Raw genomic sequence first — 228,827 nt, 5'->3', positions numbered from 1 at the left:
GTCCAGGCGCTCAGGCGGCACGGTCACGAGGTGAGTGTCCTGGCGCGCAGCGACGCTTCGGCGCGGGTGCTCACCGGCCTGGGCGCGACCCCGGTCTCCGGCGAGCTGACCGACACAGAGGTCCTGCGCGAGGCCGCCGCGGCGGCCGACGGGGTGATCCACCTCGGCCGGCACTACGGCGACGACACGGCGAGGTCGGCCTCACGGCGGCGGAGGCGTTGCAGGAGGGCCCCGGCGACCGCGGGCCGTACGTGCACACGGGCGGGGTCTGGGTGTACGGCGACACGGCGGGGGTCGTCGACGAGGACGCGCCGCAGAACCCACCGGCGATCACGGCGTGGCGCCGGACGAACGAGGAACACGTGCTGTCCCACGGCGAGCACCTGGTGCTCGTCATGCCGGGCCTGGTCTACGGCCTCGGCGGCGGGCTCATCGAAACGTTCTTCCGCGCACCGGTGCCCCTCATCGGCGACCGCGCCAACCACTGGGCACTTGTCCGCGCTTCCGACATCGCCGAGCTGTACGCACTCGCCCTGCGGGCGCCGGCGAAGTCCGTGTACGCCGGAGTGAGCGGCCAGAACGTGCCGCTCGCGACATCGTCTCGGTGCTCGCGGCCGGGGGTCCGATCACTCGTCTCACCCTCGCCGGGGCCGTGGCGCGGATGGGCCCGATCGCGGAGGCGTTCGCGCTGGACCAGCAGCTGACGCCGGCCCGGGCGCGGCGCGAGCTGGGCCGGACGCCCGGCACCTGGACGCACTGAGGGAGCTGCGCGGGTAAGGGCTCGGGCCGGCGCGAACGGCGTGATCACCCGATGCGGCGGCGGTCCCCTCAGGACGAACGTGGGGTTCCTCGGAGGACTAGGTGAGGAATGACATGCGAGGCGACTGGATCTACGACTGGGTACGGGTGGAGTTGGACTACCGTGCGGGACCGCCACCGGTCCACCGGAGGCGCGAGGTACGCCCGGCGCCGCGCCATTGGGCGGCACTGTGGGCGGGGTTGTTCGCGGGACACCGGGCCGAGGTGCGGCACGAAAGTTCCGCGGCAGGCTGCTGAAAGCCAGCTCGCCGGGATCCGGCCAAAGCGCAACAACCCCAGGGCCGGTCGGCGCTGCTCCCCCACGTCTTGAATGAGTCGTTCAGGTCTTCGGACGACCTGAATGACTCATTCAAGACCATCCGGCACCGCAACCCCGGCGACCGACCGCGCTCAGAGGTCGAGCAGTCCGCTCCGAGCGCGCTCGAGGTGCTCCCGCATCTCGGCCTCCGCGCTCGCCGGATCGCCCGAAGCGATCGCCGTCAGCAGCCGCCGGTGTTCCGCCGCCAGCTCGGCCGGGTCCGGGTACGACCCGCGCAGCCGGGCCAGGCACAGCTGCATCTCCTCCTGCAGCGGCGGGTAGATCCGGCTCAGCCGGACACTGCCCGCCGCGTCGACGAGGGCCAGGTGGAACGCCGTGTGCGCCTCCACCCGCTCGCTCCAGCCCGCCCCCGGCGGCAGCGCTTCCAGCGCCGACAACGCTGCCCACACGCCGTCCAGGGAACGTCCGGCGACCAGCCGCACCGCCGTCAGCTCCAACGGCAGCCGCACCGTGAACAGGTCCCGGACATCGGCGGACGTCAAGACCGGCACCCGCAACGACCGGCCGTCGGACCGCTCCACCAGGTGCCGCGCGACCAGTTCCTGCAGCGCCGACCGCACCGTCGGGCGCGCCACCCCGAACGTCGTCGCCAAGCCCTGCTCCGTCAGCGGCGACCCCGGCGCGAGCGAGCCGCTGAGGATTTGGCGGCGCACCTCCGCCACCAGCGCGTCGCGGGTGTTCGTCGTCTGCAGCACCATCAGGACGCGTGCACCCGCTCCACCGTCTCGACCAGGCCGTCCAGACCGGGCAGCACCGCGTCGGCGATCGAGGGGTCGCTCGGATCGGCGTGCCGGTTGATCCAGACCCGCCGGATGTCGAGCGCCTGCGCCGGCACCATGTCGTGGAAGTGGCTCTGCGCGATGTGGACCCAGTTCTCGCGCGAAGCACCGAAGGACGAAGCGAACCGCGTGAAGTGCGCGTGCCCGGGCTTGTACGAACCGACGTCCTCGGCGGTGACGGTCGCATCGATCGGCACGACGAGCCGCCGCTGGGTCTCGCCGATCAGGTCGCGGTCGCAGTTCGTCAGCAACGCGATCCGCCAGCCCGCTTCGCGCAACGCGGTGAGCGCCGGCCGGACATCGGGGAACACCGGCCAGTACGGCAGCCCGGTCCCGAGCACGGACGCGTCGTCGGGCACCAGTTCGACGCCCGCTTCGGCCGCGGTCCGCCGCAGCGACTCCGCGAGCACCTCCCGGTACCGCCGCACCGGCTGCTCGGCCTGCACCTGCGGTTCGATCCGGTTGTAGACCTCCAGCAGCTCCGCACCCCGGCCCGGGAACAGCAGCTCGATCCCGGTGGCGATGCCGTGGCGCCAGTCCACCAGGGTGCCGAAACAGTCGAACGTCGCCCAGCGAGTCATACCGTCAGTCTGATATACGGTTATACCGAAAGCAAGATCTCCGGGAACGCGAAGACGAGCGGCGACCGCCGCGCCGCGACCCGCGCCAGGCACACCTCGTTCGGCGGCAGGTCGCTGCGAGCTGCGGGGCGACGGGGCCGTCACGCCGTGGCCCGTGCGACCGGGAAGCGTTGTCGGGTCCTCCGCCGGACTCTCAGCCGGCGAACCGGCCCACCGCCACGAACACCGCCGGCACCAGCAGCACGACGTTCATCGGCAGCGCCCTGGTCTCCTTGCGCCGTGCGTGCACGATGATCGCACCGATCTGGACCACTGCCAGTCCGGTGGCGGCCGGCGGGGTGAGCACCGGCGCGATGTCGAGGGCCTGCGGCAGGATCAGCCCGATCGCGGCCAGGATCCCGATCCCGCCGATGCCCTTCACGCCGCCGCGGAGAAGTCCGCTGTCCACCCCGTGTTGGGGTTCTCCAGCAGTTTCTCCCGCGGCGTGGCGAGCTTCATCCCCGGTCGAAGACGGACAACGCTGCCTGGAAGCCCGCAGCGATCCACCGGGCGATCTTCACCGTCACTCCTGGTCCGGAAGAGGTGGCCGAACACCACCTCGGTTTCCGGAGGTTACTTCTCAACTCGGCTGGACCGTGACCGACTCTCCCGGCCGCAGGGTGATCGTGCGGCGCCAGCCGCCGGCGCGCACCTCGGTCCGGGTCCCGCCGACGCTCCGGACCACCGCCCGCGTCACCTTCCCGTCGCGCCAGGACAGGTCGACCTCGAACCCGCCGCGCGCGCCGATGCCGGTCACCCGGCCGGACCGGGCCCACGCCGAGGGCAGTGCGGGCAGCAGTTCCAGGACTCCCGGCCGCGAGTAGAGGAGCATCTCCACCATCGCCGCCGGCGCGCCGAGGTTCGCGTCGATCTGGAAGATCGTGTAGCCGCCCTGGCTGTACATGTCGAAGAAGTTCGGCGCGGTGCCGTTCCCATTGGCCACCGACGGCCGCAGGACCGTGAGCAGCAGCTGGTACGCCTTGTCGGCGTCCTTCAGCCGGGCCCAGCACGCCGAGCGCCACGCACACGCCCAGCCGAAGCTGTCCGTCCCGCGGGCGATCAGCAGCTCACGCACGCCGGCCAGCAGTTCGGGCGGCGAGGTGTCCGCGGCGATCCGGTCGCCGGGGAAGAAGCCGATCAGCGGGGACAGATGCCGGTGCGTGGTCTCGCCGAGGTTGTCCGGCGACATCCACTCCTCGAGCCAGCCGGTCGTGGGGCTCACCTTCGGCAGGTACAGCTTCTTCTGCAGCCCGGCGATCCGGTCGCCGTACGCGCGATCCCGGCCCAGGACGGCGACGGCTTCGCGGTAGTGCTCGAACAGATCCCAGACGATCTCCTGCGAATAGGTGTTCCCGCGCGTGTCCTGCGGACCGTGCTCGGGCGACCAGTCGTGGTCGTCGACGAGCACCTCGCGGCCGTCGACCGTCATCGGGACCAGCCGCGCCTCCCAGAACTCGGCCGCTCCCTCGAGCAGCGGGTAGATCCGCGCGAGGTACGCCTTGTCCTGGGTGAACGCGTAGTGGTCCCACAGCGAGTTGCACAGCCACGCGTTGCCGGCGGGGTGCCACCACCAGCCGGAGCCGCCGTAGATGTTGGTCGAGAACGCGACCGCCCAGCCGCCGATCTTGCCGCTGGTGTTCCGGAACCGGTTGCGCGGGTCGTTGAACAGCCGTTTCGTGCTGTCCGTCCACACGGGAAGCTGCGCGAGGCAGTAGTCGGCCAGGGCAGTGAAGCTCCCGGGCAGGGCCGCGCGGTCGGCCAGCCAGTAGTTCATCTGGACGTTGATGTCGGTGTGGTAGTCGCTCATCCAGTCCGGCGTGTTGTTGTTCTGCCACAACCCCTGCAGGCCCATCGGCAGGCCGTCGCGCGAGCCGGTGATCGTCAGGTACCGCCCGAACTGCAGGTAGCTCGCCTCCAGCTCGGGGTCGGGCGTGGCCGGGTCGTCGTGGCGGGCCAGCAGCCGCGACCACGAGTCCAGGGCCCGCTTCGCCGGCGGCGACTGTCCCAGGTCGACGGTCATCCGGTCGTAGAGCCGCCGGTAGTCGGCAACGTGCGTGCCCAGCAGCGCCCCTCCCCCGGCACGCAGGGCCTTCGACGCCTTCTGCTGCGCCAGCGCCAGGGGGTCGAGCGAAGCGTCGAGGTACTTCCGGGCCGCGTCGGGTACGTAGTTCGTCCCGCCGCTGAGGACGATGACGACTTCGCGGCTCCCGCTGAAGGTCACACCCCCGGCGACGGTGCACGCGTACTTCAAGCCGTTGTCGAAGGTGCCGGTGAACGCCGCCGCGTCCGGCATCGTTTCGCCGCGCGTCGGTTCCAGCGAGACCGACCCGGTGACGGGCCCGCCGCTGAGCCGGATCACCACGACGTCGTCGGGGTGGCTCGCGAAGTACTCGCGCCGGTACCGCACCCCCTGGTGCCGGTAGGTGATCACGACCACGCCGTTGCTGAGGTCGAGCGTGCGGCGGTAGTCCGTCACGCCGGTGTGCGCGGGCACCGAGATCCGCACCTTCGCCAGCAGGCCGAGGGTGCCGAACTTCTCGCGCTCGTACGGGAACTGGCCGTCGTCCTCGAGGACCTGGTTGGCGCCGCCGGTCCACAGTGAGGCGTCGGCCAGGTACAGGAAGTCGGCGGCGGGGTCACCGCCGACGAGAGCACCGATCCGACCATTGCCGATCGGCAGGCCCTGCTCGATGATCTTGTCCTCGGCCGCGGGAGCCGGGTACCACAGTGTCGTCGCCCGGCCGTCGGGAACGAGCTCCGCGTCCACTGGACGAACGACGTCTGCGTTTGCCGTGAAAGGAGGAACGCCACCGAGGGCGACTCCGGCGCCGACCGCGCCACCGAGCTTGAGGAAGGTACGACGAGAGGGAGGGTTCGACATGTCGGATCCGTTCGGCGTTGACGGCGGGGACCGGCGTGCAGCCCGTCAAACATATGACCTATCCGGATCCGAGGTCAAGATTCTTCGGAATTATTCCGAATACATCCGCGTGGTCAGCGCTTTCGGTAGCGCAGCAGACCCGCGTCGGCCTGCCCGGCCAGGTACTGCCCGAAGGTGATCGTGCCGTCGAGGTGCCCGGGCGCCAGGTGACCGCCGCTCGCGTAGGCCCGGAACGTCGCACCCGGCACGCTCACCGGCACGATCCGCCGCCGCCGTCCGCTCGCCTCGGCGACCGCCTGCGCCAGCTCGGCCGCGGCGAGGATCTCGGGACCGCCGAAGTCGGGCACCCGCCCGGCCGGATCGCCCAGCGCCAGGTCCGCGAGCCGCCCGGCGACGTCCCGGACGTCCACCGGCTGGAACGAAAGCCGCGGAACGGGCAGCACCGGCAGCCGGGACGCGCCGGCGAACAGCGTCCGGACCAGGGCGTGGAACTGCGTGGCCCGCTGGATCGTGTACGGCAGCCCGGAGGAGGCGAGGAACTCCTCCGTTTCGAGCTTCGCCCGGTAGTAGCCGAGCGGGACGCGGTCGACGCCGACGATCGAGACGTAGACCAGGTGCGGGACACCCGCCCAGCGCGCCGCTTCGACCAGCGTGCGCGCGAAGTCCGTCTCCCCGCCGAAGAAGTCGGTGGCGCAGTGGACGACGACGTCCACCCCGGCCACCGCGCTGTCGACGCCGCGCCCGGTCCGCAGGTCACCCGGGACGACGTCCGGGCCCGCCCGGCGGCTGAGCACACGGACCTCCTCCCCCGCCGCGCGCAGCCGTTCGACGACCACGCTGCCGAGCTGTCCGGTGCCACCGGTGACCAGGATTCGCACGAGCCCGCCTCCCGCTCTGAAGCCGTCAAGGCCACCTTACGGGCGACAGACACCCGCACGGTGGCCTTGACGGCTTTCTTCGATCAGCCGCGGTTGATCGTGAACGTGGACGTCGTGTTGCGGATGTCCTGGTCGTTGTCGCTCAGCGTCAGCCCCGTGAAGGTCGCCGATCCGACGGCCGGGCCCTGACCCGGTTCCGGCAGCTCGTTGGCCCAGATGCCGATCCCCGACTTGGCGTCGAAGGCGTCACCGCTGCGGTGCGCGCCGGTGATCGACACGTTCGTCAGCACGGTGTCCTCGACCGGGTGCTCGGGACCGCCGTTGTACTTGGTCTGGAACATGATCCCGCTGTAGGTCGGGCTCTGGATGTCCACATCGGACACGCGGATGCCGCGGAACTCCTTGGACGCGGAGAACAGCCAGATCGCCGGGAACGTCTGCTGGCCCCAGAAGTGACCACCGTCCCGGACGAGCGAGGCGTTCTGGACCGTCGTCGGCTGCGGCCCGAACCCGAGGAACGGGTAGCCGAAGTCGAGCGAGCTGATCGTGATCGCCGAGTACGTCAGCGTGTCCGCGATGTAGAGGTTCCGGAAGGTGTTGTTGTACCCGCCGTAGACCGCCAGCCCGGCCGCGCGCCACGGAGTGAGCGAGGTCAGGTTCTCGAACACGTTGTCATACTGGTTGCCCGGGTTGAGGTCCGTGGCGGCGAACAGCGCGAAGCTGTCGTCCCCGGTGGACCGGGCCTCGATGTTGGTGACGTGGTTTCCGGTGCTCCCGTTCGTGAGGTTGACTCCGTCGGCGAAGGTGTCGCGGATCCGGGAGTTCTTGATCGTGGTGTTGTCCACGTTGGTGCCCCACACCATCACCACCTGGTGCTCCACCCAGATGTTGTCGATCGTCAGGTTCGCGACGTTCGTCAGGTTGAACACCTTGCCGGGGCCGTCGATGCGGGAGGTGTAGTTCCCGAACACCGCGAACCCGCTGAAGGTCGAGCCGTTGGCGCTCGACTGTACGTCGATGCCGATGTCGGTGTTCTCCTGACCCGCGGGCGCGGAGAACTTCGTGAACCACGGCCCGGCGCCGGTGACCGTCACGGCCTTGCCGTAGACGTTCAGCTTGCTCGACAGCGGGTAGTTCCCGGCCGGCAGGTAGACCCCGGTCAGGGTGGTGTCCTGCCGGACCTTGTCGAGCGCGCTCTGCACGTCCTGCTGCGTGAACCCGGTGGGCACCGCGAAGTGCGCCGGGTCCGGGTTGGCGGTCGCGGTGGCCTGCTCGAAGTTCACGAAGTCGATCGCGTAGTTCGTGCTGTTGGCCGCATCCTTCTGCAGCTTGATCTTGTGCCCGGCGGGCACGGTCGTGCCGAGCATCGCGCCGGCCTCGTCGTAGATGTGGCGCGGCCCGGCGCCCGGCGAGTTGCCCGGGCCGGTTTCGGCGCCGTAGAGCCACGCGTAGTGCGAGGTCAGGTCGATGGCCTTGAGGAACGTGCCGTCGACGTAGACGTTCAGGGTCGAGTTCTGCCCGCCGCCACCCGCGGAGTCCGGGATGGAGAACCGCGTGACCAGGGTGTTGGTCGACGCGCGGGTCGTGAACTCCACCGACGAGCCGGTCGAGTTCAGCGTCACGGCCTTGCGGCCCGACGCCTCGCCCGCGAGGTCGCCGATCGTGCGGTTCGGGCCGACCACGGACGCGCCGCCCGCGACGACGCCATCCTCGGCCTCGTACATGTCGTAGGGCATGTTCGCGCCTCGGCCGGCGAACAGCGCCTGACTGCTGGTGTTGTTGGCCTGCTTGACCGGCAGCTCGTTGGCGTCGTTCGCGACGACCGTCTTGACCGTGTAGCGGCCGTTGGCGGCGGCCCAGGTGCCGACGGTCACCGGCGCCGCGGTGGCCCCGGCGGCGATGGCGCCCGTGTACGTCCCGCTCAGCGTCTTGACGACGGTGCCGTTCTGGTCGGCGATCGTCACCGTGACGCCGTGGGCGCCACCCGCACTCGCCACCGTGCCCTGGTTGCGCAGGGTCGTCGTGAAGGTGACCGCGTTGCCCGCCGACGGGTTGTTCGGCGACCACGCGGTGGCCGCGACGAGGTCGGAGCTCGGCACCGGGCTGACGACCAGCGCCGCCGAACCGGTGTAGGAGTTGTTGGCCTCGTTCTGCTCGAGGACGGCGTTGGCCTCGTCGACCTTCGCGGTCAGCTGGTAGCTGCCCGCGTCCCGGGTGCCGATGTTCGCCGACACCGTCGCCGACGCGCCGGCGGCGAGCGCGCCGACGTTCGCGGTGCCGACCTTGGTCGTGCCGAGGTAGAGGTTCACGTTCGTGGCGCCCGAGGCCGCCGTCCCGGCGTTGCGGACGGTCGCCGACGCGGTGATCGCGTCGGTCTCGACGGGGTTCTGCGGCGACCAGGACACGCCCGAGATCGTCAGGTCGGGGTTCGGCGCGGGGACGCCGAAGACCTGGAACTCCGCGGCCTGCCCGCCGCCGGCGCCGGAGTTGACCGTGACGCGCAGGCGGACGTCGGCGGCGCGGCCGCTCAGCGGGATCGTCACGGTGTTCCCGGACGACGGGTCGAAGCTGTAGGCCTGCGCGGCCGACAGCGTGGTGAACGCGCTCGAAGCCTGGTCACGGCCTTCGACCGCGATCGTCTGGGTCCGCGGACCCCACGAGGCGTCGGGGTTGAGCTTCACGACGACCTGGTTCAGGTCGGCGTTGGCGCCGAGCGCGACGGTCAGCAGGTTCGGGTAGGTCCCGCCGCCGCCCTCCCAGTACGTGCTGGTCGAGTTGTCGTTGGCGTTGGCCGCGACGAAGGTGAACTCCGTCGACGACGCCGTGATCGGCTTGCCCGGCGCCAGGTTCGTGCCGGCCTGGGTGCCGGTGCGGGTCACGGTGTTGCTGTTCCCCGACTGGTTTCCCGCGGCGTCCTTCGCGCGGACGTAGTAGGCGACGGTCGTGCCGTCCGGCTGGCTGTCGGTGTAGGTGAGGACGGTTCCGGCGACGCTGCCGCGGAGCTGGCCGTTGGCGTAGACGTCGTAGCCGGCGATCCCGGTGTTGTCGGTCGAGGCCGACCAGGTCAGCCGGATCTGGCCGCTCGCCGGCTGCGTGTAGGCGAGGTTGCCGGGCGCGGACGGCGGCTGCGTGTCCCCGCCGGCCGGGCCGTGCACCTCGAACTCCGCCAGCTGCGCGGCCGGCCAGCCGGTGTTCGCGGTGACGTTCAGCCGGACGTAGCGGGGGCTGCCGGTGACGTCCACGGTCACGGTGTTGCCGGTGGCGGGGTCGAACCGGTAGCCCGCCGACGGCTTCAGGTCGCTGAAGCCGGTGCCGTTCGTGCTGCCCTGCACGCTGAAGGTCTCGGTGCGGGCCTCCCAGCCGGCCGGCAGCTTGAGCACGAGCTGGGCGACGTTCGTGGCCGCGCCGAGGTCGGCCTGGACCCACTGCGGGAACTGGTTGTTGGTGCTCTCCCAGTAGGTGGCCTGGTTCCCGTCGCCGACGTTCGACACGGGGTAGCCGGCGACCTGGCTGCTCGCGGTGTAGGTCGCGGCGGCGGCTTGGGCGGCGGGCTGGACGGCCGGCGCGGCCGCGGGAACGGCCGGGGCGCCGCTCGCGGCCACGGCGGGTGCGGCGAGGAGGAGGGACAGGGCGGCGTAGGTCGCCGCGCGCGACAGAAGTCGCTTCGTTCTCATGGGTTTCCTCTGATCCGGGGAGGGAGGGGAGACGACTCGAGCTCGCACGTCCCGTGGGCGGCAGGACGGCGGAAACCGGGGAACGGGGACACGCAGACCCGGTCCGGGGGCGCGCGCGGGCAGCACGGGACAGCCGTCATGGGCACCTCTTCGTCGAGGAGCTGGGCGGGATCTTCCTGCCAACTGCCGCAATTTCTCGCGCCGCTGTCAGGTTCTTGCACTGATTCGTTCAAGAGTTACAGTGACGGCCGTCTCAAGTCAACGCCCAAAAGCCGTGAAGGCCTCCTTCACGGCCTTGAGAGCCGGTAAGGAGGCCTTCACGGCCTTGGGAGTCCGAAGAGCGTCAGCGCACGGCGCCGAGCCGGATCGCATGCGTGCCCGGGGCGTTGACCGGCTCGCCGCAGTGGGCGCAGACGGCCGCCGGTTCGAGCACTTCGCCGCAGGCGTGGCGCCACAGCGTGGGCGGCTCGCCCTGGTGGACGTACTTGTCGCCCCAGGCCATCAGGCCGAGCAGGATCGGCTGCAGCGCGCGGCCGGCCTCGGTCGGGTAGTACTCGTGGCGCGGCGGGTGGGCCTCGTACTGGACCTTCTCGAGCACACCCGCGTCGACGAGCTTGCGCAGCCGCGCGGCCAGGATGTCGCGGCTGGCGCCGGTGTTCTCGGCGATCTGGTTGAAGCGCCGCTCCCCCAGCATGATCTCGCGCAGCGCGAGCAGGCTCCAGCGTTCGCCGACGACCTCCAGGGCCTCGGCGACCGAACACTCCCGACCACGCCGGACCATGCCACCTCCCATGGGGTTGAAAATCCAACCTAGCACGTCTACCGGGTGTGACCTGACGAACAAGCGAGTTGTGGAATCCAACTTACCGGGCGTATACCGAAGACATCCCCGATCTGCGAGGAGGCAGACGCCATGACGGACGCGGTGATCGTCGACGCGGTACGGACCCCGATCGGCAAGGGCAAGCCGAACGGAACGCTCGCCGGGGTGCACCCGGTCGACCTGCACGCCCACGCGCTCCGCTCGCTCGTCGAGCGCACCGGCGTCGACCCGGTCCGGATCGACGACGTGATCAGCGGCGCCGTCGGCCAGATCGGCGAGCAGAGCATGAACACCGCCCGCTGGGCCGCGCTGGCGGCGGGCCTGCCGGAGTCGGTGCCGGCCGTGACCGTCGACCGGCAGTGCGGCAGCAGCCAGCAGGCCGTCCACTTCGCCGCGCAGGGGGTCATCGCCGGCGCGTACGACGTCGTGCTCGCCTCCGGTGTCGAGTCGATGAGCCGGGTGCCGATGGGCAGCCAGGTGGCCGGGCGCGACCCGTTCGGCACGCAGGTCGCCGCGCGCTACCCGGATAGCCTGGTGCCGCAGGGCATCAGCGCGGAGCTGATCGCCGCGAAGTGGGGCTTCGGCCGCGCGCAGCTGGACGAGTTCTCCGCCGAAAGCCACCAGCGGGCCGCGAAGGCGTGGGCCGACGGGAAGTTCGCCGGCGAAGTCGCGCCGCTCAAGGCCCCAGGCGCCGACGGCGTTCTCGTCGACGTCACGACCGACGAGACGGTCCGGCCGGGCACCACGCCGGAGATCCTCGCCGGGTTGAAGCCCGCGTTCCGGGCGGACGTCTGGGAGCAGCGGTTCCCGGACCTCGGCTGGCACGTCACCGCGGGCAACTCCTCGCCGATCAACGACGGCGCCGCCGCGCTGATGATCACCAGTTCGGAGACGGCGAAGGCGCTCGGCCTGCGCCCGCGCGCCCGGATCCACAGCTTCGCCGTCGTGGGCGACGACCCGCTGTACATGCTGACCGGCGTCATCCCGGCCACGCGCAAGGTCCTGGCCCGCGCGGGACTTTCGGTGGGTGACATCGACGCCTTCGAGGTCAACGAGGCGTTCGCGAGCGTCGTGCTCGCCTGGCAGGCCGAGATCGGCGGCGACCTCGCGAAGGTCAACGTCAACGGCGGCGCGATCGCGCTCGGCCACCCGCTCGGCGGCAGCGGCGCGCGCCTGGCGACCACGCTGCTGTCGGTGCTGGAGCAGACCGGCGGCCGCTACGGCCTGCAGACCATGTGTGAAGCGGGCGGCCTCGCCAACGCGACGATCATCGAGCGCCTGGACTGACGCGCCAGATACGCCCGCAGCGCCGCCACGGCTCTCCCGGGATCCGTGGCGGCGACGGGGAAGGCTTCATCGAAGCCCAGCGCCAGGAGTTCCGCGCGCGTGCCGGCCAGCCGGCCACCGAGCACTACGGGCAGCCCGGCCAGCGCGGGATCGGCACGGACGCGACGGAGTACATCCACACCCGTAGCGCCGTGCGCGGTGGACAGCACCAGGCAATCCGGCCGCTCACGGCGGCAAGCACCGACCGCTTCGGCCGCCACACACACGGCGTGGCCTTCGCGTTCCAGCACCACTTGGAGCGCGACCAGGCTCCACGCGGCTTCGTCCACCCCGGACAGCACGATCTTCACGCCGGTCAGATCCGCGAACCCGGCCGGAAATACGTCAGTCGGGTTCGGGCGGTTCCTCGACGCCGTCGCGGTCGGCCCACTCCAGCAGCGGGTCCAGCGAGAACACGGCCTTGTCGATGCCGGCGTGGAGGTCGCCCAGTTCGGCGAAGCGGGCCGGGACGGTGGCGATGGTGAAGTCGCCGGGCTCGACGTCGTCGATCTCCTCCCAGCGGATCGGCGTCGACACCGTGCCTTCCGGGTTGCCGCGCACGGAGTACGCGCTCGCGATCGTGTGGTCGCGCGCGTTCTGGTTGTAGTCGACGAACAGGGTGCGCGGGTCGCGGTCCTTGCGCCACCAGGTCGTGGTGACGTCGTCCGGGGCACGCCGCTCGACTTCGCGGGCGAAGGCCAGGGCAGCGCGCCGGACCTCCTTGAAGCCCCAGTTCGGTTCGATCCGGACGTAGACGTGCAGGCCGCGGCCGCCGGAGGTCTTGGGCCAGCCGACCGCGCCGAGCTCGTCGAGGACCTCGTGCGCGACGTGGGCGACCCGGCGGACGCGGTCGAAGCCGCAGTCGGGCATCGGGTCGAGGTCGATGCGCCACTCGTCCGGCTTCTCGGTGTCGGCGCGGCGCGAGTTCCACGGGTGGAACTCCACAGTGGACATCTGGACCGCCCAGGCGACGTGCGCCAGCTCGGTGACGCACAGCTCGTCGGCGTGCCGGTGGTAGCGCGGAAAGGTCACCCGGACGGTCTCGAGCCACGGCGGCGCACCGTTCGGGACGCGCTTCTGGTGGACCTTCTCCCCCGCCACGCCGGACGGGAAGCGGTGCAGCATGCACGGCCGCTCGCGCAGCGCGTTGACGATCCCGTCGCCCACCGAGAGGTAGTAGTTGACCAGGTCGAGCTTCGTCTCGCCGCGGGCCGGGAAGTACACCCGGTCCGGGTTCGAGATCCGCACGGTGTGCGGGCCGACCTCCAGCTCCACCGCCGCCGACTTCTGCGCCATGGACCGACCCTAGCCCGAAACCGGCGTTACGGTGGCCTAGTGAGCCTGCCGCCGGACGGTCACGTCCACACCGAATGGTCCTGGGACACCGTCACCGGGTCGATGGCCGGGTCGTGCGAGCGGGCGCTGGAGCTGGGGCTGCCGTCGGTCGCGTTCACCGAGCACGCGGACCTGACGCCGTGGCTGATCCCGGAGCCCGTCCGGCCGCTGCTGCCGGACCACTTCCGGGTGCGGCTGCGGCCCGACGGCGTCCTCGAGCCGCCGGACCTGGACGTCGCCGGGTACCTGACGTGCGTCGAGGAGTGCCGCGCCCGGTTTCCGACGTTGCGGATCCTTTCGGGCGTGGAGCTGAGCGAGCCGCACTGGCACCGCCCCCGCGCCGACGCGCTGCTCGCGGCCCACGACTTCGACCGCGTGCTCGGCTCGGTGCACTCCCTGCCCGGCGACGGGCACCAGCACGAGGTCACCGTGCTCACGGGCCGGCCCCCGGGCGACGTCCTGCGGGCGTACCTCGAAGAGGTGCTCGGGCTGGTCGAGTCGACGGCCGATTTCGCGGTCCTCGCGCACATCGACTACGCGCTGCGCTCGTGGCCGGGCGAGGGACCGCCGTTCGTCGCGGCGGACTTCGAGGAGGAGTTCCGGACGGTCCTGCGCGCACTGGCGGCGAGCGGGCGGGCCCTGGAAGTCAACACGAAGGTGCCACTGCCGGGCGAGGTGGTGCGCTGGTGGTTCGAGGCGGGCGGCGACGCGGTGACGTTCGGCAGCGACGCACACGAGCCGAGCCTGGTCGGCCACGGCTTCGCGAAGGCGGCGGCCCTGGTGGAATCGTCCGGCTTCCGCCCGGGCCACACCCCCCACGACCTCTGGCGCCGCTGACGCACACAGTCACCCGAAAGTGCCCGCTCCCGGTTACCGCCCGGACGCCACTTTCTCCAGGAAAGATGCGTCTGAGGGCCGCCCGGACGCATCTTTCCTGGAGAAAGTGGCGCTTTGCGGCGCAAACCCTCACTCGGAAGTGGGGGTCAGGTCAGGGCGTGGCGGCCGTGCGGGCGGGACTCCGCGCTCTGGTCCAGCAGCCGGGCCGCGACGCGGCCGATTGCCGCGTCCAGTTCGGCGCGGTCGCCCGTGCCCCAGTCCTCGAGCCGGGAAGCCAGCCAGTCGTGCCAGGCGCGGACCACCTTGGCGAACTCCTCGCGGCCCGCGCCCGTCAGCTCCCAGTGATCACGGGCGTAACGCAGGTGCCCGGTCAGCTCCAGCCGGTTGAACGCCGGTTCGAGCACCGGCGCCGGCACGGCGAAGTACTCCCCGATCGCCCGGAGCGTCGCCGGCTCGCTGCGGCGTTCGCGCAGGTGGACCTGCAGCAGGCACCAGATGCCGCCCTCGTCGAGCTCGGTCCCCGCCCGCGAGACGATCGCCGGGGCGACCTTGCGGCGCTCGCGGAAGAACAGCGTCGCGACCGCCCGTTCCAGCTCACGGTCGTCCGTGCGGGCCTCCGGCATCGCGAAGCCGTCGCCGAGGTCCGGGGCCGCCGCCCGCGCCGTGTCGCGCAGCGGAACCTCCTTCAGGAAGAACGCCAGCGCGAACGCCACCAGCCCGACCGGCGCCGCGGCGAGGAACACGACGTGCAGGGAATCGCTGTAGGCCTTGATCACCGGTGCGGACACGGCGTCCGGCAGCGCGTGCAGGGCCGTGGGTACTTGAAGAGCCCGAGGGTCGACGCCGGGAGGCAGCGAAGCGACCGCCTCGGCCAGGTTCGGGGTCAGCTGGTTGGCGTACACCGTCCCGAAGATCGCCGCGCCGAACGAGCTGCCGATCGACCGCAGGAACGTCACCCCGGACGTCGCGACGCCGAGATCGGCGTAGTCCACGGTGTTCTGCACGGCGATGGTCAGCACCTGCATGCCGAGCCCGATCCCGAGACCGAGCACCGCCATGTACGCCGACGCCTCCCAGAACCCGGTGTCGGTGTCCAGCCTCGAAAGCAGGTACAGCCCGAGCGTCATGCCCGCGGCACCGACCAGCGGGAAGATCTTGTAGCGTCCGGTGCGGCTCACCGCGTTGCCCGCGGTGATGGACGCGACGAGCAGCGCCAGCACCATCGGCAGCAGCCGGACCCCGGACGTCGTCGCCGAGGTGCCCTGGACGTACTGCATGTACGTCGGCAGGTAGGACAGTGCACCGAGCATCGCGAAGCCGACGACGAAGCTCATGATCCCGCCGACGGTGAAGACCGGGTTCCGGAACAGCCGCATCGGCAGCATCGGTTCCTTCACCCGCAGCTCCACGAAGACGAACGCGGCCAGCAGCACCACCGACCCGATCGCCATCCCGACGATCGTCGGCGAACCCCACGCGTACTGCGTGCCGCCCCAGCTCGTGACGAGCGTCAGGCCCGTCGCGGCGAGACCGATGAGCAGGATCCCGGCGTAGTCGATCACCGGCTTGATCGCCGCGCGCGCGTTCGGCATCGCCGAGGACGCGACCACCAGCACGACGACGACCAGCGGGATGTTGACGTAGAAGGCCCACCGCCACGACAGGTGGTCGACGAAGAACCCGCCCAGCATCGGGCCGGCGACGGTCACGACGCCGAACACCGAGCCGAGGACACCCTGGTACTTGCCGCGCTCGCGCAGCGGGACGACGTCGGCGATGAGCGCGGTCGAGGTGACCATCAGCCCGCCGCCGCCGAGGCCCTGCACCGCGCGCCAGACGATCAGCCAGACCATGCTGTCGGCGAAGCCGGCGCAGAACGAGCCGATCCCGAACACGATCACCGACAGCTGGAACATCAGCTTGCGGCCGAACAGGTCGCCGAGCTTGCCGACGACGACGGTCATGATCGTCTCGGCCAGCAGGTAGGACGTGACCACCCAGGACAGGTGCCCGGCGCCGCCGAGGTCGCCGACGATGGTGGGCAGCGCGGTGCCGACGATGGTCTGGTCCAGCGCGGCCAGCAGCATCCCGAGCAGCACCGCGCCGAACACGGCGTTGACCCGCGCCTTGCTCAACGGTGCGGGCCCCGGCTCCTGGGCGATCTCCGCGGTGGCCGTCATCCGCGCCCTCCTCGCTCGGCCTCCGAGGCTAGTGCGCGCAGTCCACTGTGGATAGCCACCCGTTCCGGTGGTCCGGGCCGGTCAAAGGGTCCAGCGATCCCGCGGCGGCGACTCGAGGACGAGCTCGCCGTCGACGGCCGCGGCGATCTCCTCGGGCGTCCAGACGTCGCGGTGCAGGACCGGCCGGATGATCGCGGGCTGGCGCACGGCGTGCAGGTGCCCGTCCGCCAGCCGCAGCACCTGCCCGGTGACCCCGGCCGAAAGATCGCTGAGGAGGTAGGTGACCAACGGCGCCACCCGCTCCGGCGGGTGCGCCTCGCGGTTCCCGTTCGGGTCGGCGGCCATCAGCCGGGTCCACGCGATCGGGCTGACGGCGTTGACGCGCACCCCGTGCCGGGCCAGGTCCGCGGCCCACGAGTACGTCATCGACGCCACCGCGCCCTTGGACGCCGAGTAGGCGGCGGCCCCGCGCTGCCCGATCATCGATCCGGAGGTCACGTTGACGAGGACGCCGTTGCCCTGGGCAACCATCACCTTGGCGGCCGCGGTGCCGCAGTGGAGCGGGCCGAGGACGTTCGTCTCGACCAGGGCCCGGGTCCGTTCGGCGTCGTCGTCCTCCCACGGCCGCGCGTGGTACCCGATCGCGGCGTTGTTCACGAGGCCGTCGAGCTTGCCGAACCGGTTGCGGCACAGCGCGATCAGCGCACGAGCGTAGTCCGCGTCGGCCACCGAACCGATGCTCGGCACCGCGGTACCGCCGGCCGCTTCGATCGCGGCGACGGTCTCGCGCGCCGGTTCCGCGTCGACGTCGTTGACCACCACGGCGGCGCCCGACTCCGCCGCGTGCCGGGCGAACGCCCGCCCGAGTCCGCGTCCGGCCCCGGTGATGACGACGGCCCGGCCGCCCAGGAGTGCCATGCTCCCCAGTGTGGCCCGGGTATGGTCCGGACCGCAGCGCTCAGGCCTCCCGGGCCAGCGTCACCTCGAACGGCCGGAACCCCTGCGCGCGGTAGAACGCCTGCGCGCCCTCGTTGTCCGCGTAGGCCTGCACGGTCAACTCGTTCGCCCCGCGGTCCCGCGCCCACGCCACGAACGCCGACACGAGGGCCTGTCCCACACCTTCGCGACGTCGTTCGGCCGCGACCCGCATGCTTTCCAGCACCGCCCGCACCGCACCGGGACGCAGGGTGCTGACGGGCCGCAACCGTCCGATCAGGTGGCCCGCCACCTCGCCGTCCGAACGGGCCAGCAGGCAGAGGGCGTCCTCGTCGGCGACGAGGCCCTGGTAGTACGCCGCACCCTCACGGGCCGGCCAGCCGAGATCCATGCGGGGGTCGTGACTTCCCGCGTCTTCGGCGAACAATGCTTCGGCGGACTTCACGAGTTCCGGAACTTCTTCGGTGACACCGACGGAAACAGTCATACCCAGCACGGTAACCGCGTGATTAATCGAAGTAAATTACTGCTTTCACGGCGGCAAATGGGCCAGGTTTTCGAGCGCGAGCTGTTCCAAATGGCCCGCGGCCGCGGTACTTCCGCCCGCCGCGTGGAACGACGTCGCCACCGTCTCGGCCGCCCGCCGGTACGAGGGGTCGGTCAGCACGTCCTCGACGGCCGCGGCGATGCGGTCCGCCCCCGCGCGGCCGAAGCGCAGCCGGATACCCGCGCCCGCGGCCACCACCTGCGCCGCCACGATCGGCTGGTCGTCGCGGATCGGGGCCACCACCAGCGGCAGGCCGTGCCACAGCGCTTCGCACACCGTGTTGTGGCCCGCGTGGCACAGCACCGCGTCCACTCGCGGCAGCAGCGAAAGCTGCGGGACCCGCGGGCGCACCAGGACGTTCGGCGGCACCGCCCCGAGCACCTCGCCGGGGTCGACGACGACGGCCCGCGCGGCCATCCCGGCGAACGCCTCCGCCGCGGTCGCGAGGAAGCTCGCGCCCGCTTCGGTGTTGGCCGTGCCCAGCGACACGAGCACGGTCGGCCGGAGCGGGTCGAGCCACTCCCACGGGAAGTCCGTTGTGGACGGACGCGAACCCAGCGCCGGCCCGACGAGCCGCACCCGCGGCGGGAGCGTCGCCGCGCCCAGCAGTTCGCGGGTGGTGAACGCCAGGACGCCGTGCGGGGAGAACCGCGGGTCCGCCGCGCCGCGGCCATCGGCGATCCGCGCGCGCAGGCCGGCGACCAGCGAACCGACCCACTCGGCGACCTTCGGCATGCCCGCGAGGGGGTCGACCAGCTCGGCCGACGTCGTCGCCGACGTGACCCACGGCAGGCCGCGGGCCTCGGCCAGCAGCCCGCCCGCGAGGGCCTGCTGGTCGGCGACCACCACGTGCGGCGCGAACGCGTCGATCGCCGTGCTCACGCCGGGAGCCATCGCGTCGGCCAGCGGGACGAGGAAGTCCTCCCAGAGGAACCGCAGCGCGGCCGGGCCCTTGAGCCCGGCCGGGCGCGCCGGGGCCCCGGCCGGCAGGCCGCACGAGAAGACCAGTGCGTCCGGCCCGGCCAGCTGCCACAGCAGCTCCTCGTGCCCGGCCCAGGCGACCTCGTGCCCGCGCGCGGCGAGTTCGGCCGCGACGCCGGCGGCCGGGTTGATGTGCCCGACCAGCGGCGGGACGACGAACAGGAACCGGGCCACTACCGCGCCCGCACCGGGACCCGCGAGGTGTCGCGGACCCACTCGAAGATCAGCTCGATCGTCTCGGCCGTCCGCTCGACCAGCACCGAGTGCCCCTGGTCGGGCAGCACGACGCAGCGGCAGACGTCCAGGTGCGTCTCGAAGTGCGGCACCTGCGCGGCGAGACCCGAGTCGCCCCCGAAGATCGCGAAGACCGGGCAGCGCACGGCCGAGAGGTCGGCGGCGATCGTCGCGCTGCGCGGGATGTCCTCGGCGATCGTGGTGGTCTGGAGGATCTTGTTCGCCGCCTTCGACAGCCGCGCGGTGTGCGCGCCGTGGTTGTCCGCGATCCAGCCGATCACCTCGTCGATCGCCAGCCGGGTCTTCGCGTCGGCCAGCCCGTCGGCCATGTGCCGCGTCCACTCCTCCGTCGGCGGTTCGCCTTCGATCACGACGACACTGGCGACCCGGTCCGGCCGGGCGGCGGCCAGCCCGAACGCCACCGACGCGCCGAACGAGTTGCCGACGACGTGCACCGGCCGCGTGATCCCCGACGCGTCGAGGACCGCGACGAGGTCGCCGACGAACTCCTCCAGGTGGTACCCGGACTCCGGGCGCGTCGTGCGGCCGTGCCCGCGCAGGTCGTACATCAGCACGTCGAGCCCGCGCTCGGCGAACGCCGGGCCGAGCGTGAAGTAGTAGCTGGCGAGGCTGTCGGTGAGCAGCCCGTGCACGCACACGACGATCGGCGCGTCCCCGTCGAGCGGGACCTCCGGGGTCAGGCGCTGGACGTGCACGTCCAGCTCGCCCGCACGGATCCGGCTCACGCCGTGGCCCGCAGCGACGCGACGATGTAGCGGACGAGCTCGCCGACGGTCAGCGCGATGATCTCCTCGAGGTCGCGCTCGGCGATGAACGTCGCGAAGTTGACGCGCTCGCCGTAGTGCTCGCGCAGCTGCCCGGACAGGGCCACCAGGTCGACGCTCTCCAGTTCGAGGTCGTCGTGGAACGTCGTCTCCATGGTGATCTCGGCGTCGTCGAGCCCGTACTCCTCCATCAGCTCCTGCAGCATCCCGGCGAGCTGAGCGAGCACGGTGGCTTCGTTCGTGGCCGTGGTCTCGATGCTCATTCCGCGGTCTCCTTCGTCTCTTCGGTCCAGGCGACGACGTAGCGGCGCGGCGGCGCGCCGGGAACACTCTCGATGTCGGCGCAGTGCACGGCGTGGTCGGTCCCGGCGGCGCGGACGGTGAGCGCGTCCGGCGCCGCGGCGACGACTTCGAAGTCCCGGGGTTCGCCGCGCAGGCCGGTGCCGAGCAGCTTCGCCACGGCTTCCTTGGCCGTCCAGAACCGGGCGAACCAGCGTTCCGGATCGCCGGCCAGCCCGGCGAACAGGGCCTGCTCACCGGCGCCCAGCGCGGCGTCCACCGTGGACTCGGCGCGCGGGACGACCTCTTCGACGTCGATGCCGCACCGGCCGTGCCGGGCGATCGCCACGCCGACCTCGCCGCGGTGGGCCAGCGAAACCGTCAGCGGCGGCAGTTCGCGGCCGTACGCCCCCGTCGCGTGGGGACGACCCGCGTCGTCGTTGCCGATGCGCAGCTCGGCCGGGAACATCTCGGGTTCGCCGCCGGCCCAGAGGAACTGGCGGACGGCGTCCTTCGCCGCGATCCGGCCGAGCAGCCACTGGCGCCGCCCGCGCGGCGGCCGCCGGTCGTAGGCGTCGCGTTCGGCACCCGCGAGGTAGTTGCGCATGATCAGCTCGCGGGTGGCCAGGTCCGGCCACTGCTCGTGCACCAGCGCCCAGCCGCCCGGCTGCTCGTGCGACAGCGTCGAACGCTCCGGCGTGCGGTCGGCTTGGCGGATGTGCGGAGTGCTGTCGAAGCGGCGATCGCGCCAGCCGGTGAGCTCGGCCCAGACCTGTCCGTCGTGGACCAGCTGCATGTCGGCGTCGAGGAACTCCTCGGTCAGCGCCGTGATCTTGACCAGGCACTCCAGGCGCTCCCCCGGTGCCGGGTGCGGGCCGTGGAACCGGATCTCGCGCATGCCGACCGGGAAGACGGTGGTGCGTCCGGTCAGCCGGGACATGATCCAGTAGCCGAGCACCTGGCCGACGTTGTCGAGCAGCGCGCCGGGTGCGGCGGGGGTCGTGAGCACGGCCCGGACGTGCCGTTCGCCGACCGCGGTCAGCTCGGCGACGCCCTGGAAGAGAGGTCCGTGGAACATCCAGCGTTCGTCGTAGAGCTGGGCCGCGGTGGTCTCCGGCACCTGCTCCGCCGACGCCGGGAACCGCCACGGCGCGGGTGCGTCCGCCGGATACGCCGGGGCGAGCTCGACGGTGGCCTGGGAGTAGCCGTCGAGGGCCGCGAGCACCCGGTCCGGGCCCTGCGGCCGCACGCGCACGCCGACGGTGACCGCCGGCACCGCCGTGATCCACTGGGACAGCCGGACGTCGTGCACGGCGACCGCGCGGCGGCCAGGCGCGGCCTGTTCGGCGAAGCCCATCAGGTGGTCGATCACCGTGGTGGCCGGCACGACCGGCCAGCGGTCACCGGGATCGGCCCGCGGCGGCTGCTTGAAGAAGCAGTGGTCGAGCAGGTACGGCATCTCCTCGACCGACACGGTCAAGGTCGTGTCCAGCTCCTTCGGCGGCGGCACTTTCCCGTGAAAGCTCCGACCTGGGGCCGCACTTTCACGGGAAAGTGCGGCCTCGGCGCGGCCGGAGAGCACAGTGGACGCGAGGTCGGCGGTGTCGGCCAGCAGGGCGGCGAACTCCGCGGCCAGCGGCCCCTTCCCGGCCAGCTCGTCCACAGTGGACTTCCGGACGGCCGGCAGGGCGATCTTCGCGCGGACCTCGTCGTCCAGGGAGATCAGGTGGCCCCCGAGGTCGAGCTTGACGGCCCGGTGCGGGGCCGGGCGGTCGCCGGGCAACCGCGTGAAATCGATCTCGGCGCCGTCGGCCCAGAGCGCGGTCGCGACCCGGCGCAGCTGGGCCAGGCCGGGCCGGTGCGCGGAGTGCGCCGCCACCACCAGGTGGTCCTCGCCGTGCAGGGTGTCGCCGACCAGCGAGCCGAGCTGGCCCGCGCCGACCTGCACGAACGCCCGGACGCCGGCCGCGTGCATCGCCCGCACCAGCGGCCGGAAGCGGACCGGCTCCAGCAGGTGCCGCACGAACAGCTCGCGGACGTCCGCCTCGGCGGCGGGGTACTCCGACACCGTGGTGGCCGACCAGATCGGCAGCGTCGGCGGGTGCAGCGTGAAGCCGGCGGCCGCCTTCCGGATCGGGTCGAGGTACGGCCGCAGCATCGGCGTGTGGAACCCGGACCGGAACGGCAGCACCTGGGCCACGATCCCGGCGTCCCGGAAGCGCGTCACGAGCGTGCCGACCGCCGCCGCCGGGCCGCAGACCATGGCCTGGTTGGGCGAGTTGTCGTGGGAGAGCACGACGTCGTCGCGGCCGGCCAGCTCTTCGAGGACGCGCGGCGCGGGCGCGCCGATCGCGGCGAAGGCGAGGCCGGGGACGACGAGCGCGTCCGGGTCGAACCCGGCGAGAAACGCGTCGACCTCGGCTTCGGCGTGGATGCCGGCGACGGCCATCGCCGTCCACTCCCCCAGGCTGTGGCCGGCGACGGCGTCCGGGGTGACGCCCAGCCGGCCGAGCGCGGAGTTCAGCAGGCGGCCGAGTTCGAACACCGCGGTGCCTTGGCGGCCGACGTCACCGATTTCGACGTCGTCGTGCTCCCAAGGCAGGCCGAAGTGGCGGGCGACGTCACCGCAGTTGAGCGCGAGTTCCGACTCCAGGCCGGGGAACACGAAGGCCAGCTTGCCGCCGCCCGGCCCGAGCAGCGGGCGGTCGGTGAACCAGACGTCGTTGCGGCCCCGCCAGGCCCGGCCGCGGGCGACCGCCTTGCGGGCCAGGGCCAGCCGCTTCTCCGTCGGGTCGACGATGCCGAGCCGGACGGGTCCGGTGCCGGTCCCGCGTGCTCCGGGGCGGTCGAGCAGGTCCCGCAGCTCGCCGACCGACCGCGCGGCCAGCCGCAGCACCCGCTCGGGCTCGCGGACGACCACCGGCACGGCGCGGCCCGGGGCCTGTTCCAGCACGACGTGGGCGTTGATCCCGCCGAAGCCGAACGCGTTGACCCCGGCCCGGCGCACTTCGGCGTCCCACGGCCGGGCCGTGTCCACCGTGGCGAAGCGGGTCTTCTCGAGCAGCGGGTGCGGATCGTCGCAGTGGAGGGTGGGCAGCAGGACCCCGTGGTGCACGGCCAGCGCCGCCTTGACCAGGCCGGCGATCCCGGCGGCGGGCATCGTGTGCCCGATCATCGACTTGACCGAGCCGAGCACCGCGGCGCCCGCGCTGCCGAAGACCTCCGCCAGGGTCGTGAGTTCGGCCGCGTCGCCGGCCGGGGTCGCGGTGCCGTGCGCTTCGAGGAGCCCGATCGAATCCGGGGCGGCCGGGTCCAGGCCCGCGGCCGCCCACGCCTGGCGCACCGCGCGGACCTGACCGCCGGAATCCGGGCTGGCCAGGCTCGCGGTCCGCCCGTCGGAGGCGACGCCGGTGCCGGTGATCACGGCGTAGACGCGGTCGCCGTCCCGTTCGGCGTCGGCCAGGCGCTTGAGCACGACGACACCGGTGCCTTCGCCGATGAGCACACCGTCGGCGTCGCGGTGGAACGGCCGGATGCGCTCGGACGGCGACAGCGCGCCGAGCTGGGTGAACACGCTCCAGAACGTGATGTCGTGGCAGTGGTGGACGCCGCCGGCGAGGACGACGTCGCAGCGGCCGGTGGCGAGCTCCCGCACGGCGTGGTCGACGGCGATCAGCGAGGACGCGCACGCGGCGTCCACTGTGTACGCCGGGCCGCGCAGGTCGAGGCGGTTGGCCAGCCGCGAGGCGGCCAGGTTCGGCACGAGCCCGATCGCGGACTCCGGGGCCTCCGGCCCGAGCTGGTCGGTGAAGGCCTGCCGGACGGCGTCGAGCCGCTCTTCGCCGAGGTCCGGCAGCAGCTCGCCCAGGGTGCGGACGAGCTGGCTCGCGGTCCGGACGCGCTGGTCGAGCCGGACCAGCCCGGGCGTCAGATAACCGCCGCGGCCGAGGACCACGCCGACTTTGGCCCGGTCCGCGGGCAGGCGGCCGGGACCGCCCGCGTCCGCGACGGCCTGCGCCGCGACCCGCAGCGCGATCAGCTGGTCCGGTTCGGTGGCGGGCACGGAGTTCGGCATGATCCCGAACCCGGTGACGTCCACTTCGGCCAGGTCGTCGACGAACCCGCCGCGCCGGCAGTAGACGCGATCGGCGCGCCGCTCGTCCGGCGCGTAGTGGAGGCTGTCCCACTTCGCCGGCGGCACCTCGGTGATCGCGTCGACGCCGCCGGCGAGGTTGCGCCAGTACGTCGCGAGGTCCGGGGCGCCGGGCAGCAGCACCGACATCCCGACGATCGCCACGCGCATCCCGGTCACCACCCCGAGGCGGTGTGGACGACCGCGGAGACGTCCGGGCGGCCCCAGGCCAGCTCACGCAGCAGGCCGAGAGTGCCCTCTTCCGGATCGATCAGCCCGATGCCGCGACGGGCGTAGTCGCGCATCAGCGCGGGGCTCACCATGCCGTCGTGGTCGCCGGTCGGCGCCCACGGTCCCCAGTGGACGGTCACCGCGCGCCCCGCGGGCCACCGCCGGCCGAGGGTTTCGAGGGCGTCGTTGGCGGCGGCGTAGTCCGACTGGCCGCGGTTGCCGAGGGTGGCGGCGATGCTGCCGAAGAGCACCACGAACTTCGGCTCGTCGGGCAGGTCGGCGGTCGCGTCGAGGAGCGTCCTGGCGCCGTCCACCTTGGTGCCGTAGACGCGGGCGAACGACTCCGGCGTCTTGTCGGCGACGAGCTTGTCCTCGATCACGCCGGCCGCGTAGACGATGCCGTCGAGCCGGCCGTATTCCGCGTGGATCTCCTTGATCGCGCGGTGCACGGCTTCGGCGTCGAGCATGTCGACGGACTGGTAGCGCACCGGGCTGCCGAGGGCTTCGAGCTGCCGGAGGGTGTGCCGGACTTCGCGTTCGCTCTCGATGCGCCGGACGGTCTTCTCGATCTCGGCAGGGCTCTTCAGGCCGGCGGCGATGAGTGCCGTGCGCAGTTCTCCGGCGTCCTTCGCGTGCGGGTGGTCGTCCTCACCGGCGGGGACGGGCGTCCGGCCGAGGAGTTCGAGGCGGCAGCGGGTCGCGCCGGCGAGGGTGGCGGCGAACCGGGCGGTGATGCCCTTGGCGCCGCCGACGAGCAGGACGACGGAGTCGCGGTCCAGTCCGATCGCGGCGGCTTCGGCGGCGCCGTCACCGGCCGGGCCGGCGCCGCTGCTGCCGAGGAGGCCGAGGTCGTGTGCCTGTGGTCGGAGTCCGCGCCTCGCTTGGCCGTCTCGGGTCACGACCGGTTCGCGGTCCACTGCGGACAGCTCGGCGACGAACTCGGCTGGTTGCGCCCCTTCGACGACCCGGGCGAGGGTGTCCGGGTATTCGCGCGAGACGCTGCGGTAGAGGCCGCGGAGGCCTTCGGCGGGTCCGGCGGTGAGCAGCCACCGGGGGTTTTCGGCGAGGGCGGCCTGATACATCGGGAACGCGGCGGGCAGGACGGAGTCGCATTCGGGGAGGTGAAGGTAGCCGTCGAAGCCGGGCCGGACGTCGTCGCCGACTTCGGCTTCGGCGCCGTGGGCGGCCAGTTCCGCGCGGAGGGCTTCGGCTCGCGGCCCGACACCGAGCACGAGGAACCGGCGTCCGGCGATGTCGGGCGTGGTGGCGGGCGGAAGGTCGAACTCGGTCATGAGATACCGCTTCGGCGCGACGATCACCGGCCGCGGCTCAGATAGATCCACCGTGGGCCTGCCCACCACCGGCGGCAGTCCGCCGCCGTTCGCGGCGACCGGGCCGACCGCTGACTCCGTGCCGGAGCCGTTCGCGGAGAGACCGGCCGTCGGCTCTGCCCCCGGAAGGTTCGCCATCAGGCTTGCGCCGACCGCGGGGGAACCGGCGTCGAGCAACTCGGCGATCCCGGCCGCCGTGCGGGCTTTGGCGAGTTCCTCGATTTCGCCGGTGCCCAGGCGAACCGTCAGCTCGCCGGCGATCTCGGCGCGCTTGATCGAGTCGATGCTCAGGTCGGCTTCGAGATCGAGGTCCGGCTCGATCATCTCCACCGGATAACCGGTCCGGGTCCCGATGACCTCGACCACGGTCTCCAGCACCGAGCGCCCCAAGGTGGCCTTCGGTGCGTCCAACGCACCCAAGGCGGCCTTCGGTGCGTCAGACGCACCCAAGGCCACATTGGGGCGCTGCTCACCGATCAACCCGGCGATCGCCGCGGCCGTGCGAGCCTTCGCGAACTCCTCCACGTCACCGCCGGCCAACCCGAGCCGCGAAGCCAGCTCGCCCGCGATCTCCGCCCGCTTGATCGAGTCCACACTCAGGTCGGCTTCCAGATCCAGGTCCGGCTCGATCATCTCCACCGGATAACCCGTCCGCTCCCCGATGACCTCGACCACGGTCTCCAGCACCGAGCGCCCCAATGTGGCCTTCGGTGCGTCTAGCGCACCCAAGGCGGCCTTCGGTGCGTCAGACGCAACCAAGGCCACATTGGGGCGCTCCGGGACCACCAAAGCCGGAGGTGCCTCGCTGCCGAGGAAGCTCAGCAACACGTCACGCTGGGCCGCGATCATCTCGCGGCTCGTCCGCAGGAAGTCGGTGACCATCGCCTCCGCCGTGGAATCCGGCGCGGCAACGGGCAAGCCGAGGGAAACCCGCGAAGCCGGCCGGAGGGCACCTGCCGGGATCGTGCCGTCCGCGGTGCGGAGGAGGTGACCGTCCACCGTCCACCCGGGACGCTTCGGCCGCGGGACCGTCGCCGCGTCGACCGCGTCGCGGCCGCGGAACAGCCAGCCCGTCTCGACCGGGACCCCGGCCGCCGCCAGCTGCGCCAGCGCGCCGAGGAAGCCCGGCAGGCCACGACGGCCCGGCTGCTCGAACCCGACCGTCCGGTGCGGACGGTCACCCAGGATCGCGTCGACCTGCCTGGCCAGGACCACACCCGGCCCGGCCTCGACGAACACCCGCGCCCCGGCCGCGTACATCGCCTCGACCTGCTCGACGAACCGGACCGGCGACCCCACCTGCGCGGCCAGCTCGCCGCGGATCTCCTCCGGCGAGGCCGGGTACGGCGCCGCGGTCCGGTTCCGGTAGACCGGCACCGCGGGCCGCACGACGCCGATCGCGTCGAGGGCCCGTCCGAACGTCTCCCCCGCCGCGGCGACCAACGGGCTGTGGAACGCGCACGCGACCGGAATCCGCTTCGCGCCGAGCCCCGCCGCGCGCAGCTGCGCGACCGCGGCCTCGACGTCGGCGGTCGGGCCGGAGATCACCGTCTGTTCCGGCGAGTTGTGGTTGGCCAGGACCACAGTGGAGCCGGCGAGTACCGAATCCACCACAGCCGCCGAAGCCGCGACCGCGGCCATCGCACCCGGGTCGCCGGCCGGGATGGCATCGAGGATCGCCGCCGCGCGGGCATGGCTCGCGTGCAGCAGCGCCTCGGGGGTGAAGGTGCCCGCCGCGGCCAGCGCCGTCAGCTCGCCGTAGCTGTGCCCGCCGAGCATCGCCGGCCGCACGCCCGCGCGGGTCAGCAGGCGGAACGCGGCCAGCCCCGCGAGCCCGAGCGCGGGCTGGGCGACGCGGGTGTCGGTGACGCGGCCGGCCAGGTCCTGCCGCGCCCGCTCGCCGAACACCGCCGGGCCGAACACGACGTCGGCGGTCGTCGGGTCCAGGCGGAGGTACCGCTGCAGCTCCGGGAAGGCGACGAACAGCTCGGCGAACATGCCCGGCCGCTGGCTGCCCTGGCCCGGGAACAGCACCGCGACCTCGCCGGGCTCACCGTCCCCGGCCCGGTACAGGCCGGGCGCGTCCTGGCCTGCGAGCGCCTGCCGCAGCAGTCCACTCAGTTCGTCCACAGTGGACGCGACGATCGCGAGCGTGATCGGCCGGCCCTGCGCGCGCAGCGACGCCGAAAGCGCGAGATCCCGCAGCCGCCACGGCTGCCGCCCCGCCGGGACGTCCGAGGCCAGCGAAAGCAGGTCGCGGACAGCCACGTCCGTCGTGAAGAGGAACAGCTCGGCCGGCCACTCGTCGGCGGAGAGAGCGGGCGGGACGCTGTCGTGCGCACCGAGCACGACGTGGAAGTTGGTCCCGCCGAAGCCGAACGCGCTGACGCCGGCGATCCGCTCGGCCGCCGGCGCGGCCCACGGCTGCGCCGCCGTCTGGAACACGAACGGGCTGGTCGACGCGTCCCACGCTTCGTTCGGCGCCGAAAGGTGCAGCGTCGGCGGTTTGACGCCGGTGTGCAGGGCCAGCGCGGTCTTGATCAGCCCGGCCAGGCCCGCGGCGCACTTGGTGTGCCCGATCTGGGACTTCACCGAGCCGATCGTGCACCCGCCCGGCGCGGCGCCGGCCTCGGTGAACACCTTGGTCAGGGTGCCCAGCTCGGTCCGGTCGCCGACGACGGTCCCGGTGCCGTGCGCCTCGACGAGCCCCACCCGGGCGGGCGAGACACCGGCGTTGCGGTAGGCACGGGCCAGCGCGGTGTGCTGCCCCTCGGGCCGGGGCGCGGTCAACCCCAGCGCCCGGCCGTCGGAAGCCGCTCCGACGCCCTTGATCACGGCGTAGACGCGGTCGCCGTCCCGTTCGGCGTCGGCCAGCCGCTTCAGCGCGACGCAGGCGACACCTTCGCCCAGCGCGATGCCGTCGGCCGCGCTGTCGAACGTAGCCGAGCGGCCGGTCGGCGAGAGCGCGTGCGCCGAGGCGAACAGGAGGTAGTCGTTGATGCCGTTGTGCAGGTCCGCGCCCCCGCACAACACCAGATCACTCGTGCCGGCCGTCAGCTCCTTGCAGGCGACGTCGACCGCGGTCAGCGACGACGCGCACGCGGCGTCCACGGTGTAGTTGGCGCCGCCGAGGTCGAGCCGGTTGGCGATCCGCCCGGCGATGACGTTCGCCAGGACGCCCGGGAAGGAGTCCTCGGTGATCCGCGGCAGCCGGTCGTCCAGTTCGGACGGCAGTTCGCCCGCATAGGACGGCAGCACGGTCCGCAGGCTCATCGCGTTCGACAGGTCGCTGCCCGCCTCGGCGCCGAACACGACCGACGTCCGGGTCCGGTCGAACGCGCGGTCTTCGTAACCGGCGTCCACGAGCGCGCGGTGCGCCGCTTCCAGCGCCAGCAGCTGCACCGGTTCGATGCTGGCCAGCGACGACGGCGGGATGCCGTACTTCAGCGGGTCGAAGCCGATTTCGGGCAGGAACCCGCCCCAGCGCGACGGCGTCTTCTCGCCTTGGCCGTCGGGGTCGTAGTACAGAGAGGTGTCCCAGCGCTGCGGCGGCACCTCGGTGACGGCGTCGGCGCCGGCCAGGACGTTCGCCCAGAAGGTGGCCAGGTCGGGCGCCTGCGGGAACATGCAGGCCATCCCGACGATGGCGATCTCCAGGGGCTCGGGCGCCGGGGGTTCCGGCGTCGCGATCCCGAAGGCGGCGGCCCGGTCGCGCAGGACGGCGTTCGCGCCTTCCCCGACCGCGTGGTGCAGGTCGGCGATCGTGGTGACGGCCGAGCGCAGCACGGCGACCTGGCCCGCCATGAACATGCCTTCGGCGAGCTGCCGGTCCTCGCCGACGTCGCGCAGTTCGGCGCCGACGCGCTCGATTCCCTTGCTGGCCAGGCGAAGCCGCCCGACGTTGAGCTGTTCCAGCCGCTCCCAGGCGTCGCGGCTCGGCACGCCCTGCTCGGCGAGCCCGGCCTTGATCGCCGCGTACTCCTCGGTGAACGGGCTGCGGACGCACCGCGTCGCGTGACCGGGCGCCGTCTCGAGGAGGTCGGTGTGCTCGGCACCGAGCAGGCTCCGCTGGAACAGCGGGAGCACGGCGCCGGCGTCGACGGCCTCGCGCGTGAAGAGGTAGGCGGTGCCCATCAGCACGCCGATCGCGGCACCGCGCGCGGCGAGCGGCGCGGCGAGCGCGGCCACCATCGCGGCCGACCGCTCGTCGTGGATCCCGCCCGCGAACAGCAGCTGCAGGCCCGCGACCGCGTCCGGAGTGGACGCGAGGAAGTCGGTGACGACGCCGAGCTGCGCTTCCCACAACGGGAAACTGGTGCGGGGCCCGACATGGCCGCCGCACTCCGAGCCTTCGAAGACGAACTTGCGGGCGCCGGCTTCGAGGAACTGCTTGAGCAGTCCCGGCGACGGCACGTGGAGGAAGGTGGCGATGCCCGCGTCCTCGAGCGCCGCAGCCTGCGCGGGCCGGCCGCCGGCGATGATCGCGTGCGTCGGCCGCAGCTCGCGGATCACCTCGAGCTGCGCCGCCTTGACGTCTTCGGCGGCGAACCCGAGGACACCGACGCCCCAGGGCGCGTCGCCGACGGCTTCGCGGGTCCGTTCCAGCACGTTGCGGGTCTGCTCGCGGCCGGACAGGGCCAGCGCGATGAACGGCAGCGCGCCGGCCGCGGCGACTTCGGCGGCGAACGCGGGCTGGTCGCTGACCCGGGTCATCGGTCCCTGCGCGATCGGCAGCGCCGTGCCGAGCGCGCGGCTGCCCGCGCTGCCGGGCCCCAGCACCGGGATTTCGGCGCGCAGAGCGTCACCGATCGCGTCGGCCAGGCCGCGCACGGCCGCCGTCACCGTGCCCCACCGGTCGCGGAAGCGGGTGGCGAGGAAGACGTCTTGGCCGGCCTCGACCGGCTCGAACCCGTGCCTGGCCAGGCGGCGGACGCCGTCGGCGACCGTCGTTTCGGAACCGTCCAGCCCGGTGAGCGCGCGGGTGGGCGCCGAGGGCAGTTCGGCCTCCGGCAGCAGGGCGAGCTGGGTGTCGACGACCACGCCGGCCGCGCCGCCCGCGACGGCGGCGGCCGCGGTGTGCGGGCCGATCCCGCCCGCGGCCCACACCGGGACGTCGAGGGTCTGGTCGGCGAGCAGGGCCTGGAGCAGCACGAACGTGCTCAGCTCCCCCGTGCGGCCGCCGCATTCATGCCCGCGGGCGATCAGGCCGTGGGCACCGGCGGCGACGGCCCGCGCCGCCGACGCCCGGCTGGTGACCTCCGCCAGCACCCGGCGGCCGGGGAAGTCTGCCGCAGTGCACGGAGAATCCTCGGTCAGCAGGACGGTCGTCGCGGCTTCGGGCAGGTCGGCGACCGGCCCGGTCAGCCGGACGCCGTAAGCCGGGACGTTCCACTCGCCCAGCAGCGCGAGCTCGTCGGAGGCGGCTCCCCCGGTGAGGTCGAGGACGCCGAGCCCGCCCCCGCGCACGGCGGCTGCGACTCCGCGCGCCGACGGCCACCGCACAGGGGACACGGCGACGATCAGGTCAGCCGATCCACGGTCGGCTTTCGAGACACGCATGGGTACTCCCGCGACGCACGAAAGGGTGATGGACGACAACGGGGAGTACTTAAGCGGGTTCGCACCGCTGCCGTCAACAACCCACCGCGATTTAGTCGTTCCGGTTCATAAAATTCGGGATGGACCAGCCGTGAGACGCAAGAATTTAACGTCGCCGTCACGTTCCGCCCGCCGGGAAGACGCACCGGATAGGCCCGGCGCGGCGATCCCGCCGGCCGCACCGGCCCGGACCTGCGGCCCGCCTGGCACACACCACCAGATGGGGCAAGCGTTCTCACCCGGCGGACGCAGTGTGACTGACCACACCGGACCACGCCGTTCGGCGGTCCCGCCCCTTTTCGCGCGCGCAGCAAAGCGCCGTGGCGGCAAAACCGGCCACGACTTCCGGACCGTCCCCCAACGCGGAACGCGCGGAATTCGGTATTGTGCGGCGGCGGTTATCCCGGCAGTTTTACCCACAGCCGAAAGTAGTGTCCGGCACCCGCCCGATTCACCCGCCGGAACCGACGGATCCACTGTGGATTCCCGGGAGTTCCGGGTTTCTCGTGCTCACACGACCCACCGCGCACCGAACCCGGAACGCCCACACCGGGCGAGACCGCCCGCGACGAGGACGACTGCGGGTATTCGGCCGGACACCATCGGTACCTCCACTCTTGCACGACACGGCACGTCGACAAGAATTTTCCACTCTCCGGTGACAGATTTTCCTTAGAAGAAGCTGAAAGCGTTTCGCGTACCAGTCGGTAACCTTGGACATATCGTCTATAGTTGACTTATCTGTCCAATCCTGGAGGTGGTCGTGGAGTACTGGTACGCCGACGAGCGGTCGGGCACGCGCTACCCGGGTGACCCGCTGCGATGGCGCGGCGACGACGGCGCGCCCCTGACCGTCGCCCCACTGGCCGGGCTCGCTCCCGGCGACGTCGACACCGGCGTCCGGTCACTCTGGCGGTATCGCGCCGCCCTGCCCGGTGACCTGCGCCCGGTCTCGCTCGGCGAAGGCTGCACGCCGCTGGTCCCCCGGCCGTGGGGCGACGGCGACGTCCGGTTCAAGCTCGAGTGGTTCAGCCCGACCGGCAGCTTCAAGGACCGCGGGTCCAGCGTGATGATCTCCGCGCTGGCTGGCGCCGGGGTCAAGGAACTGCTGGAGGACAGCTCCGGCAACGGCGGCTCGTCGGTCGCGGCCTACAGCGCGGCCGCTGGGATCGCGGCCACCATCCTCGCTCCCGAAGGGACATCGGCGGCGAAGGTCCTGCAGGCCCGCGCGTACGGCGCGCAGGTCGAGCTCGTGCCCGGCACGCGTGACGACACCGCCGCCGAGGCCGTCCGCCGCTCCTCCGGCACGACCTACGCCAGCCACAACTGGCACCCCTTCTTCCTGCAGGGCACCAAGACGCTGGCCTACGAACTCTGGGAGGACCTCGGCTTCCGCGCGCCGGACGCCGTGGTCACGGTGGCCGGCGCCGGGAGCATCGTGCTGGGCTGCGACCTCGGGTTCGGCGAGCTCCTGGCCGCCGGGTCGATCACCCGCCGGCCGCGCCTGCTGGTCGCCCAGCCGCGCAACTGCTCGCCCATCGACGCAGCCGTCCACGACCGGCGGCCCCCCGAGTTCGCGCCCACCGTCGCCGAGGGAACCGCCATCCGGCATCCGGTCCGGCTTCGCGAGGTCGTCGCCGCCATTCGCCGATCCGGTGGCGACACGGCCGCTCTCTCCGAAGACGCCATCGCCGCGGCCGCCCGCCGGCTGGCCTCGCTCGGCCTCTACGCGGAGCCGACCAGCGCGACCGCCGCCGCGGCGATCGACATCTTTCGGGAGCGCGGGGCGATCCGGCCCGGCGAGACCACCGTCGTCGTCCTCACCGGCTCCGGGCTGAAGGCGCCCGACAAGCTGCGGGAACTGCTCGGATGACCGAAGACGAGCTCCTGCTGCGCGAGGCCGAGAAGATCGCGCAGGCCGTCGCCCGGATGTTCCCCGGGCTGTGCGAGGTCGTGCTGCACGACCTGCGCGACCCGGCCCACGCCGTCCGCGCGATCGAAGGCGGGCTGTCCGGGCGCGCCGTCGGCGACCCGGCGACCGAGCTGGGCCTGGCCCGGATCGCCGATCCCGGGTTCCCGGACGTGCTGCAGAACTACCCGAACCGCTTCCCCGACGGCCGGCCCGCGAAGAGCACCTCGATCGGCCTCCGCAATTCGAGCGGTGAGTACGTGGCGGCGCTGTGCCTCAACCTCGACGTCTCTCTGCTCGGCTCCGCCGCCCGCGCGCTCACCCGGCTCGCCCGCGCCGACGAACCGGCGCCGCTGACCGAGTCGCTGCGCGCCCGCACGGCCGACGAGCTGCGCGCGCTGGTCGAGGACTACGCGACCGAGCGCGGCCACACTCCGCGCAGCCTGCCGGCCACCGGGAAGAAGGACCTGGTGCGGACGTTGAAGGAGCGCGGGTTCCTGGAGGTGAAGAACGCGGTCCCGGCGCTGACCGACCTGCTCGGGATTTCGCGGGCCAGCGTCTACAACTACCTGCGCTGAGACGAACGGCCTCCCCGGGAGTTCGGGGAGGCCGTTCCACCCGGCCGCTACTCGACCGGGGCGCTTTCTCGCCGCTTCGAGAGCACGCGCCAGCCCACCGCGAGGACGACGACCAGCACCGGGATCGAGTAGAACGCGACCTTCTCGGCACCGTCCGAGAAGCCCATCAGCACGACCACCAGGGCCAGGAACGCCAGCGTCGCCCAGCCCGAGTAGGGCGCCCACGGCATCCGGTACGACGGGCGCTCCAGCTCGCCGCGCAGGGCGGCCTGGCGCAGGCGCATCTGGCAGAAGACGAGCGTCGCCCAGGTCGTGATCACGCCGAGGGAGGCGATCGCGATGGCGATGTCGAACGCGTCCTTGGGCACCAGGTAGTTGAGCACCACGCCGAGCAGGTAGGCGATCGAGGTGAACAGGATGCCGCCGTAGGGCACGTGCCGGCTGCTCATCCGGCTGACGAACGACGGCGCCTCCCCCTTCTCGGCCAGTGAGCGCAGGATCCGGCCCGTGGAGTAGAGGCCGGAGTTGACGCTGGACAGCGCCGCGGTCAGCACGACCGCGTTCATCACGTCACCGATGCCCGGAATGCCGAGCCGGCTGAACACCGTCACGAACGGGCTCTCGTCGCCGTTGTAGAAGGGCCACGGCAGCAGCATCGCCAGCATCAGCACCGAGCCCACGTAGAACACGCCGATCCGCCACACGACGCCGTTGATCGCCTTCGGCAGCACCTTGCGGGCGTCCTTCGTCTCGCCGGCCGCGATGCCGACGACCTCGATGGCCGAGTAGGCGAAGATGACCGCCTGCAGCGTCATCAGCGCGATGCCGATGCCCGCCGGGAAGAATCCACTGTGGCCGGTCAGGTTGTGCACGCCGGCGGGCGTGCCGCCGATGTCGGCGCTGGTGAACACCAGGCCGAGCGCGGTGACCAGGAAGACGACGATGGCCAGCACCTTGACGACCGAGAACCAGAACTCCAGCTCACCGAACAGCTTGACGCTCAAGAGGTTCACCGCGAGCAGCACGCCGAGGGCGACCAGCGCGGTGATCCACTGCGGGACGTCCGGCAGCCACTTGTGGACGTAGATCGCGACCGCGGTGATCTCCGCGATCCCGGTCATCGCCCAGTTCACCCAGTACATCCAGCCCGAAGCGAAGCCGGCCCACGGGCCGATGAACTTCCGCGCGTAGGTGACGAAGCTGCCGGAGCTCGGCTCGTGCAGGACGAGCTCGCCGAGCGCGCGCATCACGAAGTAGGCGGCCACCCCGCAGAGCGCGTAGGAGAGGACCAGCGACGGGCCGACCTGGTGGAGCTTGCCGCCGGCGCCGAGGAACAGCCCGACGCCGATCGCGCCGCCGATGGCGATCATCTGCACTTGGCGGTTGCCCAGTGCTTTCGAGTAGCTTTCACCTTTTTCGGTGAGCAGCGAGGAATCCATGGTTGCCAGACGTTAAAGCGTGTGCGGCAGGTCACCAAGCGGGCTAAGGAAGACTTAAGGTGTGCCGGAGATCACCGCGGACTTTCCCCCCGTTTCGATTTGACAGGACCGATTCGACAGGGGTGCCGCGCGCCCGGCCGGACGCGGCTTCTACGCTACGGCCGTGGACCTCGCGGCGCTGCTGGACCGGATCGCCGATGACGTCGCGCCCGAGGTCGGCCGCGGCGCCGTCGCGGACTACATTCCCGCGCTGGCCCGGATCGAGCCGCGCCGGTTCGGCATGGCAGTGGCCGAAGTGGACGGTGCGCTGCACGGCGTCGGCGACTTCGAGCGGCCGTTCTCGGTGCAGAGCATGTCCAAGGTGTTCACGCTGGCGCTGGTGCTCTCCCGCGGCGACGGCGTGTGGGCGCGCGTCGGGCGCGAGCCGTCGGGCGACCCGTTCAACTCACTGGTGCAGCTGGAACACGAGGACGGCATCCCGCGCAACCCGTTCATCAACGCGGGCGCGCTCGTGGTGACCGACGAACTCGCCCGCCACGGCGACGCGGTCGACGCGCTGCTGACGTTCCTCCGCGAAGAGAGCGGCCGGCCGGACATCGGCGTCGACCCCGAGGTGGCCGCGTCGGAGGCGGGTCATGCCGACCGCAACCGCGCTCTCGCGTACTTCATGGCGTCCTACGGCAACATGCGCCACCCGGTGCCGGCGGTGCTCGACCAGTACGTCCGCCAGTGCTCGATCGCGATGAGCTGCGCGGACGTCGCGCGGTCGGCGCTCTTCCTGGCCCGCCACGGCATCCGCAACGACGGCACCCGGCTGCTCGAGCCGACCGCGGCGAAGCGGATCAACGCGGTGATGCTGACGTGCGGCACGTACGACGCGGCGGGCGAGTTCGCCTACCGCGTCGGCCTGCCGGGCAAGAGCGGCGTCGGCGGCGGCATCGTCGCGGTGGTCCCGGGCCGGTGCGCGGTGTGCGTGTGGAGCCCGGGTTTGGACGCGCGCGGGAACTCCGTGGCGGGCGTGTCGGCGCTGGACCGCTTCACGACGCTCACCGGCTGGTCGATCTTCTGAGGCGCCTGCCCCGGGTAGCGCCGGGGCCGAGGGCGGGCATACTCGACCTCCGACAGGAGGTGGGCGGTGTCCTCGAGCACGGAACCCCGGCGGGTGACGATCCACGACGTCGCCCGCTCGGCCGGGGTCTCGCGGCAGACCGTGTCGCGCGCCCTGAACGACAAGGCCGAGATCGACGGCTCGACCAAGCAGCGCGTCCTCGACGCCGCGCGGGAACTCGGGTACCGGCCGAGCCGGTTCGCCCGCGGCCTGGTCCGGCCGGACACCACCACCATCGGCCTGGTCGTGCCGGACCTGCTCAACCCCTTCTTCACCGAGGTCGCCTCCGGGGCCCTGGCGGCCGCCCGGTCGCGCGGCTGGCACGTCGTCGTCTACGACACCGCCGGCGACGCCGAGCAGGAGCTCGCCACCCTCCGGGTCATCGGCTCGCAGGTCGACGCCGTGGTCGGCTACTTCAGCCGGTCCGAAGAGGACCTCGACCGCTTCACCCCCGGCATCCCCGCGGTGCTGATCGGCCGCGATCCCCGCACCCCGCGGTTCAGCGGCATCTCGGTCGACGGCGAGGACGGCGTCCGGGAGGCCGTCGCCCACCTCGTCGGGCGCGGCCACCGGCGGATCGGGATGCTCGACGACGACGGGCGCGAACCCAGCGTCCGGCAGACCTGGTTCGTCCGGGCCGCCGCCGAGCACGGCATCGCGGTCGCGCCCGGGTGGATCGCGCGGGCCGCCCAGACCGTCGACGGCGGCGGCGCGGCGCTCGCGACCCTGCTCGCCGCCCACCCCGACGTCACCGCCGTGTTCGCCTTCAACGACGTCATCGCCATCGGCGCCCTGCGCGAAGCCCGCCGGTTCGGCCTGCGCGTCCCGGGCGACCTCGCGGTGATCGGCTTCGACGGACTGGCCCTCGGCACCCTCGTCGACCCGGAGCTCTCCAGCGTCGCCATCGACACCCGGGCGCTCGGCGCGCTGGCCGTCGAGCAGACGATGCGGCTCGTGACCGGGGCCACGCCCCTCGAGCCCGGTGAGCTGATCGTCCGCGCCCGCCTCCACCTGCGGGAATCCGCCTGATCCCTTGACACGCCGACGCGGCGGTCCGCACACTGCAGCCGGGCCCGTGAACGTTCACGGGAACGCTCACGGGAGGTGCCATGGCGTACGTCGAAGACCCGGGACCGGGCTACGGCTCAGTGGCTCCGCGCTCGGCCCTCACCTCCGACGCCCCGTCGCTGTCGCTGAACGGCACTTGGCGGTTCCGGCTCTCACCGAGCCTTGCCGCCGCTCCTCCGGACGTCGCCGATCCCGCGTTCGACGACTCGGCGTGGGGCGAGCTGCCGGTGCCGTCGCTGTGGCAGCTGCACGGCCACGGCCGGCCCGCCTACACGAACGTGCACTACCCGTTTCCGGTCGATCCGCCGCACGTGCCGTCGGAGAACCCGACCGGCGACCACCGGCTGCGGTTCGACCTGCCCGCCGGCTGGCCGGCCGGGTCCGCGCTGCTGCGCTTCGACGGGATCGACTCGTGCGGCAGGATCTGGCTCAACGGCACCGAACTCGGCGTCACGAAGGGCAGCCGGCTGCCGTCGGAGTTCGAGGTCGGGACGCTGCTGCGGCCGCGGGACAACGTCCTGGTCGTGCGCGTGCACCAGTGGTCGGCGGGCAGCTACCTCGAAGACCAGGACATGTGGTGGCTGTCCGGGATCTTCCGGTCCGTGACGCTGCTCGCCCGGCCCTCCGGCGGCATCGGCGACTACTGGATCCGCGCGGATTACGACCACACGACCGGGCTGGGCATGATCCGGGTCGAGACCGGCGCGGACGTCGTGCTGGACATCCCTTCGCTGGGTGTCGCGGGCCATCCGGCCGGTGAGCCGCTGGAGCTGCCCGTCGAGCCCTGGAGCGCCGAGACACCCCGCCTCTACGACGGGACGCTGTCCACAGTGGCCGAACGCGTTCCGGTGCGGATCGGCTTCCGGACCGTGACGATCGAGGGCGGTCAGCTCAAGGTCAACGGGCGGCGCCTGCTGCTGCGCGGGGTCAACCGGCACGAACACGACCCGCGTACCGGGCGCGTCGTGTCGCGCGAGACCGCGCGGGCCGACGTCCTGCTCATGAAGCGCCACCACGTCAACGCCGTCCGGACCAGCCACTACCCGCCGGACCCGGCGTTCCTCGAGCTGTGCGACGAGTACGGCCTGTGGGTGATCGACGAGTGCGACCTGGAGACCCACGGGTTCGGGCCGCTCGGCTGGGACCGCAACCCGAGCTCCGAGCCGATGTGGACGGACGCCTACCTGGACCGCATGCGGCGCACCGTCGAACGGGACAAGAACCGGCCCAGCGTGATCCTCTGGTCGCTGGGCAACGAAAGCCACACCGGGGACAACCTGGCGCGGATGGCGGAGTGGGTGCGCCACCGCGACCCGACCCGGCCGGTGCACTACGAGGGTGACCACGACTGCTCCTATGTGGACGTCCACAGCCGCATGTACGCGACACCGTCCGAAGTGGAGCAGATCGGGCGTCGCGAAGACGACAACGAGCGTCGCCGCGACCTGCCGTTCATCCTCTGCGAGTACGCGCACGCCATGGGCAACGGTCCGGGCGGGCTGCTGGAGTACCGGGAGCTGTTCGAGCGATACCCGAACTGCCAGGGCGGGTTCGTGTGGGAGTGGATCGACCACGGCCTGGCCGCGCCCGGCCACTTCGCGTACGGCGGCGACTTCGGCGAACCGCTCCACGACGGCAACTTCGTCATCGACGGCCTGCTCTTCCCGGACCGGACGCCGTCGCCGGGGCTGACGGAGTTCGCGAAGATCATCGAGCCGATCCGGATCGACGCCGATCCTTCCGGCCTGCGGGTTTCGAACCACTACGACTTCGCCGACACCGAGCATCTCGAGTTCACCTGGGTGCTCGAGGACGAAGGAACCGCCGTCGCCCGGGGTGTCCTCGATGTACCAACCATCCACTCAGGACAAGGCACTTCCCTGTCGTTGCCGCCATTGCCGCCCACCGACGGCGAATCGTGGCTGACCGTCTCGGCATCGCTGACCTCCTCGACCGCGTGGGCGCCCGCCGGGCACGTCGTCGGCTGGGGCCAGGTGGCAGTGTCTCCGGCGCCCACCCGGCCTTCGCCCCCGACGCGCGGGCCGGTGTTCCGCACGGCCGGGCAGCTCATCCTCGGCGCCGGCGAGTTCGACGCCGTGACAGGCACGCTGACGTCACTCGGCGGGCACGCGGTGCAGGGCCCCCGGCTCGACGTCTGGCGCGCGACCACCGACAACGACCGCGGCTCGTCACCCGGGCCGTCCGAGGCTTCGCAGTGGCTCGACGCGGGGCTGCACCGGATGCAGCACCGCGTGATCGCCGTCGACGCCGACGGGGACGAGCTCGTCGTGCACGCCCGCGTCGCCCCGCCGGGGCAGCCGTTCGGCCTGTTCGCGGACTACACGTGGACGGCCTTCGACGGCGGCCTGCGGCTGCGCGTGGACGTGACCCCGGACGGCGAGTTCCCCGGCACGCTCCCCCGGCTCGGCCTGGCGATGGCGGTCCCGGGCACGTTCGGTTCGGCGGAGTGGTTCGGTGACGGTCCCGGCGAGGCGTACCCGGACAGCCGGCAGGCGGTGCGGATCGGGCGGTTCTCGAGCAGCGTCGACGGCCTGCAGACGCCGTACGTCTTCCCGCAGGAGAACGGCAACCGGACGGCCGTGCGCTGGGCCCGCCTGACCGACCCGGACGGCACGGGCATCCGCGTCGACGGGGAACCGACCTTCGACTTCACGGCCCGCCGCTGGACGGCGGCGGCTCTGGAGGCGGCGCGGCACACGGACGAACTGGAGTCCGGTTCGCTGGTGCACCTCACGCTGGACGTGGCCCAGCACGGTCTTGGGACCGCGGCCTGCGGGCCCGGGGTGCTGCCGCGGTACCGGCTGGTGCCGCGGAAGACGTCGTTCACCCTGTCGCTGCGGCCCGTGGCGGGTGGTGTCGCAAATTGAGACCCCGGGACGCTCCCGGATGCGGTGTCGTTGAGGTCCAGACGGCCGCAGGACAGGAGCGTCCCGGATGACCCCTTCCACGACGACCCCTTCGAGTGCCCGGCAGCTGGCCACGCCCGGCGCGCTGGGCCTGGCCGACCTCGTCGCGATCTTCGACGACCTCCAGTTCACCCTCAAGTGCTGCGAACGGCTGGTCGCGGAGCTGGCCCACCCGCGGGTCGACGCCGTGCTCGTCGAGGCGCTGTGGGTGTCGGCGCTCAACTCGTACGCCCGGTGTTTCCGCACCGGCGACCGCGGCATGGGCCTGACGGTCGCCGACGTCAAGGCCACCGAAGTGCCGGGTGAGGTCGCCGAGTGGCACGCGCTGCTCGGCCGGATCCGCGACTTCTCGATCGACGGGCCGGTCAACCCCCGCGAAACCTACTCGGTGGGCGTCTCACAATCCCCGGCCGGAGAGGCGTCGGGAGTGGTCATCACGTCCGCCGTCCGGCCGCTCGTGGACGATGTCACGGTCCGGCAGACCGGGCGGCTGGCCTTCGAGCTGAGCCGCCTGGTGGACGAGCGGATCAAGAACCACCAGGCGAAAGTCTTCGAGGCGGCCTCGAAGCTGACTTCCGCCCAGCTGGAGGCACTGCCCGCCATCGAAGTCGAGTCTCAATAAGTCTCATTAGTGAGTCTCATTATTCGACGCCGGGCAGGTGGCGGTAGATCGTGGCGCGCGAGACGCCGAGCGCGGTCGCGATCTCGGCCGGGGCGTCGCCCGCGTCGTAGAGGCGCCGGGCCTCCTCGATCGTCTCCGGGCTCATCACCGTCGGCCGGCCGCGGCGGGCGCGGGGCCTGCCCTCGGGTTCCGGCGCGGCGAACAGCCGGTCGACGCCGTCGAGGACCGCGGCGCGCAGTTCGGCCACCGGGGCGTCGGCGAACAGCACCACCGGGTCGCTGAGCATCGCGATCGCCTGCGCCGCGCGGACCCGGCCGGCCAGGTCCGCGTCCGGGCCCGCCACCAGGTGGTTCGCCGAGAGCATGCCGTCGCGGAAGCGGTCGAACACCGCCTTCGATGCGGTCAGGCCGAGGTCGCGCAGGTTCATCCGCAGCAGGTAGCGATGCCCGAGCCACACGTCGAGGAGCCCTTCGATCGCCGCCGCGCGGGGGTCGGCGGCCGCCGCGGCCTTCGTCATGGCCGCTTCGAGGTCGTCCAGGAGCGGTTCGGCCAGTGCCGTGACGATGTCGGCCTTGCCCGGGAAGTGGTACAGCACCGCGGTCTTGGTGATCCCCACGCGTTCGGCCAGCTCCCGGACCGACGTCACGTGGAAGCCGCGCTCGGAGAACTCCTCGAGCGCGGCGCGCAGGATCCGGGCGCGGGTGTCGTCGGTCATCGTCGGAGCCTACCCGCCTTGCCTGACCGCCGGACAGGAGCGTACGGTCGGTCCTGACCGATGGTCAGGACCATGATGGGGGCAGAAACCATGACCGAGCAGACCGTACTGATCTCCGGCGCGGGCGTCGCCGGGCCGACGCTGGCGTACTGGCTGGCCCGCGCGGGCTTCCGGCCGACCGTCGTCGAGCGCGCCGCCGGGCTGCGGTCGAGTGGCAGCCCGGTCGACGTCCGCGGGCCGGCCGCGCGGGTCGCCGACCGGATGGGCATCACCGCCCGGCTGCGTGCGGCGAGCACGGCCGTGACGTCGCTGAAGTTCGTCGACGACGCGGGACGGCGGACCGGCCGGGTCGCGATGAGCGGCGACGGCGGCATCGAACTGCCGCGCACCGACCTCGCGGCGATCCTGCACGACGCCGCCCGCGCGGACACCGAGTTCGTCTTCCACGACTCGATCACCGAGCTCCACCAGGACGAGGGCGGCGTCGACGTCACGTTCGACCGAGGCGCACCGCGCCGGTTCGACCTGGTCATCGGCGCGGACGGGCTGCACTCGGCCGTGCGGCGGCTGGCGTTCGGGCCGGAGCACGCGTTCGTCGAGCACATGGGCGTCTACATCGCGACGCTGCCGCTGGCCGAGCCGCCGGCCGACCGCACGGAGCTGGTGATGTACAACTCGCCCGGCCGGGCGGTCGCGGTGCACCCGGCGCGCGGCACCGGGATCGCGGCGTTCATGTTCCGCGGCGACGCCGTGCCGGGGTTCGACCACCGGGACGCGGCGCTGCACAAGCGCATGCTCGCCGAGGCGTACGAGGGCGCGGGCTGGCGCGTGCCGGAGCTGCTGGAGCGCGTCCGCGAGGCGGACGACCTGTACCTGGACTCGGTGAGCCGGGTGCGGATGGCCGGCTGGGCGTCGGGGCGGATCGCGCTGGCCGGTGACGCGGCGTCGTGCGTGTCCCTGTTCGGGGACGGATCGACGCTGGCGATGGCGGGCGCGTACACCCTCGCCGAGGAGCTGGGCCGGACACCCGGTGACGCGGCGTCGGCGTTCCGGCGGTACGAGAGCGCACACCGGAAGCTCGTGGAACCCAAGCAGCGCAACGTCTCCACCGCGGCGGCTCTGCTGATCCCGGCCACGCGCGGAGGCCTCGCGGCCCGCAACTTCGGCACGCGGCTGCTGCCGCTGGTCACGGCCGCGCGACGGCTGGTGCCGACCCGGACAGCCTGAGCCCCGCCCTTCAGCTCGGCGCGGCCTGAACGTCACGCTCGCAACATCGGCGGGTACAGCACTTCGGCTTTCCCACGCCGGTACAGCCGGGCCGGGCGCCCGCCGTCGCGGGTGGTCGTGCCGCCGGTCGGCTCCAGCAGCCCCTCCGCGCCGGTCACCTTGCGGTGGAAGTTCCGCGGGTCGAGCCGCGTGTCCCAGACCAGCTCGTACACCCGCCGCAGCTCGGCGACGGTGAACTCCGGGGCGCAGAACGCCGTCGCCAGCGGGGAGTACTCGAGTTTCGCCCGAGCCCGCTCGAGGCCGTCGGCGAGGATCCGGTCATGGTCGAACGCCAGGTGCTCGCGGGCCAGTGACCGCACCGGGGCCCAGCGGGCTTCCGCCGCGTCGGTGCCCGCACTCGGCGTCGGCAGGTCCGGTGCCAGCGCCAGGTACGCGACCGTCACCACGCGCATCCGCGGGTCCCGGTCCGGGGCGCCGTAGCCGGCGAGCTGTTCGATGTGGACGGTCCCCGGCGCCAGGCCGGTCTCCTCCGCCAGCTCGCGGCGCGCGGCGTCCGAGAGGTCCTCGTCCGCCCGGACGAACCCGCCGGGCAGCGCCCACTCCCCCCGGTACGGCTCGACGCCCCGGCGCACGACCAGGGCACACAGCTCGTCCCCGGTCAGGGTGAGCACGACGAGGTCGACGGTGACGGCGAACGGCGGGTGACCCATGCCACCACCCTACCCGCTAATCGTCAGCTTGACGATTAGGGCGTCCTCCGCATATCGTCACCCCGACGATAAGAGGAGGGCTCATGGCCGACATCGACCGCCGCTTCGGGTTCCGGCACCTGCGGGGCGCACCCACCGTGCACATCCGCCACTACCGCCGCGGCAAGCTCGCGCACGACGGCGTCGGGCTGTCGTTCTGGTACCGGCCGCTGACCGCGGTCGTCTCGGAGGTCCCGGTCGACGACCGCGAGCTGCCGCTGCTGTTCCACGCCCGCACGGCCGACTTCCAGGACGTCACCGTGCAGCTCGCGCTGACCTTCCGGATCGAGGACCCGGCGCTGGCCGCGCAGCGGATCGACTTCTCCATCGACCCGGACACCGGACGCTGGAGAAGCGATCCCCTCGGCCAGATCAGCGGGCTGCTCACCGAGAACGTCCAGCAGTACGCCGTCGAGGTGCTGACCCGCACGCCCCTCGAGGAAGCGCTGGTCGACGGCGTGCGCGCGGTCCGCGACCGGATCCGTGCCGGGCTCGCCGAGGAGGACACCCGGCTCGCGCAGACCGGCTCGGCCGTCGTCGACGTCCGCGTCGTCGCCATCCGGGCCGAGCCGGAGGTCGAGAAGGCGCTGCAGACGACCGCGCGGGAGAAGGTGCAGCAGGAGGCCGACCGCGCGACGTTCGAACGGCGTGCGCTCGCCGTCGAACGCGAACGGGCGATCGGCGAGAACGAGCTGCAGAGCCAAATCGAGCTGGCCCGCCGCGAGGAGCAGCTCGTCACCCAGCGCGGCGCGAACGCCCGGCGCCAGGCCGAAGAAGCCGCGGCGGCGAACCGGATCGAGACGGAGGCGCTGGCGTCGCGCAAGGAACGTCTGACGCTCGTGGAAGCCGAAGGCAAGCGGGCGCTGGGCGAGGCGAAGGCGGCGGGTGAAGCCGCCCGGCTGGCGGCCTACCGCGACCTGCCCGAGGGCGTCCTCACCGGGCTGGCGCTGAAGGAGCTGGCCGGCAACCTGCCGCAGATCGACAGCCTGACGGTGACGCCGGACCTGCTCGCGCCGCTGCTGACGAAGCTGGGCGTGCGGTCGTGAGCCTCGCCCCGCGCGTCGTGCTGGTGCACCGGCGCACCGAACTGGACGAGCTGCTCGCCCGGCACGGCACGCGCGGCCAGGCGGAGTTCTTCCTCCGCACGCGCGGCCGTGACCTGGCCGAAGTGACCGAGGCGGACGCCGCCGTGCGCGCGGCGCTCGCCACGGCTTCGGCGGCGATCCCGCTGGACTGGCGCCGCGGCGAGGTCGAACGGGCGGACCTCGACCGGTTCCTGTTCACCCCCGAAGACATCATCGTCGTGGTCGGCCAGGACGGGCTGATCGCCAACGTCGCCAAGTACCTCGCCGGCCAGCCGGTGATCGGCGTGACGCCCGGCGCGCCCGGCGTGCTGGTGCGCCACCCGCCGGCCGCCGTCGCGGACCTGGTGCGGTCCACCGGCGACGTCGAGCACCGCACGATGGCCGAGCTCACCGCGGACGACGGCCAGCGGCTGCTCGCGCTCAACGAGATCTACCTGGGCCACGCCGGGCACCAGACGGCCCGCTACCGGCTGGGGGTCGGTGGCGGGCCGGCGGAACGCCAGGCGTCGTCGGGGATCCTGGTCGGGACGGGCACCGGCGCGACCGGCTGGTGCGGGTCGGTGTGGCGGGAACGCGGGAGCGGGATCCGGCTGCCGGCACCGGGCGAGGCCCGGCTGGTCTGGTTCGTGCGCGAGGCGTGGCCGTCGCCGACGACCGGGACCACGTGCACCGAAGGGGAGCTGACGTCGGCGCCGCTGACGGTCGAGGTCGAGTCCGACCGCCTGGTCGCGTTCGGCGACGGCCTCGAAGCCGACAAGGTCGCCCTCACCCGCGGCCAGACCGCGACGTTCGTCCCCGCCGCGAAGACGGTCCATTTGGTCCGGTGATCGCGGCCTCGCGCACTTGGACGGACGACACGCCGAGGGGGCATGTCGTCCGTCCACTTCGTCCGGTGCTCGACTGGGACACAATGCGGCAACGTCGTCACATTCGCGGGCCCGGGCGGTCAAGATGACCTTCTCGCCGAAGATCGAAGTGCGAAGGTGACCGGGATGACATGGCTCGTGTGGGTGCTCGGCGCGGTGGTGCTCGCCGCCGCCGGGGTCGGGGTGGCCGCGTGGCCGTGGTGGCGGGACCGGGACCTGCGCCGGCGGACCGCCTGGTCGGCCGCGCGGGCGGCGATCGACAGCGCCGCCGTCAGCCGGGACGCCGCGTCCGCTCCGCGGCCCGAGGCCGAGCAGCTGCTGGCCCGTGCCGAGACGATCGCGGCCGCGCACGGCGGCACGCGAGCGGCGCGGACCGCCGAAGACCACGCGCGGCGGGCCGACGCGCTCTGGCGGGCGGCGGCCCGTGGCTGACCGGATTCGCTGGGTCCTGCTCGCGGCCGCCGGCGCCGTGCTCGTGACGTTCCTCCTCGTGCAGCAGCAAAGCACCAGCGTCAGCTACGGCCGGGCCCCCGCGAGCGGCGACCCGATCCCGGAGGGTTCGGCCGGCGAGCTGAGCGGCGCGACCGTCCCCTCGGCCGAGCAGCTGACGGCGATGGTCAAGGCTTCCCCGGTCGTACGGCTGCCGGGTGCGATCGCGACCTGGGACGAAAAGGCCGTCCAGGCGGCGGCCGGGAGCGCCGGGGCCCGCATCCTCGTGGCCCCGCCGGGACTGCCGAAGGAGGCCCGGTCCCGCGTGAAGGACGTCGAGGACGCGACCGTCCAGGTGATCGGCACCGAGGTGACCGGCGGCGTCCTGCAGGCGTCGGCCGACCGCGCGTCCGAGTGGATCCGCCAGTTCGCCACCGGCGACGTCACGGAGTCGCTGACCACCCTGGTCGCCCACCTGAACCACCAGCCGGACGCCCCGGATCAGCCCGCCCTCGCGCGGCGCGACCCGGCCGCCGGCGAACTGGCCGAGGTCACCGCGGCGCTGCGCGGCACCGGCCGGTACGTCGCCCCGGGAGCGACGCTGACGGACGTGCCCGCCACGACCGCCGCGTTCCCCGGCGCCCAGCCGTTGTACGTGGCCCTGCCGCAACAACCGGCCGGTCAGTCTTTGGTCCACTTCGGACCGGCGCTGGCGAAGGAATTCCCCGGCCGCCCGATCGTCGCGATGTACGGCCAGTGGGTGGAGTACGACGGGCCGTCGGCCGACGCGTTCGCCGATGTCGCGACGGCGAGCTTCTACGGCCAGTTCGCGGACCGGCTCAGCACGTACGCCTACCCCCAGCGCAACGTCCTGGGAGCGTGGCTCGACCGGGTCACGGCCATCCGCTACGCCGGGCTGTTCGACCGCCCGCTGCCCTACACCCCGTTCGACCCGCTCCGGGTCACGCTGCCCGCGCTGCCGTGGCTGTTCGCCGCCTGCGCGGTCGGGTTCCTCGTCCTCTCGGCCCGCCGGGTGGTGCGCCCGGACCGGCCCGCCGGAACGGGCGTGCCGGCGCGCCTGGCCGGGCTGACCGCGCTCGCCGTCGAGATCTCGGGGCTGACCGGCGGCGCGTCGTCCGCCGCCCTGACCCGCGGGATCACGCAGCTGACGGCGGCTCCGGACGCCTTCACCGAAAAACTGCCGGACCAGCACGTCCACCGTCTGCTCGACGCGGCCGAGGCGGACCTGGACAGCACGGCCGGGTTGCTGGGCCGCCCCGAGTACCGGCCGGCCGAGTACCTGCGAGGGAGGCTCGCGTGAAACGGATCTTCCGCTCCGCGTTCGGGATCGCGGTGCTCGGCTGCCTGGTGCTGGCGGGCTGGGCGGTGTGGTCGGCGGGTGTGTTCGACGGCCCGGTCGCCCGGCAGCTGCGGTCGGCGTCGGTGTACGCCGCGCCCGGGATCACCCTCGACCGGCCGGCCGCGGAACGCGTGATCGGCAACCGCCGGCTGGTGGTGGGCTTCCTCGAGCCGGGCGCGGACCTCGGCGACGCGTGCGACAGCCTGGGCAGCGCCGCCGACGGCACCCTCGCCGTGATGCTCAGCCGGGACGGCGACGACTTCGAGAAGTACGGCTGTTCGCGGTTGCCCGGGAGCGACGACGAGAACTTCGGGAAGGCGTTCGTCGCGGAGTCGATGATCGGCAACGGCATCGACGCCTTCGCCGACCGCCCGGTGGAAGCGCTGAAGGTGATGGTCGTCAACTACGACCTGCTGGTGCGCTCCGGCGCGATTCCCGACGGCGGCCGCACGGTCAGCCCCTCGCTGCCGCGGTACCTGGTCGCCGCGGCCGCGATCGGAGCGGTGCTCCTGGGCTCTGCGGCGCTCTACCTCACCGCGCGCCGGGCCGCCCGGGCGTCACTGGCACGGCGCGAACGCCGGGACGCGGAAGCGGACGAGCGGACCGAGCTCGCGGCGGCCGCGGCCGTGCTGGCCCAGGAGATCATCGACCTGGACCGGCGCTACGCCCGGCAGACGGGCACGAGCAAGTTCGCCCGGAACTACCGGAGTCTCGTGTCGGACTACGCGAACCTGCTGCCGGACCTCGGCCGGGAGACCCCGGAGCTGCGGGCCCGGGTCGAGAAGCTGCTGACCCGGGCCCGCATCCTGGCCGCTCAGGTGCCGTAGCGGGACTTCACGATCGACGGCGTGTCGAGGTTGTGGCCCGCGTCCATGCTCTGCGCGAGCCGCAGGTACTGGCCCTCGGCCCACATCAGCGGACCCGCACTGCCCGTCGGGCGGCCCAGGCCGAAGCAGCCCGCGTCGGCGCGGTCCCAGACCTGCTCCGGCACGAAGTAGCCGTCGTTCGCCGAGTCCGCCATGGACTTCAGGTACACCGCCGCCGAGCGGCCGTTGGCCAACTCGTACTGTCCGCGCTCCCCCGACAGCACCGGCCACAGCCGCCCGAACCGCTGACTGCCGCCGGCGGGCCAGCCGGTGCAGGCCGAGGTGCTCTCGCCGTAGTTGTCGTGCGGGTAGCGGTGGAAGTAGACGTCGCCGTTGGGCAGCGTCACCTGCATCGCCGAGTTGCCGTCGGACGCCGCCGCGGTCGGCGCGACCGAGTTCGCGATCGTGGCGTCCCCGGCCGGGCGGATGCCGAGCCGCACCAGGTCGAGGAAGCCGAAGTCGGTCACGTCGTGTTCGTAGAAGCAGCCTTCGTCGAAGCAGATCGTCGCGCCGTCGTTGGGGTTCCCGGCGCGGTCGAGCCGTTCGTAGTAGGTGTGCCCGCCCCAGTAGCCGGACGTCGTCACGGTCCAGCCGGCCAGGGAGTTGCGCCACGAGTCCGCCGTGGACTCCCACGACGTCGCGCTCGCGGTGTCGCCGTTGGCCCGGGCGAGGGCGCCCGCGGCGATCAGCCCGGCGATCTCGGCGGCCACCGACGACGGCGACTTGCCGTACTGCTCCTCCCACCGCTCGGTGGTGTCCGGGCCGGTCGCGACGATGTGGTTCGCGGTCGTCTTGACCTTGGCGTAGGTCGAGGCGTCGGTGAGGCCGGTCAGCCAGGCCAGCAGGATCGCGTCGGCGTCCTGGTCGAGCTGTTCGCAGCAGCCGAGCTGCTGGGCACTGGCACCGGCGACGCCGGAAACCGGGCTGTAGCGCGGGAAGGACCCCGCCGGGTAGGTCGTGCCGTCGCCCGCGGTGGGACTGCCGATCCACTGGGAGTTCCAGAGGAATTGGGCCATCCGCTTGGCCTGCGCGCTGTCGCCGGCGGCCAGCAGGCCGGTCGCCTGCTGGTACAGGTCACGGCCCCACACGCGGTGGTAGCCGTCGTTGAGCTGGTCTCCGCTGGTGAAGGTGCCCCACGGGGTCGCGAGGCCCGCGACGCTCGCCCCGGGGTGCTGCTTGTCTTCCGCGGTCTTGAGCGCCATCGCCGCGACGTAGTAGGCGCGACGCCGTTGCGTGTCCCCGGAAACGCTGGCGGGCGCGGGTTTCAGGCCGCCCGCATAGGCGTTCCAGCCGCCGCGGTACGACGTCGCCACGGCGGAGAACCCGCTGCTCAGCGACCCGCTCGCGGCCGAAGTGGCGGCCGCCGCGGTACTGCCGTAGCCGAGGGCGACGGTGAACGTCGTGTCCGTGCCGACCGGGATCTGTCCACACTGGACGACGTTGCCGGTGCCGGCGATGTTGTCGAACTGGTTGTTCAGGGTCTTGTCGGCGCGCAGGTCGACCAGGCAGTCGCTGGCCGCGCCGCTGTAGCCGTTGTCGTGCGCGGTGAACCCGGTCGAGACGCGCAGTGCGGAGACGACCGTCGTGGCCACGCCGCCGAACAGCGTCTCGGTGCCGCCGGCCAGCAGGCCGCTGCCGTCCCACCAGGCGTTGTCGTTGGCGCCGCCGCCGGCCATCGACGGGTTGGCCAGGAGGTAGAGGCGGTAGCTGCCGCCGTCCAGGGACTGGAAGCGGGTGTTGCGGACGAGCGTCGAGCGGGCCGGGTCGGTCACGTAGTCGGTCGTGATGCGGTACTTTCCGCTCTTGGCCGTGTTCGTGACGGTGTACTGCAGGGCCTTTTCGTCGGGCATGGACACGACGTGGTTCGTGGCGTCGCGCTCCAGGTCCACGAAGCTGCTGCCGTCGGTGACCACGAATTGCATGTCCTGCATGTCGGGGACGTCGGCGCGGGGGTAGAAGACCTCGGATGTGACGCCGTCTGCGACGGTGAACCAGACCGGGCTGCTTGTTGTGGTCGAGGTTCCGAGGGCGGACTTGTTGCCCGTCGCCCAGGATGCTCCGCCTCCGCAGCAGTCCGTTGCGGTGCCGGTTGCCAGTGCTGTGCCTGGGAGTGCGCCGGCTAGTAGGACTCCTGCTCCGGCGCAGGCCAGGACGGTTTTCCACCTGATCATCGGGACCCTCCGACGGCTTTGTCGTCAATATGTTGTGGGCGGCAACATATTGGGCCGTGGGGCGGTGACAGACAATGTCCGATGGGACTGGATCGATCCAGCCCTGCGTCGAACGGGCAGTGATACTTTCTCGCTCTCCGCCACCCCGAAGCCTGATGGTGACTACGGCCGACAGCACCGCGTCAAGGCGGGAAAGATGCCGTGACCCGGTGCCGCCGGCCGTGTTCTGGCTTCGGATCGGGGTTGCGGGAGGGTCTGGGTTCCAGCCCCTTCGGGGCCGGTTGCTTACGCGTTGGCGATGCGGTCCAGCCACTCTGCCAGCAGCACACGCTCGGCCCTGCTCAGCACCGCCGCACCGTCGAGACCTGCTCTCAAGGCGATTGCTCGCTCCGGCAGGTCGGAGCCGGCCGGCTCTTCGGTTCCGGTGAGGATGCGGCTCAGCACCGTCTCCCGGGCCGTCGTCGACAGCTCGGGGTCGCGCTCCGCCTCCGGTGTTGCGATCAGGTTGAGCACCACGCCCATGCCCGTCGCGTGGACCAGCCGCGCCGCGCGTTCGACGCTCACCCGTAGCCGGCCGGCCTCAGCCACTCGCTCGATGATGCTTCGCAGCATCGCTTCGGCCTCGCGAGCAGCCGGGGATGTGCGGCCGGGGCGCGCGTCGCCGTACATCAGCACGTAGAACTCCGGGCGCGATAGGCCGAACTCGACGTGCAGGTCCCAGCCTCGGCGGAGATCCTCGACCGCGTCGCCCGTGGACCCCAGCTCGCGCTTGCTCGTCAGGTACTCGTCGAACCCGTACGCGGCGACCGCGTCGAGCAGGCCGTCCTTGTCACCGAAGAGGCGGTACAGCGCTGGTGGCTGGACGCCCGCCGCCGCGCTCACCGCGCGCGTCGACAGCCCGTCGCGCCCCTCTGCCACCAGCAGCGCCGCTGCCGCTTCGAGGATGCGCTCGCGGGTGTCCGTCGCCGTCTTCGTCGCCATGGTTCCAATGATAACAAATCTCCAGTAGCACTCGTTTGGTATCGATGATACGGTCGTTTTAGTATCGACGGAAACAGGGAGAATCTTCATGCACACCCGCACCCTCGGCCGGACCGGTCCGGCCGTCAGCGCCCTCGGCCTCGGCCTGATGGGTATGTCCGACCTCTACGGCCCGGCCGACGAGACCGAGTCGGTCGCGACGATCCACGCCGCCCTCGACGCCGGCGTGACCCTGCTCGACACCGGCGACTTCTACGGCATGGGCCACAACGAACTGCTGCTGCGTGACGCGCTCCGGGGCCGCAACCGCGAGAAGGCGGTGATCAGCGTCAAGTTCGGTGCGCTGCGCGGCCCGGACGGCAGCTGGCTGGGCAACGACGGCCGCCCGGACGTCGTCAAGACGTTCCTCGCCTACAGCCTGCGCCGCCTCGGCACCGATCACCTCGACGTCTACCGCCCGGCCCGGCTGGACCCGACCGTGCCGATCGAAGAGCAGGTCGGCGCGCTGGCCGATCTGGTCCAGGCTGGGTACATCCGGCACATCGGCCTGTCCGAGGTCGGCGCGGAGACCCTGCGCCGCGCCGCCGCCGTGCACCCGATCTCCGACCTGCAGATCGAGTATTCGCTGCTGTCGCGCGGAATCGAAGCTGACATCCTGCCCACCGCGCGCGAACTGGGCGTCGGCGTCACCGCGTACGGCGTCCTTTCCCGCGGCCTGCTCAGCGGGCACTGGACGCCGTCGCGCGAGCTGAGTGCGGCCGATTTCCGCGGCTACAGCCCGCGGTTCCAGGGCGAGAACCTCGACTGCAACCTGGCGCTGACCGACGCCCTCGGCAAGCTCGCCGCGGCCAAGGGCGTCACGACCGCGCAGCTCGCCATCGCGTGGGTCGCCGCGCAGGGCGAGGACATCGTCCCGCTGGTCGGCGCCCGCACGCGGGCCCGGCTGGCCGAGTCCCTGGGCACCGCCGACGTCGAGCTGACGGCCGGCGACCTGGCCGCGATCGAGGCCGCCGTCCCGGCCGGCGCCGCGGCGGGCGACCGCTACGCCGCCGCCATGCTGGACCACTTGGACAGCGAGAAGTAGGTCCGTGAATGTCGCATCGAGGGACTCTACGTCCCTCAATGCAATTCACGGCTTTACGTGGTCGACCGCGACGCGGTGGGCGAGGCGGCGCAGCAGGGGCGCCGCCTCCGCCATGCACCGCGCCGGGTCCGGTTCGAGATCGGTCAACGCGTACGCGGCCGAAATGCCCGCGCCGACCAGCTCCACAGTGGACAGCTGACAGCGACCGGACACGGCGACGCAGGGGATGCCCTTCGCCGCCGCGGCGCGGGCCACACCCGCCGGGGCTTTGCCGGACAGCGTCTGCCGGTCCAGGGATCCCTCGCCGGTGACGACCAGCGAGGCTCCGGACAGGGCCGCGTCGAACCCGAGCAGGTCGAGCAGCAGCTCGATGCCCGGCCGCATCCGGGCGCCCAGCACGGCCATCGCGGCGAAGCCCACTCCCCCGGCGGCCCCGGCACCGGGCCGTTCGGAGAACTCCGGCCCGGCATGGGACGCCCAGTGCCGTAGTGCGGCGTCCAGCGTCTCGACGTCGGCGGGGGACGCCCCCTTCTGTGGCCCGTAGACGGACGCGGCCCCGCGCGGGCCGTAGAGCGGGTTGTCGACGTCGCTCGCGAGTTCGATGTCCACTGCGGACAGGTCCAAACGGGACAGATCCAGCGAAGCGAGCCGGGACAAGGCCGCCCCGCCGGGCGGGAGGTCCCGGCCGGCGCTGTCCAGCAGCCGGGCACCGAGTGCGGCCAGCATGCCCGCGCCGCCGTCCGTGCACGCACTGCCACCGACACCCAGCACGATCCGGCGGCACCCGGCCCGCACCGCGGCGGAGAGGACGTCGCCGGTGCCGGCGCTGGTCGCGGTGAGCGGCGCCGGCGCTCCGGGCAGCCGGTGCAGCCCGGACGCCTCCGCCAGCTCGACGACGGCGGTGTCCCCGCGGACCGCGTAGGACGCCGTCACCGGCACACCGGTCGGGCCGCGCGCCGGTACTCGCACCCGGCGGAATCCGGCGGCGACGGCGGCGTCCACCGTGCCGTCGCCGCCATCGGCCACCGGCAGGGCCCGCACCGCGAGGGCGGGGTGGACGTCGGCGAGGCCGGCAGCCACCGCCGACGCCACCTCCGCCGCGGTCAGCGACCCCTTGAACTTGTCCGGCGCGACGAGGATCTTCACGCGCTTGCCTTGTAGGCCCGCCAGTCGCCGACCTCGGTGATGTCGCGCAGCGCCACGTGCGAGGTGTAGGGCCGCCGCAGCAGCATGGCGAACGCCGAACTGCCGTCCGCCAGTTCCACCACCCCGAGTTCCAGCTCGTGCGGCTCGGACGGCAGCACCCTGTCCCGCAGGTCGTCCAGCGAGACGTCGTAGACCTCGCCGGTCACCGCCGCGCCGCCGTGCGACACGGGGTACAGCGCCGGGCACTGGTCGCCGACGGCGTAGAACCGGTACTTCGGCGCGGTCTCCGCCGTCGAGACGAACGGCGAGCCGTCGAGGAGGTGGTGCAGGGGTTCGCCGCGCATGGCGCCGCCGTTGAAGAACATCAGGGCCACGGGGATTCTCCTTGGCGGAAGAGGGCTTCGACGCCGTCGACGGCGAAGTACACCGCGAACACCAGCGCCAGCAGGGAAAGCAGCCAGCCGGCCTCGCGCCACTTGCCACGGCCGATCTTGATCAGCACGAACGCGATCAGGCCGGCACCGACGCCGTTGGTGATCGAGTAGGTGAACGGGATCAGCGCGGCGGTCAGGAAGACCGGGATCGTGTAGTCCGGGTCGTTCCAGGGGATGTTCCGGCACTGCGCGACCATCATGCCGCCGATGACCACCAGCGCGGGCGCCGCGGCCTGGGCCGGGACGACCCCGGCGAGGGGTGTGAACAGCAGTGTCCCGGCGAACAGCAGACCCGTGACGACGCTCGCGAGACCCGTCCGGGCACCTTCACCGACCCCGGCCGCGGACTCGAGGAACACCGTGTTCGGCGACGAGCCGGTGACTCCGCCGGCGATCGCGCCCGCGCCGTCGACCAGCAGGATCCGGCCCATCCGCGGCACCTTGCCGTTCTTCGACAGCCCGGCCTCGTCGGAGACGCTGGTGATCGTGCCCATCGCGTCGAAGAACCCGGACAGCACCAACGTGAACAGGAACACCGTGGCCGCGAGCGCGCCGGCCGAGGCGAACCCGCCGAAGAGGTCGATGTGGCCGAAGAGCCCGAAGTCCGGTGCCGCGACGACGTGGTCGGGCAGGGCCGGGGCGGTGAGGCCCCAGCCGCCGACACCGAACCCTTCGTGCAGCACCACGGCGAACACCGTCGCCACGCCGATGCTGATCAGCACCGCGCCCGGGCCCTTGCGGGCCATCAGCACGATCATCAGCAGCAGACCGAAGCAGAACACGACGATCGGCCAGCCGTGCAGGTGCCCGCTCGCCCCGAGGCGCACCGGGACCGTGGTCTGCGCCGCGTCCGGCATCCGGGTCACGAACCCGGCGCTGACCAGCCCGACCAGCGCGATGTAGAGCCCGATCCCGACGGTGATCGCCATCTTGAGCGGCCGCGGGATGGCGTTCATGATCCGCTCGCGGACGCCGCTGACGGCCATCAGCACGATGCAGACGCCTTCCAGCACGACGAGCCCGAAGGCCTGCGCCCAGGTCATCGACGGCGCCATCTGGAACGCGACGATCCCGTTGATGCCGAGGCCGGCGGCCAGCGCGAGGGGCGCGTTGCCGACGACGCCCATGAGGATGGTCATCACCGCGGCGGCGAGCGCGGTCGCCGTGGTCACCTGCGCGGCCGACAGCCGGGCGCCGGTGATGTCGGCGGAGGCGCCGAGGATGAGCGGGTTGAGCAGCACGATGTAGGCCATCGCGACGAACGTCGTGACGCCGCCGCGGACTTCGCGGCCGACGGTGCTCTGCCGGGCGCGCAGCTCGAACAGCTTGTCCAGCAGGGATCGGCGTTCCGGGGGTACTTCGTCGAGTTCGGGTTCGTGGATCTCTACCTGGGTCATGCGTCCTGCCCTTGCCGGTGGGTGTGCTCGGCCAGGCCGAGGCACAGCGCCGTGCCTGGGCGAGCGGGACGTTCGATTCGGTTGTGCTCCGGTCAGCTGGCCTTGTGGGTCAGAAGTCGGCGGGTCAGTAGTCGGTGCGGTCGGCCTTGTCGAGCCAGGCCGCGAAGGGGGCGAAGCCGTCCTTTGCGGACAGTCGCGTGACTGGGACCGTCCACGTTTCGCGCGGGCGGTCGAACAGTTCGTAGAAGGCGCGGTCGTCGAAGCCGGCCTTGGCCGCGTCATCGCGGTCGGCGGCGAAGAGGACCTTGCCGACGCGCGCCCACAGCGCCGAGGACAGGCACATCGGGCACGGCTCGCAGCTGGAGACGAGCACGCAGCCGTCCAGCCTGAACGTCCCGAGCGCCTGGCAGGCCGCCCGGATCGCGACGACTTCGGCGTGCGCGGTCGGGTCGAGGTTCGCGGTGACGCGGTTGACGCCGGTCGAGACGATCTCGCCGTCCTTGACGATCAGCGCGCCGAACGGGCCGCCGCCGTTCGCGACGTTGGTCTCCGCGATGCGGACGGCTTCGTCGAGCCATTCGGTCTCGGCGGAAATCGACGTGTCTTTGCGGGGGTCCGGGTGGCGGAGCCCCCGGCCCGGGGCGGAGCCCCGGCGGGTCACGGCGGTCATCTCAAACTCCTGTGATGTGTTCGGGGCGGATGGGGACGCGCGGCAGCTCGAGGCCGGTGGCCGCGCGGATGGCGTTGGCGATCGCCGGGGTCGCGGAGATCGTGGGTGGTTCGCCGACGCCGCGGACGCCGTAGGGCGCGTGCGGGTCGGGCCGCTCGAGGACGTCGACGCGCATCGGCGGCATGTCGAGGATGGTCGGGATGAGGTAGTCGGTGAACGACGGGTTTCGCACCTTGCCGTCCTTGACCAGGATCTCCTCCATGACGGCGAGGCCGAGGCCCTGCGCCGAGCCGCCCTGGATCTGGGCGACGACCGCGTCGGGGTTCATCGCCTTGCCGACGTCCTGGGCGCAGTCGAGCTGGACGACCTTGACCAGGCCGAGGTCCAGGTCGACGTCGACCACCGCACGGTGGGCGGAGAAGCCGTACTGGACGTGGGCGTTGCCCTGGCCGGTCTCCGGGTCCAAGGGGTAGGTCGGCCGGTGGTGGAACTCGCGGGTCTCCTCGATCGCGGTCTCCCCCAGCAGCTCGGCCAGGTCCGCGACGACTTCGCCGTCGGCCGCGACGACCTTCCCGCCCGTCAGGGACATGCCTTCGGAGGACATCCCGAGCCGGGCGTAGACGGCCTCGGCGACCGCGCGGCAGGCGTTGCGGACCGCGCCGCCGGTGACGTAGGTCTGGCGCGACGCCGAGCTGGAGCCGGCGTCGCCGACGCTCGTGTCGGCCGGGTGCACGCTCACCCGCGTCAGGCCCAGCTCGGTGCGGGCGATCTGCTGCTGCAGCGTGACGAGCCCTTGGCCGACCTCGGCCGCGGCGGTGTGCACCATCGCCACCGCCTCGCCACCGAGCACCTCCAGCCGGACGCGGGCGGTCGAGTAGTCGTCGAGGCCTTCGGCGTAGGAGATGTTCTTGATCGTGACGCCGTAGCCGATCCCGCGGACGACGCCTTCCCCGTGCGTGGTGTTGGACGCGCCGCCGGGCAGCTCGCGGATGTCGCGTTCGCCGGTCGGCTCGGGCGGGAGCGGCAGGTCCCGGACGCGCTGGACCAGCTCCGCGACCGGCGCCGGGAAGTCGACCACCTGGCCGGTGACCACAGTGGACCCTTCGCTCAGCGCGTTGCGGATCCGCAGCTCGGCCGGGTCCATGTCCAGTGCGGCAGCGAGCTTGTCCATCTGGGACTCGTACGCGTAGGTCGGCTGGACCGCGCCGAGCCCGCGCATCGCGCCGCAGGTCGGGTTGTTCGTGTAGACACCCCAGCCCTCGATGTGCGCGTTCGGCACGTCGTAGGGGCCGACGCTGAGCGTGGTGCCGTTGCCGACCACGACCGGGGTCTTGGACGCGTACGCGCCGCCGTCGAAGTACATCTTCGCCCGGACGTAGACGATCTTGCCGTCGCGGGTGGCGCCGTGCTCGTAGTACATCTTCGCCGGGTGCCGGTGGACGTGCCCGAAGAACGACTCGAGGCGGTTGTAGCTCATCTTGACCGGACGCCCGGTGCGCAGCGCGAGCATGCACGAGTGGATCTGCATGGACAGGTCCTCGCGGCCGCCGAACGCGCCGCCGACACCGGACAGCGTCAGCCGCACCTTCTCCAGGGGCAGGCCGAGGGCCTTCGCCGTCTGCCGCTGGTCGACGTGCAGCCACTGGGTGGCCAGGTAGAGGTCGACGCCGCCGTCCTCGGCCGGCACCGCGAGCCCGGACTCCGGGCCGAGGAACGCCTGGTCCTGCATGCCGATCTCGTAGACACCGGAGACCACGACGTCCGCGGTCGCGGTCGGGTCGCCCTTGACGATCCGCTGGTGGCGGACCAGGTTCCCGCCCGGGTGCAGCTTCGGCAGGGAGTCGTCGTGCGCGGCGCGCTCGGGGTCGGTGATCGGCTCGAGGACGTCGTACTCGACGACGATCTCCTTCAGCGCCTGCCGCGCGATCTCCGGGTGGTCGGCCGCCAGGATGGCGATCGGCTCGCCCTGGTAGCGGACCAGGCCGTCGGCCAGCGCCGGAGTGTCCTGGTACTTGAGGCCGTAGACGTTCTCACCGGGTACGTCCTCGTGGGTGAGGACCGCGTGCACGCCGGGCTGGGCGAGCGCGCGGGAGACGTCGAGGCGGACGATCCGGGCGTGCGGGTGCGGGCTGCGCAGGGTGGCGCCCCACAGCATGTCCTCGTGCCACAGGTCGGAGGAGTAGGCGAACTCGCCGCGCACCTTGAGCGTGCCGTCCGGGCGCAGCGGGCTCTCGCCGATGCCGCCGGCGATCGTGTCCTGCATTTCCTGCGGGGAACGGGCCGGAGCGCTCATCGGACGACCTTCTTCGCGGCGGCGTCGCGGACGGCGTCGAGGATCTTCTCGTAGCCGGTGCACCGGCAGAGGTTCCCGGCGAGGGCCTCGCGGATCTCGACGTCGCTGGGGTCGGGGACGCGCTCGATCAGATCGTGCGCGGCGACCAGCAGACCGGGCGTGCAGAACCCGCACTGGACGGCGCCGCGCTCGACGAACGCCTCCTGCACCGGGTCCAGGGCGTCTCCGGAAGCGAGCCCTTCGACCGTGACGACGTCCCGGCCCTCGGCCTGCCCGGCCGCGACCAGGCACGCGCACGCCGGGACGCCGTCCAGGTAGACCGTGCACGAGCCGCATTCGCCCTGTTCACAGGCGTTCTTCGAGCCCGGCAGGCCGAGCCGCTCACGCAGTACGTAGAGCAGGCTTTCGCCCTCCCAGACGTTGTCCGCCCGGCGGTGCTCGCCGTTGACGGTGACGTTCACGCGCACTTCGCGCTCCCTTCGCAGTATTCGCTCCAGGCCCAGGTCAGCGTCCTTCGCGCCATTACACTCAGTGCGTGACGGCGGTACGCGGCACTCCCCCGGACGTCGTCGATCGGCGCGGCGGCCGACGCGACCAGGTCGCCGAAGCGGCGCTTCACCGAGTCGTCGAGGGCTTTCGGAGCGTCCCAGTCCAGCTCGCCGGCCAGGAACTCTTCGGCGGCGAAGGCCCGGCGGGGCGTGGGCGCGGCCGAGCCGACGCCCGTCCCGACGCGCTTTTCCGACGTGTGCAGCGCGAGCCCGAAGGCGGCGACGGCGATGACCATGGCGTTGCGGGTGCCGATCTTGCTGAACTGCTGCGGTCCGGTGGCCGGAGCCAGCAGCACGGCCGTGATCAGCTCGTCCGGCTCGAGGACGTTCTTCTTCACCCCGACGTAGAAGTCCTTCGCCGCGACGACCCGGGTGCCGCGGACCGAGGCGATCTCGACCTCGGCATCGGCGGCCAGCAGGGCCGGGTGCGAGTCGCCCGCGGGCGAAGCCGCGCCCAGGTTGCCGCCCACCGAGCCGCGGTTGCGGATCTGCGGGGAGCCGACGGTCCGCGCGGCCATCGCCAGGCCGGGCAGCCGCGTACCGAGCTCGGCGATGATCCGGGTGTAGGGCACGGCCGCGCCGAGCCGGATCCGGCCGCCGTCGGTGCCGTGCTCGTGCAGCTCGGCGACGCGGCCGAGGTCGAGCAGGGCGCCGGGACGGCGGTGGTCGAAGTTGAGCTCGACCATCACGTCCGTGCCGCCGGCGATCGGGACCGCACCGGGGCTCGCCGCCTTCGCGGCGAGCGCGTCGGCCAGCGTGGCGGGTCGGAGGAATTCCACTGTGGACGTCCTTTCGGGGCTGCTTCGGCAAGAAGTACACACGCTGGGGTGTGGCCGGGACCACGGCAAAACCCCTGAAAGACGGGTGAATTTACGGCCCCGGTTTGTACTTTCCGACAACCCCTTGATCGCGGACGCGGAAAGGCCGCCGTACGAGGTCAGGGTCTCGTACGGCGGCCTTTGGTCACGCGGGTGTTACGCGGGCTCGAACTCCCGGACGGCGTCGAGGGCGGCGCCCATGGCGGCGTTGCCCTCACGTTCGATCATGATCTCCACCAGGACGGGCCGGCTGGTGCGCTCGGCCTCCTTGCGGGCCCATTCCAGTGAGGTCCGGATCTCGGCCGGCTCGTGCACGCGGGTGCCCGAGCAGCCGTACGCCTCCATGATCTTGACGTTGTCCGTGCCGTTCGAGTCGTAGTGGATGTCGACCTCGAAGTTCATGTCGTACCCGGTCTCCGCCTGCCGGATGAGGCCGAGGTACTCGTTGTTGAGCATGATCAGCACGAACCCGACGTCGTACTGCGCGGCCACCGCCAGCTCCTCGACCAGGAACTGGAACGAATAGTCGCCGACCACCCCGACGACTTCGGCCTCCGGACGCGCCTTCTTCACCCCGATCGCGGCGGGGATCTCCCACCCGAGCGGGCCGGCCTGGCCGCACACCTGGTAGTGACGCGGCTTGTGCGCCTTCTGGAACTGGCCCGACCAGATCTGGTAGAGCCCGATCGCGGTGACGAAGTAGGTGTCCTCGCCGAAGGTTTCGTTGATCTCCTTGAAGACTCGCGGCGCCTTGATCGGCAGGGCGTCGAAGTCGTCGCGGCGGGGAAGCGCTTCCTTCAGCGCCGCGATCCGGCCCACCCACTCGCGCCTTGGGGAAACTTCCCGCTTGTCCAGCGCCGTCAGCAGCGCGTCCAGGAACTCCCGCGTGTCCGAGACGATCCCGAGGTCCGGGCCGAAGACCTTGCCCAGCTGGGTCGGCTCGATGTCGACGTGGATGAACTTCCGGTCACCCCGGTAGACCGACAGCTCGCCGGTGTGCCGGTCGCCGAACCGCGCGCCGAGCGCCAGCACCAGGTCCGCCTCCAGGAAGGCCGCGTTCGCCCAGCGCTGCGACGTCTGGACGCCGGCCATCCCGGCGAACAGCTCGTGGTCCTCGGGGAAGCTGCCCTTGCCCATCAGCGTCACCTGGACCGGGACGTCCAGGCGCTCGGTCGCGGCCCGCAGCTGCTCGCTCGCCTCGCCGAGGACGACCCCGCCGCCGGCCAGGATCAGCGGGCGCTCCGCGGCCAGCAGCATGTCGAGAGCCCGCTCGACCCGCGCGGCCGCGGGCTTCACGGCCGTCACCGGCAGCGGCGAGTCGATCGAGGAGTCCCACTCGATGTCCTGCTTCTGGACGTCGATCGGGAGGTCGATGAGCACCGGGCCCGGCCGCCCCGAGCGGGCGATCCGGAACGCCTCGCGGAAGATCCACGGCAGCTGCGCGGCCTCCTTGACCTGCACCGCCCACTTCGTCACCGGCTTGGCGATCTCGACGATGTCGACGGCCTGGAACGCTTCCTGGTGCAGCTTGGTCGTCGCGGCCTGGCCGGTGATGCAGATCATCGGGATCGAGTCCGCGTGCGCGGTGTAGAGCCCGGTGATCATGTTCGTCCCGGCCGGGCCGGACGTGCCGATCGCGACGCCGACGTTCCCGTTCGTCCTGGCCCAGCCGTCGGCCATGTGCGTCGCGCCCTCTTCGTGGCGGACGATCAGATGTTCGATCGCCCGGCCTTGTAGGGCGTTATACAGCGGAAGGATCGCGGCGCCGGGGCAGCCGAAGACGGTGTCGACGCCTTCGCTCTCCAGGACGTCGACGACCGCTTGCATGGCGGGGATTCTGGGCATGTCACACCTCCGCCGGGACGCGGCCCGACAACTGTTCGACGACCTTCAGCAAGGCCGAGTGGTCCAGGGAGCCGTGGCCCATGGCGCGGCCGGCGGCGACGAGCTGGGCGACCAGCCCGGTGAGCGGGAGCGCGACGTCGGCCTGCCGGGCGGCGGCCAGCGCGATCCCCATGTCCTTGTGGTGCAGGTCGATCCGGAACCCGGGGGCGAACTGGCGGCCCACCATGGACTTGCGCTTGAGCTCGAGGATCCGGCTTCCGGCCAGTCCCCCGGCGAGCACATCGAGGCCGATGGCAGCGTCCACACCGGACGCTTCGAGCAGCACGATCGCCTCGGCGACGAGGCCATAGATGCCGCCCACGACGAGCTGGTTCGCGGCCTTCACGACCTGGCCGGCGCCGTGCGGGCCGACGTGCACGATGGTCTTCCCGACGGCTTCGAGCACCGGCTTCGCGGCTTCGAAGTCTTCTTCGAAGCCGCCGACCATGATGGACAGTGACGCCTGTTCGGCGCCGGCCTGACCGCCGGACACCGGAGCGTCGAGGACACGGATCTTCCTGTCCCGCGCGGCTTCTGCGACCGCGATCGACGTCTCGGGCCGGATGGTGCTCATGTCGATCAGCAGCGTGCCGGGATCGGCGGCGGCGAGAACCCCGCCCGAGGCCAGCACGACCTCCTCGACCTGCGGGTGGTTCGGCAGCATCGTGATCACGACGTCCGCCCCGGCCACCGCGTCGGCGACGCTCGTCGCGGCCCGTCCGCCGGCGGCAGCCAGCTTCTCCCCCGCGGCCGTGGTGACGTCGTAGCCGCTCACGTCGTGCCCGGCCGCGACCAGGTGCGCGGCCATCGGCGCGCCCATCACGCCCAGTCCGATGAATCCCAGTTTCATGCTCGTCCCCTTCGGGTTTTCGGCAGCCAGTCCAGCGAAGCGAGGGTGTCGGGCTCCGGGACGTACTCGATCCCGACGAACCCGTCGTAACCCGCGTTCTGCAGCTTCGCGAGGTGCCCCGTGATGTCCAGCGAACCGGTGCCGGGCTGGTGGCGCCCGGGTGCGTCGGCGATCTGCACGTGCCCGATCCGGGAGATGTGCCGCGTCGCCAAGGCGTCCAGGTCGTCGCCGTTGACTGCCAGGTGGTACAGGTCGGCCAGCAGCCGCACGTTGTCGCGCCCGAGGTCGTCGAGCACGGCCACGGCGTCCGCGGCGGTCTTGAGCGGATAGTGGTCCGCGCCGGAGAGCGGTTCGAGGACCAGCTGCGCGCCGATCTTCGCGGCGGCCTCCGCGGCCGTCGCGAGGTGCACCAGCGCCAGGTCGTCCTGCTTGGCGGGGTCTTCGCCGTCGAGCCGGTTGCCGTAGAGCGCGTTGAAGCTGCGGCACCCGGTGCGTTCGGCGATGCCGAGCGCGACGACGAGGCTGTCGGCGAACTCGGTCTCGCGGCCGATCCACGACACGAGGCCCCGCTCCCCCGCCGCCATGTCGCCGGCGTAGAAGTTCAGCCCGCGCAGCCGGACCCCGTCGAGGCTCCGCACGAAGGCGTCCACCTCGTCGCGTGCCGGGACGGCGGTGTCGAACGGCCACCAGTACTCGACGTCGGTGAACCCGGCCTCCCGCGCCGCGGCCGCGCGCTCGGGCAGCGGTACCTCCTTGAACAGGATCGACAGGTTGGCGACGTACGGCAGGGAGTGCCCCTCTTCTGGCATCGCGACCTCAAATTTCACTATCCGGAATTTTTCTTTCGCATATCGAGAATAGCTGCTGACCTGCGCCGGGGTCAACGGCCTGCTGCCCGATAACCTGGGCGCTGCACTCCCCGGCTGCCGAAAGGACAAGACCGTGCGCGTCGTCATCGACGGGAAGGCCATCCGGTCGGAGGCGGACCTCCACGACCAGCTCGCCGGCCCCCTCGACTTCGGGCCGTACTACGGCCGGAACCTCGACGCGCTCTGGGATCGGCTGTACCGGGACGTCGAACGGCCGGTCGAGCTGGTCTGGGCGGATGCCGCGGTCAGCGAGGAGAACCTCGGCGCGGAACTGTTCGCGAAGATCGCCCAGCTGATGACGGAGGTCATGGCCGACGACGCCGCGCACTCACCGGAGAACCGGTTCACCGTCCGCTTCGCCTGATCACCCGCCTACGACCTCCGGCGTAGCGCCTACGCCGCGAGTCGCACCGGTGGCGCGTCAAGATCGCCCTTCAGCCGGTCGATGCGGCCGTCGTCCCGGCCTACCTTCGGCCGCGACGAAGGGAGTCAGATGATCGAGGCACGTGCGGTGTCCAAGCGCTACGGCGGGCGGACCGCGGTGGACGGGGCGACGTTCACCGTCGTTCCCGGTGCGGTGACCGGGTTCCTCGGCCCGAACGGGGCCGGGAAGTCCACCACGATCCGGATGATCATGGGCCTCGACGCGCCCACCTCGGGCTCGGTCACGGTCAACGGCAAGGCGTACGCGGACCATCCGGCGCCACTGCGGGAAGTGGGCGCGCTGCTCGAAGCCAAGGCCGTCCACCCGGGACGGTCGGCCTACCACCACCTGCTGGCTTCGGCGCTCACCAACGGAATCCCACGGCGACGCGTCGAGGAGGTGCTCGACCTGGTCGGCCTGACCGGCGTCGCACACCAGCGGGCGGGCGGGTTCTCGCTCGGCATGGGACAACGGCTCGGCATGGCCGCCGCCCTGCTCGGCGACCCGGCCACGCTGATCCTCGACGAACCCGTCAACGGCTTGGACCCGCAGGGCATCCTGTGGATCCGCACCTTGCTGCGCCGCCTCGCCGCCGAAGGGCGCACCGTGTTCGTCTCCTCGCACCTGATGAGCGAGATGGCGCTGACCGCCGACCACCTCGTGGTGATCGGGCGCGGCCGGGTCATCGCCGAGACGTCGGTGCGCGAGTTCATCAGCCGCGCCTCGGCCGACGTCGTCCGGGTCCGCACCCCGCGCGCGGCCGAACTGCGCGAACTGCTCACCGGCCCCGGGATCGACGTCACCAGCACCGCGCCCGGGCTCCTGGAGGTGCACGGCGTCGGCAGCGCCGAGGTCGGGCTGCTCGCCTGCCGCCACCAGATCCCGCTCGAGGAGCTCGCGCCCGTCGAGGCGTCGCTCGAAGAGGCGTTCATGGAGCTCACCGACGACGCGCTGGAGTACCGCGTCCACGAAACCGAAGGACACCCCGCATGACGACCGGCGTCACCTTTCCCCGCGTGGCGAGTTCGGAGTGGGTCAAGTTCCGCTCCCTGCAGTCCACGCCGATCACCGTCACCACGGCCCTCGTCGGCATGATCGGCCTGGGCTGGCTCACCTGCGCACTGGACGCCGACCGCTGGCCGGTGATGACCGAGCAGAGCCGGGCGCGCCTCGAGCCGACCGCGCTGAGCATCCAGGGATACGTCCTGGTCCAGCTCGCGTTCGGCGTCCTGGGCGTGCTCGTGGTCTCCGGCGAGTACACCACCGGGCAGATCCGCTCGACGTTCTCCGCCGTCCCCACCCGGACGCCGGTGCTGGCGGCGAAGGCGGCCGTGTTCGCGGCGGTGACGTTCGTGGTCGGCGAGGTCGCGGCCTTCGCGGCTTTCCTCGGCGGTCAGGCTTTCCTTTCTTCCCAGGACATCGAGACGAGCCTGGCCGACCCCGGCGTCTTCCGCGCGGTGGCCGGGGTCGGGCTCTACCTGACCGGTGTCGGGCTGCTCGGGGTCGCGCTCGGCTGGCTGATCCGCCACACCGCCGGCGCCATCGCGGCGCTCGTCTTCCTGGTCATGATCGTGCCGAGCCTGGCCGGCGTGCTCCCCGAGAGCTGGATCCCGCACGTCGTGCCGTACCTGCCCAGCAACGCCGGGCAGGCGTTGATCACGGTGCGGCCGTCGGCGCTGAGCCTCGCCCCCTGGACCGGTTTCGCGTGGTTCTGCGGTTACGTCGTAGTCGCGCTCGCCGCGGCTGCCGTCGTGCTGAAGCGGCGGGATGTCTGAAACCGTGCCTTCGGTGCCCCGCGGGAGGAGATGATGGGCGGGTGACCGACACCTCCCTCGCCCCCGGGTTCCGCTCCGCGTGGCCGGGCGTCGAGCCGCTGCGCGCGTGGGCGCGGCGGCACCCGGTGCCCGCCGACCTCCTGCTGGCGTGCGGCCTCCTCGGCCTTTCGCTCGTCGTCGGCGCGCAAGGGTCCGCCAGCGGGCCCCACCTCACCGTGGTCTTGCTCGCGCTGGTCGCGGCGCTGGGGTTCCGGCGGCGGTTCCCGCTGACCGTGCTCGTGTTCACGGCCACGCTCGGTGTGGCCCAGGACCTGCTGGAGCCGCAGTTCCCGCCGACGACGGTCGCCGTGCTGATCGCCGTCTACACCGTCGCCGCGTACCGCGAGCGGTTCCGCGTCGCGGCGGCGGTGGTAACGGCCGCCGCGCTCACCGCGGCGGGGATCGGTGAGGACACCGGGCTCGGGACGTTCTTCGCGCGCCTGGTGTTCACCACCGCGATCGTCACCGCGGCCTTCGCGCTCGGGGTCAACGTGCGGACCCGCCGGGCGTACCTGGCGTCGCTGCACGACCGGGCGGTGCGGGCCGAACGGGAACGCGACCAGGAAAGCCAGATCGCGGCCGCGCGGGAACGGGCCCGCATCGCGCGCGAGATGCACGACATCATCGCGCACAACCTCTCGGTGATGATCGCGCTCGCCGACGGCGCCGCGTTCGCCGCCCGCACCAACGGCGCCCAGGCGGAGGCGGCCGCGAAGCACGTCTCCGCGACGGGAAGGCAGGCACTGGACGAAATGCACCGGCTGCTCACCGTGCTGCGCAGCAACGGCGACGACAGCCCCCGCGCGCCACAGCCCGGTATCGCCGCCCTTGACGAACTGGTCAACCAGGTCCGGGCGACCGGGCTGCCCGCGACGTGGACGGTGTCCGGCCGCCGGTTCCCGCTGCCGCCGACCGCCGAGCTGGCGGTCTACCGCGTCGCCCAGGAGGCGCTCACCAACGTCCTCAAGCACGCCGTCGCCCCGGCGTCGGCGAAGATCCACCTCACCTACGACGAGCCGCTGGTGACTCTCGAGGTGCTCGACGACGGACGCCCGGCGCCGGTCCCGATCGCCGGCGGCGGGCACGGGCTCAGCGGAATGCGGGAACGCGCGAGCGTCGCCGGCGGCGACGTCGAAGCCGGACCACGGCCCGGCGGTGGCTGGCGAGTGCTGGGGACGTTCGGGGGCGGCGCGTGATCACCATCCTGCTCGTCGACGACGAACCGTTGCTGCGCCTGGGGTTCCGGCTGGTCCTGGAGTCCCAGCCGGACCTGACGGTGGTCGGCGAAGCCGCCGACGGCGCCGCGGCCGTCGCCCGCACGGCCGAGCTCGACCCCGACGTCGTGCTGATGGACGTGCGGATGCCCGGGGTGGACGGCATCACCGCGACCCGCGAGATCGTGCGCGGCTCGCCCCGCTCCCGGGTGCTCATCCTGACCACGTTCGACGTCGACGAATACGCCTTCCCCGGGTTGAAGGCGGGAGCCAGCGGGTTTCTGCTGAAGAACGTGCCGCCCGACGACCTGCTCACGGCGATCCGCGCGGTCGCCCGCGGGGACGCCGTGGTGGCGCCGACCGTCACCCGCCGCCTGCTGGACACGGTCGCCGACCGGCTGCCCGACCCCGCGCCGGACGCCGGTCCTCCGACCGCCCGCGGCCTGCACCGGCTCACCGAACGCGAACTCGAGGTGCTCGAGAAGGTGGCCGCCGGGCTGTCCAACGCGGAGATCGCGGGCGAGCTGGTGCTGTCGGAAGCGACCGTGAAGACGCACGTGGGGCGCATCCTCGGCAAGCTGGAGCTGCGCGACCGGGTCCAAGCCGTGGTCCTGGCCTACGAAACCGGCTTGGTCCGGCCGCGCTGAGCTAGTCCTTCTTCTTCTCGACGTGCTGCCAGCCGAAGCGGCCCTTGATGCAGAGGTTCCCGTGCGTCACCGAACTGTCGTGCGGGGACGTCACCTTGACGATCTCGTTGTCCTGGACGTGCAGCGTCAGGTTGCAGCCGACCCCGCAGAACGTGCACACGGTCGTCGTCGCCTTCTGGCGGGACTCGTCCCACGTGCCGTCCTCGCGCTTGTCGTACTCGCGCTTGAAGCTCAGCGCCCCCGTCGGGCACACCTCGACGCAGTTGCCGCAGTACACGCACGCGCTGTCGGGCAGCGGGTTCGAGAACTCCGTCGAGATCCGGGCGTCGAACCCGCGGCCGGCCACCGTGATCGCGAACGAGTTCTGCCACTGGTCACCGCACGCGTCCACGCACTTGTAGCAGAGGATGCACTTCGCGTAGTCCCGGACGTACAGCTCGTTGTCCACCAAGGCCGGTTGCGCGACAGTTGCCGCGTCCGGGCCGAAACGGTCCGGATCCGCGCCCGTTTCGGCCATCCAGCGGTCGACGTCCGGAGTCGTCGACAGGTCCGTCGCCGACGCCAGCAGCTCCAGGACGACCTTGCGGCTCGTGCGCGTGCGTGACGAGTCCGTGTGCACCACCATGCCCGGCTCGGCCTTGCGCGAGCACGACGGCACCAGCGTCCGCGACCCCTCCACCTCCACCATGCACACGCGGCAGGCGTTCGCCGGTTCCAGAGTGTCGCCGTAGCACAACGTCGGGATTTCCTTGCCCGCCGCCGTGCACGCGTCGAGGATCGTCGAGCCTTCGGGTACGCGGACGGTCGAGCCGTCCACAGTGAACTCGACCAGCCGGCGCGGAATTCCGATGTCCACAATGGTCACTGCAGTGCTCCCAACCGGTCGATGGCCGACTCGATGGCGTTCCACGCGGTCTGGCCGAGGCCGCAGATCGACGAGTCCCGCATCACCCCGCCCACTTCGCGCAGCAGCGGACGCTCCTCCGAACCGGCCGCGAGAACGCGCCGGATCGCCTCCTCCTGCCGCACGGTCCCGATCCGGCACGGGACGCACTGACCGCACGACTCGTCGCGGAAGAACTCCGCGATGCGCAGCAGGAACCCGCCGAGGTCGGCCAGGTCGTCCAGCACCAGGACGACACCCGACCCGAGCGTCGTCTTCGCCGCCCGCGCGTCCTCGAAAGTCAGCGGCAGATCCAGCTCATCCGGCCGGACGAACCCGCCCGCCGCGCCGCCCAGCAGGACCGCGCGCAGCGAGCGGCCCTCGGGTACGCCGCCGGCCAAAGCGAGCAGGTCACGCAACGGAGTGCCGAACGGCACCTCGTAGACGCCCGGCCGCTCGATGTTCCCGGACAGGCAGAACAGTTTCGGCCCGGCCGAGGCCTCGGTGCCGATCGCCCGGTACGCGGCCGCGCCCTCGGTGAGGATCAGCGGCACGTTCACCAGCGTTTCGACGTTGTTCACGACGGTCGGCTTGCCGAACAACCCCTTCTCGACCGGGAACGGCGGTTTCGTGCGGGGTTCGCCGCGGAAGCCTTCGATCGAGTTGAAGATCGCGGTCTCCTCGCCGCAGATGTAGGCACCCGCGCCGCGCCGGATCTCGATGTCGAACGAGAACCCCTCGTGGCCCATGATGTCCACGCCGAGGAACCCGCGCTCCCGGCAGACGTCGATCGCGTTGCGCAGCAATCGCAGCGCCCGCGGGTATTCCCCGCGCAGGTAGACGTAACCGCGGCGGGCGCCGATCGCGAACGCGGCGATCGTCATCGACTCCACCAGCGCGAACGGGTCGCCCTCGAGCAGCACCCGGTCCTTGAACGTGCCGGGCTCGCTCTCGTCGGCGTTGCACACCAGGTAGTGCGGCCCGGCGGGCTGGGCGGCCGTGGCGGCCCACTTGCGCCCGGTCGGGAACGCCGCCCCGCCCCGGCCCAGCAGCCCCGCATCGGTGACCTCGCGGATCACCGCGGCCTCGCCCATGCGCAGGGCAGTGCGCAGCGCCGCGTAGCCACCGGCCGCCCGGTAGTCGTCCAAGCTGGCCGGATCGACCACGCCCACCCGGCGCAGCAGCCGCAGCCCCTCCCGTTGGTGGATCACCGGAGCGGCACCGTCCGAAGCGGACGGTTCCCGCCCCGCCGCCAGCACGGCCGACGCGCCGGTCGCCGGCGCGAGCAGCTCGGTGGTCGCCGGGTCGCCGGCCTGGAACGTCAGCGCCGCGGGGGCTCGTTCGCACACGCCGAGGCACGGGCTGCGCAGCCACGTGACCCCGCCGCGCGCCTTCCCCGCGGCGCCGACGTGCTCGGTGAGGACGTCGCACACGGTGTCGGAGCCCTTGAGCCGGCAGGCCAGGTCGGTGCACACGTGCACGACCCGCTCCGGGCGCTCCTCCAGGGCGAACAGCGAGTAGAAGCTCGCCACGCCGTACGCGTCGGCGGGTGGCACGTGCAGCGTCTCGCAGATGAGGTTGAGCGCGCCCTGGCTGATCCAGCCGACCCGGTCGTTGACCGCGTGGAGGGCCGGCAACAGCCGGTCGCGGCCGCCGCCGGCGAACCCGGCGACGGCGGCGCGTTCCTCGCGGGTGGCGACGGCCTCGAGGAGCTTGAGATCCATAGTCAGACTCCCGCGGTCAGCTTCTCGACGCGGATCGCCGCGGCCTTGTACTCGGCGGTCCCGGCGATGGGGCAGGTCGCCTCGATGGTGATGACGTTGACGTCCACCTCGTCCGGGAAGTGGAAGGTCATGAACGCCAGCCCCGGTTTGAGCCCGGTGTCGAGCCGGACCGGCGCGACGATCTCCCCGCGCCGCGACGAGATCCGGACCAGCTCGTCGGGCTCGACGCCGAGCGACCGCGCGTCCTCCGGGCAGAGGTCCAGGGTCTCGCCCTGCCGCATCGGGGAGGGGAACCCGGCGGACTGGACGCCGGTGTTGTACGAGTCGAGCCGCCGCCCGGTGGTGAGCCGGATCGGGAACTCCTCGGTGAGCAGGTCGACCGGCGGGCTGTGCTCGAGCACGGTGAACGGCGCCGGGCGGCCACGCTCGGCCGGGTCGTCGGCCCACAGGCGGCCGTGCAGGAAGGTCGGCTCGAGGGTGTCTTCGGAGTAGCACGGCCACTGGATGCCGCCGAGCTCTTCCAGCCGCGCGTAGGACATCCCGGCGTGCATCGGCGACAGCGAGCGCAGCTCGTCCCAGACCTCCTGGCCGCCGGTGTAGTGCCAGTCGTGGCCGAGCCGGCGGGCCAGCTCCGACAGCAGCTCGATGTCGTCGCGCGCGCCCTCCGGCGGTTCGAGGGCCTTGCGGACGCGCTGCACCCGGCGTTCGGAGTTGGTGAACGTGCCGTCGCTCTCGCACCAGGCCGCCGACGCCGGCAGCACGACGTCGGCCAGCTGCGCGGTCTTGGTGAGGAAGATGTCCTGCACCACCAAGTGGTCCACGGTGGCCAGCCGCTTGATCGTGTGCTCACAGTCCGCTTCGGACTGCACCGGGTTCTCGCCGATGATGTACACGCAGGTCAGATCGCCGCGTTCCATCGCGTCGAGCATCTGGGTGAGGTTGAGCCCCTTGTGCGGCGGGATCGACGAGCCCCACGCGGTGTCGAACTTCGCGCGGACACCGGTGTCGAGGACGTTCTGGAAGCCCGGCAGCCGGTCCGGGATGGCGCCCATGTCGCCGCCGCCCTGGACGTTGTTCTGCCCGCGCAGCGGGTTCAGCCCGGCGCCGTAGCGGCCGACCTGCCCGGCCAGCAGCGCGAGGTTGATCAGCGACAGCACGTTGTCGGTGCCGTTGTGGTGCTCGGTGATGCCGAGTGTCCACGACATCTGCCCGCGGTCGGCGCGGGCGTAGGTGTGCGCGAGCTCCCTGATCAGCTCGGCCGGGACGCCGGTGGTCTTCTCCGCGACCTCCAGGGTCCACGGCTCGACCGACGCCGCGAACTCGGCGAAGCCTTCGGTGGCCCGCTCGATGAACTTCGTGTTCGCCAGTCCGGAGTGGATGATCTCGCGGGCGATCGCGTGGGCCAGCGGGATGTCGGTGCCGACCTCGAGCTGCAGCTGCCGGTGCGCCCAGCTCCCGGTGCTGGTCCGGCGCGGGTCGACGACGAAGAGCTTCGCTCCCTTGTGGACCGCCTTGAGCACGTGGTGGAAGAAGATCGGGTGGGCCTCGCGCGGGTTGCCGCCCCAGATGACGATGACGTCGGCGTCCTCGATCTCCTGGTAGGACGACGTCCCGCCGCCGCTGTCGAACACCCGGGCCAGGCCGGCGACGCTCGGCGCGTGGCAGGTGCGGTTGCACGAGTCGACGTTGTTGGTGCCGATCACCGCGCGGGTGAACTTCTGCGCGACGTAGTTCATCTCGTTGGTCGCGCGGGCGCACGAGAACATCCCGAACGCTTCGGGGCCCTTGCGCTCCAGGGTGCGGCGGATCCCGGCGGCGGCCCGGTCGAGGGCCTCCTCCCAGGTCGCCGGCCGCAGCACGCCGGAGTCGCGCACCAAGGGCTGGGTGAGCCGCACGTACGGCTCGGTCTTCCTGCGCTTCACGGGCACCTCCGGTTCAGTGCGCCCCGACCGGGACGGGCGGGTTGCTGGTGTGGTCGAGCAGCGAGATGGCGGCGTGGACGTGCCGCAGGGCCGGCGCGGGCACGCCGGTGAGGCCGGCCAGCTCCACGACCGCCCCGATGATCGCGTCGATCTCGAGGGGCTTGCCCGCTTCGAGGTCCTGCAGCATCGACGTCTTGTGGTGGCCGACGCGCCAGGCGCCGTCGATGCGCTTTTCGACCGAGACGCCCGGGTCGCTGCCGGCCGCGCGGGCGATGGCGAGGGTCTCGGTCATCATCGTGGCCACGAGCGCGCGCGTGTCGTCGTGCTCGCACATCTGCGCCATGGTCGCCCGGGTCAGCGCCGAGAGCGGGTTGAAGGCGACGTTGCCCATCAGCTTGACCCAGATGTCGTTGCGCAGGTCGGGTTCGACCGGCGCCTTGAGCCCGCCCGCGATCATCGCCGCGCTGAGCACCTTGCAGCGCGCCGAGATCTCGCCGTCCGGCTCGCCGAGGGAGAACCGGGTGCCTTCGAGGTGCCGGATCACGCCCGGTTCTTCGATGACCGTGGAGCAGTAGACGACGCAGCCGATCGCGCGCCGCAGCTCGAGCACCGCGGTCACCGAACCGCCCGGGTCGACCGTCTCGACGCGGCGCCCTTCGAGCGGATGTCCGGTCAGGCCGTGGAAGTACCACCACGGGATGCCGTTCTGCGCGGCCACGATCGCGGTGTCCGGCCCGAGCAGCGGGGCGAGAAGCGGGGCGCACGAGGCGTAGGAGTTGGCCTTGAGGCCGAGGAAGACGAAGTCGGCCGGGCCGACTTCGGCCGGGTCGTCCGTGACGTGCGGGTGTGCGGTGAAGTCGCCGCGCGGGCTGAGCACCCGGACGCCGTGCTCGCGCATCGCGGCGAGGTGGGCCCGCCGGGCGATCAGGTGCACTTCGGTCCCGCCGCGGTGCAGCGCGGCCCCGACGTAGGCGCCGATCGCCCCGGCCCCGAGAACAGCCACCTTCATGATGTGCCTCCCACTTCGGTCCAGCACCTGATTGCATACAGTATCCTGGATCCGCTTCCGGGACCAGGTTTTCGTGGTCGAGGACTGCGTGAAACTCCCGACAGGGTGAGATTCTGGGATTTTGCATACCAAAACCTGTATCCTGATCGAAGATCTTCGCGTTCCTCTCCCTATCGAGGTGTCCCGTGAGCCAGCCCGCTTCCCCGCTCCAAGACCGCGGTCCCAGCGGCCGCCGCACGGCCAAGGGCTCGCTCAGCTCGACCGCCGCCAAGCGCGTCGAGCGGCCCGCCCCGCTGCGCCAGGTGGTCTACGAGGCCCTCGCCGAGCTGATCATCAACCGCACGCTCGAGCCCGGGCAGCACCTGGTCGAAGCCGACCTGGCCGAGTACCTCGGCGTCAGCCGGCAGCCCGTCCGCGAAGCGCTCCAGCGCCTGCAGAGCGAAGGCTGGGTCGACCTCCGTCCCGCGCAGGGCGCGTTCGTGCACCTGCCGACCGACGAGGAGGCCGACCAGCTGCTGAGCGTCCGCGGCGTGCTGGAGACGCACTCCGCGAAGCTCGCCGCCGAACACGCCACCCCGGCGGACGTCGACCGGCTCTGGGAACTCCAGAAGGCCGGGCTCGACGCGCTCAAGGCCGAAGACACCGAAGGCCTCGTGGCGGCCAACGCCGCCCTCCACGCGTTCATCACCCAGCTGTCGGGGAACGCCGTGCTCGCCGAGCTGATCGGCCTCGTCGACCGCCGGGTCCGCTGGTACTACACGCCGATCGCCCGGCCCCGCGGGCGGGACGCGTGGAACGAACACGAGGAGCTGATCACCGCCATCGCCAGGGAAGACGCGGAGATCGCTTCGAAGATCATGGCCAAGCACACCGAACGGACCCGCCAGGCCTACCACGAACGTCCGGAAGCTCCCCGATCCTGATTTCGGCAGGACCGGGGAGCAGGCAACCGGACTAACCGCCCGCCGCGGCGGAGGGTCGCGCCACCAGCTCGGTTTCGGCGAGCTGGTGGCGTGTCCGGCCGGGCTGGCGCAGGAACAGCGTCAGCACCGCCGAAAGGAGCGCGATGCACCCGGCGAGGATGTACGCGCCGGTGTAGCCCCACGCGCTGATGACCCCCGCGGCGAGCCCGCCGCCGCCGACGCCGCCGATCAGTTTCGCGCTGTAGACCAGGCCGTAGTTCGACGCGTTGTTGTTCTCGCCGAAGTAGTCCGGCACGAGCGCGGCGAACAACGGGTAGAAGGCGCCGCCGCCGAACCCGGTCAGGAACGCGAACACCATGAACAGGAACAGGTTGTGCGTGTTCCCGGCGTACATCACGCCGAACTGCGCACCACCGGCGATCACCAGGACGATGGTGAGCGTCTGCCGCCGGCCGATCCGGTCCGAGACCCAGCCGACCACGGCGCGGCCGGTGCCGTTCACGATCGACAGCACACCGGCCGACGACGCCGCAACGAACGCCCCGAAACCGCTTTCCTTGGCGAAGGGCACCTGGAAGTTGATGCCGAACAGCGAAACCCCGCCGATGATCACCAGGCACACCCACATCAGCGGGAGCATGCCCGTCCGGATCGCCTCCATCGGGGAGAACTGCTTCACCGCGGGCGGGTTCTTGGCCAGGCCGCCCGTCTTCGACCGCCGGCTGGCCGCCCAGTTCTTCGGGTCGACCTCCTTCGGCCACCAGCTCTTCGGCGGGTCCTTGAACAGGAACCCGCACACCCCGACGACGATCAGCATGTAGACGCCGATGACGTCGAGGATCACCGAATAGTTGCTCGGGGTCAGGAAGGCCGCGAAGATGTAGATGAACGGGACGGCGCCGTAGGCGAACCCGCCGTTGACGAAGCCCGTCCTCGCCCCGCGCTTCTCGGGGTACCACTTCCCGACCATGTTGATGCAGGTGGCGTAGACCAGCCCGGCGCCGGTGCCGCCGAGCACGGAGTACCCGATGAACGCCACCGCCAGGCTGCCGCTGTGCGAGATGGTGAAGTAGCCGATGCCGCTGCACACCGCGCCGGCCAGCATGGCCGTCTTCGCCGAAACGATGTTCTTCTCCCGCAACCGCCCGGCCGGGAACGCCACCCCGGCCTGGAAGACGGCCCAGATGCTGGCCAGCCAGAACGCGTCCGACAACGACCAGCCGTACTTCTCTTCCAGGGTGCCTTCGACCGCACCCCAGCCGTACTCGAAGACGCTGACCGCCATCATGGCTATCCAGGGCAGCCAGACCATCCAGCTCCGCGAGCGCCCCATGATGTCCTGCGGGCTCTCGCCTACTCGGTATACCCGTCCGTTCTCGTCAACGATCTCCTGATAGGTCGCTGCGGTCATAAGAGTTCTCTTTCGTCACCGTTGACTCATGTCCCTCTGATTCCGACGTGCGGTGGATCTTCGTCCTTTCCGTCTCGATGGGCCAGCCCCTGTGGAGGACGTTCAGAGCAGTCCCGCGGCCCGCGCCCAGCGGTACTTCGCGCCGAGCACGGCGACAGGCTTTTCGGTCGTGTACGGATAGGCGACGATCCCGTGGTCGTAGAGGTAGGTGCTTGCCTCCTCGACTTCGACGTCACCGGAGAGCGACGCGACGACGGGCTTGTGGATGCCCTTCGCGCGGTACTCCTCGACCACTTCGGAGACGAGCTCCGCGAACACCATCGGCGGGGTGACGATGGTGTGCCAGTAGCCCAGGATCAGGGCGTGGATGCGGTCGTCCTCGAGGCCCAGCGCGATCGTGTTGCGGTAGGTCGAAGGTGGCTCGCCGCCGGTGATGTCGACGGGGTTGCCGGCCGCGCCGAACGGCGGGATGAACTTCCGGAACGCCGTGTCGAGGTCCGGCGGGATCTCCATCAGGTCGAGCCCGTTGTCGACGCAGGCGTCCGAGAGCAGGACACCCGAGCCGCCGGCGCCGGTGATGATGACGACGTTCTCGCCCTTCGGCGTCGGCAGCAGCGGGATGCCGCGGGCGTACTCGAGCATGTCGTTCAGCCCGGGGGCCCGGATCACGCCGCTCTGGCGGAGGATGTCGTCGTAGACCTTGTCGTCGCCGGCCAGTGCGCCGGTGTGCGAGCTGGCTGCCTTCGCACCCTGCGACGTCCGCCCGGCCTTGAGCACGACGACCGGCTTGCGCCGTGACACCCGTTTCGCCGTCTCGGCGAACGACCGGCCGTCCTTGAGGTCTTCGAGGTGCATGGCGATGAGCTCGGTGTTCTCGTCCTGCTCGAAGAAGGTGAGCAGGTCGTCCTCGTCGATGTCGGCCTTGTTCCCTACGCCGACGATCGAGGACACGCCCATCTTCGCCGAGCGGCTGAACCCGAGGATCGCCATCCCGATCCCACCGCTCTGCGAGGACAGGGCGACGCCACCTTTGACGTCGTACGGCGTGCAGAATGTCGCCGACAGGTTCTCCGGCGTGTAGTAGTAGCCGTAGATGTTCGGCCCGAGGATGCGCACGCCGTGCTTGCGCGCGATCGCGACGACCTCGTCCTGCAGCTCGATGTTGCCGGTCTCGCCGAAGCCGGAGGGAATGAGGATCGCGCCGGCCGCGCCCTTCTTGCCGACCTCTTCCAGTGCCGCGGGGACGAACTTCGCCGGGATGGCGAACACCGCGACGTCGACGTCACCGGGCACGTCGGTGATGCTGGCGTAGGCCTTGCGGTCGAGGATCTCGGTGGCCTTGGGGTTGATGGGGTGGATCTCCCCCGCGTAGCCGCCGTTGACCAGGTTCTTCATCACCGAGTTGCCGATCTTGCCGGCCTCGGCCGACGCGCCGATCACCGCGATCGACGCCGGCTTCATGATCCGGTTCATCGAGGCGAGGATCTCTTCCTGGGTGAACCGGATCGGCTCCTTCGCCGCGTCCGGGTCGACCAGGATCCGGACGTCGACGGCGGTGGCACCGGTCGCCGTCGCGAGGACCGGGTTGAGGTCCACTTCGGACAGCTGCGGGAAGTCCGCGACCAGCTGCCCGAGCCCGGTGATGACCGCGGCGAGAGCGTCGCGGTCGACCGGCTCGGCACCGCGGACCCCGCGCAGGATCTCCGCGGCCTGGATGCCGTCGATCATCGAAAGCGCTTCCTCGGCGCTGGTCGGCGCCAGCCGGAAGGTGACGTCCTTGAGCACCTCGACCAGGACACCGCCGAGACCGAACGCGACGATCTTCCCGAAGGTCCGGTCGGTGACCGAGCCGATGATCACCTCCTGGCCTTCGGTGAGCATCTGCTGCACCTGCACACCGAGGATCCGCGCGCCGGCGTCGTACGCCTTGGCGTTGTCGACGATCTTCGTGAAGCCCGCCTTCACCGCTTCGGCGTCCTCCAGGCCGACGAGCACGCCGCCGGCCTCGGTCTTGTGCAGGATGTCGGGCGAGACGATCTTGAGCACGACCGGCAGGCCGATCTCTTCGGCTTGGGCCACGGCTTCGTGCGCCGTGGTCGCCAGCCGCTCGGCCGGGGTCGGGATGCCGTAGGCCTCGCAGACCGCACGCCCCTCGGGCGCGGTCAGCGAGGACCGGCCGTCGGCGGCCGCCCGGTCGAGGATCTTCTCGACCGCTGCCCGATCCACCACTCAGATCACCCCCGCCGCGCGGAACTTCTCGAGCTCGGCTTCGCCGTAGCCGAGTTCCGCCAGCACCTCGTCGTTGTGCTCGCCCAGCAGCGGCGACCGCTCGATCTCGACCGGCGAGTCGGACAGCTTGAGCGGGCAGCCGACGGTCTTGAAGCTGCCGCGCTCCGGGTGGGGCACCTCGACGACCGAGCCGAGCTCGGCCAGGGTGTCGTCCTCGATCAGTTCCTTCGTGGACAGGATCGGGCCGCACGGGATGTTGTGCGCGTTCAGCTTCTCCATCACTTCCCACTTGGAGTGCTTCTCGGTCCACTCCTCCACGAGCGCGAACATCTTGTCCAGCTTGGACAGGCGGACCTCGGGGGTCGCCCACGCCGGGTCCTCGGCCAGCTCGTCCTTGCCGATCAGCCGGGCGAGCGGGGCCCAGCCGGGTGGCTGGACGATCACGTAGATGTAGTCGTTCGGCCCGCCCGGTGCGCACTTGACCGCCCAGCCGGGCTGGCCGCCGCCGGAGGCGTTGCCCGAGCGCGGGACCTCGTCGCCGAACTGGTCGTTCGGGTACTCGCCGAGCGGCCCGTGCGCCAGGCGCTGCTGGTCGCGCAGCTTCACCCGGCAGAGGTTGAGCACGGCGTCCTGCATGGCGACCTGGACGCGCTGGCCGCGGCCGGTGGACGTCCGCTGGAACAGCGCGGCGAGGATGGCGGCCACCAGGTGGATGCCGGTGCCGGAGTCGCCGATCTGGGCGCCGGTCGCGGTCGGCGGGCCGTCCTCGAAGCCGGTGGTGCTCATCGCGCCGCCCATGGCCTGCGCGATCACCTCGTAGGCCTTGAAGTCGGCGTAACGACCGGGCCCGAACCCCTTGATGGAGGCGTAGATCAGCCGCGGGTTGAGCGCGGAGAGCTTGTCCCAGGGGTAGCCGAACCGGTCGACGACGCCCGGGCCGAAGTTCTCGACCAGGATGTCCACTCCGGACACGAGCTTCTCGAAGACCTCCTTGCCCTCGTCGGACTTCATGTTGAGCGTGATGCTGCGCTTGTTGGCGTTCAGCATCGTGAAGTAGAGGCTGTCCACGCCGGGCAGGTCGCGCAGCTGGCCGCGCGTGATGTCGCCCCGGCCGGGGGTCTCCAGCTTGATCACGTCCGCGCCGAGCCAGGCCAGCAGCTGCGTCGAGGACGGTCCGGACTGCACGTGCGTCATGTCGAGGACGCGCACGCCCTCCAGTGCCTTACCCATGTGGCCTCCGCTCACTTGTACATGGTCTGGTTCATGGTTCCGGGGGCGTACACGTCGGGATCGACCCAGACGTTGATCAGCGACGGCTTGCCGGATTCGCGGGCCCGCTGCAGCGCCGGGGCGATGTCGGCGGGGTCGCGGACCTCTTCGCCGTGGCCACCGAGCATCCGCGCGAACTCGTCGTAGCGGACGTCGCCGAGGGTGTTGCCGACGCGTTCGCGCGGCAGGCCGTACTTCGCGGCCTGGCCGTAGCGGATCTGGTTCATCGACGAGTTGTTGCCGACGATCCCGACGAACGGCAGGTTGAACCGCACCAGCGTCTCGAAGTCCCAGCCGGTGAGGCTGAACGCGCCGTCGCCGAAGAGCGCGACGACCTCCTTGTCCGGCCGGGCGTGCTTGGCGGCCAGCACGAACGGGATGCCGACGCCGAGCGTCCCGAGTGGGCCGGGGTCCATCCAGTGGCCGGGCGACTTGGGCTGCACGACCTGGCCGGAGAAGGTGACGATGTCGCCGCCGTCGCCGATGTAGATGGAGTCCTCGGTGAGGAACTCGTTGATCTCGTGCACCAGCCGGTACGGGTGGATGGGGCTCGCGTCGGAGTGCTGCAGCGGCAGCCGCTTCTGCTTCGCCTTCTCCTCGACGGCCTGCAGTTCTTCCAGCCAGACCTTGCGGGCGACGGCGCCGTTGTCACCACGGCCGGACGCGGCCTGCGCGACGGCGGCCAGCACCTGCCCGGCGTCGCCGACGATGCCGAGGTCGATGTCGCGGTTCTTGCCGACCGTGCGGTAGTCGAGGTCGATCTGGACGACGGTGGCGTCCTTCGACAGCCGCTTGCCGTAGCCCATCCGGAAGTCGAAGGGGGTGCCGACGATGATGATGACGTCGGCGTTGTCGAAGGCGTACCGGCGCGAGAGCTGGAAGTGGTGCGGGTCGCCCGGCGGCAGCGTGCCACGGCCGGCGCCGTTCATGTACGCCGGGATGTTCAGCGTGCGCACCAGGTCGACGGCCGGCTCGGTGGCCCGCGTGGTCCAGACCTGGCTGCCGAGCAGGATGGCCGGCTTCTTGGCGTGCACCAGCAGGTCGGCGAGTTTCTCGATGTCGGCGGGGTCGCCGGCGTTCTTCGTCGACGCGCGGTAGCGGCCGGCTTCCGGGATGCGGGCCTGCTCCAGCGGTACGCGCGCGTCGAGGACGTCGCGCGGGATCTCCAGGAACGACGGTCCGGGCGCGCCGGCGTAGGCCTCGCGGAACGCCATCGAGACCAGGTCGGCGACGCGCGCGGTGTGCGGCACGGTGGCGGCGAACTTGGTGATCGGCGTCATCATGTCCACGTGCGGAAGGTCCTGCAGGGACCCCATCTTGTGCTGGATGAGGGCACCTTGGCCGCCGATGAGCAGCATCGGGCTCTCCGCCCGCAGGGCGTTCGCGACCCCGGTGACGGCGTCGGTCGTGCCGGGGCCGGCGGTGACCACCGCGCAGCCGGGCTTGCCGGTGATCCGCGCGTAGCCGTCGGCCGCGTGGGCGGCGACCTGCTCGTGCCGGACGTCGATGACCTGGATGCCTTCGTCGACGCAGCCGTCGTAGATGTCGATGATGTGGCCGCCGCACAAGGTGAAGATGGTGTCGACGCCTTCGGCCTTGAGAGCCTTCGCCACCAGGTGGCCGCCCGATATTTCGGCCGGCGCGGGCTCGGCGCCGTTCGTCGCTCGGGCACTCTCCCCCGCGGTGGTGCCGGTCGTGGTCAGCGCCATTGCTCAACTCCTCTGGTCCGCCGCCGGATCTCTCTTGTCCGGCGCTCCGTACTCCGGTCCGCTCGCCGCCGCCCCCTGTCCGTCGAGGTCAGCGGCCTCTTCGCGGCAGACTGTAGATTGCATACCGTATGGGGTAGGCATATAGTCACTCCTCAAGCAGCCCGTGTCCAGGGCCATCCGCAGGGTTTTTCCGGCGCTTCGACCCGGCCCCGCGGACCGCCACTCCGTGCCCGGACACGGCGGACCTCCTTGCCCAGCCCCGCCGCGGAAAGGACGCCCCCGCATGGACCTCTTCGAACACGAAGCCCGAGACCTCTTCGAGAAGCACGGCGTACCCGTCCCCCGAGGCCGCGTCGCCGCCGATCCCGCCGCGGCCCGGTCCGCGGCCGCCGAACTCGGCGGTCCGGTCGTGGTCAAGGCCCAGGTCAAGACGGGAGGCCGCGGTAAGGCGGGTGGTGTCCGCGCAGTGCATACAGCCGACGACGCCGAGCAGGCCGCCGACGACATCCTCGGCATGGACATCAAGGGCCACACCGTGCACCGCGTCCTGGTGACCGAAGCCAGCGAGATCGCCGACGAGTACTACGTCTCCTTCCTGCTCGACCGCGCCGGGCGGACGTTCCTCGCCATGGCGTCGACCGAAGGCGGGATGGAGATCGAGGAGGTCGCGGCGTCGCGGCCGGACGCCCTGGTGCGCGTGCCGGTCGACCCGCTCGCCGGCGTCGACTCGGCGGCGGTGGCCGCCGGGTTCCCCGCCGACGTCCGCGGCGAGATCGCCGGCGTCGTCGAGAAGCTGTGGGACGTGTTCGTCGCCGAGGACTGCACGCTCGTCGAGGTCAATCCCCTCGCCAGCACTTCGACGGGGATCGTCGCCCTCGACGGCAAGATCACCCTGGACGACAACGCTTCCTTCCGGCGCTCCGCGTCCTTCGAGGACCCCCACGACGGCGACCCGCTGGAGCGGGAGGCGCGTTCCCGGGGCCTCAACTACGTCAAGCTCGACGGCGACATCGGCGTGATCGGCAACGGCGCCGGCCTCGTCATGTCCACTCTGGACGTCGTGGCCGCCGCCGCCGCGGAAGCCGGCGCGCGCGGGCCGGCGAACTTCCTCGACATCGGCGGCGGCGCGTCGGCGCAGGTGATGGTCGACGGCCTGACCGTGATCCTGGGCGACCCGCAGGTGCGCAGCGTGTTCGTCAACGTCTTCGGCGGGATCACCGCGTGCGACGCCGTGGCGACCGGGATCGTGCGCTCGCTGGAGATCCTGGGTGCCCGCGCCACCAAGCCCCTGGTCGTCCGCCTCGACGGGAACAACGTCACCGAAGGCCGGCGGATCCTCGCCGAAGCCGCCCACCCCCTGGTCACCGTGGTGGCCACCATGGACGACGCCGCCCGCGAGGCGGCGAAGCTCGCGATCGCGGAGGTCTGAGCCGTGGCCATCTTCCTGGACGAGACCAGCCGGATCGTCGTCTCCGGCATCACCGGATCCGAAGGCGCCAAGCACACCCGGCGGATGCTGGCGGCCGGGACCACCGTCGTCGGCGGCGTCAACCCGCGCAAAGCCGGGCAGAACGTGGAGATCTCCGGTCGGTCGCTCCCGGTGTTCGGCAGTGTCGCGGAGTCGATCGCGTCCGCCGGGGCCGACGTCTGCGTGTTGTTCGTGCCGCCGCCGTTCGTCGAGGCCGCCGTCATCGAAGCCGTCGACGCCGGGATCGGGCTCGCGGTGGTGATCACCGAAGGCGTCCCGGTGCACGACACGGCCCGGCTGTGGGCGCACGCCGTCGCGGCGGGCGGGCGCACCCGGATCATCGGGCCGAACTGCCCCGGCATCATCTCCCCCGGGAAGTCGAACGCGGGCATCATCCCCGCCGACATCACCGGCCCGGGGCGGATCGGGCTGGTGTCCAAGTCCGGCACGCTGACCTACCAGCTCATGCACGAGCTGCGCGACATCGGGTTCTCGACGTGCGTCGGCATCGGCGGCGACCCGATCATCGGGACGACGCACATCGACGCCGTCGAAGCGTTCGAAAAGGACCCGGAGACGGACCTGATCGTGCTGATCGGCGAGATCGGCGGCGACGCCGAAGAGCGGGCCGCGGACTTCGTGCGAGCGAACGTTTCCAAGCCGGTCGTCGGGTACGTCGCCGGGTTCACCGCACCGGAGGGGAAGACGATGGGCCACGCGGGCGCGATCGTCTCCGGCTCGGCCGGCACCGCGTCGGCGAAGAAGCAAGCGCTGGAGGCGGCGGGAATCCGCGTCGGGCGGACGCCGAGCGAGACGGCGGCGCTGGTGCGGGAGGTGCTGAACTGATGTTCGCGAAGCCCCGGCTGAAGCTGGCGGTGCTCGCGTGCATGGACGCGCGGTTCAGCGTCCACCGGCTGCTCGGTCTCGGCGACGGCGACGCGCACGTGATCCGGAACGCGGGCGGCGCGGTCACCGACGACGCGATCCGGTCGCTGACGGTGAGCCAGCACCTGCTGGGCACGCGGGAGATCGTGCTGATCCACCACCAGGACTGCGGGATGCGGAAGTTCACGGACACGGAGTTCGCGCGGCGGCTCGAGTCGTCGACGGGGATGCGGCCGGGCTGGGCGGCGGAGACGTTCACCGACCCGGTCCAGGACATCCGCCAGTGCATCGCCCGGCTGCGGGCGTCCCCGTTCCTGCGGCACACCGACGCCGTGCGCGGCTACGTCCTCGACGAACGGACCGGCGCGCTCGACGAGGTGCCGTGATGGAGCTGCGTCAGCTGGCGGTGGTGGTGGCGGTCGCCGAGGAAGGCGGCTTCACGGCGGCCGCGCAGCGGCTGCGGACGGTCCAGTCGACGGTGTCCACAGTGGTCCGCGCGCTGGAGCGCGACCTGGGGACGCCGTTGTTCCACCGCACGACGCACCGGGTGGTCCTGACGCCCGCCGGCGAGGCGTTCATGCCCGCCGCGCGGGCGGCCCTGGACGCGGCGGCCCGAGCCCGGGCCGCCGTCTCGCCGGTGGGCGGCCGGGTCCGGCTCGGGGTGTGCCCGGGGTTGCTGGCGGACTGGCACCGGGCGCTGGCGGCGCTGCGGCACGTCCACCCGGCGTTGGCGGTGGAGGTGCGGCAGGTTCCGGTCGGTGAGGTGGAGACGGTTCTGGTCGAGTCCACTGTGGACGTGGTACTGACGGTGGCCGCGAGCTGCGGCGCTTCCGCTGGTCCGGTCGCGGATTCGGCGGGTCTCAACGGTTACGCCGCCGCGGACGGCGGTGCCGACCTCGCGGCCGGGTCAGCCACGAAGGACCTCGCCTCCGGGTCTCTTCCGCGCCCGGCACCCGACGACCTGGTCACCACTCCGCTCCCGTGCGATGAACTGGTCCTCGCCACCGCGCCCGGCGGCTCACCTTCCGCACCCGCCGATCTCTCCGAACTGCCCCTCGTGGACTTCCCGCCGGGATGGGCCCTTCGCGAAGCCGTCGACCAGGCATTTCCCTGCCGCCGGCGCTCGCTCGAGGTGGATGATCCCGCCGTCGCCGCCGGGCTCGTGCGGGCCGGGCTGGCCGCCTGCGTGCTGCCCGCGTCGGCGGCCTCGCGGTTCCCGGACCTCACCGTCCGGCGGTTCGACCGGCCGCCGCCGTGGCAGCTCGGCGCCGTGCACCGGGGTGGTTCCTCGGCCGCCGTCGCCGCCCTGCTCGCTCAGCTCTGCTGAAGTCCCAGCCGGTCGGGTCGCGTGTAGACGTTCATCGACGTGCCACGCAGGAAACCCACCAGCGTCAGCCCCAGCTCCGCGGCCAGGTCCACCGCCAGCGACGACGGTGCGGAAACCGCCGCCAGCAACGGGATCCCGGCCATCGCCGCCTTCTGCACCAGCTCGAACGACGCCCGCCCGCTCACCATCAGCGCCGTCCCGGACACGGGTAACCGGCCTTCGCGGGTCGCCCAGCCGACCACCTTGTCCACCGCGTTGTGCCGGCCGACGTCCTCGCGCAGGCACAGCAGCTTCCCTTCGGCGTCGAAGAGCCCCGCCGCGTGCAGGCCACCCGTGCGGTCGAAGACCCGTTGCGCCGCGCGGAGTTCGTCGGGGAGGCCGGCGAGCGTCGCCGGGTCGGTGCCGAACGGGTCGTCCGCGATCGGCCACGTCACCGTCGTCCGGACGGCGTCCAGGCTCGCCTTGCCGCACAACCCGCAGGAGGATGTCGTGTAGAAGTTCCGCTCCACCGACGCGTCCGGCGGCGCGACGCCCTGCGCGAGCACGACGTCGAGCACGTTGTACGTGTTCCGGCCGTCGGCCGTGGCCCCGGCGCAGTAGCGGATCGAGTGAAGGTCCGCGGCCGCCCGCACCACGCCCTCGCCGACCAGGAACCCGGCCGCGAGGTCGAAGTCGTCGCCCGGGGTCCGCATCGTGATCGACAGCGCTTTCCCGGCCACCCGGATTTCCAGGGGTTCCTCGACGGTCAGCGTGTCCGGGCGCGCGGCCGGCACGCCGTCGCGCACGCGCAGCACCCGGCGCCGGCTGGTCATCCGCCCCACGTCAGGCCGCCGGCAGCAGCGACTTGGGCCGGCCCGGCTGGGTCAGCCGTCCGGACAGCACCGCACCGGCCAGGCTCAGCACCCCGGCCGCGGCGAACGCGCCGAAGAAGCCGTGCGACGTCACGACGAGCGCGGCGAGCCCGATTCCGACCACCGCGCCGACGGCTTTCGCGGAATACAGGATCCCGAAGTTCTGCGCCGCCGACTCCTCGCCGAAGTATTCACGCACGAGGCCGACCAGCAGCGTGTAGCAGCAGCCGTTTCCGAGACCGGCGAGCGCGACGCCCAGCAACAGCCCGACGGCGTGCCGGTGTTCGCCCGAGTAGAAGAGGACGAACTGGGCAAGACCGCCCGCGAGCAGCGCGAACCGCAGGATCCGATGCCGGCCGAGCCGGTCGGCGAGCCGGCCGATGAGCACCCGCCCGCTGCCGGTCGCCCCGGCGAGCAGCGCCAACGCCGCAGCCGCGAGCCCGGGCCCGCTGCGCTCGGCGACGAAGGTCGCCAGGTAAGCGAGATCGAACAGCAGCACGGCGGCCGCGAGCACGACGACGAGGTAGAGCGCCGGCGTCGCGCCACACCGGAACAGCTCCGCCGGCCGGTAGTGCCGGACGGCCGGCCGCCGGTTGTGCGCCCGGTCGAGGGCCCAGGCGCGGGGCTCGGGCATCGCGGGCCACCAGTGTCGCGGCGGATAGCGCAGCAGGGCGCCGCACCCGGCGATCACGACGAGCACGACGGCCGCGGTGACGTCCAGGAGCGCCGGCCGCGCGGCCGGCAGTGCGGCGGCCAGCACGACGAAGGGCACGCTGCCGTAGGCGAACGCGCCGCTCACGATGCCCGCGCTGGGCGCGGTCCGGTCCGGGAACCAGGCCAGCACCGCGCCGACGCAGGTCGCGTAGACCAGGCCGGTGCCGAGCCCGCCGAGCACGGAGTAGCCGAGGAACACGGTGAGGAGGCTGGTCGCGTGCCCGAGCGTCACCAGTCCGGCGGCGCACAGCACCGCGCCGGCCGCCATCGCCGCGGGTGCGGGGAGCAAGCCGCGTTCCCGCAGCCACGCCGCCGGGAACGCGGTACCGGCCTGGCAGATCGCCCACACCGCGAGCGACAGGACGACGCCGCCGAAGGTCCAGCCGTGCGCCCGGCTCAGCTCGGGGACGATCGCGCCGAAGCCGTACTGCTGCACCCCGGCGGCGAGCATCGCCGCGGCGGCCAGCCAGGTGATCCACGTCCGCGGGCGGCCGAGCAGCTCCCGGTCGGACTCCCCGACGCGGTACCGGCGTCCGTAGACGTCCCGGAGCTCGCGGACTTCGGTCATCGTGACCGCCTCCTCAGCGCCTCGACTGCAGATTGTATGCAGTATGAAGTAGTCTGAGTGTCCGCCTATCGCGGCCGCTTGTCTACAGGGGTGCTCGATCGGCCTCACGAAGCGCTTCGCGGCGTCAGCTGCGACTCGACGCACAGCGCGCTCTCGAAGGGGAGAGAAAGGCGGCCCGGCGGCCATCGAGGGAGGAGGCGGCCACCGGGCCGTGCTCCGGCGCGGTACCGGCCGCGTGGAGCACTGCCAGTCTGGCCATCGGAGCCACCTCCGACAAGCTTTACCGGCCGGGAAATGTCCGCGTGCCGCCGGAGGAAGATCCACACGCGACGGAGAGCGGCCGTCCGGCCCGCGACGAGCCGATCAGGACAGTCCCCGGCAGACCCGGTCCACCGGGCGAAGAAGGCGCAGTGGGAAACAAACGAACGCGAGCCGGGACGAGTACCACGCCCGGCTGCCCAGCCCGTCGATTCGGCGGACCACACCCGCCGGCGTGCCTTTTCGCGCGCCGGGATCTCCCCGATCCCAGGCGCGCGAAACACCGCCACCGAACTCCGCCACCGTCGTGCTCACCCGGTGCGATCGCGCGGAGTTCCTTGTCCGGCAAGCAGTTCCGGCGTCAGGCCTTCTTGCGCGACGCCCGCTTGCGCGCCGGCTTGGCTTCGGCCGGCTCGGCGGCCGCGGCCTGGTCCGCCTCGAAGCCCGCGATGATCTCGCTCGACAGCCGGCCCCGCTCCGCGACCTCGTAGCCGTGGGCCTGCGCCCACTCGCGGATCTGCCGGTTGCGCTCGCGGTCGGTGCCCGAGCTCGAGGAGCCCGACAGCGACTGGCCGGTCGCGAGGCGCACCTTGCGGCCACCGGTCCGCCGCGCGACCGCGACGAAGCGGGCGAGCTCGTCCCGGAGCGCGGAGGCGTTGTCCTCGGACAGGTCGATCTCGTACGTCACCCCGTCAAGGCTGAAGGGGACGGTCTGCGAAGCCTCGCTCCCGTCGAGGTCGTCCACCATCTCGACGTGCACCCGTTGCGCCATGGTTCGTCGTTCCTCATCTTCTCCAGAACACGGTCGGACAGACCCTAACCTGTCGAATCCCGTCCGGCACGCGCGACACCCGGCAAGCGTCCACAATGGCCGCCGGGCGACCGCGTCGTCCCCGTCCAGAGTGACCGCAACGGAGCCGGAATGCGCGTTCTCCCGGCGGATATTTGTATCGTGATACAGTCGAAATCGAATCGGTACCCTGTTCGACACGATCCCGTCGACTTTTCCGCTAGTGCTCCCCGCGCGGCGTTCACCACGGCCGACGCACGAGCAGCACATTTGCTCGTCGATGCCGAGCCGATCGTGTCCCCGCACCTTCGGCCGACGCCCGTACCAGGCCTGTTCACCGAAGACGACCTCTTTCACCCCATTCCGGTATAGACCAGTATGTGATTCTGGGCACGGGGATCGATTCGTTCGCTTATCGGGACGCATCCCGGTCGGCTTCGGAGCCGACCCGGTCCGGAACGGCTCGTCCAGAGTGGACTCGACCCGTTCGCCCCGGGTTCGTCGGCCGGCTCGGGTCACCAGGTACCTGACGCGGAAGGCGATTTTCACCACATTGACGGATCCCGGCGGTTTCAGACCCGAAATGGGCCGGAAACGGTTACGCCGGCGCCGTCGCACCCGTCGCGGCGGACAGCGTGAGCTGTGGCGCACCTTCCCCTCCCCCGCGGCTGCGGAACCACACCGACGTGCTGCGACCGGCCACGCTTTTCACGCCCGCATTCCCGGCGGCCCGGAATGGCGGCCGCGGAAACGGGAGCCCGTTCGGCCGTCAATCCGGCAACAGGGGCACTTCGAGGTCGTCCGGGCGGCCGAGCAGGACCGCCCGGGTGACCGCCGCCTTGCCGAACCGGTCCCGCACCGCGTCCAGCGCCGTGTCGAGCTGGGTCGCCCGTTGCCGCTCGAACGGCAGCGCCGGCTGGAACGGATCTTCGTCGGCCAGGTTGGACAGCGCCGCGCCCAGCAGGGTGATGCCGCGGTCGGCGATCAGTGGGAGGGCGGCCACGAGCAGCTCCCGCGCCGCGGCGAGCAGAACGCCCGTGCCCGCGGTCGGATCGTGCAGCGTGTGGGAGCGCGTGACCCGGGTGAAATCCGCGAAGCGCAGGCGGATCGTCACCGTGCGGCAGACGCGGCGGGCGGCGCGCAGCCGGCGGGCGATCCGGTCGATCAGCGCGACCAGCACCACGTCGAGCTCGGCCGGGGTCCGCCGGCCGCGGCCGAGCGCCCGCTGGGCGCCGATCGACCGGCGGCGCCGCCCGACTTCGATGCGGCGCGGGTCGCGGTTGTGCGCCAAGGCGTGCAGGTGCCCGCCCGCCGCCCGGCCGAGCATGCTCACGAGGTCCACCGGCTCGGATTCCGCCAGCTGGCCGACCGTCGTGATCCCCCGCGCGCGCAGTTTCTCGGCGGTGACCTTGCCGACGCCCCAGAGCGCGCCGACCGGCAGCGGGTGCAGGAACTCCAGCTCCGCGTCGTGCGGGACGACCAGCAGGCCGTCCGGCTTCGCGACGCGGCTGGCGACCTTCGCGAGGAACTTCGTCCGCGCAACCCCTACCGTGATCGGCAGCCCGGCGCGCTCGGCGACGTCGGCCCGCAGCCGTTCGGCGATGTGACTGGGCCGTCCGCCGATCCTCGTCAACCCCCCGACGTCGAGGAAGGCTTCGTCGATCGAGAGGCCTTCCACCCACGGGGTGGTGTCGTGGAAGACCTCGAAGACGACCTTGCTCGCGGCCGAATACGCGGACATCCGCGGCGGCACGACGACGGCGTGCGGGCACAGCCGGCGGGCCTGCGCGCCGCCCATCGCGGTGCGCACGCCATAGGCCTTGGCCTCGTAACTCGCGGCCAGGACCACCCCGCCGCCGACGATCACGGGGCGCCCTTTCAGGGCCGGATCGTCGCGCTGCTCCACCGACGCGTAGAACGAGTCGAGGTCGGCGTGCAGGATGGGCCCCTCGTCGGTCATAGAACATATGTTCGCATACGCGGGCGCCGAAGTCCGCTTCTCCGTCCGCCGCGGAACCCCTGCCGCTGGTCGAAACTGAGCGTTTTCCCGGTTGTCCACCCTCTGTTGCCGCCGTCACACTCGACGGATCGTACGACCCGACCACTGGGGGCGACATGTCCGAGAAGTGCCGATGCGGCGACCACCACGCGTGGGCCAGTCCGAACCCGCAGGACCAGCCGGCGGCGGCGCGGCAGCCACTGCTGGCTTCGACGCTGGCGGGCGAAGACCACGCCGAGGACGACGGCCGGCTGGACGCGACCGACCGCGTCACGTGCCGCACGCACCGCCGCTGGCTGCACGACTGCGTCTCGTCCCCGGTGCACACGAACCCGGCGATCGGGTACCGGTGGTGCCGCAGGTGCGACCACCAGGCGCTGGTCGCGGTGGACGAATTGACCGGCGAGGTGGCGATCCACTGCGGGTTGTGCGGCCGCAGCCCGCGAAGCCGCGCGAACCTGGAGTTGGTGGAGTTGTGCCGGCGCAGCCTCGCGCTGGCCCGCTCGGGAAGGTTCCCGGAGACGGCTGCCGCTTGAGTGCTGTGGTCGCCTGACTGCCATGATGCGGGAGTGCCCGAACCCGGAACCACCGCGCTGGTGATCCTGCTACCCGGCGCCGAACCGGCGCTCGCCGCGGCCCGGCAGGTCGATCCGGCTGTGGTCCGTCCCGGGTTGCCCGCCCACGTGACGGCTCTGTACCCCTTCCTGCCGGACGACTCGGTGACTCCGTCGGTGCTGGCCGCGGTCCGGTCGGTCGCTTCGGCTTTGGCGCCCGCTTCTGTCCGGCTCGCCGAGTTGCTGACCACGCCGGAGTTCGTTGCGCTGCCGGCTCCTTCGCTCCAGCCGATCACTGATGCGGTGTGCGACCGGTGGCCGGAGGTCGCGCCCTACGGTGGACGGTTCGGTCCTCGTCCGCCGGCCCACGTGACTGTCGCCATGGGTGGCGACGAGGAGACGCTTTCGCGGGTGGGCGACGAAGTGCGGCCGCTGCTGCCGCTGACCGCTCGCGCGACGTCGTTGCAATTGGTGGCGCTCACCGAACACGGCTGGCAGCCGCGGCTGGACGCGCCTTTCACCGGGTGAGCCGCGCGCCGCGAAGTCACCGCACCGAGCCGGCGACCTCGCCCGCTGTCTCGCCGTCCAGCTTCCGGTACGCAAGCGCGATAGCGCGAAGCCGCGCGACGTCGGCGGCGAACGGCTCCGCCTGGGCCACCAGCGGCGGTTCCTCCTCCCCCGGCTCGTCCGGCAGGTCCCGCACCAGCCGAGCCGCGGCCGGCGCCGCCAGCTCCGGCGTCACCCCCGCCAGGATCAAACCGTCGTTCGTCTCGCTCATCGCCGTCAGCAGCCGCTCGCGGCGGGACGGGCCGCCCGGGTCGATGCGGACGATCTCCGGGAACCGCCGCGTCAGGTGCGCGCGCAGGGGCCGCAGCAGGCGGAGCGTCTTCGCGTCGCGGCGGCCGGCCGCCAGACCCGGGATCGACGGGATCGTCAGCCCCACCACGATGAGCAGCACCGACACCGCCGGGAACCCGACGTCGAGCGTGCACGGCAGCGTCGAGAACGGTCCGCGGCACAACGCCTTCGCCGGGTGGTCGTCCTGCAGCGCCCGGATCGTCGAGACGATCTTGCCCGCGAGGTAGGCGATCGCGAACGCCGAGGCCAGCAGCAACAAAGCGAGACCGGCGCGCAACGCGCCGCCGCTCGCGCGGACCGTCACCGCCGCCACCACGCCGATGTCGAGCACCGCCAGCCCGAGGTAGACCGTGTAGACGAAGACGTAGACGACCAGCGTCGGGTGCGTGCCGTAGAGCGCGTCGAACACGCCGACACCGCGCGGCAGGTCCTGCGTGCTGAAGAACATCACGGTCAGCAGCACCAGCGCGACGCCCAGCGCGACCAGCCGCGTGCGCCGGCCGCGGTCGCGGGTGCCGCTGATCTCCGCGACCGTCAGCCCGATCCCGTAGGCGGCGACCATCGTCGCGAGGTTCGACAGCAGCCGGCCGAGGCTCGGGTAGAGCTCGCTCTCGAACTGCTGCGCGCGGTTCGAGAGGAAACAGAACGCCGCGCCGAGCGCGATCAACGAGACGGCCAGGCCGGTGCCCGCCCCGGTGCGCCGGGCGCGGACCGCCCGCCAGATCCCGATGGCCAACGCGAAAAGCCCGACCCCGACGAACAGTATGTCGATCACGAGACGCGACTATCCCAGGAGTGCGGCCAGCCGCCTAGCCTGATCCGCCGCCCGGCCGGACGCGCCCGGCTGAACGGCGGGTGGTTCGCTCGTCGCCGCACTCATCAGCAGCACCGCGATCAGCTCGGCCTCGTACTCGTCGGTGCCGGTCGTCACCCGGGTCAGCAGGTGCGACAGCGCCTGCGGCGCCAGGTCCGGCGCGAGCTGAGCGGCTTCGGACTCCGACATCTGGCAGGTCCCGGTGTGCGCGCACAGCATGTGGGCGAGCTCGTGGGCGATGATGTGGTCCTGGTGCAGCGCCGACGTGTGCTCGACGTAGGCGATCAGGTCGTAGTCCGGCCGGGCCTGCCACGCGCCCGACGGCCGGCCGGGCCGGTACTCGACCGGCACGAGGTCGATTTCGCGCCCGCGCCAGGCCTCGAGGCCGTCGACCCAGGCGTTCATCGACCACGGCCGGGGCACCGGAACGGCGGCGAGCACGGTCCGCACCCGCTGCCGGGCGCGGACCCGGAGGTCCGTCAGGCCGCGCTCGTCGATGGGTCCTCCCCGGTCACCTGGCGCCAGCCGGGTGCACCGGGGCGCGATCACGGACGAGGTCATCGTAGCCGAATTCCCGCCGTCACTCCGGCTTCCGCCGCCGGCCGTCGCGGCGCCGTGTTTCGTCGTAGCCGGCGAGCTGGTCGAGCAGCGCCGTCACGGTTTCGCGGTCGCGCGGCGAGAGCTGCATGGCCCGCTGCGCCAGGTGCCGCGCCTCGGTGTCACGCCACGCGACGACGTCCTCGACCTGACGATCGACCTGTCCGGCGACCTCGTCGTCGAAGAAGTACGTCACCGGCACGCCGAAGAACTGGGCGAGGGCCTGGATGTGCGAGCGCTTCGGGTCCTTGCGCGCGCCGACGGCGAGCTGCTGGACGTGGGTCGCGGACATCGTCACGCCGGTCTGATCGGCGACGCCGTGCGCGATCTCCCGGTACGAGTACGGCTTGCGGTCCGGCGGGTGCACGGTCGCGATCAAGTGCGCCAGTCGTTCGGCGAAACTGCGCTCCTCGCTCACCACACACCACCTTCAGCCAGGAAACGTGACAACCATCAGCGTAGCTGTTCCGAAAACTTGACACAGCCTGTCCCGGAAAGACTACGATACTCCCGTTCGGTGTTTCGAAAACAGGACATCGGACCCCGGGGTGGCGCAGCGGCCGCGGGGCGAAGTCACGTGGCCGCTGGGGGTGGCCACGCGCCCAGCCCGCGTTCCCGCCGCGCCGCCCCACCTCAGCGCTCATGGGGGAGCGTAGGGCGCCGGGGACGAGGCGTGGTCCGGCAAAAGTACCGTCCTGGCACGGACCTCAGCCGATTGAGCTTCGCGCGGGCGAGCTGTTGCGCAGGCGAGGAACGTCGCACGTGGTTGGCCGGGCATCGCGTGTGCTTGGGCGCGCTTCTCGCGTGATCGGGCGCGCATCTCGCGTGATTGAAGGGGCATCACAGTGGACGAGATGCCGAGCATGCCCGGCGCCACCAAGCCGCGCTTCCAGCCTGGTGGCGCCGAGAGGGTCGAACTGTCTCCCGGGTTGAATTACCGGCGGTAGACGCCGAACTCGTACAGCGAGTAGCCGTACCCGGTACCGCGCTGGGTCGCGGACATCCGCACGTACCGAGCCGTGGCCGAGATCGCCAGGTCGTCGGCGCCGCCGTCGCCCGAGGTCGTCGCGTACACCGATCGCCAGTTCGCCGCGTCGTCGCTGACCTGGATCTCGTAGGCCTTCCCGAAGGCCGACTCCCAGACCAGCTGGACGTGGTCGAACGCCTGCCGGCTGCCCAGGTCCACCTGCAGCCACTGCGGGTCGGCCCACGCGCTCGCCCAGCGCGTCGCGGTGTTGCCGTCCGTCGCGGCCTGCGGCGGGTAGGGCGCGCCGGGCCCGTCGGCCTGGTAGGTCGACGCCGTGGTCGCCGCGCCGCGGGCCAGGTTCGTGCCCGGCACCGGCGGGGCGACCACGCGCAGCGATCGCGTCTCGATGCCGACGTTGCCGTGGCCGTCGCGGGCGTAGAGGTAGATCTTCCAGACCCCCAGCTGCTGCGGCGCGGTGACGGTGAACGTCCCGTTCCCGGTGAACTGCGCCGGGATCAGCCCGGCCGCGTCGTTGATGTACTTGCTGTTGTAGCCCATGGTGTAGGTGATCGCGTCACCGTCCGGATCGGACACCCCGGCCGTCAGGGTGAACGTGCCGCCCGCCGGGACGTCGGTGCTGCGGCTGAGGTTCATCGACGAGATCACCGGCGGCGTGTTCCCACCCGTCTGTCCACTGTAGATCCGCCGGACGGCGTACCAGGAAAGCCGCTTCTCGTTGCCCGTGGTGATGTTGAACCAGACGCCACCGAAGTCGCCCTCGGTTCCGTAGTGGAAGAGCGTCGCACCCAGCGCGACACCGGGATGCGCGAGCACGCAGTTCCAGGCGCTGGCGTAGCCGTCGCGCTTCTGCTGGTCGGTCGGCTCGGCCGGCACGCCGTTCGCGTCGTCCGGCACCTCCCACTCACCGGCCGGGCCGGTCTCGGTGATGATGTACGGCTTCGTGTAGCCGCCCGCGAGCCAGTCCTGCTTCACCTGGCAGACCTGGGCGTAGGAGTTGACGGAGTAGAGGTCGAGGCTCGGCGCGTACGCCTTGTAGTACGGCCAAGCGCCGGTCCAGGCATCGGTCGACGTGACCGGGTGGTGGGCGTCGATCGCGTGGATCGCCTGCGCGGCTTGGTCGACGAAGCGGGTGTAGGCGATCCGGTTCTGCTCCAGCTGCGTGCCGGAGTAGCAGTTCTGCATGCCGAGGATCGACTCGTTGCCGACGTTCCACATCAGTACGCCGGGATGAGCTTTGTAGGCAGTGACCCACTTTTGGATCTCGGTGAGCATCGTGTTCTTGTATGCGGTGTCCGTGGTGTAGTCGACGCAGCCGCCGCTGCCCGGACCGCCGCCGGGTTGCAGCCAGAAGCCGCTGACGACCTTGATGCCGTTGGCCGCGGCGGCGTCGAGCAGGGGCTGGGTGGAGCCGTCGGTGCCCCAGGTGCGGACCGTGTTGACGCCGATCGCGTGCAGCTCCGGCATCCGAGTGGCCGCTTCGCCGACCGGCGGGCCCCAGGTGAGCCCCTTCACGGTCCACGGTGTCCCGTCGACCGTCAGCTGCCAGTTGCCCTGCGTGCCGGTCACCCGCGTGACGCCGGGACCGTCCTGCGTCGGCGTCCCCGGAGTGCCGCTGACCTGGAATTCCCACAGCGAGTAGCCGTAGCCGCCGACGCGGTGGGTGCCGTAGAAGCGCACGTAACGGCCCTTGCCGGTGACGGCGAGATTCTGTATGCCGCCTACCGCCGTCGTCGTGCTGTACACAGTCCGCCAGGTACCGGCGTCGTCCGAGACCTGGATTTCGTATGCGGTCGCGTAGGCCGCTTCCCAGTTCAGCGTGACCTGGCTGATGTCCGCGGACGCGCCGAGGTCGACCTGCAGCCACTGCGGGTCGTTCCAGGCGCTCGCCCAGCGGGTGCCGGCGTCACCGTCGACGGCCGCCGACGCCGGGGTTCCCGCGCCTTCGCTGCTCGACGCCGTGGCGGGTCTGCCTTGGGACAGCAAGGTGGCGGCGTGCGCCGGGGACGGGCCGGCGAGCAGCGCCAGCACCAGCAGGGCCACCAGTGCCGGGACGGCACGGAGGAGCGACGGTCGGTCCACGATGACTCCCGTACGACAGGGGACGGAGATTGGAGAGCGCTCTCCGGCGCGTCCGATGGAACGGCACCGGCCCCCGCGTTGTCAAGATTCGGCGAGGAATCGGACAATCGCTGTCTCACGGCGGATCCGGGTGCTCCTTGACACGGCGGCGGCTCGGTGCGCATGCTGTGGGAGAGCGCTCTCCCATCCTTGGCACCTCACCGTGGAGGACCCTTGGCAACGAAAGCCGCGCTCCTCGCCTGCACCGCCGCCACCGTGCTGGCAGGCGCCTTCCTGACCGCGGCCACCTGGTCGCCCGCCGGAGCCGACGACCTGGTGACCCACCACGAGTTCCAGGTCAACTGCTCCCCCAGCCACCACCAGCCGGACGACCCGATCGTCTTCCCCGGGCTGCCCGGCGCGTCGCACGACCACACGTTCATCGGCAACAAGACGACCAACGCGGCCAGCACCACGCAGTCGCTGCAGGCCGCGGGCGTCGGCAACACGACCTGCCTGGCGCCGGACGACCTGTCCGCGTACTGGTTCCCCACCGTCTACAACGGCAACCAGGTGGTGCTGCCGAACTTCGCGCAGGTCGTCTACTACAAGTCCGGCATCCTCGACTACACGAAGGTCGTGCCGTTCCCGCCCGGCCTGCGCTACGTCGCCGGGACCGTGACGGCGACCCAGGACGAGTTCCAGCACGCGACCGGCGCCGTCGAGGGCTGGGAGTGCGGGGACAGCTTCCACAACTGGGACATCCCGGTGCAGTGCGTGCCCGGCAGCCAGCTCAACATCCGCTACCAGGCGCCGAGCTGCTGGGACGGCGTCCACCTGGATTCGGCCGACCACAAGAGCCACATGGCTTACCCGGACCGGGCGACGCTGACGTGCCCGGCCGGCCACCCGGTGGCGGTGCCGATGCTGGAGTTCAAGATCGCGTTCCCGGTCAGCGGGGACATGTCGGGGGTGCACCTGGCCAGCGGGCGCGGGTACTCGTGGCACTACGACTTCTTCAACGCGTGGGACCCGCCGACCCTCGCCGCGCTGGTCACGCACTGCATCAACGGCGGGCTGCAGTGCGACCCGCGCGGGTTCGACCTGTACAAGCCGGACCGCGGCACGGTGCTCGGGCCGAACTACCGGCTGCCCGGCCGTCCGTGAGACGGCTGGCTCTGGGGGCGGCGGTGGTGGCGCTGACCATGGGCGGGTGCGCCACCACCGGCCCCGCCCCCACCGCCGGCCCCGCCTCGCCCTTCAACCCGACGGACGTGGCGTGGCTGCAGCTGGTCGTGCCGATGACGGAGAACGCGCTGTCGGCTGCCCGGCTGGCGCCTTCGCGTGCGGCAAGCCCGGCGGTGCGCGCGGCCGCGGAATCGGTCGCGGCGCCGGAGGAGAAGCTGCTGGTGCGGTTGAAGGCGGCCCGCGACCGGGCGGGGCTACCGGCAGCGGATGTCCACAGTGGACATCGGATGCCGGGGATGGTCACGGCGGCGGACCTGGTGGCGTTGCGCACCGGGAGCGGTCCGGACTTCGACCGGCGGCTGGTCGCGCTGCTGCGGGCTCATGCGGCGCAGCTGGTGGTGCTGGCGAAGGGGGAACAGACCTCGGGGGCGGAAGCGGAGACGAAGCGGCTGGCCGGTGAGGTCGGCGCGGAGGGAGCGCAGCAGGAGAAGGCGCTCGCGAACGCGGCCTGAGCGACCGACCAGCAGCCGTGCCGGCACCACATCGGCAGAAGCGGCGGCTGTTTCAGGTGCCGTCGCGGCGCGAGGTGCACGGGGTCTGTTCGACCGCGAGGTCGACGTCCGAACCGCCGAAAGCACGGCCCGAAACCGACGCGCCCCCGCCGCAAAGAAGCTACGGCCCGGACCGAGGTCGACGTGACCGCGGATCGGGCCGTGGGGGCCACCGACCCCACAACGGTGGCCGAGCCGGGCGCCGTCGAGGCCACCACCCCACGTGGTGACCTCGACGGCCATACCGGCTCCGCCCGCCGGCAGTCTCAGTACGTCACCGTCACCGGCCCGCGCCCGCTGGGGGCCGTCACCGTCAGCGTCTGCGTTGCCGCATCCCACTTCCAGCTCTGCGACGGCGCCCAGCCCTCGCCCACCCGCACCCGGGAAGGCGCCGACGGCACGCCGAGGAACTTGACCGTCCACTCCCGGGAAGCGACCTGGGACCGGCCCCGGGTCGGTTCGACCGTCACCGTGTGGGCTCCGCGCCGCTCGGTGTACGAAATCCGGGTCGTCGCGCTGTTCTTCGACGACGTGCCGTTGTCCTCGTACAGCGAGAACGACCCCGGCGCGCCCGGCGCCACCGTCACCGTCGCCCGGCTCAGCGGGCTCTGAACGTCGTTGGGGACGTCCGCCGTCCGCGTCACCGTGATGCCGCCCGCTCGCACGAACACCGGCATCGTCCCGAGGTCCGACGTCACCTGCTGCGTCGTCCCGCCGGCGTACGCCTTGCCCGTGAAGTAGTCCGTCCACTGCCCCGGCGGGAACCAGACCGACGTCGTCGACGAGGTCCCGGGGGACGTCACCGGCGCCACCAGCATGTCCGGCCCGTAGAAGTACTCGCTCTGCGCCGCGGTGTACGCCGCCGGCTCCTCCGGGTACTCCACGTACGTCGGCCGGACCACCGGCACGCCCGTCGTCGCCGCCTGCTGCGCCAGCGTGTACGTGTAGGGCACCAGGTTCTCGCGCAGGTTGAGGAACTTCGTCGCCGACGCCTTCGCCGCGCCGGTGTACTGCCACGGCAGCCGGTCACTGTGGTTGCTGTGCAGCCGGTCGATCGGCTGGAACGTCCCGAGCTGGACCCAGCGCGCGTACAGGTCGTCGGGCAGCTTGAACGTCTGGTGCTGCTGCCCGCCCGAGGTGTACGTCTCACTGCCGCGCAGGCCGGTCGTGTCGTTGTGGCCGCCGATGTCGTGGCTGATCGGCGACAGGCCGGTCGCGGCCGACTCCGCCGGGGTGATCCCGACCTCCATCCGCAGTGTGCCCCACGTCGACGACGTGTCGCCGGTGAAGTGCACGGTGCTGCGCTTGTCGGCCCACGGTCCGGTCGGCAGCCCGACCGGGCCGCCGTAGCCGCCGGCCTGCAGCGAGCCGTACGCCCGCGACGTCACGAAGCCGCGCTCGACCGCCGGTGCGGCCAGGTCGGCGTACTTCTGGTTGATCCACGAGTCCGGCGTGACGCCCGGCAGGCTCGACTTCGAGGAGTCACAGCACCAGTCGAGCCACCAGAAGTCGTTGCCCTGCTTCATCATGTCGCCGTGCAGGTCCAGGTACGCCTTGAGCTGGTCGGGGTCGCCCCAGTCGAAGACGTAGCAGTCCGTCCCGCACCCGGACTTCGCCAGCTTGCCCTTCGCCGTCGCCTGCGCGCGGGCGAACTGCGGGTCCGAACCCATGATGCTCGGGTGGATGTTCAGGGTGTTGTGCAGGCCCTGCGACGCCGACCAGGCGAAGAACCCCGCCGGGTCCGGGAACTTGTTCGTGTCGACCTGCCAGCCGTTCCACGTGTCCGGCGCCTTGAAGTCGGTGTCGGTCACCAGGACGTCCAGCGGCACGCCCTCGCTGCGGAACTTCGGCAGGATCGTGTCGCGGTAGTCGGCCGCGGTGCGGTCGATGTACTCCGAGTACCAGACGCCGTAGGCCCAGCGCGGCAGCAGCTCCGACGGCCCGGTCAGGGTCGCCAGGTCCCGCAGGCCGCCCTTGTAGTCGTGGCCGAAGGTGAAGACATAGCCGTCCTGGTAGGGGTTCCCGCCGTGCGACGGCCGCTGCGTCACCTTCTCGGTGGCGGTGTCGTACAGGGCCGAAGGTGTGTCGTCGAGCAGGTACCAGCCGTCCCGGTGCAGGAGACCTTCGGTGAGCGACGGCGTCCCGTTGTCACCGTTGACACCGTCGAGGCCCCGCCGGTAGCCGCCGAGCGCGAGGTGCGGCGCCGGGGCCGCTGCGCCGGTGCGGGTGACCGCGACGGTGTCGACGTTGACGTGGCAGCTCGTGTCGTCCGGGCAGCCGAGGACGACGTCGTTCGTGCCGGCCTTGAGGTCGACCGGGACCGACGCGGTCCCCCAGCTGTCCCAGTTCTCGGTGATCGGCAGCGACAGCGTCCGGGTCACGCCGGACGCGGCGACCGTCGCGGTCCGGGTCTCGTGCCGGCCGTCGCCGCCGGTGCCGTTGGTGTAGCGGACGGACAGCTGGTACGTGCCGGCGGCGGGGACGGCCACGACACGGTGGGTCAGCGACGAGCCGCGGTTGAGCTCGGCGACGAACCCGCGTCCGGCGTACCCGGCGTGGTCGGCCGCGACCACGGCCGAGCCGGTGCGCAGGCCGGCTTCCGCCTCGCAGCTGACGTCGAGGGCGCAGCCGGTGAACGCGCGGGCCGACGCGGGCGGGAAGGGCGCGCCGGGCGTCAGCACCGCGAGGGCGTCGACGTTGACGTTGCCGGAGTCCGCCGCGGTCCGCTCGAGGCGGAGGTTGTGGCGGCCGGCGGTGAGGGTGACCGGCACCGACGCGGTGGCCCAGCTGTTCCAGTCGGCCGTCGCGGGCAGGGTGAGCTTCTGCGGCGCACCGCCGTCGACGGACACGCTCAGGGTGCGCGTGACGTGCTGGCCGTCCCCGCCCTGGCCGTTGGCGAACCGGGCGGTGACGTTGTAGGTCCCGGCCGTGGCGGCGGCGACGTCGGCGGTGGCCGAGTTGCCGGCACTCTCGAACCCGGCGAGGAAGCCCTCCCCGGTGTAGCCGGTGTGGTCGGTCGCGACGCCCAGCCCGTCGGCGGTCAGGTCTTCGGCCTCGCACAGCGCGCCGGTCGCGCAGGTCAGGTGGCGCCACGGCGCCGCCGTCACCGGCGCGGCGCCGGCCGTCGTGCGGATCTGGAGGTTGCCGGAGTCGAACGGCCCGGAGTCCAGCTTGTAGGTCAAGGTCGTCGCGCTGGTGCGGATCGTCAGCACGCCGTTCGCCGTCGTGGACGTGAACGGCGGGGGCGTGAAGGATCCCCGGCCGACGGCGTTGAAGGTGGCGGCGTCGGTGAAGCGGCCGTCGCCCGCGTACTCGGTGCGGATCAACGTCGGGGAAAGGACCTGGAAACGGGCGTTTCCGGCGGTGACGGTCTGACGCGCCGCGTGCCCGGCTTCGGCCGGGGTCGCGACGGTCACGACGGCGGCGGCGACCGCCAGCGCGCACGTCAGATGGAGGGTTTTCGCGGTTCTCGTCCGCACGGCGGAACTCCGTTCCGGTCAGAGGGACCCAGCCGGTTTTTACAACGTTGGAAAAGGCCGTTCAGATCTGAGCACAGCCATCGGCCGGATGTCCAGACCACCGGGCCAAACTGTCCGGACAGGCCGGGCGGTCTGCCCGGCAGGCCACGCGCACGGAGTACCGGGCCTTCAGCGGCCGGTGACGCCGTCGATCTGCTCCCGCAGGATGTCGGCGTGCCCGGCGTGGCGGGCGGTCTCGCTCGTCATGTGCGCCAGCACCCACCGCAGGGTGGGGAAGGTGCGGTCGACCGCGACCGCCACCGGCCGTTCCGGGTCCCCCGCCGCACGGATCGCCGCGTCGCTTTCCGCGATCGCCGCGCGGTACCCGGCCAGCACGTCTTCCGCGGTGAGCCCTTCGGGCACTTCCATCCCCAGGTCCCCGGTGTCCTCGCCACCCGCGACGTGGTGGCCGAACCAGACCCGCTCGGCCCCGGTCAGGTGGTGGACCAGCCCGAGCAGCGTGGTGCCGGAGCCGACCAGGACCCGGCGCAGCTGCTCCTCGGTGAGCCCGTCCGTCTTCTTGGCGACGCACTCGCGCGCGAAAGCCAGGAACGCCGTCGCGGTGTCGAGCTCGCCACCGTCGTCGCGCGGGACGGGTTTCCGCTGAGTTTCGGCCATGGCGCCGAACCTATCGCTCAAGCGGAGTCGCGGACCACGAGCTCGGGGTCGAAGATCACCGACTCCGCGCGGCCGTCCGGGTCGGCCATGCGGTCCAGGACCATCCGGGCCATCGCCGCGCCCATCTCCTCCACCGGCTGGCGGACCGTCGTGAGGCGGGGGCGGCAGCTCAGCGCCACCCGGCTGTCGTCGAAGCCGATCACCGCGACGTCGGCGGGGACCCGGCGGCCGGCCTCGCGCAGCACCGTCAACGCGCCGTACGCCATCAGGTCGTTGGCCACGAACAGCCCGTCCAGCGCGGGTTCCTCGGCCAGGAGCCGCTCCATCGCCCGCTCGCCGCCGTGCTCGGTGAAGTCGCCCTCGGCCACCGCGACGTACGCGTGGCCGTGGCGGGCCATCGCGTCGCGGAACCCGGCCAGCCGGTCCTGTCCCGCCGGCGTCCCCGCCGGGCCCGCGATGGTCGCGACCCGGCGGCAGCCGCGGGAGACGAGCCGGTCGGCGGCGAGCCGGGCGCCGTCCTGGTGGGCGACGTCGACGTAGCTGACCGGCGCCGGGCGGCCGGGCCGCGCGAACAGCGCCGTCGGGACGCCCGCGTCGGTCAGCATGCGCGGCAGCGGGTCCTCGGCCGGGTGCAGCGAGATCAGCAGGACGCCGCTCACCTGCTCCTGCCGCAACTTCGGGACGAGCTTCTCCCGCTCTTCGTCGCTGTCGACGAGCATCAGCAACGGGTGCAGCCCCTGGGGCCGCAGGTGCGCAACCACGCCCTCGACCACCCGGCCGAAGAACGGGTCGCCGAACACGCCGCCGGTGAACGCTTCGACGTGCCGCTCCGGCTCGGAGACCACCAGCGCCACCCCGCCGGTGCGGCGCGTGACCAGCGACCGGGCCGCGCGGTTCGGCACGTACCCGGTGGTCGCGATGGCGCGTTCGACGGTCTCCCGCAGCTTCGGGTCGACGTTGCGCACGCTGTTGACCACGCGGGAGACCGTGGCCCGCGAGACGCCGGCGACCCGCGCGACGTCCTCCAGGGTCGGCGGCGCCGAGGGCGGGTGCGTCGTCACCCTCCCTTTGTAGCACGCTGTGAGAGCGCTCTCCCAGCTTCGGGTCGAGGACATGCCGCTGACAAATGTCATGAGCGGCCGCTGAGGGACGGCACTGCCGCCGCGCGCCTCGCGCGACGAGCATTTCCGGCATGACCACGACCCGAACCGAGCCCACGGGCTTCCGGCCCGTCCTGCTGCTCACCGGCGGCTACGCCACGCTTTCCGTGCTCACCCTGCTCGCGATCGTCCTCTTCCGGAACGACCACACGATGGTGACCGACGCGGTCTGGGTGCGCGCCACGCTCGTCGTCGCCAGTTCGCTGCTGACGTTCGCCTTCGCCCGCAGCGCGGCCCGCGGGTCGCGGAAGGGCCTGCTCAGGCTGCGGATCGTCGCCGGCGTGATGCTCGTGGCGATCGTCGTCATCGTCGCCCTACCCGGGCTGTTCCCGGTGTGGCTGCGGATCGAGCAGGCCGTCTGCGGGCTGCTGCTGCTCGGCGTCACGGTGATCGTCAACGGCCGGCGGGCACGGGCCCGGTAGCGTGCCGGTGATGGACAGGACGGAGCCGGCCGACGTGCAGCGCTGGGTGCGCGGCTGGCGGGTGATGGTGCTCGACGCGGGCATGCTCGTCTACCCGGCGGTGACCGTGCCCGGCGTGCTGCAGCACTCGGCCGGGCACGCCGCGGTCGCGGGCTGCGTGATCGTCGGCGTCTTCGTGGGCTGCTACGTCCTCGCGGCGCGGGCGGCGGCGCGGCGGGCGCCGCGAAGGTTCTGGCCACTCCTGGGGGTGCTGGCCGTCCTCTTCGGCGCCGCGCTCCCCTTCGCCCACGCCGAGGCGTTCTTCCTCGCCACCGTCGTCGTGTCCCTCGCCGTGCCGCGGCTTCCGCGGTTCGGCGGCGCGCTCGTGGTCGTCGCCGCGCTCGCGGCGCTGGTCGTCCCGTGGGTGGTGTGGGGCACCGCGGGGTGGACGCAGGCGGTCGCGCTCGTGTTCACCGTGCTGGTCGTCCACGTCTTCGCCGAAGCGGTCCGCGCCAACGCCGCGCTCGTCGAGGCCCGGGCCGAGGTCGCGCGGCTGGCGTCCGAGGCCGAACGGACCCGGATCGCCCGAGATCTCCACGACCTGCTCGGCCACTCGCTGACCGCGATCACCGTGAAGAGCACTTTGGCCCGGCGGCTCCTGGACACCGACGGCGCCCGCGCGGGCGAGGAGATGACCACGGTCGAGACGCTCGCCCGCCAGGCGCTGACCGACGTGCGCGCGGCGGTGTCGGGCTACCGCGAGGTCACCCTCGCCGGCGAGCTCGCCCGCGGCCGCGAGCTGCTGCGCGCGTGCGGCGTCACCGCCGACCTGCCGACGGCGGCCGAGGTCGTGGACCCGGCGCGGCAGGAGCTGTTCGGGTGGGTCGTGCGCGAAGGCCTCACCAACGTGGCCCGGCACGCACGCGCGACGCGGTGCGCGGTCACGGTGACCGAGTCCACTGTGGAGGTCGTCGACGACGGCGTGGGCGGCTCCCCCGAGGAGGGCTCCGGGCTGGCCGGGCTCCGCGAACGCGTCAAGGCCGCCGGCGGGCAGTTCCGTGCCGGGCCGGTCCGGCCGCGCGGCTGGCATCTGCGGGTGACGCTGTGACCATCCGCCTGCTGCTCGCCGACGACCAGGAGCTGGTCCGCCAGGCGCTGTGCGCGCTGCTCGCGCTGGAGGACGACTTCGAGGTGGTCGCGTCCGTGGGCCGCGGCGACGAAGTCGTCGCGGCGGCGCGTGCCCACCGTCCCGACGTCGCGCTGCTGGACATCGAGATGCCGGGCCTGGACGGGCTCGCGGCCGCGGCGGTGCTCGCCGCGCAGGTGCCGGACTGCCGCGTCGTCATGCTGACGACGTTCGGGCGCGCCGGCTACCTGCGCCGCGCGATGGACGCGGGGGCGGCCGGGTTCGTCGTGAAGGACGCCCCTGCCGACGTCCTGGCCGACGCGATCCGCCGCGTGCGGCAGGGCGAGCGGGTGGTGGATCCGGCGCTGGCCGTGGCCACGCTGGCCGCGGGCGAGTCGCCGCTCACCGCGCGGGAACGGGACGTGCTGATCACCGCCCGCACCGGTGCCACGGTCGCCGAGATCGCGTCGCGGCTGTACCTGTCCGAAGGCACGGTCCGCAACTACGTCTCCGCGGCGATCACCAAGACCGGCGCGCGCAACCGCGTCGACGCGGTGCGGATCGCGGACGAGCGCGGCTGGCTCTAGGCACGCCGTACACTCCGGACCTGAATCCCGACGCGGGCAGGGGGCACGGTGAGCGGTACCAGGGTCTTGGTGGCGGGGGCGAGCATCGCGGGACCCGCGCTCGCCCACTGGTTGCGCCGGCGCGGGGCCGAGGTGACCGTCGTGGAGCGGGCTCCCGGGCTGCGGCCCGGCGGGCAGGCGGTGGACGCGCGCGGGGTGACCAAGGAGGTCATCCGGCGGATGGGGCTGGACGCGGCGGTCCGCGCGGCCCGCACCGCGACCGCCGGCGCGCACACCGTGGACGCGGACGGGAACGTGCTGGAGACCTTCAGCGCGGACGACGACGGCGGCGACGGGTATATCGCGGAGATCGAGATCCTGCGCGGAGACCTGTCCCAGGTGCTCTACGACGACACCCGCGACGGTGTCGAGTACGTCTTCGGCGACCGGATCGCCGAGCTCACCCAGGACGCCGACGGGGTCGACGTGGTCTTCGCCGGGGGCGACCGGCGGCGCTTCGACCTGGTGGTCGGGGCGGACGGGCTGCACTCGGCGCTGCGGGCGATGGTCTTCGGGCCGCGCGAGCGGTTCGTCCGCCACCTCGGGCTCGTGCTGGCCTTCTACAGCGTGCCCAACGAGTTCGGGCTGGACCGCTGGCTGCTCGACCACCAGGAGGCCGGGCGCTCGGCGAGCCTGCGGCCCATCCGGGACGCCACCCGGGCGATGGCCATGTTCTCCTTCCCTTCGGCCGGCTTCGACGTCGACTACCGCGACGTCGAGGCCCAGAAGCGGCTGCTGCGCGAGCGGACGGCCGGCCTGGGTTGGCTCGCCCCGCGCATCCTCGCGCACCTGGACGACACCCCGGACTTCTACCTCGACCAGGTCGCCCAGGTGGTGATGGACCGCTGGTCGGACGGCCGGGTCGGGCTGATCGGGGACGCGGCGTACAGCGCGTCGCCGATGTCCGGGCAGGGCACCGGGCTGGCCCTGGTCGGCGCCTACCTGCTGGCCGGAGAGCTGGCCGCCGCCGGGTGGGACCCGGCGGCCGGGTTCGCTGCCCACGAGCGCCGGATGCGCTCGTTCGTCGAGGCCAACCAGGAGATCGGCCGGTTGCACGTGCGCAGCCTCGAAGCGCCGGGGCCGGACGCCGGGCCGGCCGAGGAGCCCGACATGGCGGCGTTCACCGAGCTGGTCGAGCGCGCGCTCAACGGCGTCGAGCTGCCCGACTACGCCGGGCTGCCGGACTCCGGCACCCTGACCGTCACTGTGTAGGCGGTGTCAGGCGTTCTCGTCGAACGGGATCCCGGCCGGCTTGGCCTTGCCGAGGTTGCCGGCGAACTGGTCGTCCTTGATGCCGAAGGTCGCGCTGCCGAAGTCCGCCCGGGTCAGCTTGTCGCGAATCCCGGACGGGTAGCCGTCCCAGCCGACTAGCGTCGGGTACTGCCAGGTGCCGCGGTGGTTCTCCGGCGGGTCGTCGTTGCCGTTCGCGGCGCGGAAGCAGTGCGTCGAGCCGCCGTCCTTGTGGTAGACGACCTTGGCGTGCGTGCCTTCGAAGCGCATGCTCGCGCGATCGTGGACCGCGAAGCCGCCGTGCTGCGACGTCGCGACGTACTCGACCTGGTTGTCCTTGACCCACACGACGACGTGCTCCCAGTCGTGCCGGTGCCCGGCGCTACCGGGGCCGAGGGAGACCTGGTCCTTCTCGAAGTAGAGGGTGAACATCACGGCACACCAGCCGTTGTTGCACTTCTCGCGCGAGTAGGAGTTGGTGGTGTCGAGGTCCCAGGAGTCGCGGCAGTGCCCGTTGGTGTCGCCGCCGAGGGACAGGCCGGGGGCGATGGTGCCGTCCGGGCCGATGGCCGGAGTCGGGTAGCAGCCGTCCTTGTCGTAGTCGAAGGCGGGCTGGAAGGTCTTCTCGAAGCCGGAGGCGTTGCCGGGCAGGGCGGCGGGCGGATCGGCGGCGGCGGTTCCCGGTGCGACCACGCACAGTGCGACCGCTGCGGCCGCCGCGGCCGCCGCGGTCAGGGTGCGGATTCGGTGCGCCATCGCGGTACTCCCTCGAATCTCGGCCGGTTCCGGGCTCAGGCTCGCCGCGGGCCGATGGGGCCCGCAACCGTGCTTCGGGGAGTGTGCCCGGGAGGGGCAGGGAGCGGGGGAAGATCGCGCAGTTGTGTCCGGTGAGCGGCACAGCTGGGGCGCGAGTTCCCGGGGGCGGGTGTCGCGATGCAGTGAATGACTCATTCCTGGCGCTGGACGACAGGAATGGGTCATTCACTGCGTTCGGACCGGGCCGGCCGACCCGGCGAGCGAACCGGCGCAACTCAGCGGGCCGACCTGGCCGGCCGAGCGCGCCAAGTCACCCTGCCAGCCGGGCCTCGGCCGCCGCCCAGTCGCTCGAACCCGAGGGCTCGTAGCGGCGGACCTCCTGGGTCTCCCTCACCAAAGCCCGCATCGCCGCCAGATCCGGGAGGTCCTCCCCCAGCGCCCTGGCCTGAACCAGCACGTTCCCCAGCGCCGCCGCCTCGACCGGGCCTGCCAGGACCGGGACTCCGCACGCGTCCGCCGTCAACTGGCACAGCAGCTCGTTGCGAGCCCCGCCGCCGACGATGTGGACCACGTCGATCGGGCGGCCCGTGATCGACGACGCCGCCCGGAGCGTGCGGCGGTATGCCAGCGCCAGGCTGTCCAGGATGCACCGGACCACCTCGCCCCGCTCCGAAGGCGGCCGCTGACCGGTTGCCGTGCAGGCCGCCGCGAGGCGGGCCGGCATGTCGCCGGGGGGAAGAAACTCCGGCGCGTCGATGTCCACGACCGCCGACAGCCCGGGCGAAGCGGCTGCCGCAGAGAGAAGCCCCGGCAAGTCCGAAGTGGACCACGTCCGCAGCGTCTCCGACAGCACCCACAGGCCCATTACGTTGCGCAGAAAGCGGATTGTGCCGTCGACGCCGCCTTCGTTCGTGAAGTTCGCCGCCAGCGCCGCGTCGCTCAGCTCCGGCGAGGGCAGCTCCAGGCCGGCCAAAGACCACGTGCCCGAAGAGATGTAAGCGAAGTTCGTCCCCGGCGAAGCGGGCACGGCGACCACCGCGGACGCCGTGTCGTGCGAACCGACCGCGACCACCGGCAGTCCTGCCAGCTCCGAGGAAGTGCCCACCACCGTGCCCGGGTCGCGCAACGGCGGCAGCAACCGCGGCGGGATCCCGACCTGCGAAGCGAGCGACGAAGCCCAGGTCCGCGCCCGCACGTCGTAGAGCTGCGTGGTCGACGCGTTCGTCCGCTCGGCCCCGACCGACCCCGTGAGCCAGTAGTTCAGCAGGTCCGGGATCAGCAGCATCGTCCGGGCCGCGTCGAGCCGGTCGCCCTCGGACACCAGCTGGTACAGCGTGTTGAACGGCAGCTGCTGCAGCCCCGTGATGTCGTACAGCTTGCGCGCGGACACGGAAGCAGCCACCGTCGCGGGTACTCCGTCCGTACGCGAGTCGCGGTAGTGGACGGGGTTGCCGAGCAGCGCACCCCGATCGTCCAGGAGGCCGTAGTCGACCGCCCACGAGTCGATCCCGACCCCGGACACCGCGCCGGCCTCCCGGATCCCGGCGAGCGTTTCGCGGTACAGCCCCAGGACGTCCCAGTACAGCGTCGGTCCCGCCTGGATGCCGCCGTTCGGGAACCGGCGCACCTCCTCGACGCTCAACGTGGAGCTGCCGACAGTCCCCGCCATGACCCGCCCACTGGACGCGCCGAGGTCGACGGCCGCCACTCGCCTCACGGGTTCACCACGGTCAGCTCCAGCCCGAGCAGGTCCGCGACGGCCGTCAGCTCGGCGACCCGGTGGCCGGTGCCGAGCGCCCAGTGGTGCGCGATCCCGCTGGCCGACCACGCGTCGGTCCACTCCCCCGGGTCGCACCCGAAGTCGACGCGGGACGTCGTGTTGCCGATCCGCAGCAGCGGCCCGGGCACGACCGTGCCCTCGGACGCGATGAGCGAGAACGTGCCGTCGCGCCGCTGCCCGAGCCCGCACAGGGTCACCGGCCCGTGCTTGACGTCGAACTCGACCGACACGCCCCAGCCGCGCTTGCCGTGGTAGACGCCGAGGCCGCGCAGCAGCGGCTTGCGGGCGCTGATGCCGAGGTGCGCCGGGCCGTCGTGGCCCATCTCGACCACGTTGTCCCGGAAGTTCAGCGCCTGGAGCTCGGTGAACGAGCCGCCCGCGCCGAGCCGGTCCATGACCAGCATCGCCAGGGACGTCCGCAGCTCGTACTCGCCGACCGCCGGGATGCCGCGCGCGGTGAGCAGGGACGCGCCGAGGATGAACCCGGCGCCGACGCGCTCGTGCGTCTCGCCGTCGAGACCCCGGTGGTAGTAGGCCAGGGAGTCCAGCGCGAAGTCCGAAACCAGCCGGTCCAACGCAACCGAAACCCGCGCGCCCCAAGCGAAGTCTTCGTCGACAACCGAAGAGTCCACCGTGAACACTTCACGCGCCAGGGCGACGCGCGCCGCGGTCTCGTCGTCGGTGACCTTCTCCACGCGCACCCGCAGGTCGTCGATCTCCAGGATCTCGACGTGCCCGCCGAGCCGGCCGGACACCAGGGTCGGGTCGGTGGAGACGTCCATCATGCCCGGGTACAGGTGCCCGAGCAGGCCGTGGCGCCCGTGCCGCAGCGCCGCCCGGACGCCGGCCGCCTTGATCCACCGCTCGATCCGCGCCCACGCCCGGGCATCCTCGAGGTACCCCGACACCGACCGGAACTCGACGCCCACGCGGCGGAACGCGTTGGCCATCTCCGGCAGCGAGCAGGCCCCGCAGTAGGCCAGCCATGCGCCGGTGTCGAAGGACTCGTGGTCCATCGCCTCGGTCGGCTGCAGGTTCAGCAGCAGCACCGGCGCGCCCGAGCGCTGCGCGACCGGCGCCAGCATGCTGGAGGTCAGGTACGTCGTGAGGAACCCGACGATCAGGTCGCACCCGGCCACCCGGAGCTTCTCGGCCGCGGCGGCGCCTTCGACCGCGTCCGAGACGAACCCGGCGTCGACCACCTCGCAGTCCATTTCGGACAGCCGGGCAGCGACGCGCCGCGCCGAGGCCTCCAGCTGCGGCAACAGCGAAGGGAACTGCGGCCAGTACGCGCCGAGCCCGCCGGAGACGAGGCCGACGCGGGTCTTGCGCGGGGTGATGCGATCGAGGGTCATCGATCCTCCTTAACGCAGGAACGCGGCGGCCACCCCGGCGTCCACCGGCACGTGCAGGCCGGTGGTGTGGGTGAGGTCGCCGCCGGTCAACGCGAACACCGCGGCCGCGACGTGCTCGGGCAGCACCTCGCGCTTGAGGATGGTCCGCTGGGCGTAGAACTCGCCGAGCTTCGACTCCTCGACGCCGTAGACGGCGGCGCGCTGGGCGCCCCAGCCACCGGCGAAGATGCCGGAGCCCTGGACGACGCCGTCCGGGTTGACGCCGTTGACGCGGATGCCGTGCCCGCCGAGCTCGGCCGCCAGCAGCCGGACCTGGTGGGCCTGGTCGGCCTTGGCCGCGCCGTAGGCGACGTTGTTCGGGCCGGCGAACACCGAGTTCTTCGACGAGATGTAGACGACGTCGCCGCCGATGCCCTGGTCGATCATCGCCTTCGCTGCCGCGCGCGCGACCAGGAACGAGCCCTTGGCCATCACGTCGTGCTGCAGGTCCCAGTCGCGTTCGGTGGTCTCCAGCAGCGGCTTCGAGATGGACAGCCCCGCGTTGTTGACGACCAGGTCGATCCCGCCGAAGGCCAGCACGGTCGCGTCGATCGCGGCCTGGACCGCGGCGGCGTCGGTGACGTCGGCGGTGACCGCGATGGCCTTGTCCGCGTTCCCGATCTCCGACGCCGTCTCCGCGGCGGCCGAGGCGTTCAGGTCGGCGATGGCGACGCAGGCACCCTCGGCGGCGAGCCGCTGGGCGATCGCCTTGCCGATGCCCGACGCCGCCCCGGTCACCAGGGCGATCCGCCCGGCCAGGGGCTTGGGCTTCGGCATCCGCCGCAGCTTGGCCTCTTCGAGAGCCCAGTACTCGATCCGGAACTTCTCGCTCTCGGGGATCGGCGCGTAGGAGGAAACCGCCTCCGCTCCCCGCATCACGTTGATGGCGTTGACGTAGAACTCGCCCGCCACCCGCGCGGTCTGCTTGTCCTTGCCGAAGGAGAACATCCCGACCCCGGGGACGAGCACGATCGCCGGGTCGGCGCCGCGCATCGTGGGCGAATCGGCGACGGCGTGCCGCTCGTAGTAGGCGCGGTAGGCGTCGCGGTACTCGGCGTGCAGCTCCTTCAGCCGCGTGACGACGTCTTCCAGCGGCGCGGTCGCCGGGAGGTCCACGACCAGGGGACGCACCTTGGTGCGCAGGAAGTGGTCCGGGCAGGAGGTCCCGAGTGCGGCCAGCGGCGCAAGCTTCTCCCGCGAGAGGAACTCCAGCACGACGTCGCTGTCGGTGTAGTGCCCGACCTGACGCTGGTCGGTCGACGCCAGCCCGCGCACCACCGGCGCCAACGCCGCCGCACGCGCGTGGCGCTCGGTTTCGGGAAGCGCCTCGAACCCGGGTACGACCGGCCCGAACGGCTCGGCGACCCCGCGCTCGGCCAGGAACTTCTCCGCGGTGCGGATGATGTCGAGGGAGTTCCGCTCGCACTCTTCGGAGGTCGCGCCCCACGCCGTGATGCCGTGCCCGCCGAGGATGACGCCGATGGCCTGCGGGTTGGCCGCCTTGACCGCGGCGATGTCCAGGCCCAGCTGGAACCCGGGCCGCCGCCAGTCCACCCACGCGACGCGGTCGCCGAAGCACTCCTTCGTCAGCGCCGCGCCGTCGGCCGCGGTGGCCAGGGCGATGCCGGAGTCCGGGTGCAGGTGATCGACGTGCGGGGCCTCGACCAGGCCGTGCATCGCGGTGTCGATCGACGGCGCCGCGCCGCCCCGCCCGTGCAGGCAGTAGTCGAACGCGGCGACCATCTCGTCTTCACGCTCGACGCCCGGGTAGACGTCCACCAGGGCCCGCAGCCGGTCGAGCCGCAGCACCGCGAGGCCCGGCTCGGTGAGCGTGCCGAGGTCGCCGCCGGAGCCCTTGACCCACAAGACCTCCGTGGGCGCGCCGGTCACCGGGTCGGTGACGGCGCCCTTGGCGGAGGTGTTGCCGCCGGCGTAGTTGGTGTTGCGCGGGTCGGCTCCGAGCGCGTTGCTGCGCGCGATGAGCTGCTCCGGCACGGTCATCGTCATGCTCCCCATCCGGCCTGCGTGCCGCCGGCGCGCTCGGCCACGATCTTCTCCTGGTACCCACTGCGGTGGTACGCCGCGACCGGGTCCGGGTCGAGCCCGGCGTCCTCGCGCAGCTCGGCCAGCAGCGGCCGGACGTCGGTGTTGTAGGCGTCCATCAGCACCGCGTTCGCGCCGAGCACGTCCCCCGCCTGCTGGGCCACGCGCAACGCGGTCCGGTCGACGAGCAGCGCCTTGGCCGTGGCCTCCTGGACGTTCATCACCGAACGGATGATCGCCGGGATCTTGGCCTCGATGTTGTGGCACTGGTCGAGCATGAACGCGATCCCGTAGGACGGGTCGAGTGCCTCGCCGCGGACGATCTCGTACATGATCCGGAACAGCTGGAACGGGTCCGCCGCCCCGACCATCAGGTCGTCGTCGGCGTAGAAGCGCGAGTTGAAGTCGAACGCGCCGAGCTTCCCGGCCCGCAGCAGGAACGCCACGATGAACTCGATGTTCGTGCCCGGGGCGTGGTGGCCGGTGTCGATGCACACCGTCGCCCGCTCCCCCAGCTCGATGCAGTGCGCATAGGACGTGCCCCAGTCGGGGACGTCGGTGGCGTAGAAGGCGGGCTCGAAGAGCTTGTACTCCAGCAGCATCCGCTGGTCCGGGCCCAGCCGGTCGTACGCTTCGCGAAGCGCCGCGGCCAGCCGGTCCTGACGGTCGCGGATGTCGTCCTGGCCCGGGTAGTTGATGCCGTCGGAGAACCACAGCTTGAGGTCGCGCGAGCCTGTCGCGTCCATGATGGAGATGGCCTCGAGGAGGTGGTCGGTGGCCTTGCGGCGGATGCCGGCGTCCGGGTTGGTGACCGAGCCGAGCTTGTAGTCCTCGTCCTGGAACACGTTGGTGTTGATCGCGCCGATCTCGACGCCCTGCTCACGCGCGTAGGCCGTCAGGGCGCCGTAGTCGTCGACGCGGTCCCACGGGATGTGCAGCGCGACGCTCGGGGCGACCCCGGTGAACCGGTGCACGGTCGCGGCGTCGGCGATCTTCTCTTCTGGTGTCCGCGGGACACCGGGTTGCGGGAACACCTTGAACCGGGTGCCCGAGTTCGCGTACGCCCACGACGGCGTCTCGATGCGCTGGGCCCGCAGGGCCTGTTTCACGGCCGTCAAGTCGCCCACGGCGATCACTGTCCTTCCGCGACGGTGGAGGGTTCGAGGTGGAAGACCTCGTCCAGGAGCTGAAAACCTTCGTCGGGCGGGCCGCCGTCGAGACCGGTGAAGAACTCCGCCATCTCCGCCTGCCAGCGGGCGTTGACCTCGGTCTCCGCCATGGCCGCCTGCGCGGCGTCGAGGTCGTCGGCTTCGACGTACCCGATCAGGAGGCCGTCGTCGCGCAGGAAGAGCGAGTAGTTGCGCCAGCCGGTGTCGAGCAGGGCCTGCCGCATCTCGGGCCACACCGCGCGGTGCCGCCGCGCGTACTCGGCTTTCCGGTCCGGCTTCACCTGGAGGCAGAAGCAATATCGGGGCACTGGCCATCCTTTGTGGATCCCGCGGCCGGGCCGGGACGGCGATCCGGCCCGGCCGCGGGGACTCGTCAGAAGTTGAACTTGTCGATGTTGTTCGCGTCGAACGTCGTCGGCGGGCCGAGGACGATCTCACCGCTCGCGCCGATCTTGTAGTCGCCGAGCTTGCCCGCCTTGAACGTCTCGCCTTCCTTGCCCGAGATCTGGCCGGACTTGAGCGCGACACCCGCGTAGGCGGCGAGGTAGCCGATGTCGGCCGGGTTCCACAGCGCGAACTGCTTCACGGTGCCGTCCTTGACGAACGCGCGCATCTGGTTCGGCGTGCCGAGCCCGGTCACCGCGACCTTGCCCTTGTAGCTCGACGAGCTGACGTAGCGCGCGGCGGCCGCGATGCCGACCGTGGTCGGCGCGACGATCACCTTGAGGTTCGGGAACGACTGCAGCAGGCCCTGGGCCTCCTGGAACGACTTCTGGTCGTCGTCGTTGCCGTAGGCGACCTTGTCCAGCTTCAGGCTCGCGTACTCCGGCTTCGCCAGTTCCTTCTTGAGAACCTCGATCCAGGCGTTCTGGTTGGTGGCGTTCGGCGTCGCGGACAGGACAGCGATCTCACCGGACCCGCCGGAAAGGTCCTTGGCCTGCTTGGCCAGCGCCTCGCCGATGCCCTGGGTGGTGGCCTGGTTGATGAAGACGTCGCGGCAGTCCTTGGCGGCGTCGGAGTCGAACGCGACGACCTTGATGCCGGCGCTGCGGGCCTGGTTGAGCGACGGGCACACCGCGTTCGGGTCGTTCGCGGCGATGCCGATGACGTCCTGCTGCTGCTGGATCAGCGTGTTGATGTAGCTGACCTGCGACGACGCGCTGGCGTCGTTCGGCCCGACGAGCTTGTACTCGCCCTTCAGCTCACCCAGCGCCTCCTTCCCGCCGCTGACCTCGATGTCGCTGTAGGGGTTGTTGAGCTGTTTGGGCAGGAAGGCCATCTTGACGCCCTCCTTGGCCGCGGCGTTCGGGTTCGCCGCGGCGGTCGGCTGCTGGGCGCCGGACCCACCGCTGTCGTCGTTCTTCGTCGTGCCGCTGCAGGCGGCCAGCACGAGCACCAGCCCGGCCGACACTGCGCCGGTGAGGAACCGTCGGGACATCTTTGTCACCTTTCTGGGGATACCGCGCTGGGAGTGGCCGCTCGGTGCCGGCGCCGGAGTGCCGTGCGGGCCGAGGACACGATGTTGGGCAGCAGGACCGACACGATGAGCAGCACGCCGGTCACGATGTTGAGGGCTTCGTTCGAAACGTCCTGCAGACGCAGCGCGTTCTGCAGCGACGCCAGCAGGACCACTCCGGCGAGCACGCCCGGGAGCGTGCCCTTGCCGCCGAAGATGGACACGCCGCCGAGCAGCACGGCGGCCACGACGGCCAGTTCGAGGCCGAAGCCGTTGTCGGCGCGGGCGCTGGAATAACGCAGGGTCCACAGCACCCCGGCGATCCCGGCCACCGCGCCGCTCACGACGTAGAGCCAGAACTTGAGCCGCCCGGTGCGGATCCCGGCGAACCGCGCCGCCTGTTCGCCCGCGCCGGCCGCGAAGACGCTGCGGCCGATCGGCGTCGCGTGCAGCACGAGGCCGAACAGCGCCGCGACCACGATCAGCGGGATCAGCACGTTCGGGATCGGGCCGTCGCCGATGGTCCCGGTGACCCAGCCCGTGTAGGCCCGCGGGAAGTCGGCCACGGCGCCGTCACCGAGGACGACGAAGGCCAGGCCGCGGTAGAGGGCCAGGGTACCGATCGTGACGGCGAGGGCGGGCAGTTTCAGGACGGTGACGAAGAAGCCGTTGACCGCGCCGAGCACCGCGCCCAGCAGGATGCAGAGCGGGATGATCGTCTCGATCGACAGGCCCGCGTCCCACAGCGAACCCATCACCGCGGACGTCAGCCCGAGCGTGCTCGCCACCGAGAGGTCGATCTCGCCGGTGACGATGATGAACGTCATCGGCAGCGCGATCAGCGCGATCGGCAGCAGGTCGAGCAGCAGGAAGGTGAAGTTGCGGCTGGTGCCGAAGTTTTCGACGGCGCCGGAGGCCACCAGCACCACGACGACCGTCACGAGCACGACGGCGGCGTCCCAGCTGAACAGCCGGCCGAACCGGTTCCCGGGGTCAGACATGGGAATCCCTCTCCTGCGTTCCTGAGCGCCTTCGCAGTGTTCTCTCAATCCGGACGGCGACCAGCCGGTCGGCGCCGATCGCCAGCAGGATCAGCGCGCCGACGATCGCCTGCTGCCAGAACTGGTTGATGTCGAGCACGGCCAGGGCGCTGCCGATGACCGTGAGCAGGAGCGCGCCGAGGCCGGCGCCCCAGACCGAGCCGCTGCCGCCGAACACCGCGACCCCGCCGACGACGGCCGCGGCGACGACGTTCAGCTCGTAGCCGGTGCCCGCGGCGGCGTCGACGGTGCCGAACCGCGCGGCGAACAGCACCCCGGCCAGGCCCGCGAGCGCGCCGCTGACCAGGAACGCGGCGCTGGTGTTGCGGCCGACCTTGATGCCCGCGAGCTGGGCCGCCTGCGGGCTCGAGCCCATCGCGTACAGCTCGCGGCCGGCGCGGTAGCTGCGCAGCACGATCCCCGCGATCACCAGCACGACCAGCGCGATCAGCACCAGCCACGGGATCCCCAGCACCGACGCCGTGCCGAAGTCCAGGAAGGACGCCGGCAGCTTGTCGGCGTTGATCTGCTGGCCACCGGCCCAGAAGAAGCTGACCCCGCGGAAGGCGTAGAGCGTGCCGAGGGTGACGACCAGGGCGGGCACCTGCCCGTACCGGACGAGCACTCCGTTGAGCAGCCCGCAGACCGCACCGACGGCGAGGCCGGCGAGCAGCGCGACGAGCACCGGAAGGCCCGGGTTGTCCCGCATCAGGGAGCCGACGGCGAACGCCGACAGGCCGAGCACGGACCCCACCGACAGGTCGATGTTGCGGGTGATGATCACGACCGCCTGCCCGACGGCCAGCACCGCGAGGATCGCCGTGCCGAGCAGGATGTCGCGGATGCTCTGGCCGGACAGGAACCGGGAGTTCTGCGTCGCGGTGAACACGACCAGGACGATCAGGGCGAGGACGATGCCGGATTCGCGGGCCTTGAAGACGTTCGCGGTCCAGGACCGCCGGTCCACCGACGATTCCCGCGGCGGCGCGGCCACCTTGGTCGCGTTCACGCGGCGGCCCCCTGTCCCATCGCGGCGAACATGACCGAGTCTTCGGTGGCTTCGGCGCGCGGGATCTCGGCGACGATCCGCCCCTCCCGCATCACCAGCACGCGGTCGGCCATCCCCAGCACCTCCGGCAGTTCGGACGACACCATGACGACGGCGACGCCTTCGGCCGCGAGCGCCGACATCAGCCGGTGCACCTCGGCCTTCGTGCCGACGTCGATGCCGCGGGTCGGTTCGTCCACGATCAGCACCTTCGGCGCCATCGCCAGCCACTTCGCCAGGACGACCTTCTGCTGGTTGCCGCCCGAAAGCGTGCCGACGGGGTCACCGAGGCGGCGGTACTTGGTGCGCAGCCGCTCGGTCCAGCGCCGCGCCTCCTGCCGTTCGCTGCCGCCGCTCAGGAACCCGAAGTTCGCGAGCGCGCCGGAGCGCGGCAGCGTCACGTTGCGCTCGATCGACAGGTCCATGATCAGGCCCTGCTGACGCCGGTCCTCGGGGACCAGCGCCATCCCGGCGTTCATCGCGGCCCGCGACGAGTGCGCCTTGAGCTTCTTCCCGTTCACCCGCACGGTTCCGGCGTCGCGTTCGTCCACTCCGAACACGGCCTGGACGACCTCGGAGCGGCCGGACCCGACGAGCCCGGCGAACGCGACGATCTCCCCCGCGCGCACGGAGAAGGAGATGTCGCGGAAGACGCCTTCGCGCGCCAGACCTTCGACTTCGAGGACCACCGCGCCGGGCTCGACGTCCTGCTTGGGGAACAGCGCATCCAGATCCCGGCCGACCATGCGCTTCACCATCTCGTCGACCGTGACGTCGGCGACGAGGTCGGTGGAGACGTGCTTGCCGTCGCGCATGATCGTCACGCGCTGGCACAGCTCGGTGATCTCCTCGAAGCGGTGCGAGATGAACATGATCGCCGCACCTTCTTCGCGCAGCGTCCGCGCGACCGTGAACAGCCGCTCGACCTCCACGCGGCTCAGCGCGGCGGTCGGCTCGTCCATGACCAGCACGCGGGCGTCCGCGCTGAGCGCCTTGGCGATCTCCACGATCTGCTGGTCCGCGATCGACAGCCCGCGGGCCGGGCGGGCCGGGTCGATCCGGACGCCGAGCCGGGTGAACAGCCGGTCGGCTTCGGCGCGGATCGCGGCCCGGTCGATGCGGCCGAGGCTCTTGCGCGGGTGACGGCCCATCACGATGTTCTCCGCGACCGAAAGATCCGGGAACAACGTCGGTTCCTGGTAGATCACCGCGATGCCGGCGGCCTTGGCGTCGGCCGGCGAACCGAATTCCACCGGGCGCCCGTCCAGCAGCAGCGTGCCGTCGTCGGGCTTGTGCACCCCGGCGAGCATCTTCACGATCGTGGACTTGCCGGCACCGTTCTCGCCGACGAGCGCGTGGGCTTCGCCGGGGTACAGGCCGAAGCTCACCCCGGCGACCGCCGCGACGGCGCCGAACGACTTCGTCACGCCGCGCACCTCCAGCAGAGGCGGCCGGTCCGAGTCCTGCCGCGTCATCGCGACCTCCGGATTGAAAGGTTTCACAAATCTGGTGCGGTGACGCTACTATGCGAGCGAAGAGCAAGTCAATGAATCCATCGAACCGTGGCCCAACGTCTTCACGGCCGGACTGTTCGTGGCGATGTTACGTTTCAATAAGGGGGATCCATGACGGTCCAGGAGTCCGGTGCCGAGCCGAGAGCGGCCGGCATGAAGGACGTCGCCGCGGCCGCGGGCGTCTCCCTCGGCACGGTGTCCAACGTGCTCAACCGGCCCGACCGCGTCAGCCCCGCCACACGCGCGAAGGTCGAGACCGCGATGGCCGAGCTCCGGTTCGTGCGCAACGAGTCCGCGCGCCAGCTGCGGGCCGGGCGCAGCCGCGTGCTCGCGTACGTGATGCTCGACGGCAGCAACCCGTTCTTCACCGACGTCGCGGCCGGCATGGAGGACGCCGCGGACGCCGCCGGCGAGGGCGGCCTCTCGCTGTTCCTCTGCAACAGCGCCCACCAGTCCGCGCGCGAGGAGGCTTACCTCGGCCGCCTCGAACAGCAGCGGGTGCAGGGCATCCTCATCACGCCGGTCGACCCGGACGCCCCGCTGCTGGGCGAGATCGCGCGCCGCGGGACGCCGGTGGTGGTCGTCGACCGCACGCCCGGCGGAACCGCGCACTGCTCGGTCGCGGTCGACGACGTCTACGGCGGCGAGATCGCCGTGCGGCACCTGATCGAGCAGGGGCACGACCGCATCGCGTTCATCGGCAACCACACGACGGTCGGCCAGGTCCGCGACCGGCGGCTGGGCGCGTTGCGGGCCCTTCGCGCGGCCGGGCTCGGTCCCGATCACCTGGTCGACCTCACGACGACGGCCCTGACCGTGGCCGACGGCCGCGGCGCGGGTGAGCGGCTGGCCGGGCTGCCGGCGTCGGTCCGCCCGACCGCGGCCTTCTGCGCCAACGACCTGGTGGCGCTCGGCCTGCTGCAGACGTGCGCGAACCTGCGCATGAACGTCCCCCGGGACATGGCGATCGTGGGCTACGACGACATCGAGTTCGCGGCGGCGGCCGCGGTCCCGCTGACGTCGGTCCGCCAGCCCCGGCGGCGCCTGGGCCGCACGGCGGCGGAGCTGCTGCTGGACGAGTCCGAACCGGGCCACGAGCACCGGCAGGTCGTCTTCACCCCCGAGCTGGTGGTCCGGGCTTCGACTCTGCACTACCAATCCGACCAAAAGTAGGCCGGCCCCCGAGCGGCACGTAACCGTTGCTCCGAAAGTCATTCGGCCGTGACTGTGGTCGGATCGGTAACGATCGGCACAGGAAGAGCCAACCCTTTGATCGCTTGTGACGTCTTAGCCGTCGGGAGCGATTCCCCGGGTGGGACACCGAGCACGGAGGTCGTCGATGGCCGAGGAGAAGCCGCGCGTGTCGCGGCGCGGGTTCCTCGCCGCGAGCGGGGCCGCGCTGCTCGGGGTCGCCGCCGTCGGCACCGTCGCCGGGTCGGCCGGACTCGGCGAGCCGGATCCGGATGCCGTGCGGCTGGGCGATTTCTGGTTGTTCGGGCGCTATGAAGACGGCTGCGCGGACCTCGGTTTCGACGAGGTCGACCTCTCGCCGGTGCAGCTCCCCCACTGCGTGACGCCGCTTTCGTGGACCGGCTGGCAACCGTCGTCGTGGCAGGACCGGTGGATCTACCGCAAGCACTTCACCGTGACCGCGGCGATGACCGCCGAACGCGTGCGAGCGCGTTTCGACGGCGTCATGACGAACGCGTCGGTGTACCTGAACGGCGCGCTCGTCGCGACCCACGAAGGCGGGTACCTGCCCTTCGAGGTCGAGCTGCCGCAGGTGACGGTGGGCGACAACGTCCTCGCCGTGGTCGTCGACGGGCGCTGGCAGCTCGACGTCCCGCCCAACCTGCCGAGCACCGCGGGTCCTTCGGCGATCGACTTCTACCAGCCGGCCGGAATCTACCGGCCGGCCTCGATCGGCACCGTGCCCCGCACCCGGCTCGCCGACGTCTTCGCCCGCCCGGTCGACGTCCTCGGTCCCGCTCGGTCGCTGCACCTGACCTGCGAACTGGACACGACGGTCGCGATCGGGGAGCCGCTGCAGGTGACCGCGTCCGTGCGGCAGGCAGGCCGGGAGATCGCGCGCGGCAGCACCGGTGTCGCGCCGATGCCGGTCGGCACGAAGACCGTCGAGTTCGACGTCGGCGGGCTGGGCGCGGTCCGGCTGTGGGACGTCGAGGACCCGGCGCTCTGCGACGTCGTGGTGAGCGTCCGGTCCGGGCCGCGGGCACTCGACCAGCAGGTCGTCCGGGTCGGGTTCCGCGAAGCCGCGTTCACCTCGGACGGCTTCTTCCTCAACGGGCGGCGGCTCAAGCTGTTCGGCCTCAACCGGCACCAGTGGTACCCGTTCGCAGGCGGGGCGATGCCGGATCGCGTCCAGCGTCGCGACGCCGAGATCCTGCGGCGCGAGCTGAACTGCACGATGGTCCGCTGCTCGCACTACCCGCAGTCGAGCGCGTTCCTCGACGCGTGCGACGAGCTGGGCCTGCTGGTGTGGGAGGAGATCCCCGGCTGGGGCCGGATCGGGGACGCCGCCTGGCAGCAGCAGAACTTCCGGGACGTCTCGGGCATGATCATCCGCGACCGCAACCACCCCAGCATCGTCGTGTGGGGCACCCGCGTGAACGAGGCCAACGGCACGACGGCGATGTACGGCCGGACCGGGCGGCTCGCGCGGAAGCTCGACCCGTCCCGGCCCACGAGCGGCGCGCTGGCCAGCTCCACGGGCGCGCGGTTCGCCGGCAGTGACGTCGAGGTCCTGGCCTACAACGACTACACCGCCCGCCGAGGCGCGCCCTTTCAGCTGCGCCCGCCGCGCGCGGGAGTCCCGTACCTGGTCACGGAGACGATCGGCACCCTGGCCGGCCCCCGCACCTACCGCCGGACGGACCCCGCCGCGGCCCAGCAGCTGCAGGCCGAGCTGCACGCGAAGGCCCACGACCTGGCCGCCGCCGACGACCGCTACTGCGGGCTGCTCGCGTGGTGCGCGTTCGACTACCCGTCGGGCTGGCAACGCTCGCTGGGCGGGTCGAAGTTCTGCGGCGTCTCGGACTTCTTCCGGATCCCCAAGCCCGCCGCCGCGTTCTACGCCTCGCAGGGCGATCCGCGGGCGCGCGCGGTCGTCGAGCCCGGGTTCGCCTGGGACTTCACCGCGTCGCCGGCCGGACCCGGGCGGGCCGCGACGATCTGGTCCAACTGCGACCGGCTCGAGCTGTTCCTGGACGACCGGCCGGTGGGTTCGGCGCGCAGCCGTCGCGCGGAGTTCCCGCACCTCCGGTATCCACCGTTCGCCGCCGACCTGACGGTGCCGCGCGGGCGGCGTCCCCAGCTGCGCATCGACGGATATGTGGGTGACCGGCTGGTGGTGTCCCGGCGCTTCAGCGGCGATCGGAGCCACGACGTGCTGGCGTGCGTCCCGGACGACCCGCAGCTGCGCGCCGACGGCGGCGACGCGACTCGCGTCGTGGTGTCCGCTTCGGACCGCTTCGGGACCTTGCGCGCCGGCGCGACCGGGAAGGTGACGCTGGCGCTGACCGGTCCTGCGGAGCTGGTCGGTGACACGACGATGGATCTGGGCGCGACGGGCGGCGCGGCGGCGGTGTGGCTGCGGCCGTTCGCGGGACCGCCGGGGGTGCTGACGCTGACCGCCCGCCATGACACGCTGGGGACGGCGACCGCGACGGTGACGACGACCGCGAGTGGCTCGGAAGGCGGGTCCCGGTCATGAGCGGGGAGGTGGATCAGAACTTCGCCGGCAACCATCGCGGCCGGTGTCACCCCGCGCCCGCGTCACCCCTCGCCGGCGAGGACCTCGGCCAGGACCGCCGCCTGGCTGATCCGCGGCGACCCGCTCGCCGTCAGCAGCGTCACCGGCCGACCCGCCGCCAGCGCGCGCAGCCGCTCCAAGGCCGCCGCCCGATCGGGTTCGCGCAGCTCCGCGCGGTACCGCTCGGCGAACTCCGCGAACCGCCCGGGATCGTGGCCGTACCAGGTGCGCAGCTCGTCGGACGGCGCCAGCCCGCGGTACCAGCCGTCCAGGACCACCGCCGTGCGGGCGGTCCCGCGCGGCCACAGGCGTTCGACGAGCACGCGGACGCCGTCGGCGGGCCCGGCCGGGTCGGCCAGCCGCGCCACCCGGACGACCGTCGGCTGCATGCGCGCATTCTGCGGCGCGCCCGCGCGCCCCGCCACTCCGGAAAGCGAGGACTCCGGTGCGCAACCGCGTGACGCCGACCGGTGACATCGCCGACATCCCGCTGCGCGGCGCGTGGACCGGCAACCGGGGCGTCCTGCACCGGGGCCACGAGATCGTCCGCTTCCACGGCGGCGACCTGTGGATCACCTGCGCGCTCACGTTCGGCGGCAGGTGGCGCGAGCAGTGGCTGCCGAACCGCTACACGCACCTGTACTTCCACGACGAAGCCGTCTCGTTCGCGGCCGGGCACCGGCCCTGCGGCGAGTGCCGCCGCCCCGCGTACACCGCCTACCGCGACGCCTGGCCCGGCACGCCGTCGGCCACCGAGATGAACCGGCGGCTGCACTCGGAACGCCTGCTCCGCGGCACCCACACCCGCCGGCTCCACGACCTGAGCTGGGCAGATCTCCCGGACGGCGTCTTCGTACTCCGCGGCGACCACCCGGAACTCGTCGTCGACGGGCACCTGACCACGTGGACGACCGGCGGCTACGGCCGCAAGCAGCAGCTGCCCAAGGCAGGAACCGTCCCGGTACTGACCCCACCGGCCACGATCGCGGTCCTGCGCGCCGGCTACCCCGTGCAGATCGACGACAGCGCCCGCTGAGCTTCACGTGGTGCGAAGCGGCGACGTCGAAACGACACGGCTGACGGCTACGGTGCGATGGTGTCCAGCCCGAGCCGGCTTCCGCTGCTCTTCCTCGATGTCGACGGACCGCTCATCCCCTTCGGCGCGGGAAGCTACCCGTCCTACGGAGACAACCTCCCGCCCGACGCGCATCCGCTCCTGACCCGGCTGGACCCGGCCCACGGCCGTCGGCTGGCGGCGCTTCCCTGTGAACCGGTCTGGGCGACGACGTGGATGGCGGACGCGAACGAGTCGGTCGCGCCCCGCATCGGCCTCCCGCCGCTCGCCTTCGTGGACTGGCCCGAACCGTCCGAAGCCGACGAGCAAGACGAACGCCACGGGCTGCACTGGAAGACCCGCGCCCTGGTCGCGTGGGCCGGAGGGCGCCCGTTCGCCTGGGTCGACGACGAGATCACCGGCACGGACCGGGCCTGGGTGGCGGCCCACCACCGCGGACCAGCCCTGCTTCACCGGGTCGACCCCCGCCGCGGTCTCACCGACGCCGACTACCTCGCCCTCGCCGATTGGCTGCAGCGCGCCTGAAGCTTGCGAGTTTCCCCGCCCCGGCCGAGACTGCCGGGATGGATCAGGACCTCGTCGACCGCGCCCGGCAGCACTCGCTCGGTGATCTGCTTCGCCGGACCGCTCTGCGGCTGCCGGACAAGCTCGCGATCGTCGACGGAGATGTCAAGCTCACCTTCGCCGAGTTCGAGGCCGCCGCCAACCGCTGTGCCCGCGCGCTCGCCGCGCGGGGGCTGCGCAAAGGTGACCGGCTCGCCCTGCTGAGCCACAACTGCTGGCAGTACGGCGCCCTCGCCTTCGCCACCGCCAAGCTCGGCGTCCTCCTCGTGCCCGTCAACTTCATGCTCGGCGCCGACGAGATCGCCTACCTCCTCCGCCACGCCGAAGTCAAAGCCTTCGTCGCCGAGGACGCCCTCGAAGCGACCGCGGCCCGAGCCCTCGAACTGGCCGAGCGAGGAGACGTGGTCAAAGGCCGCATCCTGAAAAGCGGCGGCGGCGAGTGGGAGGACATCGGCCCCTGGCTGTCCGAAGGGGACAGCACCGCCCCCGACGTCCTCGTCGCCGACGACGACCCGGTGCGGATCATGTACACCTCCGGCACCGAGTCGCGCCCCAAGGGGGTGCTGCTGTCGAGCCGGTCGCTCATCGCGCAGTACGTCTCGTGCGTGAAGCACCACTAGTGACAATCTAGCGCTGCCCTCCTGAGTGATAGGGGCGTAGCCATGCTCGTCAGCGAAGCGAACGGCACCAACCGGCCGGGGACGGCCCCACCGCCGGCCTTGCGATGCACCAGGTCAGGCGTGATTTACGCCGACGGCGGCCTGCTCGCCGACGACTGGGACAACACCCACCAGCTCAGCGGCCGGGGCGTCCTCGTCCTCGGCACCGCCAACGCCGGCCGGGCCCAGCCGATCGCCGACGAGGCGACCCGGCACTTCTTCGGCGACCAGGCCGCCGCGCTGCGCCCCACGCCCGGCCAGTGGCGCCTCTTCAGCATCAGCGAAGACAGCGACGAGCTGGAATGGCGGCCCGCCCTTGACGGCCACGATGCCGTGCTGTTCACGGCAGAGGACATCGGCGCCGAACGGACCCGCGCAGCGTCGGCGGGCATGATGACCGCGCTGACGCCTGCCAGCCGCGTAACACAGCTGCCCGCCGACACGACCTGTGCGGGAAACGTCCTCGATCACGCTGGAGACCTGTCATGACGCCCCGCACGTTCGTCGCCGTCGCCGCCTTCGTCGTCGCCCTCGGCGCGCTCATCCTGCTCGGGGTGTCGGTGAAGGCGACCGCCTCCGGCGGGCAGTCCGTGACGTGCGGGAGCGGGTTCCACACCGACACGAGCCAGGCCGCGCACGATGCGAACGTCAACGCGCTGACCAACGCCTACGCGGCCGACGCCGGGGCTAGCTGGAGGTTGTCCGACGGCACCGCTGGTTACCAGGCGGCCTGCGACAGCGCGCTGTCGACGCGGCGTGGCTTCGGGTGGGGCCTGCTCGCGCTTAGCGGGATCGTGTTCGTCGGCGCACTGGTGGTGCGTCGCCCCGAGCAGGCTGGACGTCCGCCAGCTGCAACGGCGTAGCCGGTACGCGACGATGCCCCCGGAGCCTCGCGGTTCCGGGGGCATCGTTCTGCCTGACGTCAGTCGGCGGGCCACTCGTAGGTCAGCTCGTACAGGTTGGCCGGGACCACGATGTCGTTCATCTCCAGCGCCCGGCCGTCGGTGCCGTAGGCCACGCGCGTGATCGTCAAGACCGGCACGCCGCCGGTGAGCTGAAGCAGCGTCACCTCATCCGGAGACGGCATCCGCGCGCCAACGTGCTCGGCGAACGAGGCGATGACGTGGCCGGCCTCTTCCAGGCGTGCGTACGCGCCGCCTTCGCCGGTGTTGACCTTCTCGATCGCGGTGCCCCGAGTGATCTCGCGAGGCAGCCGGGACACCGCGAGTTGAGCCACCAGCCCATCGGCCCGCATCACCCGGTCCCTCACAGTCAGCTCGGTTTCGACCTCGATGCCAAGGATTCCGGCAGCCCGTTCGTCGGCACGCTCGAAGCGGACCTTGACGTTGCTCGACGGCGTGAAGCCCTTGGCCTTGGCGTCGGCGAGGAAGGCACCTTCGTTCCGCCCTCGCGCTTCCCGTGAGAGGCGGGACCGAGCCAGCCGCTGGATATTCGACGGCGGACGTACGAACACGCCACGACCGTGCTCGACGTTGACCACGCCTTCGGACCTCAGCAGATTCACCGCCTCGCGGACGGTCGGCCGCGAAACACCATAGGCGTCGATCAGCTCGCGTTCGCTCGGAAGCTTCGAGCCGGGTGCGTACTCACCGGCGTTGATCTTCCTCCGCAAATCGGTAGCGACTTGCCGGAACGCGGGAACTCCACTCGTGCGGTCCACCATGACCACCATTCTCTACTCGCCAACTCGTCTTGACCAGTTCGCCGCCTCGTGTGACAGTTAACTCGTCAGGACGTCATGATAAGTGGCGGCGGAGCGCGACGCATAGGGATCGAGTCATGCACGGGACGCGAGGACTGGTTCGAGGCAGGCGATGACGACGAGAGTCACTGAGACGCGATCGAGCGGGGCTCGGTACGTGCAGCGGTACGTCAGCGCGGACGGCCAGATACACGACTTCGCCCTATCGACCCTCAAACCGGTGGGTCCCAACGTGACGTACGTGCCACGGTGCCAAGAGAACCGGGACTACCCCACTGCCCGTTTCTTCGCCGAAGAGCTGCACGACGCAGACGAGATCGGGCAGGAGCACCGGTGCCCGTGGTGCGGAGCGAAGGCGCGCCGCCGATGAGCTGGACGACGTTCATGCCGAACTCAGGTGGCGGACCGATCGTGAGTCCCGTCGAGCGTGAGCGGCTTGAACTGCCACCGGAACGTGACGACTCCTCATCCGGAGAGGAGGACAGCCCGTGGCGCTCAACTGGTGGATCATCGATGACGACCCACGACGAACAGACAACCCCGACGACGAGGACTGATTGACTCCCGGTCGGCGCGTCTGCCTCCCCTCGCGCGTCGACTGGGTTCCACTTCACCTCCGGGTGAAGGCCAGAGCCCCACGGCATCCCCCCGTCCAAGGTGCCGCCGTGGGGCTCTGTGCTGTCAGTCACCGAGTTCGTACACCACCAGCGCGTTGACCCAGCTGTCACCATCGGACGATCCCTCGCTCATGGAGATCGACTCCAGCTGAAGATCAGGGTGTCCGTTCAGGATCTCGGTGATTTTCAGGGCGATGGCTTGCGGGTGTGCTTCGTGATAGCCCTCGACGATCTGCCTCGACACGGGCACTCCTTCTCCGTTGGGGACCGATCCCTCATCGAACACAAAGAAGGCCCCCGCGCTCAACCCGGCAATCGAGTGCCAGGGAGCGCGGGGGCCTTGGTGACCCGCGTCAGGGCGGGTCGTCTTCGTTAGCGCCGAGATCGAAGCGGTCAACGCTTGCGGGTCGTCTTGCCCTGCGTGTTGTCGTCGGGCTCGGCCTTGGCCGGCTCCTGCTCGGGCTTCGGCACGTCCTGAGCCGTCGGGATGGCCACGTGCTCCTCCGCGAACGCGCCGTCCTGGTGCGCCTGCACGATCCCGGCCTCGGCAGGAGGGGCCTGCTCCGGATCCGTGAAGTCCCGGACGATCTGCGCCTCGGCAGGCAGCTGAGGCGGCTTCGGTACGTTCGCCCAACCGGCGTTGTCCGGGTGAGCCGGGTTGAACTGGGCGCTCGGGTGATACTCCTGCTCGCTCACGGGCGGGCTCCCTTCGTTCAGGCCGCGAGTCGCGCGGCCAGCTTGTCGGCGATCTGGTCGGCCAGCTTCTCGCCCACCTTCGCGGCGAGCACGTCGATGTCGACGCCGCCGAGCTTGAGCGCGTCGAGCTGCGTCTTCACCTTCTGAAGGTCCTCGTAGGACTGCCGCACGAAGTCGACGAGCGTGGCCTTCGTGACGGTGGCCGGCGCCAGCCGCGCCCAGCCCGGGTACTTGTCGGCGTCCCGGCTGGCGGTGAACTGCTCCACCAGCTCGTCGAGCTTGCGGGACTGGTCGGGGGTCATGTCGTCCTCCACGGAAGTCGAGGTGCCGCCGAGGCTCCACGGCGTCGTCTGGTCGCCCAGCGCCCCGGCGAAGACCGAGACGTGGACGTGGTGCTCGTGCGCGTTGATGCCGCTGTAGGGCATCCACTGCCACGGGTGGTTTCCGGCGCGGCTGTCGATGATCCGGTGGTTCCAGATCACGTACTTGATGCGCGGGTCCCGACTCGCCACCAGGGCGTCAGCGAGCCATTGGCCGGCCAGCCCGCCCGCCGGGTCGTTGGTGAAATCACGGGCGCAGACCTGGCCCGTGCTCGTCGGGTTGTGGTCGCTCTCCCGCGCGGAGTGCGACGCGTCGCCGATCGAGCCGTCGGACGCTTTCGAGCGCTTCGGCGCCTTCGCGTTCAGCTGGCCGAGCAGCACGTCCAGGCTGCGAGCGACGTACCAGGACATCACGGCACCTCCGGGAGGTAGAGCGGCGGCGGATCGGCGATCGACCCGCCGAGCTTGCGGAGTTCGTCCACCACCTGTTCGTCCCAGCGGTGATGCACCCGGAGCACGTCGTCGTGACGCCGCTGCGTCGTGCGTACTTCGCGCAGCTCCGTGCGGACTTCCTTCAGGTCCTCGCCGAGGTCCTTATTGGACTCGGCAGCCGTCTGGACCAGTACGGCGGCTGAGTCGGCGCTGACCTTGCGGGCGTCCGAGCGGGCCTTGACGATGTCGAAGAGCGCCTTGCCGATGGCCGCTGCTCCACCTCCGGCGCCAAGCCACGTCAGGATGTCGTTCATGCCAACGCCACCTTCCGAGCACGGGAGATCTGCACCGCCCGCCAGGCCGCAGCCGCCGACATCGCGAAGAGGAACAGGCAGAACGCCAGCGCCCGCAAGCCGGTGCTGCCCAATCCCCAGCACGCGTAGGCGAAGCCGACACCGGCAAGCCCGGTCAGCCCGGCCCGCTCCCAGAGCACGCCCTTCACGGTGGCCGCCCGGATGATCCCGGTCAGCGCGACCGAGCACGTCACCAACCCGATCGCGAGAAAGACGTGTCCGAACGGGGCGGGATAGCCGCGCAACGTCGTCGTAGCGACCTTCTCGAAGGCGACCAGCCCCACGCAGCAGTACAGCCCGAAGGCGGTGACGATCAGGGTTTCGAACGGGTTTCGGGTACTCGTCAACACGGACACCCCTTTCTATGAAGCGCCGTCCACGACGGCAGTCGAGGGCATCAGGGCGACTTGAGGAACCAGATCTCGACGATGTTGCCGTCGGCGTCGCGCCCCATCGTCACGCGCGCGTTGTCGTACTGCACGGGTTCGGTTTCGCCGACCACCAATTTGCCGATGCCGTCGTTGACAGGCTCGAAGCTGACTTCGCTCATGCTGCGTTTCTCCCTAGGTGGCGCCGTTTGCGACTGCGGTTGCCCGAGACACCCCGGTGGCGAACTGCGGGACGAGTGCCACAGACGACGACATGCCGCCCTGCTTCATGCGAGCGAAGATGTCGACGTAAAGCCGCTGCCCGATGACGTTCGCGGGAACCGTGAGAGCCCACGGCGTCACGTACTCGACAACCGAGCCGGAACCGACCGTGGCCGATGTGAAGGTCGGCGACACCTGCGCGTAGCTGCTGTCCACGTTGGCCAAGCGCATGTACGACTCGCTGATTGCCGACGGTGCGACCCCGCCGTAGCCGGTGCTCACCACCCACTTGCCCATGAAGCTCGACGAGAGCATCGTGAACTGCCCGGTCCACAGCTGCGTAAAGCTGGTGTTCGGGGTGAATACCACACCCGGGATCGCCTGGTACAGCGGCACCGGCTGCTCCGGTGCGGCCAAGCCGTACTTCGTGTCCGGGTCGGTCTGGAACAGCACGTGCCCGGCGCCGTCGTAGATGCTGACGATCGCGCCGGAGTTGTCGGCGTTGGGCAGCACCGTGAAGTCTGGCACCCCGCCGTGCGAGATGGAGAACGGGTACTTCGATTGCCGGCCCTGCTCGTCCGCCTGGCGCTGCTGCCGGTTCAGCTTGTTCACCAGGAAGTCCGGCGAGCCGGGGCGCTCGATTGGTGGATTCGCGACCACTAGGACCCCCTCACCGCTTGCAGCTGGTGCAGCACCTTGTCTCGCTCCGGGCCGTTCGAGACGCCCAAAATCCGATAGGAGTACTTGCCGTTCTTCAGCCAGTGGTGGTTCTTCACGCTGTAGTCGGCGAAGTGCCCCGGCAGGTACGAGCCCAGCTGCGGATCCGCGTCGGCGAGCACCGTGGCCTGCCACTGCTCAGGCTGTGAATTGCACAGCGCCACGTCAGCAGACGCCCAGCTGTCCAAGGTGGACTGCTCGGACGCCGAGGTGTGTGCGGAGTCGACCATGTCCAGCATCGGCCAGCCCGCCGACACCAACGATGTGTCGGTGGAGTAGCCGTAGAGCTGGCCGGCCTCGTTCCCGGTCCCTTTCACGAACGCCGTGTTCGCCTGGTCCGACCCGTCCCCGGCGATGGTGAGCTTCACCAGGTTGGAGCGGTAGTCGAACAGCAGCGGAACGCCCGGCTGCACGAGGTACGGACTGCCGATCAGCATCCGGTGCCGGATGTAGCGCAGCCCACCGGCGACGGTGAGGTACGGCTGGAACAACACGTCCGGGCCACTGTCCACCTGCGTCAGTTCCTGCAACCGCTGCCCGGCGAACGCCATTTCATAGCCGTGGTAGGTCCGGGTGTTCGTACCGACGGCCGTCGGCGTCGGCAGATCGAGCGGCAGCGCCGAACCCGCCCGGTACGTCATCGACGTGGCGTGGTCGGCGATGCCGCGTGCGATGTTCGGCAAGCTGTCGTTGATCGTCAGGTCAGCCGAGTTGTCGGTGATGCGCGCGGTAGCAGGGTTCCAGTTGCGGTGGTGCAGCACCCGATGGTTCAGGTTCTCCCAGAATCCCTTACCGGACACCGTGTGCTCCGGACTGTCATCGTCCGGCGCGTAGGGCAAGATCGGGCCAGCCTGACACACGGTGTCCGTCAGCACGCCGCGCCCACGGACGATCGCAACGGAAAACCGCCACGGCACACACCACTCCCGGACCTTCGCCGCGCGCACCTGCCCGTGCAGCGGAACGGTGATCTTCCAGCCGCCCACGTCGTTGATCCGAGCCGACCACTCCGGTTCCTTCGCCAGGTCCAGCTCGAACAGCACGCGGCCGGTCACGGTGTCGTAGGCCAGCGCGGTGTACGCACGCTCAGTCGTCATCAGACCCCAATGTCTTCGATCAGCAGCAACCGGCCGCCGCCGCCCTGGAAGGTGACGGTCGACCCGCTACCGTTGCTGGTCGCCGAGACTCCGAAGGTTCGCGTCTCGGTCGCGGTCGCCACGTAAGTGGCCGTCATCTCGAACAGCTCGTTGGTGCCGTTGAACACGCGGATGTTGGCTGCGCGCAGCACACTGCTGCTCGTGGTTACTGAGGCACCCGAAGCGGACCGGATGTTGACGGTCGCGTTCGGCGGCCCGGCAGCGATGTTCGCCGCTTGCAGGCACGAGAAGGTGATCTTGTAGCGACGCCCGCTGACGACAGAGACCGAACGGGTGTCCATCATGATCTCGGTGACGCTGACCGCGTCCGTCGTAGCCCGGTTCGTCTGACCGACCGTGCCCCGGGGGATGCTGTCGCCGAACGCCATCCGTTGCCAGAAGCCACCGCTGTCCTTGACCTCGAACACGTCGGTCGTCGGGTTGTAGCGCGTGTCCCCGACGCTGCCTGCGGTGTCGCTGTCCCCCTCCATTAGCGCGCGCGTCGCGCCGATCACGCCGACCGAGCGGCGCAACCGGGTCAGCGTGATTGCCCCGCCGGTCGACACCTGGGCCCGTGCGAGAGGGATACCGATGCCGCCGCCGGTGGTGGGGAAGCTGGTGTAGACGCCGAGGCCGTTGACCGTGATCGGGTCGACCGGGACGGCGCCCGGCGTGCCGGTGATGATCTCGATGCGGCAAGGGTTGCCGTCCGGTGATGTGTCGCCCTGCGCCGAGTCGTACCAACGCATCAGGACGATGTCGTTGCGCGGGTTGGTGGCCGGTGCCGGGTCACACGCGATGGCCGCTGCCGAGGTCAGCCAGCCCTCGTACGGGCCCTGGCCGGACCGGTGCGCCGCCGCCGCTCCGGGCGCCACACTCATGTTGAGCCCCGAGGTGACGGTGACAGCCAGGTCGGTGAACCGAGCATTGGCCGCGTCCCAGGTCGTCGGCAGCACCCCGGACCGGGTGCCGTTCATCGGCGTGGTGTCGTTGTTCTGGTAGACGGCTTGGAGCAGGGCACGGCCCTGGCGCGCGTTGTTGACGCGTGAGCCGCCGGGCATCGCGGTCCAAAAGCCGGTCGCTGCTGCGTTGGTGGGCATCCGGGCCCCCTCTCAGTTGTAGGCGTGCTGCCAGGTGGCGGTGACGGTTCCCGCGCCGGTGCCGGAGAACTGGACTGTCACTTGACCGCCGGGCGGGATCTCGATCCACTGCGCCGAGGCGAGGAACCCGAAGCGGTCGACGCCGTTGAGCGCAACCGAGCGGGTGAACGGACTGGTGTCGATCACCAACGTCTGTCCGGACTCGACGGTGCCGGTGTAGGCGATCACGTCGCCGGTGGCCGGATTGGTGAACGCCGGGTTCGCCAGCGGGCCAACGATCGTGAAGACCGGCCACGTCGGCGCCGTGCCGAGGTTGGGCAGCGACAGCACGCCGCCGTTTCCACTGCTGCCCCAGTCCAGGCCGCCGTTGGCCCAGTCCAAACCGCCAGGTGAGCCACCAGACCAGTCGAGCCCATCGGTCGACGGACCGCCGACGGTGAATGCCCCTGTCGTCTGCACGGCCGTGTCGAGCCAACGCGGATCGGCGGCGTACAGCCCCAGCTGCCAGTCGAAGCCCTGGGCGTCGGCCCAGCCTTCGACCTTTACCGCCGACGAGTCCAGCTCGACCAGCAGCTCTCGCGTCGAGATCCCGTCGGCCTTGACGAGCGTGAGTTGCGCGCCGTCAGGAAACAGGCCGAGCAGCCGGTCTCGTGCAGCCGCTGCGCCGGGGAAGTCCGGCGCCTGACACCAGCCCTGCACGGTGTCGGAGCGGGCCGCCAGGTATGAACGTGCGCGATACGCGCCCATCCCGAACGGCCGCTCCGTGGTGTGCAGCTTCCGGCTGGTGCCGGCGTGCAGGGTCTGCGCCGTCACCACCCAACGGCAACCGTAATCGTCATCCACATTGGCCGACCAGCTGCCGATCGAGTAGACCGGAAGGATCACCGAGGTAGGCACATCAGGCTCCCCTCATGGCCCAGCCGAGTTCGCCCGACACCGCCGCTGCGACGGCATAGGGCTCCATCGCGGCGGTGTGCACCGTGATGTTGTTGACAACGCCGCCGCCGGCCATCGTCGGGGTCCGTCCCATCCGCGCGTTTGTCTCGTCCAAGATCCGCTGTGAGCGGGCAGAGGTCGGGTCGAGCGGGATGTAGGACTCCGGGAACTGTGGGTTGTCCCCGACGACGCGCCATGTGTTCGAGGGCACGACTCGCGCCACCGAAGAAATCGGGGTCAGCCCCTCGAATCCGCCACCGGCGAAGAACTTCAGGATGTTCCCCGCCGCGTTCATCGTCGCGCGGCCCGTGCGGCTGTTGCTGCCACCGCCGGGAGTCCCGACGACGATCTGACGGATGTAGGAGTCCCGGTCGCGGGCCGCGTAGTTCAGCGACGACTCAGCTGCTGCCGTGTCGGCCTTCGCGTGCACCTCGGCCCAAGTGCCGTCAGCGTTCTGCTTCCACACCCGCACCTGGCCGGTAGCCGGATTGATGTCGGAGTAGGTGTGCGTCATCGCGCCGGTGGCGTCCGTCGTGGACTTCCACTGCCGCACCATTCCCGTCGCCGGGTCCGTGCTCGTGTACGTCGTCGTCCTGCCCGAGGTCTGCGTGGTGACGTTCTTCCAGTTCGTCACCGCCCCGTCCGCCGGGCTGGTGTTGGCGAACACCGTCGCCGTGGCGTTGCTGCTCCCGACCTTGTCGAGCAGCGCCTGCGCCGCCGCCCGGCCAGGCTCGGTGTTGGCGAACACCGCGAACTTCCCGTTCGGGAGCTTGACCACCGTCTCGCCGAGCTGCGCAAGCGCGGCGATCGCCGGGTCGGTCAGGGTGTCGACCGTGATGCCCTTCTCGTCCGGCACCGCTGCGAGCTTGGACTGGATATCGGTCAGCTGCTGCTGTGTCTCAGTGTCACCTTCGAGGCCCAGCTGCGTCACGACCTTGGCCGGGAGCATCCCGTAGTGGTCGAGAATCTTCCCGATCTGGGTGTCGTTGAGCCCGAGCTGGCGCAGCTGCTTCTCGAACTCGCCCCGCATCGCCGCCAGCTTCGGCGTGATCTCCGCCGCAGGAGTGCCCGCGTCCTTCAAGGACTGCGCGTAGCTGGCGAAGTCGGTCACGCCCTTCTGGACGGTGTCTTGAAGCTTCGACCCGGCCTCGGTGACGGTGTTGATCGCGCCCGAGGAGTCGACGAGGTCCTTGGCATGGGCCTTGATGTCGAGGCTCTTGAACGCGTCGCCGATACCGCGCAGGTCGTCGTTCCACGCCTGCAACGCCTCTTCGACGCTGGGTGTCTGCCCAGCCAGCCGCAGCATCACCTCGATGATCGCCTGGCCCTTGGCCGCCACGTCGCCACCGGCGGTGTTGAGCGCAGCGAATGCCGTCTCCAGGTCCGCCGTGGCCGCCTTCGCCGCGTACATGGCCGGGGTGGTGCCCCGCGCCGCGATGGACTCGACCTTGCGCAACCCGGCTTCGAGGTCGGCAGCACGCTTCGCGCCCTCAGCGGACGCGCCCGCCTGATCGTTGATCGCCCGGACGTTCTGGAGCGTGGTGACCAGCTCGGCCTTCTGCGCGTCGGTGAGGTCCAAGGACGCCATGCGAACGGCGGTCATGTCGTTCGCGACGCTCTCCGCACCCTCGCTCCCCTTCATGAACGCGTCGGCCTGCTGCAAAACCATGTCCGTGACATCGCCGCCGCGCGAGTGAGCTTGTGCCAGCCCGACCAGATAGCTGCGGAAGCCGTCGTTGACCTGCTTGAGCGCGTCCGCCTGGCCGAGGCCGGCCGCCGACACGGTCCCCATCGACACGCCGAGACGGTCGTTGGAGTAGAAGGCGTTCTTGTCCGACAGCGCCTTGAGCGCGGTCTGGCGGACGTTCTCCCCGATGACGCCGTTGTCGCGCCGGTACGCCTCGGTCATGTCGTTGACCGCCTGCGTGTGCTTCGCGGCTCGTGCGGCCGCTTCGGCCTGCTTCTGCCCGAGGACACCGAGGATCAGCCCGAACACGCCCACGGCAGCGGTGACCGGAGTGACCCCAGCGACCAGGCTTCCCAGGCCCGTGACGAACTTGCCCCGGAACCCGTCGGCGGCCTTGATGTCGTTCCCGATGCCCCTGAACCCGGCACCGACGTCGATGCCGAACCGGCTCGCGATCATCCCGGCAGCGGTGAGCGATCCGGCGAACTGCCCCACCTGCGGCGGCAGCATCGACACCAGCGACAGCAGCAGCCGCAGCATCGTGACGGTGCCAGTCCCGGTGCCAGTGAACCCGGCGAGGAACCCGATCACGGCCGAGCCCTGCGCGGTCATGTCGTTCAAGCCGCCGGTGACCTGATCGACGATCACGTGCAGCTGCGACAGCGGGCCTGACGAGCCATTCGCGAGGTTCGTGAACAGCGTGCCCAGCCGAGCCTCCAGCAGCGCGATGGTCGAGCCGAAGATGACGAAGCCCTGGCGTGCGCCTTCGCTCCCCCGGGAGGCATTGGTGAAGAACAGGCTCAGCCCGTCACCAGCCTGCGAAGTGAGGCTGTGCAGCCCCTTCAGCGCGGGCTCGGACGACTGCACGGCGGTGACCATGCCGGGCATCGCGTTCTCGGCGAAGTCGGTGGCGGCGCCGGTCAGCTCGCGCACCGCCGGGGCGGAGGCCGCAACTCCCGCGCGTATCTGCGGAGCCAGCCGGTCCCAGGCATGACCGGCCGAGTCGACGGCCGTGACCGTCTCGTTCTCCAGCACACCCGACAAGCCGCGCAGGTCGGCGCTGGCCCGGTTCGACAGGTCCTGGACCTTGCTCTGTACTCGTTCCGAGGACAACGCCGCGTAGACCCCGAGTGCCGCGAAAGCGCCACCAGCCAAAGCCAGCGACCCCACGACACCCGCCGCGCCGATTGCGGCGGCGGCGGGGAGACCGACGGTCAGTCCGGTGAACTTCAAGGCGTCGAACTGCGCGTTCGCCCTCTTCGCAGAGCGGCCGAGTTCGTCCTCGGCAGACTTGCCCGCCTTGCGCGCGGAGTCGCGTGTGGACTTCTCGTCGACCTCCGGCTTGATGACCGGCTTGGCCTCGCGCTCGATCTTCTCCTTGACGAGCTTGGTGTTACGCGGGTCCTTCAGCGCGGTGTCGAGCTTGACCGGCTCTTCGCCCTCGATCTTCGCCCGGATGCGCTTCTCGTCGCCGGAAGTCTCATCCTTCAGGTGGACCTCGACGTAGGCGCCGGCCAACTTGAAATCGTCGCCACCAGGTGCAGTCACCGCGCGCCCCCTTCGGTCAGCCGAAGTCGAAGACCCCGGCCTGATTCACACCCAGCGGCCCGTACTCACGGGTCTGGTTCAGGGCCTTCAGCTCGTCGGTGGTGTGCGCCCGCACCGGCGCGGCCTGTTCCGGCGGCCTGGTCGGTCCGTCAACGGGCGCATGAGCGGAAGACGGGGCTTCGACCGTGCGACGCATCGCGTGCCGGACGGCGCCGTCATAGACCGCGAGCCGGACCATGCGCGGCAGGAACACGGCGGCGGGCAGCTGGTCCAGCTCGTCGACCCGGTGGAAAGCCGACATGTCGCTCAGCACGTCATCGAGATGATCGAAGAACCAGCCCACGGCCGACAGCCGCTCGTGCCAAGCGTCGGTCAGGCTTTTGGGCCGAGCACCCCGTCCGGGAGAATCCGGTCCACCAGCGCGTTGAGCACTTTCTCCCACGCCGTCGGCGTCACGGTCTCGCAGTCCTGCAACGCTTCCCACGCCTCGTCGGTCAGCAGCTTCTCCGCCGCGAAGGCCAGCGCTTCGGCCTCGCCCTGCTCGGTGGCGATCTTGTACGCCTTCATCGACCACGACGGCGGGACTCGCTTCGGGATCGTGTAGGTCGCGCCGCCGACGGTGAACAACGGCTCGCGGTCGGCAATCAGCTCTTCGACCTCGGCGCGCGCGGCGTCGTCGTCGAGCACGATGCCGAGGTCGGGCGCAGGCTTCGCCACGGCCCGCTTGCGGGGCGCGGCCTTGCGGGTGGTGGTCGTCTTGCGGGGCGCGGATGCGGCCATGGTGCGGCCCTCCTGACAGGACAAAGGGTGGGACAGCCCCGCTCCGCACGCCGTCAGGTGCGCACGGAACGGGACTGCGTCTAGGGGTTGGGTCAGGCGGCGACTTCGTCGATCACCCGGATCGGGCTGATCGACTCCGAGACGAAGAACGCCTGGAACTCCGCCGCGAGCACCTGCTGGTTCGCCTTCTCCCAGTTCAGGGCCGTGTCACCCGAGGGCAGCGCCTTGCGCAGGATCGCCCGGCGCTTCAGCGACCGCGAGCCGTCGGTGACGTCCGGGCCGAGGCCGTCGATCAGCAGCGTCCGGTAGGGCGCCCGGTTGGCGGTCTGCCCGGCGTTGAGGTCGGACACCGCGTAGTTCGCGCCGGTCGGCCCAGCGGTCATGTTCCACGCGTACGCGAGGTTCGGCCGCGTCATCTCGGCGAAGTTCGCCGTGGCCTTGATGTCGCGGTCGGTCAGCCGCGCGCCGAGCTTGTCGACGAGCTGGTCACCGGTCAGCGGGGTCCACGTCGGGCTGATGCTCGTGTTGGTCCCGCCGAGCGTGATGCCCGTGTCGTACCAGGCGCTCGCCGCCGGGGCCAGGTTGATGTCGGTCAGCGCGGGCTCGTAGCTCAGAGTCGGGTCGAACGCGAAACGGTAGATGTACAGCCGGGCCGGACCCATGACGAGGTTTCCGGGCACCAGGCCGTTGGTGTCGGCCATGATCACTCCAAAGAGGACTGTGGGCCATGGGGCCCGAAGAGTTGGTTGTCAGTCCCCTCACGGGGTGCTCTTGGCGACCGGGACCCAGTGCAGCACCAGCTCCAGTGCGTACACGGCGTAGTCGCCGAAGTCGCCGTACGCCCGCCTCGGCTTCCCGAGGAGGTAGGCCGTCTTCACGACGGCGTTCTCACTGCACGCGGGCAACGGCACGAACCACGGCTCACGCCGGTAGGTCCCCGCCTGCACGCTCAGCGCGAGGTTGCGCGCCTTGTTCCACGGAGGCGCGTCCGTGCCCGGCGTCATCGCCCACGCCCGCACATCCATCACCGGCGACTCCAGCCGGTACTCCGGCACGGTGTCGCCGCCGGCCACCGCGACGGTGAGGAACCCTGAGGCTGCCCAGCCGCTCGTGTCGCGCGGCAGTATCTCCCCCACCATCCCGGCGGAGAGGCCACTCAACTGCGCCAGCCACGCCAGCGTCACCGCCTCGTCGGATGCGTAGAGGAACGGGGCCGTCATCACGCCCCCCGCCTGCGGTAGAGCGCCGGGCGGAGGTACGGCTGCGGCGGCACGATGTCGCCGGTGAACACCGTCTCGCCGTCCGGCCCGGCGTAGGCGACCCGGTGGCCTTCCTCGACGTACAGCGCGTAGTTCAGGTCCGACCCGATCCGCGCGGTGTCGCCGTTGATCTCGCTCGACAGCGACTCACGGAGGTGCCCGGTGTCGCCCACCGGCACCAGCCGCTTCGCGTCATCGAGGACTTCGCCGACGAGCCGGCCGAACAGCGCACGCACGTCGGCAGCGATCTGCTCGCGCCAGTCCGGGGCCTCGCGGTACTCCGCCACGGCTCACCCCCCGTCGTCGCCGATGCGCTTGAGCACCAGCACGGTGTCCGGCGCGCGGCCGGGTATCCGTGGCCGGGTCACGTTCTGCACGAGGTACAGCACGCCGTTGCGGTCGTCGCGGATCCGGTCGCCGGTGTGGATGTCCGTGGTGGACGGCACCGTGCCAGTGACCACGCGCACGACACGCGGGGTCTGCGTGGCCGGATCCCACGTGCGGGAGTCCCGCTCGTCGACCGCGAGCAGCACGCCGCTGGCCGCCGGGGTGAGGTTGTTCGGCACGGGGTCGCCGAAGTCCGACGACGTCACGTTTCGGAAGATCGACGCCCGGCAGGAGGCCATCGCGTACACGTCAGCCTCCGATCGGGCGCCAAGTCCCCGGGTCGCCGTCCTCACCCATCGGCTCACGAAGCCGAGGCGACTCCCCCGGCGCGCGCACGTGCAGCGAGCCGGAGCCGAGCCACGACACCCGCCGCAGCGCCTGCGCCGCGTGGGGGCCGAGGGTCAGCCAGCCGTCGTTGCCTTCCTGCGAGCCCTGACCGGAGCCGGTGCCCTTGACGTCCAGCCGCACGAACTCGTCCGGCTGGTCCTTCTGCCACGCGGCCTGGTAGGCGGTCGCGAGCTTGAGCCAGTACCGGTCACGCGAGCCGATCCGCTCGGCGTCCTCGAAGAGCCGGCCGCTCTCGATGTCGATCACGGCCTGCGCGCGAGGCATCGCGTCCTCGGTGACCGTCTCGCCCGTGTAGGTGAGCACGTCGGTGGCGCTCGCCCAGGTGTCCGGCATGGCCGTCTCCCTTCCGGCTCAGGGGCCGCGCAGCAGTACGCCACGCGGCCCCGTCACGGGCTCGGTCAGAAGTTCTTGACCAGCATCGAGAACGCGCCCGGCGCACCCACCGCGAACGCCTTGCGGGCGCGGAAGTACAGCAGGTTCTCGTCGGTGTCGACGCCGATGCCGGTCTCGGTGTCCTGGAAGTTCACCGCCAGTTCGCCGCCGGTGCGGTCGCCGACCTGGAGGAACTGCCGGTTGCCGAACACGATGAACGGGTTGCCGGTCGGCGTGGCCGAACCGGTGGCCGATGTCTTCGCGCCCATCGACCACTGGAGGTCGTAGCCGAACAGTTTCGGCGTGCCACCCTGGCCACCGCCCGCGACACCGGCGGTGGACTCGTTCAGGATCGGCGAGCCCGTGCTGTCCTTGATGCCGCGCAGCACCTGCTTGAACGACGGGTGAGCGACCACGATGGTCTCCGCCTCGTCGAAGAAGTCGCCGACCTCGTACAGGCCCAGCGCCGCCGAGAGGTTGTCGTAGGTGATCCCGCCGGTGCCGGCCAGCGTGAGGTTCGCGTTGCCGGTGTAGCCAGTGATCGTGTCGTTCTGCGTCAGCAGGTAGTACAGGCTGTCGAAGCCCCACCCGCTGGTGCCCTTCGCGGCGGTGATGCCCAGCGTGACGTTGTCGAAGAGCTTCGCGAAGGAGGTACCGGCGTCGCCCGACTTGGTGTCCACGATGGACGCCAGCGAGTCCTCCATGTCCTCGGCCGCAACGACGACCTTGCCACCGAACTTGTCGGTGTTCAGCAGCACCGAGTCGTTCGGCGAGCTGTCCGCCGGGGCGCTGGTGGACTTCGCCCACCGGCCGATGACGACGCCACCCGAGCGCGGGGTGTACTTCGTGTTGCTGCCCATCGGCACGTGGTTGCCCCAGCGGAGCACCGCCGAGGACTGCTGGACCTTCTGGATGACGTCGGGGTTGGTCTCGATCGGGATCCAGCCCGCCCCGGTGAAAGTGACAGCCATGACGGCTCTCCGTTTCCTGTTGGGATAGAGGGGAAGGGCCGCGACAACTGGTCACGGACGCGGCCGGATTGCCCTCACGGGCTGCTCTTGGTGCGGGGGATGGCGGACTGGATCAGCCGCCGTAGCGGGCGGCGATGATTTCGCCCGCCGTCTTCTCGGTGGCGGCGGTGGTCTTGCCGCCGGGCGTGAGCTTGCCGGGGCGCGGCTTCTCGCCTTCGCCCTCGGCCTTGAAGAACTCGGGGTACTCGGCCTTCACGCGCTTCACCTCAGCGTCGAGCCCGGTGATCTCGCCCTTGTCGTCGATGTCCAGCTTGGACACGTCGAGCAGGCCCGCCAGGGCGACCACGCGGTCGGTCTTGGCGTCGGCCTCCAGCAGCGCCGCGCGGGCGCTGGCCTTCACCGCCGTCGGCTTGTACCGCGCGGCTGCGGTCTCTTCCGCCTCGCGCTTGGACTTCTCGGCATCGGTCTCGTTCTGCTGCTGGAGTTCCTTCAGCTTCACGCGGCGGCTGGCCGACTCGGCGTTGACGCGAGACAGCTCGGCCTCGCGCGCCTCCCATTCGGCCTTCGTCGGCGGCTTCCACGCGTCACCGTCCCCGGTACCCGAGCCCTTGTCGTCGCCGGAACCGCCGGTGCCCTGGCCACCGTCACCGCCGGTTCCCGTACCTCCACCGCCACCGGTCCCGCCGTCGCCACCCGCGTCACGGGCGAACTGCCGGAACCGGCTGTTGAGCGTCTTGATCGCCATCACGGCGTCCTTCCTGGGATACGCCCGCCAGCGGGCCATCTGGTGAACCGGCCGCGCTTCACGGCCCGCTCCGCCCGCGTCTTGACCGACGCGGGCACCCGCCACCCCGAGGGCGCGGGAGAGTTCTTGCCGGACCCGATTCGGGTCAGCAGTCGGTCGGCGGCCGCCAGGCGGACGTTCTCCGACTCGGAGGGCAGCGCATCGCCGCGCAGGATCGACCGCTCGGCTTCGCGCCGAAGCGCTGCCGGGAGGTCGAACGCCGCCGAGTCCGCCGCAGCAGCAGCGGCACGGCGAGCCGCGTCGACGGCCACCTGGTCGCCGTTGGCCTGCGCGTCCTTGATCGCCTCGGCCCAGTCGTGGGTCACCCTGCGGGCAGCGGCCTCGTCGTGGCCGAGCCAGGGCGAGACTCGGCACCGGCAGTACGGATGCCGGGGCGGACGCTCTAGCTCGATGTCGACGAGCTCGCCCGCGTCGTTGTAGTCCTTCGGCTGGTACGCCTTGGCTCCGAAGGTCAGGCGCCAGTCGAACGCGTCGCCAGGCTCGATCACTTGGCCGGACAGCGCGAGGCACGCCACGCAGGCGTCCCGCTCGGCGATCCACACCAGTCGCCCGCCGACGTGCTCGGCAGCGGCGGCCAGGCCCTCGTTCAGCTCGTCGTTGGTGACGGTGCGCGCGGCGCGCTCGACGATGTTCCCGGCCTGGTCCGCGACCGCCAGCTGCCGGTCGATCGTTTTGAAGCTGCCGCGCTCCAGCGCCTCGACGAGATCGGCCGCGTGGGCAAGCTTCGCTCGCGCCGTCGACGTGGCTTCGTCGATGTGGCGTCGCGTCTCCTCGCGAAGATCGCTGCCGAGGTCCCGCTGTGGGGCGCCGGCCTCGATCAGGCCCTGCGAGACGCCGAGCACCCGAGCCCGCTGCGCGAAGTCGAGCAGCACGGGCGCCGGGTCGATCTGCACGGCACGAATGCGGGCCGCCAGTTCGGCCGTGTACGTGTCGAAGTCCTCGCCGGACCGGAGACCCCGGGGCCTACCGAACCGCTTGGACCAGGCCACGTGAGCCCACGACAAGGCGGACTTCAGCGCGTCTCGCACCGGCCCGGCCGTCGCGAGGGCTGCCGCGTCCTCCAGGGACAGCGCTTCGCCGTCGTGCTCGACGATGACAGCCGGGATGACGCTAGCCGGTGCCGTCATCGTCCGGGCCCGTCACGTCGCCCATCAGCTTCGTGATCACCGCCTGCACCGTGGCTTGGTCCATGAGACCGGCCGCGACCGCCGAGGCGAAGTTGCCCAGCGCGTCACCGAGCTGGTTGAGCAGGGCCACCCGCTGCGGCAGGCCACCGTCGCCATCGTCCAGCCAGCGCTCGACGTCCTTGGTGTCGTAGCCGATCTCCGTCAGCGACACGCCCACCGGCACGCCGACGTCCTGCTTCTGCTTGGCGTGGCCGAGCTTCGTGGACTCGTCGGTGGACTCGATCGGCGCCCAGGAGATCGTGACCGGTGCATCTTCCTGGCCGAGGATCTTCAGCATAAAGGCGTAGAACGCCCGCCATGTCGGGTGGAAGGCGTCGCGCCGGTCGCCGGCCTTGTCGTCCAGCGGCTCGTTCGCCGTCTTCAGCGACTCGCCGGACGGGATCTGTCCCGTGCGGTCGAACATGTGCAGCGGCGTGGAGGACGCCACCGAGCCCTCGCGCAGGTACGCCTCGCGGCGATCCAGGAAGACAGCGGCGGTGGTCGGCTCCAACTGCTTGATGTCGTCGTAGCCAGCCAGATCCCAGACCGAGCCGGGCTCGCTGGACAGCTTCGAGCGGCGGTCCTCCCCCGTCGCCGAGATCGTGCGCTTGCCGTCGGCGGACACGGCGAAGTCGTCTTCGTCCAGCTCGTCGGGGGTCATCGGTGAGATGCCGAGCTTCCGCAGGGCCACCCGCTGCGGCAGCGTGTTGAAGTCGACGCCCGCCATGTCGCTGATTTCCAGCTTCAGCAGCTTGTTCTGCGTGCCGTAGAAAGTTTTGTGCTCGGGCGTGCCGTACTCGCCCGGCAACCCGGTGCCATGGAAGTGGAACACCGGCAGCTCGTCGTACGGATTGACCTCGACTGCCTCGCGGCCGTCGTCGGCGTACGGGCGGAAGTCCCCGGCCTTGCTGGACCGCTGACCCTTGGCGATGAAGTGTTCGATCCGGTCGCTGTAGAGCAGATCCACCCGGACCCGCTTCTCCCCCAGCGGCGTCTTCGTGAGCCACCGCTGGATCGCGAGCTTCGGCGTCTCCGGCTCGTCCTCGTCGTAGATCACCCGCATTTCCCGGGGAGCGTGCACCGACACCCGCACCTTGCCCGGCACCACATCGCCATCGGCGTCGAGCTTCGGCCAGGCCGACAGGTAGCTGTCGCCGAGCTGGAGCGCCCGACGCATCACTGCGGGCCGGACGCGGCCCATGTGGTTGTCCTCGTCGACCTCGGCGATCAGTGCCGTGCGCTTGTCGGTGTCGCTGGTGATCGACGTGATCTTGAGCTTGTTCGCCACCGCGTCGATGACCACGTCGCCGAGCAGCGTCTGGAACGACACGCCTGCGTCGCGCAGCAGCGCCCGCACCCGCCGGGAGGTGAACACCTCGTCCACCGGTCCGTCGCTATAAGCCTTGGCCTTGCAGTACGCGTCGTCCGCGTCCGCCATCTCCTTCAGGGCGCCGTCGAGATCGCTGTTCATGCCGCCCCTTCCCGTGCGGTAGCCCGCTGTGGCGGGGCGTCGGACTTCAGGAACACTTCGACGCCGGTGCCGATCGTGTCCACCAGGTCGTCGTGCTCGGCCAGCGGGAACCGGATCATCTGCGCCTCGGCCTGGTGCAGCCGCTTCTCGTGGAAGACGCGGCCGCGTTGGTACTTCGCCAGCAGCGACCCGGCGCGCACTTCCTTCGGCCGGTCTTGGTGGACGGTGCGCACCGGCACCGGCAGGTCGTGCAGGATCGCCAGCCAGGTGTCGCCGCCCTGGTTCGTCTCGACGACGACACCGGCGATGTCCGGGAAGGCCGTGAGGATCTGGAGGACCCGCGCGCGCAGCCGTTCGCCGGGCGGGATCTTGACCTGCCACGCTTCGCGCACCACGCACACGCGATCCGACCCGGGCGCCGACGCACCGATCACAGCCAGCGCGGTGAAGTCGCTCTTCGCCTTCGTGGTCACCGCCGGGTCGATGGACAGCAGCTGATGCGTGATGGCCACGTCGTCCCGGTACGTGAAGTCGTCGCCCGACCAGAACGCCGAGTCGGCGGCCATCGGGTCGTTCATCATCTGCGACCGGAACTGCCGCGTGTGCCGCACCGAGTTGAGGTAGTCCAGCGACCACTTCTCCGGCCACAGGCTGCGCTCTGAGCCGTCCTCGGCAGTCACGATGGCCGGGTAGTACCGCGCCCGGAAACCTTCGTCAGTGACCCACTCAGGGACCTCTTCGCCCCGGGCCTGCGTAGCGACGTCGTCGATGATGGCGCCGGGCATCGCCACGGTGCCGGCCATCGTCAGGGACGCGTAGATGTTGAGCGGCAGGATTCCCGACAGGACAGTGGCCAGCCGGTGTGCCTTCTGCGTCGGGCTGTAGTTGCCCTCGGTGCCCTCGATGTCGTCGAGCACGAGGTGATCGGGCCGCCGCGTGCCGATCTTCAGGCCGAGGTTGGCCGAGTCGATCCCGCGCGCCACGAACACGAAGCCGCTGCGCGCGATGTACATCGACTGCGAGTCCGAGACCGTCACGCCCGACGGGCGCCGGGCCGGGGTACACAGCTGCGGGAAGTCGCTCCGCAGCAGCGCGTTGTTCTGCAACTCGTTCTTGAACGTCGTCAGGTGATCCATCGCCTGCGTCGCCGAGTTCGCGAACGCCGCGATGAACTGCCGGTGCCCGTGCGCGGCCAGCCACAGCGGGATGAGGGCGAACCACCAGGTGCTCTTACCGACACCGCGCGGGGCGATGATCGCGTCCCGCAGCTGTGCCGGTTCGCCGCCGATCGGCTTGACGTACCGCTTTGCCAGCTCGCACCACTCGTGGTGCGCTTCACTGAACGAGATCGCCTCGCCGGTCTCCGGGCCACGCAGGTGATGCGGCAGGTACGTCAGCGCGAAGAGCAGTGGACTCAGTCGCGTGAGGATCCGGCGGCCTTCGGGATCGGCCAGCAGTCGGTCGTCGATCCCGCCCAGGTACGCGTCGAGATCGAACATGGTGCCCTCCGCGTCGCGCCCGTGCGCGGGCCTCGGCCGAGGGCTCTACCGGGCTCAGTCCGGCAGCCCCGGGTTCAGTAGCCAGCTGTAACGGCGGCCGTCGCGGTGTCGATCTACGTGGCAACGACTCAGCGAGGAGTGTTCAATGGCCATCGAAGTTCGCGCCGGCATATCGGTCTACACGTTCGCCGACGGCAAGAAGACCGACGTTCGCGCCGACGGCCATTTGACCGTGATCGGCGAGCAAAGCAAGACTCTCGCCGTTTTCGCGCCCGGCAAGTGGGACAACTGCGCCCAGACCGATTCGTACAAGGTCACGAAGACTCGCGGCACCGCTTCTGCCTAGCACGACCGGTCTGCGACGGTGACCGAATAAGTCACCCCCACGTAGCAGCGAACAGCCGTACGTTGGGGTTGTTCGTCGACAGGTCGTGGTGCGTCTGCGGGTGCCAGAACTGGATCAGCGCGGTACCCGGGTACGTCTGCGGCGCGGTGCGCGGGACGTCCCGTTGCAGGCGGTACCAGAAGTCGACGTCCTCGTAGGCCCAGCCTTCGTACCGCTCGTCGAAGCCACCGACGCGCTCGAAGGCGTCGCGGGTGAAGGCGATCGGCCCGACGCACGGCGAAGAGAACGGCTGCGGCTCGGGGTGGCTGTACTGGTGGCCGGCCACCACCCACCCCTTGGTCGCCGCCTCGTTCACCGAGGCGCCCCGATCGAAGAGCAGCGTCCACGGCTGCGTGTCCAGTTCGGCGTCCGCCCATGCCACCGTCGCCGGGCAGGGCAGCATGTCGGCGCCGAAGCACACGAAGTGCCCGTACTCCGGCGGCGCCAGGCGAACCGCGTTGTTGATCGCGCGGCTCACGCTGAACAGGTGCGGCTCGGGGTACGGGCGGGCGCCCGGCGCGAAGACCGTCGGCGTGCCGTGCAGGGGGTCACCGGCCACGATCAGGTCGCAGCCGGTGCGCTCCCACTCGACACGCAGCCGACGCCACACGCCTTCGCGAATCACGCCAGCCTCGCCGGGCGGCCTGCCGAACGGGACGATCACGGCCGTCCGGCTCCCCGCGTTGCGGTACTCCTCGGGCGGCATCATCAGCACGGCCCTCCCGTCCCCGCGTCCGGCAGGGGGTGGTAACCACCCGGCTTGACGCTGTGCAGCTGCCTGCCAATGCCCTGCTTCAGGACCTCGGCGGCCACCGCGATCATCAGCGCGCGGTTCTGCTCCGGCACCTCGTTCCACGGCTTCGCGCTCGCCTTGCGCGTCTCGTAGCCGAACGACGGCGCCAATCGCTCGTAGGTCTCGTGGAACTGCCGGGCCAACGCCTCGGCCTGCTTCTCATTCATGAGCTGTACGCCTCCTCCCAGCGCCACGCGTTGCCCTCGACCGTCCGGCCGGCTGCCCACTCGCGAGCCTCCTTGCCCAGCTGCTCGCGCGCCTCGGCGTTGTCGACGAGGTACCGCAGGTGGTCCGTCCAGTCGCTCGCCCTACTCGCCAGGTGCGCTACTGGGTCGGCGTAGCCTTTGAGCACCCGGTACGGCGAGCCCTGGTGACCGGACACGATGGACGGAATGCCAAGCGCGGACATCTCCAACAGCGCCAGGTCGCTCTTCGCCTCGTTGAAGGTCGACGGCCGCAGCGGGATCACCGCCAGGTCGAAGTCCACCGCACGCAGGAAGTCACCGACCGACTCGTGCCAGCCAGTCCAGCGGGTGCGGCTGTGGTTGCTGCTGACGCGCTCCTGGTACGGCGCACCCATGCAGTGCAGCTCCGCTCGGTTCCGGTAGTCCGGGTGCTGGAGGAACCGGCGCAGCGGCGCGGCCAGCTCCCCGAAGTCACGGTCATGTGACGCTCCGCCGCGCCATCCGATCGTGACCAGGTCGGGGTCCGGGGCCGCAGGCTTGTCGTGCCCGAGCATCCACGCCGGGACCTGGTTGGGCAGCACGTGGATCTGCGCCGTGGGGTTGACCTCGCGGGCGTGCTCGGCGAGCCGGTCCGTCGTCACCGTGATCACGTCGGCCACGGCCATGTTTTCGCGGTACCGGCGCACGGTCTCGCCGTCGTAGAAGCGCGCGGCCATCCGGTTGGACGGGTCCACGTCGGACAGCAGGTCGTCGGTCTCGAAGACGAGCTTGGTGTGGCCGTCGCGCGCGAGCTTCTGCCAGGTGATCGTCGCCTCGGGCAGGCAAACCCGCTGCCCCACGATCACGTCGCACTCGCCGTTCTTCGCTTCGTTCGGCACCACGCGGCCGTCGGCCATCACGTCGTGCCCGCGCTTCGCCAGCTCGGAGCCGGGGAGCAGGCAGCGGTAGTACCCGCAGCCCGAGTAGTCGGCCACCCACATGAAGATCTTCACCAGTCGTCCCCCGATCGTGATCAACGTGGCGAAACAGCGACATGGCCGTGCGCGACTTCCGGGTATGAGCGACGAGAGCGACGCCCGCGTCTTCGAGGGAGCGAGCCTCCCCGGCTGGGAGCTTCGCGTACGCGGGGACGGCACCGGGTGCTGGATCAACGACGTGCGTCCCACGCGGGGGCAGCACGAGCTGTCTGCCGACGAGGTGCTGGCCGCGATCCGCGACAACGACCTGAGCGAGCGCTAGCCGCCGCGATGCGATCCGGCAGAGTGAAGGTCGCATACCTCGGTGGCGTGAGCGTGCTCGCCTCGACCTTGCTGATCATCTTTAGCGCCGCAACTAGTCGAGGAACCGACTGGTGGGCCGCGTGGGGTCAATGGATCGGAGGCGTTGGCTCGATCGCAGCCGCAGGTGCGGCGTTGTGGATCGCCCATCGGGGCTGGGTGCTCGCCGTGACGGAGGCGCGCGAGAACGAAGCTCGCAAGTTCGCCGTGTGGGTATCTACAGATGGCAGCGAGACGCCGGTTGTCACCTACGTCAATACGACTGCACTGCCCGTCTATGACGTCGTCGTGAAGACTCGCATATTACACTTCAACCACACATTCCGCTTAGGGATTATGTCGCCAACCGATAGAACGGGTAGCGCCCTACCGGCAGTGGGCCAGCGTTTGAAAGACTCAGTAAGGTTTGCCGTCTTCGACCGAATCGGCCAAGAGGCGTACTACGAGAAGGAAGAGAACGACGCGTGGGGCAACAAAATACACGAGGACGATGACATCACCCGAGCGGCGTTATCAGAATCCTTTGATGTCATCCGCAAGATCGAACTCAGCGTCACCTTCCGTCAGGGCAAGCACCGCTGGCGCGCCGACCACGACGGCACCCTGACCCAGCTCTGATGACGCGACGATCGCCACCTCTCAGCGCGCCGAGCACTCGTGTACGTCACCGCGCGTGATACTGCTGCGATGCGATTCGGCAAAGTGGACGTCCGGTACCTCGGCGGCGTGACCCTGCTCGCCTCGATCCTGCTGGTCACCTTCAGCGCCGTGACCGGTCGCGGCACCGACTGGTGGGCGGCGTGGGGTCAGTGGGTCGGCGGCGTCGGTTCGATCGCCGCCGCAGCTGTGGCCCTGTGGATCGCGACCGAAAGCTGGCAGCGAGCCGACGCGGAGACCCGAAGACAGCAGGAACAGAACTCTCAGGCTCAGAGAAAAATTCATGCCTCATCGGTTGTCGTATGGCTTGTGGACAACGTCAATGTCAGCAAGGGCGTTTTTTACCACAATGTATCAGCACTACCAGTGTTCGAAGTGACAGCAGTCGTTGAATTTACACACTTGACAAGACGAACCCACAAGAAGAGCACTAATACAATGCTTGCCGGATCAGACACACTGAGTCCAACCTCTGAGCCACAAGCCTGGGAGGAGCTAAATAGAGCAATTAAAAGCTACTTGGATATTCATGTCGCTCGCCGCACCCTAAAGTCGCCATTCCGCAAGAAAAAGTCCCCACCTATTATTAATTCGCGTATAACTACCGCATTCTCCGACATGAACGGCAACCGTTGGGTTCGATGGCCTGGTGGTCGACTCGAAGAAATCGATCCATCGATTCATAATCCAGCATGGAATAACAATCCGTGACCCTGATGAATTATCCGAGGACCCCCACCGCCGCAAGGATCCCCACAACGAAGGCCGCCACGGACAGGGCGACGAGCACCAGGCGGAAGCCGTCGTTCCGAGCCAGGCCGGATCCGGCGAAGAGCGCGAGGCCCACAGCGATCGCGATGGCGTACGTCATCCCTGTCCCCCTTCGGGTTGCAAGATCGTGATATCCGGGACGAAACAGAACACCTCGCGGCCGCGACTCCGATGCATGGTTCACATCACCTACGACGGCACCAAGTACCGCGTGATCGACGCGCTCAACCCGAACCACGCGCAGAGCCACATCCTGGAGCAGTTGGCCAAGGGCCCCTTCTGGCTCTCGGCGGAGATCGTCGGCGCCCCGACCAACGAAAACCAGGTCGAGCTGCTGATCTCCTCGGGCACGCCGCTCGTCGTCCATCTGTCCTGACCGAACACTCGAATCGAGGTACACATGATCAGCTTGCTCGGTGGCAGCACCACCGTCGTGGTCGTCGCGGATCGCCCGATTTCCTATGCTGCGGCCGAAGCTGCCGTAGCCCGGCACGGCTTCAAGTCGTTCAACATCAACCGCCAGGAACAGCCCGACGGCAAGACGGAGCTGACGGTGTCGGTGCACCTTCCGGTGGAAGAGATCACCGTCGACGGCATACCCGAGGTCGACGCCGTGGCGACCCTGCGTTCGCTCGCCGACGTGCTCTCCGATCTCGACGACTAGCGGTTCAGGTCCCGCTCGGCAGCTTCCTGCCGCTCGCGCGCCTTCGTAATCAGCTCGCCGAGTTCAGCCGGCCGCTGCGTGACCGTGGCGTTCACATCGGACTCAACCCGCGTCGGGGCGTCCAGGCCGAGCAGCCGCGCGGCGCGCTCCTCGACCTTCAACAGCCGGTCGATCGCCGCCAGCGTGGGGCCGTCGTCCTCCAGGGTCTCGCCCTGGCCGGGCGCGATCTTCGCCACCGGCTCGCCGGTCTCCTCGTCGAAGTCGACGACCGGCTTACCCTCGCGGACCACGTGACCGTGACTCACCAGCACGTGACGGCGCTCCAGGACCGCCAGGGCGGCCTCGCGCATCTGCCCGAGACGGTCGAGCTGCATCTGCCTGTACTCGGCGGCCAGCGGCCCCACGCGCTCGTCAGCCTCGGTCTTCACGAGCTTGCGGACCGTCTCGTGGCTGGTCGGATCACCCTCGGCAGTCATCTGCTCGGCCACCTTGCGCAGGCTCAGCCCGCGCAGGGTCAGCTCGTAGGCGCGCACTTGGCGCTCGGCCTGCTCGGCGGGGTTCGCACGCGACTCGTTACGGGCGGCCATCGTCAACCTCCCGTGTGTCAGTCGCGAGGATCTCTAACGGATTGATCACGGGCGCAACGAACGGACCAGCCGGGGCGACGTGGTCGGCATGCTGCTTGCCGAGGAACCGAAGATCACCGACTGGCTATCCGTGTGGTTCAGTCTTGGATCCGGGCTGATCGCCCTACTTGCTCTGATAGCTGCCGCCATCGCGGTAAGAGCAACCATCCAGACGAACCGTACACAGTTCACCCAGCTTCAAAGGATTCAAGAAGATCAAGAGCGCAGGCTCGCTGCGACCTTCGCAGCCTGGCTGGATATCGACGGCGAGCAAGAGACTCGGATCATAATGCGCAATGGCGGAGAACTGCCCGTATACGAAATAGACATATACCTAGTGTGGAAAGACGCACGAAAGTACCTGAAGTCTTTCCCGAACGCGGGCCCGTCCAATGAATCCACGGCGATCGCAGGCAATGTAACGAAAGATGCCAAGGAGTTTATCGACCAGAATTGCCCAGAAGAAGAGGCTCTCAACGTCCCATATTACCGCTATTTTCTGAACCGGCTTCAACTTGAGGTTCGCTTCCGCGACGGAAACGGGACCCCCTGGCGTCGAGAGGCAAACGGCACGCTAGTCAGACGAAACGCCTAACAGCCCCAGTCACACAGACCGAAGACGAAGAACTCCGCAGGCTCGAACGCACTGCGGGTTCAAAGGGCGCGCTGCGCCCCGATCACTGAGACTGTAGAGACGGACAACGACCGTTGTCAACTACGCCGCGCGGCTCTTCACCGAGGCGGCTGTGACCACGTCGACGACCCGGAAGCGGGCAGCCCCACGCGGTCCTTCGTGATCGACCGGGACGAGCCACGAGGTCAAGCGGAAGACAGTCGGCCGGGAGACCGGGCGTGGGGACCAGCTGGCCCAGCTCTTCACCAGCTCGGAGGCGGTGGCCACAAGGTCGACGACAGCGCCGCTGCGCTCGGCCTGCATCTCCTCGACGTCGTGAAGAACCCCGCAGCCACGGCACACGACGGTGGTCGCGAGCGGAGACCCGGACACGGGCTGCCCACACGAGCAGGTGGCGAACACGGTCCGGTCGCCGGGCCGGCGGTCGACCAGTCGCCGGACGCGGTCGACGAGTTCGGTCATCGCTCCGAGCAACGCCGAGGCCTCGGAGTAGCGCGCCAGCTCGGCGGGGTGATCCGCAAGCCAGCGTGCTCTCGCGATCGGCGTCGGGATCGAAGCGACCGGCAGCGCCGGGAACGCGGAGGAGAAGTCGAAGGACCAGGCGGCCACGACCCGGCGGACGGTTCGCATCATCTCGGACGCGGCGTCGTCGTACGGGAGCGGTTGTTCCCGGGGCCCAGAGCGTGCGTACGGGCTCGAACGTCCCGGCCTGGCCTGCCGGGTCACGGCGTCGTCGAGGTCCACCAGCAAGTCCACCAGCTCGTCCAGCCGATCGCGGATGGACTCGACGCACGCGGCGCAAGCCGACTCGAAATTCCGGATTGGACGATCGCACGCACAGGAAGCCACGGCACCACACCCCTACTTGCGGAACTGACCATGATCAGGGTAACCGATGTCTGATGTTGAGCGGTTATGCATGACGCATGAGTCCGTGTTCGTGTAACCAGACCGAAAGCTGGGACGATCTCCGGACATGCGGAAACTCGTGTTCTGGGGCGGCATCGGCTCCGCCGTCGTACTCGTGGCCTTCATCGTCGTCGGTTGGTTCGGCGACGTCTCTTCGGGTTGGTGGGGTGCCGTCGGCCAGTGGTTCGGCGCGGTCGGGACGATCATCGCGGCCGGCGTCGCGCTGTATGTGGCGGACTTAGGGCGACGCGAAGCGGCGAAGGAGCGCAAGGACAACGAGAAGATCCAGGCACGGCTGGTCTTCGGCGAGTACTTCACCCGACCGAGCGGTTTCACCATCGGTGACGTACAGGTCGCGAATCGGTCGGGCGGCTTCATCCTTGACCCGACGATCGTCAACCTGTCCATTCCTCCCGGGTACCGCGACGGCAAGTGGGTCATCAGCGATCCGGCGGGCGAGTTCGTTGCCGATCTTCCCCATCAGATCACCAACGAAATCCGAGCCCACACGCGCACTGACGCACTGACGATCTTCTTCAACGGCATCGATGGCCCGGAACCGCCGGCCACCCTGCCGATCGTGACGATCAAGTTCATCGACGCCGACGGACGTGGTTGGACGCGGCGGGGACGCGCGGAACCGGAGCGATGGTTTCCCGAAGAGCACTTGATCGAGCTGCTTCCCCCGGACGACGAGCCGTCAGCCTAGCCATGCGAGTGCCCCGGGATGCGTTGTGTGTCCCGGGGCACTCGGGTGGTTGGGGCTACTCGGACCGGGCGGCCTTCGCCTCCCGGTCCCGCTCGGCCAGCGCCCGGCGGAACCTGACCAGCTGCACGGCGAGGAAGGCCACGGCGAGGCCGAGCACGGTCAGCACGTCGGCACCTTCGCCAGGCCGAAGGCGTCCTCGATCACCTCGGCCAGCTCGACGAAGTTCAACACGGCCTCCAGGCTCTCGATGGTCACGAGCGGCTCCCCGCCGGCCACCCGCTCGACGACGGGCCTGAGGCGTCCTGTGACGGCCGAAACCTCGATGGTGGGCACGAAGCCCTGTCGGATGCGATCGGCGGTCTTGCCGGGCATCTCGCAGGCCAGGACGTCGACCGCCGTGCGGGTGTACATCTCGCCTTCGAAGCCCTCGCCGTCGGCGTACGGGTCGTCCCGCAGCCCCGAGGCCCACCGGCGCGCGAGCGCGGGCGTGAGCTTCAGCGGAGTCAGCGGCTTCAGCGGACGCGGGTCTTCGTCGACGCGGGTCAGCCCCCGGTACTCCTCCCAGTCACCCGCCTGCGCGGCCAGGCTCGCCGCGCGGAAGTCGATCGGCTCACCCCGGCCGACACCCGCCCTGCCGAGCCCACGCTCCTTGTTGATCTTCGGCTCGACGGCTTCAAGGTGATCCGGCCGCACGCACGCCCGGAGACGGCAGAGGTGATCGACCTCGAACCCGCCCGGGATCGGTCCGGTGTGGAGCTTGAAGTACGCACGGTGCGCACGCTGCTCGCCGTCGACGAGGCGCGGCAGCACCGGGTACCCGCCCCCGTCGAGCGTGCCGGACCAGAGCCAGCACGGCGTCGACATGCCGGACCACTCCACCGGCTCGACGGTGACCACGTAGTGCGTCTTCCAGTCGATCATGATCGTCCTCTCGTTCCGGGCACGTCGTGCCCTCCTATGTCTTCGAGCCAGTTGGGGCGGGTTGGACAGGATCAGGCCGAACGGAGGTAGGCCGAGTCCGGGAGCAGGTCGTTCGCCAAGGCCCGCGTGAAGGCCCTCGACGTCGAACGCTCGTCGAAGCCCGCTTCGAAGTCCGCGCGCGTCACAGCTCCCTCGGCGACCAGCTCGGCCACCAGCGCGCGCACCGGGTCCAGCCAGTCGGCCTTCGGCGGCTTCGACGCGTTGTCCGGCTCCTTGGCGGCCAGCTCGTGCGCCAGGCGCTCGTCGAGCAGCTGCGCGTTCCGTCCACCCCGGCCGAAATTCGGACGACGCACACCGTGCTCCCTGGCCGAGGGATCGGGATCGCTCGCGGGCGCGATGGAGTCCGCGCTCCGCGCAGCGGACGCGGAGCGTTCAGCCGGGCGCTCCTTGGCGGTCCCCCGGGCGGTAGCCGGGTGTTCTTTTGGAGATTGGGGGTCTGCTCGGCGTCGCACGACGGAGTTCTCTGCGTCGTGCGACGGTGAATCGACCGCCGTGCGACGGAGATCTGCCCGTCGTGCGACGGTGTTCTCTGCGTCGTGCGACGGTGAATTGACCGTCGCAACGGAAGTCCGATCGACAGACTTAGGGGGCGGTGTGCCGTACCGCTTGGCGTTGTGCCGCTTGTGCCGGGTGCGGGTCTTGGTCTTGCTGGTCGCCTGCCGGGCCTCCTCGGCCTCGGCCAGCTCGTTCCACAACGCCTCGTCGTCGATGGCGAGCGCCCACGCGGTCAGGCCGGTCTCCTCGTCGAAGCGCCGCTCGAAGTACTCCCGCCTGCCACCCGGCATCTCGGCCCACGAGGTCGGCACCGTCTTGCCCTTGGCCTTCTCGCGCTCCTGAAGCAGCTCGGCGATCTCCTCGACCTCCATGCGCCGAATCAGCCCGAGGTCTTCCAAGCGGCGGAGCTTCTTGCGGGTGGCCGAACGATCCAGGCCGACGGCGGCAGCCAGGGTTTCCATGGCCGGATAGGCACCTTCGCCGGTCTGGAAGTCCGCGTGCAGCGCGAGGGCGTGCAGCAGCTCGTGCGCGGCTCGATCGCGCGCTCCCCGGCCATCGCGGATGGACGGAAACTTGAGCGCCCAGTGGAGCGCAGGCAGAGCCTGGCCGCGCACCTCGTCGTAGTCGAAGCTCACGAGGCACCGCCGAGCAGCCGCGCGGCCTTCTCGGTCAGGTGATAGTGCGCCACCGCACGGCCGGCCTCGTTGAATTCGGGAGCCTTAGTCAGCCAACCGGCGTCGATCGCGTTGCCGAGGCCCCGCCAGGTGGAGACCGGGTCGATCGGCAGCAGCTCGGCGACCTGGCCCCGCGTGGCCACTTCGAAGCCGTGGGCCGCGAACACAGCCATCACCCGGAGGCCTGACGCGGTGAGCTTCGCGTCCTCGAAGACGGCCCAGGGCAGCGTCACGTTCTCCCGCACCGGATACACCTCTCTCGTCTCGTGAAGACGGGCGATCCTCCGGTGCGGCGCTCTGTGTCTTCGCTTGCTTGCCACGCCGACAGTACGGGAAGCAAATCCGTTGCGCACCAACCCGTTTGGGTAGGTGCCAGATCGGAATAACAGGTAATCACGTGTAACACAAGGCTGCGACCAGCCAATTTGTGCGTTCCCACAAACTTGGCCAGAACAGCGAAAGGCCCGTCCGTCCACATGGGACAGGCGGGCCAGGGGAACGAGGGTCAGACGGCGGGGAGAGGCGGGAGCAAGCGGCGAAGCGTGGCGCGAGCCTCAGGGTTGAGCGGACCGGCCTGCTCGACGGCCAGGCGGATCCAGCGCTCGCGAGGAGTCTCGTCGACGGGGCGGGCGACCTCGACGGTCAAACTATCCACTGGCGGCACGGCAGGGCCCTTCAGCCGGTGCCCTCCAGTGCGAGCCTTGCGGGTTACCCCGTCAGCGAAACACGACGGGACACGAAGAGCAAACCGCTCAGCGGCCAAGCGCGCAAGGGCCTGATCGGCACTCGGCACCGCGATGGAGGTGCAACCGGTCCTCTGTAGGCGTGTTCCTCCCCCGGCCACGCGGCGTCGGTTCCAGGCGAAGCTCCCCCAGATGCTCGACGCGAAGCACCACCCGCAGGGTCGTCCGCTTGGTGTCGAACGCGGCAGCCTCCCACCGGGCAGCCACATCCGACCCCGGTGCCAGCGCTCCGGCGAGGTCACTGGGCGCCAGGAGCGCGGCCCGGTCAGCCTCCAGCTTCTCCCGCCTCTCCTCGAAGGCCGCTTCGCCACGGGCCGCACTAGCAGGCTTGATCCGACCGGCGTCCCGCTCGGCCAGCAACTCCTCAAGGTCGTTCCCCAGCTCGGCCAGCTGCTCGTCGAGCGAGCGCAGCTGGTCCGCTCCGTCCTTCACCCCGGCCGGGGTGAGAATGTCGTAGTTCTCCGGGGCGGCCAGGTAGGCAAGGACGGCGCCGACCACGATCTCCTCGGCCTCGGCCTGGTCGACGTGGGCGCAGCCGCTCGGCCGGCACCCGTAGTAGAGCGGCCGGTGACCGTCCACGCCCTTCGTTCCCCGACGCGTGCACGTGGTGCCAGCGCACTTGCCGCACACCGCGATGCCGGTGAGCAGCCACCGGCGCCCGCCAGGGCGCGACTTCTTACGCTTCGCGGAGTTGAGTCGTCGCTGGACACGGTCGAACAGGGTGGGATCGACGATCGCGTCCCACGTGGCCTGCACAACGACGGCGTCCGGCGTGGGCGTGTGGCTGCCGCGTTTCCTGGTCGGATCGTGCATCCGGCGTCCGGCATAGCTCGGGTTCGTCGCGAGCTTGCGCAGGTTCGGCGCCAGGAACGGCTTCCCGCCGCGTCCGGTCACACCCCGGGCGCGCCAGTCCTGCTCGACGGCGTACAGCGAGTGGCCCCGGTCCAGTCGATCGAACAGCTCGGCAACCAGCGGAGCCTCTTCGGGGTGCGGTGCCTGCTCGATCAGCCGCCGTGTGCGCTCGTCGTACAGCCGCGCGAAGCCGTACGGGATCTTGCCGTGGGGGCGTCCCTCGGCAGCAACGGCAGCGGTCCCCCGCCGCGTGCGCTCGCTCAGTAGCCCGGCCTCGAAGGCAGCGTCTACCGCTGCGTTCATCAGCTCCTTGCGGTCGTAGGCCGAGCTGGGATCCAGCAGCCGCCCGCGCACCTCGATCCAGAACCGAACGCCGTGCCGCGCGGCCAGCTCGATCAGCTCCAGCCACTCGCGCTCTTGACGGGAACCTCGGGACGGCTCCCAGAGCATCAAGATCCCGCCGTCCAGCTTCCCGGCCGCCAGGTCGCGGAGCAGCCGCACAAACCCGGGGCGCTCCTTCGAGCCGGCCGACGCGCTCCCCACGTCTCGGTAGGACGGTTCCCGAAGTTCCCAGCCCATGCGCGTCGCGGTGCGCCCGTGGTCGGCGTGCTGGTCGTCTGGTGACTTCTCACGGCCCGACCGATCCTTGGACACCCTGACCAGATCCCACGCGACCTGCGGGTTTGCCGCTTCAGCACTCATGGCTTTTAATTGTACTTACGAGGGCACATCGTGCGTCATCGACGGGGGCATGAGCGCCGACGACGTCGAGGTGCACTCCCTGCCGCTCTACCACTGCGCGCAGCTGGACTGCTTCTTCTCCGTCGACGTCTACCTCGGCGCGACCAGCGTGATCCTGCCCGGCCCGGACCCCGCCGCGCTGCTCGCCGCCGTCGAACGGGAACGCGCGACGAAACTGTTCGCGCCGCCCACCGTGTGGATCTCCCTGCTGCGCCACGAAAACTTCGACCGGACCGACCTGTCCAGCCTGCGGAAGGGGTACTACGGCGCGTCGGCGATGCCGGTCGAGGTGCTGCGCGAGCTGCGCCGGCGCCTGCCCGAAGTCGAGCTGTGGAACTTCTACGGCCAGACCGAGATGGCGCCGCTGGCCACGATCCTGCGCCCGCACGAACAGCTCGACCGCGCCGGCTCGGCCGGGCGGCCTTCGCTCAACGTCGAAACGCGGATCGTCGACGACGAGGACAACCCCGTGGCGCCGGGCGAGATCGGCGAGATCGTGCACCGGAGCCCGCACGCCACCCTCGGCTACTACCGCGACGAAGCCAAGACCGCCGAAGCGTTCCGCGCCGGCTGGTTCCACTCCGGCGATCTCGGTGTCGTCGACGAGGACGGCTACCTGTCCGTCGTGGACCGCAAGAAGGACATGATCAAGACCGGTGGCGAGAACGTCGCGAGCCGCGAAGTCGAAGAAGCGCTGTACCTGCTCGACGGTGTTGCCGAAGTCGCCGTGTTCGGGATCGGTCATCCACACTGGATCGAAGCGGTGACCGCGGTCGTCGTGCCGCGCGAAGGCGTCGTTCTCGACGCTGCGCAAGTGATCGACCACGCAAAGGCACACCTCGCCGGTTACAAATGTCCCAAGTACGTCGTGTTCACGGACCGGCTTCCCAAGAATCCGAGCGGAAAGATCGTCAAGCGCGAATTGCGCGAGCGACACAAAGGACTCGCGACCGAGGGCTGACCACCGAAAACTCCTTGCGTGACACGGAAGACGGCGGATACCGTCGGGTCGGCACCGCCGCCTTCCGAGGAACGCGGGACATGCGTCCCACCAGGGCCGACCGGCCCGGAAACGAATCAGCCAAAAGCCATGGCGCGCGACGTCCGTCGGGTCTAGTAATGAGGCCGTTCCTCGTTCCCGAACCCCGAAAGGATCTCCCGTGTCCGTTTTCCTCGCCGTTCTGCTCGCCCTGGCCGCGGGGCTGCTGGTCGGCAGCCGCGTCCACAGCGCCCGCGAGGCACGCTCCAACTACTCCGCCTACCGGGCCCGCACGGCCAAGGGGTTCGGGGAGATGATCCGGTCCGCGGTGTCGGCTCTGGTCGCGGTGGTCGGCGCCCTCGTGCTGCTCTTCATCCTGCTGAACGTGCTCCAGCAGGCCTGACGCGGAACCCGACTCATGGCGGGTTGTTGCCGCCCCGGCGGCGGCGCACGCTTTCTCCTGGCCCCGACGGACGGGGCCGGGAAAGGACTCCCCCCATGAGATCGAGGGTGCTTTCTGCTGCGCTCAGTGCCGCTGTCGGCCTGCTGGGCACAGTGCTCGTCGCCGCGCCGGCCGAGGCCGCCGCGGTCTGCGGTGACCAGGTCGTCGGCAACGGCGGGTTCGAGAGCGGTACCGCGCCGTGGACCCAGACCAGTGGCGTGATCTCCGCCGCCACCACGGCGGAGCCCGCGCACGGCGGGACGATGGACGCCTGGCTGGACGGCTACGGCAGCACGCACACCGACACCCTCTCCCAGGCGCTGACGCTCCCCGCCGGGTGCGCTTCGGCGTCGCTGTCGTGGTGGGCGCACGTCGACACCAAGGAGACGACCACCGGCACCGCCTACGACAAGCTGGTGGTGCAGGCGGGTTCCGACACCCTCGCGAGCTACTCGAACCTCGACAAGAACACCGGGTACGTCCAGCGCACCGTCGACGTGTCGCGCTACCTGGGGCAGACCGTCACGCTCAAGATCACCGGCACCGAGGACTCGAGCCTCGCGACCAACTTCCTCCTCGACGACTTTTCGCTGACCACGACCGGGACGAGCAACCCGCAGTCACCGGTCGTCACCTCGCCGGGCGCCCAGTCGAGCGCCGCCGGCCAGGCCGTGTCGCTGCAGGTCCAGGCCACCGACCCGCAGAGCGACGCGCTGACCTGGACCGCGACCGGCCTGCCCGCCGGGCTGGCGATCGGCGCGAGCACCGGCCGGATCACCGGCACGCCGACCACCGCCGGGACGTCCTCGGTGACCGTCACGGCCAAGGACCCGGCCGGCAACAGCGGCAGCGCCACCTTCGCCTGGACGATCACGGCCGCGCCCGCGGACTCCACGCGCACGCCGATCAGCCCCGCCTACACGGTCAACCTGACTTCGAACACGGCCGGCACGACGTGGACCGGGCACCAGAGCGTCAGCTTCACCAACGGCTCGGCGACCGCGCTGCCCGAGGTCTACCTGCGGCTTTGGGACAACTACCACGGCAGCTGCCCGACGACGCCGATCACGGTCACGAACGTCACCGGCGGCACGGCGTCCGCGCTGAGCGTGAACTGCACGGCCATGAAGGTCACGCTGCCGAGCCCGCTGGCCCAGGGCCAGTCCGCGACCATCGGCTTCGACCTGGGCATCGTCGTGCCCAGCGGCGCGGACCGGTTCGGCCACGACGGCGCGTACACCATGATCGGCAACGCGCTGCCGGTGCTGGCCGTCCGAGACGGCGCGGGCTGGCACCTCGACCCGTACACCAACAACGGCGAGTCCTTCTACACGGTGATCGGCGACTTCGACGTCACCCTGGTGCACCCGACGTCGCTGCTGACGCCGGCCACCGGCTCGTCGACCGAGACGACCAGCGGCACCACGACCACCACGCACGCCGTCGCGAACAAGGTGCGGGACTTCGCGTGGGCGGCCGGGCCGTTCGCGAAGATCACCACGACGTCCGGCAAGGGCGTGCGGGTCAACGTCTACTCGGTCAGCGGGATCTCCACGAGCAGCGCGAACCAGATGCTGACGTTGGCCGCCGACTCGATCGACGTCCACTCGGGCCGCTTCGGCGACTACCCGTACGGTGAGGTGGACGTCGTGCTGGACAACAACTTCTGGTTCGGCGGCATGGAGTACCCGGGCTTCGTGCTCGACCTCGTGTCGACCACGGCACTCCCCCACGAGCTGGCGCACCAGTGGTTCTACGGGATCGTCGGCGACGACGAATACACCTCGCCGTGGCTGGACGAGAGCTTCACCGACTACGCCACCGACCTCTACCGCGGGATCACCGGCAGCGGCTGCGGCATCACGTGGCAGTCGAGCGCGGAGAAGCTGACCAACTCGATGGCCTACTGGGACGCGCATTCGTCCCGGTACTCGACGGTGGTCTACAACTACGGCAAGTGCACGCTGCACGACCTGCGGCGGACCATCGGCGACACGGCGATGGCGAACCTGCTGAAGTCGTACGCCCAGTCGCACTGGTACGGCGTGTCCACGACGGCCGAGTTCAAGGCCGCGGCGCAGGCGGCGGCCGGGTCGACCGACCTGACGTCGTTCTGGGCGTCGCATCGTGTCGAGGGATGACACTGTGGGCTGATAATCGGGTTTCGTTCCCCGTCCGTGTCCGCCACTGTGGGGGCATGGACGGGGAACGGCTCTTCTGCGACACCGCGCTGGCCGAGCGGATCGAACGCGCCGAGGCACGGCTGATCGCCGAAAGCAGCGACGCCGCGCGGGCCCGCCGGGGCGACGACGTCGGCTTCGCGCGGCCGTTCGCCGGCGGGATCGCGAGCTTCGCGGAAGCGGACTCGCCGTTCAACAAGGTCGCCGGGATCGGCTTCGCAGGCCTGCCCGATGATCTCGACGAGATCGAAGCGGCCTTCGCCGAGCTGGGCGCGCCGGTGCAAATCGAGCTGTCCCAGCTGGCGGACGCCGCGGTCGGCACTTACCTGACCGGCCGGGGCTACCGGCTGGAGAACTACGAGAACGTGCTCGGCCGCCGGGTCGCCGACTCCGGCTTCCCCGATTTCGTCCGGCGTTCCGGGGCCGACGAGCTGGAGACGTGGCTGGCCGGCATCGCCGAGGCATCCGCCACCGCCGACACCGAGGGCCTGCCCTCGCACGAGGACTTCCCGCGCGAGACCATCGTCAACGCACTGCGCGACATGCCCGGCATGCTGCGGTTCACCGCGGAACGGGACGGCGAGTTCGCCGGCGGTGCCGGTCTTCGCGTCGTCGACGGGATCGCGCAGCTCGGCGGCGCGGCGACGCTGCCCGCCCACCGCCGCCGCGGCGTGCAGACGGCGCTGGTGCGCGCCCGGCTCGCGGCGGCCACCGACCTCGGCTGCGACTTCGCCGTCGTCACGACCCAGCCGGGGTCGAAGTCGCAGCAGAACGTGCAGCGGATGGGGTTCGACCTGCTCTACGCGCGGGCGATCCTGGTGAAGGGGACCTCGGCGACGAGCTCTTCCGGCGCGGAGAGCCGCCAGGCCTCGTAGATCAGCTCGGCGACCTCGTCGGGCTCGACGCCGTCGAGGTACACCACGACCCAGCCGAAGCCACCCGCGGTGAACTGGACCTCGAAGACGTCGGGGCGTTCGGAGACCAGGGCGAGCTGCTCGGAGATCGTCTGCTTCAGGCCGAGGGTCCGCGTCCGCGGCCAGTAGTAGCCGAACCGCTTTCCGCGCACGCTGAACGACGAGTAGTCGCGCGCTTCGGACCGTTCGACGTCCGCCAGCTCGCCGAGCACCCGTTCGAAGTCCTGCACCGGCTTACCGTAGCGCGCCGGTACCGTGCGGGACATGACCGAGCCCGTGGCCCGGCTCACCGGGCACAGCGTCACCGAGTCCCGCCCGATGGCCGGCGACCTCCGCGAAGCCGTCCTCGACGACGGCCGCGTCGTCATGCTCAAGCGCGGGCACGCGCCGGGGGCGACCGCGGCCGAGGCGGCGGGCCTGCGCTGGCTGGCTTCGGCGGCGGCGGTCCCGGTGCCGTCGGTGGCCGGCCACGACGAGAACTGGCTGGTCATCGACCGCATCCCGGAGGGGCGCTCGTCGGCCGCGGCGGCCGAACGGCTCGGGCGCGGCCTGGCGCGCCTGCACGCGGCCGGAGCGCCGGCGTTCGGCGCGGCTCCCCCGGGCGGGCCCGCCGACGCGTGGATCGGCCGGGCGCCGATGAGCTGCGTCCCCGGGGAGGACTGGGCTTCCTGGTACGCGTCGGACCGCGTGCTGCCCTACGTCCGCCGGGCGGTCGACGCGGGGACGTTCGACGCGGCGGAGGCGGCGTTGTTCGAGCGCGCGTGCGACCGCATCCCGCCGTCGGCCGAGCCCCCGGCGCGGCTGCACGGCGACCTGTGGACGGGCAACGTCCTCTGGGACGGCCGCGAGGCGTGGCTGATCGACCCCGCCGCCCACGGCGGGCACCGCGAGACGGACCTCGCGATGCTGCACCTGTTCGGGTGCCCGCACCTCGGCAGCGTGCTGGGCGCGTACGAGGAGATCGCGCCCCTGGCCGAAGGCTGGGCCGGGCGGATCGGGCTGCACCAGCTTTTCCCGCTGCTGGTGCACACCGTCCTGTTCGGACGGTCGTACGCCGGGCAGGCGGTGGCCGCGGCCCGCTCGTTCTAGCAGTGCTGGAGCATGCTGTCGAGGGCCGTCTTTTCGGGGACGGTGATCGTGAGTCCGTAGTTGCTCTTGACCACGATCCAGTCGGTGGCGTAGGTGCACCAGTAGGAGACCAGCGGCGGTTTCCACTGGTCCGGCGCCTTGTCGCTCTTCTGCTCGTTGAGGTTGTCGGTGACCGCGTGCAGCTGCGGGCGGATCAGGTCGTTGGCGAACTGCTCACGGCGCTCCTGGGTCCACGACTTCGCGCCGCTCACCCAGGCCTGGCCCAGCGGCACCATGTGGTCGATGTCCACATCGGACGCCTTCCGCCAGGTCTCGCCGTCGTACTCGCTGACCCAGGTGCCGGACTTGGGGGCGCAGTCGGCGTTGGTGGTGACGTCCTTGCCGTCGCGCTTGAGGACCTGCTCGCGCGTGTCGCAGGCGCCGTCGACCTTGTCCCAGTGCGGGAACTTCTCGCGGCTGTAGCCGTCCATGGTGCCGCGCACGGCGACCTTGAGCTGCGCCAGCTGGGCCTTCGCCTCTGCGGGCGCGATCGGCGGCGCGGCGGCGGTACCGGTGGGCTGTGCCCCGGCTTGGGAGCCGGAGACCAGTCCGTCGGGCACCTTGCAGCCGGTGAGGGACGCGCCCGCGAGGACAGCCAGCAGGACGAGCGCTCGGGTGCGCGGCATCGTGAACCCCTTTCACGTCTACCGGGAGGTGCCCAGGCGACGCGCCGGGGAAACGGTGCAGATGGCCTAGTTGGCGCGAAACTCACGAGCCATGGAAGACCTGCGCGACGAAGACGGCGGCGATCACCCCCACGGTGACGAGCACGGTCAGCACGAAGAGCAGGCCCCACGGCACCTGCCGGATCGGCCGCTGCCGAGGGAAGACCGAGTGCCCCCGCGGTCCGGGCGTCCGCGGGCCGGGATCATCGGCGGCCGCCGGAGGCGGATCGGGCGGCAGCGGCACGACGGCGGGGAGCACGGGCAGCCGCTCGAGCTTCGGCAGGCGGGCGGGGAAGCCATCGGCGAGCAGCGCGGCCCGCGGCGGGGCGAGGTGGGCGAGGGAGAGGGCGTAGCAGGCGTCGAGGACGTCGTCGGCCGACCAGACGGTCCGCCACCGGTTGTGCTGCCCGATGATCCGCCGCAGCCCCCGCGGATCGGCGAGCACGACGGCCACACCGGGGAAGGAATCGGTTCCCAGCCAGGGCGGGCCGAGGTGGTCCCGGGCTTGGTCCGGCGCGGGTTCACCCGGGTCGGGCTCGCGCCAGGCCGGGCCCGGTTCGCTCCGCGTTTGGCTCGGCTTCGCGCCATCCTGGTCCCGCTCGTCCCAGGATTGGTCCTGCTCACGCCAAGCCGAGCCCGGCTCGCGGTCGCCCGGAGCCGGTTCGCTCCCGGTTTGGTGCGGCTGCACCCCTCCCTGGTCGCGCCCACCCCAGGATTGGTCCTGCTCACGCCAAGCCGCGCCCGGCTCGCCCTGCTCCGGCTCACGCCACGTCTGTTCTGGCGCGCGGTCGGCCTGCTCCGGCACCCGCCAGGCAGATCCCGGCTCGAGTTCGCCCGGGTCCGGCTCATGCCACACCGGATCCGGCTCGTGCCAAGCGGAATCCCCTGTCGGCGAGCGCGACTCCGCCATCGGTTCGCGCGGCGCCGGTACCGTGATCGTCTCGAGCCCGGGAGGACCGGCCGCGGACCCGGGACCCACCGGCTCGGCCAGTCGATCCGGCCGCTCCACCACTGGTTCGGGCGCATTCGCCGTCGCCTCGGGCAGCCCCGCCGGAACCACCGCGACCAGCCCCGTCACGTACCGCCCGCCGTCGTGTGCGGCCAACGCTCCCTTCGCCGCCGCCACTCCCGCGCCCGCCCGCTCGGCCGAGCCCGGCGAAACGCCCGGTGAGTGCGCCGCGATCACCACCACCCCCGACCGGGTGAACACCAGCGCGTCCACGAAGCGGGGGCCGAGCCGGCTCGGGACCGTGATGCCGGTCAGGGCCAGCCCCGTCAGGTGGTCCGGTCCCGGACCCCAGGAACGCAGCAACCCCACGAGGTGCGCCGCCGCCGCGGGCAGGTGCCGCTCCTCGCCGGTGCGCTGGAAAGCCACGAGCACCGCCGGTCACTCCTCCCACGAGTAGAGCCCCCTCGACGGTAGGAGCCGGACGGGCCGCCACCCAGCAGCCGAACGAGTGATCGAACGCCACTGTGCGTAGCCGAGGGCATGCTGGACCCACCACCAGCACGAGGGAGACTCGATGCCCCCACCCGCCTACCAAGGCCGCGCGCTCGACGTCGACCGGCCGTTCTACCGACGGCTCGCCGAGGACGCAGACCGTGAACTCGTCGACGCCTTCCAGATCCCGATCCGCTCGGGCCGCGCCTGGCGGGTCCCGCGCGGCCACCTCTGCCGCTTGAAGACCGTCGAGGGTCCGCAGGTCGGCGACCTCAACCTGTGGAACGCCGACGACCCCCGCGAACGCTTCTGGGCCGCCCGCACCCGGCAGCTGCAGCGCGCCCACGTCAGCACCTTCGACCGGCTCTGGTCGACGCTCCCCTTCCTCCGCCCACTCGCGACGATCACCGCCGACACCCTCGAGGACCACGGCGTGGACGCGGACGGCGGCCGCGTGCACGACCTGCTCGGCACCCGCTGCGACCCGTATGTCAACCGGCTGCTCACCGGCGAGGACTTCGACTTCCACTGCCACTCGAACCTCGTCCGGGCGGTCGCGCCGTTCGGGTTGACGGAGTTCGACGTGCACGACGTCCTGAACGTCTTCCAGTGCACCGGTCTCGACGACGACCGGTACTTCATGAAGGCCTGCCCGGCCCGTCCGGGCGACCACTTCGAGTTCTTCGCCGAGGTGGACCTGCTGTGCGCGCTGTCCACCTGCCCGGGCGGCGACCTCTCCGTCCCGCTCTGGGGACCGGGCGCGCGCGACCCGATCGACGTCTGCCACCCGATCGGCGTCGAAGTCTTCAAACCGCACCCCGACCGGCTGGAACACTGGCGCGAGCCGGAGCGCGCGGCCTACCGGGGCCTGCACGGCGTCCGGCTGCCGGAGTGGGGCGGTCCGGCGTAACCGTGGTGCCGCAACGGGAATCGACGCGAAGGTTCTCCCCGCGCCCGGTCCGTGTGATGATGGACGGCCGGGGACACCGATCGGCTCGGCGAGGAGTGCGAGTGGACCTGCGGACCGAGATCGCGCAGTCGTGGCGGCGGGCGGAGCTTTCCGGGCTTTCGCCGGCCTCGTCCGTCGAGCGGCTGAACGTCACCGACGTCGACAGCCGCAGCCGGCTGCTGCGGGCCGCCTCGCCGGTGCTGGACGAACTGGCCCGGCAGCTGGCCGGCACGCGGTTCTGCGTCGTGCTCGCCGACGACGAGTGCCGCATCGTGGCCCGTCGGTTCTCGGAGCGGTCGGTCGAGCTGGCGCTGGAGAACATCAGCGCCGTCCCGGGCTGCCAGTTCCTGGAGGAGCGGACCGGGACGAACTCCCTCGCGACGCCGTTCGAGACCCGCCGCGGCGTCTCCGTCGACGGCGACGAGCATTTCCTCGAAGCCATGAAGCAGTTCACCTGCTACGGCCACCCCGTCGTCCACCCGACGACCCGGCGGCTGGCCGGCGTCCTCGACATCACCGGCCCCGCCGGCGACGCGAACCCGCTGCTCGGGCCGTTCCTGCGGCGCGCGGTCGCCGACCTCGAACGGCGGCTGCTCGACGGCGCGAAGCTCGCCGAACAGCAGCTGCTGGCCGCGTTCCAGTCGGTGCAGCACCGGGCGTGCGCGGTGCTGGCGCTCGGCCAGGACGTCGTGCTCGCGAACACCGCGGCGACCGAGCTGGTCGACACCGCGGACCACCGGCTGCTGCGCGAGCTGGGCCGGACGCAGCGCGGCCTCGGCCGGCTCCGGCTGACGTCGGGGACACCGGTCGAGGTGCGCGTCGAAGCGGTGTCGGCGAGCGCGGGCCTGCTGTTCGAGCTCGCGCCGGTGCGGACGTCGAGCCCGGTCGTGTCGCGGCCGCGGAGTTCACGAGGCCTCTTCCCCGCCCAGGTCGACGAGCGGCTCCGCAGCGCGGGCCGCGCCCGGCGGCGCGTGCTGATCTCCGGCGAGCCGGGAGCCGGCCGCAGCACGGCGGCGCGGGTCGTGGCCGGGGACGAGCCGGTGCACGAGTTCGACGCGTCCGACATCGTCACCGGCGCGGCCGAATGGTGCGCCCGGGTCGAAGCCGCCGCTTCGGCGCCCGGCCTGCTGGTGATCGACGGCGTCCAGCTGCTGCCCCCGCTGGCGGCGGTCCGCCTGGCCCGCCTCCTGGACACGACGACGGCGTGGTTCGCACTGCTCAGCGGACCTTTGCCAGAGCTGCGCGGCGAGCAGGCGACCCTGGCGGCGCGCATGCACCGGCGGATCGAGCTGCCGCCGCTGCGCGAGCGCCGCGACGAGATCCCGGCGATCGCCCGCGCCCTGCTGCCCGGCTCGCTCCGCTTGACCCCGGGCGCCCTGGAGCTGCTGAGTTCCCAGCAGTGGCCGGGCAACCTCCGCGAGCTGGAGGGCGTCTTGGCGGGCGCGGCCGACCGCCGTTCGGCGGGCGACCTGACGGCGGCCGACATCGCACCGGGCTGCGCGGACACGGCCCCGGGAGCGGCACTGAGCGGCTGGGAGCAGGCGGAGTACGACGTGATCGTCCGGACGCTGCGCGCATGCGACGGCAACAAGGTGCGGGCGGCGAAGCAGCTGGGCATCAGCCGCTCCACGCTCTACAACCGGATGCGCGCCCTGCGGGTCCGCTGACACCTCGCCTCGCCTCGCCTCGCCTCACCGAGCCGGCCGGTTCTGCGAGCGGGCGGCCGGCGTCGGGGGGTGCGAGCGGACCCGGCTCACCCGGCCGGACCTGCGGTGTCCGGGATTTGGACACTCCACCGACGCCACCCCTCCACACAATCGAGCCACCAAGGGTGCACCGCCGCACGTGGAGGAGATGGCCGTGAAGACCAAGGCAGCCGTACTGTTCGATGCCGGAAAGCCGTTCGAGATCATGGAACTGGACCTCGACGGCCCGGGCCCGGGCGAGGTGCTCATCAAGTACACCGCCGCCGGGTTGTGCCACTCGGACCTGCACCTGATCGACAACGACCTCGTGCCGCGCTTCCCGATCATCGGCGGCCACGAGGGCGCCGGGGTCGTCGAAGACGTCGGCCCCGGCGTGACCAAGGTCCAGCCCGGCGACCACGTCGTCTGCAGCTTCATCCCCAACTGCGGCACCTGCCGCTACTGCTCCACCGGCCGCCAGAACCTGTGCGACATGGGCGCCACCATCCTCGACGGTCACATGCCGGACGGCACCTTCCGCTTCCACGGCGGCGGCCAGGACTTCGGCGCCATGTGCATGCTCGGCACGTTCTCCGAGCGGGCCACCATCTCGCAGCACTCGGTCGTCAAGGTCGACGACTGGCTGCCGCTGGAGACGGCCGTGCTGGTCGGCTGCGGCGTCCCGACCGGGTGGGCCACGGCGAACTACGCCGGCGGCGTCCGGGCCGGGGACACCACCGTCGTCTACGGTATCGGCGGCATCGGCATCAACGCCGTGCAGGGCGCCGCGCACGCGGGCGCGAAGTACGTCGTCGCGGTCGACCCTGTCGAGTTCAAGCGGGAGGCCGCGCTCAAGTTCGGCGCCACCCATGCCTTCGCGACCGCGGCCGAAGCCGCCGAGAAGGTCAACGAACTGACCTGGGGCCAGCTGGCCGACCAGGCGCTGATCACCGTCGGCACGGTCGAGGAGGACGTCGTGAGCGAGGCGTTCAACGTCGTCGGCAAGGGCGGCACCGTCGTCATCACCGGGCTCGCCAACCCCGAGAAGCTGACCGTGCACGTCTCCGGTGGCGTGATGACGTTGTTCGAGAAGACGATCAAGGGCACGCTGTTCGGCTCGGCGAACCCGCAGTACGACATCGTCCGGCTGCTGCGGCTCTACGACGCCGGGAAGCTCAAGCTCGACGAGCTGGTGACCCGCAAGTACACCCTCGAGCAGGTCAACGAGGGCTATCAGGACCTGCGCGACGGCAAGAACATCCGCGGCGTCATCGTCCACTCCGCGTAGCCGGTCCTTCGCAGTCCACAATGGACCTCGACGGCGCGTACCGGCTGAATCCGCTGGTGGCGTTGCGCCCCGAGCCGTTCGGGGCGCTCGCCTACCACGCGGGCGACGGGAAACTGTCCTACCTGGCCTGCCCGGATCTGGTGCGGTTCGTGCGCGCACTGGTGATGCACGCGTCGTTGCGCGACGCACTCGACGCCGCGGAGCTGGGCGGCACCCGCCGGGCGCGGATCCTCGCCGCCCTGGAGGCCCTGGCCGACACCGGTGTCATCGTCGCGGACCCCGGAGCCGCGAGCCGCTGAGGGCCACCTTCAGGGCACGGATGCCCTGAAGGTGGCCTTCAGGGACGCGGCGCGTTGCGCAGGTTGGCGCGCGCCAGGTCGACCATCTTGCCGACGCCGCCGTTGAGCACGGTCTTCGTGGCACCCAACGCGAACCCGCGCACCATCTCGCCGGTGATCCGCGGCGGGATCGACAGCGCGTTCGGGTCGGTCACCACCTCGACGACCGCCGGGCCCGGGTGCGCGAACGCCTTCTCCAGCGCGCCGCGGACGTCGGCCGGATCCTCGACGCGCTCGGCGAAGATCCCGCACGCGGACGCGATGGCGGCGAAATTCACCGGCGCGTGGTCGGTGCCGAAGTCCGGGAGGCCGTCGACGAGCATCTCCAGCTTCACCATGCCGAGCGTGGCGTTGTTGAACACCACGACCTTCACGGGGACGTCGTAGGCGGGCAGGGTCAGGAGGTCGCCCATCAGCATCGCGAGCCCGCCGTCGCCAGAGAGCGACACGACCTGGCGGGCCGGCTGGGCGAGCTGCGCGCCGATCGCGTGCGGCAGCGCGTTCGCCATGCTGCCGTGCCGGAACGAGCCGAGCACGCGGCGGCGGCCGTTCGGGGTCAGGTAGCGCGCGGCCCAGACGTTGCCCATGCCGGTGTCCACGGTGAACACGGCGTCGTCGGCCGCGACCTCGTCGAGCACCGAAGCGACGTACTCCGGGTGGATCGGCCGGCGGTGCTCGATCTTCGTCGTGTACGCGCCGACGACCTTCTCCAGCTTCCGCACGTGCTCGCGCAGCATCCGGTCGAGGAACGCGCGATCGGTGCGGGGACGCAGCAGCGGCAGCAGCGCCCGCAGCGTTTCCTTGACGTCACCGTGCACCGCCAGCTCCAGCGGCGTCCGCCGGCCGAGCCGCGAAGCGTCGTGGTCGATCTGGATCGTGCGGGCCTGCGGCAGGAACTTGTCGTACGGGAAGTCCGTGCCCAGCAACAGGATCCGGTCGGCCTCGTGCATCGCGTCGTAGCAGGCCCCGTAGCCGAGCAGGCCGCTCATGCCGACGTCGAACGGGTTGTCGTACTGGATCCACTCCTTGCCGCCGAGCGAGTGCCCGACCGGCGCGCCCAGCTTGTCCGCCAGCGCCATGACCTCCTCGTGCGCGCCGCGGACGCCCGCGCCGGCGAAGAGCATCACCTTTTCGCCCGAGTTCAGCAGGCCGGCCAGCTCTTCGACGACTTCGGCGGGCGGCACGGCGGGCGACGGCGTCACGAGCGGGAGGCGCTCGGTCAGCGGGCCGGTGGCCTTGCGGTCGGCGAGGTCGCCCGGGATGGTCAGCACCGCGACGCCGCCCTTGCCGACGGCCGCCTGGGTGGCGATCCGCAGGAGCCGCGGCAGCTGCGCCGGGTCGGCGACGACTTCGCTGAAGTGGCTGCACTCGGCGAAGAGCCGGTCGGGGTGCGTCTCCTGGAAGAAGCCGGTGCCGATCTGGTTCGACGGGATGTGCGACGCGATCGCGAGCACCGGCGCGCCCGAGCGGTGCGCGTCGAAGAGGCCGTTGACCAGGTGCAGGTTGCCCGGCCCGCAGCTGCCCGCGCACACCGCGAGCTTGCCGGTGACCTGCGCTTCGGCCGCCGCGGCGAAGGCGGCGGTCTCTTCGTGCCGGACGTGCACCCACTCGATGCCGTCGGTGCGGCGGACCGCGTCGACGATCGGGTTGAGACTGTCGCCGACGATGCCGTAGATGCGCTCGACGCCCGCGTCCCGCAGGGTCCTGACCAGCTGTTCTGCCACGGTTGCCATACCTCCAGCGTGGCCCGTGCCGACCGATGCGTCCAATGCCTGATTGGATGAAAATCCATACACTGGAGACATGGACGTCCAGACGCTGCGCCTCTTCCGCGAGGTCGCCGGCGGCGCGACCGTCACGGAGACCGCGGCCGGCGCGCACCTGACCCAGCCGGCGCTCTCCCGCGCCCTGCGGCGGCTGGAGCACGACGCCGGGGCCGAGCTGTTCCGCCGGTCCGGGCGGGTGCTGCGGCTGACCCCGGCCGGGCACGCCTTCAAGCGGCACGTCGACGTCGTGCTCGACCAGCTCGACCAGGGCCTGCGCGAGGTCGGCGAGATCGTCGCGCCGGGCACCGGGGTCGTCCCGCTGGCCTTCCTCCACACGTTCGGCACCTGGCTGGTGCCGTCGATCCTGCGAGGCTTCCTGCGCGAGCACCCCGGCGCCCGGTTCGAACTGCGGCAGCACGGCGAGGCCGGGCTCGAGGCGGAATTGCTCGACGGCACCGCGGACCTCGTCGTCACCAGCGGCGACCCGCGGCATCCGCAGCTGCACTGGGAACGCCTGCTCGTCGAGCCGCTGCGGCTCGCGGTGCCGCCGCACCACCGGCTCGCCGGGCGGCGGCGGGTCCGCCTCGCCGACGTCGCGGACGAGACGTTCATCCTGCTGCGGCCGGGTTACGCGCTGCGCGAAACCACCGAGCGCCTGTGCGCCGAGGCCGGGTTCGCGCCGCGGATCGGCTTCGAGGGCGACGAGGTCGAGACGCTGCGCGGGCTCGTCACCGCCGGGCTCGGCGTGTCCGTGCTGCCCCTGCCGCACCCGGCCGCCTTCCCGGCACCGCACCTGTCACTGACCGATGTGGACGCTGCCCGCGACATCGGCCTCGCCTGGGCGGCCGGGCGGACTCTCCCGCCACTGAGCGAAACCTTCCGGCGGCACGTCCTCGCCGCCGACCTCGACCGTCCACTTGGGACGATGTGAGAACCACCTTACGACCACGCAAAGTGACTGCCGGTGTGACAGGGTGGTGACATGGTCGCTGCGCTGAGATCCTTCCTGACGTCCTGGACCTCCGTAACCCCCGTCCTCGGCCTCCTCGTGCTGGCGCTCGCCTGGGGCCGCGACCTCGGCCCCGTCTTCGTGGCCCTCGTCGCCCTCGCACTCGGCGCGACGGTGCTGGCCGCGGTGCACCACGCGGAGGTCGTCGCGCACCGCGTCGGCGAGCCGTTCGGGTCGCTCGTGCTCGCGGTCGCGGTCACCGTCATCGAGGTCGCGCTGATCGTCACGATGATGGTTTCGGGTGGCCCGGAGGCCGGGTCGCTCGCGCGGGACACCGTGTTCGCCGCCGTGATGATCACGACCAACGGCATCGTCGGCATCTCGTTGCTCGTCGGTGCGCGCCGCTACGGCGTCACCCTGTTCAACTCCGAGGGCAGCGGCGCCGCGCTGGCGACGGTGGCGACCCTGGCCACGCTGAGCCTGGTGCTGCCGACGTTCACCTCCAGCACCCCCGGCCCGGCGTTTTCGCCGGCGCAGCTGGCCTTCGCCGCCGTCGCGTCCCTGGTGCTGTACGGGACGTTCGTGCTGACGCAGACGATGCGCCACCGCGACTTCTTCCTCCCGGTGGCCGCCGACGGCGAGGTCAAGGAGGACGAGCACGCCGAACCGCCGTCGAACGGGGCGGCGCTGGGCAGCCTCGCGCTCCTGCTGGTGGCGCTGGTCGCGGTCGTCGGGCTGGCGAAGGTGGAGTCGCCGGCGATCGAGGCGGGCGTGCGCGCCGCCGGGTTCCCGCAGTCGTTCGTCGGTGTCGTGATCGCGTTGCTGGTCCTGCTGCCCGAGACGCTGGCGGCCACGCGCGCGGCGCGGCGCGACCGGATGCAGATCAGCCTCAACCTCGCCTACGGTTCGGCGATCGCGAGCATCGGCCTGACCATCCCGGCCATCGCGCTGGCCTCGATCTGGCTGCCGAGCGAACTGCTGCTCGGCCTCGGCTCGACGCAGATCGTGCTGCTGGCGCTGACCGTCGTGGTGAGCGTGCTGACGGTGGTGCCCGGCCGCGCGACACGGTTGCAGGGCGGCGTGCACCTGGTGCTGGTGGCCGGATTCCTCGTCCTGGCCGTCAACCCCTGACGCACTTTCCCGTGAAAGTGCGTCACCTTCCCCGCATGACCTCGATCCCCACCACGCAGGTGTCGTCGTCGGTGTCGGCCGTGCTGTAGGTCAGCAGCGTGTCCAGCTGGTTTTCCAGCCCGCCGTCGTGGCCCTTCACCAGGCTCACCAGGCGCGACACCGTCTCCTGGACCGGCCGGTCGCGGCGCTCGACCAGGCCGTCGGTGTAGATCAGCAGGATGTCGCCCTCGTCGAGCTGGAGCTCTTCCTCCTGGTAAGCCACGTCGCGGACCGCGCCCAGCAGTGAACCGCGCAGCAGCGGCAACGTCTTCGCGCCGCCGTCGCGGTGGCGGACGATCGGGGGCAGGTGCCCCGCCCGCGCCCAGCGGAGCTTGCGGGTCGCCGGGTCGTAGACCGCCGCGACCGCCGTCGCCGTGACGTGGTCGGTCAGGTGGTAGGCCACCAGGTTCAGCCACGTGAGCAGCTGCGCCGGCCCGGCGCCGGTCGCCGCCAGGCCACGCAGGGCGTTGCGCAGGCTCACCATCCCGGTGGCCGCGTCGATGCCGTGCCCGGCGACGTCGCCGACGCACAGCAGCACCTCGCCGGTCGGCAGCGCGACCGCGTCGTACCAGTCGCCGCCGACCAGGTGCTCCTTCTCCGCCGGCCGGTAGCGGACCGCGGCACGCAGGCCCGGCATGTCGATCGGGCCCTTGGCGGGCGGCATGATCGCGTGCTGCAGCTGCAAGGCGAGCCGGTTGCGTTCGATCGCCTCCTGCTCGGTCTCGGCCAGCCTGTCCCGCGTGGCGGCCAGCGCCACCTCGGTCCAGTGCTGCGCCGAGACGTCCTGGTAGGCCCCGCGGACCGCGACGAGCTCACCGCGGCCGTCGACGACCGGCTCGGCGACCACCCGGATGTGCCGGGCGACGCCGTCGGAGCGCTCCAGCCGGAAGGCCGTCGACGACGGGCGCTTGTGGTGCAGCACCGCCCGCAGGAACCGGCCGATCGACGGCGCGTCGTCGGAGTGCGCGTGCTTGGCCAGTTCGTTCAGCGACAGCGGCGTCGCGGTCGGCGGCAGGCCGTACAACGCGAACAGCTCGGTGTTCCAGGTGATCGCCCCGGTCACCACGTTCTCCTCGAAGCCGCCGATGCGGCCGAGCCGCTGGGCGTGCTGCAGCAGCACCGCGAGCTTGGCCGCGTCGTCCTGGATGCGCAGGATCAGGAGCACGTTGCCGGCGAACCGCGTCACGCTGATGTCGGTGAGGACGGTCAGCGGCACCTGGTCGACGAGGGTGGTGACCGCCATGCTCTCGGCGCGGAACGGCTCACCGGTGGCGTAGACCCGCTGGATCATGTCCAGCAGACCGCTCTCCTCGGCCGCGAGCGGGTAGGTCTCCAGCAGCCGCGTGCCGACGATCCGGCTGCGCGGCCGCCCGCCGGGGTCGGCGAACCGGACGTTGGCGTGGTGGATGCGGAAGTCGCTCAGCCGGCCGCCCTCGAGGCACGGCGAGAGCAGCACGGCGGGGTCGTGCAGCCCGTCGACGAAGTCCACCAGTTCGCCGAGGAAGTCCCCCGAACCGGCGGCGGCCACCGGGGCGACCACGCCGTCCCAGGTGTCGAGCGTGTGCGCGCACAGCTCCGCCAGGGCCTCCAGCTGCCGACGCAGGCGCCCGGGCTCGGCGGGCAGCGGGTCCGGCCAGCACATCTCGACGACCCCGATGATCCGGCCGCCGGTGCCGGTGGGCACCGCGACGCGGCCGCCCTCGGCGAGGGTGTGCTGCCCGATCGACGGCAGCCCGCCGCCGGTCAGGGTCGGGTACCAGACCGTGTCGCGCTCGAGCAGCGCGTTGCGGGCCGGAGTCGCGACACCGGGCGGGACGTAGCGCCAGCGAGCCGCCTCCTCGGCCGAGAACCCGGCCGACCCGGCGAGCGTCAGCGACCCGTCGGGCCCGGCGAGCCACACCGCGACCGCGGTCGCGCCGAGCGGCCGCAGCGCGTGCTCCAGGATGGACTCCGCGACGCGCTGGGTGTCCCCCGCCGCGAGCACGCCGCTTTCGGCCGTGCGCAGCCGCACCGCGACGGACTCCTCGCCCTCGGCGCGGGCCAGGAACTCCTGCGTCACCTCGGTGATCCGGTCCTCGGCCGCTTCGCCGACGACGTCCGCGGCGAACTCCAGCGGCGTCAGCCCCGCGCGCTCCGCCAGCGTCTCCAGCTGCCGGGCGGCGTCGGCGGGCGTGCAGTGCAGGCGCTCCATCAGGACGCCCTTGGCCAGCTCGATCAGCGCGCGCCCGTCGGCGACGGCGTGGGCGTGGTCGACCTCGCCGCGCAGGCGGGCGACGGTGTCGGCGAGCCGGGCGAGGTTGGCCGACACCTGTGCCGCCGGCACCGGGACGACCTGCTCCTCGATGGCCGGCCGCTCCTCGCCGATCACGCCGTCACGTGCCGCTTGATGCGGGCGATGAGATCGTCCGCGTCCACCGGCTTGGTCACGTAGTCGGTGGCGCCCGACGCGAGGCTCTTCTCCCGGTCGCCGGGCATCGCCTTGGCGGTGACCGCGATGATCGGGATGCCGGCGTGCTCGGGCATCGCGCGGATCTTCGCCGTCGCGGTGTAGCCGTCCATCTCCGGCATCATCACGTCCATCAGGATCAGGTCGATGCCCGGGTGCGTGGCGACGGTCTCGACGCCCTTGCGGCCGTCCTCGGCGTGCAGCACCTGCATCCCGTGCAGTTCCAGGATTCCGGTGAGCGCGAAGACGTTGCGCGGGTCGTCGTCGACGATCAGCACCGTGCGCCCGGCCAGGGTCGTGTCGAGGTCGGCCGCCCGCACCGGCGCGGCCGGCTCGTCCGGGCGGACCAGCGGCAGCACCGCCCCGGGTTCCTCCGCCGACAGGTGCAGCGCGATCCGCTCGCGCAGCTCGTCGAGGCCGGACAGCACCTCCAGCGACGGCACGTCCGCGCGGGACTGCACCAGCTGCTCCAGTTCGCTGTCGAGCCGGCGGCTGTTGTGCGCGAGCACCGGCACCATCCGCAGCGCGCTGTCGCCCTGCATCGCGTCGAGGAAGCCGAACGCCGTGCGGTCCGGCAGGTCCAGGTCCAGCACGACGCAGTGGTAGGCGTCGGTGGCGAGCGCGGCCGCGGCCTCCTGCGTGCCGACCGCCGTCACGACTTCCACCTCGGCCGGCGAGATCCCCATGTCCCGGCTGTCGGCCAGGTCCGCCGCGGCGCTCTCGGCAACGAGCGTCAGCAGCCCGTGCTGGCGCTCCTCCACGACCAGCAGCCGCCGGTGGGCACGCGGCGCCGACGTCGTGACGGCGGTGCCGGCCTCCCCGATCGTGACGGCCGTGCCGGGGTGCTCGCCCGCCGGCAGCGTCGCGAAGTCCGGCCGCGCGACCGGCAGGGAGAAGGTGAACGTGCTGCCCTCGCCGGGCGTGCTCTCGGCGGTGATGAACCCGCCGAGCAGCTGGGCGATCTCGCGGCTGATCGACAGGCCGAGCCCGGTGCCGCCGTACTTGCGGCTGGTGGTGCCGTCGGCCTGCTGGAAGGCGCCGAAGATCGACTCCAGCTGGTGTTCGGCGATCCCGATGCCGGTGTCGGTGACCCGGAACGCGACGGCGGGCCCGTGTGCCCGCAGCGGCCGGGGCAGCGTCTCCGGGTCGACGGGCTCGATGTGCAGCTCGATCCCGCCGACCTCGGTGAACTTGACCGCGTTGGACAGCAGGTTGCGCAGCACCTGCCGCAGCCGGGAGTCGTCGGTGAGCAGCTCCACCGGCGAGCCGGGGGCGACGGTGATCCGGAAGTCGAGGTTGCGCTGGGAGGTCATCGGCCGGAAGGTCGCTTCGACGTAGTCCAGCAGGCCGCGCAGCGACACCTGCTCCGGGGTGACGTCCATCTTCCCGGCCTCGACCTTCGACAGGTCGAGGATGTCGTTGATCAGCTGCAGCAGGTCCGAGCCCGCGGAGTGGATGATGCCCGCGTATTCGACCTGCTTCGCGGTGAGGTTGCGGGTCGGGTTCTGCGCGAGCAGCTGGGCGAGGATCAGCAGGCTGTTGAGCGGGGTGCGCAGCTCGTGGCTCATGTTGGCCAGGAACTCCGACTTGTACTTCGACGCGATCGTCAGCTGCTGGGCCCGCGCCTCCAGCTCCTGGCGCGCCTGCTCGATCTCGAGGTTCTTCGTCTCGATGTCGCGGTTCTGCGTGACGAGCAGCGCCGCCTTCTCCTCCAGCTCGGCGTTGGACGACTGGAGCTCTTCCTGACGCGCCTGCAGCTCCTCGGACCGGGTCTGCAGCTCGGCGGTCAGCCGCTGCGACTCGCCGAGCAGCTCGTCGGTGCGGGCGTTGGCGACGATGCTGTTGACGTTGACGCCGATCTGCTCCATCAGCAGCTCGAGGAACGCCCGGTGCACCGCGGTGAAGCCGTGCACCGACGCCAGCTCGAGCACGCCGAGGACCTGGTCCTCGACGACGATCGGCAGCACGATCAGGCTGGCCGGCGCGGTGCTGCCGAGCCCGGACGAGATCGTCGCGTAGCCCGGCGGGACGTCGTCGACCGCGATCGGGCGCCGGCTGCGCGCGGCCTGCCCGACCAGCGACTGGCCGATCCGGAACCGCGTCACCGGGCCCTCGCCTTCGGGGTGCCCGTACGCGCCGACCAGCCGCAGCTCGGGGACCTCTGTCGTGTCGTCGGCCAGGTAGAACGCGCCGTACTGGGCGTTGACCAGCGGGACGAGCTCGTCCATCACCGCGGCCGCGACGACGGCGAGGTCGCGGCGGCCCTGCATCAGCCCGGTGATCGTGGCGAGGTTCGACTTGAGCCAGTCCTGCTCCTGGTTCGCCCGAGTCGTCTCGCGCAGCGACTCCACCATGGAGTTGATGTTGTCCTTCAGCTCGGCGACCTCGCCGGAGGCGTCGACGGTGATCGAGCGGGTCAGGTCGCCCTCGGCCACCGCGCTGGTGACCTCGGCGATCGCGCGGACCTGGCGGGTGAGGTTCCCGGCCAGCTCGTTGACGTTCTCGGTGAGCCGCTTCCAGGTGCCCGACACGCCCTCGACCTCGGCCTGACCGCCGAGGCGGCCTTCGCTGCCGACCTCGCGCGCCACGCGCGTGACCTCCGCGGCGAACGCCGAGAGCTGGTCGACCATCGTGTTGATCGTGGTCTTGAGCTCGAGGATCTCGCCGCGCGCGTCGACGTCGATCTTGCGGGTCAGGTCGCCCTGCGCGACCGCGGTGGTCACCTGGGCGATGTTGCGGACCTGCCCGGTGAGGTTGTTCGCCATCGAGTTGACGTTGTCGGTGAGGTCCTTCCAGGTGCCCGCGACGTTCGGCACGCGGGCCTGGCCGCCGAGCATGCCCTCGGTGCCCACCTCGCGCGCCACGCGGGTGACCTCGTCCGCGAACGCCGACAGCGTGTCCACCATCGTGTTGATGACGTCGGCCAGCGCCGCGACCTCGCCCTTGGCCTCGACGGTGATCTTTCCGGACAGGTCGCCGCGCGCGACGGCCGTGGCGACCTGGGCGATCGAGCGCACCTGGCCGGTCAGGTTGGACGCCATCACGTTGACGTTGTCGGTGAGGTTCTTCCAGGTCCCGGACACGCCCCGGACGGTCGCCTGACCGCCGAGGTTGCCCTCGGTACCGACCTCACGCGCCACCCGGGTGACCTCGTCCGCGAACGCGGACAGCTGATCCACCATCGTGTTGATGGTGTCCTTCAGCTCCAGGATCTCGCCGCGGGCGTCGACCCGGATCTTCTGGGACAGGTCACCGCGCGCGACCGCGGTGGTGACCTGGGCGATCGACCGGACCTGCGCGGTGAGGTTGTCGGCCATGACGTTGACCGACTCGGTGAGGTCCTTCCACGTCCCGGAGACGCCCTTGACGTCGGCTTGGCCGCCCAGGCGGCCCTCGGTGCCCACCTCACGGGCCACTCTCGTGACCTCGTCCGCGAACGCGGACAGCTGATCCACCATCGTGTTCAGCGTGTCCTTCAGCTCCAGGACCTCGCCGCGGGCGGTGACGTTGATCTTTTGCGACAGGTCGCCCTTCGCCACCGCGGTGGCGACCTGGGCGATGTTGCGGACCTGGTCGGTCAGGTTGCCCGCCATGAAGTTCACCGAGTCGGTGAGGTCGCGCCAGGTGCCGGAGACGCCCTTGACGTCGGCCTGCCCGCCCAGCCGCCCTTCGGTGCCCACTTCGCGGGCCACTCTCGTGACTTCGTCGGCGAAGGAGGACAGCTGGTCGACCATCGTGTTGATCGTGCTCTTGAGCTCGAGGATCTCCCCGCGGGCGTCGACGGTGATCTTCTGCGAGAGGTCACCCTTCGCCACCGCCGTGGTCACCTGGGCGACGTTGCGGACCTGGTCGGTCAGGTTCCCGGCCATGAAGTTCACCGAGTCGGTGAGGTCGCGCCACACGCCGCCGACGCCGGGCACCTGGGCCTGGCCGCCGAGCCGGCCTTCGCTGCCGACCTCCCGTGCCACCCGGGTGACCTCGTCCGCGAACGACGACAGCTGGTCCACCATCGTGTTGACGGTGTCCTTCAGCTCCAGGATCTCGCCGCGCGCGTCGACGTCGATCTTCTGCGACAGGTCGCCCTTCGCGACCGCCGTCGCCACCTGCGCGATGTCGCGGACCTGGGTGGTGAGGTTGCCGGCCATGGCGTTCACCGAGTCCGTGAGGTCCTTCCACGTGCCGGACACGCCGGGGACCTTCGCCTGCCCGCCCAGCTGCCCCTCGCTGCCGACCTCCCGCGCGACGCGGGTGACCTCCGAGGTGAACAGCGACAGCTGGTCGGCCATGCCGTTGAACACGGTGGCGATCTCGCCGAGCAGGCCGTCGGCCCCGCCGGGCAGCCGGATGCCGAAGTCGCCGTCGCGCACGGCGGTCAGGCCGGCCAGCAACCGGCGCAGCTCCTGCTCCCCCGCCTCGCCCACGCCTGCGACTGCGCCTTTGGCACCCGGGCGCGTCCCCTCGACCATTGCCCCACCCATCCGCCACCCGTTCCTTCGCTTGCCGGCACCCCGGGCGCCGTCCGGTGTGCCCACCGGGATGGCTCAGCATAGTGCAGCTGAACTATGCTGAGGCGCATCGGTTGAGCAACCAGCCGCACCCGTGTCCGTGCGCGCTCTCCAGGTGGTGCTCCCAGCCTTTCCTTTTCCCCCAGGCCATCCGGCCGCATTGACCCGTTCGGCTGAACGCCGTCCGACGTCCGTGCCGCCGGCCTTCGTGCTGCGTCCATTGTGGACACTCCATTGTGGAATGCCTGTGTCGGGGTGTGCGGCGCGCGCCGAGCGGGTATGCCCCGGGCATGGATGCCGAGAGCCTGGTCGTCGTCGGCAGCGGGCCGGCGGGCGTGTCCGCTGCCCGCGCCTACCGGGAAGCGGGCGGCGCGGGGCCGGTCCGCCTGCTCACCGCGGACCCCCACCCGCCTTACGAACGCCCACCGCTGTCGAAGGAGTTCCTGCGCGGCGAGTCCGCCCTCCCCTTGCTGGAGAAGGACTTCCTGGCGGATCACGAAGTCGAAGTCACGCTCGGCGACCCGGTCACCGAGCTGGGTGACGGCCTGGTCCGCACGGCCGCCGGGGCGGAGCACCGGTTCACCACGTGCGTGCTCGCCACCGGCGCGGAGCCGGTCCGGCCGGGCATCCCCGGCGCCGACCACCCGGACGTGCGAACGCTGCGGTCGGCCGCCGACTCCCGCGAGCTGCGTTCGGCCGCGTCCGGAGTGCGCAGCGCGATCGTCGTCGGTGCCGGGTTCATCGGCTGCGAGGCCGCGGTCTCCCTGTCCCGCCTCGGGCTGCAGGTGACGGTCGTCTGCCCGGACGACGTCCCGCAGGAGAAGCGGCTCGGCCGGGAAGCGGGCGAATTCCTCTTGCACTGGCTCAAATCCGAGGGCGTGAGCGTCCTTCGCGGCACCAAGCTGCTGTCCGTCGAGAACGGCTACCGGGTCCGCACCGACCTGGTGCCGATCCTCGACGCGGGGCTGGTGGTGCTCGCCACCGGTGTCCGGCCGCGGATCGGGCTGGCCGAAGCCGCCGGGCTGACGATCGACCAGGGCCGCATCCGCGCCGACGAGCACCTCCGCACCAGCGCGCCGAACGTGCTCGCGGCCGGCGACGTCGCGTTCGCCCACAACCCGGCGGCGGGCCGCGCGCTGGCCGTCGAGCACTGGGGCGAAGGCCTCGCGATGGGCGAGGTGGCCGGGCGGACCGCGGCCGGCGAAGACGCCGCGTGGGACGAGGTGCCCGGGTTCTGGTCGGTGATCGGCGACCGGGTCCTCAAGTACGCCGCGTGGGGTGACGGCTTCGACCGCGCCCGCCCGCTGCCGCGCGACGGCGGCGGCTTCGTGGTCTGGTACGGACGCGACGGCAAGGCGGTCGGCGTCCTCACCCACGAGGCCGACGAGGACTACGAGCACGGCCGGGAGCTCATCCGGCGCGGCGAACCGGCGCCGGAGTCATAGCCAGTCCCGCTTCTTGAACAGCAGGTACAACCCGACCGAGAGCACCAGCACCACGGCCGTCGAAACCCAGAACCCGGCCGTCGTGCCGTTGCCCGGATAGGCGACGTTCTGCCCGTAGAACCCGGTCACCGCGGTGGGCACGGCGATCACCGCCGCCCACCCGGTGACCTTCTTCATGATCAGGTTCAGCCGGTCGCTCTGCAGGTTCAGCTGGGTCTCCCGGATCGTCGTGAGGCGTTCCCGCAGCGCCTCGGCGTGCTCGGCGGCCTGCCGCGCGTGGTCGTGGACGTCCTCGAAGTACGGGCGCGTGGTGTCGTCGGCCAGCCGCAGGTCCCGCCGCATCAGCGAGCCGAGGACGTCGGGCACGGGGCCCACGACCCGGCGCAGCGCGGTCAGGTTCTTGCGCAGCCGGAACGAGCGCCGCTGCAGTTCGCCGGTGTCCGGGCGGTCGTCGAACACCAGGTCCTCCAGCTGCTCGACCTCGTCGTCGAGGGCCTGGACAGCGTCGAAGTGCCCGTCCACGACGTAGTCGAGGAGGCCGTGCACCAGGAAGGGCACACCGGACTTCGCGAGGTCGGGTGCCTGGTCCCAGCGGCGCGTGACCGCGTCGATGTCGAAGCCGTCGTCCTTGCGGACGGTCACCAGCGCGCGAGGCGTGATGAACACGGCGAGCTCGAAGGTCGCCGTGCGTTCGGCCGCGGCGTCGAACCGGACCGCGTAGACGGTGAGGAAGGCGTGCCCGTCGTAGCGGTCGAGCTTGGGCCGCTGGTGCTCCTGGACGGCGTCCTCCACGGCGAGCCGGTGCAGGCCGAGCTCGTCGGCGAGTGCGGCGAGGTCCCCTTCGGACGGTGCGCAGAGGTCGACCCACACGGCGGTGCCCGGTTCGGCCAGGAAGTCCGAGACGTCCGCCATCGGGAAGTCTTCCTTGAGCAGCTCACCGTCGCGGTAGGCGCGGGTTTTCGTCATGGCCGGAGGATGCCCGGCGGTGAAAGCCTTCACACGCCCGCGTCATTCGTCGGGAACGTGGTAGCAGACGATCTTGTGAACGCACTGCTCGCGGAGACCCCGCCGAAGCCCCTGCCTCGCCCCGCACCACCGCGGTGGTCGGCGCCGAGCTGCGCTCGCTGCGCGCCGCGGGTGAACTCGACCTCCCGCTGCCCGGCGGCGAGCGGACCGCGGCACGCTGGGCGGCGCTGGCCGCGTTCGGCCGCCGCGATCTGACCCTGGCCCGGCTCGCCGAGGGACACGCCGACGCCGTCGCCATCCTCGCCGAGGCCGGCCGCTCCCCCGCCGCCGGCGCGCTCTACGGCGTGGGGGCGGCCAAGTCCGGCGGCACCGGCGCGGTCCTGAAAAAGGCGTACTGACCGGTACCGTCCGGTTCTGCTCCGGGCTCTCCCTGCTGGAACGGGGACGCGCACGCGCGGCTGCTCGCGCACCCGGCGTTCGAGCCCCTGGCCGAGCACGCCGACGAGCAGTTCCTGCTGCACGTGCTGAGGCGCCGATGAATCACGGCGCTGGGCGTCGTCGCGGCTGCGCGGCCGGGCCCCGGACGGCCTCGCGGCCCTCCTCCGCACCCTGGCCGAAGACACCGTCGCCTGACCCACCCGGCATCACCCGTGCTCAACCAGGCATCACCCGTGATTCAGCGGGCATCACCCGTGACTGGGCGGGCATCAGCCGTGATGCCCCTCCAATCACGTGAGATGCCCGCCCAATCACACGAGATGCCCCTCCAGACACGCGAGTTCCGCGTCCAATCACGCGAGTCCCGTCCCGGATCACGCGAGTTCCGCCTCCGGACACCGGCGGCGGGCCGGCTCCGCACGTCTCCGTTTGTAGAGGTCCTTCGTAGAGGTTGTCGCTGTCGCGCCCGGCCGGCCGCCGCGAGGATCACCCGTGCCGCCACTCCCGATGAGAAGGGCACCGGTGAGAGCCGCCTGGAGAATCCTGCTCGCCGTGCTCGTGGCGGCGTCCTCCCTTGCCGGGGTGCCGGCCGCCGCGGCGGGCGAGCAGACGCACGTCGTCCTGGTCGAGCGGGTCCGCGACACCGTCACGTTCGCCTGCGCGCACCACGGCGGCAAGATCACCTGCGTTCCCGCGCACCGGGCACGGCCCTACCTGACGGCCGTGGTCACAACCGGTCCAGCTCCGCTCGCACCTCGGCCACGCGCTCCGCACCGCCGTACTCCCGCAACAGCTCCAGCGCGTCCGTGAGCACCTCGCGCGCCCGCTCCCGCTCCTCCCGGCCCAGGTGTGCGCGGCCCAGCTCGGCCAGCGTCATCGCCTCGTACAGCCGGACGCCGGCCGCGCGCCAGAGGTCCGCGCTCCGGCTCAGCTCCTCGACCGCGACGTCGAACCGGCCCAGTTCCCGGTGCACGATCCCGATCCGCATCCGGCCGTACGCCATCCCGCGCACGTCGCCGGTTTCCTCGCCGACCGTCACCGCTTCGGACGCGTACGCCAGCTCACGCGCGCGGTCGCCTTGGCGCCCGTACAACACCGCCAGGTTGACCAGGGTGAGTGTCTCGACGTGCCGCAGCCCGAGCGACCGGTTGAGCGTCAGGCTCCGCTCACCGAAGCCGATGGCCGCGTCGACGTCGTCGCCGAGGCCGTACACGAAGCACAGGTTGTTGAGGGTGCCCGCCAGCTGACGCTCGTCGCCGATCGTCTCCCAGTCCGCGAGGCTCCGGCGCAGGAACGCGTGTGAGCGGCGGTAGCCGGCCGCTTCGCCGCCGTGCGCGAGCTCGGCCTCGGCGACCCCGAGGTCGTTGCGCAGCGTCGCGGCCGCGACCGGGTCGACGCCGTCGACCAGCTCCAGGGCCACTTCGTCGACCTGGATGGCGTCCCGCCAGCGTGCCCGCGCGCGGTGGTATTCGTACAGGCCGAGCCCGACCGCGGCGATCGCCTCGCGCGGCACCCCGGGCGTGGCGGCGGCCTGCCGCACGACCGTGACGAGGTGCGCCTGGTGCCGGTCGAGCCAGGCGAACACCTCCTCGGCGGACGCCGGTCCCGCGGCCGCCCACCGGCCGGCCGCCCAGTCGTGGCGGTGCGAAGCCGCCGACACGAGCGCCATGCTCTGCCAGGCCATCGCCGCGCAGAGCTCGACGACGCGGGTGATCGCCGCGGCCCCCTCCCCGGCCGGCACTTGCTCCCGCGCGTAGAGCCGGAGCAGGTCGTGCAGCCGGTACCAGCCCGGGGCGGGCGTGGTCAGGAGGTGCTCGTCGGTGAGCCGCTCCAGCAACGCCTCCGTCTCCGGCTCGGGCGCGTCGAGCAGCCGGCTCGCGACGGGCACCGACAGCTCCGGGACGTCGAGCAGGGACAGGAGCGGATACGCACGTGCCGTCGGATCGTCCAGCGCCCCGATGGCGAGCGCGAAGCTGGTCCGGACGCCCGTCTCGTCGAGGCGGCGGCGCTCGTCCTCGAGCCGGTGCGCGAGGTGGGTGACGGGCCAGCGCGGCCGGGTCGCCAGCCGCGCCCCGACCAGGTGCAGCGCGAGCGGCAGATAGCCGCACAGGCGTGCCACGTTCCGGGCGGCGGCGGGTTCGGCCGCGACGCGCTCGGCCCCGATCTCGGCCGCGAGCAGCCGCAGCGCGTCCGCCTCGGGCAGGACGTCGAGCAGCACCTGGTGCGCCTGCGGCAGATCCGTCAGCGCGACGCGGCTGGTGACGATCGCCGCCGAGCCCCCGGCGCCGGGCAACAGCGGCGCGACGTGGGCGGCGTCGCGGGCGTTGTCGAGCAGGAGCAGCACCCGTTTCGGGGCCAGCAGCGTCCGGAAGCGGGCCGACGCGGCGTCGAGCGACAGCGGTGTCGGCGGCTCGCCCCCGAGTTCGCGGATGAGCCGGTCGAGCAGGTCGAGGGGATCCGGCGGATCGGCGGCGTGCCCGCGCAGGTCCAGGTGCAGCGAGCCGTCGGGGAAGCGCCGGGCGAGGCGGTGGCCGGCTTCGAGGGCGAGCGCGGTCTTGCCGACGCCCGCCATCCCGGCGATCGCCACCACGACGCCTTGACGGGGTTCGCCGAGCAGTCCCAGTAGCCGGTCCAGCTCGGTGTCCCGGCCGGTGAACACGGCGATCCCGCCGGGCAGCTCCCGCGGGACGGCCTCGGTGCGAGCGGGGCTGCCGGGCCGCGCGGCCGCGGCGGCGAACTCGGCGCGGTCGTCCCCGGCCAGGCCGAGGGCGTCGGCGAGCCGGTCGAGGGTGTCGCGGTGCGGGTAGCGGCGGTCACCGCGTTCGAGCGCGCCGATCGCCTGGCTGCTCAGCCCGGACTTCTCGGCCAGCGCCTCCTGGGTCAGCTCCGCGGTCCGCCTGAGGTGGCGCAGCCGAGCGCCGAATGAATCCATGCTTGAGCCCCTCCTCCACGGACAAGGGTCACATGCCGGAGCGGGTGGGCGCCAGGAGTTCTTGATCGGGACGCTTTTCGGTGGCTTGGTTTGATGGGCGGTGCGTTTCTGGAGATACGGCTTCGCCGGGGCGTGGGAAATCGGCGCTTCTTGTCCTTGCTTGCCGCTCGGTGCCGGAGCGCCGATTCCCCACGCAACGATGTCCCTGCCGCGGGTTTGTTCGCACCTGATCGAGTGATGACATACGTTCGAATCTCGGTAATCTCGTTGTATGGACCGGGAAACGGTGTGGCAAGCGGATGCGGTGACCTTGGCCGACCGCATCTCCGCACTGCTCACTGTCGTGCGGTCTGCCGAGGCCGAAATCGGTTCTCTGCTGGCGGAAATCGAGTCCCGCGGCGTGATGGAACTCTTCGGATACCGTTCTGTCGCACGACTCTTCGAACACCTCGCCGACGTTCCCAAGGCTGCCGCCGAGACCGTGATCAAGCGAGCCCGCGCCCTCACCCCGAGCCACACCCTCGACGGCACTCCCATCCCCGCCTTGGCTCCCGCCACCGGCGCTGCCGCCTCGGACGGCAGGTTGAGCACCCCGATGATCGACACGATCGTCGGAGTGATGACCCAAATCGCTGCCGAGCACCGCGACGACGCCGAACAGCACCTGCTGTCCTTCGCCTCCGAGGCCGGGCACAAACAGGTCGCCGCCCTGGGCGCCCGCATCCTGGCTCACCTGGATCCCGATGGCGCCGAACCGGACGAGACCGAACCGGCCACACCCAGTCGCGAGTTGTCGTTGCGCCGCAAGAGAACCGGGTTCTGGGAGCTGAACGGTCGTTTCGATGACGAGACCGGCGCCCGAGCCAGCGCCCTGCTGGACGCTCTCGCCGAGCGTCACAGCACCGACGAGGGCCCGGACTTACGTTCGCCGTTGGAACGCTACGGCGACGCCTTTTCCGACGCGATCGACTTGGCTTTCAATTCCCCAGACCTGCCGATGCAAGCCGGTGAACGAGCCCACGTGATGGTGGCGGTGTCGTTGGCGGACTTGAAGTCGGGCATCGGCCAGGCCATGCTCGGCGACACTGCAACCACCTCCGCTGCCGGTCCGGCCGCCTTCGGCAACACCGACACCACCACGCCTGCTACCGGTCTCGCCGCCCTCGGCACCATGCCCGAGCCCAGCCTCGGCCGGGCCCTCCTCGGCGACCTTGGCACCATTTCCGCCGCCGAAGCCAGGATCCACGCCTGCGAACCGGTGCGCGCGGAAGCCCCGGGAGCGCACACCTGGGCTGACGTGACTCGCAGGGGTTTCCCCGCGCCTTAAATCGTATATCATTTGAAATATCCTCCCGTCTCAACAGACAGGAAACACGGATGACCAGCATCGCGCGGCCCGGCAAGATCATCGCGCTGCACCTCAACTACCGCTCCCGCGCCGCCCAGCGGGGACGTCTCCCCGAGCAGCCGTCCTACTTCCTCAAGCCGGGGACGTCCGTGGCCGCGAGCGGCACCGCGCTCGAACGGCCGGCCGGGACCGAACTGCTCGGCTTCGAAGGCGAGATCGCGCTGGTCATCGGCCGCACCGCTCGCCGTGTCAGTCCTGAACACGGCTGGTCCTACGTCGGGGGCGTCACCGCCGCCAACGACTTCGGCGTCTACGACCTGCGCTATGCCGACAAGGGCAGCAATCTGCGGTCGAAAGGCGGCGACGGCTTCACGCCGCTCGGCCCCTCGGTCCTGCCCGCCGCCGACGTCGACCCCGACGCGCTGCGGCTGCGTACCTGGCTCAACGGCGAACTCGTCCAGGAAGACACCACCTCTGACCTGCTGTTCGGCTTCGGCCGACTGGTCGCCGACCTCTCCCAGCTGATCACCCTCGAACCCGGCGACGTCGTCCTGACCGGCACGCCCGCCGGCGCTTCGGTCGCCGTCCCGGGCGACGTCGTCGAGGTCGAGGTCGACTCCGCCGGGCGCACCACCGGGCGGCTGGTCACGCCGATCACCGCGGGCACCGTCCCGTTCGGGCCGTACGGTGCGCTCCCCCGCGCCGACGAACAAGAACAGGCAGACGCTTACGGCACCATCAAGCCACGCTTCGAGCTGACCCCGGAACTGCGGGAGAAGATCGAGTCCGTCGGCACCGCGACGCTGTCCGCCCAGCTGCGCAAGCGCGGGTACGACGCCGTATCGATCGACGGGCTCACCTCCACGCGGCCGGGCACCCGGCTGACCGGCCGCGCCCGCACCCTGCGCTACCTGCCCTACCGCGAGGACCTCTTCGCAAAGCACGGCGGCGGCTACAACGCGCAGAAACGCGCGATTGACGGCCTCGGCCCCGGCGACGTCCTCGTCGTGGAAGCCCGCGGGGAACGCGGCACCGGCACCGTCGGCGACATCCTCGCGCTGCGGGCGCAGGTGCGCGGCGCCGCCGGGATCGTCACCGACGGCGGGGTCCGCGACCTCGCGGCCGTGTCCGCTTTGGACATTCCCACCTACCACGCCGGGCCCCACCCGGCCGTGCTCGGCCGCCGGCACGTGCCGTGGGACGTCGACGTCGCGATCGCCTGCGGCGGTGCGGCCGTCTGTCCCGGCGACGTCATCGTGGGCGACTCCGACGGTGTCCTCGTGATCCCGCCCGACCTCGTCGAGGAGGTCGCCGACGCGGCGATCGAGCAGGAGCGGCAGGAGACGTTCATCGCCGAGCAGGTCGCCGCCGGCGAGCGCGTCGAAGGCCTCTACCCGATGGACGAGCACTGGCGCGGCAAGTACGCCGCCTGGCTCGCGAACCACCACTGACCGGAGGACACCCATGCGATTCCGCTCCGATCCCCAGGCGATCCGCGGGTCGATCGCGCCGCTGATCACGCCGTTCACGGCCGACGGCGCGGTGGACCACGCCGGTTTGAAGAACCTCGTGCGCTGGCAGCTCGCCTCCGGCTCGCACGGCCTCTCGATCGGCGGCTCGACCGGTGAGCCGGGTTCGCAGACCGTCGCCGAACGCGCCGAGGCGATCCGCACGGTCGCCGCGGAGGTCGGTGACCGTGTGCCGTTCGTCCCGGGGACCGGCTCCGCGAAGCTCGACGAGACCCTCGAGCTGACCGCCGCCGCGCGGGACGCCGGGATCGACGCGGCGCTCGTCATCACGCCGTATTACGCACGACCCACGCAGGACGCGCTGTTCGTCTGGTACCGCACGGTCTGCCGCGAGTTCCCCGACCTGCCGATCGTCGCCTACAACGTGCCGAGCCGGACCGCCGTCGACCTCGCGCCGGAGACGGTCGCGAAGCTCCACCGCTCGTGCGACAACTTCGTCGGCATCAAGGAGACGACGAAGGACTTCGAGCACTTCTCCCGGGTGCTGCACCTGTGCGGACGCGAGCTGCTGGTGTGGTCCGGGATCGAGCTGCTCTGCCTGCCGCTGCTGGCACTCGGCGGCGCGGGGTTCGTCAGCGCGACGGCGAACATCGCCCCCGCCGCCTGCGCGGAGATGTACACCGCGTGGCAGTCCGGCGACCACGAACGCGCACGCGAGATCCACTACGGCCTGCACCCCCTCGTCGACCTGCTCTTCGTCGAGACGAACCCGGCACCCGGGAAGTGGGTCCTCGACCAGCGCGGGCTGATCACGTCCGGGCACGTGCGGCCGCCGCTGATCCCGCCGACCCAGGCCGGTCTCGCCCGGATCCGGGAGTTCATGGCGCAAGGCGAGAAGTACCTCTCGCCGACCGAAGGCTTCACCGTGGAGGGGAAGGCATGACCCACTACGTCCCGGAAGGACTGCCGGCCGAGCTGAAGCATTACATCGGCGGAGAGCTCGTCGACAGCGGCTCCGGCAGAACATTTGACGTGCTCGACCCCGTCTCGAACACGCCATATGCGACCGCGGCCGCCGGTCAGGCCGAGGACGTCGACCGGGCGGTCGCCGCGGCGCGCCGGGCGTTCACCGGCGGGCCGTGGCCGCGGATGCTGCCGCGGGCCCGCGCGCGGGTGCTGAACAAGATCGCCGACGCCGTCGAAGCCCAGGACGCCCGGCTGGCCGAGTTGGAGACGTTCGACACGGGCCTGCCGATCACCCAGGCGCTCGGGCAGGCGCGGCGCGCCGCCGAGAACTTCCGGTTCTTCGCCGACCTGGTCGTCGCCCAGGCCGACGACACCTACCAGGTGCCCGGGCGGCAGGTGAACTACGTGCACCGCAAGCCGGTCGGCGTCGCCGGGCTGATCACGCCGTGGAACACGCCGTTCATGCTGGAGAGCTGGAAGCTCGCGCCCGCGCTGGCGTCGGGGTGCACGGTGGTGCTGAAGCCGGCCGAGTTCACCCCGCTGTCGGCGAGCCTGTGGGCGGGGATCTTCGCCGACGCGGGCCTGCCGGAGGGTGTGTTCAACCTGGTCAACGGGTTCGGCGAGGAAGCGGGTGACGCGCTGGTCAAGCACCCGGACGTCCCGCTGATCTCGTTCACCGGCGAGACCACGACCGGGCAGACGATCTACCGCAACTGCGCCACCGGGCTCAAGGGCATGTCGATGGAGCTGGGCGGCAAGTCCCCGGCGATCGTGTTCGCCGACGCCGACCTCGACGCCGCGCTCGACTCGACGCTCTTCGGCGTGTTCTCCCTCAACGGCGAACGCTGCACCGCGGGCAGCCGCATCCTCGTCGAGCGGCCGATCTACGACGGGTTCTGCGCCCGGTACGCCGAGCGCGCGAAGAACATCGTCGTCGGCGACCCGCACGACCCGGCCACCGAAGTCGGCGCGCTGGTGCACCCCGAGCACTACGCCAAGGTCATGAGCTACGTCGAGCTGGGCAAGTCCGAGGGCCGGCTGCTGGCCGGCGGCGGCCGTCCACCCGGTTCGGACGAGGGCAACTACGTCGCGCCGACCGTGTTCGCCGACGTCGCGCCGGACGCGCGGATCTTCCAGGAGGAGATCTTCGGGCCGGTCGTCGCGCTGACCCCGTTCGACACCGAAGCCGAAGCGTTGTCCCTGGCCAACGACGTCAAGTACGGGCTGGCCGCCTACCTGTGGACGTCGAACCTCGAGCGGGCGCACACCTTCGCGCAGTCGGTCGAGGCCGGGATGGTCTGGCTGAACTCGCACAACGTCCGCGACCTGCGGACGCCGTTCGGCGGGGTCAAGGCGTCCGGCCTCGGCCACGAAGGCGGCTACCGCTCGCTCGACTTCTACACCCACCAGCAGGCCATCCACGTCTCGCTCGGGCCGGTGCACACGGCCCGGTTCGGCAGCGTCCGGAAAGGACAGTCATGACCGCGGCTCCCCCGGACGTCCTCCGCTGCGCGTACGCCGAGCTCGTCGTCACCGACCTCGCGGCGTCGCGGGCCTTCTACGTCGACGTGCTCGGGCTCGTGGTCACGCACGAGGATTCCGAAGCGCTGTACCTGCGGGCGTTCGAGGAGTACCTGCACCATTCCCTGGTGCTGCGCAACGGCCCCACGCCCGCGCTGGCCGTGCTGGCCTATCGCGTGCGAAGCGCCGCGGACATCGATCTGGCCGAGGCGTACTACCGCGCGCTCGGCTGCCGGGTCGAGCGGAGGCCGGCGGGCGCGACGCGCGGCATCGGCGAGGCGGTGCGGGTCGTCGACCCGCTCGGGTTCCCGGTGGAGTTCTTCCACGCGGCCGAGCACGTCGAGCGGTTCACGCAGCGCTACGACGTCCACGGCGCGGGCGCGCTGTCGCGATTGGACCACTTCAACCTCGACACCCCGGACGTCCCGGCGGCCCGGAAGTACTACGAGGGTCTGGGTTTCCGCGTGTCGGAAGACATCCAGGACGAGGACGGCACGGTGTACGCGGCGTGGATGTTCCGCAAGCCGACGGTGCACGACGTCGCCCTGACCGGCGGCGACGGCCCGCGGCTGCACCACATCGCGTTCGCGTCCCACGAACGGCACCAGATCCTGCACATCTGCGACCACTTGGGCGCGCTGCGCAAGCCGCGCCTGATCGAGCGCCGCCCGGGCCGCCACGGCGTGTCGAACGCCTTCTACCTCTACGTCCGCGACCCCGACGGGCACCGCGTCGAGATCTACACGCACGACTACTACACCGGCGACCCGGACAACCCGGTGATCACCTGGGACGTGCACGACAGCCAGCGCCGCGACTGGTGGGGCAACCCGGTGGTGCCGAGCTGGTACACCGACGCGTCGGTGGTGCTGGACCTCGACGGCGCGGTCCAGGAGGTCGTCGCCCGGGCCGAGCCGCGCGAAGCCGACGTCACCGTCGGCGCGGACGGATTCTCCTTCGGCGCCGGGAAGGCCGAGTTCAAGTTAGGCGAGCAGGTGTGAGAACCACGCGCGCGACCGGTCGAGGACGTCGATCTGGTGGCCGCGTTCACGGAACGAGTGGCCCTCGCGCGGGTAGACGACGAACTCGTGCTCCCGGTCGGCGAGGGCGCGGTGCAGGAGTTCCGCCTGCGAAAGCGGGACGTTGGTGTCGTCCTCGCCGTGCAGGATGAGCACGGGCGTGCGGATCCGGTCGGCGTGGGTGATGGGGCTGTTCTCCGTGCCGCCGAGCGCCGCTTCGAACCGGGAGTGCTCGCCGGTGGCGGCCAGCAGCGGCCAGTCGATGACGCCCGCGAGCACGACGGCCGCGGCGAAGCGGTCGGTCTGCGTGACGGCCCAGGCGGCGAGGAATCCGCCGTGGCTCCCGCCGCCGATCCCAAGCCGGGTTTCGTCGGCGACGCCGTCTCGCACGAGGAGGTCGATCCCGGTGAGGAGGTCGGTGAACTCCGCGCCGCCGACGTCTCCGGCGACACTGGCGGCGAATGCGTGGCCGTGGCCCGTGCTGCCCCGAGGATTCGGGAGGAAGACCGCGAAGCCGGCGGCGGCGAGCCACTGGCCCGAGGGGTACCAGCCGAGCTGGAAGCGGTCGGCGTACCGGTCGGTGGGTCCGCCGTGGGCGAGGGTGACCAGCGGGAACGGGCCGTCGGTCTTCGACCTTCCCGGCGGGAGGATCAGGATCCCGTCGAGGTCCAGGCCGTCCGTGGCCCGGTACTGCAGCCGGTGCTGGGTGCCCCAGGTTCCCTCCGGGGCGATTCTGCTGACACGTCGCAGGTCGTGGGGCGGGCCGGCGTGGACTTCGTCGGGTTCGGTCCCGGTGCTCGCGACCACGCCGATCACCCGGCCGTCGCGGCTGGCGGTCAGCGAGGTGCCGTGGACCCGGGCGACTTCCGTGAAGGTGACGTCGAGGCGGCGGACGGTCGTGTCCAGGCCTTCGGCGAACAGCGCGAGGGGCGGGCCGTCGTCGACCTGGACGAGCCCGGTCGGGCAGATGGTCATGCCCTCGGTGAGGTTCTCGTCGCCGTCGAAGACCGCGGAGCCGCCGACCAGGCCGGGCGGGGTCAGGCCGAGGTAGGCGAGGTGCCACGCGGTGCCGTCGTGCCACCAGACCGGGTCGGCGGCTTCCAGGGCCGGGGTGCCGAGGTCGCGGGTCGCCCCGGTGCCGGGGTCGACGACGTGGCGGCCGGGTTCGAAGACCCCGGGCTCGCGATCGGCGCACGACCAGGTGAAGACGGCGAGCGCTGCCCCGTCCGGGCGCACGGCGACCTCCCGGACGTGCCGGTCACCGAGGGTGCCGAGCGGGCGGAGGATGGCGGTGGTGAGGTCGAGCAGCCAGAGCCGGTCGGGGCGGGCCTGGGTGTCCCAGACGGGAGACGGGCTCGGGTGGTCGCGAGGGCCCTCGGTGCCCGGGGTACCGGGTCGATCCGCGCCGGTCTCGGCAGCACCACCCCGAGGGCGGTCGAAGCCGGTTCCGGTGGCCCGCCGGTCGGGACGGGCTTCCGATCCTCCCGCCGGCGAGCCGGCCGACGCCAAGCTCGAAACCGGCCGGTCCTCGCGCGGCCGGACGACCCGGACCCGCGGATCAGCGGCCCGGTCGGCCGCGTCCGGCGCGATCACCACGACCGACTCCGAGCCCGGCAGCGGCGCGTGATCGCTGATCCCCGCACTCCACTGCGTCAGCCGCTCGGGGCTGCCGCCGGCCATGTCGATCCGGTACAGCTGCGCCGTTCCGCGCTCGTCGCGGTCCGACAGGAAGAACACCGAACCGGAGTCCGCGGCCCATCGCGGTGCGCGGTGCTCGGCCGGGCCGCCCGCCAGCTCCCGGGCGGGTGCGCTCCCGTCGGCCGGGGCGAGCCACAACCCGCTGACCGGGTGCTCTCCCGTCCGGCCCACCGGCGCCACGACGTACACGACCCATCGCCCGTCCGGAGACATCCTCGGCTCGCGCGGCACCAGCCGGTCCACCACGGTTTCCGCCGTCAGCACTCGCTCGGCCCCCCACTCGTCTCGTGGGCCCCAGTGTGCCGGAAGTGGACCTAACCGTGTGTGGGAGTGAGCGCCGCCAGCAGTTCCTCGTGGTCGCCCGGCTCGCGCAGCGCCGGCGCCTCGAGCGTTCCGGCGTCCGGGTCGCCCGCGCGGACCGCCGCCAGGAAGCGGACCACCGCGCGCGGTTCGGGCAGGACCGAGCCGCCGAGGTAGGCCAGCACCGTCGCGCCGTCGCGGTCCTCGATCGCCGCCGCCCAGCCGTGGGACTCGTCCCAGACCAGCGCCAGGTCGTTTCCGGGGAACCGGGTCAGGCGCCAGTCGAGCGCGATGTACGCCGCCGCGGGCGTTCCCGCGTCGAGGGTGCAGGACTCGAGCCCGACCCCCACCGCGCGGGCCACCGCCGCCAGGTACCCGCGCAACCCCCGCTCGAACGAGAACTCCGTGTCGCGTCCGAAATCGATCAGAATGCTCAACGCCGCCTCGCTTTCCCCAGGCCGCCGCGGGATCCCCGCGGTCCGTCCTCCGGATACCCACCTCCGCCGTGGTCAATCGCGAAGATCCGATGTTCATGCCCGACAGCACAGTGCGCCTGCCCTCCCCGTGAGGCAGGATCGAGACGTGACCATCGAACAGGCCGGGGTGCCCGAAGCCCGGCCAAGCCCGGCCTTCCCCGAACACGAAGCCCGCGTCGACGCCTTGCGGCGGCAGCTCACCGCGATCAGCGGCGAAGCCACCGTCCGGCTCGCGAAGCGGACCTCCAACCTCTTCCGCTCCCGTGCCGCCGCGAAACACCCCGGACTGGACGTTTCCGGCTTCACGCACGTACTGCGCGTCGACCCCGAAAGCCGCACCGCCGACGTCGAAGGGATGGTCACCTACGAACAGCTCGTCGACGCCACCCTGCCGCACGGCCTGATGCCGCTGGTCGTCCCGCAGCTCAAGACGATCACCCTCGGTGGCGCGGTCACCGGGCTCGGCATCGAGTCCTCGTCCTTCCGCAACGGCATGCCGCACGAGTCGGTGCTCGAACTGGAGATCCTCACCGGGGACGGCCGGATCGTCGTCGCCACCCCGGACAACGAGCACGCCGCGCTCTTCCGCGGCTTCCCGAACTCCTACGGCACCCTCGGCTACGCTCTGCGCCTGAAGATCGTCCTCGAACCGGTGAAGCCGTTCGTCGAGCTGCGGCACGTGCGCTACCACGACCGGGACACCTACTTCCGCGCCCTCACCGAGGCCTGCGACAGCGGCGAGCACGACTTCGTCGACGGCACCGTGTTCGGTCCCGGCGAGCTCTACCTGACCCTCGCCAAGTTCGCCGACACGGCGCCCGCGACCAGCGACTACACCTGGCTCGACATCTACTACCGCTCGATCCGGACGCGCGAGACCGACCACCTCACCGTCCGCGACTACCTCTGGCGCTGGGACACGGACTGGTTCTGGTGCTCCCGCGCGTTCGGCGTCCAGCACCGGCTGCCGCGGCTGCTGCTCGGCCGCCGGTTCCTGCGGTCCTCCGTCTACTGGAAGGCCGTGGCGCTCGACCGCCGGTTCAAGATCGCGCAGCGGCTGCTCAAGCTCCGCCGCCTGCCGCCGGAAGAGACGATCGTGCAGGACATCGAGGTGCCGGTCGGCCGCGCCGCGGAGTTCCTCGAGTTCTTCGAGCGGGAGATCCCGATCAGCCCGGTGTGGGTCTGCCCGCTGCGGCAGCGGCCCGGCGGCGTGCGGTGGCCGCTCTACGAGCTGGACCCCGAAGCGCTCTACGTCAACTTCGGGTTCTGGTCGGCCGTGCCGCTCGACCCCGGTGAGCGCGACGGCGTGCACAACCGGATGATCGAGAGCGAGGTCACCCGCCTGGGCGGGCACAAGTCGCTCTATTCGGACAGCTTCTACGCCGAAGACGAGTTCTGGCGGCTCTACAACGGCGACACCTACCGGGAGCTCAAGCGGACCTACGACCCGGCCGGGCGGCTGCTCGGCCTCTACGAAAAATGTGTCCGCCGCCGGTGAAAGGAACGAACGTGAACCAGGCAAGCACCCCGGTCGGCGAGGTCTTCGAGCGCCTGCTCGGCCCCCGCGCGACCGTGTCGATCAGCGCCTACGACGGCAGCAGCAGCGGCCCGGCCGACGCGCCGGTGGCGATCCAGGTGCGTTCGCCCCTGGCGCTGGACTACCTGATGTCCTCCCCCGGGGACCTCGGGCTCGCCCGCGCGTACGTCGCCGGCGCGCTCGACGTCACCGGTGACCTCTACACGGCGCTGCACGCGCTGTCGGCCCAGGTCGACCAGCTCACGCCGGCCGACCGGCTGTGGCTGCTGCGCAAGCTCGGCGCCCGTCACCTGCGGGTCGTGAAGCCGCCCGCCGAGGAGCACCCGAGCCGGCTCCGGCGCGGGATGACCGCGCTGCGGCACTCGAAGGGCCGCGACAGCGAGGCCATCGCCAGCCACTACGACGTGTCCAACCGGTTCTACGAGCTGGTCCTCGGCCCGTCGATGGCCTACACGTGCGCGGTGTTCCCCGAGGCCGATGCCTCGCTGGAGGAGGCGCAGGAACACAAGTTCGACCTGGTCTGCCGCAAGCTCGGCCTCAAGCCCGGGATGCGGCTGCTCGACGTCGGCTGCGGCTGGGGCGGGATGGTCGCGCACGCCGTCCGGCACTACGGCGTCGAGGCGCTCGGCGTCACGCTCTCGCGCGAGCAGGCCCAGTGGGCGCAGAAGAACATCGTCTCGCTCGGCCTGGCCGACCGCGCCGAGATCCGCCACCTCGACTACCGGGACGTCACCGAGACCGGCTTCGACGCGATCTCGTCGATCGGCCTGACCGAGCACATCGGCGCCCGCAACGTGCCCGGCTACTTCCGGTTCCTCGCGGCCAAGCTCAAGCCGCACGGGCGCCTGCTCAACCACTGCATCACCAACCCGGACACCAGCGTCGCGCACCGCTCGCGCGGGTTCATCGACCGCTACGTCTTCCCGGACGGCGAGCTCGAGGCGCCCGGCGAGCTCGTCACGGCCATGCACGACGCGGGCCTGGAGGTCCGGCACTCGGAGAACCTCCGCGAGCACTACGCCCTGACGCTGGCCGGCTGGTGCGCGAACCTCGACGAGCACTGGGACGAGGCGGTCGCCGAGGCGGGCGCCGGCCGCAGCCGCGTGTGGGCGCTCTACCTGGCGGCCTGCCGGCTGGCCTTCGAGCGCCGCGAGATCGAATTGCACCAGATCCTGGGCGTCCGGACCGACAGCGAGGGCGGGATGGGCATGCCGCTGCGCCCCGATTGGGGAGTTTGACCACCGGGGCTGGCCAAGTCCGGACCGGGAATGGGAGGATGGTCCCGAGACCGGGCGTCCGAACGGGACGCCCAGGCTCACTAAAAAAGAGTAGGTATGGGTATGGCTCAGGGCAGTGTCAAGTGGTTCAACGGTGAAAAGGGCTTCGGCTTCATCGCGCAGGACGGCGGGGGTCCGGACGTGTTCGTCCACTACTCCGAGATCCAGGGCAGCGGCTTCAAGTCGCTGGACGAGGGTCAGCGCGTGGAGTTCGAAATCGGCCAGGGCCAGAAGGGCCCCCAGGCCCAGCGCGTGAGCGTCATCTGAGCCACGAGGCACCGAAGGCCCTCGCCCCCTCACCGGGGCGGGGGCCTTTCTCGTTGGCGCCACACTGCGGGTTCACAACATTCCTGTAACGTGGGTGGTGTCGAGAGCCCCTCGGATGCCGGTGTCCCGCCGGTCCCGCTCCCGACCGGTGGCCCGTCCAGGCGATCGCCCGCAGGAGTGGCGAAGCGCCCGGCACACCGTAAGACCGCCGGCCCTGAGTGTTCCCGCTCCCCGGCCGCCGCGCGTGAGCCCGGACTCCCGCTCCGCGCGCGCTGACTTCGACTTCGAAACGAGTACTGCATGACAGCCTCCCTGAAGGCTCGCCGACCCGTCGCCAAACCCGTGCTTTCCGGCCGCCAGACCGTCGCCGAGCTCATCACCATCCGCACGTTCCTGCTGGTCCCGTTCCTCGCGCTCGCCGCGGCCGTCCCGGTGTTCTGGGGCTGGGGCGTCAGCTGGCTCGACCTCGCCATCGGCGGCGCGTTCTTCGTGGTGTCGACGCTCGGCATCACCGTCGGCTACCACCGCTACTTCACCCACGGCGCGTTCCGCGCGAAGCGGGCGCTGAGGATCGCGCTGGCCATCGCCGGCGGGCTCGCGGCGCAGGGGCCGGTGATCGGCTGGGTCGCCGACCACCGCCGTCACCACGCGTTCTCCGACCGCGAGGGCGACCCGCACTCGCCGTGGCTGTTCGGCACGTCCCCGGTCGCCCTCGCCCGCGGCTTCTGGCACGCCCACATGGGCTGGCTCTTCGGGCGCGACAAGACGAACGTCGACCGGTTCGCCCCCGACCTCGAGGCCGACCACGACATCCGCGTCGTCGACCGGCTCTTCCCGGTGTGGGTGGTGGTGAGCCTGGCGCTCCCGGCGCTGCTCGGCGGGCTGATCACGCTGTCGTGGTGGGGCGCCCTCACCGCGTTCCTCTGGGCCGGCCTGGCGCGGATCTCGTTCCAGCACCACGTGACGTGGTCGGTGAACTCGATCTGCCACATGATCGGCGAACGCCCGTTCGCCAGCCGCGACCGCTCGGCGAACTTCTGGCCGCTGGCGATCCTGTCGATGGGCGAGTCCTGGCACAACACCCACCACGCGGACCCGACGTCGGCCCGCCACGGCGCGCAGCGCGGGCAGATCGACATCTCCGCCCGGGTGATCTGGGCGTTCGAGAAGCTCGGCTGGGCGTGGAACGTCCGGTGGCCGACCGCCAAGCGGCTGGCCGCGCTGGCCCGCTGACGAAAGGCCGCCGAAAGTCCTTGCCTCCGCGGCGGCGCCGGGTGATCTTGGCCCCATGGACGCGGTGGCCCTGACCTTCGACGACGGCCCGTACCCTTCGACCACGCCGGCGCTGCTGGCCGCGCTCGAAGGGGTGCGGGCGACGTTCTTCCTGTGGGGCGAGCACGCCGCCGCGCACCCGGCGCTGGTCGGGGAGATCGCGGCCGCCGGGCACGTGATCGGCAACCACACGTGGACCCACCCGTACCTGACCGGCCTCTCCGCCGACGCCCGCGACCAGGAGATCCGGCGGACGCAGGACCTCCTGGTTTCGCTGACCGGGGTGCGCCCGGTGCTGTTCCGGCCGCCCTACGGCGACACGGACGACGCCGTCCGGGCGACAGTGTCGTCCGTGTCGCACGGGCTCACCGAGGTGCTGTGGACCGTCGACACCCGCGACTGGGCGGGCGCCTCCGCGGACGAGATCGTGGCCGCGGCGTCGCGCGCCGAGCCGGGCGGCGTCGTGCTGATGCACGAAGGCCGGCCGGCGACGGTCGAAGCGGTCCCCCGGATCCTCGCGGACCTCGCCACGCGCGGCCTGCGGCCGGGTCCGGTGCCCGACGTAATGCCGTGAAGGGCACCTTCAGGGACTTCGCGTCCCTGAAGGTGCCCTTCACGGCGTCGGCTCAGGGGTTGATGCGCAGGTACGCGGGCTTCGGACGCAGGTTCTCGTCGAACAGGCAGGCCGCTCCCTCACCCGGGAACACATCCGGGACCCACGAATGCCGGTCGGTGAAGCCCCACGTCGTGAACTCCACGCACCGCCGGACCGCCTGGCAGCCGTCCCACAGCCGGTCGAAGTAGGTCGCCTGCGTGTCGAGCTTCGCCGCGTCCGGCGGGGTCGGGATCCGGACGTCCGCCTCGGTGATCGCCACGTCCACGCCGAGCTTCGTCAGCCGGGCGAGGTTCTCGCGGTACTCCGCCGGGAAGCCGTACTGGATCGACAGGTGCGCCTGGACCCCGACGCCGCCGATCGGGACGCCCTGGCGCCGGAGCGTCTTCACCAGGTCGTACACCGCGTCGCTCTTCGGGTTGATCCCTTCGATGTTGTAGTCGTTGATGTAGAGCGTCGCCGACGGGTCGGCCGCGTGCGCCCAGCGGAAGACGTCCGCGACGAACCCGTCGCCGAGCTTCTGCCGGAAGACCGTGTCACGCCGTGTGCCGTCCTCGTTGAAGATCTCGTTGACGACGTCCCAGGCGCGGATCTTTCCCTTGTACCGCTTGACTTCCGTGGTGATGTGGTCGCGCAGGACGCGCCGCAGCTCGCCGGCGGGCAGCGCCGCCACCCAGTCCGGCAGCTGGGAGTGCCAGACGAGCGTGTGGCCGCGGACGGTCTTGTGGTGCGTTTGCGCGTACCGGACGATCGCGTCGGCGCCCGACCAGTCGTACTGGCCGCGAACCGCTTCGACCGTGCCCCATTTCATCTCGTTCTCGGGCGTCACGTTGTCGAATTCACGGGTGAGCACGGCCCGGTAATCGGCTTCGTCCGCCAGGTACGCCGCCGCCACCGCACTCCCGACGTAGCGGTGGGTGATGTCTTTCAGCGGAACGGCCGCCGAAGCCGCCGGCGCCTGCCACACGGCAATGCCCGCGACGACCGCGGCCGTCAGCAGGGCACGTTTAATAGGAATACTTCTCAGCATCTCTTTCCTCCGATTTCCGAAACTTTCGAAGTGTGTCCAACCGGGTTTCGATGACTTAGAATCTCCTTCATGACAACGAAGTCTGACGATTCCGAGCCGATCGCCTCCCGGGTCACCATCGCCCGGATCGCCGCCGAGACGGGGGTTTCCGTCCCGACTGTTTCGAAAGTGCTGAACGGCCGTCCCGACGTCGCCGAAAGCACCCGAGCCCGGGTGGAAGCGGTCATCGGGAAATACGGTTACCGCCGGCGCGCCGACGAACGGTCCCGTCGTTCGCGATTGCTGGAACTGATGTTCCACGAACTCGAAAGCACGTGGGCGCTCGAAATCATCCGCGGGGTCGAGTGCGTGGCCCGCGAAAACGGAATGGCGGTCGTGCTCGCGGATTCGTCGGGCCGGCACACACCCGGGCAGAGCTGGCTGGAAAGCGTGCTGGCGCGGCGGCCGGTCGGCATCGTCTCGGTGTGCTCCGACTTCACCGGCGGGCAGCTGGCGAAGCTGCGGGCCCGCGACATCCCGCTCGTCGTGGTCGACCCGGCCGGCGCGCCCGGACCGGAGACGCCCTCGATCGGGGCCACGAACTGGCAGGGCGGGCTGACCGCCACCCGGCACCTGGTGGAGCTGGGACACCGCCGGATCGCGATGATCGGCGGGCCGGACGGGGTGCTGTGCAGCCGGGCCCGGATCGACGGCTACCGCACGGCGCTGGAGACGGCCGGGCTGGCGTTCGACCCGGCGCTGGTGCGCCGCGGCGACTTCCACGTCCGGTCCGGCTACCGGGAGCTGGCGTCACTGCTGACCCTCCCCGACCGCCCGACGGCGGTGTTCGCGGGCAGCGACCTGCAGGCTCTGGGCGTGTACGAGGCCGCGCGCGACGCGGGGCTCCGGATCCCGGACGACCTGAGCGTGATCGGTTTCGACGACCTGCCGGTGGCCCGCTGGCTGACCCCGGAGCTGACGACGATCCGCCAGCCCCTGCAGGAAATGGCGGCCGCGGGAGCGCGGCTGGCGATCGCGCTGGCCCGCGGGACGCATCCGGAGAGCCACCGCCTCGAGCTGGCGACCAGTCTGGTGGTCCGGCACAGCACGGCCGCCCCGGCGCACGAGGCACCTCGGGTGGTTTCCGCCGGCCGGGGATGAGCGGACGTCCGGGCACCGGAACTGTCGGTGCCCACCGGTAGCGTGGAAGACGGGGGGCGCCCCCGCGGGCGGTCGCTCGAGCAGCTCGCCCGGCCGCAAGGAGCGCTCTCGCCGCGAGGACTCCGGCGACCCGCTCATCCCGGCCACCGTTTGCTCTCCGGCGGGCCCAGGTAGCTCGGCCGCAGGCCCCCCGTGTCGACCACCAGCTTCTGGACCACCACCGCCGGGTCGACCATCCACACCTTCAGCACGTGCGGCCCGGGCTCGGTCACCACGTGCCGCGTCGACGTCAGGTTCACGTTGTCGGAGGTCGTCCGCTCCCACTGGCGGTTCATCGTCATGTCATCGGCGCCCGTGGCCTTCGTGATGTTCACGACCTGCGGCGCCGCGTCGTCGAACGACACCGCGTACCGCAGCCCGTCACCCGGCAGCACGTTGCTGCGCGGCGAAAGGTACGCCCACACCGTCACCGGCCCGGCCGTGAACAACGTCATCCGGTACTCCAGCCGCGGCCCGGCACCCACCGCCCGGCTCGCGGCGGTGACCGGGAACGGCGTCATCCCCGCGCCGGTGCGGCCCAGGTCCGGGATCGCGCGCCAGGACGCTCCGGCGGCGTCGACGTTCGCACTGCAGTGCGAAGCCTCCATCGACACGTACCCGCCGGCTTCGACGAACCCGCGCCGCCACGACGAAGGCACCGGCCGATGCGCCACGACGGCGTCCACCACCACCGACTCGCCCGCGCCCGACACCGTGACCGGCACGGTCGTCACTCCCTGAGGCGCCCGGCTCCAGTCGATCCGCACGGTCATCCGCAGCTCCTCCCCCACCCGGCCGCCACGCGGCTCGACCAGCACCCACGGCGCGCCCGCCGATACGGTGCAGCGGAACGGCGTCCGCCCTCGGTTGAACACGTCGATGTACTGCGCCGGCGCGGTCTGGTACGGGCTGAACTCCGGCAGCACCGGCCGTCCCGCGGCACCCGGCCACGCCTCCGGCGACCCGTCGACCGCGACCCCCAGCGCCGCGGCGGCGGGCAGGTCGAGCCGCCGCACCGCGGGGAAGATGACGTCCGGTATCGCGACGTTGTTCAGCTCCGGCTGCTGCCAGGGCGCATTCGGGCCGTAGCGGGCGACGTCGCCGTAGTCGATGTGCGGCTGCGTCTGGAACCCCTGCCACTTGCCGCCCGCGATGCCGGTGTTGTACTTCTCCGCCAGCGCGAGGTCGTCGGCGAAGCGGGCTTCGGTGACGGCGGCGAGCCCGTTGGCCGAAGCCCGGCCCTGGGCCGCGTACAACAGGTTCGTGAACTCGGCGCGCCGCAGCGCGTAGAGGTTCGCCGACGCCGTGACCGCGTAGGAAACCAGTTCGTAGAAGGCGTCCCGGTAGGCCGAGGGCACTCGCGCCGCGATCCGGGACGTGCGCGCCGCGAGGTCCTGCCACTCCTCGGTGACCCGGTCCAGCTCGCGGTAGTTCACCAGGCTGAACGGCGTCGCCTGGTCGTCGTACACGATCGTGCCGTCCGGCTGGAGCGTGATCAGCCGGTTCAGCAGCTCCGGCTTCCGGCGCGACTGCAGCCGGCCGTAGTCGTGCAGGACCGACGCGATGTCGGAAGCCAGCGCGGATCCGAAGTTCGCCGAGGCGAACTCACGCTCCCAAGTGGACAGTCGCTCGGCCGGGAGCGCCGACGGGTCCCACGCGTAGTCGAGGAAGAACTGCAGCGGCAGCTCGTTGCCCTTCATGTCGCCGACGTTGGCCACCCACAGCCGGTCGTTCCCGTAGGAAGCGGCCTGGTGCAGCTGCTCCCACGTGTTCGCGATCAGCGTCGTGTCGACCCACTTGTAGTTGCGGCCGCCGCCGACGTAGTCGAAGTGGTAGTACAGCCCGTACCCACCCGGATGCCGGGGCAGCGCGAGGTCGGGGTGCTTGCGGATGTTGCCCCAGTTGTCGTCGGTGAAGACCACGATGACGTCGTCGGGCGGGCGCAGGCCCTGCGCCCAGTAGCGCTGCACCTCCTTGTACAGCGTCCACACCTGCGGCACGTCCGTGCTGAGCTCGCGCGCGAGGATTTCCCTTTCGGTGGCGAGGATTTCCCGCATCAGCTCGATGCCGTCGCCGTCCGGCAGGCTGACGTCGCCGTTGCCGCGCATGCCGAGCGTGACGACGCCTTCGAAGTCCTCGCGGGCCATCCGGCGGATGCCGTCGGCCCAGTAGGCCTTGATCGCCTCGCCGTTGCGGCGGAAGCTCCACTCCCCGGTGCCGCCGTACGGGTCGTGCCCCGGCGTCGTGATGGTCCCGGCGGCGTCGCGGACCGCCGGCACCGCGTGCCGGTTCCACTCCTCGATGCCGCGCATCATCGGCGCCTCGTGCGAGGTGCCCATCACGACGCCGTACTCCTTGGCGGTGGCGTGGTTGAGCGGGTCGTCCTCGGCGAACGCGCGGCCCCACACCGCCGGCCACAGGTAGTTGGCCCGCAGCCGCAGCATCGTCTCGAAGACCTTGGCGAAGAAGAGGTGGTTGAAGCCGCCCGGGTAGCCCGGCGCCTTCCCGGGACCGAAGTACGCCGGAGCCCAGGTGCCGAGCGCCGGGTTCTCGTCGTTGATGAAGAACCCGCGGTACTTCACGTGCGGCGTCCCGAGGCTGAACCGCTCCCCCGGGATGTGCAGCTCCGCGCGCCGGGCCGGTGGGACGTCGGCCCACCAGTACCACGGCGACACGCCGATGCGCCGCGAGACCTCGTAGACGCCGTAGATCACGCCCCGCTGGTCGCTCCCGGTGAGGACCAGGCGTCCGTCGACCACCTGGCTCAGCGACGTCTCCCACTTCCCGGCGATCCCCCGCACGTCCAGGCGACCGGCCGCGACGAGCGAGTCGACCGCCGGGCTGTGGCCGAGCGTGCCGACCAGCACCACCGGCCCGTGGGCGGGGACCACGCCGGTCACGACCGGCCGGACGCCCGTGACGCGCTCGACGTCGGCGGCCAGGTCGCCGGCGACCCGCCGGACCCCGGGCAGGTCCCCGGGATCCACCACGATCGTCGCGACCTTTCCCCGCGACGCCAACGGGAACCCGGTCCCGGCTTCGGCCAGCCCCGGCAGGGCGGCGGATCCCGCCCCGGCCAGGGCCAGCAACTGCAAGAAGGTACGGCGGTGGACCTCGGACGGCACGGGAGACCTCCTGAGTCAGCCCTTCACGGATCCGGTCAGCCCGCCGACGATGCGCCGTTCGGCGAGCACGAAGAACGCCAGGGCCGGGATCATCGACAGCGCGGTGAACGCGAGCACCTTGGCGGTGTCCTGGGAATACTGGGACTGGAACGTCGCGACACCGAGCGGGAGCGTGAAGTGCGCGGAGTCGTTGAACACCAGCAGCGGCAGCAGGTAGGCGTTCCAGCTGGTGACGAACGCCAGCACGCCGACCGTGGTCAGCGCGGGCGCCGACAGGGGCAGCAGGATGCGCCAGAAGAACCCGAGCCGGGTCGTGCCGTCGAGGACGGCGGCGTCCTCGAGCTCACCGGGGATGGCGTGCATGAACGGGCGCAGGATCACGATCGTCACCGGCAGGGAGAACGCCGCCTCCGGGATCGCGACACCCCAGAAGCTCTCCAGCATGCCGAGCTGGCGCAGCCACAGGTACAGCGGCAGCGTCGCCACGGTGAGCGGGAACAGCAGGCCGAGCGTAAACAGCGTGTACAACGCCTCCCGGCCCTTGAAGTGGTACCGCGACAGCGCGTACCCGGCCATCGACCCCAGTCCCACGGCGACCCCGGTCGCGATCACGGCGATCAGCGCGCTGTTGCCGAGGAACGTCCAGAACGCGCCCGAGCCGAGGACCGAGGCGTAGTTGTCCGAGATCCACGGGCTGGGCAGCCCGGCCGGGTCGTTGTTGAGCTGGGCGTTGCTGCGGAACCCACCGAGCACGACGAACAGCAGCGGCACGACGGTCACCCCGAGCACGACGATCGCCGCGAGGTAGCCGACCGACAGGCCGAACCGGCGTGAACGCATCAGCCCACCATCCTCGTCAGGGCGCCCTGGGTGTCGCGGCGGAGCGCGAACCGCTGGTACAGCAGGGCGAACACGAAGCAGATGACGAAGAGGATCACCGCCACGGCGGAGCCGAACCCGAACTCGTAGCGCTTGAAGCCGTGGTCGACCAGGTAGGTCGCCATCGTCGTCGACGCGTTCGCCGGGCCGCCCGTCGTCATGATCCAGACGACGTCGAACAGCTGCAGCGAGCCGATCACCGACAGGAAGATCCAGATCCGGATCGTCGGCCCGAGCAGCGGCAGCACGACGTGGCGGGTGGTCTGCCAGGCCGACGCGCCGTCCAGCGCGGCGGCTTCGCGCAGCTCGGCCGGCACGCCCTGCAGCCCGGCCAGCAGCAGGATGATGCCGAAGCCGATGTACTTCCAGGTGATCACCGCGAACAGCGTGTAGAGCACGATGCCCGGGTCGGCCAGCCAGTTGTGGACCAGCCCGCCGAGCCCGGCGCCCTTGAGCACCTGGTCGGCGAACCCGTTGGGCTGCAGCATCAGCACCCAGATCACCGCGGTGATCGCCTCGGACAGCACGTACGGCGCGAACACCAGCGCGCGCAGCACCGCGCGGCCCCGCAGCTTCCGGTTGAGCAGCATCGCCAGCCCGATCGACAGCGGCAGCTGCACCACGATCGACAGCCCGGCGATGATCAGGTTGTGCCCGATGGCGCCCTGGAACACGTCGCCGGCGAACGCGTCGGCGTAGTTGTCGAAGCCGATGAAGTCGTCCAGCGGGCCGAAGCCGTTCCACTTGAACAGGCTGTAGAAGGCGGCGATCCCGATCGGCACCAGGACGAACCCGGCGAACAGGAGTAGCGCCGGCCCGAGCAGGAACGCCAGTTCCAGCCGTTTGCCGAGGCTGGAGCGCTTCGCCCGGGGGCCGGCCGCCGGTGCGGACGGCCGCGCCGCCGTCCGCACCGGCGTGGTTGCCGTGGTCACTTGTTGCCCGCCGCGGCCTGGTTGACGGCGGTCACGATGCCTTCGGGGGTGCCCTGGCCTGCGAACATGTTGGCCACCGCGTCGTTCAGCGCGGCGCCGACCGCGGTCGGGAACGCCCGGTCGAAGTACATCTGCAGGTACGGCGCCTTCGTGCCGTAGTCGTAGACGGCCTTCAGCGTGTCGGTCTTCAACGCCTTCGCGGCGACGGTGTTGACGGGCAGGCCGGCCCCCTGGGCGGCGAGCTGCGTCTGCACCGGCTCGCTGCCCAGGTACTGCAGGAAGTCCGCGCACGCCTTCGACGCGCGGGTCGTGCAGGCGAAGCCGTCGCCGCCGCCGAGCACGGCCGCCGGGTCGCCCTGACCGCCCGCCACGGACGGGAACGGGAACCAGCCGACCTTCGAATCCAGCTGCTTGTCGTCGGTCAGCGCCGACATCGTGCCGGGCTCCCAGTCGCCCTGCAGTTCCATCGCGGCCTTGCCGTTGGCGACGAGACCGGCGGAGCTGCCCGCGCCCTGCTGGGCCGGCGTGCCGGCGAACCCGGTCTGGAAAGGCTGCGTGGCCAGGAAGTTCTTCAGGTCCTGGCCGGCCTTCGTCCAGCACGGGTCGTCGAGCTTGACCGCCTTCACCGACTGCTTGAGCACGTCGACCGAGCATTCGCGGATGGCGAAGTAGTTGAAGTAGAAGGCGTCGGGCCAGCGGTCCTTGCCGCCGACCGAGATCGGCGCGATGTTCTTGGCCTTCAGCTGCGTGACGGCGGCGTTCAGCTCGTCCATCGTCTTCGGCGGGGTGGTGATCCCCGCCTGCTGGAAGAGGTCCTTGCGGTACCAGAAGCCGACGAAGTGCTGCTCGAACGGCACCCCGTACTGCTTGCCGTCGACCTGCCAGTTCTCCCCGAACTTCCCGGTGGTCTGGCTGATCCACGGCTTCGTGGCGTCGGTGATGTCGGCGACCTTGCCCGACGTGATCTGGGAGGCCAGATCTCCGGCGCCCCAGGACTGGTAGACGTCCGGCGGCTCGGCCCCTTGCAGGGCGAGGGGCACCTTCGTGGGGAAGTCCTCGTTCTGCAGCGGCTGGGCCTTGAGCGTGACATCGGGATGAGCTTGGTGGTAGTCGGTGACGACCTTCTCCCAGATCGACTTGATCGGGTCGGTGGTGCCGTTGTGCCACCAGGTGAGGGTGACCGGGCCGCTCGGCTGTGCGGGCGTGTCGGTCCCCCCGCTGCACGCCGAAAGCGCAAGTGGCAGGACAGCCACGAGGGCGGCGAGTACGGGGATCCGGCGTTTCAGAGACATCGTGGGTCCACTCCTGACGACTTCGGCCGAGTTGGACGGGGCGTGACAGCGCCCGGGTGGCGAAGAGTCTGCTCCCGGGCAAATCGGATGTCAATCGTTGTCGATAACGTTTTACATGGCTAGTCTGAGCCGATGCAGCCCAGTTCCAGGGTGACCATCCGTGACGTCGCGGCCCACGCCGGCGTCTCGGTGGCCACGGTTTCCAAAGTGATCAACGAGCGCTACGGCGTCTCCGCCGCGACGCTCGCGAAGGTCCGCGCGGTGATCGCAGAGCTCGGCTACGAAGCCAGTCTCGTGGCGCAGAGCCTGCGCAACCACCGGACCAACGTGATCGGGATTCTGGTCGCCGACCTCGAACCGTTCTCGACCGAGCTGCTCAAGGGTGCCGCGGACGCCATCCGCGGCAGCGGGTTCGAGCTCGTCGTCTACTCCGCGGGCGGGCGCACGGGCGACCCCGTGGGCTGGGAAAAGCGGTACCTCTCCAGACTTTCGGGCACGCTCGTCGACGGCGCCGTGCTCGTCACGCCGGCCGTCTCGCTCGAAGCCGTCCCCGGCACGCCGGTCGTCGCGGTCGACCCGCACACCGGGCCGTCGCACCTGCCCACCATCGACTCGGACAACCTGCGCGGCGCGCAGCTGGCGACCGAGCACCTGCTCGACCTGGGCCACCGGCGGATCGCGTTCCTCGCCGGCCGGCCCGACCTCGAATCGGCGTCGCTGCGCAAGGCCGGGTACCTGCGTGCCCTCGAAGCGGCGGGCGTACCCGCCGACGAGAGCCTGATCCGGGTCGGCGCCTACGACCCGGAGGTTTCCGCGGCGTCGGCGCACGACCTGCTGACCGGCCCGGACCGGCCGACCGCGGTGTTCGCCGCGAACGACATCTCGGCCATCGCGACCGTCGGCGCGGCCCGCGAGCTGGGGCTTTCGGTGCCGGACGACCTTTCGGTGGTCGGCTTCGACAACGTGCCGGAATCCGCGCTCTGCAGCCCGCCACTGACCACAGTGGACCAGCCGATCCGCGAGATGGGCCACCGGGCGATCAGCATGCTCATCGCGCTGATCAACGGCGACGAGGTCGGGCGCACCCACGTCACCCTCGACACCGGCCTGGTGGTGCGAAGCTCGACCCGGGCCCTCGCCTGAACTCGCTGTGACATCCGGGCTTCGCCACCCGGAACCCCGAAAGCTCCCCTCCTGACGAAGGGCGGAAAGCCTTGACCACGCAGCCTGCCGCGGCCACCGAGCCGTGGCGCGACCCCGCGGCCGACCCGGGCGAACGCGTCCGCGCCCTGATGGCGCGCATGACGCTGCGCGAAAAACTCGCCCAGCTCTACGGCGTCTGGGTCGGCATCGACGCCGGCGGGGAGATGGCGCCGCACCAGCACGACTTCGTCGACGCCGCCGTCGACCTCGACGACCTGGTCCGCCACGGCATCGGGCAGCTGACCCGCGCCTTCGGCACCCGGCCGGTCGATCCGCTGATCGGGGCGCACAGCCTCGCCCGCACGCAACGCCAGATCGTCTCGAGCAGCCGGTTCGGCATTCCCGCCGTCGTCCACGAGGAATGCCTGACCGGGCTGGCCGCGTGGCAGGCGACGATCTACCCGGCCCCGCTGTCCTGGGGCGCGACGTTCGACCCGGACCTGGTGCACCGGATGGCTTCGCAGATCGGGCGGACGATGCGAGGACTCGGCGTGCACCAAGGGCTCGCGCCGGTCCTGGACGTCGCGCGGGACCTGCGCTGGGGCCGCGTCGAGGAGACGATCGGCGAGGACCCGTACCTGGTCGGGACGATCGGGTCGGCGTACGTCGCCGGGCTCGAGTCGGCCGGCGTGGTCGCGACGCTGAAGCACTTCGTCGGGTACTCCGCTTCGCGCGCCGGACGCAACCTGGCGCCGGTTTCGGCCGGGCCGCGCGAGATCGCGGACGTCCTGCTCCCGCCGTTCGAGCTGGCGCTGCACGCGGGCGCGCGGTCGGTGATGAATGCCTACACCGACACCGACGGCGTCCCGTCCGCCGCCGACCCGGCGCTGCTGACCGCCCTGCTGCGCGACACCTACGGGTTCACCGGAACGGTCGTCGCCGACTACTTCGCCGTCGCCTTCCTGCACCGCTTGCACGGCGTCGCGGCCGACCGCGGCGACGCGGCCGCGCAGGCGCTGACCGCGGGCATCGACGTGGAACTGCCCACCATGGACTGCTACGGCGAGCCACTGCTCGCCGCGGTGGAAGGGGGCGCGGTCGATGCCGCCGCCGTCGACCGCGCCCTCGAACGGGTGCTGCGGCAGAAGTGCGAGCTGGGGCTGCTCGACGCGGACTGGGCGCCGGAAGTGCCCGAAGAGGTCGACCTCGACGACGCTGCTTCCCGGGCGCTGGCGCGCGAGGTGGCGGAGAAGTCGATCGTGCTGCTGCACAACGACGGGACGCTGCCGCTGTCCGCCGGCGCCTCGATCGCCGTCGTCGGGCCGCGCGCGGACGCCGCCGGCGCGATGCTCGGCTGCTACTCGTTCCCGCTGCACGTCGGCGTCCACCACCCCGACGTCCCGTTCGGTGTCTCGGTGCCGACGCTGGTGGAGGCGCTGCGGTCGTCGTTCGACGTCACCTACGCACTGGGCTGCCCGGTCACCGGTGGCGACGACGACGGGATCGCGGAAGCGGTCGCGGCGTGCGCTTCCGCGTCCGTCTGCGTGGCCGTGCTGGGCGACCAGGCCGGGTTGTTCGGCGGCGGGACGTCCGGCGAAGGCTGTGACGCGCCGGACCTGCGGCTGCCGGGCCGCCAGGAGGAGCTGCTGGAGGCCTTGCTGGCCACGGGCAAGCCGGTCGTGCTGGTGCTGCTCTCCGGCCGTCCGTACGAGCTTTCCCGGCAGATCGACCGGCTTGCGGCGGTGGTCTCCGGTTTCTACCCCGGCGAAGAAGGCGGGCCCGCGCTCGAAGGTGTCCTCAGTGGACGGATCAACCCGTCCGGCCGCCTGCCGGTGAGCTTCCCGGCGGCCGGCGCGAGCCAGCCCTCGACGTACCTCGCGGCGCCGCTCGGCCGCCGCAGCGAGGTGAGCACGGTCGACCCGACAGCGTTGTTCCCGTTCGGGCACGGGCTGTCCTACGCGCCCGCGACCTGGGTCGACGTGAGCGCGACCGGTTCGCTGTGGCCGACCGACGGCGTGTGCCGGGTCCGGGTGGCGCTGCGGAACGACCACTCCCGGCCCGCGTCGGAAGTGGTCCAGGTGTACCTGCACGACCCGGTGGCGGAGGTCGTGCGCCCCGAGCGGCAGCTGATCGCGGCCCGCCGGGTCGCGCTGGAGCCGGGCGAGACGGTCGTCGTGGACATCGGCCTGCACGCGGACCTGACGTCGTACACGGGCCGGTCGGGCCGGCGCCTGGTCGAGCCGGGCGACGTCGAGCTGCGCGTGGGGACGTCGAGCGAGCGGTTCGAGGCGACCCTGCACTGCACTCTGAGCGGGCCTCGCCGTGAAGTCGGCTTCGACCGCGTGCTGGCGCCGGAGTTCGGGCGGTGAAACGGACCGCGGTGGTCGCCGTCCTGGCCGTCTTGACCGCGCTGGTGGTGGGTGCCTCCGGGCACCCACCCGCGTCGCACTGGGTGGCGACCTGGACGTCGATGCCGCAACTGACCGAGCCGGCCAACCTGCCGCCGGCGCCGTACACGGGTGCCGACCGGGTGCTGGACAACGCTTCCCTGCGCCAGACCGCGCACGTGTCCGCCGGCGGGCCCCGGATCCGCCTGCGGTTCTCGAACGCCTTCGGCGGGGCGCCGCTGCCGCTTTCGGCCGTCTCGGTGGGCCGGCCTCTCGACGGGCGCGCGGGGGTTTCGTCGGTGGTCCCCGGCAGTGTGCTGCCGGTGACGTTCCACGGCAAGCCGTCGACGACGATCCCGGCGGGCGCGCAGGTGGTGTCGGACCCGCTGCCGTTCCCGGTGCGTCCTTTCGAGAACCTCACGGTGACGACGTACCTGGCGCACGGCCAGGGATCGCTGTCGATCACGTCCCACCCGGGTTCGCGCACGACGTCCTACCTGGTGCCGGGCGACCAGGTGACCGCCGCGGACCTGGCCGGCGCGACGCCGGTGGACCACTGGTACTTCCTCAGCGGCGTCGAGGTTCTCTCCCCCGCGTCGGCGGTGGCGGTGATCGGCGATTCCCTGTCCGACGGCCGGGGTTCGACGACCAACGGCAACGACCGCTGGCCGGACGTGCTGGCGTCCCGGCTGTCGTCGGCCGTGGTCAACCAGGCCGCGGGCGGCAACCGGGTGCTGCAGGACGGGCTGGGGCCCAACGTCCTGGCACGCTTGGACCGCGACCTGCTGGCCCAGAGCGGGGTTTCGTGGGCGATCGTGTTCGAGGGCGTGAACGACATCGGCACGGCCGCGCCCGCCGCCGCCGCGTCCACGGCGGCGGACCTGATCGACGCGTACGACCAGATCCTCACCCGCGCCCACGCGGCGGACATCCGGGTGTACGGAGCGACGTTGACCCCGTTCGGCGGTAACGAGGCGTACGACGACCCGCTGCGCGAAGCGGCCCGGACCGCGGTGAACGCGTGGATCCGCGGTCATTTCGACGCGGTCCTGGACTTCGACCGCGTGGTCCGCGACCCGGCGGCGCCGACCCGGCTGCTGCCCGCCTACGACGTCGGTGACCACCTGCACCTCAACCCCGCCGGGTACCGCGCATTGGGGACGAGCGTTCCCGCGAGCCTGTTCCGGAATGGCTGACGGAATTTCCGCCGGACGGAAAGTGGACAATTCCTGGACGTCATTTCCGCACCGGCATCACTGATCGCTCACCCTTGTCTGACGGACCGTGATCACTGGTCCGGTCAACCGGGAGAGCGTTGTCCAGCGCCGGATATCTGTTGGGACACAAGCGAGTCTCGAACCCGGGGGTCTGTGACGGGGATCATGGTCGATGCCCCTATAGTGTCGCCGTCTCCGCTCGTCCCCATCCGTGTTCGTCGCTCCCGAAAAGGGGAAACATGTCCGACGTCATCAACAGCATCTTCGGTCGCGCTCAGAACGAAACGCCCAGTTCAGAAGGTTACGGCTACGGCGACGCGGCCCCCGCGACCGTCGACGCCGCCGAGACCGCGACGGTCGAGCCCGTCGAGGACACGACCGGGACCGAGGACGCTGTCGACGAAACCGCCGGCGTGGACGAAGCCGGCGCCACCGGCGAAGCCGAAGTGGACACCACCGACGACGCGTCCGGTGAAGCGGTCGCGGACTCGACGATCGAAGCCGACGAGGCCATCGAATCCGAAGAGTCCGACGAGTCCGGCGAGGACACCGGCACCGCCGACGAAGCGGTCGCGGAGGAGACCGAAGCCGCCGAAGAGGTTCCGGTGGTCGTCGCCACGGAAACCGATGCCGCCGAAGAAGCCGGATCCCGCGCCGCCGCCGGCGCTCGCGGCAGCACCACGGTGGCCGACGGCGTCGTCTCGAAGATCGTCATCCGGGTCGCCCGCAAGGCCGAAGGCGTCTACGAGCTCGACGAGGCGGGCACCTCGGTCGAGGTCGAGGGCGAGGTCGCCACGATCGCCGTCACGCTGGTCGTCGAGTTCGGGCGCGCGGTGAAGACGCTGGCCGAGCAGATCCGCATCCAGGTCGTCGAAGCCGTGGAACAGTACCTGGGCCTCGAGGTCGCCTCGGTGGACGTCCACGTCGCCGACATCCACTTCCCGGACGCCGACTGATCTCCTCGCCCGGTCCCGGGTGTCGCGCCCGGGACCGGGCGTCTTCACCGGCGCACGGCGTACCGCAAGTGGAGTACGTCGCGATCCGCCAGCTGCCGCACGGGTTCCAGCTCGACGGGTGTCCCCTCCCCGAACAACCGGCGGCCGGCGCCGAGCAGCACCGGCACCACGTGCAGTTCCAGCTCGTCCACCAAACCGGCTTTCAGCAATGCCTGCGTGGCACCGGCGCCGTGGACCATCACCGCGCGGTCGCCCGCCGCGGCGCGCGCTTCTTCCGCGCACGCCACCACATCCGTGAAGAACCGCGCGCTCCCGGGCGCGGTGTCGGACGGGTCGACGTGGTGGGTCAGCACGTGGATCGGAACGCCGTCGTGGTGGTCACCGCCCCATCGGCCGGCCAGCTCGAACGTGCGCCGGCCGGAGATCAGCGCGCCCGTCGCCATCGCCTCGGCGAACACCTGCCCGCTCGGCCCGTCGCCGTGGCGGTCGTCCAGCCAGTCGAACAAGCGGAAGCCGCCGCGCCCCATCTCCTGCCCGGGGCGATCGTCCGGCCCCGCCACGAAGCCGTCGAGCGACGTCGTCATGTACACCCTGATCGGTCCGGTCATCGCCGCCCCGCCTCCTCTGTGTCGTGGTCACCAGTGCGTCGAACAGGAGGCGCCCGGATCGACAGCGCGGGCGTCGCGGCGTCGGCTACTCCCCCTCACCGCGCGCCCGGGTGATCACCTCTTCCAGGCGCAAGGGGCTCGCCGGGTGGTGGGACAGGCACAGCGGCGTCGCCACCTGCCGGAACCCGAACGCCTCGCCCGCCACGTAGAACTGCGCCCGTTCCAGCCGGGAGATGTCCGCGACCGGGCTTCCCTTCGCCCGAGCCAGCTCGTTGGCCGCCGCGATCTGAGCGGGGCTGTTGAGGCGGCCGAAGAACTGCGTCATCGCGTTGCCGACCACCTGGTTGTGCAGGCCCTTGGGCGCCTGGGTGGCGAACAGCAGGCCCAAGCCGTACTTGCGGGCCTGCGACGCGAGGACGATCGTGCTGCGCGTGCTCGCCGTCAGCGTGCCCGACGCCGCCATCGTCTGGGCTTCGTCCATCACGAACAGCGCGCCCAGCGGCCGGTCGCCCGCCGGGTTGCGCTTGATCCACGCGAACAGCTCCATCTGCAGCTGGTTGACGAAGTTCTGCCGCTGCTCGTCGGCCTGCAGGCCGACGAAGCTGATCACCGACACCCGGGCCCGCTTGCCGGCCGCCGGGGTCAGCAGCACGCCCGGGTCGACCGGTTCGCCGCCGCCGGCGAACAGCGGGTCGTTGACCATCGCCGCCTTCAGCACCTCGGCCAGGCCGGCCGCGATGCGCGGGGCGTCGTTGAGGTTGCTGACGTCCTCGGGCAGCTCGGTCAGCAGCTCGATGAGCTCGGGCAGGCTGCGCGACCCGGTCCGCGCGTGCCGGACGACCGCCTGGCGCAGCACCGCGAGCCCGATGTTCGTCTTCGCGGTGCTCCCGGTGAGCCTCGCTTGTGGCGCGAGCGTCGCGACGGCCACCTCGACGGCGGCGGCGAACTCGTCGGAGTCGTCGAGGACACCGCCGAAGTCCGGCAGCGGCTGGAACGCGAGCGGCCGCCCGGTGGCCCGCCCCGGCGTCCAGACGACGACGTCGGTTTCGGCGAGGTACCGCTTCGCGAGCTGAGCGTCGTCGGGCCCCCAGCCGTCGGGCGGCGCGGGCCAGGCGTCGCCGAGCCGGGCGAGGTCGTTGTTCGGGTCCAGGACGATCGCGGAGACACCCAGCAGGGCGCATTCCTCGACGATCCGCCTGAGCAGCACGGTCTTCCCGGAACCGGATCCGGCGAAGACGGCGGCGTGCTTGCGCAGCGCGGAAAGCCCGACCCGCACGGGCTCCCCCGAACCGACGACGGTCCCGAGGGTGATCTCGCCATCCGCGGGCGGCGGGTGCGTCCCTTCGGCGGGCTGCCCCGACGGCTTCTCCGATGGTTTCTCCGGAAGCACGGCGGACAGCAGCTCGGACCTGCTGGCCGGGCGGCGATCGATCAGCCACTCGTGCAGTTCACGGTCGCCGTTGCCGAGCATCTTCTGCAAGGCCCAGAAGGTCCTGGTATCGCCTTCCGTGAGCCGGATCGTCCGCCCGCCCGCCGCCGTGAACTTGTCAACCTCCTGTTTCGTCTTGATCCCGCCCTGCCACGCGTCCCGAAGGATGATGAGGTGGCGGTTGTCCGCCCCCTGCAACTGCCCCGCCGCGGACCGGGCCTTCCGGAACCGGCTCAGTGCGGCACGGGGATCCTGGGCCGCGATCGCTCGAAACGTCCAGTGTTCCTGCAGATCAGCGGTTTCGTCGAGAGTCCGGGTGAGCCAGGCGTGCAGTTCGCTCTTCTCGTTCTGCCGCTCACAGGTCCATTCCAAGTTGTCGTCACCGACCTCGGTGACCCAGCAGCGCAGGACCGCCGACAACAGATCCGGCATCACCTTGTCCACGGACTTTTCGACGAGCAGCTTCGCGGGATCGGCCTCCTCCTGCAGCTTCTCGAACTCCGCGTCGAGATCGGCGAACCGGTCGTCCTCGACCGCGGTGCGCACCGGGGCGACCGGCACCTGCGCCTTCTCGTCGAAGGAGGTGAGCTCTCGGACCTGCCCGGTGCGCAGACACATTTCGATGTGCGCGCCGATACGCTTCAGCAGTTCCCTTGGCGTCCACTCCTCCCAGGGCTCCCTGAACGCCTCGGGTGCCACGGGCCAGGTCGGGTGCGGCGGGACGAAACCGGCGGCACGGTAAGCCACTCCGAGACGCTTCTCCACCAGCGCCCGGCCGAGCGCGGCATCGGTGATCCGGCCGAGAGGGACCGATTCACGGAAGCGGTCGGGCACGGTGCCCGCCGCCTTCACCTTGATCTGGTTCCAGGTGCTGGGGAGACAGGCGAGCACGGTGAGGGTTTTGTGGGTGACCTCGCGCAGTCCCATCAGCCCGTCGGCGATCTGCGCTACGAGAACATCTTCCTCGGTACTGTCACCGGTTTCTTCGGTGCGCTTCATCGACTGCGCGATGAGCGTGTCCAGCTGGTCCACGGCGATCACCACCGGTCCGGTCAGGGCGAGCAACCGGGTGATCTCCTGCACGAGTGCGCGTGAGTGCTTGGGCCGCGAGAAGATGTTCCACTGCCGGGAGTCCGGCGTGAGCACGTCGTCCCCGTCCAGGTAGTCCTCACCGACGTACTTGACGCCGCGGTCCCGACTCGCGATCAGCACGAGGGCGCGCGCGGTGTCACCGCACTCGTCGGCGACCACCTCGTCGAGAGAGGTCACCCCGTCGACGAACGCCTCGACGTCGTCCACGGTCAGCCCGCGCCCACGCCGGATCCTCGCCTCGACCTCGGCGTCGACGTGGGCTCGCAGGCATACGCGCCGCAGGAAGCTTCTCAACTGGGACTCGCCCGAATCGTCGGGACGGGCCAGCCCTCGGCGCAGCGCCTCGGCCGTGTTCTCCCAGAACGCCTCCGCCGCCGTGACGTCATCCAAGAAGAAGTAGCCCCGCGCCCGGTGCACCCGGCGCCGGACGAGGCCCAGCAAGTGAGTCTTGCCGACGCCCTTCAGCCCGCGCAGGACGAGCCCTATCGGGCTGGTTCCGTCGCTGGCGGCGGCATCGCGAATGCCGGTGTCGAGCGCGGCGAGCGCGTCAGCGTGCAAGCCGTCCACGTGGTACGGCGAGTCTTTCCAGACGTGACCGGGTGCATCGGCCCAATTGAAGCTCAGGGTGGCGAGAGCCTTCAGCTCGTCCATCAGGATGCCTCGATCGAGAGCAGATGGTTGTCCTCACCGCCGATGCGGATCGCCGCCTCGCGGTCGGCCGGGGTGAGCACCTTGCGGTTGTCCTCCGGGACGAGGTGTGCCTTGCCCGCGCGGCTCAGTTCCTTCAGAACGGCATCGACCTCGGTTGCGGGCGCGCCGAGCTTCGGGCGCAGGTCCACCAGCGCCACCCAGCCACGCGGTTCCCGCACGAGCTCGCGGTAGGCGACGCGAATGCGGGTTTCGAGGTCCCCCTCCTGCTTGGGTGCGACCGGATCTTCGACCGAAGGCCCGAAGACGTGGAACAGCCGCTTGTTTTCGCGCTCGAGGTATCCGTTCAAACCGCCGAGCAGCACGTAAAGGGCGGAAGCGAGCGTGCTCTGCCCTCGCGGCGGAGGCGGCCCGTCCGCCGCGATCTCTTCTTCGCACCAGGCCCAGCCGCTGTCGCTCAGCAGGTGCACGAAGCTCTTCCTCGGCCCGGACGGCTCACTCTCGACATACCCCAGCTTGTTCAGGTTCGTGCGGTCCTTGCCGGTGAGCGTGAACCCCACGACTTCCTGCAGTTCCTGGTTGGGCACTTCTCGTCCCAGCACCATCAGCGTGAACATCGCCGCGGTCTGCTTGTGGTTCAAGCGGTCGGTCATCCGAGATTCCTCCGGTGGTTCGGCTTCGTCGTGGTCTGGGCGCGGGCGTCGAGGGTGCGCAGGAGCCAGTCGATCGACCGGCGGACCCTCGGCGGTGCCGCGTGGTGGTCGTCGCCGTGGGTGGGGCGGGGTTTCACCGCCACCGCCAGGTCCGTCGCGAGGTCGCGGGTCCGGCCGCCGTCGCCCGCGCCGACGGCCGACTGCAACGCGAGGACCAGCTCGTCGACGAGGTCCCAGCGGGACGGGCGCAGCCGCGATCCGCGGGCCTGGCCGAGCACCGCCGCGAGGTCGAGGTCGTCGTCGGCCGCGTCGACCAGGGACGTGAAGCCCTTCAGCTGGCCGACGAGTTCGCGGGCCACCTCGGCCGGGCCACGCGAGCCGCTGAGCCGCAAGTAACGCAGGTTGCCGACGTAGCCCGGCAGCCCGGCCGCGTCGGTGCCCGCGGTGAGCACCGGGATCACGCGGCGGTCCTGCCCGAGCGTGCGGTGCAGGAACAGCTCCACTTCGGCGGACTGCCAGCGGCTCACCTTGCCGTCGACGACCAGGCAGAGGTGCCGGGCGTCGTCTTCGGCGCGCGCGAGCAGTGAACGGTCGCCCGAAAGTGACTTCACCGCGCGGACGTCGCGCTTCTTCAGCTCGGCGATCAGCTTGTCCGTCGTGCCGACGGCCGAGCGCGGGGTACTGATCCGCAGCTCGTGCTTGAACTCGCGCCGGCTCGTGCGCACCGAGGCGACGTACGCGTCGCGGTTCTCGGCCAGCAGGTCGGTGCGGTCGAGCCGGCACGCGATCACCGCCGCGACCGTCTCGAGCGCGAACCCGATCTGGTCGGCGCTCGGCGTCTGTTCCGACAGCACCGGCAGCTGCTCGCCGAAACTCCAGTAGGACACGTACGGCAGGGTGAGGTGCCGGGCCATCGTCGCCGGCTCGACCGCCTGGTCGAGCCAGGGCCGGTACAGCTCGGCCGTCTCGTCGACGACGATGCCGCGCCAGGTCTCCGACCGGTCGTACTCCTCCCGGTTGTCGAACCGCGACAGCACCGGCAGGACGGTCAGCCGCGAGCGGTCGAACGGCAGGAGGTTGCGCGCCGCGTCGGCGCGGCGGGCCGCCTCCATCGCGCCGAGGATGCTCTGCCGGTTCGCCGTGAACAGCAGCACGAGGTGGTCCGGCAGGTGCGCCGTGCAGATCCCGCCGATGTCCGAGATCCCGGTCCGGCTGTCGATGAGGACGAAGTCGTAGCGCTCGACCCACTGCTCGCGGCACTTCTCGAGGTATTCGCCGAACCCGGCTTCGTACAGGCCGTCCCAGTCGATCTCCTGCACCTGTCCGATGTAGCTCGCGTCTTCGCGGCCGGCCGCGACGAAGTCGAGCACGCCGACGTCCGCCAGCCGCTGGACGTGCGTCTCCGGCTGGAAGCGGCCGTGCCGGAAGTCGTCGACCAGGTCGACGACCCCGCCGCTCGGGCGCGCGGGCAGCCGCGGCCGGAAGTAGTCGCCGAGGCCGGGGGCCTCGAGGTCCCAGTCCAGGCAGAGCACGCGGTGGCCCCACCGGGCGAGCAGCACGGCGATGTTGGCCAGCGTGAAGCTCCGGCCGACCCCGCCCTTGTAGGAGTAGAAAGTGAAGACCGATCCCGGCATCCGTCAGAACCTCGGCATCCGCGCCCGCTTCGGCGGCTCCGGGGCCGGGGTGCGCACCGGCCAGTCGTCCCGCCACTCCGGCGCTCGTTCGATGAGTTCCTCGAGCTCCGCGGCGATCTGCTTGATCTGCTGGTTGAAGTCGAGGTAGGCCGGCGCGGTCTGGAAGTGCTCGAAGGGGTGGTTCCACTGCTGCAGGTCACGCGGGCGCCGCGCGTGGGCCCAGTCGGGGAAGTTCCGGGAGTCGCAGAAGATCACCGGGTAGATCAGGGGCCGCCCGTGTTCCCGCCGCGGGCCGGCGGTCAGCGCCTCCCGTTCCTCCATCGACGCCCACTCGGCCAGGCACCATTCGTCCCGGAAGTACTTCGGCGAGCAGACCGGGAGCAGCACCCGGGAGCGCTGCAACGCCGAACTCAGTTCGGCCGGCCAGTCGGCTCCGACGCGCACCTGGTCGTCGAAGAAAATCTTGACGTCTTCGTACCGATTGTTGTCGAGCACTTCCAGGAGACGCGGGTGAAAATGGTGGCGAATCCACGCCGATATGTCGCTCGCGGTGCGCCGATAGCTGATGAACACGTCGTACTCGTACACGCGTGCCGACGCTCCTCACCGCTCCCCACCAGGCAGCTGTCATCCTAGATCCGCTTGGCACCGGCGAAGAAGGCGGGAAACCTGACAGATCCAGGACAATAACTGGCCACCCTCGATGCAGTGCCGGAAAACGCATCTTGACAAATCTTCCGGGCACCTATACATGACAGGCGTACCTGGCGGGAGCCGCCGCGAAGCCTTTCCGGAATACCGATCTCCCGGATCGGTGAATCACCGACCGATCTCGAGGGGAACCCGATGTCCGACCGCGAAGTACCCAGGGTGTTCTTCAGTTATTCGCACGACACCCAGGACCACAAGGACCAGGTCCGGCGGTTCGCGACCCTCCTGCGCAGCCGGATCGGCCTCGAGGTCGTGCTCGACCAGTGGCACGACAACATCCGCATCGACTGGTCGCTGTGGGCGACCCGGAACATCAAGGCGGCCGACTTCATCATCGTGGTGGCGTCTCCGCTGTACCGGGAGCGAGCCGACGGCGACGCACCGCCGCACGAGGGACGCGGCGCCCAGTACGAGACCGCCATGATCCGCAACAAGCTGACCAAGGACCTCGAGGACGGCACCCGGCGGGTGCTGCCCGTCGTCCTGCCCGGCGGCTCGATCGACGACATCCCCGAGTTCCTCAACCCGTACTCGATGACGCGGTACGAGATCGCGGAGTTCACCGACGAAGGCGTCGCGGACCTGCTCGCCGCGATCACCGGGCGCGGGAAGCACCCCATGCCGCCGCGCGGCCGGTGGCTCGGCGGATCCTCCGAGCCGCAGCCGATCCTCGCGAGCGATCTGCGGTGGACCGGCACCAGCGCCGGGGTGCGCCGGGCGGCGGCCTCGATCGACGGCCGGCGGTACGAGGACAGCATCGTGCTGCGTTCGGATGCCGACCCCGGGTACGTCGAGGTCGATCTCGGCGGCCACTACCAGCGGTTTTCGACCGTCGCCGGGGTGCTCGACGACGCGGCCGACCGCTTCCAGGTCGGCCGGTTCCGCGTGCTCGTGGACGGCAGTCCCCGGTCCGAGCACGAAGTGACCATCGGGAAGCCGGCCGCGATCGATCTCGACGTCACCGGTGCGCTGAAGCTGCGGCTCGAGATGTCACGCCCGGGGGTCGCGGCGTCTCCGTTCGGGTCCGCGGCCGTCGTCATCACACGGCGGCGAGGACGGCCGCCCGAGCTCGCCCTCGGGGACCCGACCGTGACCTAAGGCGTGATGACCACCTTCAGCGCCGAGTTCGCGGCCGCGTTGGCGAACACCTCGTACGCCTCCTCCATCTGCGCGAACGTGAACCGGTGGGTCCCCATCCGCTCGGCCGGGATGCGGCCGGACGCCACCATCTTCAGCAGCGTCGGGATCGACACCGTGTCCACCAGGCCCATCGTCAGCGTCAGGTTCTGGATCCACATCTCCTGCATCGGCAGCTCGACCGGGACCCCGTGCACGCCGACGTTCGCGATGCGGCCGCCCGGGCGGACCAGCGACGCCGCGGTCAGCAGCGTCTCCGGGTAGCCGACCGCCTCGATCGCCACGTCCACGCCGAGGCCGTCGGTCAGCCCCAGGACGTCCGAGCGGGTATCAGGCCCCGCCTCGAACGCGTCCGTCGCGCCGAACTCCAGGGCCTTCTCCAGGCGGAACTTGTTGGAGTCCACCGCGATCACCCGGGACGCGCCCCACAGGCCCGTGGTGAGGATCGCCGCCAGGCCGACCGCACCGGCGCCGACCACCGCCACCGTGTCGCCCGGGCGGACGCGACCGCCCAGGACGCCCACCTCGTAGCCCGTGGGCAGCGAGTCGGCCAGGAAGATCGCCTGGTCGTTCGTGACGCCGTCGGGGACCGCGTACAGCGACGTGTCCGCGAAGGGCACGCGCACCAACTCGGCCTGCGTCCCGTCGATGAGGTGCCCGAAGATCCAGCCGATCCCGCCGACCGTCCGGCAGTGCGACGGCATCCCGCGGCCGCAGTATTCGCAGCGGCCGCACTGGGTGATGGCCGGGACGAGCACGCGGTCCCCCACCCCGAACGCCCGGACCGCGGCGCCGACGGCGGTCACCGTGCCGACCGCTTCGTGGCCGAGAACGCGGCCGTCGGTGACCGCGGCGACGTCGCCCTGCAGGATGTGCAGGTCGGTGCCGCAGATCGTGGTCGTGTCGACGCGCACGACCACGTCGGCCGGTTCCTGGACGACGGCGTCCGGGACGTCTTCCCAAGCCTTCGCACCCGGACCGTGGTAGACCAGCGCCTTCATCGTCGCCTCCGTCGGCCGCCCGGCTCTCGCGACCGGGCCCGCCGCCCTCGACGCTAGGACCGCGGCGGCCGCACGGCTGTCGCAATTTGAGACTCAGGCGTTGCGGGCCATGAACGTCCGGGCGTCACCCGCGGCAGGGTCGACGAAGACGATGTCGTCCGGCCGCCGCCGCGGTACGTCGATCGCCAGCACCACGAGGGGTTCGGCGGTGATCCGCGGGAAGCCGTGGACCTTCCGCCGCTCGAAGCAGAGGAACATCCCCGGCCGCGCCTCGAACTCCTCGCCGTCGAGGTGGAACGTGCCACCGCCGCTGAGGAGGTACAGGTGCTCGTCGCACTCCTCGTGGTAGTGCAGCGGAACCTCACGGTAGATGCGGAAGATCCGGGCGCTGGCCGACGGCTTGTCGACGAAGTACTTGTCCACCAGCATGGTTTCCGCGGATTCCGGCAGCGCCGCGGCCTCCGCGTGGACGTCGAAGACGCTCTGGCTGTTGTCGCTCTCCATGACTGTCAAGCTAACGCCCGGCACGCCGCCAGGTCGACGGCACGCAACGCCGCTCCGACGCCAGCCAGTGCCGCCGCGTTCATCGACAACGACGTGATTCCCAGCCCGACCAGCACCGGCGCCAGCGTCGGATCCGCCGCCGCCTCGCCGCACACCCCCACCGGTTTCCCCGCCGCCGTGCCGGCTTGCGCGACCAGGCCGGCGAGCCGCAGCAACGCCGGCCGGCGCGGGTCGTTCAACGCGGCCACGGCGCCCAGCTGGCGGTCCGCGGCGAAGACGTACTGCGCCAGGTCGTTCGTGCCCAGGGAGACGAAATCGACCTCCGCGAGGATTTCCGCCGCGCACAACGCCGCCGCCGGGATCTCGATCATCACGCCCACCCGGGCGATTCCGGCGGCACGCGCCCGCGACGCGAACCAAGCCGCCTCCGCCGCCGTCGCGACCATCGGGGCCATCACGGACAGCTCGACCTCCGTGTCGGCCGCCGCCGCGGCGATCGCGGCCAATTGACGGTCCAGGAGGTCCGGCCGGTCGAACGCGACCCGCAGCCCGCGGACGCCGAGCGCGGGGTTCGGCTCCGCCCCCATCGGCAGGAACGCGAGCGGCTTGTCCGAACCGGCGTCCAGGGTCCGGACGACGACCTGCTTCCCGCCGAACGGCTCCAGCACCGCCGCGTAGGCCGCGCGCTGCGAAGACTCCGTCGGTTCCGAAGTCGCCGACAGGTAGCAGAACTTCGTGCGGAACAGCCCGATGCCTTCGGCGCCGGCCGCGGCGGCCGCGCGGGCGTCCGAAGCCGAGCCGACGTTGGCGAGCAGCTTCACGCGGTGGCCGTCGGCGAGCCGGCCCACGCCGTCCCACACCGGGCGGGACGTCCGGGCCGGCGCCACCACCCGGCCGTCGGACGGCGAAACCGTGCCCGCGGAACCGTCGACCACGAGCCCCGGGCCGGAAAGCTCCAGGACACCGGCGCACGCGACGACGGCGGGAATGCCCAGCGCCCGGGCCAGGATCGCGGTGTGGCTCGTCGGCCCGCCCTCCTCCGTCACCAGCGCGAGCACGAGGTCCGGGTCGAGCCCGGCGGTGTCGGCCGGCGCGAGGTCGCGCGCCACCAGGACGCTCGGCGACGTCAGCTCCGGGACGCCGGGCGGAGTCAGCCCCGACAGGGAAGCGACGATCCGGTCGCGGACATCGGCGACGTCGGCGGCGCGTTCGGACATATACCCACCGGCGGCCCGCAACGCCGTCATGAACTCCCCTGCCGCCTCCCACACCGCGCGCGGCGCGGCCAGCGAGCGCTCCGAAACCAGGCGTTCCGCGGAGGCGATCAACGCCGGATCGGACGCCATCGCCGCGGTCGTCTCCAGCACCGACCGGGCATCGCCGGACACGGAACGGGCACGATCGGACAGCGCCGCAGCCACTGATGCCGCGGCCGGCCCGATCTTGCCCGCTTCCACCGCGAGATCACCCGGGAGCGCCGAAGCGTCGGGTTCGCGCAGGTCAGCGACCACGACGAGGCGCGGACCGGCGACCCGGCCGGGGCTGACTCCGACTCCGGACAACTGCATGGCGGGACCTCCGAGCGCAAAGGATCTCGTAACGGGGGATTGACAGTACGGTAACAACGGGCACAATCAAACGACAACGGGCAAACATCGGAGAGGAACGGGCATGTACGCCGCCGAACGGCATCAGCTCCTGGCACAACGCGCACGGCGCGACGGCCGGATCGACGTCAACGACGTCGCCACCGAACTCGGTGTCGCCCCCGAGACCATCCGCCGCGACCTCGGCGTCCTCGAACGCCAGGGCGTCGTCCGCCGCGTCTACGGCGGCGCGGTCGCGGTCGAGCGGCTCGACTTCGAACCCGAGGTCGCCCTGAGGGACCAGACCAACGCCGCCGAGAAGGACGCGATCGCCCGGGCCGCCCTCGACCTGGTGCCCGAGCGCGGCTCGATCCTGCTCGACGCGGGCACGACCACCAGCAGGCTCGCGACGCTGCTGCCCGCCGAGCGCGAGCTGACGGTGATCACCAACTCGATCCCGGTCGCGTCGATCCTGGCCACCCGCCCGGGGATCACGCTGCACATCCTCGGCGGCCGCGTCCGCGGGACGACGCTCGCCGCCGTCGAAGCGTGGACGCTGCGCGCGCTCGACGGCCTGCTCGTGGACGTCGCCTTCCTCGGCGCCAACGGCTTTTCCGCCGAACACGGCTGCACGACGCCGGACATGGCCGAGTCCGCGGTGAAGGCCGCCGTGGTCGCGGCCGCCCGCAAGCGGGTGCTGCTGGCCGACCACAGCAAGTACGGCACCGACCAGCTCAGCCGGTTCGCGCGGCTGGCCGAGATCGATGTCCTGGTCACCGACAGCGGCCTCGACGCGGGCGCCGTGGCCGAGCTCGAAGAGGCGGGCCCGGAGGTGGTGCTGGCGTGATCGTCACCGTGACCCCGAACCCGAGCCTCGACCGGACCGCCCGGCTGGCCGAGCTGCGGCGCGGCGAGGTCATCCGTGCGGAGGCCGTGCGGCTCGACCCCGGCGGCAAGGGCGTCAACGTCGCCCGCGCGCTTGCCGCCGCCGGAACTCCGACCGTCGCGCTGCTGCCTGCCGGCGGTCTCGTCGGCGAACGGCTGGCCGACCTGCTCGCCCCCGAAGGCGTCCCCGTCGTCGCCGTGCCGATCGCCGGGACGACCCGCAGCAACATCACGCTCGTCGAAGCCGACGGGACCACGACGAAGATCAACGAACCGGGCCCGGAGATCTCCCCCGCCGAACTGGCCACCCTCGAACGCCGCGCCGTCGAACTGGCCGCGCGCGCGGACTGGCTGGTGTGCTGCGGCAGTCTCCCCGCCGGCGTGCCCGACGACTTCTACGCGCGGCTCACGAAACTCGCCCACGACGCCGGGGCAAAGGTCGCCGTCGACTCCTCCGGCGCGCCGCTCGCCGCCGCCTGCGCGGGCGGGCCGGACCTGCTCAAGCCGAACCTCGACGAGCTGACCGAGCTCGCCGGGCACCCACTGCCGCGGCTCGGCGACGTCGTCGCCTTCTGCCGCGAACTGATCTCCGGCGGCGTCGGCCGCGTGCTGGTCAGCCTCGGCGCGCGCGGCGCCGTGCTCGTCGAGGAGACCGCCACCTGTCACGCGCTCGGCCCGCTGGTCGCCGTGCGCAGCACCGTCGGCGCCGGAGACGCCGCACTCGCCGGGTTCCTCCACGCGGGAGGGACCGGCCCCGGAGCCCTGCGGACCGCGGTCGCCTACGGCACCGCCGCGGTCACGCAGGAGGGCAGCCGCATGCCCACCCCGCACGACGTGCACCCCGACCAGGTGCGCGTGCTCGACGCCGACCCCACCCTCACCCTCAGCGGAGCCGCCGCATGACCACCCCGGACCTGATCACCGCCGACCTGGTCGACCTCGGCCTCGACGCCGCCGACAAGCACTCCGCCACGCGCGGGCTCGCGCAGCGGCTCGTCGATGCCGGGCGGGTGACCGACCTCGACCTCTTCCTCAAGGACGTCGCCGCCCGCGAGGAGCAGATGGCCACCGGGCTCGAGGGCGGCATCGGCATCCCGCACTGCCGCTCGGCCGCGGTGACCGCGCCGACGCTGGCGTTCGGGCGCAGCGCCGCGGGCGTCGACTTCGGCGCCCCGGACGGCCCCGCCACGCTGATCTTCCTCATCGCCGCACCGGAAGGCGGCGGCAGCGACCACCTGAAGGTGCTGGCCGCCCTCGCCCGCCGGCTCGTCCGGGCGGAGTTCAAGCAGAACCTCCTGGCAGCCACCGATGCGGCGGCCGTCGCCGAGTACATCCGCCAGGAGGTGTCCTGACCATGAAGTTCGTCGCCATCACCGCCTGTCCGACCGGGATCGCGCACACCTACATGGCCGCCGAGTCGCTGGAGCAGACCGCGAAGGCCAACGGCGACACGATCGTCGTCGAGACCCAGGGCTCGGCCGGGTCCGAACCCCTGTCCGCCGAGGACATCGCGAGCGCGGACGCCGTCATCTTCGCCGCGGACCTCGCGGTCCAGGGCCGCGAACGCTTCGCCGGCAAGCCGATCGTCGAAGCACCGGTCAAGGCCGCGATCAACGACGCCGCCGGGCTGTTCGAACGCGCGAAGGCCGCGGCCCGGGAACCCGCCCCCGCCGCACCGGCGCTCACTTCCAAGGTCGGCACGAACGACAAGGCCGGCACCAAGGTCCGCCAGTGGCTGATGACCGGCGTCAGCTACCTCATCCCGTTCGTCGCCGCGGGCGGACTGCTCATCGCGCTGAGTTTCGCCCTGGGTGGCTACCAGATCGTCGACGCGCCGAAGGTCACCGAGCAGTTCGACCCGGGGTCCGTCGCCGGCTGGGCGGCGCTGATGTTCCAGATCGGCAGCGCCGCGTTCGACTTCCTGGTGCCGGTGCTGGCCGGGTTCATCGCCTTCGCGATGGCCGACCGCCCGGCGATCGCCCCCGGCTTCGTGGGCGGCGCGATCGCCGTCACGGTCGGTGCCGGGTTCCTCGGCGGCCTCGTCGCGGGCCTCCTGGCCGGTGGCGTGGTGCTCGCGCTGAAGCGGGTCCAGGTGCCGAAGGCGATGCGCGGCATCATGCCGGTGGTAGTGTACCCGCTGCTCGGGTCCATTGTGGTCGGTGTCCTGATGTACGTCGTGGTGGGCAAGCCGATCGCGGCGGCGACGACGGGACTGACGAACTGGCTCAACAGCCTCAGCGGCGTCAGCGCGCTGCTGCTGGGCGCGCTGCTCGGCCTGATGATGGCGTTCGACATGGGCGGGCCGGTCAACAAGGCGGCGTACGCGTTCGCGGTCGGCGGGCTGACCACCGGCGCGACGGCGTCGCTGCAGATCATGGCCGCGGTGATGGCGGCGGGCATGGTGCCGCCGCTGGCGCTGGCGCTCGCTTCGACGGTGCGGAAGAAACTGTTCACCGAAGCCGAGCGCGAGAACGGCCGCGCGGCCTGGCTGCTCGGCGCGTCGTTCATCACCGAGGGCGCGATCCCGTTCGCCGCGGCGGATCCGTTCCGCGTGATCCCGTCGATCATGCTCGGCTCTGCCGTGACGGGCTCTCTGTCGATGGCGTTCGGCGCGACCCTGCGCGCCCCGCACGGCGGGATCTTCGTGCTCCCGCTGATCGGCAACCCGCTGCTGTTCCTGGTGGCGCTGGTCGCCGGCACCGCGGTCGCCGCCGGTGCGGTGATCCTGCTGAAGCAGGTGCGCTTCCGCGCTTCCGAACGTTCCGCCGCCGTTTCCGGCCAGCCCGTCAACGCCTGAAGGAGTCCACCGTGTACCAACGCCGCACGCTCGTCGCCAGCAGTGTCGGGCTCCACGCCCGGCCCGCGGGCCTGGTTGCGAAAACGGCCGCCGGTCAGCCGGCCAAGGTGAAGATCGCCAAGATCACCGGCGGGGTGGCCGGCGACCCGGTCGACGCCGCGAGCGTCCTCGGGTTGATGACCCTCGGCGCGGCTTTCGGCGACGAAGTCGAGTTGACCGCCGACGGCGACCACGCCCAGACGTCGGTCGACGCCCTGGCCGAGCTGATCGCCCAGGACCTCGACGCGTAACACCCAGCGCCCCAAGGTGGCCTTCGGTGCGTCTGACGCACCGAAGGCCGCCTTGGGTGCGTCAGACGCAACCAAGGCCACCTTGGGGCGCTGCTAGGCCG

At 71.2% G+C, this 228,827-nt stretch carries 203 protein-coding genes and 1 pseudogene (1 of these 204 running past the window's edge); 85 read left to right on the top strand and 119 right to left on the bottom strand.

Annotated features, from left to right (window positions below):
• Both ACZ4TR_RS08920 and ACZ4TR_RS08915 read left to right on the top strand, forming a co-directional pair.
• Positions 1-135 (top strand): annotated as a pseudogene (locus ACZ4TR_RS08920) (NmrA family NAD(P)-binding protein); its annotated part reaches 48 nt to the left of the window's first position; the annotation flags it as partial.
• An 83-nt stretch (positions 136-218) separates the two neighbouring features.
• Complete coding sequence (locus tag ACZ4TR_RS08915; protein WP_465287358.1) at positions 219-704, top strand: Rossmann-fold NAD(P)-binding domain-containing protein; 486 nt, start codon at positions 219-221, stop codon at positions 702-704.
• A gap of 505 nt (positions 705-1,209) precedes the next feature.
• Here ACZ4TR_RS08915 and ACZ4TR_RS08910 read toward each other — a convergent pair.
• From ACZ4TR_RS08910 to ACZ4TR_RS08880, 7 genes are all read right to left on the bottom strand, one after another.
• A complete protein-coding gene (locus ACZ4TR_RS08910; RefSeq protein WP_465286499.1) occupies positions 1,210-1,836 on the bottom strand; it encodes a GntR family transcriptional regulator in 627 nt (208 codons plus the stop codon).
• Positions 1,836-2,498 (bottom strand): HAD family hydrolase, encoded by a 663-nt coding sequence (locus ACZ4TR_RS08905; protein WP_465286498.1) that lies wholly within the window; start codon positions 2,496-2,498, stop codon positions 1,836-1,838. The genes ACZ4TR_RS08910 and ACZ4TR_RS08905 overlap by 1 nt, the downstream gene beginning before the upstream one ends.
• 193 nt (positions 2,499-2,691) lie before the next feature.
• Positions 2,692-2,946 (bottom strand): DoxX family protein, encoded by a 255-nt coding sequence (locus tag ACZ4TR_RS08900; protein WP_465286497.1) that lies wholly within the window; start codon positions 2,944-2,946, stop codon positions 2,692-2,694.
• Positions 2,947-3,117: 171 nt separating this feature from the next.
• Complete coding sequence (locus tag ACZ4TR_RS08895; RefSeq protein WP_465286496.1) at positions 3,118-5,418, bottom strand: glycosyl hydrolase family 95 catalytic domain-containing protein; 2,301 nt, start codon at positions 5,416-5,418, stop codon at positions 3,118-3,120.
• 113 nt (positions 5,419-5,531) lie between these two features.
• On the bottom strand, positions 5,532-6,296 hold the full coding sequence (locus ACZ4TR_RS08890) for an SDR family oxidoreductase (protein ID WP_465286495.1): 765 nt from the start codon (positions 6,294-6,296) through the stop codon (positions 5,532-5,534).
• An 83-nt stretch (positions 6,297-6,379) separates the two neighbouring features.
• Entirely contained in the window at positions 6,380-9,970 is a 3,591-nt protein-coding gene (locus tag ACZ4TR_RS08885) for a discoidin domain-containing protein (RefSeq protein ID WP_465286494.1), read from the bottom strand.
• A 343-nt stretch (positions 9,971-10,313) separates the two neighbouring features.
• Complete coding sequence (locus ACZ4TR_RS08880) at positions 10,314-10,751, bottom strand: winged helix-turn-helix transcriptional regulator (protein ID WP_465286493.1); 438 nt, start codon at positions 10,749-10,751, stop codon at positions 10,314-10,316.
• 132 nt (positions 10,752-10,883) lie between these two features.
• On the opposite strand from ACZ4TR_RS08880, the gene ACZ4TR_RS08875 reads away from it, so the two are divergent.
• Positions 10,884-12,080 (top strand): thiolase family protein, encoded by a 1,197-nt coding sequence (locus ACZ4TR_RS08875; protein WP_465286492.1) that lies wholly within the window; start codon positions 10,884-10,886, stop codon positions 12,078-12,080.
• On the opposite strand, the gene ACZ4TR_RS08870 is transcribed toward ACZ4TR_RS08875, so the two are convergent.
• Positions 12,011-12,430: a methylmalonyl-CoA mutase gene (locus ACZ4TR_RS08870; RefSeq protein WP_465286491.1), complete on the bottom strand. Its 420-nt coding sequence runs from the start codon at positions 12,428-12,430 to the stop codon at positions 12,011-12,013. The two genes, ACZ4TR_RS08875 and ACZ4TR_RS08870, sit on opposite strands and share 70 nt — an antisense overlap.
• Before the next feature lie 34 nt (positions 12,431-12,464).
• Positions 12,465-13,415: a non-homologous end-joining DNA ligase gene (gene ligD, locus ACZ4TR_RS08865; RefSeq protein ID WP_465286490.1), complete on the bottom strand. Its 951-nt coding sequence runs from the start codon at positions 13,413-13,415 to the stop codon at positions 12,465-12,467.
• Positions 13,416-13,454: 39 nt separating this feature from the next.
• On the opposite strand from ligD, the gene ACZ4TR_RS08860 reads away from it, so the two are divergent.
• A complete protein-coding gene (locus tag ACZ4TR_RS08860; protein ID WP_465286489.1) occupies positions 13,455-14,291 on the top strand; it encodes a PHP domain-containing protein in 837 nt (278 codons plus the stop codon).
• A gap of 146 nt (positions 14,292-14,437) precedes the next feature.
• Here ACZ4TR_RS08860 and ACZ4TR_RS08855 read toward each other — a convergent pair whose 3' ends face one another.
• The 8 genes from ACZ4TR_RS08855 to ACZ4TR_RS08820 all read right to left on the bottom strand — a co-directional run bounded on the left by ACZ4TR_RS08855 (position 14,438) and on the right by ACZ4TR_RS08820 (position 31,486).
• Positions 14,438-16,471: an MDR family MFS transporter gene (locus tag ACZ4TR_RS08855; protein ID WP_465286488.1), complete on the bottom strand. Its 2,034-nt coding sequence runs from the start codon at positions 16,469-16,471 to the stop codon at positions 14,438-14,440.
• Between the two features lie 81 nt (positions 16,472-16,552).
• Positions 16,553-17,389 carry an SDR family NAD(P)-dependent oxidoreductase gene (locus tag ACZ4TR_RS08850; RefSeq protein WP_465286487.1) on the bottom strand — a complete coding sequence of 279 codons (837 nt, stop codon included), beginning with the start codon at positions 17,387-17,389 and terminating at the stop codon, positions 16,553-16,555.
• 40 nt (positions 17,390-17,429) lie between these two features.
• Complete coding sequence (locus tag ACZ4TR_RS08845; RefSeq protein ID WP_465286486.1) at positions 17,430-17,894, bottom strand: GNAT family N-acetyltransferase; 465 nt, start codon at positions 17,892-17,894, stop codon at positions 17,430-17,432.
• A gap of 45 nt (positions 17,895-17,939) precedes the next feature.
• On the bottom strand, positions 17,940-19,109 hold the full coding sequence (locus ACZ4TR_RS08840; RefSeq protein ID WP_465286485.1) for a glycosyltransferase: 1,170 nt from the start codon (positions 19,107-19,109) through the stop codon (positions 17,940-17,942).
• Positions 19,109-19,915: an alpha/beta fold hydrolase gene (locus ACZ4TR_RS08835; RefSeq protein WP_465286484.1), complete on the bottom strand. Its 807-nt coding sequence runs from the start codon at positions 19,913-19,915 to the stop codon at positions 19,109-19,111. Before ACZ4TR_RS08835 ends, ACZ4TR_RS08840 begins: the two co-directional genes overlap by 1 nt.
• Positions 19,912-20,217 (bottom strand): acyl carrier protein, encoded by a 306-nt coding sequence (locus tag ACZ4TR_RS08830; protein WP_465286483.1) that lies wholly within the window; start codon positions 20,215-20,217, stop codon positions 19,912-19,914. The genes ACZ4TR_RS08835 and ACZ4TR_RS08830 overlap by 4 nt, the downstream gene beginning before the upstream one ends.
• Positions 20,214-24,515, bottom strand: coding sequence for a beta-ketoacyl synthase N-terminal-like domain-containing protein (locus ACZ4TR_RS08825; protein WP_465287330.1), 4,302 nt, complete (start codon positions 24,513-24,515; stop codon positions 20,214-20,216). The genes ACZ4TR_RS08830 and ACZ4TR_RS08825 overlap by 4 nt, the downstream gene beginning before the upstream one ends.
• 26 nt (positions 24,516-24,541) lie before the next feature.
• On the bottom strand, positions 24,542-31,486 hold the full coding sequence (locus ACZ4TR_RS08820; RefSeq protein WP_465286482.1) for an SDR family NAD(P)-dependent oxidoreductase: 6,945 nt from the start codon (positions 31,484-31,486) through the stop codon (positions 24,542-24,544).
• 802 nt (positions 31,487-32,288) lie between these two features.
• On the opposite strand from ACZ4TR_RS08820, the gene ACZ4TR_RS08815 reads away from it, so the two are divergent.
• Both ACZ4TR_RS08815 and ACZ4TR_RS08810 read left to right on the top strand, forming a co-directional pair.
• Complete coding sequence (locus ACZ4TR_RS08815; RefSeq protein WP_465286481.1) at positions 32,289-33,398, top strand: threonine synthase; 1,110 nt, start codon at positions 32,289-32,291, stop codon at positions 33,396-33,398.
• Complete coding sequence (locus ACZ4TR_RS08810) at positions 33,395-34,012, top strand: helix-turn-helix transcriptional regulator (RefSeq protein WP_465286480.1); 618 nt, start codon at positions 33,395-33,397, stop codon at positions 34,010-34,012. Before ACZ4TR_RS08815 ends, ACZ4TR_RS08810 begins: the two co-directional genes overlap by 4 nt.
• Positions 34,013-34,059: 47 nt before the next feature.
• On the opposite strand, the gene ACZ4TR_RS08805 is transcribed toward ACZ4TR_RS08810, so the two are convergent.
• Positions 34,060-35,451, bottom strand: coding sequence for an amino acid permease (locus ACZ4TR_RS08805; protein ID WP_465286479.1), 1,392 nt, complete (start codon positions 35,449-35,451; stop codon positions 34,060-34,062).
• A gap of 163 nt (positions 35,452-35,614) precedes the next feature.
• Here ACZ4TR_RS08805 and ACZ4TR_RS08800 point away from each other — a divergent pair, with 163 nt between their 5' ends.
• The 4 genes from ACZ4TR_RS08800 to ACZ4TR_RS08785 all read left to right on the top strand — a co-directional run bounded on the left by ACZ4TR_RS08800 (position 35,615) and on the right by ACZ4TR_RS08785 (position 41,176).
• A complete protein-coding gene (locus ACZ4TR_RS08800; protein WP_465286478.1) occupies positions 35,615-36,520 on the top strand; it encodes a glutaminase in 906 nt (301 codons plus the stop codon).
• Positions 36,521-36,586: 66 nt separating this feature from the next.
• Positions 36,587-37,588 (top strand): LacI family DNA-binding transcriptional regulator, encoded by a 1,002-nt coding sequence (locus tag ACZ4TR_RS08795; RefSeq protein ID WP_465286477.1) that lies wholly within the window; start codon positions 36,587-36,589, stop codon positions 37,586-37,588.
• An 80-nt stretch (positions 37,589-37,668) separates the two neighbouring features.
• Positions 37,669-40,515, top strand: coding sequence for a glycoside hydrolase family 2 TIM barrel-domain containing protein (locus tag ACZ4TR_RS08790; protein ID WP_465286476.1), 2,847 nt, complete (start codon positions 37,669-37,671; stop codon positions 40,513-40,515).
• Positions 40,516-40,582: 67 nt separating this feature from the next.
• The gene (locus ACZ4TR_RS08785; RefSeq protein WP_465286475.1) at positions 40,583-41,176 is read left to right on the top strand and encodes a hypothetical protein; all 594 of its coding nucleotides are present in this window, start codon (positions 40,583-40,585) and stop codon (positions 41,174-41,176) included.
• A gap of 19 nt (positions 41,177-41,195) precedes the next feature.
• On the opposite strand, the gene ACZ4TR_RS08780 is transcribed toward ACZ4TR_RS08785, so the two are convergent.
• Positions 41,196-41,891: a TetR family transcriptional regulator gene (locus ACZ4TR_RS08780; protein ID WP_465286474.1), complete on the bottom strand. Its 696-nt coding sequence runs from the start codon at positions 41,889-41,891 to the stop codon at positions 41,196-41,198.
• Between the two features lie 90 nt (positions 41,892-41,981).
• Between ACZ4TR_RS08780 and ACZ4TR_RS08775 the strand changes: the two genes are divergently transcribed.
• A complete protein-coding gene (locus ACZ4TR_RS08775) occupies positions 41,982-43,118 on the top strand; it encodes an FAD-dependent monooxygenase (RefSeq protein ID WP_465286473.1) in 1,137 nt (378 codons plus the stop codon).
• A gap of 32 nt (positions 43,119-43,150) precedes the next feature.
• On the opposite strand, the gene ACZ4TR_RS08770 is transcribed toward ACZ4TR_RS08775, so the two are convergent.
• Entirely contained in the window at positions 43,151-43,828 is a 678-nt protein-coding gene (locus tag ACZ4TR_RS08770; RefSeq protein ID WP_364522270.1) for an NUDIX hydrolase, read from the bottom strand.
• Between the two features lie 83 nt (positions 43,829-43,911).
• On the opposite strand from ACZ4TR_RS08770, the gene ACZ4TR_RS08765 reads away from it, so the two are divergent.
• The 5 genes from ACZ4TR_RS08765 (at position 43,912) to ACZ4TR_RS08745 (ending at position 48,434) form a co-directional block, all read left to right on the top strand.
• Complete coding sequence (locus ACZ4TR_RS08765; RefSeq protein WP_364522268.1) at positions 43,912-44,913, top strand: SPFH domain-containing protein; 1,002 nt, start codon at positions 43,912-43,914, stop codon at positions 44,911-44,913.
• Entirely contained in the window at positions 44,910-45,779 is an 870-nt protein-coding gene (locus tag ACZ4TR_RS08760) for an NAD(+)/NADH kinase (protein ID WP_465286472.1), read from the top strand. Before ACZ4TR_RS08765 ends, ACZ4TR_RS08760 begins: the two co-directional genes overlap by 4 nt.
• Positions 45,780-45,944: 165 nt before the next feature.
• Positions 45,945-46,250, top strand: coding sequence for a DUF6403 family protein (locus ACZ4TR_RS08755; RefSeq protein ID WP_465286471.1), 306 nt, complete (start codon positions 45,945-45,947; stop codon positions 46,248-46,250).
• Positions 46,243-47,568: a hypothetical protein gene (locus ACZ4TR_RS08750; RefSeq protein ID WP_465286470.1), complete on the top strand. Its 1,326-nt coding sequence runs from the start codon at positions 46,243-46,245 to the stop codon at positions 47,566-47,568. Before ACZ4TR_RS08755 ends, ACZ4TR_RS08750 begins: the two co-directional genes overlap by 8 nt.
• Complete coding sequence (locus tag ACZ4TR_RS08745) at positions 47,565-48,434, top strand: hypothetical protein (protein ID WP_465286469.1); 870 nt, start codon at positions 47,565-47,567, stop codon at positions 48,432-48,434. Before ACZ4TR_RS08750 ends, ACZ4TR_RS08745 begins: the two co-directional genes overlap by 4 nt.
• On the opposite strand, the gene ACZ4TR_RS08740 is transcribed toward ACZ4TR_RS08745, so the two are convergent.
• Together ACZ4TR_RS08740 and ACZ4TR_RS08735 are read right to left on the bottom strand one after the other, a co-directional pair.
• Positions 48,422-50,644 carry a glycoside hydrolase family 15 protein gene (locus ACZ4TR_RS08740; protein ID WP_465286468.1) on the bottom strand — a complete coding sequence of 741 codons (2,223 nt, stop codon included), beginning with the start codon at positions 50,642-50,644 and terminating at the stop codon, positions 48,422-48,424. The genes ACZ4TR_RS08745 and ACZ4TR_RS08740 overlap by 13 nt on opposite strands.
• 285 nt (positions 50,645-50,929) lie before the next feature.
• Entirely contained in the window at positions 50,930-51,625 is a 696-nt protein-coding gene (locus tag ACZ4TR_RS08735; protein ID WP_465286467.1) for a TetR/AcrR family transcriptional regulator, read from the bottom strand.
• Between the two features lie 88 nt (positions 51,626-51,713).
• Here ACZ4TR_RS08735 and ACZ4TR_RS08730 point away from each other — a divergent pair, with 88 nt between their 5' ends.
• On the top strand, positions 51,714-52,709 hold the full coding sequence (locus ACZ4TR_RS08730; RefSeq protein ID WP_465286466.1) for an aldo/keto reductase: 996 nt from the start codon (positions 51,714-51,716) through the stop codon (positions 52,707-52,709).
• Between the two features lie 45 nt (positions 52,710-52,754).
• Here ACZ4TR_RS08730 and ACZ4TR_RS08725 read toward each other — a convergent pair whose 3' ends face one another.
• From ACZ4TR_RS08725 to ACZ4TR_RS08680, 10 genes are all read right to left on the bottom strand, one after another.
• On the bottom strand, positions 52,755-53,855 hold the full coding sequence (locus ACZ4TR_RS08725) for a glycerate kinase (RefSeq protein ID WP_465286465.1): 1,101 nt from the start codon (positions 53,853-53,855) through the stop codon (positions 52,755-52,757).
• Positions 53,852-54,229: an allophanate hydrolase-related protein gene (locus tag ACZ4TR_RS08720; protein WP_465286464.1), complete on the bottom strand. Its 378-nt coding sequence runs from the start codon at positions 54,227-54,229 to the stop codon at positions 53,852-53,854. The genes ACZ4TR_RS08725 and ACZ4TR_RS08720 overlap by 4 nt, the downstream gene beginning before the upstream one ends.
• Positions 54,220-55,686, bottom strand: coding sequence for an NCS2 family permease (locus ACZ4TR_RS08715; protein ID WP_465286463.1), 1,467 nt, complete (start codon positions 55,684-55,686; stop codon positions 54,220-54,222). The genes ACZ4TR_RS08720 and ACZ4TR_RS08715 overlap by 10 nt, the downstream gene beginning before the upstream one ends.
• Before the next feature lie 124 nt (positions 55,687-55,810).
• Positions 55,811-56,356 (bottom strand): nucleoside deaminase, encoded by a 546-nt coding sequence (locus ACZ4TR_RS08710; RefSeq protein ID WP_465286462.1) that lies wholly within the window; start codon positions 56,354-56,356, stop codon positions 55,811-55,813.
• Position 56,357: 1 nt separating this feature from the next.
• Complete coding sequence (gene pucD, locus ACZ4TR_RS08705) at positions 56,358-58,649, bottom strand: xanthine dehydrogenase subunit D (RefSeq protein WP_465286461.1); 2,292 nt, start codon at positions 58,647-58,649, stop codon at positions 56,358-56,360.
• The gene (locus ACZ4TR_RS08700) at positions 58,646-59,116 is read right to left on the bottom strand and encodes a (2Fe-2S)-binding protein (protein ID WP_465286460.1); all 471 of its coding nucleotides are present in this window, start codon (positions 59,114-59,116) and stop codon (positions 58,646-58,648) included. Before ACZ4TR_RS08700 ends, pucD begins: the two co-directional genes overlap by 4 nt.
• A complete protein-coding gene (locus tag ACZ4TR_RS08695; RefSeq protein ID WP_465286459.1) occupies positions 59,107-59,976 on the bottom strand; it encodes an FAD binding domain-containing protein in 870 nt (289 codons plus the stop codon). Before ACZ4TR_RS08695 ends, ACZ4TR_RS08700 begins: the two co-directional genes overlap by 10 nt.
• Positions 59,977-60,171: 195 nt before the next feature.
• Complete coding sequence (gene gcl, locus ACZ4TR_RS08690) at positions 60,172-61,860, bottom strand: glyoxylate carboligase (RefSeq protein ID WP_465286458.1); 1,689 nt, start codon at positions 61,858-61,860, stop codon at positions 60,172-60,174.
• Between the two features lies 1 nt (position 61,861).
• Entirely contained in the window at positions 61,862-62,749 is an 888-nt protein-coding gene (locus ACZ4TR_RS08685) for a 2-hydroxy-3-oxopropionate reductase (protein ID WP_465286457.1), read from the bottom strand.
• The gene (locus tag ACZ4TR_RS08680; protein WP_465286456.1) at positions 62,746-63,558 is read right to left on the bottom strand and encodes a hydroxypyruvate isomerase family protein; all 813 of its coding nucleotides are present in this window, start codon (positions 63,556-63,558) and stop codon (positions 62,746-62,748) included. Before ACZ4TR_RS08680 ends, ACZ4TR_RS08685 begins: the two co-directional genes overlap by 4 nt.
• Positions 63,559-63,691: 133 nt before the next feature.
• Between ACZ4TR_RS08680 and ACZ4TR_RS08675 the strand changes: the two genes are divergently transcribed.
• The 5 genes from ACZ4TR_RS08675 to ACZ4TR_RS08655 all read left to right on the top strand — a co-directional run bounded on the left by ACZ4TR_RS08675 (position 63,692) and on the right by ACZ4TR_RS08655 (position 67,717).
• A complete protein-coding gene (locus ACZ4TR_RS08675) occupies positions 63,692-63,982 on the top strand; it encodes a barstar family protein (RefSeq protein WP_465286455.1) in 291 nt (96 codons plus the stop codon).
• Positions 63,983-64,111: 129 nt separating this feature from the next.
• On the top strand, positions 64,112-65,035 hold the full coding sequence (locus ACZ4TR_RS08670) for an ABC transporter ATP-binding protein (RefSeq protein WP_465286454.1): 924 nt from the start codon (positions 64,112-64,114) through the stop codon (positions 65,033-65,035).
• The gene (locus ACZ4TR_RS08665) at positions 65,032-65,817 is read left to right on the top strand and encodes an ABC transporter permease (RefSeq protein WP_465286453.1); all 786 of its coding nucleotides are present in this window, start codon (positions 65,032-65,034) and stop codon (positions 65,815-65,817) included. Before ACZ4TR_RS08670 ends, ACZ4TR_RS08665 begins: the two co-directional genes overlap by 4 nt.
• 41 nt (positions 65,818-65,858) lie before the next feature.
• Positions 65,859-67,052 (top strand): sensor histidine kinase, encoded by a 1,194-nt coding sequence (locus ACZ4TR_RS08660; protein WP_465286452.1) that lies wholly within the window; start codon positions 65,859-65,861, stop codon positions 67,050-67,052.
• Positions 67,049-67,717, top strand: coding sequence for a response regulator (locus ACZ4TR_RS08655; protein ID WP_465286451.1), 669 nt, complete (start codon positions 67,049-67,051; stop codon positions 67,715-67,717). The genes ACZ4TR_RS08660 and ACZ4TR_RS08655 overlap by 4 nt, the downstream gene beginning before the upstream one ends.
• A 1-nt stretch (position 67,718) precedes the next feature.
• Here the strand turns inward: ACZ4TR_RS08655 and ACZ4TR_RS08650 are convergent, their stop codons facing one another.
• From ACZ4TR_RS08650 to ACZ4TR_RS08635, 4 genes are read right to left on the bottom strand one after another with little or no spacing between them, the layout of a single operon-like run.
• Positions 67,719-68,582: a 2Fe-2S iron-sulfur cluster-binding protein gene (locus ACZ4TR_RS08650; RefSeq protein WP_465286450.1), complete on the bottom strand. Its 864-nt coding sequence runs from the start codon at positions 68,580-68,582 to the stop codon at positions 67,719-67,721.
• Complete coding sequence (locus ACZ4TR_RS08645; RefSeq protein ID WP_465286449.1) at positions 68,579-70,324, bottom strand: NAD(P)H-dependent oxidoreductase subunit E; 1,746 nt, start codon at positions 70,322-70,324, stop codon at positions 68,579-68,581. Before ACZ4TR_RS08645 ends, ACZ4TR_RS08650 begins: the two co-directional genes overlap by 4 nt.
• Before the next feature lie 2 nt (positions 70,325-70,326).
• Entirely contained in the window at positions 70,327-72,246 is a 1,920-nt protein-coding gene (locus tag ACZ4TR_RS08640; protein ID WP_465286448.1) for a molybdopterin oxidoreductase family protein, read from the bottom strand.
• A 13-nt stretch (positions 72,247-72,259) separates the two neighbouring features.
• Entirely contained in the window at positions 72,260-73,255 is a 996-nt protein-coding gene (locus ACZ4TR_RS08635; RefSeq protein WP_364522218.1) for a 2-dehydropantoate 2-reductase, read from the bottom strand.
• A 185-nt stretch (positions 73,256-73,440) separates the two neighbouring features.
• On the opposite strand from ACZ4TR_RS08635, the gene ACZ4TR_RS08630 reads away from it, so the two are divergent.
• A complete protein-coding gene (locus tag ACZ4TR_RS08630) occupies positions 73,441-74,178 on the top strand; it encodes a GntR family transcriptional regulator (RefSeq protein ID WP_364522216.1) in 738 nt (245 codons plus the stop codon).
• Between the two features lie 31 nt (positions 74,179-74,209).
• Here the strand turns inward: ACZ4TR_RS08630 and ACZ4TR_RS08625 are convergent, their stop codons facing one another.
• From ACZ4TR_RS08625 to ACZ4TR_RS08610, 4 genes are all read right to left on the bottom strand, one after another.
• The gene (locus ACZ4TR_RS08625) at positions 74,210-75,589 is read right to left on the bottom strand and encodes an OFA family MFS transporter (RefSeq protein ID WP_364620583.1); all 1,380 of its coding nucleotides are present in this window, start codon (positions 75,587-75,589) and stop codon (positions 74,210-74,212) included.
• A 102-nt stretch (positions 75,590-75,691) separates the two neighbouring features.
• Positions 75,692-77,818, bottom strand: coding sequence for an acetate--CoA ligase family protein (locus ACZ4TR_RS08620; RefSeq protein WP_465286447.1), 2,127 nt, complete (start codon positions 77,816-77,818; stop codon positions 75,692-75,694).
• Positions 77,819-79,048, bottom strand: coding sequence for a formyl-CoA transferase (gene frc, locus ACZ4TR_RS08615; protein WP_465286446.1), 1,230 nt, complete (start codon positions 79,046-79,048; stop codon positions 77,819-77,821).
• A gap of 11 nt (positions 79,049-79,059) precedes the next feature.
• Positions 79,060-80,796 carry a thiamine pyrophosphate-binding protein gene (locus tag ACZ4TR_RS08610; RefSeq protein WP_465286445.1) on the bottom strand — a complete coding sequence of 579 codons (1,737 nt, stop codon included), beginning with the start codon at positions 80,794-80,796 and terminating at the stop codon, positions 79,060-79,062.
• Between the two features lie 283 nt (positions 80,797-81,079).
• Between ACZ4TR_RS08610 and sucC the strand changes: the two genes are divergently transcribed.
• The 4 genes from sucC to ACZ4TR_RS08590 are packed head-to-tail and all read left to right on the top strand — an operon-like array spanning position 81,080 to position 84,476.
• Complete coding sequence (gene sucC / locus ACZ4TR_RS08605; RefSeq protein WP_465286444.1) at positions 81,080-82,225, top strand: ADP-forming succinate--CoA ligase subunit beta; 1,146 nt, start codon at positions 81,080-81,082, stop codon at positions 82,223-82,225.
• A 3-nt stretch (positions 82,226-82,228) separates the two neighbouring features.
• On the top strand, positions 82,229-83,110 hold the full coding sequence (gene sucD / locus ACZ4TR_RS08600) for a succinate--CoA ligase subunit alpha (protein ID WP_465286443.1): 882 nt from the start codon (positions 82,229-82,231) through the stop codon (positions 83,108-83,110).
• A complete protein-coding gene (locus tag ACZ4TR_RS08595; RefSeq protein WP_465286442.1) occupies positions 83,110-83,535 on the top strand; it encodes a beta-class carbonic anhydrase in 426 nt (141 codons plus the stop codon). The genes sucD and ACZ4TR_RS08595 overlap by 1 nt, the downstream gene beginning before the upstream one ends.
• Positions 83,535-84,476 (top strand): LysR family transcriptional regulator, encoded by a 942-nt coding sequence (locus tag ACZ4TR_RS08590; protein WP_465286441.1) that lies wholly within the window; start codon positions 83,535-83,537, stop codon positions 84,474-84,476. The genes ACZ4TR_RS08595 and ACZ4TR_RS08590 overlap by 1 nt, the downstream gene beginning before the upstream one ends.
• Here the strand turns inward: ACZ4TR_RS08590 and fdhD are convergent.
• From fdhD to ACZ4TR_RS08575, 3 genes are all read right to left on the bottom strand, one after another.
• On the bottom strand, positions 84,464-85,297 hold the full coding sequence (gene fdhD, locus ACZ4TR_RS08585; RefSeq protein WP_465286440.1) for a formate dehydrogenase accessory sulfurtransferase FdhD: 834 nt from the start codon (positions 85,295-85,297) through the stop codon (positions 84,464-84,466). The genes ACZ4TR_RS08590 and fdhD overlap by 13 nt on opposite strands.
• Before the next feature lies 1 nt (position 85,298).
• Positions 85,299-86,609 carry an MFS transporter gene (locus ACZ4TR_RS08580; RefSeq protein ID WP_465286439.1) on the bottom strand — a complete coding sequence of 437 codons (1,311 nt, stop codon included), beginning with the start codon at positions 86,607-86,609 and terminating at the stop codon, positions 85,299-85,301.
• A 619-nt stretch (positions 86,610-87,228) separates the two neighbouring features.
• A complete protein-coding gene (locus tag ACZ4TR_RS08575) occupies positions 87,229-87,639 on the bottom strand; it encodes a histone-like nucleoid-structuring protein Lsr2 (RefSeq protein WP_465286438.1) in 411 nt (136 codons plus the stop codon).
• A gap of 386 nt (positions 87,640-88,025) precedes the next feature.
• Here ACZ4TR_RS08575 and ACZ4TR_RS08570 point away from each other — a divergent pair, with 386 nt between their 5' ends.
• Positions 88,026-88,187 carry a hypothetical protein gene (locus ACZ4TR_RS08570; protein ID WP_465287329.1) on the top strand — a complete coding sequence of 54 codons (162 nt, stop codon included), beginning with the start codon at positions 88,026-88,028 and terminating at the stop codon, positions 88,185-88,187.
• Positions 88,188-88,426: 239 nt separating this feature from the next.
• Here ACZ4TR_RS08570 and dinB read toward each other — a convergent pair whose 3' ends face one another.
• Positions 88,427-89,617 carry a DNA polymerase IV gene (gene dinB / locus ACZ4TR_RS08565; RefSeq protein ID WP_465286437.1) on the bottom strand — a complete coding sequence of 397 codons (1,191 nt, stop codon included), beginning with the start codon at positions 89,615-89,617 and terminating at the stop codon, positions 88,427-88,429.
• Positions 89,618-89,772: 155 nt separating this feature from the next.
• On the opposite strand from dinB, the gene ACZ4TR_RS08560 reads away from it, so the two are divergent.
• Together ACZ4TR_RS08560 and ACZ4TR_RS08555 are read left to right on the top strand one after the other, a co-directional pair.
• Positions 89,773-90,192: a hypothetical protein gene (locus ACZ4TR_RS08560; protein WP_364523317.1), complete on the top strand. Its 420-nt coding sequence runs from the start codon at positions 89,773-89,775 to the stop codon at positions 90,190-90,192.
• A gap of 33 nt (positions 90,193-90,225) precedes the next feature.
• Positions 90,226-90,738, top strand: a complete 513-nt coding sequence (locus ACZ4TR_RS08555; protein ID WP_465286436.1) for a 2'-5' RNA ligase family protein — start codon at positions 90,226-90,228, stop codon at positions 90,736-90,738.
• A gap of 16 nt (positions 90,739-90,754) precedes the next feature.
• Here ACZ4TR_RS08555 and ACZ4TR_RS08550 read toward each other — a convergent pair whose 3' ends face one another.
• From ACZ4TR_RS08550 to ACZ4TR_RS08535, 4 genes are all read right to left on the bottom strand, one after another.
• Positions 90,755-91,843 (bottom strand): hypothetical protein, encoded by a 1,089-nt coding sequence (locus ACZ4TR_RS08550; protein ID WP_465286435.1) that lies wholly within the window; start codon positions 91,841-91,843, stop codon positions 90,755-90,757.
• A gap of 9 nt (positions 91,844-91,852) precedes the next feature.
• Entirely contained in the window at positions 91,853-92,443 is a 591-nt protein-coding gene (locus tag ACZ4TR_RS08545; protein ID WP_465286434.1) for a hypothetical protein, read from the bottom strand.
• A gap of 19 nt (positions 92,444-92,462) precedes the next feature.
• Positions 92,463-92,897 carry an XRE family transcriptional regulator gene (locus ACZ4TR_RS08540; RefSeq protein WP_465286433.1) on the bottom strand — a complete coding sequence of 145 codons (435 nt, stop codon included), beginning with the start codon at positions 92,895-92,897 and terminating at the stop codon, positions 92,463-92,465.
• A 516-nt stretch (positions 92,898-93,413) separates the two neighbouring features.
• A complete protein-coding gene (locus ACZ4TR_RS08535; RefSeq protein ID WP_465286432.1) occupies positions 93,414-95,546 on the bottom strand; it encodes a discoidin domain-containing protein in 2,133 nt (710 codons plus the stop codon).
• A gap of 213 nt (positions 95,547-95,759) precedes the next feature.
• Between ACZ4TR_RS08535 and ACZ4TR_RS08530 the strand changes: the two genes are divergently transcribed.
• Together ACZ4TR_RS08530 and ACZ4TR_RS08525 are read left to right on the top strand one after the other, a co-directional pair.
• Complete coding sequence (locus ACZ4TR_RS08530; RefSeq protein WP_465286431.1) at positions 95,760-96,692, top strand: DUF1996 domain-containing protein; 933 nt, start codon at positions 95,760-95,762, stop codon at positions 96,690-96,692.
• The gene (locus tag ACZ4TR_RS08525; protein WP_465286430.1) at positions 96,689-97,225 is read left to right on the top strand and encodes a DUF305 domain-containing protein; all 537 of its coding nucleotides are present in this window, start codon (positions 96,689-96,691) and stop codon (positions 97,223-97,225) included. The genes ACZ4TR_RS08530 and ACZ4TR_RS08525 overlap by 4 nt, the downstream gene beginning before the upstream one ends.
• Before the next feature lie 305 nt (positions 97,226-97,530).
• Here ACZ4TR_RS08525 and ACZ4TR_RS08520 read toward each other — a convergent pair whose 3' ends face one another.
• The 3 genes from ACZ4TR_RS08520 to ACZ4TR_RS08510 form a co-directional block, all read right to left on the bottom strand.
• Positions 97,531-100,743, bottom strand: a complete 3,213-nt coding sequence (locus ACZ4TR_RS08520; RefSeq protein ID WP_465286429.1) for a TIM-barrel domain-containing protein — start codon at positions 100,741-100,743, stop codon at positions 97,531-97,533.
• A 168-nt stretch (positions 100,744-100,911) separates the two neighbouring features.
• A complete protein-coding gene (locus ACZ4TR_RS08515) occupies positions 100,912-101,400 on the bottom strand; it encodes a DinB family protein (RefSeq protein ID WP_465286428.1) in 489 nt (162 codons plus the stop codon).
• Between the two features lie 17 nt (positions 101,401-101,417).
• Positions 101,418-102,461 (bottom strand): LacI family DNA-binding transcriptional regulator, encoded by a 1,044-nt coding sequence (locus ACZ4TR_RS08510; protein ID WP_364523295.1) that lies wholly within the window; start codon positions 102,459-102,461, stop codon positions 101,418-101,420.
• A 131-nt stretch (positions 102,462-102,592) separates the two neighbouring features.
• Between ACZ4TR_RS08510 and ACZ4TR_RS08505 the strand changes: the two genes are divergently transcribed.
• From ACZ4TR_RS08505 to ACZ4TR_RS08490, 4 genes are read left to right on the top strand one after another with little or no spacing between them, the layout of a single operon-like run.
• The gene (locus ACZ4TR_RS08505; RefSeq protein WP_465286427.1) at positions 102,593-102,982 is read left to right on the top strand and encodes a hypothetical protein; all 390 of its coding nucleotides are present in this window, start codon (positions 102,593-102,595) and stop codon (positions 102,980-102,982) included.
• Positions 102,983-102,992: 10 nt separating this feature from the next.
• Positions 102,993-104,069 (top strand): sensor histidine kinase, encoded by a 1,077-nt coding sequence (locus ACZ4TR_RS08500; RefSeq protein WP_465286426.1) that lies wholly within the window; start codon positions 102,993-102,995, stop codon positions 104,067-104,069.
• The gene (locus ACZ4TR_RS08495; protein WP_364523289.1) at positions 104,066-104,674 is read left to right on the top strand and encodes a response regulator transcription factor; all 609 of its coding nucleotides are present in this window, start codon (positions 104,066-104,068) and stop codon (positions 104,672-104,674) included. The genes ACZ4TR_RS08500 and ACZ4TR_RS08495 overlap by 4 nt, the downstream gene beginning before the upstream one ends.
• Before the next feature lie 48 nt (positions 104,675-104,722).
• Positions 104,723-105,925: an FAD-dependent monooxygenase gene (locus ACZ4TR_RS08490; RefSeq protein WP_465286425.1), complete on the top strand. Its 1,203-nt coding sequence runs from the start codon at positions 104,723-104,725 to the stop codon at positions 105,923-105,925.
• 6 nt (positions 105,926-105,931) lie between these two features.
• Here the strand turns inward: ACZ4TR_RS08490 and ACZ4TR_RS08485 are convergent, their stop codons facing one another.
• The 10 genes from ACZ4TR_RS08485 to ACZ4TR_RS08440 all read right to left on the bottom strand — a co-directional run bounded on the left by ACZ4TR_RS08485 (position 105,932) and on the right by ACZ4TR_RS08440 (position 118,104).
• The gene (locus tag ACZ4TR_RS08485) at positions 105,932-106,699 is read right to left on the bottom strand and encodes an NPP1 family protein (RefSeq protein ID WP_465286424.1); all 768 of its coding nucleotides are present in this window, start codon (positions 106,697-106,699) and stop codon (positions 105,932-105,934) included.
• A 310-nt stretch (positions 106,700-107,009) separates the two neighbouring features.
• On the bottom strand, positions 107,010-108,407 hold the full coding sequence (locus ACZ4TR_RS08480; protein WP_465287328.1) for a rhamnulokinase: 1,398 nt from the start codon (positions 108,405-108,407) through the stop codon (positions 107,010-107,012).
• Positions 108,408-108,412: 5 nt separating this feature from the next.
• Positions 108,413-109,834: an arabinose isomerase gene (locus tag ACZ4TR_RS08475; protein ID WP_465286423.1), complete on the bottom strand. Its 1,422-nt coding sequence runs from the start codon at positions 109,832-109,834 to the stop codon at positions 108,413-108,415.
• Positions 109,835-109,843: 9 nt separating this feature from the next.
• Positions 109,844-111,874, bottom strand: coding sequence for a bifunctional aldolase/short-chain dehydrogenase (locus tag ACZ4TR_RS08470; RefSeq protein ID WP_465286422.1), 2,031 nt, complete (start codon positions 111,872-111,874; stop codon positions 109,844-109,846).
• Between the two features lie 2 nt (positions 111,875-111,876).
• A complete protein-coding gene (gene rhaI, locus ACZ4TR_RS08465) occupies positions 111,877-113,052 on the bottom strand; it encodes an L-rhamnose isomerase (RefSeq protein WP_465286421.1) in 1,176 nt (391 codons plus the stop codon).
• A complete protein-coding gene (locus tag ACZ4TR_RS08460; protein ID WP_364523279.1) occupies positions 113,049-113,393 on the bottom strand; it encodes an L-rhamnose mutarotase in 345 nt (114 codons plus the stop codon). Before ACZ4TR_RS08460 ends, rhaI begins: the two co-directional genes overlap by 4 nt.
• 65 nt (positions 113,394-113,458) lie before the next feature.
• Entirely contained in the window at positions 113,459-114,523 is a 1,065-nt protein-coding gene (gene rhaS, locus ACZ4TR_RS08455; protein ID WP_465286420.1) for a rhamnose ABC transporter substrate-binding protein, read from the bottom strand.
• Between the two features lie 5 nt (positions 114,524-114,528).
• On the bottom strand, positions 114,529-115,542 hold the full coding sequence (locus ACZ4TR_RS08450; RefSeq protein ID WP_364523275.1) for an ABC transporter permease: 1,014 nt from the start codon (positions 115,540-115,542) through the stop codon (positions 114,529-114,531).
• Complete coding sequence (locus ACZ4TR_RS08445; RefSeq protein WP_465286419.1) at positions 115,535-116,590, bottom strand: ABC transporter permease; 1,056 nt, start codon at positions 116,588-116,590, stop codon at positions 115,535-115,537. Before ACZ4TR_RS08445 ends, ACZ4TR_RS08450 begins: the two co-directional genes overlap by 8 nt.
• Positions 116,587-118,104 carry a sugar ABC transporter ATP-binding protein gene (locus tag ACZ4TR_RS08440; protein ID WP_465286418.1) on the bottom strand — a complete coding sequence of 506 codons (1,518 nt, stop codon included), beginning with the start codon at positions 118,102-118,104 and terminating at the stop codon, positions 116,587-116,589. The genes ACZ4TR_RS08445 and ACZ4TR_RS08440 overlap by 4 nt, the downstream gene beginning before the upstream one ends.
• Before the next feature lie 150 nt (positions 118,105-118,254).
• On the opposite strand from ACZ4TR_RS08440, the gene ACZ4TR_RS08435 reads away from it, so the two are divergent.
• Both ACZ4TR_RS08435 and ACZ4TR_RS08430 read left to right on the top strand, forming a co-directional pair.
• Entirely contained in the window at positions 118,255-119,316 is a 1,062-nt protein-coding gene (locus ACZ4TR_RS08435) for a LacI family DNA-binding transcriptional regulator (protein WP_465286417.1), read from the top strand.
• Between the two features lie 166 nt (positions 119,317-119,482).
• The gene (locus ACZ4TR_RS08430; protein ID WP_465286416.1) at positions 119,483-121,876 is read left to right on the top strand and encodes a glycoside hydrolase family 2 protein; all 2,394 of its coding nucleotides are present in this window, start codon (positions 119,483-119,485) and stop codon (positions 121,874-121,876) included.
• Positions 121,877-121,938: 62 nt separating this feature from the next.
• Here the strand turns inward: ACZ4TR_RS08430 and ACZ4TR_RS08425 are convergent, their stop codons facing one another.
• Positions 121,939-122,304: a DUF488 domain-containing protein gene (locus tag ACZ4TR_RS08425; RefSeq protein WP_465286415.1), complete on the bottom strand. Its 366-nt coding sequence runs from the start codon at positions 122,302-122,304 to the stop codon at positions 121,939-121,941.
• Positions 122,305-122,360: 56 nt separating this feature from the next.
• Between ACZ4TR_RS08425 and ACZ4TR_RS08420 the strand changes: the two genes are divergently transcribed.
• The 5 genes from ACZ4TR_RS08420 to ACZ4TR_RS08400 are packed head-to-tail and all read left to right on the top strand — an operon-like array spanning position 122,361 to position 125,076.
• The gene (locus ACZ4TR_RS08420) at positions 122,361-122,951 is read left to right on the top strand and encodes a hypothetical protein (RefSeq protein WP_465286414.1); all 591 of its coding nucleotides are present in this window, start codon (positions 122,361-122,363) and stop codon (positions 122,949-122,951) included.
• Between the two features lie 57 nt (positions 122,952-123,008).
• Positions 123,009-123,515, top strand: a complete 507-nt coding sequence (locus ACZ4TR_RS08415) for an HAD domain-containing protein (protein WP_465286413.1) — start codon at positions 123,009-123,011, stop codon at positions 123,513-123,515.
• A gap of 38 nt (positions 123,516-123,553) precedes the next feature.
• On the top strand, positions 123,554-124,174 hold the full coding sequence (locus ACZ4TR_RS08410; RefSeq protein ID WP_465286412.1) for an AMP-binding protein: 621 nt from the start codon (positions 123,554-123,556) through the stop codon (positions 124,172-124,174).
• 42 nt (positions 124,175-124,216) lie between these two features.
• The gene (locus ACZ4TR_RS08405; protein WP_465286411.1) at positions 124,217-124,702 is read left to right on the top strand and encodes a hypothetical protein; all 486 of its coding nucleotides are present in this window, start codon (positions 124,217-124,219) and stop codon (positions 124,700-124,702) included.
• Positions 124,699-125,076, top strand: a complete 378-nt coding sequence (locus tag ACZ4TR_RS08400) for a hypothetical protein (RefSeq protein ID WP_465286410.1) — start codon at positions 124,699-124,701, stop codon at positions 125,074-125,076. Before ACZ4TR_RS08405 ends, ACZ4TR_RS08400 begins: the two co-directional genes overlap by 4 nt.
• A 59-nt stretch (positions 125,077-125,135) precedes the next feature.
• Here ACZ4TR_RS08400 and ACZ4TR_RS08395 read toward each other — a convergent pair whose 3' ends face one another.
• The 24 genes from ACZ4TR_RS08395 to ACZ4TR_RS08280 all read right to left on the bottom strand — a co-directional run bounded on the left by ACZ4TR_RS08395 (position 125,136) and on the right by ACZ4TR_RS08280 (position 145,126).
• A complete protein-coding gene (locus ACZ4TR_RS08395) occupies positions 125,136-125,897 on the bottom strand; it encodes a GntR family transcriptional regulator (RefSeq protein ID WP_465286409.1) in 762 nt (253 codons plus the stop codon).
• Between the two features lie 720 nt (positions 125,898-126,617).
• Positions 126,618-126,797, bottom strand: a complete 180-nt coding sequence (locus ACZ4TR_RS08390) for a hypothetical protein (RefSeq protein ID WP_465286408.1) — start codon at positions 126,795-126,797, stop codon at positions 126,618-126,620.
• A gap of 149 nt (positions 126,798-126,946) precedes the next feature.
• The gene (locus ACZ4TR_RS08385) at positions 126,947-127,249 is read right to left on the bottom strand and encodes a hypothetical protein (RefSeq protein ID WP_465286407.1); all 303 of its coding nucleotides are present in this window, start codon (positions 127,247-127,249) and stop codon (positions 126,947-126,949) included.
• A gap of 17 nt (positions 127,250-127,266) precedes the next feature.
• Positions 127,267-127,980 carry a hypothetical protein gene (locus ACZ4TR_RS08380; RefSeq protein ID WP_465286406.1) on the bottom strand — a complete coding sequence of 238 codons (714 nt, stop codon included), beginning with the start codon at positions 127,978-127,980 and terminating at the stop codon, positions 127,267-127,269.
• Positions 127,980-128,315 (bottom strand): hypothetical protein, encoded by a 336-nt coding sequence (locus ACZ4TR_RS08375; RefSeq protein WP_465286405.1) that lies wholly within the window; start codon positions 128,313-128,315, stop codon positions 127,980-127,982. The genes ACZ4TR_RS08380 and ACZ4TR_RS08375 overlap by 1 nt, the downstream gene beginning before the upstream one ends.
• The gene (locus ACZ4TR_RS08370; RefSeq protein WP_465286404.1) at positions 128,312-128,701 is read right to left on the bottom strand and encodes a hypothetical protein; all 390 of its coding nucleotides are present in this window, start codon (positions 128,699-128,701) and stop codon (positions 128,312-128,314) included. The genes ACZ4TR_RS08375 and ACZ4TR_RS08370 overlap by 4 nt, the downstream gene beginning before the upstream one ends.
• Positions 128,702-128,751: 50 nt before the next feature.
• On the bottom strand, positions 128,752-128,904 hold the full coding sequence (locus ACZ4TR_RS08365; protein ID WP_465286403.1) for a hypothetical protein: 153 nt from the start codon (positions 128,902-128,904) through the stop codon (positions 128,752-128,754).
• A gap of 13 nt (positions 128,905-128,917) precedes the next feature.
• Complete coding sequence (locus ACZ4TR_RS08360; RefSeq protein ID WP_465286402.1) at positions 128,918-129,556, bottom strand: hypothetical protein; 639 nt, start codon at positions 129,554-129,556, stop codon at positions 128,918-128,920.
• Between the two features lie 47 nt (positions 129,557-129,603).
• A complete protein-coding gene (locus ACZ4TR_RS08355; protein WP_465286401.1) occupies positions 129,604-130,716 on the bottom strand; it encodes a hypothetical protein in 1,113 nt (370 codons plus the stop codon).
• Positions 130,717-130,757: 41 nt separating this feature from the next.
• Entirely contained in the window at positions 130,758-131,774 is a 1,017-nt protein-coding gene (locus ACZ4TR_RS08350; protein ID WP_465286400.1) for a hypothetical protein, read from the bottom strand.
• A 135-nt stretch (positions 131,775-131,909) separates the two neighbouring features.
• A complete protein-coding gene (locus tag ACZ4TR_RS08345; RefSeq protein WP_465286399.1) occupies positions 131,910-132,794 on the bottom strand; it encodes a phage distal tail protein in 885 nt (294 codons plus the stop codon).
• A 1-nt stretch (position 132,795) separates the two neighbouring features.
• Positions 132,796-136,068 carry a hypothetical protein gene (locus ACZ4TR_RS08340; protein WP_465286398.1) on the bottom strand — a complete coding sequence of 1,091 codons (3,273 nt, stop codon included), beginning with the start codon at positions 136,066-136,068 and terminating at the stop codon, positions 132,796-132,798.
• Between the two features lie 16 nt (positions 136,069-136,084).
• Positions 136,085-136,411, bottom strand: a complete 327-nt coding sequence (locus ACZ4TR_RS08335; RefSeq protein ID WP_465286397.1) for a hypothetical protein — start codon at positions 136,409-136,411, stop codon at positions 136,085-136,087.
• A gap of 29 nt (positions 136,412-136,440) precedes the next feature.
• Positions 136,441-136,848 (bottom strand): hypothetical protein, encoded by a 408-nt coding sequence (locus ACZ4TR_RS08330; RefSeq protein WP_465286396.1) that lies wholly within the window; start codon positions 136,846-136,848, stop codon positions 136,441-136,443.
• 92 nt (positions 136,849-136,940) lie between these two features.
• The gene (locus ACZ4TR_RS08325; RefSeq protein WP_465286395.1) at positions 136,941-137,549 is read right to left on the bottom strand and encodes a hypothetical protein; all 609 of its coding nucleotides are present in this window, start codon (positions 137,547-137,549) and stop codon (positions 136,941-136,943) included.
• A 57-nt stretch (positions 137,550-137,606) separates the two neighbouring features.
• A complete protein-coding gene (locus ACZ4TR_RS08320; RefSeq protein WP_465286394.1) occupies positions 137,607-138,068 on the bottom strand; it encodes a hypothetical protein in 462 nt (153 codons plus the stop codon).
• Positions 138,068-138,394: an HK97 gp10 family phage protein gene (locus ACZ4TR_RS08315; protein WP_465286393.1), complete on the bottom strand. Its 327-nt coding sequence runs from the start codon at positions 138,392-138,394 to the stop codon at positions 138,068-138,070. Before ACZ4TR_RS08315 ends, ACZ4TR_RS08320 begins: the two co-directional genes overlap by 1 nt.
• A gap of 3 nt (positions 138,395-138,397) precedes the next feature.
• Positions 138,398-138,700 (bottom strand): hypothetical protein, encoded by a 303-nt coding sequence (locus ACZ4TR_RS08310; RefSeq protein ID WP_465286392.1) that lies wholly within the window; start codon positions 138,698-138,700, stop codon positions 138,398-138,400.
• Positions 138,701-138,743: 43 nt separating this feature from the next.
• On the bottom strand, positions 138,744-139,175 hold the full coding sequence (locus ACZ4TR_RS08305) for a hypothetical protein (RefSeq protein WP_465286391.1): 432 nt from the start codon (positions 139,173-139,175) through the stop codon (positions 138,744-138,746).
• A 65-nt stretch (positions 139,176-139,240) separates the two neighbouring features.
• The gene (locus ACZ4TR_RS08300) at positions 139,241-140,185 is read right to left on the bottom strand and encodes a phage major capsid protein (RefSeq protein ID WP_465286390.1); all 945 of its coding nucleotides are present in this window, start codon (positions 140,183-140,185) and stop codon (positions 139,241-139,243) included.
• 112 nt (positions 140,186-140,297) lie between these two features.
• Positions 140,298-140,930, bottom strand: coding sequence for a phage scaffolding protein (locus ACZ4TR_RS08295; protein WP_465286389.1), 633 nt, complete (start codon positions 140,928-140,930; stop codon positions 140,298-140,300).
• Positions 140,930-142,117, bottom strand: coding sequence for a hypothetical protein (locus ACZ4TR_RS08290; protein ID WP_465286388.1), 1,188 nt, complete (start codon positions 142,115-142,117; stop codon positions 140,930-140,932). Before ACZ4TR_RS08290 ends, ACZ4TR_RS08295 begins: the two co-directional genes overlap by 1 nt.
• Positions 142,101-143,627 (bottom strand): hypothetical protein, encoded by a 1,527-nt coding sequence (locus ACZ4TR_RS08285; RefSeq protein ID WP_465286387.1) that lies wholly within the window; start codon positions 143,625-143,627, stop codon positions 142,101-142,103. The genes ACZ4TR_RS08290 and ACZ4TR_RS08285 overlap by 17 nt, the downstream gene beginning before the upstream one ends.
• Positions 143,624-145,126, bottom strand: coding sequence for a hypothetical protein (locus tag ACZ4TR_RS08280; protein ID WP_465286386.1), 1,503 nt, complete (start codon positions 145,124-145,126; stop codon positions 143,624-143,626). The genes ACZ4TR_RS08285 and ACZ4TR_RS08280 overlap by 4 nt, the downstream gene beginning before the upstream one ends.
• A 145-nt stretch (positions 145,127-145,271) precedes the next feature.
• Here ACZ4TR_RS08280 and ACZ4TR_RS08275 point away from each other — a divergent pair, with 145 nt between their 5' ends.
• Positions 145,272-145,472: a hypothetical protein gene (locus ACZ4TR_RS08275; protein WP_465286385.1), complete on the top strand. Its 201-nt coding sequence runs from the start codon at positions 145,272-145,274 to the stop codon at positions 145,470-145,472.
• A gap of 31 nt (positions 145,473-145,503) precedes the next feature.
• Here the strand turns inward: ACZ4TR_RS08275 and ACZ4TR_RS08270 are convergent, their stop codons facing one another.
• The 3 genes from ACZ4TR_RS08270 to ACZ4TR_RS08260 are packed head-to-tail and all read right to left on the bottom strand — an operon-like array spanning position 145,504 to position 147,481.
• Complete coding sequence (locus tag ACZ4TR_RS08270; RefSeq protein ID WP_465287327.1) at positions 145,504-146,220, bottom strand: galactosyltransferase-related protein; 717 nt, start codon at positions 146,218-146,220, stop codon at positions 145,504-145,506.
• Positions 146,220-146,471, bottom strand: a complete 252-nt coding sequence (locus tag ACZ4TR_RS08265) for a hypothetical protein (RefSeq protein ID WP_465286384.1) — start codon at positions 146,469-146,471, stop codon at positions 146,220-146,222. Before ACZ4TR_RS08265 ends, ACZ4TR_RS08270 begins: the two co-directional genes overlap by 1 nt.
• Entirely contained in the window at positions 146,468-147,481 is a 1,014-nt protein-coding gene (locus ACZ4TR_RS08260) for a glycosyltransferase family protein (protein ID WP_465286383.1), read from the bottom strand. Before ACZ4TR_RS08260 ends, ACZ4TR_RS08265 begins: the two co-directional genes overlap by 4 nt.
• 64 nt (positions 147,482-147,545) lie before the next feature.
• On the opposite strand from ACZ4TR_RS08260, the gene ACZ4TR_RS08255 reads away from it, so the two are divergent.
• From ACZ4TR_RS08255 to ACZ4TR_RS08245, 3 genes are all read left to right on the top strand, one after another.
• Positions 147,546-147,728 carry a hypothetical protein gene (locus ACZ4TR_RS08255; protein ID WP_465286382.1) on the top strand — a complete coding sequence of 61 codons (183 nt, stop codon included), beginning with the start codon at positions 147,546-147,548 and terminating at the stop codon, positions 147,726-147,728.
• A 47-nt stretch (positions 147,729-147,775) separates the two neighbouring features.
• Entirely contained in the window at positions 147,776-148,384 is a 609-nt protein-coding gene (locus tag ACZ4TR_RS08250) for a hypothetical protein (protein WP_465286381.1), read from the top strand.
• Between the two features lie 69 nt (positions 148,385-148,453).
• A complete protein-coding gene (locus ACZ4TR_RS08245) occupies positions 148,454-149,134 on the top strand; it encodes a hypothetical protein (RefSeq protein ID WP_465286380.1) in 681 nt (226 codons plus the stop codon).
• Between the two features lie 10 nt (positions 149,135-149,144).
• On the opposite strand, the gene ACZ4TR_RS08240 is transcribed toward ACZ4TR_RS08245, so the two are convergent.
• Positions 149,145-149,294 (bottom strand): hypothetical protein, encoded by a 150-nt coding sequence (locus tag ACZ4TR_RS08240; protein ID WP_465286379.1) that lies wholly within the window; start codon positions 149,292-149,294, stop codon positions 149,145-149,147.
• A gap of 75 nt (positions 149,295-149,369) precedes the next feature.
• Between ACZ4TR_RS08240 and ACZ4TR_RS08235 the strand changes: the two genes are divergently transcribed.
• Together ACZ4TR_RS08235 and ACZ4TR_RS08230 are read left to right on the top strand one after the other, a co-directional pair.
• Positions 149,370-149,570 carry a hypothetical protein gene (locus ACZ4TR_RS08235; protein WP_465286378.1) on the top strand — a complete coding sequence of 67 codons (201 nt, stop codon included), beginning with the start codon at positions 149,370-149,372 and terminating at the stop codon, positions 149,568-149,570.
• Between the two features lie 24 nt (positions 149,571-149,594).
• Complete coding sequence (locus tag ACZ4TR_RS08230; RefSeq protein WP_465286377.1) at positions 149,595-149,858, top strand: hypothetical protein; 264 nt, start codon at positions 149,595-149,597, stop codon at positions 149,856-149,858.
• Here ACZ4TR_RS08230 and ACZ4TR_RS08225 read toward each other — a convergent pair.
• Positions 149,855-150,445, bottom strand: a complete 591-nt coding sequence (locus ACZ4TR_RS08225; protein ID WP_465286376.1) for a hypothetical protein — start codon at positions 150,443-150,445, stop codon at positions 149,855-149,857. The two genes, ACZ4TR_RS08230 and ACZ4TR_RS08225, sit on opposite strands and share 4 nt — an antisense overlap.
• A 79-nt stretch (positions 150,446-150,524) precedes the next feature.
• On the opposite strand from ACZ4TR_RS08225, the gene ACZ4TR_RS08220 reads away from it, so the two are divergent.
• The gene (locus ACZ4TR_RS08220; protein ID WP_465286375.1) at positions 150,525-151,079 is read left to right on the top strand and encodes a hypothetical protein; all 555 of its coding nucleotides are present in this window, start codon (positions 150,525-150,527) and stop codon (positions 151,077-151,079) included.
• A 120-nt stretch (positions 151,080-151,199) separates the two neighbouring features.
• Here ACZ4TR_RS08220 and ACZ4TR_RS08215 read toward each other — a convergent pair whose 3' ends face one another.
• The gene (locus ACZ4TR_RS08215; RefSeq protein WP_465286374.1) at positions 151,200-151,874 is read right to left on the bottom strand and encodes a hypothetical protein; all 675 of its coding nucleotides are present in this window, start codon (positions 151,872-151,874) and stop codon (positions 151,200-151,202) included.
• A gap of 220 nt (positions 151,875-152,094) precedes the next feature.
• On the opposite strand from ACZ4TR_RS08215, the gene ACZ4TR_RS08210 reads away from it, so the two are divergent.
• Entirely contained in the window at positions 152,095-152,736 is a 642-nt protein-coding gene (locus tag ACZ4TR_RS08210) for a hypothetical protein (RefSeq protein ID WP_465286373.1), read from the top strand.
• 159 nt (positions 152,737-152,895) lie between these two features.
• Here the strand turns inward: ACZ4TR_RS08210 and ACZ4TR_RS08205 are convergent, their stop codons facing one another.
• From ACZ4TR_RS08205 to ACZ4TR_RS08190, 4 genes are all read right to left on the bottom strand, one after another.
• On the bottom strand, positions 152,896-153,657 hold the full coding sequence (locus ACZ4TR_RS08205; protein ID WP_465286372.1) for an HNH endonuclease signature motif containing protein: 762 nt from the start codon (positions 153,655-153,657) through the stop codon (positions 152,896-152,898).
• 71 nt (positions 153,658-153,728) lie between these two features.
• Positions 153,729-154,847: a helix-turn-helix domain-containing protein gene (locus ACZ4TR_RS08200; protein ID WP_465286371.1), complete on the bottom strand. Its 1,119-nt coding sequence runs from the start codon at positions 154,845-154,847 to the stop codon at positions 153,729-153,731.
• Positions 154,844-155,131, bottom strand: coding sequence for a hypothetical protein (locus ACZ4TR_RS08195; RefSeq protein WP_465286370.1), 288 nt, complete (start codon positions 155,129-155,131; stop codon positions 154,844-154,846). The genes ACZ4TR_RS08200 and ACZ4TR_RS08195 overlap by 4 nt, the downstream gene beginning before the upstream one ends.
• 507 nt (positions 155,132-155,638) lie before the next feature.
• Positions 155,639-157,183 carry a recombinase family protein gene (locus ACZ4TR_RS08190; RefSeq protein WP_465286369.1) on the bottom strand — a complete coding sequence of 515 codons (1,545 nt, stop codon included), beginning with the start codon at positions 157,181-157,183 and terminating at the stop codon, positions 155,639-155,641.
• 49 nt (positions 157,184-157,232) lie between these two features.
• Here ACZ4TR_RS08190 and ACZ4TR_RS08185 point away from each other — a divergent pair, with 49 nt between their 5' ends.
• From ACZ4TR_RS08185 to ACZ4TR_RS08170, 4 genes are all read left to right on the top strand, one after another.
• Positions 157,233-158,183: an AMP-binding protein gene (locus ACZ4TR_RS08185; RefSeq protein ID WP_465286368.1), complete on the top strand. Its 951-nt coding sequence runs from the start codon at positions 157,233-157,235 to the stop codon at positions 158,181-158,183.
• A 199-nt stretch (positions 158,184-158,382) separates the two neighbouring features.
• Complete coding sequence (locus ACZ4TR_RS08180) at positions 158,383-158,604, top strand: hypothetical protein (protein ID WP_285478150.1); 222 nt, start codon at positions 158,383-158,385, stop codon at positions 158,602-158,604.
• A gap of 107 nt (positions 158,605-158,711) precedes the next feature.
• Positions 158,712-160,784, top strand: coding sequence for a putative Ig domain-containing protein (locus ACZ4TR_RS08175; RefSeq protein WP_465287326.1), 2,073 nt, complete (start codon positions 158,712-158,714; stop codon positions 160,782-160,784).
• A gap of 56 nt (positions 160,785-160,840) precedes the next feature.
• A complete protein-coding gene (locus ACZ4TR_RS08170) occupies positions 160,841-161,698 on the top strand; it encodes a GNAT family N-acetyltransferase (RefSeq protein ID WP_465286367.1) in 858 nt (285 codons plus the stop codon).
• Here the strand turns inward: ACZ4TR_RS08170 and ACZ4TR_RS08165 are convergent.
• The gene (locus tag ACZ4TR_RS08165) at positions 161,623-162,003 is read right to left on the bottom strand and encodes an MmcQ/YjbR family DNA-binding protein (protein ID WP_465286366.1); all 381 of its coding nucleotides are present in this window, start codon (positions 162,001-162,003) and stop codon (positions 161,623-161,625) included. The genes ACZ4TR_RS08170 and ACZ4TR_RS08165 overlap by 76 nt on opposite strands.
• Between ACZ4TR_RS08165 and ACZ4TR_RS08160 the strand changes: the two genes are divergently transcribed.
• Complete coding sequence (locus ACZ4TR_RS08160) at positions 162,002-162,826, top strand: fructosamine kinase family protein (RefSeq protein WP_465286365.1); 825 nt, start codon at positions 162,002-162,004, stop codon at positions 162,824-162,826. The two genes, ACZ4TR_RS08165 and ACZ4TR_RS08160, sit on opposite strands and share 2 nt — an antisense overlap.
• Here the strand turns inward: ACZ4TR_RS08160 and ACZ4TR_RS08155 are convergent.
• Together ACZ4TR_RS08155 and ACZ4TR_RS08150 are read right to left on the bottom strand one after the other, a co-directional pair.
• Positions 162,823-163,491 (bottom strand): HNH endonuclease family protein, encoded by a 669-nt coding sequence (locus tag ACZ4TR_RS08155; RefSeq protein WP_465286364.1) that lies wholly within the window; start codon positions 163,489-163,491, stop codon positions 162,823-162,825. The genes ACZ4TR_RS08160 and ACZ4TR_RS08155 overlap by 4 nt on opposite strands.
• An 82-nt stretch (positions 163,492-163,573) precedes the next feature.
• On the bottom strand, positions 163,574-164,911 hold the full coding sequence (locus ACZ4TR_RS08150) for a hypothetical protein (protein ID WP_465286363.1): 1,338 nt from the start codon (positions 164,909-164,911) through the stop codon (positions 163,574-163,576).
• A 142-nt stretch (positions 164,912-165,053) separates the two neighbouring features.
• Between ACZ4TR_RS08150 and ACZ4TR_RS08145 the strand changes: the two genes are divergently transcribed.
• The 4 genes from ACZ4TR_RS08145 to mftB all read left to right on the top strand — a co-directional run bounded on the left by ACZ4TR_RS08145 (position 165,054) and on the right by mftB (position 169,192).
• On the top strand, positions 165,054-165,881 hold the full coding sequence (locus ACZ4TR_RS08145; protein WP_465286362.1) for an urea carboxylase-associated family protein: 828 nt from the start codon (positions 165,054-165,056) through the stop codon (positions 165,879-165,881).
• Positions 165,882-165,982: 101 nt separating this feature from the next.
• Complete coding sequence (locus tag ACZ4TR_RS08140) at positions 165,983-167,587, top strand: sigma-54-dependent Fis family transcriptional regulator (RefSeq protein WP_465286361.1); 1,605 nt, start codon at positions 165,983-165,985, stop codon at positions 167,585-167,587.
• 193 nt (positions 167,588-167,780) lie between these two features.
• Complete coding sequence (locus ACZ4TR_RS08135; RefSeq protein ID WP_465286360.1) at positions 167,781-168,893, top strand: NDMA-dependent alcohol dehydrogenase; 1,113 nt, start codon at positions 167,781-167,783, stop codon at positions 168,891-168,893.
• Between the two features lie 20 nt (positions 168,894-168,913).
• Positions 168,914-169,192, top strand: a complete 279-nt coding sequence (mftB, locus tag ACZ4TR_RS08130) for a mycofactocin biosynthesis chaperone MftB (RefSeq protein ID WP_465286359.1) — start codon at positions 168,914-168,916, stop codon at positions 169,190-169,192.
• 38 nt (positions 169,193-169,230) lie between these two features.
• Here the strand turns inward: mftB and ACZ4TR_RS08125 are convergent, their stop codons facing one another.
• Positions 169,231-170,964: a pyruvate dehydrogenase gene (locus tag ACZ4TR_RS08125; RefSeq protein WP_465286358.1), complete on the bottom strand. Its 1,734-nt coding sequence runs from the start codon at positions 170,962-170,964 to the stop codon at positions 169,231-169,233.
• 70 nt (positions 170,965-171,034) lie between these two features.
• Between ACZ4TR_RS08125 and ACZ4TR_RS08120 the strand changes: the two genes are divergently transcribed.
• Both ACZ4TR_RS08120 and ACZ4TR_RS08115 read left to right on the top strand, forming a co-directional pair.
• Positions 171,035-171,928: a LysR family transcriptional regulator gene (locus ACZ4TR_RS08120; RefSeq protein WP_465286357.1), complete on the top strand. Its 894-nt coding sequence runs from the start codon at positions 171,035-171,037 to the stop codon at positions 171,926-171,928.
• Between the two features lie 51 nt (positions 171,929-171,979).
• Positions 171,980-173,077, top strand: coding sequence for a calcium:cation antiporter (locus tag ACZ4TR_RS08115; RefSeq protein ID WP_465286356.1), 1,098 nt, complete (start codon positions 171,980-171,982; stop codon positions 173,075-173,077).
• A gap of 22 nt (positions 173,078-173,099) precedes the next feature.
• Here the strand turns inward: ACZ4TR_RS08115 and ACZ4TR_RS08110 are convergent, their stop codons facing one another.
• Together ACZ4TR_RS08110 and ACZ4TR_RS08105 are read right to left on the bottom strand one after the other, a co-directional pair.
• Positions 173,100-175,484 carry a SpoIIE family protein phosphatase gene (locus ACZ4TR_RS08110; RefSeq protein WP_465286355.1) on the bottom strand — a complete coding sequence of 795 codons (2,385 nt, stop codon included), beginning with the start codon at positions 175,482-175,484 and terminating at the stop codon, positions 173,100-173,102.
• The gene (locus ACZ4TR_RS08105) at positions 175,481-180,028 is read right to left on the bottom strand and encodes a HAMP domain-containing protein (RefSeq protein WP_465286354.1); all 4,548 of its coding nucleotides are present in this window, start codon (positions 180,026-180,028) and stop codon (positions 175,481-175,483) included. Before ACZ4TR_RS08105 ends, ACZ4TR_RS08110 begins: the two co-directional genes overlap by 4 nt.
• 329 nt (positions 180,029-180,357) lie before the next feature.
• On the opposite strand from ACZ4TR_RS08105, the gene ACZ4TR_RS08100 reads away from it, so the two are divergent.
• A complete protein-coding gene (locus tag ACZ4TR_RS08100; protein ID WP_465286353.1) occupies positions 180,358-181,512 on the top strand; it encodes an NAD(P)/FAD-dependent oxidoreductase in 1,155 nt (384 codons plus the stop codon).
• Here the strand turns inward: ACZ4TR_RS08100 and ACZ4TR_RS08095 are convergent.
• Positions 181,507-182,478: a magnesium transporter CorA family protein gene (locus tag ACZ4TR_RS08095; RefSeq protein WP_465286352.1), complete on the bottom strand. Its 972-nt coding sequence runs from the start codon at positions 182,476-182,478 to the stop codon at positions 181,507-181,509. The two genes, ACZ4TR_RS08100 and ACZ4TR_RS08095, sit on opposite strands and share 6 nt — an antisense overlap.
• Before the next feature lie 134 nt (positions 182,479-182,612).
• On the opposite strand from ACZ4TR_RS08095, the gene ACZ4TR_RS08090 reads away from it, so the two are divergent.
• A complete protein-coding gene (locus ACZ4TR_RS08090; RefSeq protein ID WP_465286351.1) occupies positions 182,613-182,876 on the top strand; it encodes a hypothetical protein in 264 nt (87 codons plus the stop codon).
• A gap of 767 nt (positions 182,877-183,643) precedes the next feature.
• Here ACZ4TR_RS08090 and ACZ4TR_RS08085 read toward each other — a convergent pair.
• The gene (locus ACZ4TR_RS08085) at positions 183,644-185,848 is read right to left on the bottom strand and encodes a helix-turn-helix domain-containing protein (protein ID WP_465286350.1); all 2,205 of its coding nucleotides are present in this window, start codon (positions 185,846-185,848) and stop codon (positions 183,644-183,646) included.
• 271 nt (positions 185,849-186,119) lie between these two features.
• On the opposite strand from ACZ4TR_RS08085, the gene ACZ4TR_RS08080 reads away from it, so the two are divergent.
• The 5 genes from ACZ4TR_RS08080 to hpaD are packed head-to-tail and all read left to right on the top strand — an operon-like array spanning position 186,120 to position 192,153.
• Positions 186,120-187,175 carry a DUF222 domain-containing protein gene (locus tag ACZ4TR_RS08080; RefSeq protein WP_465286349.1) on the top strand — a complete coding sequence of 352 codons (1,056 nt, stop codon included), beginning with the start codon at positions 186,120-186,122 and terminating at the stop codon, positions 187,173-187,175.
• Between the two features lie 50 nt (positions 187,176-187,225).
• Positions 187,226-188,647: a fumarylacetoacetate hydrolase family protein gene (locus ACZ4TR_RS08075; RefSeq protein ID WP_465286348.1), complete on the top strand. Its 1,422-nt coding sequence runs from the start codon at positions 187,226-187,228 to the stop codon at positions 188,645-188,647.
• Between the two features lie 13 nt (positions 188,648-188,660).
• Positions 188,661-189,608 carry a 4-hydroxy-tetrahydrodipicolinate synthase gene (gene dapA, locus ACZ4TR_RS08070; protein WP_465286347.1) on the top strand — a complete coding sequence of 316 codons (948 nt, stop codon included), beginning with the start codon at positions 188,661-188,663 and terminating at the stop codon, positions 189,606-189,608.
• Positions 189,605-191,113, top strand: coding sequence for a 5-carboxymethyl-2-hydroxymuconate semialdehyde dehydrogenase (hpaE, locus tag ACZ4TR_RS08065; RefSeq protein WP_465286346.1), 1,509 nt, complete (start codon positions 189,605-189,607; stop codon positions 191,111-191,113). The genes dapA and hpaE overlap by 4 nt, the downstream gene beginning before the upstream one ends.
• A complete protein-coding gene (gene hpaD, locus ACZ4TR_RS08060; RefSeq protein WP_465286345.1) occupies positions 191,110-192,153 on the top strand; it encodes a 3,4-dihydroxyphenylacetate 2,3-dioxygenase in 1,044 nt (347 codons plus the stop codon). The genes hpaE and hpaD overlap by 4 nt, the downstream gene beginning before the upstream one ends.
• On the opposite strand, the gene ACZ4TR_RS08055 is transcribed toward hpaD, so the two are convergent.
• Complete coding sequence (locus ACZ4TR_RS08055; RefSeq protein WP_465286344.1) at positions 192,136-194,133, bottom strand: S9 family peptidase; 1,998 nt, start codon at positions 194,131-194,133, stop codon at positions 192,136-192,138. The two genes, hpaD and ACZ4TR_RS08055, sit on opposite strands and share 18 nt — an antisense overlap.
• A gap of 50 nt (positions 194,134-194,183) precedes the next feature.
• Positions 194,184-194,606, bottom strand: coding sequence for a DUF6292 family protein (locus ACZ4TR_RS08050; protein ID WP_465286343.1), 423 nt, complete (start codon positions 194,604-194,606; stop codon positions 194,184-194,186).
• Between the two features lie 145 nt (positions 194,607-194,751).
• Here ACZ4TR_RS08050 and ACZ4TR_RS08045 point away from each other — a divergent pair, with 145 nt between their 5' ends.
• The 5 genes from ACZ4TR_RS08045 to ACZ4TR_RS08025 all read left to right on the top strand — a co-directional run bounded on the left by ACZ4TR_RS08045 (position 194,752) and on the right by ACZ4TR_RS08025 (position 199,572).
• Positions 194,752-196,143, top strand: a complete 1,392-nt coding sequence (locus ACZ4TR_RS08045) for an FAD-binding oxidoreductase (protein WP_465286342.1) — start codon at positions 194,752-194,754, stop codon at positions 196,141-196,143.
• Complete coding sequence (locus ACZ4TR_RS08040) at positions 196,125-197,420, top strand: class I SAM-dependent methyltransferase (RefSeq protein ID WP_465286341.1); 1,296 nt, start codon at positions 196,125-196,127, stop codon at positions 197,418-197,420. Before ACZ4TR_RS08045 ends, ACZ4TR_RS08040 begins: the two co-directional genes overlap by 19 nt.
• Before the next feature lie 102 nt (positions 197,421-197,522).
• The gene (locus ACZ4TR_RS08035) at positions 197,523-197,726 is read left to right on the top strand and encodes a cold-shock protein (RefSeq protein WP_004558414.1); all 204 of its coding nucleotides are present in this window, start codon (positions 197,523-197,525) and stop codon (positions 197,724-197,726) included.
• Positions 197,727-198,026: 300 nt separating this feature from the next.
• Positions 198,027-198,959 carry an acyl-CoA desaturase gene (locus ACZ4TR_RS08030; RefSeq protein WP_465286340.1) on the top strand — a complete coding sequence of 311 codons (933 nt, stop codon included), beginning with the start codon at positions 198,027-198,029 and terminating at the stop codon, positions 198,957-198,959.
• A gap of 55 nt (positions 198,960-199,014) precedes the next feature.
• Positions 199,015-199,572, top strand: a complete 558-nt coding sequence (locus tag ACZ4TR_RS08025; RefSeq protein ID WP_465286339.1) for a polysaccharide deacetylase family protein — start codon at positions 199,015-199,017, stop codon at positions 199,570-199,572.
• A gap of 52 nt (positions 199,573-199,624) precedes the next feature.
• Here ACZ4TR_RS08025 and ACZ4TR_RS08020 read toward each other — a convergent pair whose 3' ends face one another.
• A complete protein-coding gene (locus ACZ4TR_RS08020; protein ID WP_364522771.1) occupies positions 199,625-200,641 on the bottom strand; it encodes an endo-1,4-beta-xylanase in 1,017 nt (338 codons plus the stop codon).
• A gap of 69 nt (positions 200,642-200,710) precedes the next feature.
• Here ACZ4TR_RS08020 and ACZ4TR_RS08015 point away from each other — a divergent pair, with 69 nt between their 5' ends.
• Entirely contained in the window at positions 200,711-201,781 is a 1,071-nt protein-coding gene (locus ACZ4TR_RS08015; RefSeq protein WP_364522769.1) for a LacI family DNA-binding transcriptional regulator, read from the top strand.
• A 134-nt stretch (positions 201,782-201,915) separates the two neighbouring features.
• On the opposite strand, the gene ACZ4TR_RS08010 is transcribed toward ACZ4TR_RS08015, so the two are convergent.
• From ACZ4TR_RS08010 to ACZ4TR_RS07995, 4 genes are read right to left on the bottom strand one after another with little or no spacing between them, the layout of a single operon-like run.
• Positions 201,916-204,945, bottom strand: coding sequence for a glycosyl hydrolase 115 family protein (locus tag ACZ4TR_RS08010; RefSeq protein ID WP_465286338.1), 3,030 nt, complete (start codon positions 204,943-204,945; stop codon positions 201,916-201,918).
• A gap of 15 nt (positions 204,946-204,960) precedes the next feature.
• Positions 204,961-205,785: a carbohydrate ABC transporter permease gene (locus ACZ4TR_RS08005; protein WP_465286337.1), complete on the bottom strand. Its 825-nt coding sequence runs from the start codon at positions 205,783-205,785 to the stop codon at positions 204,961-204,963.
• A complete protein-coding gene (locus ACZ4TR_RS08000; RefSeq protein WP_465286336.1) occupies positions 205,785-206,756 on the bottom strand; it encodes a carbohydrate ABC transporter permease in 972 nt (323 codons plus the stop codon). Before ACZ4TR_RS08000 ends, ACZ4TR_RS08005 begins: the two co-directional genes overlap by 1 nt.
• Entirely contained in the window at positions 206,753-208,048 is a 1,296-nt protein-coding gene (locus tag ACZ4TR_RS07995) for an extracellular solute-binding protein (RefSeq protein WP_465286335.1), read from the bottom strand. The genes ACZ4TR_RS08000 and ACZ4TR_RS07995 overlap by 4 nt, the downstream gene beginning before the upstream one ends.
• Before the next feature lie 132 nt (positions 208,049-208,180).
• Here ACZ4TR_RS07995 and ACZ4TR_RS07990 point away from each other — a divergent pair, with 132 nt between their 5' ends.
• The 4 genes from ACZ4TR_RS07990 to ACZ4TR_RS07975 all read left to right on the top strand — a co-directional run bounded on the left by ACZ4TR_RS07990 (position 208,181) and on the right by ACZ4TR_RS07975 (position 213,751).
• Positions 208,181-209,191, top strand: a complete 1,011-nt coding sequence (locus ACZ4TR_RS07990; protein ID WP_465286334.1) for a LacI family DNA-binding transcriptional regulator — start codon at positions 208,181-208,183, stop codon at positions 209,189-209,191.
• 71 nt (positions 209,192-209,262) lie between these two features.
• Entirely contained in the window at positions 209,263-211,560 is a 2,298-nt protein-coding gene (locus ACZ4TR_RS07985) for a beta-xylosidase/alpha-l-arabinosidase (RefSeq protein ID WP_465286333.1), read from the top strand.
• Positions 211,557-212,774 (top strand): SGNH/GDSL hydrolase family protein, encoded by a 1,218-nt coding sequence (locus ACZ4TR_RS07980; protein WP_465286332.1) that lies wholly within the window; start codon positions 211,557-211,559, stop codon positions 212,772-212,774. The genes ACZ4TR_RS07985 and ACZ4TR_RS07980 overlap by 4 nt, the downstream gene beginning before the upstream one ends.
• Before the next feature lie 260 nt (positions 212,775-213,034).
• Entirely contained in the window at positions 213,035-213,751 is a 717-nt protein-coding gene (locus ACZ4TR_RS07975) for an Asp23/Gls24 family envelope stress response protein (protein WP_465286331.1), read from the top strand.
• 44 nt (positions 213,752-213,795) lie between these two features.
• On the opposite strand, the gene ACZ4TR_RS07970 is transcribed toward ACZ4TR_RS07975, so the two are convergent.
• From ACZ4TR_RS07970 to ACZ4TR_RS07950, 5 genes are all read right to left on the bottom strand, one after another.
• Entirely contained in the window at positions 213,796-214,359 is a 564-nt protein-coding gene (locus ACZ4TR_RS07970; protein WP_465286330.1) for a dihydrofolate reductase family protein, read from the bottom strand.
• A gap of 85 nt (positions 214,360-214,444) precedes the next feature.
• Positions 214,445-217,531 carry an ATP-binding protein gene (locus tag ACZ4TR_RS07965; protein WP_465286329.1) on the bottom strand — a complete coding sequence of 1,029 codons (3,087 nt, stop codon included), beginning with the start codon at positions 217,529-217,531 and terminating at the stop codon, positions 214,445-214,447.
• Entirely contained in the window at positions 217,531-218,145 is a 615-nt protein-coding gene (locus tag ACZ4TR_RS07960) for a hypothetical protein (protein ID WP_465286328.1), read from the bottom strand. The genes ACZ4TR_RS07965 and ACZ4TR_RS07960 overlap by 1 nt, the downstream gene beginning before the upstream one ends.
• Positions 218,146-218,177: 32 nt before the next feature.
• Positions 218,178-219,815 carry a KGGVGR-motif variant AAA ATPase gene (locus ACZ4TR_RS07955; protein ID WP_465286327.1) on the bottom strand — a complete coding sequence of 546 codons (1,638 nt, stop codon included), beginning with the start codon at positions 219,813-219,815 and terminating at the stop codon, positions 218,178-218,180.
• 3 nt (positions 219,816-219,818) lie between these two features.
• Positions 219,819-220,403: a toll/interleukin-1 receptor domain-containing protein gene (locus ACZ4TR_RS07950; RefSeq protein WP_364522743.1), complete on the bottom strand. Its 585-nt coding sequence runs from the start codon at positions 220,401-220,403 to the stop codon at positions 219,819-219,821.
• A 258-nt stretch (positions 220,404-220,661) separates the two neighbouring features.
• Here ACZ4TR_RS07950 and ACZ4TR_RS07945 point away from each other — a divergent pair, with 258 nt between their 5' ends.
• Positions 220,662-221,624, top strand: coding sequence for an SEFIR domain-containing protein (locus ACZ4TR_RS07945; protein WP_465286326.1), 963 nt, complete (start codon positions 220,662-220,664; stop codon positions 221,622-221,624).
• Here ACZ4TR_RS07945 and ACZ4TR_RS07940 read toward each other — a convergent pair.
• The 3 genes from ACZ4TR_RS07940 to ACZ4TR_RS07930 all read right to left on the bottom strand — a co-directional run bounded on the left by ACZ4TR_RS07940 (position 221,621) and on the right by ACZ4TR_RS07930 (position 224,736).
• Positions 221,621-222,664, bottom strand: coding sequence for an alcohol dehydrogenase catalytic domain-containing protein (locus ACZ4TR_RS07940; RefSeq protein ID WP_465286325.1), 1,044 nt, complete (start codon positions 222,662-222,664; stop codon positions 221,621-221,623). The genes ACZ4TR_RS07945 and ACZ4TR_RS07940 overlap by 4 nt on opposite strands.
• A 93-nt stretch (positions 222,665-222,757) precedes the next feature.
• A complete protein-coding gene (locus ACZ4TR_RS07935) occupies positions 222,758-223,168 on the bottom strand; it encodes a cupin domain-containing protein (protein ID WP_364522737.1) in 411 nt (136 codons plus the stop codon).
• Between the two features lie 5 nt (positions 223,169-223,173).
• A complete protein-coding gene (locus ACZ4TR_RS07930) occupies positions 223,174-224,736 on the bottom strand; it encodes a putative PEP-binding protein (RefSeq protein WP_465286324.1) in 1,563 nt (520 codons plus the stop codon).
• 103 nt (positions 224,737-224,839) lie between these two features.
• Between ACZ4TR_RS07930 and ACZ4TR_RS07925 the strand changes: the two genes are divergently transcribed.
• Genes ACZ4TR_RS07925 through ACZ4TR_RS07905 form a run of 5 tightly spaced genes read left to right on the top strand, consistent with a single transcriptional unit; the run spans position 224,840 to position 228,726 of the window.
• Positions 224,840-225,601, top strand: a complete 762-nt coding sequence (locus tag ACZ4TR_RS07925; protein WP_465286323.1) for a DeoR/GlpR family DNA-binding transcription regulator — start codon at positions 224,840-224,842, stop codon at positions 225,599-225,601.
• A complete protein-coding gene (gene pfkB / locus ACZ4TR_RS07920; protein WP_465286322.1) occupies positions 225,598-226,542 on the top strand; it encodes a 1-phosphofructokinase in 945 nt (314 codons plus the stop codon). The genes ACZ4TR_RS07925 and pfkB overlap by 4 nt, the downstream gene beginning before the upstream one ends.
• On the top strand, positions 226,539-226,991 hold the full coding sequence (locus tag ACZ4TR_RS07915; protein WP_465286321.1) for a PTS sugar transporter subunit IIA: 453 nt from the start codon (positions 226,539-226,541) through the stop codon (positions 226,989-226,991). Before pfkB ends, ACZ4TR_RS07915 begins: the two co-directional genes overlap by 4 nt.
• A 2-nt stretch (positions 226,992-226,993) precedes the next feature.
• On the top strand, positions 226,994-228,436 hold the full coding sequence (locus tag ACZ4TR_RS07910) for a PTS fructose transporter subunit IIC (protein ID WP_465286320.1): 1,443 nt from the start codon (positions 226,994-226,996) through the stop codon (positions 228,434-228,436).
• Positions 228,437-228,447: 11 nt separating this feature from the next.
• On the top strand, positions 228,448-228,726 hold the full coding sequence (locus ACZ4TR_RS07905) for an HPr family phosphocarrier protein (RefSeq protein ID WP_465286319.1): 279 nt from the start codon (positions 228,448-228,450) through the stop codon (positions 228,724-228,726).
• Positions 228,727-228,827 lie beyond the last annotated feature (101 nt).

This window comes from Amycolatopsis sp. NPDC028719 (assembly GCF_055565395.1).
This window is presented reverse-complemented; position numbering and strand designations above follow the sequence as displayed.

Coding starts and splice junctions, on each gene's coding strand:
- ACZ4TR_RS08290 (WP_465286388.1), bottom strand. CDS start 142,117: ATGACGGCACCGGCTAGCGTCATCCCGGCTGTCATCGTCGAGCACGAC.
- ACZ4TR_RS08830 (WP_465286483.1), bottom strand. CDS start 20,217: ATGAGCATCGAGACCACGGCCACGAACGAAGCCACCGTGCTCGCTCAG.
- ACZ4TR_RS07940 (WP_465286325.1), bottom strand. CDS start 222,664: ATGAAGGCGCTGGTCTACCACGGTCCGGGTGCGAAGGCTTGGGAAGAC.
- ACZ4TR_RS07995 (WP_465286335.1), bottom strand. CDS start 208,048: ATGTCTCTGAAACGCCGGATCCCCGTACTCGCCGCCCTCGTGGCTGTC.
- ACZ4TR_RS08880 (WP_465286493.1), bottom strand. CDS start 10,751: ATGGTCCGGCGTGGTCGGGAGTGTTCGGTCGCCGAGGCCCTGGAGGTC.
- ACZ4TR_RS08805 (WP_465286479.1), bottom strand. CDS start 35,451: ATGGATTCCTCGCTGCTCACCGAAAAAGGTGAAAGCTACTCGAAAGCA.
- ACZ4TR_RS08265 (WP_465286384.1), bottom strand. CDS start 146,471: ATGAATGAGAAGCAGGCCGAGGCGTTGGCCCGGCAGTTCCACGAGACC.
- ACZ4TR_RS08730 (WP_465286466.1), top strand. CDS start 51,714: ATGCACACCCGCACCCTCGGCCGGACCGGTCCGGCCGTCAGCGCCCTC.
- ACZ4TR_RS08410 (WP_465286412.1), top strand. CDS start 123,554: ATGGATCAGGACCTCGTCGACCGCGCCCGGCAGCACTCGCTCGGTGAT.
- ACZ4TR_RS08040 (WP_465286341.1), top strand. CDS start 196,125: ATGTGTCCGCCGCCGGTGAAAGGAACGAACGTGAACCAGGCAAGCACC.
- ACZ4TR_RS08735 (WP_465286467.1), bottom strand. CDS start 51,625: ATGGCGACGAAGACGGCGACGGACACCCGCGAGCGCATCCTCGAAGCG.
- ACZ4TR_RS08365 (WP_465286403.1), bottom strand. CDS start 128,904: ATGAGCGAAGTCAGCTTCGAGCCTGTCAACGACGGCATCGGCAAATTG.
- ACZ4TR_RS08245 (WP_465286380.1), top strand. CDS start 148,454: ATGCGATTCGGCAAAGTGGACGTCCGGTACCTCGGCGGCGTGACCCTG.
- ACZ4TR_RS07955 (WP_465286327.1), bottom strand. CDS start 219,815: ATGCCGGGATCGGTCTTCACTTTCTACTCCTACAAGGGCGGGGTCGGC.
- gcl (WP_465286458.1), bottom strand. CDS start 61,860: ATGCCCAGAATCCCCGCCATGCAAGCGGTCGTCGACGTCCTGGAGAGC.
- ACZ4TR_RS08165 (WP_465286366.1), bottom strand. CDS start 162,003: ATGTCCCGCACGGTACCGGCGCGCTACGGTAAGCCGGTGCAGGACTTC.
- ACZ4TR_RS08100 (WP_465286353.1), top strand. CDS start 180,358: ATGGATGCCGAGAGCCTGGTCGTCGTCGGCAGCGGGCCGGCGGGCGTG.
- ACZ4TR_RS08330 (WP_465286396.1), bottom strand. CDS start 136,848: ATGGCCGCATCCGCGCCCCGCAAGACGACCACCACCCGCAAGGCCGCG.
- ACZ4TR_RS08590 (WP_465286441.1), top strand. CDS start 83,535: ATGGAGCTGCGTCAGCTGGCGGTGGTGGTGGCGGTCGCCGAGGAAGGC.
- ACZ4TR_RS08545 (WP_465286434.1), bottom strand. CDS start 92,443: ATGACCTCGTCCGTGATCGCGCCCCGGTGCACCCGGCTGGCGCCAGGT.
- ACZ4TR_RS08415 (WP_465286413.1), top strand. CDS start 123,009: ATGGTGTCCAGCCCGAGCCGGCTTCCGCTGCTCTTCCTCGATGTCGAC.
- sucC (WP_465286444.1), top strand. CDS start 81,080: ATGGACCTCTTCGAACACGAAGCCCGAGACCTCTTCGAGAAGCACGGC.
- ACZ4TR_RS08440 (WP_465286418.1), bottom strand. CDS start 118,104: ATGACGCGGCAGGACTCGGACCGGCCGCCTCTGCTGGAGGTGCGCGGC.
- ACZ4TR_RS08430 (WP_465286416.1), top strand. CDS start 119,483: ATGGCCGAGGAGAAGCCGCGCGTGTCGCGGCGCGGGTTCCTCGCCGCG.
- ACZ4TR_RS08775 (WP_465286473.1), top strand. CDS start 41,982: ATGACCGAGCAGACCGTACTGATCTCCGGCGCGGGCGTCGCCGGGCCG.
- dinB (WP_465286437.1), bottom strand. CDS start 89,617: ATGACCGACGAGGGGCCCATCCTGCACGCCGACCTCGACTCGTTCTAC.
- mftB (WP_465286359.1), top strand. CDS start 168,914: ATGGACCTCGACGGCGCGTACCGGCTGAATCCGCTGGTGGCGTTGCGC.
- ACZ4TR_RS08450 (WP_364523275.1), bottom strand. CDS start 115,542: ATGTCTGACCCCGGGAACCGGTTCGGCCGGCTGTTCAGCTGGGACGCC.
- hpaE (WP_465286346.1), top strand. CDS start 189,605: ATGACCCACTACGTCCCGGAAGGACTGCCGGCCGAGCTGAAGCATTAC.
- ACZ4TR_RS07910 (WP_465286320.1), top strand. CDS start 226,994: ATGAAGTTCGTCGCCATCACCGCCTGTCCGACCGGGATCGCGCACACC.
- ACZ4TR_RS08190 (WP_465286369.1), bottom strand. CDS start 157,183: ATGAGTGCTGAAGCGGCAAACCCGCAGGTCGCGTGGGATCTGGTCAGG.
- ACZ4TR_RS08295 (WP_465286389.1), bottom strand. CDS start 140,930: ATGGCGATCAAGACGCTCAACAGCCGGTTCCGGCAGTTCGCCCGTGAC.
- ACZ4TR_RS07915 (WP_465286321.1), top strand. CDS start 226,539: ATGACCACCCCGGACCTGATCACCGCCGACCTGGTCGACCTCGGCCTC.
- pucD (WP_465286461.1), bottom strand. CDS start 58,649: ATGAGCGCTCCGGCCCGTTCCCCGCAGGAAATGCAGGACACGATCGCC.
- ACZ4TR_RS08115 (WP_465286356.1), top strand. CDS start 171,980: ATGGTCGCTGCGCTGAGATCCTTCCTGACGTCCTGGACCTCCGTAACC.
- ACZ4TR_RS08240 (WP_465286379.1), bottom strand. CDS start 149,294: ATGACGTACGCCATCGCGATCGCTGTGGGCCTCGCGCTCTTCGCCGGA.
- ACZ4TR_RS08610 (WP_465286445.1), bottom strand. CDS start 80,796: ATGGCGCTGACCACGACCGGCACCACCGCGGGGGAGAGTGCCCGAGCG.
- ACZ4TR_RS08845 (WP_465286486.1), bottom strand. CDS start 17,894: ATGACTGTTTCCGTCGGTGTCACCGAAGAAGTTCCGGAACTCGTGAAG.
- ACZ4TR_RS08855 (WP_465286488.1), bottom strand. CDS start 16,471: ATGACGGCCACCGCGGAGATCGCCCAGGAGCCGGGGCCCGCACCGTTG.
- ACZ4TR_RS08560 (WP_364523317.1), top strand. CDS start 89,773: ATGTCCGAGAAGTGCCGATGCGGCGACCACCACGCGTGGGCCAGTCCG.
- ACZ4TR_RS08255 (WP_465286382.1), top strand. CDS start 147,546: ATGAGCGACGAGAGCGACGCCCGCGTCTTCGAGGGAGCGAGCCTCCCC.
- ACZ4TR_RS07975 (WP_465286331.1), top strand. CDS start 213,035: ATGTCCGACGTCATCAACAGCATCTTCGGTCGCGCTCAGAACGAAACG.
- ACZ4TR_RS08625 (WP_364620583.1), bottom strand. CDS start 75,589: ATGACCGCAGCGACCTATCAGGAGATCGTTGACGAGAACGGACGGGTA.
- ACZ4TR_RS08395 (WP_465286409.1), bottom strand. CDS start 125,897: ATGGTGGACCGCACGAGTGGAGTTCCCGCGTTCCGGCAAGTCGCTACC.
- ACZ4TR_RS08785 (WP_465286475.1), top strand. CDS start 40,583: ATGACCCCTTCCACGACGACCCCTTCGAGTGCCCGGCAGCTGGCCACG.
- ACZ4TR_RS08400 (WP_465286410.1), top strand. CDS start 124,699: ATGACGCCCCGCACGTTCGTCGCCGTCGCCGCCTTCGTCGTCGCCCTC.
- ACZ4TR_RS08185 (WP_465286368.1), top strand. CDS start 157,233: ATGAGCGCCGACGACGTCGAGGTGCACTCCCTGCCGCTCTACCACTGC.
- ACZ4TR_RS08025 (WP_465286339.1), top strand. CDS start 199,015: ATGGACGCGGTGGCCCTGACCTTCGACGACGGCCCGTACCCTTCGACC.
- ACZ4TR_RS08765 (WP_364522268.1), top strand. CDS start 43,912: ATGGCCGACATCGACCGCCGCTTCGGGTTCCGGCACCTGCGGGGCGCA.
- ACZ4TR_RS08500 (WP_465286426.1), top strand. CDS start 102,993: ATGGACAGGACGGAGCCGGCCGACGTGCAGCGCTGGGTGCGCGGCTGG.
- ACZ4TR_RS08275 (WP_465286385.1), top strand. CDS start 145,272: ATGGCCATCGAAGTTCGCGCCGGCATATCGGTCTACACGTTCGCCGAC.
- ACZ4TR_RS08375 (WP_465286405.1), bottom strand. CDS start 128,315: ATGAACGACATCCTGACGTGGCTTGGCGCCGGAGGTGGAGCAGCGGCC.
- ACZ4TR_RS08595 (WP_465286442.1), top strand. CDS start 83,110: ATGTTCGCGAAGCCCCGGCTGAAGCTGGCGGTGCTCGCGTGCATGGAC.
- ACZ4TR_RS08575 (WP_465286438.1), bottom strand. CDS start 87,639: ATGGCGCAACGGGTGCACGTCGAGATGGTGGACGACCTCGACGGGAGC.
- ACZ4TR_RS08235 (WP_465286378.1), top strand. CDS start 149,370: ATGGTTCACATCACCTACGACGGCACCAAGTACCGCGTGATCGACGCG.
- ACZ4TR_RS08820 (WP_465286482.1), bottom strand. CDS start 31,486: ATGCGTGTCTCGAAAGCCGACCGTGGATCGGCTGACCTGATCGTCGCC.
- ACZ4TR_RS08680 (WP_465286456.1), bottom strand. CDS start 63,558: ATGCCAGAAGAGGGGCACTCCCTGCCGTACGTCGCCAACCTGTCGATC.
- ACZ4TR_RS08145 (WP_465286362.1), top strand. CDS start 165,054: ATGCCCCCACCCGCCTACCAAGGCCGCGCGCTCGACGTCGACCGGCCG.
- ACZ4TR_RS08755 (WP_465286471.1), top strand. CDS start 45,945: ATGACATGGCTCGTGTGGGTGCTCGGCGCGGTGGTGCTCGCCGCCGCC.
- ACZ4TR_RS08155 (WP_465286364.1), bottom strand. CDS start 163,491: ATGCCGCGCACCCGAGCGCTCGTCCTGCTGGCTGTCCTCGCGGGCGCG.
- ACZ4TR_RS08580 (WP_465286439.1), bottom strand. CDS start 86,609: ATGACCGAAGTCCGCGAGCTCCGGGACGTCTACGGACGCCGGTACCGC.
- ACZ4TR_RS08210 (WP_465286373.1), top strand. CDS start 152,095: ATGCGGAAACTCGTGTTCTGGGGCGGCATCGGCTCCGCCGTCGTACTC.
- ACZ4TR_RS08095 (WP_465286352.1), bottom strand. CDS start 182,478: ATGACGAAAACCCGCGCCTACCGCGACGGTGAGCTGCTCAAGGAAGAC.
- ACZ4TR_RS07965 (WP_465286329.1), bottom strand. CDS start 217,531: ATGGACGAGCTGAAGGCTCTCGCCACCCTGAGCTTCAATTGGGCCGAT.
- ACZ4TR_RS08005 (WP_465286337.1), bottom strand. CDS start 205,785: ATGCGTTCACGCCGGTTCGGCCTGTCGGTCGGCTACCTCGCGGCGATC.
- ACZ4TR_RS08905 (WP_465286498.1), bottom strand. CDS start 2,498: ATGACTCGCTGGGCGACGTTCGACTGTTTCGGCACCCTGGTGGACTGG.
- ACZ4TR_RS08670 (WP_465286454.1), top strand. CDS start 64,112: ATGATCGAGGCACGTGCGGTGTCCAAGCGCTACGGCGGGCGGACCGCG.
- ACZ4TR_RS08665 (WP_465286453.1), top strand. CDS start 65,032: ATGACGACCGGCGTCACCTTTCCCCGCGTGGCGAGTTCGGAGTGGGTC.
- ACZ4TR_RS08085 (WP_465286350.1), bottom strand. CDS start 185,848: ATGGATTCATTCGGCGCTCGGCTGCGCCACCTCAGGCGGACCGCGGAG.
- ACZ4TR_RS08645 (WP_465286449.1), bottom strand. CDS start 70,324: ATGGATCTCAAGCTCCTCGAGGCCGTCGCCACCCGCGAGGAACGCGCC.
- ACZ4TR_RS07935 (WP_364522737.1), bottom strand. CDS start 223,168: ATGGAGAGCGACAACAGCCAGAGCGTCTTCGACGTCCACGCGGAGGCC.
- ACZ4TR_RS08435 (WP_465286417.1), top strand. CDS start 118,255: ATGACGGTCCAGGAGTCCGGTGCCGAGCCGAGAGCGGCCGGCATGAAG.
- ACZ4TR_RS08075 (WP_465286348.1), top strand. CDS start 187,226: ATGACCAGCATCGCGCGGCCCGGCAAGATCATCGCGCTGCACCTCAAC.
- ACZ4TR_RS08895 (WP_465286496.1), bottom strand. CDS start 5,418: ATGTCGAACCCTCCCTCTCGTCGTACCTTCCTCAAGCTCGGTGGCGCG.
- ACZ4TR_RS08105 (WP_465286354.1), bottom strand. CDS start 180,028: ATGGTCGAGGGGACGCGCCCGGGTGCCAAAGGCGCAGTCGCAGGCGTG.
- ACZ4TR_RS08875 (WP_465286492.1), top strand. CDS start 10,884: ATGACGGACGCGGTGATCGTCGACGCGGTACGGACCCCGATCGGCAAG.
- ACZ4TR_RS08125 (WP_465286358.1), bottom strand. CDS start 170,964: ATGGCAACCGTGGCAGAACAGCTGGTCAGGACCCTGCGGGACGCGGGC.
- ACZ4TR_RS08380 (WP_465286406.1), bottom strand. CDS start 127,980: ATGTCCTGGTACGTCGCTCGCAGCCTGGACGTGCTGCTCGGCCAGCTG.
- frc (WP_465286446.1), bottom strand. CDS start 79,048: ATGGGTAAGGCACTGGAGGGCGTGCGCGTCCTCGACATGACGCACGTG.
- ACZ4TR_RS08270 (WP_465287327.1), bottom strand. CDS start 146,220: ATGATGCCGCCCGAGGAGTACCGCAACGCGGGGAGCCGGACGGCCGTG.
- ACZ4TR_RS08885 (WP_465286494.1), bottom strand. CDS start 9,970: ATGAGAACGAAGCGACTTCTGTCGCGCGCGGCGACCTACGCCGCCCTG.
- ACZ4TR_RS08685 (WP_465286457.1), bottom strand. CDS start 62,749: ATGAAACTGGGATTCATCGGACTGGGCGTGATGGGCGCGCCGATGGCC.
- ligD (WP_465286490.1), bottom strand. CDS start 13,415: ATGGCGCAGAAGTCGGCGGCGGTGGAGCTGGAGGTCGGCCCGCACACC.
- hpaD (WP_465286345.1), top strand. CDS start 191,110: ATGACCGCGGCTCCCCCGGACGTCCTCCGCTGCGCGTACGCCGAGCTC.
- ACZ4TR_RS08160 (WP_465286365.1), top strand. CDS start 162,002: ATGACCGAGCCCGTGGCCCGGCTCACCGGGCACAGCGTCACCGAGTCC.
- ACZ4TR_RS08030 (WP_465286340.1), top strand. CDS start 198,027: ATGACAGCCTCCCTGAAGGCTCGCCGACCCGTCGCCAAACCCGTGCTT.
- ACZ4TR_RS08280 (WP_465286386.1), bottom strand. CDS start 145,126: ATGTTCGATCTCGACGCGTACCTGGGCGGGATCGACGACCGACTGCTG.
- ACZ4TR_RS08635 (WP_364522218.1), bottom strand. CDS start 73,255: ATGAAGGTGGCTGTTCTCGGGGCCGGGGCGATCGGCGCCTACGTCGGG.
- ACZ4TR_RS08035 (WP_004558414.1), top strand. CDS start 197,523: ATGGCTCAGGGCAGTGTCAAGTGGTTCAACGGTGAAAAGGGCTTCGGC.
- ACZ4TR_RS08740 (WP_465286468.1), bottom strand. CDS start 50,644: ATGATCAGGTGGAAAACCGTCCTGGCCTGCGCCGGAGCAGGAGTCCTA.
- ACZ4TR_RS08515 (WP_465286428.1), bottom strand. CDS start 101,400: ATGGCCGAAACTCAGCGGAAACCCGTCCCGCGCGACGACGGTGGCGAG.
- ACZ4TR_RS08120 (WP_465286357.1), top strand. CDS start 171,035: ATGGACGTCCAGACGCTGCGCCTCTTCCGCGAGGTCGCCGGCGGCGCG.
- ACZ4TR_RS07945 (WP_465286326.1), top strand. CDS start 220,662: ATGTCCGACCGCGAAGTACCCAGGGTGTTCTTCAGTTATTCGCACGAC.
- ACZ4TR_RS08205 (WP_465286372.1), bottom strand. CDS start 153,657: ATGATCGACTGGAAGACGCACTACGTGGTCACCGTCGAGCCGGTGGAG.
- rhaS (WP_465286420.1), bottom strand. CDS start 114,523: ATGTCCCGACGGTTCCTCACCGGCGCAGTGTCGGCCGGGCTGGTGCTC.
- ACZ4TR_RS08770 (WP_364522270.1), bottom strand. CDS start 43,828: ATGGGTCACCCGCCGTTCGCCGTCACCGTCGACCTCGTCGTGCTCACC.
- ACZ4TR_RS08780 (WP_465286474.1), bottom strand. CDS start 41,891: ATGACCGACGACACCCGCGCCCGGATCCTGCGCGCCGCGCTCGAGGAG.
- ACZ4TR_RS08505 (WP_465286427.1), top strand. CDS start 102,593: ATGACCACGACCCGAACCGAGCCCACGGGCTTCCGGCCCGTCCTGCTG.
- ACZ4TR_RS08015 (WP_364522769.1), top strand. CDS start 200,711: ATGACAACGAAGTCTGACGATTCCGAGCCGATCGCCTCCCGGGTCACC.
- ACZ4TR_RS08470 (WP_465286422.1), bottom strand. CDS start 111,874: ATGACCGTGCCGGAGCAGCTCATCGCGCGCAGCAACGCGCTCGGAGCC.
- ACZ4TR_RS08305 (WP_465286391.1), bottom strand. CDS start 139,175: ATGCCGGACACCTGGGCGAGCGCCACCGACGTGCTCACCTACACGGGC.
- ACZ4TR_RS07960 (WP_465286328.1), bottom strand. CDS start 218,145: ATGTTCACGCTGATGGTGCTGGGACGAGAAGTGCCCAACCAGGAACTG.
- ACZ4TR_RS08425 (WP_465286415.1), bottom strand. CDS start 122,304: ATGCAGCCGACGGTCGTCCGGGTGGCGCGGCTGGCCGACCCGGCCGGG.
- ACZ4TR_RS08300 (WP_465286390.1), bottom strand. CDS start 140,185: ATGGCTGTCACTTTCACCGGGGCGGGCTGGATCCCGATCGAGACCAAC.
- ACZ4TR_RS08910 (WP_465286499.1), bottom strand. CDS start 1,836: ATGGTGCTGCAGACGACGAACACCCGCGACGCGCTGGTGGCGGAGGTG.
- ACZ4TR_RS08170 (WP_465286367.1), top strand. CDS start 160,841: ATGGACGGGGAACGGCTCTTCTGCGACACCGCGCTGGCCGAGCGGATC.
- dapA (WP_465286347.1), top strand. CDS start 188,661: ATGCGATTCCGCTCCGATCCCCAGGCGATCCGCGGGTCGATCGCGCCG.
- ACZ4TR_RS08080 (WP_465286349.1), top strand. CDS start 186,120: ATGGACCGGGAAACGGTGTGGCAAGCGGATGCGGTGACCTTGGCCGAC.
- ACZ4TR_RS07970 (WP_465286330.1), bottom strand. CDS start 214,359: ATGACCGGACCGATCAGGGTGTACATGACGACGTCGCTCGACGGCTTC.
- ACZ4TR_RS08715 (WP_465286463.1), bottom strand. CDS start 55,686: ATGACCCAGGTAGAGATCCACGAACCCGAACTCGACGAAGTACCCCCG.
- ACZ4TR_RS08325 (WP_465286395.1), bottom strand. CDS start 137,549: ATGGCCGACACCAACGGCCTGGTGCCCGGAAACCTCGTCATGGGTCCG.
- ACZ4TR_RS08285 (WP_465286387.1), bottom strand. CDS start 143,627: ATGAACAGCGATCTCGACGGCGCCCTGAAGGAGATGGCGGACGCGGAC.
- ACZ4TR_RS08320 (WP_465286394.1), bottom strand. CDS start 138,068: ATGACGGCCCCGTTCCTCTACGCATCCGACGAGGCGGTGACGCTGGCG.
- ACZ4TR_RS08475 (WP_465286423.1), bottom strand. CDS start 109,834: ATGACCCTCGATCGCATCACCCCGCGCAAGACCCGCGTCGGCCTCGTC.
- ACZ4TR_RS08790 (WP_465286476.1), top strand. CDS start 37,669: ATGGCGTACGTCGAAGACCCGGGACCGGGCTACGGCTCAGTGGCTCCG.
- ACZ4TR_RS07930 (WP_465286324.1), bottom strand. CDS start 224,736: ATGCAGTTGTCCGGAGTCGGAGTCAGCCCCGGCCGGGTCGCCGGTCCG.
- ACZ4TR_RS08350 (WP_465286400.1), bottom strand. CDS start 131,774: ATGAACGGCACCCGGTCCGGGGTGCTGCCGACGACCTGGGACGCGGCC.
- ACZ4TR_RS08850 (WP_465286487.1), bottom strand. CDS start 17,389: ATGGCACTCCTGGGCGGCCGGGCCGTCGTCATCACCGGGGCCGGACGC.
- ACZ4TR_RS08710 (WP_465286462.1), bottom strand. CDS start 56,356: ATGACCGCCGTGACCCGCCGGGGCTCCGCCCCGGGCCGGGGGCTCCGC.
- ACZ4TR_RS07925 (WP_465286323.1), top strand. CDS start 224,840: ATGTACGCCGCCGAACGGCATCAGCTCCTGGCACAACGCGCACGGCGC.
- ACZ4TR_RS08485 (WP_465286424.1), bottom strand. CDS start 106,699: ATGGCGCACCGAATCCGCACCCTGACCGCGGCGGCCGCGGCGGCCGCA.
- ACZ4TR_RS08405 (WP_465286411.1), top strand. CDS start 124,217: ATGCTCGTCAGCGAAGCGAACGGCACCAACCGGCCGGGGACGGCCCCA.
- ACZ4TR_RS08825 (WP_465287330.1), bottom strand. CDS start 24,515: ATGTCGGTGCTGCTGCCCGGCGCCCCGGACCTCGCGACGTACTGGCGC.
- ACZ4TR_RS08225 (WP_465286376.1), bottom strand. CDS start 150,445: ATGGCCGCCCGTAACGAGTCGCGTGCGAACCCCGCCGAGCAGGCCGAG.
- ACZ4TR_RS07990 (WP_465286334.1), top strand. CDS start 208,181: ATGCAGCCCAGTTCCAGGGTGACCATCCGTGACGTCGCGGCCCACGCC.
- ACZ4TR_RS08810 (WP_465286480.1), top strand. CDS start 33,395: ATGACCGAAGACGAGCTCCTGCTGCGCGAGGCCGAGAAGATCGCGCAG.
- ACZ4TR_RS08230 (WP_465286377.1), top strand. CDS start 149,595: ATGATCAGCTTGCTCGGTGGCAGCACCACCGTCGTGGTCGTCGCGGAT.
- ACZ4TR_RS08020 (WP_364522771.1), bottom strand. CDS start 200,641: ATGCTGAGAAGTATTCCTATTAAACGTGCCCTGCTGACGGCCGCGGTC.